At 73.6% G+C, this 228,442-nt stretch carries 188 protein-coding genes, 2 pseudogenes and 1 riboswitch (1 of these 191 cut by a window edge); of the genes and pseudogenes, 103 read left to right on the forward strand and 87 right to left on the reverse strand.

Annotated elements, in window-relative coordinates; genetic code table 11:
• Positions 1–542, forward strand: the 3' portion of a protein-coding gene (locus tag AC0QU1_RS11275) for an alpha-glucosidase/alpha-galactosidase (protein ID WP_483576465.1). Its footprint begins 787 nt before the window's first position; 542 of the gene's 1,329 nt are visible here — the last part of the coding sequence; the start codon falls outside the window, past its left edge; its stop codon occupies positions 540–542.
• On the forward strand, positions 539–1,384 hold the full coding sequence (locus AC0QU1_RS11280) for a class II fructose-bisphosphate aldolase (protein WP_483576466.1): 846 nt from the start codon (positions 539–541) through the stop codon (positions 1,382–1,384). The genes AC0QU1_RS11275 and AC0QU1_RS11280 overlap by 4 nt, the downstream gene beginning before the upstream one ends.
• An 81-nt stretch (positions 1,385–1,465) precedes the next feature.
• Here the strand turns inward: AC0QU1_RS11280 and AC0QU1_RS11285 are convergent, their stop codons facing one another.
• Positions 1,466–2,989: a DUF4832 domain-containing protein gene (locus tag AC0QU1_RS11285; protein WP_483576467.1), complete on the reverse strand. Its 1,524-nt coding sequence runs from the start codon at positions 2,987–2,989 to the stop codon at positions 1,466–1,468.
• A gap of 167 nt (positions 2,990–3,156) precedes the next feature.
• Here AC0QU1_RS11285 and AC0QU1_RS11290 point away from each other — a divergent pair, with 167 nt between their 5' ends.
• From AC0QU1_RS11290 to AC0QU1_RS11305, 4 genes are read left to right on the forward strand one after another with little or no spacing between them, the layout of a single operon-like run.
• A complete protein-coding gene (locus AC0QU1_RS11290) occupies positions 3,157–4,050 on the forward strand; it encodes a carbohydrate ABC transporter permease (protein WP_483576468.1) in 894 nt (297 codons plus the stop codon).
• Positions 4,047–4,994 carry a carbohydrate ABC transporter permease gene (locus tag AC0QU1_RS11295; protein WP_483576469.1) on the forward strand — a complete coding sequence of 316 codons (948 nt, stop codon included), beginning with the start codon at positions 4,047–4,049 and terminating at the stop codon, positions 4,992–4,994. The genes AC0QU1_RS11290 and AC0QU1_RS11295 overlap by 4 nt, the downstream gene beginning before the upstream one ends.
• 60 nt (positions 4,995–5,054) lie before the next feature.
• On the forward strand, positions 5,055–6,389 hold the full coding sequence (locus AC0QU1_RS11300; protein WP_483576470.1) for an ABC transporter substrate-binding protein: 1,335 nt from the start codon (positions 5,055–5,057) through the stop codon (positions 6,387–6,389).
• Positions 6,390–6,408: 19 nt separating this feature from the next.
• A complete protein-coding gene (locus tag AC0QU1_RS11305) occupies positions 6,409–7,932 on the forward strand; it encodes a glycoside hydrolase family 36 protein (RefSeq protein ID WP_483576471.1) in 1,524 nt (507 codons plus the stop codon).
• Positions 7,933–7,980: 48 nt separating this feature from the next.
• Here the strand turns inward: AC0QU1_RS11305 and AC0QU1_RS11310 are convergent, their stop codons facing one another.
• From AC0QU1_RS11310 to AC0QU1_RS11325, 4 genes are all read right to left on the reverse strand, one after another.
• Positions 7,981–9,138: an ROK family transcriptional regulator gene (locus AC0QU1_RS11310; protein WP_483576472.1), complete on the reverse strand. Its 1,158-nt coding sequence runs from the start codon at positions 9,136–9,138 to the stop codon at positions 7,981–7,983.
• A gap of 50 nt (positions 9,139–9,188) precedes the next feature.
• Positions 9,189–9,854, reverse strand: coding sequence for a GntR family transcriptional regulator (locus AC0QU1_RS11315; protein WP_483576473.1), 666 nt, complete (start codon positions 9,852–9,854; stop codon positions 9,189–9,191).
• A gap of 63 nt (positions 9,855–9,917) precedes the next feature.
• On the reverse strand, positions 9,918–11,342 hold the full coding sequence (locus AC0QU1_RS11320) for an MFS transporter (RefSeq protein WP_483576474.1): 1,425 nt from the start codon (positions 11,340–11,342) through the stop codon (positions 9,918–9,920).
• The gene (locus tag AC0QU1_RS11325) at positions 11,339–12,052 is read right to left on the reverse strand and encodes an RraA family protein (protein ID WP_483576475.1); all 714 of its coding nucleotides are present in this window, start codon (positions 12,050–12,052) and stop codon (positions 11,339–11,341) included. Before AC0QU1_RS11325 ends, AC0QU1_RS11320 begins: the two co-directional genes overlap by 4 nt.
• Before the next feature lie 133 nt (positions 12,053–12,185).
• Between AC0QU1_RS11325 and AC0QU1_RS11330 the strand changes: the two genes are divergently transcribed.
• Genes AC0QU1_RS11330 through AC0QU1_RS11345 form a run of 4 tightly spaced genes read left to right on the forward strand, consistent with a single transcriptional unit; the run spans position 12,186 to position 16,062 of the window.
• Entirely contained in the window at positions 12,186–13,469 is a 1,284-nt protein-coding gene (locus AC0QU1_RS11330; RefSeq protein ID WP_483576476.1) for an MFS transporter, read from the forward strand.
• Positions 13,466–14,317: an alpha/beta hydrolase family protein gene (locus tag AC0QU1_RS11335; RefSeq protein ID WP_483576477.1), complete on the forward strand. Its 852-nt coding sequence runs from the start codon at positions 13,466–13,468 to the stop codon at positions 14,315–14,317. Before AC0QU1_RS11330 ends, AC0QU1_RS11335 begins: the two co-directional genes overlap by 4 nt.
• Positions 14,318–14,333: 16 nt before the next feature.
• Positions 14,334–15,713, forward strand: a complete 1,380-nt coding sequence (locus tag AC0QU1_RS11340) for an acyclic terpene utilization AtuA family protein (RefSeq protein WP_483576478.1) — start codon at positions 14,334–14,336, stop codon at positions 15,711–15,713.
• On the forward strand, positions 15,706–16,062 hold the full coding sequence (locus AC0QU1_RS11345) for a DUF4387 domain-containing protein (RefSeq protein WP_483576479.1): 357 nt from the start codon (positions 15,706–15,708) through the stop codon (positions 16,060–16,062). The genes AC0QU1_RS11340 and AC0QU1_RS11345 overlap by 8 nt, the downstream gene beginning before the upstream one ends.
• Here AC0QU1_RS11345 and AC0QU1_RS11350 read toward each other — a convergent pair.
• Genes AC0QU1_RS11350 through AC0QU1_RS11370 form a run of 5 tightly spaced genes read right to left on the reverse strand, consistent with a single transcriptional unit; the run spans position 16,059 to position 22,773 of the window.
• Positions 16,059–17,384 carry a glycoside hydrolase family 125 protein gene (locus tag AC0QU1_RS11350; RefSeq protein WP_483576480.1) on the reverse strand — a complete coding sequence of 442 codons (1,326 nt, stop codon included), beginning with the start codon at positions 17,382–17,384 and terminating at the stop codon, positions 16,059–16,061. The genes AC0QU1_RS11345 and AC0QU1_RS11350 overlap by 4 nt on opposite strands.
• The gene (locus tag AC0QU1_RS11355) at positions 17,372–19,654 is read right to left on the reverse strand and encodes a glycoside hydrolase family 3 protein (protein WP_483576481.1); all 2,283 of its coding nucleotides are present in this window, start codon (positions 19,652–19,654) and stop codon (positions 17,372–17,374) included. The genes AC0QU1_RS11350 and AC0QU1_RS11355 overlap by 13 nt, the downstream gene beginning before the upstream one ends.
• Positions 19,651–20,502, reverse strand: a complete 852-nt coding sequence (locus AC0QU1_RS11360) for a carbohydrate ABC transporter permease (RefSeq protein ID WP_483576482.1) — start codon at positions 20,500–20,502, stop codon at positions 19,651–19,653. The genes AC0QU1_RS11355 and AC0QU1_RS11360 overlap by 4 nt, the downstream gene beginning before the upstream one ends.
• A 26-nt stretch (positions 20,503–20,528) precedes the next feature.
• Positions 20,529–21,461, reverse strand: a complete 933-nt coding sequence (locus tag AC0QU1_RS11365) for a carbohydrate ABC transporter permease (protein ID WP_483576483.1) — start codon at positions 21,459–21,461, stop codon at positions 20,529–20,531.
• Positions 21,462–21,489: 28 nt separating this feature from the next.
• The gene (locus AC0QU1_RS11370) at positions 21,490–22,773 is read right to left on the reverse strand and encodes an ABC transporter substrate-binding protein (RefSeq protein ID WP_483576484.1); all 1,284 of its coding nucleotides are present in this window, start codon (positions 22,771–22,773) and stop codon (positions 21,490–21,492) included.
• A gap of 199 nt (positions 22,774–22,972) precedes the next feature.
• On the opposite strand from AC0QU1_RS11370, the gene AC0QU1_RS11375 reads away from it, so the two are divergent.
• The 7 genes from AC0QU1_RS11375 to AC0QU1_RS11405 all read left to right on the forward strand — a co-directional run bounded on the left by AC0QU1_RS11375 (position 22,973) and on the right by AC0QU1_RS11405 (position 30,052).
• Positions 22,973–23,989 (forward strand): LacI family DNA-binding transcriptional regulator, encoded by a 1,017-nt coding sequence (locus AC0QU1_RS11375; protein ID WP_483576485.1) that lies wholly within the window; start codon positions 22,973–22,975, stop codon positions 23,987–23,989.
• Positions 23,990–24,048: 59 nt separating this feature from the next.
• Complete coding sequence (locus AC0QU1_RS11380) at positions 24,049–25,299, forward strand: glycoside hydrolase 5 family protein (protein ID WP_483576486.1); 1,251 nt, start codon at positions 24,049–24,051, stop codon at positions 25,297–25,299.
• An 85-nt stretch (positions 25,300–25,384) separates the two neighbouring features.
• On the forward strand, positions 25,385–26,989 hold the full coding sequence (locus AC0QU1_RS11385; protein ID WP_483576677.1) for an N-acyl-D-amino-acid deacylase family protein: 1,605 nt from the start codon (positions 25,385–25,387) through the stop codon (positions 26,987–26,989).
• 73 nt (positions 26,990–27,062) lie between these two features.
• Entirely contained in the window at positions 27,063–27,449 is a 387-nt protein-coding gene (locus AC0QU1_RS11390) for a VOC family protein (RefSeq protein ID WP_483576487.1), read from the forward strand.
• A 177-nt stretch (positions 27,450–27,626) separates the two neighbouring features.
• Positions 27,627–28,103 (forward strand): DUF6098 family protein, encoded by a 477-nt coding sequence (locus tag AC0QU1_RS11395; RefSeq protein WP_483576488.1) that lies wholly within the window; start codon positions 27,627–27,629, stop codon positions 28,101–28,103.
• A gap of 19 nt (positions 28,104–28,122) precedes the next feature.
• The gene (locus AC0QU1_RS11400) at positions 28,123–28,728 is read left to right on the forward strand and encodes a flavodoxin family protein (protein ID WP_483576489.1); all 606 of its coding nucleotides are present in this window, start codon (positions 28,123–28,125) and stop codon (positions 28,726–28,728) included.
• Positions 28,729–28,741: 13 nt separating this feature from the next.
• Positions 28,742–30,052 carry a cytochrome P450 gene (locus AC0QU1_RS11405; protein ID WP_483576490.1) on the forward strand — a complete coding sequence of 437 codons (1,311 nt, stop codon included), beginning with the start codon at positions 28,742–28,744 and terminating at the stop codon, positions 30,050–30,052.
• 31 nt (positions 30,053–30,083) lie between these two features.
• Here the strand turns inward: AC0QU1_RS11405 and AC0QU1_RS11410 are convergent, their stop codons facing one another.
• A complete protein-coding gene (locus tag AC0QU1_RS11410) occupies positions 30,084–31,046 on the reverse strand; it encodes a TIGR03557 family F420-dependent LLM class oxidoreductase (protein WP_483576491.1) in 963 nt (320 codons plus the stop codon).
• 198 nt (positions 31,047–31,244) lie between these two features.
• On the opposite strand from AC0QU1_RS11410, the gene AC0QU1_RS11415 reads away from it, so the two are divergent.
• Complete coding sequence (locus AC0QU1_RS11415; RefSeq protein WP_483576492.1) at positions 31,245–32,225, forward strand: endonuclease/exonuclease/phosphatase family protein; 981 nt, start codon at positions 31,245–31,247, stop codon at positions 32,223–32,225.
• Here AC0QU1_RS11415 and AC0QU1_RS11420 read toward each other — a convergent pair.
• Complete coding sequence (locus tag AC0QU1_RS11420; protein WP_483576493.1) at positions 32,192–32,737, reverse strand: NUDIX domain-containing protein; 546 nt, start codon at positions 32,735–32,737, stop codon at positions 32,192–32,194. The genes AC0QU1_RS11415 and AC0QU1_RS11420 overlap by 34 nt on opposite strands.
• A gap of 208 nt (positions 32,738–32,945) precedes the next feature.
• Between AC0QU1_RS11420 and AC0QU1_RS11425 the strand changes: the two genes are divergently transcribed.
• Positions 32,946–33,197, forward strand: a complete 252-nt coding sequence (locus tag AC0QU1_RS11425; protein WP_483576494.1) for a hypothetical protein — start codon at positions 32,946–32,948, stop codon at positions 33,195–33,197.
• Positions 33,198–33,209: 12 nt separating this feature from the next.
• Positions 33,210–33,509 carry a hypothetical protein gene (locus AC0QU1_RS11430; protein WP_483576495.1) on the forward strand — a complete coding sequence of 100 codons (300 nt, stop codon included), beginning with the start codon at positions 33,210–33,212 and terminating at the stop codon, positions 33,507–33,509.
• 150 nt (positions 33,510–33,659) lie between these two features.
• Here the strand turns inward: AC0QU1_RS11430 and AC0QU1_RS11435 are convergent, their stop codons facing one another.
• Positions 33,660–34,460 (reverse strand): AAA family ATPase, encoded by an 801-nt coding sequence (locus AC0QU1_RS11435; RefSeq protein WP_483576496.1) that lies wholly within the window; start codon positions 34,458–34,460, stop codon positions 33,660–33,662.
• 171 nt (positions 34,461–34,631) lie between these two features.
• On the opposite strand from AC0QU1_RS11435, the gene AC0QU1_RS11440 reads away from it, so the two are divergent.
• The 10 genes from AC0QU1_RS11440 (at position 34,632) to AC0QU1_RS11485 (ending at position 47,032) form a co-directional block, all read left to right on the forward strand.
• Positions 34,632–36,083 carry an FAD-dependent oxidoreductase gene (locus AC0QU1_RS11440; protein WP_483576497.1) on the forward strand — a complete coding sequence of 484 codons (1,452 nt, stop codon included), beginning with the start codon at positions 34,632–34,634 and terminating at the stop codon, positions 36,081–36,083.
• A 116-nt stretch (positions 36,084–36,199) separates the two neighbouring features.
• A complete protein-coding gene (locus AC0QU1_RS11445) occupies positions 36,200–37,903 on the forward strand; it encodes a carbamoyltransferase family protein (protein WP_483616508.1) in 1,704 nt (567 codons plus the stop codon).
• Positions 37,900–39,495, forward strand: coding sequence for an HAD-IIIA family hydrolase (locus AC0QU1_RS11450; protein WP_483576499.1), 1,596 nt, complete (start codon positions 37,900–37,902; stop codon positions 39,493–39,495). The genes AC0QU1_RS11445 and AC0QU1_RS11450 overlap by 4 nt, the downstream gene beginning before the upstream one ends.
• On the forward strand, positions 39,492–40,607 hold the full coding sequence (locus AC0QU1_RS11455) for a glycosyltransferase family 9 protein (protein ID WP_483576500.1): 1,116 nt from the start codon (positions 39,492–39,494) through the stop codon (positions 40,605–40,607). Before AC0QU1_RS11450 ends, AC0QU1_RS11455 begins: the two co-directional genes overlap by 4 nt.
• The gene (locus tag AC0QU1_RS11460) at positions 40,604–41,611 is read left to right on the forward strand and encodes a glycosyltransferase (protein ID WP_483576501.1); all 1,008 of its coding nucleotides are present in this window, start codon (positions 40,604–40,606) and stop codon (positions 41,609–41,611) included. The genes AC0QU1_RS11455 and AC0QU1_RS11460 overlap by 4 nt, the downstream gene beginning before the upstream one ends.
• Positions 41,608–42,912, forward strand: coding sequence for a glycosyltransferase (locus AC0QU1_RS11465; protein ID WP_483576502.1), 1,305 nt, complete (start codon positions 41,608–41,610; stop codon positions 42,910–42,912). The genes AC0QU1_RS11460 and AC0QU1_RS11465 overlap by 4 nt, the downstream gene beginning before the upstream one ends.
• Positions 42,909–43,565: a D-sedoheptulose-7-phosphate isomerase gene (locus tag AC0QU1_RS11470; RefSeq protein WP_483576503.1), complete on the forward strand. Its 657-nt coding sequence runs from the start codon at positions 42,909–42,911 to the stop codon at positions 43,563–43,565. Before AC0QU1_RS11465 ends, AC0QU1_RS11470 begins: the two co-directional genes overlap by 4 nt.
• Positions 43,562–45,181, forward strand: coding sequence for a PfkB family carbohydrate kinase (locus tag AC0QU1_RS11475; protein WP_483576504.1), 1,620 nt, complete (start codon positions 43,562–43,564; stop codon positions 45,179–45,181). Before AC0QU1_RS11470 ends, AC0QU1_RS11475 begins: the two co-directional genes overlap by 4 nt.
• Entirely contained in the window at positions 45,178–45,921 is a 744-nt protein-coding gene (locus AC0QU1_RS11480; RefSeq protein ID WP_483576505.1) for an SDR family oxidoreductase, read from the forward strand. Before AC0QU1_RS11475 ends, AC0QU1_RS11480 begins: the two co-directional genes overlap by 4 nt.
• 55 nt (positions 45,922–45,976) lie before the next feature.
• Positions 45,977–47,032 (forward strand): glycosyltransferase family 9 protein, encoded by a 1,056-nt coding sequence (locus AC0QU1_RS11485; protein WP_483576506.1) that lies wholly within the window; start codon positions 45,977–45,979, stop codon positions 47,030–47,032.
• Here AC0QU1_RS11485 and AC0QU1_RS11490 read toward each other — a convergent pair.
• Positions 46,926–47,888: an NAD-dependent epimerase/dehydratase family protein gene (locus AC0QU1_RS11490; protein WP_483576507.1), complete on the reverse strand. Its 963-nt coding sequence runs from the start codon at positions 47,886–47,888 to the stop codon at positions 46,926–46,928. The two genes, AC0QU1_RS11485 and AC0QU1_RS11490, sit on opposite strands and share 107 nt — an antisense overlap.
• A 126-nt stretch (positions 47,889–48,014) precedes the next feature.
• Complete coding sequence (locus tag AC0QU1_RS11495) at positions 48,015–48,389, reverse strand: hypothetical protein (protein ID WP_483576508.1); 375 nt, start codon at positions 48,387–48,389, stop codon at positions 48,015–48,017.
• 197 nt (positions 48,390–48,586) lie between these two features.
• On the opposite strand from AC0QU1_RS11495, the gene AC0QU1_RS11500 reads away from it, so the two are divergent.
• Positions 48,587–49,261 carry a PAS and ANTAR domain-containing protein gene (locus AC0QU1_RS11500; protein ID WP_483576509.1) on the forward strand — a complete coding sequence of 225 codons (675 nt, stop codon included), beginning with the start codon at positions 48,587–48,589 and terminating at the stop codon, positions 49,259–49,261.
• A gap of 1 nt (position 49,262) precedes the next feature.
• Here the strand turns inward: AC0QU1_RS11500 and AC0QU1_RS11505 are convergent, their stop codons facing one another.
• Positions 49,263–49,682, reverse strand: a complete 420-nt coding sequence (locus AC0QU1_RS11505) for a CBS domain-containing protein (protein WP_483576510.1) — start codon at positions 49,680–49,682, stop codon at positions 49,263–49,265.
• Between the two features lie 163 nt (positions 49,683–49,845).
• Between AC0QU1_RS11505 and AC0QU1_RS11510 the strand changes: the two genes are divergently transcribed.
• Together AC0QU1_RS11510 and AC0QU1_RS11515 are read left to right on the forward strand one after the other, a co-directional pair.
• Complete coding sequence (locus AC0QU1_RS11510; protein WP_483576511.1) at positions 49,846–50,922, forward strand: FUSC family protein; 1,077 nt, start codon at positions 49,846–49,848, stop codon at positions 50,920–50,922.
• 44 nt (positions 50,923–50,966) lie between these two features.
• Positions 50,967–51,371, forward strand: a complete 405-nt coding sequence (locus AC0QU1_RS11515; RefSeq protein ID WP_483576512.1) for a pilus assembly protein CpaE — start codon at positions 50,967–50,969, stop codon at positions 51,369–51,371.
• A gap of 44 nt (positions 51,372–51,415) precedes the next feature.
• On the opposite strand, the gene AC0QU1_RS11520 is transcribed toward AC0QU1_RS11515, so the two are convergent.
• The 8 genes from AC0QU1_RS11520 to AC0QU1_RS11555 form a co-directional block, all read right to left on the reverse strand.
• Positions 51,416–52,105: a hypothetical protein gene (locus AC0QU1_RS11520; RefSeq protein ID WP_483576513.1), complete on the reverse strand. Its 690-nt coding sequence runs from the start codon at positions 52,103–52,105 to the stop codon at positions 51,416–51,418.
• The gene (locus AC0QU1_RS11525; protein WP_483576514.1) at positions 52,102–52,629 is read right to left on the reverse strand and encodes a SigE family RNA polymerase sigma factor; all 528 of its coding nucleotides are present in this window, start codon (positions 52,627–52,629) and stop codon (positions 52,102–52,104) included. Before AC0QU1_RS11525 ends, AC0QU1_RS11520 begins: the two co-directional genes overlap by 4 nt.
• A gap of 65 nt (positions 52,630–52,694) precedes the next feature.
• Positions 52,695–53,801, reverse strand: coding sequence for an amidoligase family protein (locus AC0QU1_RS11530; RefSeq protein WP_483576515.1), 1,107 nt, complete (start codon positions 53,799–53,801; stop codon positions 52,695–52,697).
• Positions 53,802–53,805: 4 nt separating this feature from the next.
• Positions 53,806–54,354 carry a hypothetical protein gene (locus tag AC0QU1_RS11535; RefSeq protein ID WP_483576516.1) on the reverse strand — a complete coding sequence of 183 codons (549 nt, stop codon included), beginning with the start codon at positions 54,352–54,354 and terminating at the stop codon, positions 53,806–53,808.
• 69 nt (positions 54,355–54,423) lie between these two features.
• Entirely contained in the window at positions 54,424–56,079 is a 1,656-nt protein-coding gene (locus tag AC0QU1_RS11540) for a sulfatase family protein (RefSeq protein WP_483576517.1), read from the reverse strand.
• A 14-nt stretch (positions 56,080–56,093) separates the two neighbouring features.
• Positions 56,094–57,452, reverse strand: a complete 1,359-nt coding sequence (locus AC0QU1_RS11545; protein WP_483576518.1) for an MFS transporter — start codon at positions 57,450–57,452, stop codon at positions 56,094–56,096.
• Positions 57,453–57,537: 85 nt separating this feature from the next.
• Entirely contained in the window at positions 57,538–59,319 is a 1,782-nt protein-coding gene (locus AC0QU1_RS11550; RefSeq protein WP_483576519.1) for a sulfatase, read from the reverse strand.
• Positions 59,316–59,984 carry a PadR family transcriptional regulator gene (locus AC0QU1_RS11555; protein WP_483616510.1) on the reverse strand — a complete coding sequence of 223 codons (669 nt, stop codon included), beginning with the start codon at positions 59,982–59,984 and terminating at the stop codon, positions 59,316–59,318. The genes AC0QU1_RS11550 and AC0QU1_RS11555 overlap by 4 nt, the downstream gene beginning before the upstream one ends.
• 99 nt (positions 59,985–60,083) lie before the next feature.
• On the opposite strand from AC0QU1_RS11555, the gene AC0QU1_RS11560 reads away from it, so the two are divergent.
• Positions 60,084–62,537: a beta-glucosidase gene (locus AC0QU1_RS11560; protein ID WP_483576521.1), complete on the forward strand. Its 2,454-nt coding sequence runs from the start codon at positions 60,084–60,086 to the stop codon at positions 62,535–62,537.
• Between the two features lie 9 nt (positions 62,538–62,546).
• Here the strand turns inward: AC0QU1_RS11560 and AC0QU1_RS11565 are convergent, their stop codons facing one another.
• On the reverse strand, positions 62,547–62,999 hold the full coding sequence (locus AC0QU1_RS11565; RefSeq protein WP_483576522.1) for a TetR-like C-terminal domain-containing protein: 453 nt from the start codon (positions 62,997–62,999) through the stop codon (positions 62,547–62,549).
• A gap of 1 nt (position 63,000) precedes the next feature.
• On the opposite strand from AC0QU1_RS11565, the gene AC0QU1_RS11570 reads away from it, so the two are divergent.
• Together AC0QU1_RS11570 and AC0QU1_RS11575 are read left to right on the forward strand one after the other, a co-directional pair.
• A complete protein-coding gene (locus tag AC0QU1_RS11570) occupies positions 63,001–63,555 on the forward strand; it encodes an SDR family NAD(P)-dependent oxidoreductase (protein ID WP_483576523.1) in 555 nt (184 codons plus the stop codon).
• 182 nt (positions 63,556–63,737) lie between these two features.
• Positions 63,738–64,718 (forward strand): ABC transporter substrate-binding protein, encoded by a 981-nt coding sequence (locus AC0QU1_RS11575; protein WP_483576524.1) that lies wholly within the window; start codon positions 63,738–63,740, stop codon positions 64,716–64,718.
• Between the two features lie 24 nt (positions 64,719–64,742).
• Here the strand turns inward: AC0QU1_RS11575 and AC0QU1_RS11580 are convergent, their stop codons facing one another.
• On the reverse strand, positions 64,743–65,234 hold the full coding sequence (locus AC0QU1_RS11580; protein WP_483576525.1) for a MarR family winged helix-turn-helix transcriptional regulator: 492 nt from the start codon (positions 65,232–65,234) through the stop codon (positions 64,743–64,745).
• A 90-nt stretch (positions 65,235–65,324) separates the two neighbouring features.
• Between AC0QU1_RS11580 and AC0QU1_RS11585 the strand changes: the two genes are divergently transcribed.
• Entirely contained in the window at positions 65,325–65,948 is a 624-nt protein-coding gene (locus tag AC0QU1_RS11585) for an NADPH-dependent F420 reductase (protein WP_483576526.1), read from the forward strand.
• 47 nt (positions 65,949–65,995) lie between these two features.
• Here AC0QU1_RS11585 and AC0QU1_RS11590 read toward each other — a convergent pair whose 3' ends face one another.
• From AC0QU1_RS11590 to AC0QU1_RS11600, 3 genes are all read right to left on the reverse strand, one after another.
• Entirely contained in the window at positions 65,996–67,666 is a 1,671-nt protein-coding gene (locus AC0QU1_RS11590) for a thiamine pyrophosphate-binding protein (protein ID WP_483576527.1), read from the reverse strand.
• A gap of 139 nt (positions 67,667–67,805) precedes the next feature.
• Positions 67,806–69,713, reverse strand: coding sequence for an FAD-binding monooxygenase (locus tag AC0QU1_RS11595; protein WP_483576528.1), 1,908 nt, complete (start codon positions 69,711–69,713; stop codon positions 67,806–67,808).
• Between the two features lie 40 nt (positions 69,714–69,753).
• Positions 69,754–71,133, reverse strand: coding sequence for an MFS transporter (locus tag AC0QU1_RS11600; RefSeq protein WP_483576529.1), 1,380 nt, complete (start codon positions 71,131–71,133; stop codon positions 69,754–69,756).
• Positions 71,134–71,299: 166 nt separating this feature from the next.
• Here AC0QU1_RS11600 and AC0QU1_RS11605 point away from each other — a divergent pair, with 166 nt between their 5' ends.
• The 7 genes from AC0QU1_RS11605 to AC0QU1_RS11635 all read left to right on the forward strand — a co-directional run bounded on the left by AC0QU1_RS11605 (position 71,300) and on the right by AC0QU1_RS11635 (position 78,220).
• A complete protein-coding gene (locus AC0QU1_RS11605; RefSeq protein ID WP_483576530.1) occupies positions 71,300–72,820 on the forward strand; it encodes a fumarylacetoacetate hydrolase family protein in 1,521 nt (506 codons plus the stop codon).
• The gene (locus AC0QU1_RS11610) at positions 72,817–73,560 is read left to right on the forward strand and encodes a GntR family transcriptional regulator (protein WP_483576531.1); all 744 of its coding nucleotides are present in this window, start codon (positions 72,817–72,819) and stop codon (positions 73,558–73,560) included. Before AC0QU1_RS11605 ends, AC0QU1_RS11610 begins: the two co-directional genes overlap by 4 nt.
• The gene (hpaE, locus tag AC0QU1_RS11615; RefSeq protein WP_483576532.1) at positions 73,557–75,077 is read left to right on the forward strand and encodes a 5-carboxymethyl-2-hydroxymuconate semialdehyde dehydrogenase; all 1,521 of its coding nucleotides are present in this window, start codon (positions 73,557–73,559) and stop codon (positions 75,075–75,077) included. Before AC0QU1_RS11610 ends, hpaE begins: the two co-directional genes overlap by 4 nt.
• A 2-nt stretch (positions 75,078–75,079) precedes the next feature.
• A complete protein-coding gene (hpaD, locus tag AC0QU1_RS11620) occupies positions 75,080–76,255 on the forward strand; it encodes a 3,4-dihydroxyphenylacetate 2,3-dioxygenase (protein WP_483576533.1) in 1,176 nt (391 codons plus the stop codon).
• A complete protein-coding gene (gene hpaH, locus AC0QU1_RS11625; RefSeq protein ID WP_483576534.1) occupies positions 76,252–77,052 on the forward strand; it encodes a 2-oxo-hept-4-ene-1,7-dioate hydratase in 801 nt (266 codons plus the stop codon). Before hpaD ends, hpaH begins: the two co-directional genes overlap by 4 nt.
• Positions 77,037–77,813: an HpcH/HpaI aldolase family protein gene (locus tag AC0QU1_RS11630; RefSeq protein WP_483576535.1), complete on the forward strand. Its 777-nt coding sequence runs from the start codon at positions 77,037–77,039 to the stop codon at positions 77,811–77,813. Before hpaH ends, AC0QU1_RS11630 begins: the two co-directional genes overlap by 16 nt.
• A gap of 86 nt (positions 77,814–77,899) precedes the next feature.
• The gene (locus AC0QU1_RS11635) at positions 77,900–78,220 is read left to right on the forward strand and encodes a DUF5808 domain-containing protein (protein WP_483576536.1); all 321 of its coding nucleotides are present in this window, start codon (positions 77,900–77,902) and stop codon (positions 78,218–78,220) included.
• Positions 78,221–78,236: 16 nt separating this feature from the next.
• Here AC0QU1_RS11635 and AC0QU1_RS11640 read toward each other — a convergent pair whose 3' ends face one another.
• A complete protein-coding gene (locus AC0QU1_RS11640; RefSeq protein WP_483616512.1) occupies positions 78,237–79,703 on the reverse strand; it encodes a PH domain-containing protein in 1,467 nt (488 codons plus the stop codon).
• Between the two features lie 101 nt (positions 79,704–79,804).
• Positions 79,805–80,317: a PH domain-containing protein gene (locus AC0QU1_RS11645; protein ID WP_483576538.1), complete on the reverse strand. Its 513-nt coding sequence runs from the start codon at positions 80,315–80,317 to the stop codon at positions 79,805–79,807.
• Positions 80,318–80,458: 141 nt separating this feature from the next.
• Here AC0QU1_RS11645 and AC0QU1_RS11650 point away from each other — a divergent pair, with 141 nt between their 5' ends.
• Positions 80,459–81,772, forward strand: coding sequence for an FAD-binding oxidoreductase (locus AC0QU1_RS11650; protein WP_483576539.1), 1,314 nt, complete (start codon positions 80,459–80,461; stop codon positions 81,770–81,772).
• 2 nt (positions 81,773–81,774) lie between these two features.
• Here AC0QU1_RS11650 and AC0QU1_RS11655 read toward each other — a convergent pair whose 3' ends face one another.
• Both AC0QU1_RS11655 and AC0QU1_RS11660 read right to left on the reverse strand, forming a co-directional pair.
• Positions 81,775–83,097, reverse strand: coding sequence for an enolase C-terminal domain-like protein (locus AC0QU1_RS11655; protein ID WP_483576540.1), 1,323 nt, complete (start codon positions 83,095–83,097; stop codon positions 81,775–81,777).
• A gap of 175 nt (positions 83,098–83,272) precedes the next feature.
• Positions 83,273–83,935: a DNA-binding response regulator gene (locus AC0QU1_RS11660; RefSeq protein WP_483576541.1), complete on the reverse strand. Its 663-nt coding sequence runs from the start codon at positions 83,933–83,935 to the stop codon at positions 83,273–83,275.
• Positions 83,936–84,031: 96 nt separating this feature from the next.
• On the opposite strand from AC0QU1_RS11660, the gene AC0QU1_RS11665 reads away from it, so the two are divergent.
• The gene (locus AC0QU1_RS11665) at positions 84,032–84,985 is read left to right on the forward strand and encodes an oxidoreductase (RefSeq protein ID WP_483576542.1); all 954 of its coding nucleotides are present in this window, start codon (positions 84,032–84,034) and stop codon (positions 84,983–84,985) included.
• Positions 84,986–85,147: 162 nt separating this feature from the next.
• Here AC0QU1_RS11665 and AC0QU1_RS11670 read toward each other — a convergent pair whose 3' ends face one another.
• From AC0QU1_RS11670 to AC0QU1_RS11680, 3 genes are all read right to left on the reverse strand, one after another.
• Positions 85,148–85,573, reverse strand: coding sequence for a hypothetical protein (locus tag AC0QU1_RS11670; protein ID WP_483576543.1), 426 nt, complete (start codon positions 85,571–85,573; stop codon positions 85,148–85,150).
• Positions 85,574–85,669: 96 nt separating this feature from the next.
• Entirely contained in the window at positions 85,670–86,170 is a 501-nt protein-coding gene (locus tag AC0QU1_RS11675; RefSeq protein WP_483576544.1) for a helix-turn-helix transcriptional regulator, read from the reverse strand.
• A gap of 77 nt (positions 86,171–86,247) precedes the next feature.
• Entirely contained in the window at positions 86,248–86,646 is a 399-nt protein-coding gene (locus AC0QU1_RS11680) for a zf-HC2 domain-containing protein (RefSeq protein WP_483576678.1), read from the reverse strand.
• 230 nt (positions 86,647–86,876) lie between these two features.
• Here AC0QU1_RS11680 and AC0QU1_RS11685 point away from each other — a divergent pair, with 230 nt between their 5' ends.
• Positions 86,877–88,400 (forward strand): alpha-L-fucosidase, encoded by a 1,524-nt coding sequence (locus tag AC0QU1_RS11685; protein ID WP_483576545.1) that lies wholly within the window; start codon positions 86,877–86,879, stop codon positions 88,398–88,400.
• A 47-nt stretch (positions 88,401–88,447) separates the two neighbouring features.
• On the opposite strand, the gene AC0QU1_RS11690 is transcribed toward AC0QU1_RS11685, so the two are convergent.
• The gene (locus AC0QU1_RS11690) at positions 88,448–88,618 is read right to left on the reverse strand and encodes a hypothetical protein (RefSeq protein ID WP_483576546.1); all 171 of its coding nucleotides are present in this window, start codon (positions 88,616–88,618) and stop codon (positions 88,448–88,450) included.
• A 92-nt stretch (positions 88,619–88,710) separates the two neighbouring features.
• Here AC0QU1_RS11690 and AC0QU1_RS11695 point away from each other — a divergent pair.
• Positions 88,711–89,274 (forward strand): annotated as a pseudogene (locus AC0QU1_RS11695) (MmyB family transcriptional regulator); the annotation flags it as partial.
• 55 nt (positions 89,275–89,329) lie between these two features.
• On the opposite strand, the gene AC0QU1_RS11700 reads toward AC0QU1_RS11695, so the two are convergent.
• The gene (locus tag AC0QU1_RS11700) at positions 89,330–89,872 is read right to left on the reverse strand and encodes a ferritin (RefSeq protein ID WP_483576547.1); all 543 of its coding nucleotides are present in this window, start codon (positions 89,870–89,872) and stop codon (positions 89,330–89,332) included.
• A 328-nt stretch (positions 89,873–90,200) separates the two neighbouring features.
• Between AC0QU1_RS11700 and AC0QU1_RS11705 the strand changes: the two genes are divergently transcribed.
• On the forward strand, positions 90,201–91,679 hold the full coding sequence (locus AC0QU1_RS11705; RefSeq protein WP_483576679.1) for an HNH endonuclease: 1,479 nt from the start codon (positions 90,201–90,203) through the stop codon (positions 91,677–91,679).
• A 57-nt stretch (positions 91,680–91,736) separates the two neighbouring features.
• Here the strand turns inward: AC0QU1_RS11705 and AC0QU1_RS11710 are convergent, their stop codons facing one another.
• A complete protein-coding gene (locus tag AC0QU1_RS11710) occupies positions 91,737–92,927 on the reverse strand; it encodes a low temperature requirement protein A (RefSeq protein WP_483576548.1) in 1,191 nt (396 codons plus the stop codon).
• Positions 92,928–93,092: 165 nt separating this feature from the next.
• On the opposite strand from AC0QU1_RS11710, the gene AC0QU1_RS11715 reads away from it, so the two are divergent.
• From AC0QU1_RS11715 to AC0QU1_RS11730, 4 genes are read left to right on the forward strand one after another with little or no spacing between them, the layout of a single operon-like run.
• Positions 93,093–93,386: an Rv0250c family protein gene (locus AC0QU1_RS11715; protein WP_483576549.1), complete on the forward strand. Its 294-nt coding sequence runs from the start codon at positions 93,093–93,095 to the stop codon at positions 93,384–93,386.
• Positions 93,383–94,204, forward strand: a complete 822-nt coding sequence (locus AC0QU1_RS11720; RefSeq protein ID WP_483576550.1) for a succinate dehydrogenase subunit SdhC — start codon at positions 93,383–93,385, stop codon at positions 94,202–94,204. Before AC0QU1_RS11715 ends, AC0QU1_RS11720 begins: the two co-directional genes overlap by 4 nt.
• A gap of 10 nt (positions 94,205–94,214) precedes the next feature.
• Positions 94,215–96,146: a fumarate reductase/succinate dehydrogenase flavoprotein subunit gene (locus tag AC0QU1_RS11725; RefSeq protein WP_483576551.1), complete on the forward strand. Its 1,932-nt coding sequence runs from the start codon at positions 94,215–94,217 to the stop codon at positions 96,144–96,146.
• A complete protein-coding gene (locus AC0QU1_RS11730) occupies positions 96,143–96,895 on the forward strand; it encodes a succinate dehydrogenase/fumarate reductase iron-sulfur subunit (protein ID WP_483576552.1) in 753 nt (250 codons plus the stop codon). Before AC0QU1_RS11725 ends, AC0QU1_RS11730 begins: the two co-directional genes overlap by 4 nt.
• On the opposite strand, the gene AC0QU1_RS11735 is transcribed toward AC0QU1_RS11730, so the two are convergent.
• Positions 96,844–99,690, reverse strand: a complete 2,847-nt coding sequence (locus tag AC0QU1_RS11735; protein WP_483576553.1) for an AfsR/SARP family transcriptional regulator — start codon at positions 99,688–99,690, stop codon at positions 96,844–96,846. The genes AC0QU1_RS11730 and AC0QU1_RS11735 overlap by 52 nt on opposite strands.
• 153 nt (positions 99,691–99,843) lie before the next feature.
• Here AC0QU1_RS11735 and AC0QU1_RS11740 point away from each other — a divergent pair, with 153 nt between their 5' ends.
• Positions 99,844–100,851 carry an ArsR/SmtB family transcription factor gene (locus tag AC0QU1_RS11740; RefSeq protein WP_483576554.1) on the forward strand — a complete coding sequence of 336 codons (1,008 nt, stop codon included), beginning with the start codon at positions 99,844–99,846 and terminating at the stop codon, positions 100,849–100,851.
• On the opposite strand, the gene AC0QU1_RS11745 is transcribed toward AC0QU1_RS11740, so the two are convergent.
• Positions 100,841–103,162, reverse strand: a complete 2,322-nt coding sequence (locus AC0QU1_RS11745; protein ID WP_483576555.1) for an AfsR/SARP family transcriptional regulator — start codon at positions 103,160–103,162, stop codon at positions 100,841–100,843. The genes AC0QU1_RS11740 and AC0QU1_RS11745 overlap by 11 nt on opposite strands.
• A 285-nt stretch (positions 103,163–103,447) precedes the next feature.
• Between AC0QU1_RS11745 and AC0QU1_RS11750 the strand changes: the two genes are divergently transcribed.
• The 4 genes from AC0QU1_RS11750 (at position 103,448) to AC0QU1_RS11765 (ending at position 107,457) form a co-directional block, all read left to right on the forward strand.
• On the forward strand, positions 103,448–104,164 hold the full coding sequence (locus AC0QU1_RS11750; RefSeq protein WP_483576556.1) for an esterase/lipase family protein: 717 nt from the start codon (positions 103,448–103,450) through the stop codon (positions 104,162–104,164).
• A 36-nt stretch (positions 104,165–104,200) separates the two neighbouring features.
• Complete coding sequence (locus tag AC0QU1_RS11755) at positions 104,201–105,133, forward strand: DNA-3-methyladenine glycosylase family protein (RefSeq protein ID WP_483576557.1); 933 nt, start codon at positions 104,201–104,203, stop codon at positions 105,131–105,133.
• Between the two features lie 232 nt (positions 105,134–105,365).
• The gene (locus AC0QU1_RS11760; RefSeq protein WP_483576558.1) at positions 105,366–106,346 is read left to right on the forward strand and encodes an alpha/beta hydrolase; all 981 of its coding nucleotides are present in this window, start codon (positions 105,366–105,368) and stop codon (positions 106,344–106,346) included.
• A gap of 82 nt (positions 106,347–106,428) precedes the next feature.
• Positions 106,429–107,457, forward strand: a complete 1,029-nt coding sequence (locus AC0QU1_RS11765; protein ID WP_483576559.1) for a helix-turn-helix domain-containing protein — start codon at positions 106,429–106,431, stop codon at positions 107,455–107,457.
• Here the strand turns inward: AC0QU1_RS11765 and AC0QU1_RS11770 are convergent.
• Together AC0QU1_RS11770 and AC0QU1_RS11775 are read right to left on the reverse strand one after the other, a co-directional pair.
• A complete protein-coding gene (locus AC0QU1_RS11770; protein ID WP_483576560.1) occupies positions 107,454–109,001 on the reverse strand; it encodes a GntT/GntP/DsdX family permease in 1,548 nt (515 codons plus the stop codon). The two genes, AC0QU1_RS11765 and AC0QU1_RS11770, sit on opposite strands and share 4 nt — an antisense overlap.
• Entirely contained in the window at positions 109,001–109,651 is a 651-nt protein-coding gene (locus AC0QU1_RS11775) for a gluconokinase (RefSeq protein WP_483576561.1), read from the reverse strand. Before AC0QU1_RS11775 ends, AC0QU1_RS11770 begins: the two co-directional genes overlap by 1 nt.
• A gap of 99 nt (positions 109,652–109,750) precedes the next feature.
• Here AC0QU1_RS11775 and AC0QU1_RS11780 point away from each other — a divergent pair, with 99 nt between their 5' ends.
• Positions 109,751–110,467, forward strand: coding sequence for a FadR/GntR family transcriptional regulator (locus AC0QU1_RS11780; protein ID WP_483576562.1), 717 nt, complete (start codon positions 109,751–109,753; stop codon positions 110,465–110,467).
• Here the strand turns inward: AC0QU1_RS11780 and AC0QU1_RS11785 are convergent.
• Entirely contained in the window at positions 110,464–111,477 is a 1,014-nt protein-coding gene (locus AC0QU1_RS11785) for a zinc-dependent alcohol dehydrogenase family protein (protein WP_483576563.1), read from the reverse strand. The two genes, AC0QU1_RS11780 and AC0QU1_RS11785, sit on opposite strands and share 4 nt — an antisense overlap.
• Before the next feature lie 42 nt (positions 111,478–111,519).
• Positions 111,520–111,942 (reverse strand): winged helix-turn-helix transcriptional regulator, encoded by a 423-nt coding sequence (locus AC0QU1_RS11790; RefSeq protein WP_483576564.1) that lies wholly within the window; start codon positions 111,940–111,942, stop codon positions 111,520–111,522.
• Positions 111,943–112,071: 129 nt separating this feature from the next.
• Between AC0QU1_RS11790 and AC0QU1_RS11795 the strand changes: the two genes are divergently transcribed.
• Positions 112,072–112,929: an SDR family oxidoreductase gene (locus AC0QU1_RS11795; RefSeq protein ID WP_483576565.1), complete on the forward strand. Its 858-nt coding sequence runs from the start codon at positions 112,072–112,074 to the stop codon at positions 112,927–112,929.
• A 76-nt stretch (positions 112,930–113,005) separates the two neighbouring features.
• Here the strand turns inward: AC0QU1_RS11795 and AC0QU1_RS11800 are convergent, their stop codons facing one another.
• Positions 113,006–113,851, reverse strand: a complete 846-nt coding sequence (locus tag AC0QU1_RS11800) for an SDR family NAD(P)-dependent oxidoreductase (RefSeq protein WP_483576566.1) — start codon at positions 113,849–113,851, stop codon at positions 113,006–113,008.
• Between the two features lie 78 nt (positions 113,852–113,929).
• Between AC0QU1_RS11800 and AC0QU1_RS11805 the strand changes: the two genes are divergently transcribed.
• The 3 genes from AC0QU1_RS11805 to AC0QU1_RS11815 all read left to right on the forward strand — a co-directional run bounded on the left by AC0QU1_RS11805 (position 113,930) and on the right by AC0QU1_RS11815 (position 121,670).
• The gene (locus tag AC0QU1_RS11805) at positions 113,930–114,544 is read left to right on the forward strand and encodes a TetR family transcriptional regulator (RefSeq protein ID WP_483576567.1); all 615 of its coding nucleotides are present in this window, start codon (positions 113,930–113,932) and stop codon (positions 114,542–114,544) included.
• A 281-nt stretch (positions 114,545–114,825) separates the two neighbouring features.
• Positions 114,826–121,119 (forward strand): polymorphic toxin-type HINT domain-containing protein, encoded by a 6,294-nt coding sequence (locus AC0QU1_RS11810; protein ID WP_483576568.1) that lies wholly within the window; start codon positions 114,826–114,828, stop codon positions 121,117–121,119.
• Positions 121,120–121,139: 20 nt separating this feature from the next.
• A complete protein-coding gene (locus tag AC0QU1_RS11815) occupies positions 121,140–121,670 on the forward strand; it encodes a hypothetical protein (RefSeq protein WP_483576569.1) in 531 nt (176 codons plus the stop codon).
• Between the two features lie 68 nt (positions 121,671–121,738).
• Here the strand turns inward: AC0QU1_RS11815 and kilB are convergent, their stop codons facing one another.
• The 4 genes from kilB to AC0QU1_RS11835 all read right to left on the reverse strand — a co-directional run bounded on the left by kilB (position 121,739) and on the right by AC0QU1_RS11835 (position 129,264).
• Positions 121,739–122,212, reverse strand: coding sequence for a plasmid transfer protein KilB (gene kilB, locus AC0QU1_RS11820; protein ID WP_483576570.1), 474 nt, complete (start codon positions 122,210–122,212; stop codon positions 121,739–121,741).
• Between the two features lie 113 nt (positions 122,213–122,325).
• Entirely contained in the window at positions 122,326–123,555 is a 1,230-nt protein-coding gene (locus AC0QU1_RS11825) for an amidohydrolase (RefSeq protein WP_483576680.1), read from the reverse strand.
• A gap of 181 nt (positions 123,556–123,736) precedes the next feature.
• A complete protein-coding gene (locus tag AC0QU1_RS11830; protein WP_483576571.1) occupies positions 123,737–128,122 on the reverse strand; it encodes a S8 family serine peptidase in 4,386 nt (1,461 codons plus the stop codon).
• A gap of 140 nt (positions 128,123–128,262) precedes the next feature.
• A complete protein-coding gene (locus AC0QU1_RS11835) occupies positions 128,263–129,264 on the reverse strand; it encodes a hypothetical protein (RefSeq protein WP_483576572.1) in 1,002 nt (333 codons plus the stop codon).
• 160 nt (positions 129,265–129,424) lie between these two features.
• On the opposite strand from AC0QU1_RS11835, the gene nhaA reads away from it, so the two are divergent.
• Positions 129,425–131,302 (forward strand): Na+/H+ antiporter NhaA, encoded by a 1,878-nt coding sequence (gene nhaA / locus AC0QU1_RS11840; protein WP_483576573.1) that lies wholly within the window; start codon positions 129,425–129,427, stop codon positions 131,300–131,302.
• Positions 131,303–131,347: 45 nt separating this feature from the next.
• Here nhaA and AC0QU1_RS11845 read toward each other — a convergent pair whose 3' ends face one another.
• The 3 genes from AC0QU1_RS11845 to AC0QU1_RS11855 all read right to left on the reverse strand — a co-directional run bounded on the left by AC0QU1_RS11845 (position 131,348) and on the right by AC0QU1_RS11855 (position 134,574).
• Positions 131,348–132,235, reverse strand: coding sequence for a carbohydrate ABC transporter permease (locus tag AC0QU1_RS11845; protein WP_483576574.1), 888 nt, complete (start codon positions 132,233–132,235; stop codon positions 131,348–131,350).
• The gene (locus tag AC0QU1_RS11850) at positions 132,232–133,134 is read right to left on the reverse strand and encodes a carbohydrate ABC transporter permease (RefSeq protein ID WP_483576575.1); all 903 of its coding nucleotides are present in this window, start codon (positions 133,132–133,134) and stop codon (positions 132,232–132,234) included. Before AC0QU1_RS11850 ends, AC0QU1_RS11845 begins: the two co-directional genes overlap by 4 nt.
• Before the next feature lie 153 nt (positions 133,135–133,287).
• Positions 133,288–134,574, reverse strand: a complete 1,287-nt coding sequence (locus AC0QU1_RS11855; RefSeq protein ID WP_483576576.1) for an ABC transporter substrate-binding protein — start codon at positions 134,572–134,574, stop codon at positions 133,288–133,290.
• 268 nt (positions 134,575–134,842) lie between these two features.
• On the opposite strand from AC0QU1_RS11855, the gene AC0QU1_RS11860 reads away from it, so the two are divergent.
• The 7 genes from AC0QU1_RS11860 to AC0QU1_RS11890 all read left to right on the forward strand — a co-directional run bounded on the left by AC0QU1_RS11860 (position 134,843) and on the right by AC0QU1_RS11890 (position 146,675).
• The gene (locus AC0QU1_RS11860; protein ID WP_483576577.1) at positions 134,843–136,027 is read left to right on the forward strand and encodes an ROK family transcriptional regulator; all 1,185 of its coding nucleotides are present in this window, start codon (positions 134,843–134,845) and stop codon (positions 136,025–136,027) included.
• Positions 136,024–137,199 (forward strand): substrate-binding domain-containing protein, encoded by a 1,176-nt coding sequence (locus tag AC0QU1_RS11865; RefSeq protein WP_483576578.1) that lies wholly within the window; start codon positions 136,024–136,026, stop codon positions 137,197–137,199. The genes AC0QU1_RS11860 and AC0QU1_RS11865 overlap by 4 nt, the downstream gene beginning before the upstream one ends.
• Positions 137,196–137,993 (forward strand): ATP-binding cassette domain-containing protein, encoded by a 798-nt coding sequence (locus tag AC0QU1_RS11870; protein WP_483576579.1) that lies wholly within the window; start codon positions 137,196–137,198, stop codon positions 137,991–137,993. The genes AC0QU1_RS11865 and AC0QU1_RS11870 overlap by 4 nt, the downstream gene beginning before the upstream one ends.
• Positions 137,990–139,204, forward strand: coding sequence for a sugar ABC transporter permease (locus AC0QU1_RS11875; RefSeq protein WP_483576580.1), 1,215 nt, complete (start codon positions 137,990–137,992; stop codon positions 139,202–139,204). The genes AC0QU1_RS11870 and AC0QU1_RS11875 overlap by 4 nt, the downstream gene beginning before the upstream one ends.
• Position 139,205: 1 nt before the next feature.
• The gene (locus AC0QU1_RS11880) at positions 139,206–140,210 is read left to right on the forward strand and encodes a LacI family DNA-binding transcriptional regulator (protein ID WP_483576581.1); all 1,005 of its coding nucleotides are present in this window, start codon (positions 139,206–139,208) and stop codon (positions 140,208–140,210) included.
• A gap of 66 nt (positions 140,211–140,276) precedes the next feature.
• The gene (locus AC0QU1_RS11885) at positions 140,277–144,611 is read left to right on the forward strand and encodes a GH92 family glycosyl hydrolase (protein WP_483576582.1); all 4,335 of its coding nucleotides are present in this window, start codon (positions 140,277–140,279) and stop codon (positions 144,609–144,611) included.
• A gap of 501 nt (positions 144,612–145,112) precedes the next feature.
• Entirely contained in the window at positions 145,113–146,675 is a 1,563-nt protein-coding gene (locus tag AC0QU1_RS11890) for a ricin-type beta-trefoil lectin domain protein (RefSeq protein ID WP_483576583.1), read from the forward strand.
• A 252-nt stretch (positions 146,676–146,927) separates the two neighbouring features.
• Here the strand turns inward: AC0QU1_RS11890 and metE are convergent, their stop codons facing one another.
• A complete protein-coding gene (gene metE, locus AC0QU1_RS11895) occupies positions 146,928–149,408 on the reverse strand; it encodes a 5-methyltetrahydropteroyltriglutamate--homocysteine S-methyltransferase (RefSeq protein WP_483576584.1) in 2,481 nt (826 codons plus the stop codon).
• An 8-nt stretch (positions 149,409–149,416) separates the two neighbouring features.
• A riboswitch (SAM riboswitch) is annotated at positions 149,417–149,519 on the reverse strand.
• Between the two features lie 339 nt (positions 149,520–149,858).
• Here metE and AC0QU1_RS11900 point away from each other — a divergent pair.
• The 3 genes and pseudogenes from AC0QU1_RS11900 to AC0QU1_RS11910 all read left to right on the forward strand — a co-directional run bounded on the left by AC0QU1_RS11900 (position 149,859) and on the right by AC0QU1_RS11910 (position 151,233).
• A complete protein-coding gene (locus AC0QU1_RS11900) occupies positions 149,859–149,984 on the forward strand; it encodes a hypothetical protein (protein ID WP_483576818.1) in 126 nt (41 codons plus the stop codon).
• Positions 149,960–150,247 (forward strand): annotated as a pseudogene (locus tag AC0QU1_RS11905) (type 1 glutamine amidotransferase family protein); the annotation flags it as partial. The gene AC0QU1_RS11900 and the pseudogene AC0QU1_RS11905, both read left to right, overlap by 25 nt.
• Positions 150,248–150,327: 80 nt before the next feature.
• Positions 150,328–151,233: a LysR family transcriptional regulator gene (locus AC0QU1_RS11910; protein WP_483576585.1), complete on the forward strand. Its 906-nt coding sequence runs from the start codon at positions 150,328–150,330 to the stop codon at positions 151,231–151,233.
• Positions 151,234–151,447: 214 nt separating this feature from the next.
• On the opposite strand, the gene AC0QU1_RS11915 is transcribed toward AC0QU1_RS11910, so the two are convergent.
• Entirely contained in the window at positions 151,448–152,605 is a 1,158-nt protein-coding gene (locus AC0QU1_RS11915) for a Cmx/CmrA family chloramphenicol efflux MFS transporter (protein WP_483576586.1), read from the reverse strand.
• Positions 152,606–152,972: 367 nt separating this feature from the next.
• Between AC0QU1_RS11915 and AC0QU1_RS11920 the strand changes: the two genes are divergently transcribed.
• From AC0QU1_RS11920 to AC0QU1_RS11940, 5 genes are all read left to right on the forward strand, one after another.
• Positions 152,973–153,731, forward strand: a complete 759-nt coding sequence (locus AC0QU1_RS11920; RefSeq protein WP_483576587.1) for an SDR family NAD(P)-dependent oxidoreductase — start codon at positions 152,973–152,975, stop codon at positions 153,729–153,731.
• Between the two features lie 154 nt (positions 153,732–153,885).
• On the forward strand, positions 153,886–154,719 hold the full coding sequence (locus tag AC0QU1_RS11925; RefSeq protein ID WP_483576588.1) for an HAD family hydrolase: 834 nt from the start codon (positions 153,886–153,888) through the stop codon (positions 154,717–154,719).
• A gap of 63 nt (positions 154,720–154,782) precedes the next feature.
• Positions 154,783–156,057 (forward strand): YibE/F family protein, encoded by a 1,275-nt coding sequence (locus AC0QU1_RS11930; RefSeq protein ID WP_483576589.1) that lies wholly within the window; start codon positions 154,783–154,785, stop codon positions 156,055–156,057.
• Positions 156,058–156,148: 91 nt separating this feature from the next.
• On the forward strand, positions 156,149–157,045 hold the full coding sequence (locus AC0QU1_RS11935) for an NADP-dependent oxidoreductase (protein WP_483576590.1): 897 nt from the start codon (positions 156,149–156,151) through the stop codon (positions 157,043–157,045).
• A complete protein-coding gene (locus AC0QU1_RS11940; protein WP_483576591.1) occupies positions 157,042–157,713 on the forward strand; it encodes an HAD family hydrolase in 672 nt (223 codons plus the stop codon). The genes AC0QU1_RS11935 and AC0QU1_RS11940 overlap by 4 nt, the downstream gene beginning before the upstream one ends.
• A gap of 4 nt (positions 157,714–157,717) precedes the next feature.
• Here AC0QU1_RS11940 and AC0QU1_RS11945 read toward each other — a convergent pair whose 3' ends face one another.
• Positions 157,718–160,243, reverse strand: coding sequence for a choice-of-anchor P family protein (locus AC0QU1_RS11945; RefSeq protein ID WP_483576592.1), 2,526 nt, complete (start codon positions 160,241–160,243; stop codon positions 157,718–157,720).
• A 168-nt stretch (positions 160,244–160,411) separates the two neighbouring features.
• Between AC0QU1_RS11945 and AC0QU1_RS11950 the strand changes: the two genes are divergently transcribed.
• Both AC0QU1_RS11950 and AC0QU1_RS11955 read left to right on the forward strand, forming a co-directional pair.
• On the forward strand, positions 160,412–161,215 hold the full coding sequence (locus tag AC0QU1_RS11950) for an SDR family NAD(P)-dependent oxidoreductase (RefSeq protein ID WP_483576593.1): 804 nt from the start codon (positions 160,412–160,414) through the stop codon (positions 161,213–161,215).
• Between the two features lie 104 nt (positions 161,216–161,319).
• Positions 161,320–162,270: a hypothetical protein gene (locus tag AC0QU1_RS11955; RefSeq protein WP_483569567.1), complete on the forward strand. Its 951-nt coding sequence runs from the start codon at positions 161,320–161,322 to the stop codon at positions 162,268–162,270.
• 382 nt (positions 162,271–162,652) lie between these two features.
• Here AC0QU1_RS11955 and AC0QU1_RS11960 read toward each other — a convergent pair whose 3' ends face one another.
• The 13 genes from AC0QU1_RS11960 to AC0QU1_RS12020 all read right to left on the reverse strand — a co-directional run bounded on the left by AC0QU1_RS11960 (position 162,653) and on the right by AC0QU1_RS12020 (position 177,972).
• Complete coding sequence (locus AC0QU1_RS11960; protein ID WP_483569568.1) at positions 162,653–162,913, reverse strand: hypothetical protein; 261 nt, start codon at positions 162,911–162,913, stop codon at positions 162,653–162,655.
• Positions 162,871–163,074, reverse strand: a complete 204-nt coding sequence (locus AC0QU1_RS11965) for a hypothetical protein (RefSeq protein ID WP_483569569.1) — start codon at positions 163,072–163,074, stop codon at positions 162,871–162,873. The genes AC0QU1_RS11960 and AC0QU1_RS11965 overlap by 43 nt, the downstream gene beginning before the upstream one ends.
• 420 nt (positions 163,075–163,494) lie before the next feature.
• Positions 163,495–165,057, reverse strand: coding sequence for an arylsulfatase (locus tag AC0QU1_RS11970; protein WP_483569570.1), 1,563 nt, complete (start codon positions 165,055–165,057; stop codon positions 163,495–163,497).
• On the reverse strand, positions 165,054–167,174 hold the full coding sequence (locus AC0QU1_RS11975) for a fumarylacetoacetate hydrolase family protein (protein ID WP_483569571.1): 2,121 nt from the start codon (positions 167,172–167,174) through the stop codon (positions 165,054–165,056). The genes AC0QU1_RS11970 and AC0QU1_RS11975 overlap by 4 nt, the downstream gene beginning before the upstream one ends.
• Positions 167,175–167,196: 22 nt before the next feature.
• Positions 167,197–169,110 carry a right-handed parallel beta-helix repeat-containing protein gene (locus AC0QU1_RS11980; RefSeq protein WP_483569572.1) on the reverse strand — a complete coding sequence of 638 codons (1,914 nt, stop codon included), beginning with the start codon at positions 169,108–169,110 and terminating at the stop codon, positions 167,197–167,199.
• 78 nt (positions 169,111–169,188) lie between these two features.
• Complete coding sequence (locus AC0QU1_RS11985) at positions 169,189–170,127, reverse strand: dihydrodipicolinate synthase family protein (RefSeq protein WP_483569573.1); 939 nt, start codon at positions 170,125–170,127, stop codon at positions 169,189–169,191.
• Positions 170,127–171,779 (reverse strand): FAD-dependent oxidoreductase, encoded by a 1,653-nt coding sequence (locus AC0QU1_RS11990; RefSeq protein WP_483569574.1) that lies wholly within the window; start codon positions 171,777–171,779, stop codon positions 170,127–170,129. The genes AC0QU1_RS11985 and AC0QU1_RS11990 overlap by 1 nt, the downstream gene beginning before the upstream one ends.
• Positions 171,779–172,573, reverse strand: a complete 795-nt coding sequence (locus AC0QU1_RS11995; RefSeq protein ID WP_483569575.1) for an ATP-binding cassette domain-containing protein — start codon at positions 172,571–172,573, stop codon at positions 171,779–171,781. Before AC0QU1_RS11995 ends, AC0QU1_RS11990 begins: the two co-directional genes overlap by 1 nt.
• Before the next feature lies 1 nt (position 172,574).
• Entirely contained in the window at positions 172,575–173,570 is a 996-nt protein-coding gene (locus AC0QU1_RS12000; protein WP_483569576.1) for an ABC transporter ATP-binding protein, read from the reverse strand.
• Positions 173,571–173,598: 28 nt separating this feature from the next.
• Positions 173,599–175,113, reverse strand: coding sequence for an ABC transporter substrate-binding protein (locus AC0QU1_RS12005; RefSeq protein WP_483569577.1), 1,515 nt, complete (start codon positions 175,111–175,113; stop codon positions 173,599–173,601).
• A gap of 65 nt (positions 175,114–175,178) precedes the next feature.
• Positions 175,179–176,000, reverse strand: coding sequence for an ABC transporter permease (locus AC0QU1_RS12010; protein ID WP_483569578.1), 822 nt, complete (start codon positions 175,998–176,000; stop codon positions 175,179–175,181).
• Positions 175,997–176,929 (reverse strand): ABC transporter permease, encoded by a 933-nt coding sequence (locus tag AC0QU1_RS12015; protein ID WP_483569579.1) that lies wholly within the window; start codon positions 176,927–176,929, stop codon positions 175,997–175,999. Before AC0QU1_RS12015 ends, AC0QU1_RS12010 begins: the two co-directional genes overlap by 4 nt.
• Entirely contained in the window at positions 176,926–177,972 is a 1,047-nt protein-coding gene (locus tag AC0QU1_RS12020; RefSeq protein ID WP_483569580.1) for a LacI family DNA-binding transcriptional regulator, read from the reverse strand. The genes AC0QU1_RS12015 and AC0QU1_RS12020 overlap by 4 nt, the downstream gene beginning before the upstream one ends.
• A 175-nt stretch (positions 177,973–178,147) precedes the next feature.
• On the opposite strand from AC0QU1_RS12020, the gene AC0QU1_RS12025 reads away from it, so the two are divergent.
• On the forward strand, positions 178,148–179,179 hold the full coding sequence (locus AC0QU1_RS12025; RefSeq protein WP_483569581.1) for a GDSL-type esterase/lipase family protein: 1,032 nt from the start codon (positions 178,148–178,150) through the stop codon (positions 179,177–179,179).
• 72 nt (positions 179,180–179,251) lie between these two features.
• On the opposite strand, the gene AC0QU1_RS12030 is transcribed toward AC0QU1_RS12025, so the two are convergent.
• Both AC0QU1_RS12030 and AC0QU1_RS12035 read right to left on the reverse strand, forming a co-directional pair.
• The gene (locus AC0QU1_RS12030; RefSeq protein ID WP_483569582.1) at positions 179,252–184,300 is read right to left on the reverse strand and encodes a GH92 family glycosyl hydrolase; all 5,049 of its coding nucleotides are present in this window, start codon (positions 184,298–184,300) and stop codon (positions 179,252–179,254) included.
• A 108-nt stretch (positions 184,301–184,408) separates the two neighbouring features.
• Complete coding sequence (locus AC0QU1_RS12035) at positions 184,409–185,143, reverse strand: alpha/beta fold hydrolase (RefSeq protein WP_483569583.1); 735 nt, start codon at positions 185,141–185,143, stop codon at positions 184,409–184,411.
• Between the two features lie 131 nt (positions 185,144–185,274).
• On the opposite strand from AC0QU1_RS12035, the gene AC0QU1_RS12040 reads away from it, so the two are divergent.
• Entirely contained in the window at positions 185,275–185,517 is a 243-nt protein-coding gene (locus AC0QU1_RS12040) for a hypothetical protein (protein ID WP_483569584.1), read from the forward strand.
• Between the two features lie 207 nt (positions 185,518–185,724).
• Here AC0QU1_RS12040 and AC0QU1_RS12045 read toward each other — a convergent pair whose 3' ends face one another.
• Both AC0QU1_RS12045 and AC0QU1_RS12050 read right to left on the reverse strand, forming a co-directional pair.
• Entirely contained in the window at positions 185,725–186,564 is an 840-nt protein-coding gene (locus tag AC0QU1_RS12045) for a DUF899 family protein (protein ID WP_483569585.1), read from the reverse strand.
• Between the two features lie 213 nt (positions 186,565–186,777).
• A complete protein-coding gene (locus AC0QU1_RS12050; RefSeq protein ID WP_483569586.1) occupies positions 186,778–187,137 on the reverse strand; it encodes a GntR family transcriptional regulator in 360 nt (119 codons plus the stop codon).
• 128 nt (positions 187,138–187,265) lie between these two features.
• Between AC0QU1_RS12050 and AC0QU1_RS12055 the strand changes: the two genes are divergently transcribed.
• Together AC0QU1_RS12055 and AC0QU1_RS12060 are read left to right on the forward strand one after the other, a co-directional pair.
• Complete coding sequence (locus tag AC0QU1_RS12055; protein WP_483569587.1) at positions 187,266–188,273, forward strand: peptidoglycan recognition protein family protein; 1,008 nt, start codon at positions 187,266–187,268, stop codon at positions 188,271–188,273.
• A gap of 131 nt (positions 188,274–188,404) precedes the next feature.
• Positions 188,405–189,892 (forward strand): hypothetical protein, encoded by a 1,488-nt coding sequence (locus AC0QU1_RS12060; RefSeq protein WP_483569588.1) that lies wholly within the window; start codon positions 188,405–188,407, stop codon positions 189,890–189,892.
• Here AC0QU1_RS12060 and AC0QU1_RS12065 read toward each other — a convergent pair.
• Both AC0QU1_RS12065 and AC0QU1_RS12070 read right to left on the reverse strand, forming a co-directional pair.
• A complete protein-coding gene (locus AC0QU1_RS12065) occupies positions 189,886–190,902 on the reverse strand; it encodes a hypothetical protein (protein WP_483569589.1) in 1,017 nt (338 codons plus the stop codon). The two genes, AC0QU1_RS12060 and AC0QU1_RS12065, sit on opposite strands and share 7 nt — an antisense overlap.
• 124 nt (positions 190,903–191,026) lie before the next feature.
• The gene (locus AC0QU1_RS12070; RefSeq protein ID WP_483569590.1) at positions 191,027–192,394 is read right to left on the reverse strand and encodes an FAD/NAD(P)-binding protein; all 1,368 of its coding nucleotides are present in this window, start codon (positions 192,392–192,394) and stop codon (positions 191,027–191,029) included.
• A 200-nt stretch (positions 192,395–192,594) separates the two neighbouring features.
• On the opposite strand from AC0QU1_RS12070, the gene AC0QU1_RS12075 reads away from it, so the two are divergent.
• Positions 192,595–193,830 carry a cytochrome P450 family protein gene (locus AC0QU1_RS12075; RefSeq protein WP_483569591.1) on the forward strand — a complete coding sequence of 412 codons (1,236 nt, stop codon included), beginning with the start codon at positions 192,595–192,597 and terminating at the stop codon, positions 193,828–193,830.
• Between the two features lie 8 nt (positions 193,831–193,838).
• On the opposite strand, the gene AC0QU1_RS12080 is transcribed toward AC0QU1_RS12075, so the two are convergent.
• Positions 193,839–194,465, reverse strand: coding sequence for a hypothetical protein (locus AC0QU1_RS12080; protein ID WP_483569592.1), 627 nt, complete (start codon positions 194,463–194,465; stop codon positions 193,839–193,841).
• 77 nt (positions 194,466–194,542) lie between these two features.
• Between AC0QU1_RS12080 and AC0QU1_RS12085 the strand changes: the two genes are divergently transcribed.
• Positions 194,543–195,079, forward strand: a complete 537-nt coding sequence (locus AC0QU1_RS12085) for a DUF1990 domain-containing protein (protein ID WP_483569593.1) — start codon at positions 194,543–194,545, stop codon at positions 195,077–195,079.
• Positions 195,080–195,364: 285 nt separating this feature from the next.
• Here the strand turns inward: AC0QU1_RS12085 and AC0QU1_RS12090 are convergent, their stop codons facing one another.
• The gene (locus AC0QU1_RS12090; RefSeq protein ID WP_483569594.1) at positions 195,365–196,120 is read right to left on the reverse strand and encodes an alpha/beta fold hydrolase; all 756 of its coding nucleotides are present in this window, start codon (positions 196,118–196,120) and stop codon (positions 195,365–195,367) included.
• 82 nt (positions 196,121–196,202) lie between these two features.
• On the opposite strand from AC0QU1_RS12090, the gene AC0QU1_RS12095 reads away from it, so the two are divergent.
• Positions 196,203–196,448, forward strand: coding sequence for a hypothetical protein (locus tag AC0QU1_RS12095; protein WP_483569595.1), 246 nt, complete (start codon positions 196,203–196,205; stop codon positions 196,446–196,448).
• A gap of 25 nt (positions 196,449–196,473) precedes the next feature.
• Here AC0QU1_RS12095 and AC0QU1_RS12100 read toward each other — a convergent pair whose 3' ends face one another.
• Positions 196,474–197,280: a hypothetical protein gene (locus tag AC0QU1_RS12100; RefSeq protein ID WP_483569596.1), complete on the reverse strand. Its 807-nt coding sequence runs from the start codon at positions 197,278–197,280 to the stop codon at positions 196,474–196,476.
• 252 nt (positions 197,281–197,532) lie between these two features.
• Between AC0QU1_RS12100 and AC0QU1_RS12105 the strand changes: the two genes are divergently transcribed.
• The 7 genes from AC0QU1_RS12105 (at position 197,533) to AC0QU1_RS12135 (ending at position 210,750) form a co-directional block, all read left to right on the forward strand.
• Entirely contained in the window at positions 197,533–198,543 is a 1,011-nt protein-coding gene (locus AC0QU1_RS12105; protein ID WP_483569597.1) for an SGNH/GDSL hydrolase family protein, read from the forward strand.
• Between the two features lie 259 nt (positions 198,544–198,802).
• On the forward strand, positions 198,803–200,437 hold the full coding sequence (locus AC0QU1_RS12110) for a pyridoxal phosphate-dependent decarboxylase family protein (protein WP_483569598.1): 1,635 nt from the start codon (positions 198,803–198,805) through the stop codon (positions 200,435–200,437).
• Entirely contained in the window at positions 200,434–201,843 is a 1,410-nt protein-coding gene (locus AC0QU1_RS12115; protein WP_483569599.1) for a lysine N(6)-hydroxylase/L-ornithine N(5)-oxygenase family protein, read from the forward strand. Before AC0QU1_RS12110 ends, AC0QU1_RS12115 begins: the two co-directional genes overlap by 4 nt.
• Entirely contained in the window at positions 201,840–204,278 is a 2,439-nt protein-coding gene (locus AC0QU1_RS12120) for a GNAT family N-acetyltransferase (protein ID WP_483569600.1), read from the forward strand. The genes AC0QU1_RS12115 and AC0QU1_RS12120 overlap by 4 nt, the downstream gene beginning before the upstream one ends.
• The gene (locus AC0QU1_RS12125; protein ID WP_483569601.1) at positions 204,278–206,947 is read left to right on the forward strand and encodes a GNAT family N-acetyltransferase; all 2,670 of its coding nucleotides are present in this window, start codon (positions 204,278–204,280) and stop codon (positions 206,945–206,947) included. The genes AC0QU1_RS12120 and AC0QU1_RS12125 overlap by 1 nt, the downstream gene beginning before the upstream one ends.
• A 78-nt stretch (positions 206,948–207,025) precedes the next feature.
• Positions 207,026–208,900: an ABC transporter ATP-binding protein gene (locus AC0QU1_RS12130; RefSeq protein ID WP_483569602.1), complete on the forward strand. Its 1,875-nt coding sequence runs from the start codon at positions 207,026–207,028 to the stop codon at positions 208,898–208,900.
• On the forward strand, positions 208,897–210,750 hold the full coding sequence (locus AC0QU1_RS12135) for an ABC transporter ATP-binding protein (RefSeq protein ID WP_483569603.1): 1,854 nt from the start codon (positions 208,897–208,899) through the stop codon (positions 210,748–210,750). Before AC0QU1_RS12130 ends, AC0QU1_RS12135 begins: the two co-directional genes overlap by 4 nt.
• A 6-nt stretch (positions 210,751–210,756) precedes the next feature.
• On the opposite strand, the gene pdxR is transcribed toward AC0QU1_RS12135, so the two are convergent.
• Positions 210,757–212,088 (reverse strand): MocR-like pyridoxine biosynthesis transcription factor PdxR, encoded by a 1,332-nt coding sequence (gene pdxR / locus AC0QU1_RS12140; protein WP_483569604.1) that lies wholly within the window; start codon positions 212,086–212,088, stop codon positions 210,757–210,759.
• 235 nt (positions 212,089–212,323) lie between these two features.
• Between pdxR and AC0QU1_RS12145 the strand changes: the two genes are divergently transcribed.
• Positions 212,324–213,097 carry a pyridoxamine 5'-phosphate oxidase family protein gene (locus tag AC0QU1_RS12145; RefSeq protein WP_483569605.1) on the forward strand — a complete coding sequence of 258 codons (774 nt, stop codon included), beginning with the start codon at positions 212,324–212,326 and terminating at the stop codon, positions 213,095–213,097.
• A 233-nt stretch (positions 213,098–213,330) separates the two neighbouring features.
• Here AC0QU1_RS12145 and AC0QU1_RS12150 read toward each other — a convergent pair whose 3' ends face one another.
• The 4 genes from AC0QU1_RS12150 to AC0QU1_RS12165 all read right to left on the reverse strand — a co-directional run bounded on the left by AC0QU1_RS12150 (position 213,331) and on the right by AC0QU1_RS12165 (position 217,586).
• Positions 213,331–213,963 carry an HNH endonuclease gene (locus AC0QU1_RS12150; RefSeq protein WP_483569606.1) on the reverse strand — a complete coding sequence of 211 codons (633 nt, stop codon included), beginning with the start codon at positions 213,961–213,963 and terminating at the stop codon, positions 213,331–213,333.
• 71 nt (positions 213,964–214,034) lie between these two features.
• Positions 214,035–215,284, reverse strand: a protein-coding gene (locus AC0QU1_RS12155; protein WP_483569607.1) for an IS3 family transposase whose coding sequence is annotated in 2 segments (ribosomal slippage) — positions 214,035–215,002 and positions 215,002–215,284 — 1,251 coding nt in all. Because the reading frame shifts where the segments join, the coding sequence is not laid out codon by codon here.
• The gene (locus AC0QU1_RS12160; protein ID WP_483569608.1) at positions 215,247–216,179 is read right to left on the reverse strand and encodes a DUF222 domain-containing protein; all 933 of its coding nucleotides are present in this window, start codon (positions 216,177–216,179) and stop codon (positions 215,247–215,249) included. Before AC0QU1_RS12160 ends, AC0QU1_RS12155 begins: the two co-directional genes overlap by 38 nt.
• A gap of 963 nt (positions 216,180–217,142) precedes the next feature.
• Positions 217,143–217,586, reverse strand: coding sequence for a winged helix-turn-helix transcriptional regulator (locus AC0QU1_RS12165; RefSeq protein WP_483569609.1), 444 nt, complete (start codon positions 217,584–217,586; stop codon positions 217,143–217,145).
• A 154-nt stretch (positions 217,587–217,740) separates the two neighbouring features.
• Between AC0QU1_RS12165 and AC0QU1_RS12170 the strand changes: the two genes are divergently transcribed.
• On the forward strand, positions 217,741–218,421 hold the full coding sequence (locus AC0QU1_RS12170; protein ID WP_483569610.1) for an SDR family NAD(P)-dependent oxidoreductase: 681 nt from the start codon (positions 217,741–217,743) through the stop codon (positions 218,419–218,421).
• Positions 218,422–218,664: 243 nt separating this feature from the next.
• A complete protein-coding gene (locus AC0QU1_RS12175) occupies positions 218,665–219,600 on the forward strand; it encodes an EamA family transporter (RefSeq protein WP_483569611.1) in 936 nt (311 codons plus the stop codon).
• Between the two features lie 29 nt (positions 219,601–219,629).
• Here the strand turns inward: AC0QU1_RS12175 and AC0QU1_RS12180 are convergent, their stop codons facing one another.
• Positions 219,630–220,682: a hypothetical protein gene (locus AC0QU1_RS12180; protein WP_483569612.1), complete on the reverse strand. Its 1,053-nt coding sequence runs from the start codon at positions 220,680–220,682 to the stop codon at positions 219,630–219,632.
• A 139-nt stretch (positions 220,683–220,821) separates the two neighbouring features.
• Between AC0QU1_RS12180 and AC0QU1_RS12185 the strand changes: the two genes are divergently transcribed.
• Entirely contained in the window at positions 220,822–221,391 is a 570-nt protein-coding gene (locus AC0QU1_RS12185) for a DinB family protein (protein ID WP_483569613.1), read from the forward strand.
• A 16-nt stretch (positions 221,392–221,407) separates the two neighbouring features.
• On the opposite strand, the gene AC0QU1_RS12190 is transcribed toward AC0QU1_RS12185, so the two are convergent.
• Positions 221,408–222,346, reverse strand: a complete 939-nt coding sequence (locus AC0QU1_RS12190; protein ID WP_483569614.1) for a LysR family transcriptional regulator — start codon at positions 222,344–222,346, stop codon at positions 221,408–221,410.
• Between the two features lie 95 nt (positions 222,347–222,441).
• On the opposite strand from AC0QU1_RS12190, the gene AC0QU1_RS12195 reads away from it, so the two are divergent.
• Genes AC0QU1_RS12195 through AC0QU1_RS12205 form a run of 3 tightly spaced genes read left to right on the forward strand, consistent with a single transcriptional unit; the run spans position 222,442 to position 225,541 of the window.
• A complete protein-coding gene (locus tag AC0QU1_RS12195) occupies positions 222,442–223,482 on the forward strand; it encodes a threonine ammonia-lyase (protein WP_483569615.1) in 1,041 nt (346 codons plus the stop codon).
• Between the two features lie 10 nt (positions 223,483–223,492).
• Positions 223,493–224,113: an L-threonylcarbamoyladenylate synthase gene (locus AC0QU1_RS12200; RefSeq protein ID WP_483569616.1), complete on the forward strand. Its 621-nt coding sequence runs from the start codon at positions 223,493–223,495 to the stop codon at positions 224,111–224,113.
• Positions 224,114–224,122: 9 nt separating this feature from the next.
• A complete protein-coding gene (locus AC0QU1_RS12205; RefSeq protein WP_483569617.1) occupies positions 224,123–225,541 on the forward strand; it encodes a UTP--glucose-1-phosphate uridylyltransferase in 1,419 nt (472 codons plus the stop codon).
• On the opposite strand, the gene AC0QU1_RS12210 is transcribed toward AC0QU1_RS12205, so the two are convergent.
• Positions 225,538–226,902, reverse strand: a complete 1,365-nt coding sequence (locus AC0QU1_RS12210) for a Gfo/Idh/MocA family protein (RefSeq protein ID WP_483616515.1) — start codon at positions 226,900–226,902, stop codon at positions 225,538–225,540. The two genes, AC0QU1_RS12205 and AC0QU1_RS12210, sit on opposite strands and share 4 nt — an antisense overlap.
• Positions 226,903–227,057: 155 nt before the next feature.
• Between AC0QU1_RS12210 and AC0QU1_RS12215 the strand changes: the two genes are divergently transcribed.
• Positions 227,058–227,666: a tyrosine-type recombinase/integrase gene (locus tag AC0QU1_RS12215; protein WP_483569619.1), complete on the forward strand. Its 609-nt coding sequence runs from the start codon at positions 227,058–227,060 to the stop codon at positions 227,664–227,666.
• Between the two features lie 18 nt (positions 227,667–227,684).
• Here AC0QU1_RS12215 and AC0QU1_RS12220 read toward each other — a convergent pair whose 3' ends face one another.
• On the reverse strand, positions 227,685–228,320 hold the full coding sequence (locus tag AC0QU1_RS12220) for a GNAT family N-acetyltransferase (protein WP_483569620.1): 636 nt from the start codon (positions 228,318–228,320) through the stop codon (positions 227,685–227,687).
• Positions 228,321–228,442: the final 122 nt, after the last annotated feature.

The raw sequence follows: 228,442 nt of genomic DNA on the forward strand, positions 1-228,442 counted from the left end.
AGGTCGAGCGCTACCGGCTGCAGCCGCTGGAGTACGTCGGCATCAGCCGCGAGAACCTCGCCGAGCTCGACCGCGCCCGCCAGATTCTCGCCGCCGGCGGCGACCTGAAGCTGGAGGAGGGCGCGAGCGAGTACGCGCCCCAGATCATCCACTCGCTGGTCACGGGCACGCGCCGCGAGATCCACGTCAACGTGCCCAACCGCGGGCTGATCGACAACCTGGGCCAGGACGCCGTCGTCGAGGTGCCCGCCGTGGTCGACGGCGACGGCGTCGCGCCGGTGCCGATGGGCGTCCTGCCGATCCAGTGCGCGGCCGTCAACCAGGCCTACGTCTCGGTGGGCCGCCTGACCGTCGAGGCCGCCCGCACCGGCGACCCGCTCCTGGTGCGCCAGGCCGCGCTCATGGACCCCAACACGGCCTCCACGCTGATCCCCGAGCAGATCTGGGCCGTGTGCGACGAGCTGACCGCCGCGCACGGCGACCTGCTGCCCGAGGCGCTGCGCGGCGGTGCCGTCCTGAGCGGACCGGCGGGCGTGCTGTGACCCTCGTGCGCACGGGCGACCTCGTGGCCGACGCCGCCCGCGCCGGCGGCGCGGTCCTCGCGTTCAACGTGATCACCCTTGAGCACGCCGAGGGCATCGCCGAGGGCCTGGCGGCGGCCGGCGTCCCGGGCATCCTGCAGGTCAGCGAGAACGCGGTGCGCTTCCACGGCGGGCGGATGACGCCCCTGGTCGCGGCGTGCCGCGAGATCGCGGCGTCGGCGGCCGTGCCGCTGTCGGTGCACCTGGACCACATCCAGGACGTCGCCCTGGCCGAGTCGGTCGTGGCCGAGGCGGAGCGGCTCGGCATCTCGTCGCTCATGGTCGACGCCGCCCACCTCGCCTACGAGGACAACGTCGCCACGACGGCGGACCTTGCCGCCGCCGGCCACGGCGCGTCGCTGTGGGTCGAGGCCGAGCTGGGCGAGATCGGCGGCAAGGACGGCGCGCACGCGCCCGGCGTCCGCACGGACCCCGAGGAGGCGGCGTCATTCGTGGAGCGGACCGGCGTGGACGGCCTGGCCGTGGCGGTGGGCAGCTCCCACGCGATGACGACGGCGACCGCCGAGCTCGACCACGACCTGATCGCCCGCCTCGCCGAGCGGCTGCCGGTGCCGCTCGTGCTGCACGGGTCCTCGGGGGTGCCGGTCCCGGCGCTCCGGGCGGCGGTCGAGGCGGGGATCCGCAAGATCAACGTCGGCACGGCGCTCAACGTGGGCTACACGACCGAGGTGCGGCGCTACCTGTCGGACGACGCGCGCGTGACCGACCCCCGCAAGTACCTGACGAAGGCCCGCGGCGCGATCAGCGCGGCGGTCCAGGACCTGGCTGCGGCCCTCCGCTGAGCGCGAGGAGTGCGGGATACTCGCCCGGTAAAAGTGTGCCAAGCGACTATCCCGCACTCGACGGGCCATGGAACGGACGGGCTATGGAACGGTCGTCAGGCTGAGGTAGCCCGCCCGGTCCTGGTCCTGGGTCGTGTTGGCGAACCGGAGCGGCGCGCCGCCCGGCATCACGTTGGGCACGTGGAACGCTACGGTGGCGCCCGCCAGGTTCTGGCCCGTGAGGGTCGCCTGCAGCGTCCGGCTCGTGCCGGGCTGGATGCTCGGCAGGTCGGGGTCGACGGCGGTCCGGGCGAGCACCGTGCCGTCGTCGTCCAGGGCGACGAGCTCGGCCGGCCAGTCGCCGTAGAACGGCGCGACGCCGCGGTTGGCCAGCGTGAGCGAGACCGTGGTCCGGTCGCCCTGCCTGGTCACGGTGGCCTGGGTGCCCGCGAGGTCGTACCCGAGGGCGGCCGCCGCGGCGATCGCCCGGGGACGGTCGTCGGCGTCGTAGCCCGTGGCCCAGGCCTGGTGGTTGATGATCCAGGTGGCGTGCGACGCCGTGGTGGCGCCCGCGACGTCGTAGTCGCGGCCCGCCGCGATCTCCTCCGCGGCGTTCGGGCAGTCGAGCGGCTGGGAGAAGATGCACGTCTGCAGCGGTGGGTACAGCTCGCCGCCGATCGGCACGGTGCGCCATGCCTCGCTCATCCCGGCGGCCTGGACCAGGGAGAGGAAGTGCCAGTCCGTGGTGGGCAGGGTCGAGTAGGCGAACGAGTCGTCGTGCAGCCCGAACCCGTGGGCGGCGACGGCGGCGTCGGGGTAGCGCGCCTGGAGCCACGTCTCGTCGAGGGCGGCGTCCCAGGCGTCCCAGATTGCCGCGCGGGTGGCGGTCGACGGCATCCAGTCGATGCCCTCGGGGTTGGTCGGCTCGACGAGCCCGTTCATGGGGTAGGTGTGGCCCTCACCCCAGAAGCCGACGAGCCCGGCCGTGAGGTAGGCGATCCGTGGGTCGCCGTCGTACCGCTGCCCCAGGGCGGCGATGAAGTCGGTGATCAGGTTCCGGACGCGGGGGTCGTCGTAGTCGGGGGAGAAGCTGATCCCGTTGTTGTCCCAGAAGTCGTAGCGGCGCTCCTGGCTGATCCCGTCGGGGCCGAGCAGGTACGCCGGCACTCCCGTCGGCCGGCCGGGGTAGTCCAGGTAGAAGCGCAGGACCGACTGGTGGCCGCGGTCGGCGATGCTGTCGAGGTAGGCCTCCACCCGGGACCAGTCGTAGGTGTTCTCTGCGGTGACCACCGCGTTGACCGGTAGGTAGAACCACTCGAGCGTGTACGGGAACGACGGGTCGGCGGCGTCGAGCGTCTGGCCGGGTTCCGGCGCGAACGGCAGGAACCCCTTGAGCGGGTTGTCCGCCAGCGCCGCCGTCGTCGGCAGGGTGACGTTGGTGGCGTGGCGCGGTGCGGGCCGGGTGCCCGCACCCGCGGGGGCGGCCCCCAGGAGCGCCACGCCCAGGGCGAGCGCACCCGCCAGGGCGGCGACGCCGCGCCGGCGGCGGACCCTCGGCGCCGCGGCGGTGCGGGCCGGTGTCCCGGGTGCTGTGCGTGCTGGTCGTGCTGGTTGTGCTGGTGACATCGCTAGTCCTCCTCAGACCGAGCGTGCTTGACCGAGCGAACGGTGCCGGGAGCTCCCGGCACCGTCATCACACCAGGACGGTCACGAGTTATGCAAGAGGATTGACAGAACCATGTCAAACTGCTTGCCTAATCCCTGTTCCGTGGTGCCCCCGAGAGAGGTTCTCGATGTCGAGAGTGGTGAAGGCGGGCGCCCTGCGCCGGTCCGAGGCCTGGCCCGCCGCCGTCCTGCTGCTGCCCGCCCTGGCCGGGTTCGCCGTCTTCTACGTGTACCCGACCCTGCGCGGCCTTTACTACTCGACGACGGACTTCAACCTGCTCAACGAGCCGAGCTTCGTGGGCGCCGAGAACTTCGCGGCCCTGGCCGCCGACCAGCAGGTCTGGACGTCGCTGCGGATCACGGCCGTCTTCGCGGTGCTCAACCTCGTGATCATGCTCGTGCTCGCGCTGGTGCTCGCCGCGCTCATGCAACGGCTGCGGCTGCGCACCTGGGTGCGCTCGCTCCTGCTGCTGCCCTGGCTGGTGCCCAACGTCGCCATCGCGCTGATCTGGGGCTGGCTCCTGGACGCGAACGTCGGCTTCCTGAAGAACCTGCTCGACGGCGTGGGCATCGAGGGCGTCACGTTCTACAACCCGGACGCCGCACTCTGGATCGTCGTCGTCATCTCGGTGTGGTCCGGCCTTGGTTACACGGCCCTGCTGCTGTACGCCGGGATGCTCCAGGTGCCGGCCGAGCTCTACGAGGCGGGCGCGCTCGACGGCGCCGGCGAGACCCGGATGTTCTTCCGGCTCACGCTGCCCCTGATCCGGCCGGTGCTCGCGCTGGTGCTCGTGGTGTCCCTCATCGGGTCGTTCCAGGTGTTCGACCTGGTGCAGGTGGGGTACGGCAACAACCCGATCCCCGAGGTCCGCGTCGTCTACTACTACATCTACCAGCAGGCCTTCTCGTTCTACCGGATGGGCTACGCCTCGGCGATCGCCGTCCTGCTCGTCGTCATCCTCGGGGCCCTGACCTTCGTGCAGATGCGCCTCATGCGTGCCAACCGATCGGACCTGTCATGAGCGCCGTCCTCGCCCGCCCGCGTACCGGCCGTCTCGACGTCGAGGGCCGCCGCACGGCCGCCGGGCGGCGAGCCGTCGGACCCGGCCGGGCCGTCGCGTGGGCCGCTGTCGCCGTCGCGCTGGTGGCCACCCTGTTCCCCTTCTACTGGATGGTGCGCACGGCATTCACGCCGGCCGCCGAGCTGGTCGAGGACGCCGCGCTGCTGTGGCCCACCGACCCGACGCTGATCAACTTCCAGCGGGTGCTGGGCCTGACCAGCGTCGAGGAGGCCGTCGCGGCCGGCGGTACCGGGGCCGCCATCGACTTCGTGCGCTACACCGCCAACTCGCTCGTCTACGCGGGTTCGGTGGCCGTGGTCCAGACCCTCTCGTGCGCCGCCGCGGCCTACGCCTTCGCCCGGCTGCACTTCCCCGGCCGGGACGCGCTGTTCGGCGTCGTCCTGGCCGGGCTGATGGTGCCGGGCATCTTCACGCTGCTGCCGAACTTCGCGCTCCTGCGCGAGCTCGGCCTGCTGAACACCATGGTCGGCCTCGTCGCACCCGCGCTGCTGACCAGCCCGTTCACCATCTTCTTCCTGCGCCAGTTCTTCCTGTCCCTGCCGCGTGAGGTCGAGGAGGCCGCGATGCTCGACGGCGTCGGCAGCCTGGGCCGGTTCTGGCGCATCGCCCTGCCCATGAGCCGCGGGCCGCTGGCCACGATGATGCTCATCACCCTCGTGGGCATGTGGAAGGACTACCTGTGGCCGCTGGTCGCGGGCAACTCCGAGGCGACGCGGGTGCTGACCGTCGCGCTCGGGGTCTTCCAGCAGCAGTCGCCCAACACGGCACCCGACTGGACTGGCCTCATGGCCGGCGCCACGTTGTCCGTGCTCCCCGTGCTGCTCCTGCTCGTCTTCCTGGGCCGGCAGCTCGTCGAGTCCCTCAACTTCTCCGGCGGCAAGTAGGCGCGCGCCCGTCGCGCCCACCACGGACCGGACGCTCCCGTCCGAACGAAAGGAAAACCCATGAAGAGGACCAAGGCGCTCGCGGCGCTCGGCGCCGCGTCGTTGCTGGCGCTCAGCGCATGCTCCTCCGGCGGCGACGGCGCCGCCGGGCCCGTCACCATCGACTACTGGCTCTGGGACGACACCCAGCTCCCGCTCTACCAGCAGTGCGCCGACGACTTCCGTGAGCTGCACCCCGAGATCACCGTGCAGCTCACGCAGACCGGGTGGGCGCAGTACTGGCAGAACCTGAGCACCCAGATCACGGCGGGCACGGCACCCGACGTCTTCACCAACCAGATCTCCTACTTCCCGCAGTTCGTGCAGAACAGCCAGCTCCTTGACCTCACCGACCGCGTGGCGGCCTCCGACGTCGACCTCGACGCCGTCAAGCCGGGGCTCGCCGAGCGGTGGGTGCTGGACGGCCGGCGGTACGGCCTGCCCAAGGACTGGGACACCGTGGCCCTGCTCTACGACACGCAGGCCGCCCAGGAGGCCGGCTTCACCGAGCAGGAGCTCGCCGAGCTCACCTGGAACCCGGACGACGGCGGCACCTTCGGCGAGCTGATCCGGGCCATGTCGCTCGACTCCGCCGGGCGCACCGGCCTCGACCCGGACTACGACGCCGACGACGTGGTCCGCTACGGCTACTACCCCGAGTGGGCCGACGGCGCCGTCGGCCAGAACGGCTGGGGCAACTTCGCGCACTCCGCCGGCTTCACCTACAGCGACGACGACGGCGTGCCCACCACCTTCAACTTCGACTCCGAGCCGCTGGTCGAGACCGCCGCGTGGCTGCAGTCGCTGATCGAGGACGGGTACGCGCCGCCGTTCGACGAGCAGTCCACCCTCGGCACCGAGGCCGTCATGACCAGCGGCACGGCGGCCTCGACCATCACGGGCTCGTGGACGGCGGCCACCTACCTCGCGGAGGACGCGCCGGTCGACTTCGCCTTCGCCCAGGTGCCCGAGGGGCCGCAGGGACGCACGGCCGCCACCAACGGCCTCGCCGACTCGGTCTGGGCCGGGACCGAGCACCCCGACGAGGCCTTCGCCTGGGTCGAGTACCTGGCCTCAGCGGACTGCCAGGACACCGTGGGCGAGGCGGGCCTGGTGTTCCCCGCGCTGGACTCCGGCACCGAGGCGGCGCTCGCGGCCCGCGAGGCCGCCGGCTACGACTCGTCGGCGTTCGTGGGCGTGGCCGACGCCGGGGAGACCTTCGCCGTCCCGGCCTTCAACAACGCCGCGGAGGTGAACACCGCCGTCCAGGACGCCATGCAGGCCATCGCGCAGGGCGCCGACCCGGCCGAGCGGCTGGCGGAGGCCAACGCGGCGGTCGAGGCGCTGTTCGAGTAGTCCGAGTCGAGGAGATTGCATGTCCGCTGGAAACGACGGCGCCGTCCCGCTGCGTCTGGAGGGCACGGTGTGCGCCGAGCGGCCGAGCTGGGCGCGCCCGCCCGGCGGTACGCCGTCGGACGGGGTGAAAGAGACCTTCCTCAGCGCGTCCCGTGTGTCCCTGCTGCACGGCCTGGCCGGGGGCGACGTGTACCGGAACGGGCAGAACTCCTGGTCGCCGACCGGGTGGCGGCGGCTCGCGGAGCCGCCGCTGCGCGTCGCCGACGCCCGGCGCCGACAGACCGCCGACGACACCGGCTGGGACGACCCGCTGCGGCACCACTCGTCGTGGCTGATGGCGGTGACCGACGGCGCGACGACGCACCTGCTGGGCTGCCTGGAGGGCGACACGCCCCGGCTGCACGCCGACCGGGACGTGCTCGTGGCCTGGACCGAGACCGGCCGGCCCGCTACGTGGGTGCTGTTGACCGGTGGCGAGGAGGAGGTGTTCACGCGGTACCGGGACCTGCTCGCGGACCGGTACGGCGTGCTCGACCAGGACCCGGGGCGGGTGTGGTCGTCCTGGTACTCGCTCTACGAGACCGTCTCGCGGGCCGACGTCGACAAGATCGTGCCGCGGCTGCCCTCGCTGGGGTTCGACACCGTCCAGATCGACGACGGCTGGGAGGAGCTGGTCGGGGACTGGACGCCGAACGAGAAGTTCGCGGCCGGGATGAAGGACGTCGCCACGGCGATCACCGACCACGGGATGCGGCCGGGGCTGTGGGTCGCGCCGTTCATCGCGCTGCCTGGCTCGCGGGTGGTGCGGCGCAACTCCCAGATGCTGCTGCGTGACGCCGACGGCGCGCCGGTCCGCGCCGGGTCGAACTGGGGGAGTCACTACCACACGTTCGACTTCACCCGGCCGGACGCCCGGGAGTTCCTGGTGGACACGGTGTCCCGGATCGTGCACGACTGGGGCTTCCGCTACCTCAAGCTCGACTTCGTCAACGCAGGCGCGGTCGCGGGGGTGCGCGGTGCGGACGTCGACCGCGAGGCCGCCTACCGGTCCGCGATCCAGGCGGTCCGGGACGCCGTGGGGCCTGACGTCTACCTGCTCGGGTCGGGCGCGCCCGTCTTCCCGTCGCTGGGCGTGCTGAACGCGGTGCGCACCGGCCCGGACGTGGCGCCGATGTGGGACAACTACGCCAGCGACGACCCGTCCGACGCCATGGCGCGCAACGCCGTCGTCAACGGCGTGAACCGGCTCTGGCTGCGCGGGCTCATCGGGATCGATCCCGACGTGGTGTACTTCCGGCGCCGGCGCAACCTGCTGAGCGACGAGCAGATGCAGTGGCTGCGGGACTGCGCGGTGCTCTCGGACTTCCGGGCGGTCTCGGACCCGCCGGACTGGATCGAGCCGGCCGACCTGCCGGCGCTGCGCGAGTTCCTGGGCGCAGCGCCCGACACCGAGCGGATGGGCCGGTACCGGTACCGGATCAACGGGCGCCTGGTGGACTTCGGGCCGGCGGTCGACGGCGGGTTGGCCCTCTACCCGATCTAGGCGGTCCGGGCCCGGCGGTGTCCCGCCCGGGCGGAGCCGCGCCCGTGCTCAGGCCCGGGCCCGAGGCCGCTCCGCAGGGAGCAGCTTGTCGGCGTAGAACGTCGCCTCGACGTCGGCCATCGCCAGCCGCACGGCCCCGCGCGCGACGTGGTCGGGCCCCAGCGACGACACCTTGACCTGCGGCATCCGCACCACGCTCTTGCCGAGCATCGCGCCGAACTCGGCGCCCCACAGGTCCGCCCAGGGCGTGTTCCCGCCGCCCAGCACCACGACCTCCGGATCGAGGGTGAGCACGACGGCGGCCGCGCCGGTGGCGAGGTCGCGCGCGTACTGCCACACGCGCTCGCGCGCCTCGGCGTTGCCCTGCCGGGCCTGCTGGAACGTCCACGCGGACCGCTCGCTCTCCCGGAGCGACCGGGGCATGCCGGGCAGCCCCTGCAGGCCGTCGAGCGCGGCGAGCCAGCGGACGGCGGGCAGCGCGCCGATCTCGCCGGCGGCGCCGCCGTGCCCCCGCACGATCCGGCCGTTGACGAGCGCGGCGGCCCCGGTCCTGATCCCGGCGAGGATGTAGACGACGTCGCGGGCCCCGCGCACCACGCCCCACTCGTGCTCGGCGAGCAGGGCCGCCTTGACGTCGTTCTCCACTTGGACCGGGCACGTGAACCGGCGGCCGAGGTGCCCGACGAGGTCCACCTCTGCCCAGCCCGGCAGCGGGCTCACCCACGACGTGCGGCCCTGCGCGTCGACGGGTCCCGTCACCGCCGCGGCGACCGACCAGACCTCCTCCGGGGCCGCGCCCGCCTCGGCGAGCACTGCCTCGACCACCTCGTCGAGCCGGGCCAGCCGGCGCGGCGGGGCCGCCGTCGGGTCGACGGCGAGCTCGTGCCCGGCCAGGACGGTCCCGGCGAGGTCGGTGAGCACGGCGCTGATCCGGTGCACGCCGATGTCGATCCCGAGGAGCCGGCCGGTCTCGGCGTGGAAGCGGAAGCGCTGGGGCGGGCGGCCGCCCTGCCCGTTGGGCACCGGCTCCACCGCGACCACCCAGCCGAGGTCCATCAGCTCGGAGACGATGGAGTTGATGCTCGGGCGGGACAGCCCGGTCGCGCGCACCAGCTCCGTCGTCGTCGACCCGGAGCCCGCGCGCACCTCGCGGAAGGTGCGCACGAGGTTGAGGTCGCGGACCTGGGGCTTCTCAGGGTTCGTCACACCGGCCATCTTCTCTTGCGCGGCGGGCACCGGCCAAAGGCGCGACGGCGCTACAGGCTGCGGATGGCGGAGCGGGCGTGGGCGCGCATGATCCGCTCGGCGGCGTCCTCGTCGTGGGCCTCGAGCGCGTCGGCGATGGCCACGTGGTCGGCGAGGCGCGCCGAGACCCAGGCGGGGTCGTCGGCGTGCTCTGCCGCGCGGGCGAGCCGGTGGTCGCCGTAGATGGCGTAGCTGTCGATGAGGCCGCGGAGCGCCGCGTTGTCGGCGGCCCGCGTGATCTCGGCGTCGAACCGCTGGGCGATCTCGAACCGTTCCCGCAGGGTCAGCGCGTCGCCGCCCGCGCGGTGCTGCTCGATGTAGCCCCGCAGCCGCGCGACGCCGTCCGGCGTGATCTTGCGGGCGGCGAAGCGCGCCTCGGCGCCGCGCAGCATGACCTCGACCTCCATCAGCTCCTGGAGCGTCTCGGCCGGGTGGTCGACCACCTGGAGCCGCCGGGCGCCGACCCGCTCGAAGAGGCCCTCGTGCTCCAGCTTGCCGATCGCCTCGCGCACCGGGGTGGGACTCACGTCGAGCGCCTCGGCGAGCTGCCGCTCCGTGACGCGGCTGCCGGGGGCGAGGCGGCCGTCCGCTATGCCGGCGCGGATGGCGTGGTACACCTGCTCGGCGAGCGATCCCGCCCGGGAGACGCGGGGCAGCGCTTCCTGAAGGTCCGCCATCCTCGCCTCTCTCGTCCTCCCCGCCGTCGCTGCCACCCTACCTCCGCAGGTCCGCGCCCGACGTCAGTCCGAGCTCGGCGTGGGGCCGGCCCCGCCGTCCCGCGGCGGCTCGCGCCGCAGCGCCGGGTCGACGGCGGTCAGCACGAGGGCCGCCGCCGCGAGGCCCGCGATGATCCAGCCCACCACGTGCAGGTCAGCGCTCGTGGGGCCGCGGCCGAAGAGGGGTCCGATCACGCCGGCGGCCGCGATGGCGCCGAGCTGGACGGCGGTGCGGGACATCCCGGCGGCCGCACCCGTCTGCGCCTGCGGGGCCTGGCGGTACAGCGCCACCTGGTTGGACACCGCCGCGAGGCCTTGCGACGGCCCGAACAGGGCCAGCGCGACCAGGATCGCCCAGGCCGGCCAGTCGGCGGAGACCACCGTCAGGAGCAGGCCGCCGACGGCGGGGATCGCCGCGGCCAGCAGCAGCGGGAGGCGCAGGCCGCGCGTGCGGGAAGCGAGCGCGGCGGCGACGCCGGCGAGGACCACGGCGGGCAGCTGCAGCCAGCCCGCGGCGTCGGCGGTGTAGCCCGCCGCCGACTGGAGCCACTGGGTCATGCCGTAGATCACCAGGTACGTGCACGAGTACACGAGGAACAGCCGCGCGTAGGTGCGCACGAGCGCCGGGCGAGCGGCCAGCATGCGGACGTCGATGAACGGCCGTGGGTGACGCCGCTCCCAGAGCACGAGGCCGACAGCCGCCGCGGCGGTCACGCCTAGTAGCGAGTACCGGCCCGGCCACGCGCCGAGCCGGTCCGGCCGCAGGTCGAGCGCCGCCACGAGCCCCGAGCCGATCGCCACGGCGAACAGCACGAGCCCCCACACGTCGAGCCCGGCCCGCCGTCCGCCGTCCGACCCGGGACGAACCGGCCGGTCCCGCGGAAGCCACAGCAGCGCGAGCACGATCGCCGCCGCGGCGTACGGGGCGTTCACCACGAAGATCGACGTCCAGCCGAAGCCCGCCACCAGCAGGCCGCCCAGCACGGGGCCGACCGCCGCGCTGGTCAGGCTCGAGACCGACAGCGCGGAGAACAGCCCGCGCGGCGGCTCGCGCCCCAGGCGCGCCTCCTGCGCCCGGATCGACGCCATGGCCGCGGGGAAGGCGGCCGACGTGCCCACGCCGACGACGATCCGCGCCGCGAGCGCCGCCTCGAACGTCGGCACGACCAGCGGCGCGAGGCCGGCGACCGCGGTGACGGACATCCCGGCGACGTAGACGCGCCGCGGGCCGTAGCTGTCCACGAGCCGGCCCGCGACGGGCTGGGCGATCGCGCTCGCCAGGTACAGGCCGGCCACGAGCAGCACGACCTGGGCGGCCGAGGTGCCCGTGGCGCGCGCGATGGGCACGAGCGCCACCGAGATCATCGTGGTGTTGATCGAGTTCAGCGCCGGCCCGAGCACGAGCGGCGCCGCGAAGCGGGCGCCGAACCCCTCCGCCGGACGGGTCACGCTCCGCGCTCGTCGGTGGTGCCGTAGGTGCGCAGCCGGCGGTAGCCGGCCAGGGTGAAGTCCGGCCCCTCGATGTAGGCGAGGTCCCTGGCCTCGCCGTCGCGCACGCGCTGCACCGCCGCGGGCAGGTCCGCCAGCCCCTCCCACGGCACGACGACGATGCCGTTCGCGTCGCCGTGCAGGAGGTCGCCGGTCGCTATCCGCTCCCCGTCGAGCAGCACGGGGGCGCCCACCCGGCTCAGCTCGAAGTTCGCGTGCGAGGCCACCGTGTAGCGCGCGAAGTAGTGGATGCCCTTGGCCCGGACCTCCGCCACGTCGCGCAGCGCGCCGTCGGTCACGAAGCCGACCGCGCCGAGGCGCTGGGCGAGCGTGGCCATGATCTCGCCCGCGTAGGCGACGCGGCTCGGCGTGGTGCTGGTGTCCTTCATGACGATCACGACGGGGCCGGTCATGGCCTCCAGCCGTTCCCACAGGTCCCAGTAGCCGTCCTGCCGCGCGGGGCGGCCCACGGCGTCGGACACCGTCACGGTCAGGGCGCGGCCCACCATGGTGCCGAGCTCCGGGAAGCCGCACCGGATGCGTCCGCCGACGTAGCCGGCGCCGCGGTCGCGCAGGTCGAGGCGTTCGACGGCGTTGGCGATGGTGGGGCTGTCGACACCGGTGAGGAAGTCGAGGTCGGCCGCGGTCAGGGTGGGTGCGTCAGCGGTCATGTGGGCGGGGCCTCCTGCGTCGTCGCGGGTCGGGTGGGCGGGCCGGGGGCGTCGGTGCCAACCGGTGGTTGCTCCCCGGGCCGTACGTGACCTAGATTCTGCTATAGCAAATAGCAACAGACAAGGGAGTCTGATGAACGCAGCAGTCCCCGCGGAGAGATCCGCCGTGCGCCCCCGGCTGAACACGCGAGCAGCGATGCTTGTGGCCCTTGCCGTCTTCGCGCAGGAGTCGGTCTGGAACTTCTACGACGCCCAGGTGCCCGCGTCGATAGCGCAGTACACGACGAGCGCCGCCCTCATCGGGCTGCTCATGGGCGTGGACAACGCGCTAGGGATCGTGCTGCAGCCCCTGGTCGGGCACCTCTCGGACCGCACGCGGACGAGGTGGGGCAGGCGCGTCCCGTACCTCATCATCGGGGCGCCGGTCGCCGCGGTGTTCTTCGTGCTCATCCCGTACACGGGCTCGCTCGGGGCGCTGGTGGTGTGCATGTTCCTGTTCGCGGTGGTTGCCAACGCGTTCAAGCCGCTCACGGACGCGCTGACGCCGGACTTCCAGGTGCCGGAGCGCCGCAGCCTCGCCAACGGCATCGCCAAGATGGCCACCAGCCTCACCATCATCGTCTCGGCCCTGATCAGCCTGTTCGTGGTGGACCGCAGCCTCGAGCTGGCGTTCGCCATCCCCGCGGTGCTGATGGTGTGCGCCATGGTGATCGTCGCCCTCACCATCCGCGAGACCGGCTCGCCCGGCTACCGCCGTGCGGTCACCGAGGCCGACGCCGACGGCGCGGGCGGCTGGCGGTTCCGCCGCGTCGTGGGCGAGCTCGTGCGCGACACCGACCGCAGCCGCATCTTCCTGCTGCTCGGGATCGTGGCCACCGCGGGGACGTGGGCGGCGATGCGCTCGCAGCTCACGCCGTACGCGATGGAGGTGCTCGACGTCAGCCGCGGCACCGCCGGGTCGCTCACCCTCCCCGCCGGCCTGGCCTTCGTGGCCGCAGCGGTCCCGCTGTCCTTCCTCTCGGACCAGGCGGGCCGCCGCCGGACCATCCGGCTGGGCCTGGTCGTCATGGTGGTCGGCTGCCTGATCGCGTTCGCCCTGCCCAGCCTGCCCATGACGGTCGTCGGGGTGGTCGTCGCGTCGTTCGGCTACGCGGCGTTCTCCGTCAACGGCGTGGTGCTGATGTGGAACCTCGCGCCCAGCGGGGCGGTCACGGGCGCCTACAGCGGCCTGTACGCGGTGGCCGCCGCCGTCGGCGCCTCGGCAGGGCCCGCCCTGATCGGCGGCCTGGTCGACCTGACGGACTGGCGGTACCTCTTCCTGCACTCCAGCCTCGTCGGGATCGTCGCGCTCGGGCTGTTCTTCCTCGTGCGCCGGGAGATCAGCGACGGGCAGCTCGCCGAGGGGGTGCGCGGGTGACGCGCCGGCTCGACGGCTTTCCCGCGGACCACCCCGCCTGGGACCTCCTGCTGGGCGCGACGCCCTACCAGGCCAGCCGCGCTGAGCCGCGGCTCTCCTTCACCACGTACGTCCCGCGGTCCTACCGCGACCGGGCCGAGCCGCTGGGCCTGCTGGTGGCCGTGCACGGCACCGGCCGCCGCGTGGAGGCCACCCGGGACCGGTTCGCCGCTCTGGCCGACGAGCTGGGGCTGGCCGTGCTCGCGCCCCTGTTCCCCGTCGGCCTCGGCGGCCCGGACGACGTCCACAACTACAAGGAGCTGCTCGCCCACGGCATCCGGTTCGACGAGGTGCTGCTCGCCATGGTCGACGAGGCCGCGCGGCGCTGGCGCCTCGACACGCGCCGGTTCGTGCTGGCCGGGTTCTCGGGCGGCGGGCAGTTCGCCCACCGGTTCGCCTACCTCCACCCGCACCGCCTGCGCGCCGTCTCCGTCGGCGCGCCGGGCCGCGTCACCCTGCCGGACGGCGAGCCGTGGCCCCTCGGGCTCGGCGGCGTCACCGAGCTGTTCGGGACGGCGCCGGCTCCCGAGGGCCTCGCGGACGTGCCCTACCAGGTGGTCGTCGGGGACGCGGACCTGGCCGGGGACGTGCTCGCCGCCGTCGCGGCCGACCCGCGCGAGGCGCGTGCCGGCGCCACCCGCCTGGACCGGGCGCTGCGCCTCGCGCGGGCGCTGACCGAGGCGGGCGTGCCCGTGGAGACCACCGTGGTGCCCGGCGCCGGGCACGACGCCGACGCCGTCGCCCCCGCCGTGACCGACTTCGTGCGCCGGGCGCTGCTGTCCCAGCCCGCCGCACCGACCACCCACTGAGGAGAAGAGAGCACACGTGTCGACCACCACCGAGTCCGTCAAGGTCTTCGTCCCCATCGGGATGCTGGGCGGGGGCTTTCCCGAGGCCGTCGTCGAGCGGGGACTGGAGCTCGGCCCCGACGTCATCGCCGTCGACGGCGGGTCCACCGACTCCGGCCCGCACTACCTGGGCTCCGCCACCGCGAAGTCGCCTGCCGCGTCGATCGCGCGCGACCTGCGGCTGCTCCTGCGGGCGGCCGCGCGGGCCGACATCCCGCTGATCGTGGGGTCGTGCGGGACCAGCGGTACGGACGCGGGCGTCGACTGGGTGGCCGGGATCGCGGCGTCGATCATGGCCACCGAAGGGCTCGACCTGCCCGTCGCGCGCATCTACAGCGAGCAGCGCGCGGCCGACCTGCACGAGCACCTCGCGGCCGGACGCATCCACCCGCTCCCGCCGCTCGGCGAGCTGGCGCCCGAGACGCTCGACGCGTGCACGCACGTCGTCGGCCTGATGGGGCACGAGCCGATCGCCGAGGCCCTGGCCGCGGGCGCGCAGGTGGTGCTCGCGGGCCGGGCCACGGACACCGCCGTCGCCGCGGCCGTGCCGCTGATGCGTGGCATGCCCGCCGGGCCCACGTGGCACGCGAGCAAGATCGTCGAGTGCGGGGCCCAGGCGACCACCAACCCCCGCACGGGCGGCATCTTCGCCACGATCGACCGCGAGGGGTTCACCATCGAGGCCGTCGACCCGGACACGGCGTGCACCCCCGTGTCGGTCGCCGCGCACATGCTGTACGAGAACGCCGACCCGTTCCTGCTCACCGAGCCGGACGGTGTGCTCGACGTCCGGGACGCGACCTACCGCGCGCTCGACGACCGGCGCGTCCGGGTCGAGGGCTCGCGGTTCCACCACGCCGCGCAGCACACGGTCAAGCTGGAGGGCGCGCGGGTCGCCGGGTACCAGACGGTGTCGTTCGTGGGGGTGCGCGAGCCGCTCGTGCTCGCCGAGCCGGAGCGGTGGGCCGAGCTGCTGCGCAAGTACCTCTTCCTCCGGGTCGAGCAGGCGCTCGGGATGACCGGCGACGAGTTCGACTTCGACCTGCGCCTGTACGGGCACAACGCCGTGCTCGGCGAGCTGGACCCCGGGCAGGGCGCCCCGCGCGAGCTGGGCGTGATGCTCGTGGTCAGCGCGGCCGACCAGGAGACGGCCACGGCGATCGCCAAGGTGATGAACCCCTACCTGCTGCACATGCCGACGGCGGAGATGGACTACCTGCCGAGCTTCGCCTTCGCGACCTCGCCCGCGGAGCTGGAACGCGGCGCCGCCTACGAGTTCGTGCTCAACCACGTGGTCGACAGCCCCACGCCCACCGCCCTGTTCCGCACCGAGACCGGAGTCCGCGCCCATGCCTGAGCACACCCTGACCCTCGCCGACGTCTGCCACGAGGTCCGGTCCAAGAACGCCGGACCGTTCTGGGTCACCATCGACCTGTTCGTCAAGGACGGCGCGGCCTACGACGTCGTCGCCGACCCGTCCTTCCTCGACGAGCAGCGGATCGCCGACCTGTACGACGTCGACGCGGCGACCATCCGGATGTTCCGGCTGCCGGACCTTCGGGTCGTGAAGATCTCCTTCCCGCGGCCCGTGTCGCAGGGGTCGCTGCACGACCGGGACATCCATGCCGGGCAGCACCACGTACCGCTCGCCGTCCTGCCGCTGCCGCCGGAGGCGCTGCTGGTCCCGCCGGGCGGCCGGGGCTAGCCGGCCTCGCCCTGGCCGGCCTCGTCCGCCACGACGAGCGCTAGCTCGCAGAACATCGAGTCGGCCCACGAGAACCACGGCCGGGAGTACGCCGTCGGGTCGGAGGAGTCGAACGACTCGTGCATGCGCCCGGTGCCCGCGTCGGTCCGGGTGAGCAGGTCGAGGATCCGGACGCGGTCCTGGGGCGTGCCCGTGAGGGCCTCGACGGCGAGCGCGATCGGCCACACGTGGCCCGGCTCGGTGTGCGGGCTGCCGACGCCGCTCGCGACGGTGCCCGTGAACCAGTACGGGTTGGCCGGGCTCAGCACGAAGTCCCTCGTGGTACGCCAGAGCGCATGGTCGACGACATCGGGCGCGATGAGCGGCAGCGACAGCAGGGACGGGGTGTTGGCGTCGTCCATCAGGAGCACGCCGCCGAGCCCGTCGACCTCGTAGGCGTAGATGCGGCGGGCGCTCGCGGAGTCGCCGTCGGACGGCGCGTCCACCACGCCGAACCGCTCGACGCCCGCGACGAGCTCGCGGGAGAGCGTGAGGGCGTCGTCGGCCAGGGCCGGGTCGCCGAACGCCTCCAGCGCGAGCTTGCCGACCGCGAGCAGGGCCTGCGCCGCGAACAGGTTGCCCGGGACGTTGTAGCCGTAGGTGCAGGCGTCGTCCGACGGCCGGAACCCGCTCCACGTCATGCCGGTGCGGCCGACGGGCGTGCCGCGGCCGTCGCGGGCCAGCGTCTCGGTGGGGATGTCCGTGTCCCGCCGGAACCGGTAGGGGGAGGTGTCGTGGTCCTGCTCGGCGCGGAGCTGCCGCACGATCGTGCGCAGCGCGCGGTGGGCGCGCAGGTCGAGGAAGTCGGTGCGGCCCGTCGCCCGCCAGAGCGCGTGCGCGAGCGTGACGGGGTAGGCCAGGCTGTCGATCTCGTACTTCTGCTCCCACACGTGCGGGTCGTCGCAGACGTCGTCGGGCTCGTAGTGCGCGCCCGTCGGCCCGTCGTTGAACGCGTTCGCGTACGGGTCGTGGTCCAGGCACGCGAGCTGACGGCGGACGACCGCCGCCACCAGGTCCGCGAGCGGCGGGCACGTGGCCAGGAAGCGCAGGTAGGGCGTGAGCTGGGTCGTGGAGTCGCGCAGCCACATGGCGGGGATGTCGCCCGTGATGACGAACGCCGTGCCGTCGTCGCCGATCGTGATGGTGTCGGTGAGGGTGCGCAGCAGCGCGGCCTCCACCAGGTCGCCGGTCCGGTCGCCCGAGACGGCGCGGACGCGGTCGGCGGCGTCCCGGAGCGTCGTCGCGATCGCGGGGTCGAGGCCTGCGCGGGTCAGCGTTCCCATGGGGTGGTGCCCTTCGTGTCGGTGACCCGGATCGTCAGGGCGTCCGCGGGCGGGTCGGGCTCCGGCGCGCACCAGGCGCTGACGACGACGGGCGCGGCGACCGGTGCGCCGCTGGCCCACGACCCTAGCTCGCCGAGGCCGAGCTCGAACGCCACGGTGGCCGTCGCGCCGCCCGCGACCGTCGCCCGCCGCACCGCGAGGAGCTGACGCCGGCGCGGGCGCACACCCGGCTCGTGCCGGCGGCCGTACAGCGGCACGGAGACCGAGACGTCGGTGGGGGAGGCGTTCTCGATGTCGACGGCGACGCGGACTCCGGCGCCGTCGCGCAGGGCGGTGGCGCTGACCGGATCCCCGCCGCGCAGCCGCATCGTCACCCCGGGCACCAGGCCGGTCCCGAACCGGAGCGCCCGCCCCACCTCGGCGTCGGCATACCCGCGCGCCGTCTCGATCCGCTCGTCGTGCGCCACCGGCAGCACGCCGTCCGCGGCGGGGAACGTCGCGGGCAGCCGGCCGGACGCGGTGCCGTCGAGCAGGGCCGCGGCGATCGCCGCGCCGCCGGTCGGCCCGGGGAAGGGCGCCACGAGCAGCGCGTCGACGAGCGACCGCAGCTCGGTGAGTGCGCGCGGCCGGCCGTCCACGACCACACCGACCACCGGCGTCCCGGCCGCACGGGCGGCCCGGACCACGGCGAGCTGCTCCGGCGGGAGCGCGACCGACGACAGGTCGACGCCCTCGCCGTTGGTCGTGTCCCGCGCGGGGCCGTCGATCGCGCCGTTGTCGGCGAACTCGTCGTCGTAGGCGCGTCGGCTGGACCCGCCGAGCACCGTGACGCACACGTCGGCGCCCGAGCAGGCGGCCCACACGCGGTCCAGGGCGTGCGGATCGTCCAGCGCACCGCGCAGGCGGCTGCCCTCGGCGTACCGCACCCGGCCGGCGCCGAGCCGAGCGGCGAGCGCGGACCGCACGGTCGAGGCGGCGGGGTCCGGCACAGGCCGCGGCGGCGTGTAGTCGCCGAGCTGGGCGTCCAGGTCGTCGGCATTCGGCCCGACGACGGCGAGCGTCGCGTCCGCGCGCAGGGGCAGCAGCCCGCCGTCGTCCACCAGGACGACGGACTGGCGGGCGGCCCGGTCCACGAGCGCGGCCACGTCGCGCTCGACGGCGACGCCGGGCGCCGGGTCCCCGAACAGGCCGAGGCGGCGCTTGAGGCCCAGCACCCGGTCGACGGCGCGGTCGAGCACGGCCTCGGCCACGAGCCCGCGGTCGATCGCCGCCTCCAGGTGCGTGAACGCCTCGTCCCAGAGGCTCAGGTCGACGCCGGCCCGCAGGGCGAGCGCGGCGGCGAAGGCGGGGTCGGGCGAGCTGTCCCGGAGCCGGTCGATGGCCGTGCCGTCCGCCATGACGATGCCGTCCCAGCCCCAGCGCTCGCGGAGCGTGCCGGTGAGCAGGTCCTCGTTGGCGCAGCACGGCACGCCGTCGACGTCGTTGTACGCGGCCATGAAGCCGGCGACGCTCGCGCGGGCGGCGGCGTGCGCGGGCCGCAGGTGGATCTCGCCCAGCTCGCGCCGCCCGACGGGCGCGCCCGAGCCGTTGCGCCCGCCGATGCCGGCCCCCTGCGCGGCGAGGTGCTTGGCGACCACGGCGACGTGCCGCGTGTCGATCGGGTCCCCGGCGGACGCGGTGCCCTGCATGCCGCGCACCGTGGCGGCCACGAGCGCCGCGGCCAGCGCCGGGTCCTCGGAGAAGCACTCCTCGGCGCGGCCCCAGCGCGGGTCGCGCAGCACGTCGAGCCCGGACACGAGCGCGACATGGGTGCCGCGGGCCCGGGCCTCGGCGGCGACGGCGGCCGCCAGCTCCTGCGTGAGCTCCGGGTCCATGCCCGCGCCGAGCGCGAGGTTGACCGGCAGGGTGGTGCCGCCGAGCGCCATGAGCCCGTGGGGCGCCTCCTCGACGAACAGCACCGGGATCCCGTCGCCGTACGTCGTCACGTGGTCCTGGACGGCGGCGTAGGCCTCGGCGCTGCGCTCGGGCGGGATGCCGTTGCCCCAGTGCACCGCCGACCACGGGTCCGCGCGCAGCACACCGTAGACGGCGCCGAGGCCGCCCCAGCGGTCGACCTCCCGGCGCAGCACGTCGGTGACGCGCGGGGCGCCGTCGACCCACCGGACCGCCTCCCAGCCCGTGAGGCGCTGGTTGACCTGGCCGATGCGGGTGGCCAGCGGGAGCGACGCCGCCCCGCCGGTGGCGGCGGTGGCGGCAGTGGTGAGCGTCATCCCTTGACCGCGCCCGAGAGCAGAGCGCGCTGCATCTGGCGCTGCAGCACCGTGTACACGAGGTACACCGGCAGCAGGGTGAACAGGGTGCCGGCCATGAGCACGCCGTAGTCCGTGCCGGCGTCGACCTTGAGCGTGGGCAGGGCCACCTGGATGGTGCGCTGGGCGGTGTCCGGGCCGATCAGGATGAGCGGGTACAGGTACGCGTTCCAGAACGCGAGGTAGTTGAGCAGCAGCACCGTCGCTATGCCCGGCACGCAGATGGGCAGGTAGACCTGGCGCAGCACCTGCAGCGCCGACGCGCCGTCCATGGACGCGGCCTCCTCCAGCTCGCGCGGGATGGTGCGCATGAACGACGTGAGGATGACGATCGACAGCGGCAGCGCCGTCGCGGGCAGCAGGAACACCACGAACGTGCGCGTGTGGAACAGGCCGAGCGCCGCGGCGAGCAGGAACGTGGGGAACAGCGCCGCGAAGGACGGGATGAGGAACCCGAGGGAGAAGACGCTCTCGACGATCTTGCCGGCCCGTCCCGTGGCGCGCGCCAGGGCGAACGACGCCGGCAGGGCGAGCAGCAGCGTCAGGACGAGCGCTGCCACCGTGGTGAGCACGGAGTTGGCCACGGCCAGGCCGAGCTCGGCCTGCTCGATCGCGGTGGTGAAGTTGGTCAGGTCGATGCTCGTGGGCAGGGCGAGCGGCGACTCGAAGATCTCCTCGTTCGTCTTGAACGCCGAGACGATGAAGTAGTAGAAGGGGACGACCAGCAGTGCGGCGTAGATCCAGGCGAGCGTGCCGCTCGTGATCGAGCCGATGCGGTCGCGCAGGGGGAGTGCGGTGCGGCGAGCCATGAGGGTCTCCTTCGGCGGATCGGGGATCAGTGCGTGGCGCGGAGCGTGCGGCGGATCGCCCACATCCCGAGCAGCCCGATCACGAAGAGGACGACGCCGACGGCCTGGCTGTACCCCAGGTCGGTCTCGACGAACGCCTTGCGGTAGATGAGGTAGGCGAGGTTGGTGGTCGCGTTCTCCGGCCCGCCCTGCGTGAGCAGCAGCACGGTCTGCGCCGAGTTGAACAGCATCGACAGGAACTGCAGCATCGCGACGACGCCGATGAAGTCCTGCGCGATCGGCCAGTACATACGCCAGGCGAGCCGCCAGTCGCCCGCGCCGTCGATCCGCGCGGCCTGCACGATCTCGCCCTCCACGCCGTCCAGCCGGGACGCGATGAGCACCGCCGAGTACCCGATGCCGCTCCACAGCTCGACGGCGATGATGGCGCCCAGCGCCGTGCTCGGGTCGGCGAGCCACTCGTTGCCCTCCAGGCCCAGCGGGCGCAGGAAGCCGTTGACCAGGCCGTCCGGGTTGAGCATCGCGTAGAACACCATCGCCGTCGCCGGGGCGGAGATGAGGGCCGGGATGAACAGCAGGTACCGCAGCACGCGGTGGCCACGCGGCTTGCGCACCACGTAGAACGCGAGCAGGAAGGCCAGCGCGATCATGACCGGCAGGCCGACGACGATCTGGATCGCCGAGTTCGCCGTCGCCGTCCAGAACGTCTCGTCGGCGAACACGCGGCTGAAGTTGTCCAGGCCCGCCGGCGTGGGCGTGGTGAGCATGCCAGGCCAGGAGAGGAACGCGATGACCACCATCGCGACCACCGGGCCGATCATGAACACCGCGTACCAGATCAGCGCGGGCAGGGCCAGGCCGGGGAAGCGGTCGCGGACCGTCCCGCGGCGGCGGGTGCGGGTGGTGGGCGGTTCGCCGTCGGCGGTGCGGGGCCGGTCGGCGTCGAGGAGGGCGGTCATGAGTGGGGTCCTTTCCCGGGGCATGCGGTCAGACCGCCTGGTACGACGTCTCGAAGGCGTCGATGATCGGGTCGGCCGGGGCCGACCCGTAGGCGAGCGCTGTCGCCTGGATCATCGGCTCGAACACGGCCTCCGGGATGAGCAGGTCCGGCAGCATCACCGGCGTCACCTCGGCGGGCGTGAGCCGGGAGGCCCGGGCCACCAGGGGGAAGTCCTGGCTCACGGTCTCGGTGATCCGGCTCATGTCGCGCCCGGACTCCAGCACGAACCGGTCGGTGACCTGCTCGCTGTACAGGTGCCGCACGAACGGCCGGATCAGGTCGAGCTTCTTGAGCCCGTTCTGGCTGATCCAGATGCCGTGGCCGTTGTAGCTCTGGATCACGCTCGGGCGTTCCAGCACGCCGCCGTCGGACGGGACGGGCCAGCCGCCCACCGTGACCTCGGCCGCACGTTCGGCCGGCACGAGCGCCAGCGCCGACGACATGGCGGGCACGATGGCGGCCTGGCGCGTGTTGAACTGCGTGAGCTCCGAGTCCGAGGTGTAGCCCTGCACGTTGTCCACGAAGACGCCGGCGTCGCGCAGCTCCACGAAGTGCTCGACGCCCCGGACCGCGCCAGGGCTCTCGGAGATCTTGCCCGTGGAGAATACGGTGCGCGCCTCGTCCTGCGTGATGAAGCCCTGGACGATCTGCAGGAACAGCTTCTGGCCGCTCCAGTCCGAGCCGCCGACGGTGACCGGGCCGATGCCCTTGGAGCGCAGCGCGTCCGCGGCGGTGATCAGCTCGTCCGACGTCGTCGGGATGCCGACGCCCGCCTCCTCCAGCAGCGCGGTGTTGAACGAGACGGGCCAGTTGGTGCGGGTGAACGGGAACGCGCGCAGCCGGCCGTCCTCGTCGGTCCACTCGGCCAGCGCCTCTGGAATGATCAGGTCGCGCAGGCCCCACTCGTCGAGGTAGTCGTTGACCGGCACGGTCGCGCCCAGGCGGGTCCAGGACAGCGTGCGGCCCATCATGTTGACGATCGCGACGTCGGCCTCCTTGCCCGCGAGCGTGCTCGTCTCGAACACGATGGGCAGGTCCGAGCCGTTCTTCAGCAGCGCCACGCGGCGCGCGGTGTCCCGCTGGTAGGCGGCGACGACGTCGGCGAACGTCTGCGCGCCGGCGACGGCCCCGCTGATCTGGGTGTGCACGCTCAGGGTGTGCGGGCCGCTGGACGCGGGCACGAGCGCCCCGCACCCGGACAGCAGCGGCGCGATGATGCCGCCGCTGAGCGCCGCGCCGAGCAGCGTGCGTCTGGTGATGCCCTGTGTCACGGGACCTCCTGGAGCCTTCGGTCTGGAGCTGTGGATCAGGTACTGCGTCGATCAGGAACTGCGGTGTATCGATCGAGACGGCGGGGGCACTTCCGCGTGCCCTGCCGGGTGACCGCGGCTTGTAAAGCGGTACACAATCCGGCTGGCGGCGAATGTATACCGCTTTACTTTGGAGGGTCAACCCCCTAGTGTCTGGCAGGTGACGTCCGAGACCTCCCCGAAACGAGCGACCATCGCCGCGGTCGCCCGCCGCGCCGGCGTCTCGCCGTCCGCGGTGTCGCACGTCTTCAACGGGCGGCCGAACGTGTCGGCTGCCACCGCCGAGCGCATCCGGCAGGCGGCCGACGAGCTCAACTGGCGCCCCAACTACGCCAGTCGCAAGGTCTCGGGCCGCGGCGGGCGCAGCCTGGGCCTGGTGATCGCCCGCGCGAGCGACACGTTCGGGCGCGACCCGTTCTTCATGCGCCTGCTGGCCGGGCTCACCGAGCCGCTGGCCGACATCGGCTGGTCGCTCTCGCTCACGCTGGTGGGGATCGAGGAGGAGGCGCGCGTCTACCGCGAGTGGTGGGCCGAGCAGCGCGTGGACGGGTTCCTGCTGGTGGACGTGCGCACGGACGATCCGCGCCTCGGGCTCGTCGAGCAGCTCGGCGCGCCGGCGGTGGTGCTCGGCGCGCCGCCGGACGCGAAGGTGCCCGCCGTCACGCTGCGCGACGACGCCGCGTTCGCCACCGTGCTCGCCCACCTCACCGGCCTGGGCCACCGGCGCGTGGCCCGGATCAACGACGCGCCCGGCCTGGCCCACACCCGCGCGCGCGACGCCCGCTTCGCTGCGGCCGCCAAGGAGCACGGCGTCGAGCCGTCGTACGCGGTGTGGGACGCGGCGGCCGCCGACCCCGTGGCCGACCTGCTCGGCCGGATCGGCGAGGTGACGGCCATCGTCGTCGACAGCGAGGTGATCGCCGCCGAGATCGTGGCGCACGCCCCCGAGCTGGGGGTGAGCGTGCCGGACCGGCTCTCGGTCGTGGCGTGGGAGGACTCCTGGGTCTCCACGCTCGTGCGGCCCCGGCTCACCGCGCTGGACGCCCCGGTCGAGGAGAGCGCGCGCACCGCCGTCGCGCTGCTGGAGCGGCTCGTGCGGGGCGAGGACGTCACGTCGCAGACGGTCGGCGGCCGGCGGCTCGTGGTGCGCGAGTCGACCGCCGCCGCGCCGGACTGAGCCGCGCCGCGCGCCCGGACGACCAGCCTTACCCCGAGTACCCGGAACAGAGGAGACCTGTGAACCCGACCGTGCCCCGCTTCGGCGTCAACTACACCCCGTCGCAGGACTGGATGTTCCAGTGGATGGCCGTCGACGCCGACGCCGTCCGCGCCGACTTCGAGGCGATCGCCGGGCTCGGCGTCGACCACGTGCGTGTGTTCCCCCTGTGGCCGGTACTGCAGCCCAACCGCACGCTCATCCGGCAGCGCGCGCTGGACGACGTCGCGCTCGTGACCGACGTGGCCGCCGAGTTCGGTCTCGACGTTGCGGTGGACGTGATCCAGGGGCACATGTCCGGCTTCGACTTCGTGCCGGCCTGGCTCGTGAACTGGCACGAGGGGAACATGTTCACCGACCAGCCGGCGATCGACGCGCAGGCGGCGCTCGTCGCGGCGGTGTACGACGCCGTCCGCGACCGGCCGAACTTTCTGGGACTCACGCTCGGCAACGAGCTCAACCAGTTCCAGCGGCCCAACCCGGCGGCGATGCCCGCCAAGCCCGACGAGGTGGCGCACTGGCTCACCTCGCTGCTGGACGCCCCGCGCGGCCGCGACCCGCGGCACGTCGTCGCGCACAGCGAGAACGACCATCTCTGGTACCGCGACGACCACCCGTTCCTGCCGGCCCACGCCGCGCGCCTGGGCGACCTGACCACCGTGCACTCCTGGATCTTCAACGGGACGGGGGCCACCTACGGCGCGCTGTCGCCGCAGTCGGTGCGGCATGCCGAGTGGATGATCGAGCTGTCCAAGGCGTTCGCGACCGACCCGAGCCGCCCGGTCTGGCTGCAGGAGGTCGGGGCGCCCTCGCTGAACCTCGCGGAAGCCGAGATGCCCGAGTTCTGCGTGCGCACCATCGAGGCGGCGCTCACCACGGAGGACCTGTTCGCGGTCACGTGGTGGTGCTCGCACGACGTGACCCGCGAGCTCGGCGACTACAAGGACCTGGAGTACTCGCTCGGCCTGCTCGACGTCGACAACCGGGTCAAGCCGCTCGGCCGGCGCTTCGCCGAGGTCGTGGCGGAGGCGCGCCGCGGGGGCCAGCGGGGGAGCGGCGCGGGCCGCCCGGTCGCGGTGGTCGTCGACGTCGACGCGGACGACGTGCCGCTGTCCCGCGCGGCCCTCGGTCCGGGCGGCGCGGTCTTCGAGCGGTGGCACGCCCTGCGGGAGGACGGCGTGGGTGTCGCCGTCGTGACCAGCACGACGGCCGCCAACCCTGTGGCGCTCGAGGTGCGCGGCGTGCGGGAGCTGGTTCGTGTCGGTCCGTAGGCAGTCCGACGGCGGCGGTGGGTCGGCGGACGGCGCGGGCGGCGTCCGGCCGGGCCGTGCCGACGGCGGACGGGCGTCGGGCGCGCTGCTGCTGCGCGGCGGACTGATCGTCGACGGTGGCGGGGGAGAGCCCACCACGGGCGACGTCCTGGTCCGCGACGGCCGGATCGCGCGCGTCGGCGGCCGGATCGACGCCCCGAACGCGTGGGTCGTCGACGCCGACGGGCTGGCGGTCGCGCCCGGCTTCATCGACATGCACGCCCACTCCGACCTCGCGGTGCTCGCCGACGGCGACCACCTCGCCAAGGTCACGCAGGGCGTGACGACCGAGGTGGTGGGCCAGGACGGGCTCTCCTACGCGCCCGTCACCGACGCGACCATGGCCACCGTGCGCGAGCAGATCGCGGGCTGGAACGGTACCCCGGACGGCGTCGGCTTCGCGTGGCGCTCCGTCGCGGAGTACCTCGCCGAGGTCGACCGCCGGGGCAGCGCGACCAACGTCGCGTACCTGGTGCCGCAGGGGACCGTCCGGATGAACGTGGTCGGCACGGGCGACCGGCGCGCCACCCCGGCCGAGATCACCGAGATGCGCGCGCAGGTGGACCGGGGGATGCGCGAGGGCGCGTTCGGCCTGTCGTCGGGGCTCACCTACGTGCCCGGCGCGTTCGCCGACACCGACGAGCTCGTCGCGCTGTGCGAGGTGGTCGCGCGGCACGGCGGCTTCTACGCGCCGCACCAGCGGTCCTACGGTGCGGGAGCGCTCGCGGCCTACGCCGAGATGGTCGACGTCGCGCGGCGCGCCCGGTGCGCGCTGCACCTGACCCACGCCACGATGAACTTCCCCGAGAACCGCGGCCGGGCCGGCGAGCTGCTGGCGCTCGTGGACCGGGCGATCGAGACGGGCGTCGATGTCACCCTCGACTCCTATCCGTACCTGCCCGGGTCGACGACGCTGTCGGCGCTGCTGCCGAGCCGCGCGGCCGTCGGCGGTCCCGAGCGGACGCTCGCGCGGCTGCGCGACCCGGACGAGCGCGCGTGGATCGCGCACGAGGTCGAGGTGGTGGGCAGCGACGGCTGCCACGGCGTGCCCGTCGACTGGGACACCATCGAGATCGCCGGGGTGCGCGACGCCGCCCTCGGCGACCGGGTGGGCCGCACCGTGGCCCGGATCGCGCGGGACGAGGGGCGGCCGCCCGTCGAGGTGTTCTTCGACCTGCTGCTCGCCGACCGGCTCGGCACGAGCATCCTGCAGCACGTCGGCGACGAGCAGAACGTCCGCGAGATCATGCGCCACCGCCGTCATACCGGAGGCAGCGACGGTATCCTCGTCGGCGCCAAGCCGCACCCGCGCGGCTCGGGGACCTTCCCGCGCTACCTCGGCCGGTACGTGCGGGAGGAGGGCGTGCTGTCGCTGGCCGAGATGGTCGTGCACCTGGCCGCGCGGCCCGCCGCGCGCCTCGGCCTGCGCGACCGCGGCCGGATCGCGCAGGGTTTCGTGGCCGACGTCGTGGTCTTCGACCCGGCGACCGTCACCGACCGCGCGACGCCGGACGAGCCGCGCCGCACGGCCGACGGGATCCCCTGGGTGCTCGTGGGCGGCACGCCCGTGATCGAGGACGGCGCGCGCACGCCGTGGCGGCCGGGCGGCGCGCTCCGGCATGGTTCAGCCGCCGCCGCGCAGACTCGGTAGTTCAGCCGCGACCGATGACTTTCCCCGGGTGCGGCGGTCAGCCCTGTGACCGCTCCGAGGGAAGGAAACCCACATGGTCACCACGCTCCGCAGCTTCAGCGGCTTCTCGGTGGACGACGTCGACGCCGCTCTGCCCTTCTACCGCGACATGCTCGGCCTGCCCGCGCACGGGAACGCCATGGGCGGCCTCGAGATCGAGCTCACGGAGGGCTCGTCGGTGTTCGTCTACCCCAAGGGGGAGGCCCACACGCCGGCGTCGTTCACCGTGCTCAACCTCGTGGTGCCGGACATCGACGAGGCCGTGACCGAGCTGGAGGCGGCCGGGGTGAGCCTGATCCGGTACGCCGGGTTCGACCAGGACGAGCGTGGCGTGGTCCGCAGCACCGACCCCGCCCAGGGGCCGACGATCGGCTGGATCGCGGACCCGGCGGGCAACGTCATCGCGCTCATGCAGGAGTGAGCCGGCGCGCGGCCCGGCCGGCGCCTCCGGCGTGGCCGCCCGCGTCCCGGCCGGCGCCCGGGCCGGGCGGCGCGCTGCCCTGACGAGTCGGAGCCGGTGCGCCGGTCACGGCGCCGGGTTACCGTGGGTCTGGAGTCAAGACGTGGCGCCGACCCCTCTGCACGGCCGGAGGCCCACGTGACCCCGATTCCGCAGGACGGCCTGGCCGTCGACGGCGACGAGCTCGGGCGGTTCTCCGTGCTGTCGGGCCTCCCGCGTCTGCGGTCGCTCGGCGAGGTCACCGAGCTGGTCCAGACCGTGACGCCGGTGTACGTGCGGTTCAGCGCCGGGCCGGAGGCCGACCGCGGCACCGTGAGCCGGGACCACGAGAGCGGATGCCTGATGCCGGGCCTGAGCGTCAACCCCATGACGCCCGAACCGTGGTGGACCCGGCCCGTCGACCACTGGGTGGCCCGCCAGCTCAGCCAGTACTCGCACCTGATGGTGCACGACCGCTTCCCGTGGCTGCTCACCGGCGAGACGACGGCGCGCGGCCCGGACTGCGAGCCGCTGCTGGTGGCGATCACGCCCGTCGCCTCGGTCCATCCGGCCGCCGTCGAGGAGGCGATGGCGGTCTACCGGCAGGTGTTCGCTCCTGGAGCCGACGGTACGTGAACGTCCTTGGAGGTCAACCATGAAGGCGCTGTTCGTGAGCTGTACCCTCAAGCCCTCGCCCGAGCGGTCCAACACCGAGGCCCTGGCCGCGGTGGTCGCCGAGGCGCTCCAGGAGCGCGGCGTGCTCGTGGAGCACGTCCGGCTCGCGGACCTGGACGTGCCGCCGGGGGTCGTCACCGACCTGGGCGGCCACGACCAGTGGCCGCAGGTGCACGAGCGCCTGCTCGACGCCGAGATCCTCGTGGTGGTGAGTCCCACCTGGCTCGGGCGGCCGTCGTCCCTGGCGCAGCGGATGCTGGAGCGGATGGACGCGATGCTCGCCGAGACCTCGCCCGACGGCACCCCCGTGGCCTACAACCGCGTGGCCGGCGTGGTGGTGACCGGCAACGAGGACGGCGCGCACCACGTGATCTCCGAGATCAGCGGCGGGCTGGCCGACATCGGCTACACGGTCCCCGGCCAGGCGTGGACCTACTGGAACCAGGGCCCGGGACCGGGTCCGGACTACCCCCAGACCGAGCACGGGCACGAGTGGTCGCACAGCACCGCCCGGCTGATGGCCCACAACCTCTACGCGGTGGCGTCGGCGCTCGCGGCGAACCCGGTGCTGCCGCACCGGGGCTGACGGGTCACCGGCCATGCCCGCCACACCGGTCGACCTCACGGCCGCCGAGAGCGCTCGTGTCGTGGGGTCGGTGCTGGTCCCGCTCGTCGCCCAGGGGGCGATCGTCCGCCGTCCGCGCGCGGCGGCCTGGGCGGAACGCCAGCAGACGGACCGGACGGCGCGAGCCGTCCTGAGCGGCCTGCGCGGCCGCCACGGTGACGCTCCGCTCGTGCTCAGGCTGGGCCCGCGCCGCCTCGTCCTGGTGACGTACGCGGACGACGCCCGGCGCCTGCTGGACGGCTCACCCGAACCGTTCACGCCCGCCTCCCTGGAGAAGCGGGGCGCGCTCGCGCACTTCCAGCCCGACGGGGTGCTGATCTCGTCGGCCGCGGACCGCAAGGTCCGCCGGCCCGTCAACGAGGCGGTGCTCCAGACCGATCATCCGGTGCACGACGACGGTCAGGCGTTCGCCCGCGCGACTTCCCGCGCCATGGCGGAGCTGACCCGCCGCACGGGGGAGCTCGGCCAGCTCGACGCCGGACGGTTCGCGGACCGCTGGTGGGAGCTCGTGCTGGAGATCGTCCTCGGGGCCGAGGCACGGACCGACCGGCGTCTCGTCGAGGTGCTCAACGCGTTGCGCAGCGACGGCAACTGGTCGTGGCTGCGTCCCCGACGGCCGTGGCTCCGTGGGGAGCTCGAGCGGCGGATAGCGACGCACGTGCGCGCGGCCGGGCCGGGCTCGCTCGCGGCCCGCGCCCGCACCGCCGGGCTGGCGACGGCGGTGGGCCAGGTACCGCACTGGCTGTTCGCGTTCGACGCCGCGGGCGCCGCGACGCTCCGCGCCCTGGCGGTCGCCTGTGCGCGCCCTGCCGTGCGTGACCGGCTGCGCGCCGAGGCGGCGACGCTGGAGCTCGGGCCTGCGCTGCTGCCGTACGCGCGTGCCTGCGTGCTGGAGTCGTTGCGCTTGTGGCCGACGACGCTCGCGGTGCTGCGCGACTCGACCCGGCCCACGGCCTGGGGCGGGCGGACCCTGCCGGCAGGCACGGGGTTCGTGATCGTCAGCGCGTTCTTCCACCGGGACCCGGACCGGCTCGACCATGCCGACGGTTTTCTGCCCGAGGCCTGGATGGACGGCCGGCACGATGCCGACTGGGGCCTGGTGCCGTTCAGCGGCGGGCCGGTCGCGTGCCCCGGCCGGAATCTTGTGCTGCTGGTCGCGTCGCATGCGCTGACCCACCTGGCCGCCCAGGACCTGCGCGTTGAGCGGGGTCGCTACCTCCGGCGCGATCCGCTGCCGTGCACGATGAACCACCTGGCGCTGCGCTTCGCCCCGGACGAGCTGTAGGCGTGCTCGCCGACGCTGGCGAGCTGCGCGCCTACAAGGCGCGGAGGCGTTCCACCAGTGGTCCGGCGGCCTCGGCCAGGAAGCGTTCCTGGTTGTGGTCGCCCACCTGCACGACGGCGAGGTCGGTGAACCCCGCGTCCAGGAACGGGCGGGCGCTCTCGGCCAGCTTGTCCAGGTCGGGTCCGCAGGCGATCGACGACGCCACGTCCTCGGGCCTCACGAACTGGGAGGCCCCCGTGAACCCGGCCGGCGTCGGCAGGTCGGCGTTGACCGACCACCCGCCGCCGAACCAGCGGAACTCGGTGTGCGCCCGCTCGACAGCCGCCTGCTCGTCCGGGTCCCAGCAGATCGGGACCTGTCCGAACACCCGTGAACCTCCCGGGTGCCCGTCGGTCCAGCCGCTCACCACCTCGCCGTCCGGCAGGGCCTGGACCAGGTGGTCGGCGAGCGGGGCGAAGCGCTCCACGCCGTGCTCGCCGGAGACGGCGATGCCGATCTGGACGCCGTCGTCCGGCACGTCCCAGAGGCGCGCCGAGTCGACGCGGAAGTGCTGGCCCTCCCAGGTGACGAGCTCGCCCGTGAGCAGCTCGCGGATGATGTGGGTCGCCTCTTCGAGGAGGTCGTGCCTCAGGGCGATGCTGGGCCAGCCCTCGCCGATCACGTGCTCGTTGAGGTTCTCGCCGGCGCCGAGCCCCAGCAGGAAGCGGCCGTCGGCCAGGAGCTGGAGCGTTGCCGCCTGCTGCGCCACGACCGTGGGGTGGTACCGCATCGTCGGACAGGTCACGAAGGTCATCAGCTCCACCCGGCTGGTCGCCTGGGCCACCGCTCCCAGCAGCACCCAGGCGTTCGGCGCGTGGCCCTGCTCCGGCAGCCAGGGGGAGTAGTGGTCGCTCGACAGCTCGAAGTCGAAGCCGGCGTCTTCCGCCGCCACGGCGTACCGCAGCAGCTCGCGCGGCCCGCTCTGCTCGGTCATGAGGGTGTACCCGATGCGCATCTGGACTCCTTACCGAGGTCGTGCCACGACCATAGGCAGGGTGCGCGGCCACTCGCGCGGCCCAGCGCGCACTCGCTCCAGTTGGCGCCCTCCAGCGCGCCGACCGGTTCACCCGGGTTCTTCTTCGCCGGTGGTATCAGCGCTCCAGGGTGCTTCTCCCCGGAGGTATCGGTGGTCCCAACCGCGCAGGAGCCCGACATGAACAGGTCGCCCAGCACCACTCCGCCGTCCGGCACGGTCCCTGGTGCCGTCAACGACGACGTCGGCCGGGTGCGCGGGGCGCTGGCTGCTCAGATCCCTGACAAGACCGAGAAGAACCTGCTGATCGGGACGTGGAACCTGCGCGCGTTCGGCGGCATCACGCACAAGTGGCAGTCGAGTCAGGACGACAGTCCCAGGCGGGACTGGCACGCGTTGTCCTGCATCGCGGAGGTCGTCGGACGGTTCGACGTGACCGCCGTCCAGGAGACCCGGCGGGACACCACCGCGCTGTTCGCCCTGCTCAACCTGCTGGGCCCGCGGTACAAGGTCATCGCCTCCGACGTCACCGAGGGCGGTCCCGGCAACGGTGAGCGCCTCGCGTACGTCTACGACACGGAGCGCGTTCAGCCCTCCGGCCTGGTGGGGGAGCTGGTCCTGCCGCCGGCGGCGCGAGGGGAGAGCGACGTCGAGCAGTTCGCCCGCACGCCGTATGCCGCCGGCTTCGTGCGCGGTTCGACGGAGTTCATCCTGACCACGGTGCACGTGCTGTGGGGCGAGGAGCCCGCCGACCGGATCGGCGAGCTGACCGCGTTCGCCACGTGGATGCGGGGCTGGGCCGACCGGCCCAAGGACTGGAACCGCAACCTCCTGGTGCTGGGCGACTTCAACCTCGACCGCATCGACGACCCGCTCTTCGACGCGTTCGTCTCCACCGGGCTCTGGCCGCCGGCCGAGCTCAACGATGTCCCGCGCACGATCTTCGACAACGACAAGAGCCATCACCAGTACGACCAGATCGCGTGGTTCAGCGACCCCACCCGGCCCGACGTGCCCTCGCTCCTGCACGGGCTCAGCTACACCGGGCGCGGCGGCAACTTCGACTTCGTGCCGCACGCGCTGCGGGATCTGACGAGAGCCCAGGTCTCGTGGCGGATCAGCGACCACTATCCGTTGTGGTTGGAGTTCGCCACGGGGTAGCCGGGGTTCGGCTCGCGTGTGCCGTAGGTTGGTACCCCGTTCTCGCACAAGATCGGCGCGGAGCCGTTCTTCACGGCAGCCAGTGCGGCCGACAGCCGGCGGGCGAGCGGGCTGGTCGTCTTGCCGTTGGCCTCTTCGAGTCGGTACAGCCCGACGGAGACGATCTCCGGGTCGTTCAGAGGGAGCGCGGCCAGCTCTTGCTCACTGATCGAGCCGCCGTCAAAGATCCAGGCGATGCCCTCGGGCATCCCGTCGTCCGTAGCGGCCTCGTGGTCGATGACCAGGGGACGCATGAGCTCACGAACGAGGCCCAGCTCTTCGGCCAGCTCTCGCGCAGCGGCATGCCAAGGCGACTCGCCGTCATCGACGACCCCACCAGGGACATCCCATTTCGTCTTGTACGACGGCTCGACCAGTACGACCCGGCTCGCGTCGTCGTACAGCAGGACACCCGCGGACATGCGTTTGCGTGGGAGCGAGGCGACGTACTCGTCGAAGGGCAGCAGGTTCACTGTTCGACCATATCGGCGCACCTGTTCGACCTGGATCGCCCGGTGGCGGGTGCGTTCCGCTTCCAGATGGAACTGGGGCGCGAGCACCGCCGGCCCGAGCGCGAGGCCTGGTTCCGGAAGCCGCACGGAGCAGCGCGACGGTCGGGAAGTCGTCTGACGCGGACCTCGGACTCCGATGGCAAGATGACTTGGCAAGGAGGCTTGCACAGTGGATGAGGTCGAGGGCATCCTGGTCCTGGGCAGCGCGCTCAAGCGCGGCTGGATCACGGAAGCGGACATCGAGCACGCCCTGGCGTTGTCGATCAGCAGCTACGACAACGAGGATGACGACGGGAACCTCTGGCAGATGACGGGGCGCGGGACGGCACACTGCTGGAGGTCGGGCACCGGTCCAAGTGGGGCATTCGGTTCGTGGTGTTCCACGCGATGGACGCCCGGGCTCAGTTCCTCCCCACGATGAAGAAGGGTGACGATGATGCAGATCGATGATCTGAACCTGACTCCCGCCGAGCGGGCCGAACTGGAGGCCTGGGGTGAGCAGATGGCCGCGAAGGCCGAGCAGGCTGACCCCGCCGACCTGCGGCCGACCGATCCTGTGCTTGAGGAGCTTCAGCGCGCCGCGGCCCGCCGGATCTACCTGACGAACGAGGCCGAGCGAGCCGTCCGTGAGGCCGTCGAGCACGCCCGAGCCAAGGGCCTGTCGTGGAACACCGTCGGCCAGGCCCTCGGCACGACCGGCGAAGCCGCCCGCCAGCGCTACTCCGCCGCCTGACCGTCGCCCTCGCGGGCTTCCCGCCTCCCACCTTTGCGGGAGGTCAGGGCTGGGCCTGCCACTACCCGGCACGGCGCAACCGCTTGAGCACACCCATCTCATGAGCGAAGTTCGCGACGCCCGCCGCCTCCGGATCGGTAACGTGATCGGTCATGAGGATGCCTCCTCGGCTGTCGCCCCGGCAGGTGGAGTGGCTCGGAGGCGGTGCACGAACCGCCCGGGGTCGGCCAGGAAGGCGCGCATGGTGACCACGGGGAGCGCGTCGTCGTAGTGGATCCGTTCGTGACCGTGCTCGTCGAGATGGTGGATCACCGCGCCGGGGATCGCTAGCAGGATCGGTGAGTGGGTCGCGATGATGAACTGCGACCCGGCCTCCGCCAGCTCCGTCACGCGGGCCAGCAGTGCCAGGCAGCCGGTCACGGACAACGCGGCTTCGGGCTCGTCCAGCACGTAGAGCCCGCTGGTGCCGAACCGGTGGGTCACCAGGTCCAGGAACGACTCACCGTGGGACCGCTCGTGCGGGGAGACGCCGCCGTAGACGGGCAGCAGGGGTGGGGCGTCCGGATCGTCGTGGAGACGTTCGATTTCCGTGGCGACGTTGAAGTACGACTCGGCGCGCAGGAAGAAGCCGTCCCGAGGCCGGCGGCCCGGGTGTCGTACCAGACGCAGGTGCTCGGCCAGCGGGACCTCGGTGGTGCGGGTGCTGAACTGGAAGTTGCGCGACCCGCCCTCCGCGTTCAGGTCCGCGGCTGCGGCGATCGCCTCGACGATCGTGGACTTGCCGCTGCCGTTGTCCCCGCACAGCAACGTCACCGGGTGGTCCAGGTCGAGCACCTCGCCGTCGGCCAGGGCTCGCACCGCAGGGATCGTGAACGGCCAGCCCTCCGACGGCAGCCGGTCCGCGCGGGCTTCACGCACGTACGGTCCACCAGCGGTACGAGTACGTGCCATGCCAACATCGTGCCCTACGGACGGGCGCATCGAACCAGGACACGTGGCCACAGCAACAACGAATGGAGGCGCCCGTCCACCACCCGGACAGTAGCGCTGCGAGTGCCCGCCCTCCGTGCCAGCCTGAAGAGGCCCCGCCGCGGGTCCGACCACCGGCACAGGAGGTGCACCGTGAGCGAGACTCCCCACGACGAGACGGCCGAAGCCACCGGCCCCGATGCCGACATCGAGACCGGCAGCACCGGCACCGGCACCCCCGCCGTCCTGGCCCCAGGCCCCCTGCGCACCGATATCGCGGTCGTGGGCGCGGGCCTCACCGGCGTCGTCACCGCCCAGCTCCTGGCCGACGGCGGCGCCGACGTCGTGGTGCTCGACGCGGGCGGCGCCCGCGCCACCACGACCGCCCGCTCCACCGGCAAGCTCTCGGTGCTGCAGGGCACGCGGCTCGCGCGCATCGCGCGGCACGGCGACGACGTGGTCCGGGACTACCTCGCCGCCGGCTTCGCCGGGCTCGGGTGGCTGCGCCGCACGCTGGAGGACCTGAACGTCCCGGTCGAGAACCGGGACGACCTGACGGTGGCGACCACCCCGGAGCAGGTGGCCGACGTCGACGCCGTGCTTGCCGTCTGCGCACGCCAGGGACTCGCCGCGCAGTGGGAGGACGACCCGCCCTATCCCGCCCGCACCCTGGGCGCGGTGCGCCTGCCCGGCCAGGCCCAGGTGGACCCGCTGCGCATGCTCTCGGCACTGCGGGCCCGCCTGCGGTCCAGCGGGGTCCCCGTGCACGACGGCGTCCGGGTCCGGCAGGTGCACCGGCGGCGGTCCGGCGTCGCGCTGCGTACCACGCGCGGCACCGTGCTCGCCGACAAGGTGGTGCTGGCCACCGGCGCGCCGCCCGGGCGGCTCGGCGGGCTGTTCCTGCGGCTGGAGGCCGGCCGCAGCCTGCTCACCACGTGGGAGGTGGCCGACCAGACGGCGCTGCCGCCCGGCTTCGCCGAGACCATGTCGATCACCGCCGGGTCACCCGTGCAGTCGCTCCGCACGGCGGACGGGCTGCTCATGGTGGGCGGTGAGGGCTACGCCGTCGGCCGGGAGCCGCATCCGGCGCGGCGGGTGGCGGCGCTCGACGACTGGACCGTCGCCCACCTGCCCGTCGGGTCGGCCGTGCACGCCTGGGCGGCCCAGGACTACACCAGCGACACCGGGCTGCCGTTCGTCGGACCGGCCGTGCCCGGCGACGAGCGGGTGCTCGTGGCCACGGGCTACGGCAAGTGGGGGCTCACCAACGGCGCGGCCGCCGGGCTGGCGCTCGCCGGGCGCCTCCTCGGCGACCCCGTGGAGTGGGGCCCGACGCTCGAACCGTGGGCCCGCCGGGCCGAGCCGAGTACCGGCACGGCGGCGACGTTCGGCGCGCAGGTCGAGGGCTGGGCCTGCGCCGCGACCCGGCCGACGGGACAGCGCGCGGGGGCGCGCCGCGTGTCCAGGGTCTGCCCGCACCTCGGCGGCGTCGTGCGCTGGAACGACCTGGACCAGTCGTGGGACTGCCCGGTGCACGGGTCGCGCTTCGCCGCCGACGGCACGCTGCTCGAAGGACCCGCCACGGAGCACCTCGCACCGCGCTGAGCTGCACGAGGGCGTGCGGGCACGCCGAGAAGCGGTTCGGGATGCGAGTGGTTCTCCGCTCCTCGAACGTAGAAGAGCCGGAAGAAGCCCGGTGACGACCCTCCGTGGAGGTCACTGTGCGAGTTCTCGGTGTGAACGCCCTCTTCCATGACCCGTCGGCCGCGCTGGTGGTGGACGGTCAGATCCTCGCAGCGGCCGAGGAGGAACGGTTCACCCGGCGCAAGCACGGCAAGCGTCCCGTGCCCTTCGCGGCCTGGGAGCTGCCGGAGCAGGCGATGCGGTGGTGCCTCGACGTCGGCGGGCTGACGCCGCAGGACCTGGACGCCGTGGCCTACTCGTTCGACCCGGCCCTGGCCAAGCCGTCCGACGAGATGGGCCTGCCCGACCCGTGGGACTGGCTGCGGCTGCGGTACGCCGAGCGGGCACCGCAGTTCATCGCCACCGCGCTGCCCGGGCTGAACCCCGCCGTCGTGCGCTACGTGCCGCACGAGGTGGCGCACGCCGCCTCCGCCGCGCTCGCGGCGCCGTTCGGCACGTGCAGCGTGATGTCGCTCGACGGGCGCGGCGAGCGGTCCTCGTTCCTCGCGGGCCGGTACGAGGGCGGGCGGCTCGAGCTGCTCGCGAGCCAGGAGCTCCCGCACTCCCTCGGCCTGGTCTACGAGTCCCTGACCGAGCACCTCGGGTTCCTGCGGTCGAGCGACGAGTACAAGGTGATGGCGCTCGCGTCCTACGGCCGGCCGCGGTTCCTGCCGGAGCTGCGCGGGCTGCTGCGCACCACGCCGGACGGCGGGTTCGCGGCCGAGGCGCCGGACTGGTCGCGGTGGGCGCCGCCGTCGGCGCCGGGGGCTATCGAGGAACGGACCAGTGCGGGCGGGCCGGCGCGCGACCAGGCCGACCTGGCCGCGTCCCTCCAGGCGTGCCTGGAGGAGCTGCTGGTCGAGCTGGCGACGGCGCTGCACGAGCGGACCGGCGACGACGCGCTGGCCCTGGCCGGCGGCACCGCGCTGAACTGCGTGGCCAACTCGCGGCTGTGGCGCGAGACGCCCTTCGAGCACGTGTGGGTGCAGCCCGCAGCCGGCGACGCCGGCACCGCCCTCGGCGCGGCCCTCCAGCTCACGGCGGAGGCGGGCGTGCCGGTCGAGCCCATGACGTCGGCGGCGCTCGGCCGGTCCTGGTCCGACGCCGAGCTGGCCCGGGTGCTGCACGCGGCGCGCGTGCCGTTCACGACCCCGGACGACCTGCCGGAGCAGGTGGCCGGCGTGCTGGCCGACGACGGCATGGTCGCCTGGTTCGACGGCCGCTCCGAGTTCGGGCCGCGCGCCCTGGGGCAGCGGTCCCTCCTGGCGCACCCGGGGCAGCGGGCCAACACCGACCGGCTCAACGCGGTCAAGGGCCGGGAGTCGTTCCGGCCGGTGGCGCCGATGGTGCTCCTGGAGGACGCCCCCGAGATCTTCTCGGGCGGCCCGGTCCCGAGCCCGTACATGCTCTTCGTGCACGACGTCGCCGCGGGGTGGCGCGACCGGATCCCCGCGACCGTGCACGTGGACGGTACGGCCCGCATCCAGACGGTGGACGACTCGCAGCCGCGGCTCCAGGCGATGCTCCGCGCGTTCCGCGCCCGCACCGGGCTGCCGGTCGTGGTGAACACGAGCCTCAACACCGCGGGCCGGCCCATGGTGGACAGCCCGCGTGATGCGCTGGAGATCTTCGGCTCGGCGCCGATCGACGTGCTGGTGCTGGGGCCGCACCTGGTCCGGCGGGCGGACCTCTTCGCGTCCGCGGAACCGACGCCCCCGCACACGCTGGGAGAGCCCGCATGACCCCGTCCTACTCCGTCGTCGTGCCGACCATCGGCCGTCCGCAACTGCGCGCGCTGCTCGCATCCCTCCGCGCGGCGACCGCCGCGGGCGCCAGGGGCGCCGAGGCCCCCGAGCCGCGCGAGGTGGTGATCGTCGACGACCGCCCGTTCCCCGTGGGCGGCCCCAACCCGCCCCTCGACCTGGGGCCCGGTCCGACCGGGGGAGTGCGCGTGCTGCGCACGGGCGGGCGCGGCCCCGCCGCGGCCCGCAACGCGGGCTGGCGCAGCGTCGGGACGGAGTGGGTGGCGTTCCTGGACGACGACGTGGTGGTGCCGCCGTCGTGGGCGGCCGACCTGGCGCGGGACCTGGTCGCCGCCGGTCCCGACGCGGCCGGCGTGCAGGGCCGGATCGTGGTGCCGCTGCCGGCGGACCGGCGGCCGACCGACCTCGAACGCAACACCGCGGGGCTGGAGCGGGCCGCGTGGGCGACGGCCGACCTGGCCTACCGCCGCACCGCCCTGGCGGCGGTGCACGGTTTCGACGAGCGCTTCGCCCGGGCCTACCGGGAGGACGCCGACCTGGCCCTGCGCCTGCGCGTGGCGGGCTGGGCGCTCCAACGCGGCAGGCGCACCGTCGAGCACCCCGTCCGTCCGGCCGGGGACCTGGCGAGCGTGCGCGCCCAGGCCGGCAACGCCGACGACGCGCTGCTGCGGGCTCTGCACGGCCCCGGCTGGCGCGAGCGCACGCAGGCGGGACCGGGCCGTCTGCCGTGGCACGTCGCGACGGTGGCGGCGGGCCTGGCGGCCGTGGGCAGCGGCGCGGCGGCGGTCCTGCGCGGCGTGCAGTCCCCGCGGGCGGCGCGCGCGGTCGCCGTGCGGTCCCCGGGACTCGCCCGCGCGACCGCCGCCGTCGCCGGTGCGGCCTGGGCCGGGCTGACCGCCGCGTTCGCCGGTAAGCGACTGGCGCCCGGGCCGCGGCCGGGCGACGCGGGCTACGGCGCCGAGCTGCGCCGGATGGTCGTGACCAGCGTGCTGATCCCGTTCGCCGCCGTGGCGCACCGGGCCGCGGGCGCCTGGCGGTGGCGCCGGGGCGCGCCGGCCTGGCCGCCGGCGGTCCGCGCCGTCCTGTTCGACCGGGACGGCACGCTGATCCAGGACGTGCCCTACAACGGCGACCCGGACGCCGTCGTGCCGCTGCCCGGTGCGCGCCGCGTGCTGGACGGGCTGCGGGCGGACGGCGTGCTGGTCGGCGTCGTGTCGAACCAGTCGGGGATCGGCCGCGGGCTGCTGACCACGGCGCAGGTGGACGCCGTCGACGAGCGGGTGCGCCGGGAGCTGGGGCCGTTCGACACCTGGCAGCGCTGCCCCCACCGGCCCGAGGACGGCTGCACGTGCCGCAAGCCCGAGCCGGGGCTCGTGCTGCGGGCCGCCGCCGAGCTCGGCGTGCCGCCAGCGCAGTGCGCGGTGGTGGGCGACATCGGGGCGGACGTCGGCGCCGCCGTCGCGTCCGGCGCCCGGAGCGTGCTGGTGCCGACCGGCGTGACCAGGAGCGAGGAGGTGTCGGCGGCCCCGGTGGTGGCCGACACGCTCGACGAGGTGGTGACTCTCGTATGACGACGCCTGCGAAGACGAACGGCCCGACCCGGGTGCTGGCGGTCCGGCTGGACAGCGACGGGGACGTGCTGCTGACCGGTCCGGCCGTGCGCGCGCTGGCCGCCACCTACGACCAGGTGGACCTCCTGGTCTCGGGCTCCGGTGCGCAGGCGGCCGACCTGCTGCCCGGCGTGACCGAGACGCTGTTGTTCGACGCGCCGTGGTCGGGGACGCAGCCGCCGCCGGTCTCGCAGGAGGCGGTGCTGGACCTCGTGGCGGGCCTGATCGCCCGGCGCTACCAGCTCGCGGTCATCTTCACGTCGTTCCACCAGTCGCCGCTGCCGATGGCGCTGCTGGCCCGGCTGGCCGGCGTGCGCAGGGTGGTCGGCATCAGCGAGGACTACCCCGGGTCGCTGCTCGACGTCCGGCACCGCCGTCCGCCGGGGCTGCACGAGGTGGAGGCGGGCCTCGACCTCGCCGAGCAGGCCGGCGCCCGGCTCCCGCTGGGCGACGACGGGCTGCTCGCGGTCCGCCGTCCGCTGCCGCCCCTGCCCGCGCCCGTCGCGCAGGAGCTGGGGGTCGACGGCGCGCTGGGCCGGCGCACCGTCGTCGTCCACCCCGGGGCCTCCGTGCCTGCCCGGGCGCCCCTGCCCGACGACGCCCGCGCCATGACCGAACGCCTGGTGGGTGACGGCTGGTACGTGCTGGTGACCGGCTCGGCCGCCGAGCGCGAGCTCACGGCGCACGTGGCGGGCGGCCACGCCGTCGACCTGGGCGGGCGGACCACCCTGGCCGAGCTGGCCGCGGTGCTGGAGAGCGCCGCGTGCGCGGTGGTGGGCAACACGGGCCCTGCCCACCTGGCCGCAGCCGTCGGGACGCCGGTGGTCAGCCTGTTCGCGCCGGTGGTGCCGGCCGACCGGTGGGTGCCCTACGGCGTGCCCCGGCTCGTGCTCGGCGACCAGGGCGCCGCGTGCCGCGGCACGCGGGCCCGCCAGTGCCCCGTGCCGGGCCACCCGTGCCTCGCGTCGGTGACGCCGGACCAGGTGGCGGAGGCCGTCGCGCGCCTCACCTACCTGCCGCCACGGGCCACCGCCTCGGCCGGGTGGGGCGGCGCCGAGGGGTGGTCCCGATGAGGATCCTGCTGTGGCACGTCCACGGGTCGTGGACCACCGCGTTCGTCCAGGGCGGGCACGAGTACCTGGTGCCAGTGCTGCCCGGCCGCCCGGCCGACGGGCGGGGCCGCGCCCGCACCTGGGACTGGCCGGGCACGGTGCGCGAGCTGGGACCGGACGAGCTGCGGCACACACTCGGCGCCGGGGGAGTGGACGTGGTGCTGCTCCAGCGGCCGTACGAGGCGCGGCTCCTGCGCGAGTGGACCGGCCGGCTGGCCGGGTACGACCTGCCGGCCGTGTACCTGGAGCACGACGCCCCGGGCGGGCCCGCCGCGGCCACTCGGCACCCGCTGGCCGACGTCGACGTCGTGGCCGCCGGGCGCATCCCCATCGTGCACGTGACCCGGTTCAACGCCCTCATGTGGGACACCGGCCGGGCGCGGACCGTGGTGATCGAGCACGGCGTGCCCGACCCGGGCCACCGCCGCACGGGCGAGCGCGAGCGGGTCGCCGCCGTGGTCAACCAGCCGGTCCGCCGGTGGCGGGCCGCCGGCACCGACGTGCTGCTGCGCGTGGCGAGCCAGGTCCCCATGGAGGTCTACGGGATGGACACGGGCTTGCTCGCCGAGCACCTGCGCCCGCTCGGCCCGACGGCGGCAGCGGCCGCGGGGCGCCTGTCCGACCTGCCGCAGGCGGAACTGCACCGCCGGCTGGCCGGCGCCCGCGCCTACCTGCACCCGTACCGGTGGACCAGCCTCGGGCTGGCGCTGCTGGAGGCCATGGCCCTCGGCCTGCCGGTGCTGGCCCTGCCCGTCACCGCCGCGTACGCCGCCGTGCCGCCGGAGGCCGGCGTGCTCAGCGCGGACCCGGACCGGCTGGCCGCGACCGCCCGGCGGTGGCTGCACGACCCGGCGGAGGCGGCCGCGTACGGCAAGGCGGCGCGCGAGCACGTGCTGGCCCACTACCCCCTCGACCTGTTTCTCGACCGCTGGACCACGTTGCTGACACAGGAGGTGTCCCCATGAAGATCGGCATGATCTCCGAGCACGCCAGCCCGCTCGCCGTTCTGGGCGAGGCGGACGCCGGCGGGCAGAACGTCCACGTGGCCGCGCTCGCGCAGCGCCTGGCCGCCGACGGGCACGAGGTGGACGTCTACACGCGGCGCGACGACCCGGCGCTCCCCGAACGGGTGCCCCTCGCCGACGGCGTCGACGTCATCCACGTGGACGCCGGCCCGCCCGAGCCGATCCCGAAGGACGAGCTGCTGCCCTGGATGGAGCCGTTCGGCGACCACCTCGCGGCGCGCTTCGCCGACCCGGGGCAGCGTCCCGACGTGCTGCACGCCCACTTCTGGATGTCCGGCCTCGCCGCGCTGCGCGCCACCCGCTGGTCCGCCCGCGAGGACACGCCGGAGGTGCCGGTGGTCCAGACCTTCCACGCCCTCGGCTCGGTCAAGCGCAGGCACCAGGGCGCCGCCGACACCAGCCCTGCCGCGCGCGTCCGGCTGGAGCAGACCCTGTGCCGCGAGGTGGACCTGATGGTCGCCACGTGCCAGGACGAGGTCCGCGAGCTGCGCCGGCTCGGCGCGACCGCCGACCGGATCCGGGTGGTGCCCAGCGGCGTGGACCTCGGGGTGTTCACCCCGGGCCCGGCCGGTTCCCACCGGCGGCGCGACAGCGCGCCCCTGCGGGTGCTGTCCCTGGGCCGGCTCGTGGAGCGCAAGGGCGTCGCCACGGTGGTCGAGGCGCTCGCCCTGCTCGCCGAGCGGGGGCACACGCGGGTGGAGCTGCTGGTCGCCGGCGGACCGCCGGCGGACCGGCTGGCGGACGACCCGGAGGTGCGGCGCCTGCGCGGCCTGGCCGAACGGGCCGGCGTCGCCGACCGGGTGCGCTTCCTGGGCTCCGTGTCCCACGACGACGTCCCGCGGCTCCTGCGCAGCGTCGACGTCGTGGCCTGCACGCCCTGGTACGAGCCGTTCGGGATCGTGCCGCTGGAGGCCGCCGCCTGCGGGCGCGCCGTGGTCGCCTCCGCCGTGGGCGGCATGCTCGACACCGTGGTGCACGACCGCACCGGGCTGCTCGTCCCGCCGCGCGATCCCGACGCGGTCGCGGACGCGCTGGCCCGGCTGACGGACCGCACGACGCGGCTCCGCCTCGGCGCCGCCGCCCGGATCCGGGCCGAGCGGCAGTACGGCTGGGCCGCCGTGGCCCGGCAGACCTTCGACGCCTACGCCCAGGTCGCCGTCTTCCCACCCGTCCGCCACCCGCACGGAACACGTGCGGTCGCAGCGGGCGCCCCGCTGCTCGCCGCAGGAGGTACCCGATGAGCTCCTCAGCCGTACACCCCACCGCCCTGAAGCCCGACACGTATGTCGCCCGGCGCTGGCTCCGCGACCACCGCGCGGACCTCACGGTCGGCCTGGACTACCTCACGGCGTCCCTCGGCCGGGTCGAGGCCTGGGGCCGGGACCTGGCCGACCGGATGCTGTCCGGGCACCGCCTGCTCGTGGCGGGCAACGGCGGCAGCGCCGCAGAGGCCCAGCACCTGACGGCGGAGCTGGTGGGCCGGTTCGAGTCCGAGCGCGTGCCGCTCGCGGCGATCGCGCTGCACGCCGAGACGTCCAGCCTGAGCGCCATCGTCAACGACTACGGCCAGGACGAGATGTTCGCCCGCCAGGTCGCGGCGCACGGCCGGCCGGGCGACGTGCTGCTGGGCCTGTCGACGTCCGGGTCGAGCGCCAACGTGCTCGTCGCGGCCCGCCGGGCCCGCGAGCTCGGCCTCACCACGTGGGCGCTGACCGGGCAGGCGCCCAACCCGCTGGCCGCCCTGTGCGACGACGTGCTGGCCGTCCCGTCGGCGTCCGGGTCGGCGGTGCAGGAGGTGCATCTGGTGGTGGTGCACGCGCTGTGCGCGGCGCTCGACGCCCGGGTCGCCCAGCGCACCGCGGCCGCGGCGGCCTCGGCACGGGTGCGGGCATGACCGGTACCGCGCCCGCCCAGGTCCCCGGCGGCGGCCCGCGGCCGTCGCTCACTTCCGTGCCGGACGCCGGGTTCGACGCCGTGCCCGACACAGGGCCCACGCGGCCACGGCTCGCCGTGGTCGGCGACGTCCTGCTCGACCGGGACGTCGACGGCACCACCACCCGCCTCGCCCCGGACGCCCCCGTGCCCGTGGTCGACGTGACGGGCGTGCGGCAGAGCCCGGGCGGTGCGGGCCTCGCGGCCCTGCTGTGCGCCCAGCGCGCCGACGTCGTGCTGGTCGCGCCCCTCGCGGACGACGCCGACGGCGCCGAGCTGCGCCGCCAGCTCGCGGGCGTCACGCTCGTCCCGCTCGGCCACGAGGGCCCGACGCGCCGCAAGACCCGCGTGCGCAGCTCCGGCCAGGGCATGCTCCGGGTGGACGACGGCGGACCGGGCGCGCCGGCCGGCGTCACACCCCAGGTCGCCGAACGCGTGCGCGCCGCCCTGGCAGAGTGTGACGCGGTGCTCGTCGCGGACTACGGCGGCGGGGTGACCCGCGAACCGCTCCTGCGCGAGGTGCTCGCCGAGGCGGCCGCGCGCGTGCCGCTCGTCTGGGACCCCCACCCCAGGGGCGGTGAACCCGTGCCGGGGGCGGCGCTGGTCACGCCCAATGCGGCCGAGGCGCGGCGGGCAGCGGGGGAGCTGGCCACACCACCTGGCGGTGACGCCGAGGTCCCCGCCGTGGCCGAGACGCTCCGCCGGGCGTGGCGCGCCCGGGCCGTGAGCGTCACGGTGGGGGAGCAGGGCGCGTTCGTCGCGACCCGGCCAGACGGCGGCGACAGGCCCAGCGCGGGGGATGACGGGCCGGGCAACGTCCGGCACGTGCCGACCCGGCCCGCCCACTCGCCGGACCCGTGCGGTGCCGGCGACCGGTTCGCCGCGACGGTGGTGGACCGGCTGGCCCGCGGCGACGAGGCGGCAACCGCCGTCCGGGAGGCCGTGGTCGCCGCGACCGCGTGGGTGGCCGCCGGGGGCGCGGACGGGTTCCGCCGGGCGCGCGAGGCCGGCCCGCCGTCCGGCCGCTCGTCCTTCGACGAGCCCAAGTCCTTCGACGAGCCCGAGTCCCTCGAAGAGCCCGAGTCCCTCGAAGAGCTCGGCGCCCGCCTCCGCGCCGCCGGAGGCACGGTCGTCGCGACCGGCGGCTGCTTCGACCTGCTGCACGCCGGCCACGTCGCGATGCTCGACGCCGCCCGGCGGCTCGGCGACCACCTCGTGGTGCTCGTCAACTCCGACCGGTCGGTGCGCCGCCTCAAGGGCCCCGAACGACCGGTCGTGCCGCTCGCCGACCGGATCCGGGTCCTGGAGGGCCTCAGCTCGGTCGACGCGGCCGTCGTGCTGGACGACGACGAACCGTCCGGCGCCATCACGGCCCTCCGGCCCGACCTGTGGGTCAAGGGCGGCGGCTACACGCCGTCGGACCTGCCCGAGGCGGCGGCCGTGCGCTCCGCCGGGGGCCGCGTCGTGACCCTGCCCTACCTGCTGCCGGGGCGCTCGACCACCGCGCTGGTCGCCCAGGTCCGCGCCTCCGGCCCGCTACCCGCCTCCGTCCCACCGACCATGAGGAGGTCGTCATGACCGCAACCACCACCCCCACCACCGCGTCCGCCCCCGCCAGGACAGCCCGCACCCCCCGGTCCGTCGGCACCGTCTTCGTCACGGGCGGCGCGTCCGGGCTCGGCGCCGCCCTCGTCGACGCGCTGACCGCCGCCGGCGGAACCCCCGCGGTCCTCGACGTCGCCGAACCGGCGGCCGACGTGCCGTTCGCCACCGCCGACCTCGGCGAACCGGGCGCCGCGCAGGCCGCCGTCGACTCGCTCGTGGAGCGGGTGGGGCCGCCGGACGCCGTGGTGACCGCCGCGGGGATCGACGCCTGCGGCCCCCTGCTCGACATCGACCCGGAGCACTGGGAGCGCGTGGTGCGCGTCAACCTGTTCGGCACCGTGTCGGTGATCCGGGCCGCCCTGCCGTACCTGGAGGAGCGGCACGGCACCGTGGTCACCGTCGCCTCGACCCTCGCCCTGCGCGGCGCGGCCGACGCGACGGCCTACTGCGCGTCCAAGTGGGGCATCCGCGGGTTCAGCCAGGCGCTCGCGGCCGAGTACGCGGGCCGCGTCGGCGTCACGTGCCTGATCCCCGGCGGCATGCGGACACCGTTCTTCGACGGCCGCACCGACCAGTACAAGCCGGGCCCGGACGCCGATCTCAACGACCCGGCCGCGACGGCGGGCGCCGTCGTCACCGCCCTCATGCAGCCGCCGGGCAGCGAGATCCGCGAGATGCTTGTGATGGCGTCGGGCGAGGCGTCATGGCCGTGACCGGACCGGCCCCGACCGGGCCGGCCCGCATCGGGCCGGCCCGCGGGAGCCGGCCATGACCGTCCTCGTACTGCGCGCCCTGGGCCTCGGCGACACCCTCACCGGCGTGGCCGCGCTCCGCGGGGTGCGGCGCGCCTGGCCCGGGCACCGGGTCGTGCTCGCGGCTCCAGAACCCCTCGGCCGGTGGCTCACCGACCTCGGGGTGGTGGACGACACGCTGCCGACCCAGGGCCTGGCGCAGCTCCCGTGGCCGTGGGCCGGGCCGGGCGGCGCCGACGACGCCCCCGGCTGCCTCGCGGTGAACCTGCACGGCCGCGGGCCCGAGAGCCACCGGGTCCTGCTGGGCACCCGGCCCGACGCCCTGGTCGCCTTCGGCAGCGCCGACGCCGGCCACCCCGGCCTCGCCTGGGACGACGACGAGCACGAGGTGCTGCGCTGGTGCCGGCTGGTGCGGAGCGTGGGCGGGCCCTGCGAGCCGGACGACCTCCGGCTCGGCCCGCCCGACCCGCCGGGCGGCCGGGCCGGGCACGTCGTGGTCCACCCCGGGGCCGCCGCACCCGCCCGGCGCTGGTCCGCCGCGCGTTGGGCGGAGGTCGTCGCGGCGCTCGCCGACGAGGGCCGCGACGTCACGCTGACCGGCTCACCGGCCGAGCGCGGGCTCTGCGCCCGGGTCCGGCAGGACGCCCGCACCAGCAGGACCGTGCGCGACACCTCCGGTCAGCTCGGGCTGCCCGCGCTCGCCGAGCTCGTCTCGACCGCGGGGCTCGTGGCCAGCACGGACACGGGCATCGCGCACCTGGCCACCGCCTACGGCACGCCGTCGGTCACGCTGTTCGGGCCGACCCCGCCGGCGCTCTGGGGGCCCGCGATCGACCCCGGCCGGCACGCCGTCGTCTGGCACGAGGAGGCGGGCGCCGCACCGCGCGACGCGAACGCCGGCCGGCTGGACCCGGCGCTCGCCGCGGTGTCGGTGCAGGAGGTGGTCGGGGCGTGCGAGCGCCTGCTCACGCTGCGCCTGCCGAGCGCGCCCGGAACCACGACACCGTCCGGTCCAGGCCGTCGGCCCACGCGACTCGCGGCTCCCAGCCCAGCTCCGTCCGGGCCAGGGTGATGTCCGGGCACCGCATGCCGGGGTCGTCCACCGGCCGCTCGACGTGGTCCACCGGCGAGCGTGACCCGGTCGCCCGGACCACGTCGTCGGCGATCTGCCGGACCGACAGCTCGTGCGGGTTGCCGAGGTTCATCGGGCCGGGGTGGCCGCTCCGCGCGAACGCGAGCAGGCCCTCGACCAGGTCGTCGACGTAGCAGAGCGACCGGGTCTGGGAGCCGTCGCCCGCGACGGTCAGGGGCTCGCCCGCGAGCGCCTGGCGGATGAACGTGGGCACCACGCGCCCGTCGTGCTCCCGCATGCGGGGGCCGTAGGTGTTGAAGATGCGCACGATCCCCGTGCGGGTCCCGAGCGTGCGGCGGTACCCGGCGGTGAGCGCCTCGGCGAACCGCTTGGACTCGTCGTACACGCTCCGCGGGCCGACGCTGCTCACGTTGCCCCAGTACTCCTCGGTCTGTGGGTGCACCTGCGGGTCGCCGTACACCTCCGACGTCGACGCGAGCACGAAGCGTGCGCCGTGCGCGTGGGCGAGGTCGAGCGCGGCGCGCGTGCCGCGCGACCCCGCGTCGAGCGTCTCGAGCGGGTGCTCCAGGTAGTCCACGGGGGAAGCGGGCGAGGCGAGGTGCAGCACGACGTCGACGTGGGGGCGCAGGGCCGCCCGGACGGGTCCGGCGGTGAGGCCCTTGGCGACGTCGCACCGCTCGAACCGCAGCGCGGGGTGCGCGCGCAGCTCGCCGAGGTTGTCGGTGGTGCCCGTCAGGAGGTTGTCCAGGCAGACGACCTCGGCGCCCGAGTCCACGAGCGCCCGGCAGAGCCTGCTCCCGACGAACCCGGCCCCTCCGGTGACGACGGCCCTCATGGCAGGTGCCCGGCGGGTGCGGTCCGGCAGCGGCTGTTCATCGGTAGTCCTCTCGCCGAGGTCCAGCAGCCTGGTCTTGACCGCACCCCACCACCGTGCCCCGGCGGCGCCTCACTCGCACGAGAGCTACTGGCCCACGGGCCGGACGGCCTGGAGCACGCCGAGCAGCACCTCGTGCGTGATGGTCTCGCGGTCCCCGACGGCCTCCAGCTCGGTCATGATCTGGCCGGCCGCGAGCTGTACGGGCACGTCGGCGCTGCTGGCGGCGTCGAGCAGGATCTGGGCCGCCTCGCCGTCGTCGACCCTGCGCGCCACGGCGACCACGCTCTTGGCGCGTTCGACCATCGCCTCGCCGTGCAGGGCGTAGTCAACGGTCTCCGGCGCTCCCGCGTCGTCGTCGTGGACCCACACCAGGTCGACGGCCTCGCCGGACTCTTCCGCCCGTGCCGGGCCTCCGGCGCCGTGCGGCGCGGGGCCTGCGGGCTGCTCGATGGATGACACAGGAACCTCCCAGATCCAGCAGCGGACCGGGAGCCGCTTCATGACTCCGGATTCAGCCTACACCGAATCGGACTATTCGGGTGGGTGCCGCAAACCAGATCCTTGCGGGCGGCTTCGCCGAAGTCGTTGGTTCCGTCGGCGCGGGAATGTCGTAGTCTTCTGACCACCACCCAGCGACCGGCCCTGGAAGGGGTTCCGTGGACTCTGCACAGATACCTGACGGGGCTTCGCTCAGCAGGGTCGAGGCCGTGCTCGACGGTGGTGACCGGCCACCCGTCGGCCGGTTCCGGTTCGACCTCGCGACGGGCGAGTGGGCCTGGTCGGACGAGGTCTACGTGATGCACGGCTTCAAGCCGGGCGAGATCGTGCCGACCACCCCGCTGATGCTCTCGCACAAGCACCCGGACGACCGGGCGCGCGTCGACGGCGTCCTGCGGCGGGCCGCGGAGAACGGGCAGGCGTTCAGCTCCGTGCACCGCATCATCGACGCGGCGGGCAAGACCCGCACGCTCGCCGTCACCGGCCAGGGCCGGCGCGACCCCGGCACGGGCCGGGTCACCGAGCTGTTCGGCTACTTCATCGACGTCACCGAGTCGCACCGGGACGCGGCGGCCCGCGACGCGACGGCGTCGATCCGGGCCTCCGCGGAGCGGCGCGCCGTGATCGAGCAGGCCAAGGGCGTGCTGATGGTGGTGTACGGCATCGACGAGGAGGAGGCGTTCGAGCGGCTGCGCGAGTCGTCCAACGCGGCGAACATCGCCGTGCGGGACATCGCCCAGACGCTGGTGCACCTGTTCTCGGGGCCGGACGTCATCGTCTTCCCGACCCGCGAGGCGATCGACCAGTTCCTGGCCGACCCGGCGAGCGAATAGCTCAGCGGTTGGGCGGCGCCTCGGAGATGTCCGCGAGCGCGGACGACGGGTCCCGCTCGACGGCCAGGTCGCCGATCGAGACGATGCCGACGACGACGTCGCCGTCCATCACGGGGACGCGCCGGACGGCGGCCTGACGCATCACGCTGACCGCCGTCTCGACCGGGTCGGTGAGCCCGACGGTCACCACCTGCTCGCTCGCGATCTCCCCGACGAGGGCGTCCCCGCCGAGCCCTTCGGCGAGGCCGCGCACCACGAGGTCCCGGTCGGTGACGATGCCGACGAGCGTCGGCCCGGCGCGGACGACCAGTGCGCCCACGTCCTGCGTGGCCATGGTCTGCGCGGCGGACTGCAGCGTCTCGGACATGCTGATCGTGGTCGGTGCCGGGGTCATGACGTCTGCGACGGTCTGGACGGCCATGTCGCACTCTCCCTCGGTAGGGTGGGCGGCGGGCTGCTTCACCGCTTTTTCCACCATGCCCCGGCGCCCCGTCGCTCGCATGCCGCGCGTCGTCGTCCGCCCGTCGTCCGCGCGCCCGGGAGCGCCGGCATGGTGCGGGCCGACGCGACTCCAGGAGGCGACCATGACGACCGAACGTGCGGCGGCGGCCCTGCGGGTCTGGCAGCGCCACCCGAGCTGGTCGCTGGCGGTGAAGGGCGCCCTCGCCGCGGCGCTGGCCTGGCTCGCCGCAGGGCTCACCCCGCCGCCGCTGAGCGAGTACGCGTACTTCGCGCCGCTGGGCGCCGTCATCGCGACGTCGAGCACGACGGTCCGGTCGATCCGGGAGTCCGCGCAGGCCGTCGGGGCGGTGCTGTTCGGCGCCGCCATCGCCTGGGCCATCGGCCTGGTCCCCGCGCCGGGCGCGCTCGCGGTCGCGCTGGTCGTGGGCGTGGCCCTGCTGTGCGCCGGCTGGAGCGTGTTCGGCGAGATGGGCGCCTGGGTGGTCACGTCCGCCCTGTTCGTGCTCATCCTGGGCAGTGCGGACCAGCTCGAGTACGTCGGGGCGTTCGCCGGCCTGGTGCTGCTCGGCGCCTCCATCGGCGTGGCCATCAACCTGCTCGCGCCGGCGCTGCGGCTGGTGCCGTCCGACGTCGCCATGGGCCGGCTGCGGGTGGCGCTGGTCGAGCAGATCGGCACGCTGGCCGACCGGCTCGACCAGCGCGGGCCGCTCGCCGCGGGCGAGTGGGAGCGGCGCCGTCGTGCCCTGCGCCCGACCATCGACTACGCCAGGGACACCTTCGCCCGGACCCGCGAGGCCACGCGGGCCAACCGGCGCGTGCGCCGGTACGGCGACCGGGTGACCGCCCAGGTGCGGCTCGGGGACGTGCTGAGCCGGAACGCCGACGTGGTGGACGACATCGTGCGGCTCCTGGCCGAGTGGGAACGTCACGACCGTGCCGACCAGGCCTTCGGGCCGGCCCTCCGGCCGCGGCTCGTCGTGGCGCTGCGGGCGTACGCGGAGGCGCTGCACACCGTGACGGCGGACGGCCTGGATCACGACGTGCCGGCCGCGCTGGACGAGGCGGTCGACGCCCTGAGCGACGGGATCCGGACCGCCTGGCGCTCGCCGGGCGAGGACCACTTCGTGGCCGGCGCGCTGGTGGTCACGTTCTGGCACGCGCGGGCCGCGCTCGACGGCGGACCGGACGGCGCCTCCTGACGGCGGGGCCTGACGCCGCGGTGCGCGTGGTCGACAATGGTCCGATGATCTCTACCGAACTCGCCGAGGAGCTGCGTGACGCGGGCCTGGTCTGGAAGCCGGTGGACGGCGACCAGTTCCGGGTCCGGGCGCCCGAGCTCGCCGGCGACGTCTTCACGGTGAGCACGATGACAATCGAGGCGCACGAGTACCCGACCGGCACGATCCTCGGCTTCAACGGCACCACCGAGTGGGCGCTCGACTCGGTGGCGATCGAGGACGCCCTCTGGCTGCCGCGCGAGGACCAGCTCCGCGCCCTCCTGCGGTCGAGCTTCCACGCGCTGCGCCGGTCCGACGGCGCCTACGAGGTCGAGGTAGAGCTCCTCGGCCGGACCCGGGTCTTCGCCGACCCGGAGCCCGCCGAGGCCTACGGCCGGGCGCTGCTCGCGCTGATCGAGCTCAGCCGCTGACCGGCCGGCGCCGCAGGACGGCGCCGGATCAGGGCAGCGCCGGATCAGGGCAGCGGCGGCCGCTCGCCGTCGAGCAGCATGGTGCCGGCGCGGATCTTCGCCTCGTCGACCTCGACCTGCCACAGCTCGGCCAGCACCTCGGCGTCCTCGAAGGTGTACCCGGCGCCGCTGAAGGCGGACAGCGAACTCTCGAGGCCGGAGCCGGACGAGCCGGGGGCCACCGGGACGGCCGCACCGTCGAGGAGGAGCTGGCCGGCCCGCGCCTTGGCGGCCGTCGCGTCGGTGTTCCAGAGGTCGGCGAGCGCGGCGACGTCCTGCGTCGTGTACCCGGCGTTCCAGAACGCGTCGTACTGCTCGCGCGTGTAGCCGGTCGGCATCGCCGACCACTCGACGCCGACGGCGTGCGCGACGTCCTCGACCGCCACGGCGAAGGGCGAGTACGGGTTGGCCGCTGCGGCGGCGCCCGCGCCGGCCACGGCGATGCCGGACGCGACGACGCCGGTGACCGTGATCCGGCCGGCGCGCCGGACGAACGGGGTCATGACGCCGCTCGGGTCGTGGGCTGGTGCGGCGAGGCGGGCGGCGATCCGCCGCGCGGCGGCCGCGGTGTCAGCGGCGTCGGGCTCGCGCGAGCGCAGGGCCGCGGTGATCCGCTGGGCGAGGTGGTCCCGTGCGGTGCTGCCCGCCGGCCGGTCCTCCGGTACCGGCGAACGGGCGGGACGGCGCTGGGTCATCGGGACTCCTTGAAGGTCGGGTCGGTGCGGCGGAGCGTGGCCAGGGCGCGCGAGGCGTGCGAGCGGACGGTTCCGGGGGAGGCACCGAGCACGGTGGCGATCTCGGCGTCCGTCAGTCCCTCGTAGTAGCGCAGCACGAGCACGGCGCGCTGCCGCGCCGGCAGCCGTCCGAGGCGCCGCCACATGGCGTCCTCCTCCGCGTGGCCCTCGGTGGGGTCGCCGGCGTCACCACCGTGCTTCACCAGCACGTCGTGGTCGGCGGGCTGGACCATGCGCACGTGCCAGCGCCGGCGCCACGACAGGTGCTCGTTGGTGACCATACGCCGCAGGTACAGGTCGGGACGCTCCGTCAGGGCGATCCGGTGCCACCGCTGGTGCGCGCGCAGCAGCACCTCCTGCACCAGGTCGGCGGCGGTGTGCTGGTCGCCGACGAGCACCGTCGCGTAGCGGATCAGCCCGGGAAGGTGGGTTCGCACCAGCTCCTCCAGCGTTCGGGCCGGGTCGGTGTGACCGACACCGGGCACCCTCACCACCTGCACCACCTGCGGTCTGGGCGGGGTGTCCGGTTCGGCGGCCGGTAGCCAGATCGTCATCGGCCGGCGCCCGCCGTCGCCAGGGCCAGGAGCGCACCCTCCGGGTCGTGCGCCGCGCCGCCGTCGGGCCGCGGCAGCGGGCTGCCGTCGAGGCAGCGCAGCACCAGGCGCTCGACGAGCGCGGCCTTCCGGACGAGGTCCGCGGCGTCCAGCGTGCCGGGCAGGATCCGCACCTCGACGGTGTCGCGGGCGGGACGCGCCGAGACGAGCTGGGTGAGGTTCACGTCGGCGTACTTCGTCAGGCCGGTCTCGCGCGCGGCGGTGGACAGCTCCTGCCACGGCTGGTCGCCTCGCTCCACGAGCTGGAGCAGCTCAGCGGGCAGCGGCGCCAGGCGCCGGCACGCGCTGTTCGTGTCCAGCGCCTCCCACAGCGGTTCGCGCCAGTACCCGAACAGCCGGACGAGGTTGGCGAACGCGGCCGGCCGCCGGAAGGGCGCGCCGTCCAGGTGCAGGTGCACGGCGGCCTCGGCCGGGACGGTGAACCCGAGCTCACGCGCGGGCGTCAGCAGCTCGTCGAGCACCTGGCCGTGGTCGGCGCCGATCGGCGGGGTGATCACCTCGCAGGGCCGCTCCCGCCCCGCGAGCAGCGGCATCGCGACGGCGATGGTGGCGCCCGCCGTGTCGTTCACCCGCGCCGCGCCGCCCCGCAGCTCGACCTCTGTGCCGAACAGCTCGGCGACGGGCGCCAGGACGTCGGGCAGGGCCGCGTCCGGGTCGGTGAGCCGCTCGATCAGGCGCAGCAGGCGGGGCTCGTCGCACAGCACCCGGTACCACCCGTGGTGGCCGGGCCGGGTGGTCGTGCCGACCAGGTCGGAGTTGAGCGTGACGTCGTCGACGAGCCTCGCTACCGGGGCGCCGGCGCCGTCGACCACGTCGAAGGCGGGGGTCAGGTGCCGGAACACCCCGACGCCCGGCACCGGCGACGGCTCGCTGTCGGAGTGGAACGACCGGCGCACCCGGCCGGCGCGGCGGGCGGCGAGGGCGTCCGCGAGCACCTGCCGGTCGGAGCCGGCGGGCGCGAGCAGCTCGATCTCGAAGCCGATGCGCAGCGTGAGGGTTTCGATGGTCGCCTCCTGGCGAGTCGTCGGCGGTGCCGGGCGCACCGGGTCAGCTACGGGCCGAGGCGGAGGGGTCGATGGGCAGCTCCTGGCCGTCGAGCAGCAGCTGGCCGGCCTTGACCTTGGCCTCCATGAACTCGATCTCCCACAGCTCGCTCAGCGTCTGCGCGTCCTCGCCGTCGTAGCCGGCCGCGAAGAACGCCCCGACCGCCTTCAGGTCGTCTCCCGCCAGCCCGGGGTCGTCGGGGTGGGTGCCGGGCTCGAACGGGAGCTGCTCGCCGTCCAGGATGAGCTGGCCGGCCTTCGACTTGGTCTCGGTCGGGTCCAGGTCCCACAGGTCCTGCAGCGCCTCCTGGTCCGCGGCGGTGAATCCGGCGCCCCAGAACGCCTTGTACTGCGCCTCGGTGTAGCCGTCGGGCATGTCGTCCCAGGCGATGCCGACGTCGTGCGCCGCGGTGCCGACCGCCTGGCCGAAGGCGGAAGCTGGGTTGGCGGCGGCCACCAGACCGGCGCCGGCGACGGACAGCCCGGTTGCCGCGAGGCCGATCGCGGTGAGTCGGATGGTCTTGGTGCGGAAGGTGCGGTCGGAGCTGGTCACGAGGACCTCCAGGAGAGTGGCGAATGTGCTTGCACTCCTTAAGACGCCTCTCGACCGCAAAATGTTGAGTCAGTTGAGCAGCTCGACCTCGGCGCTGTCGAGCCAGCCCAGCCGCACCGCCTTGAGCCACACGGTCCGGCCGGTCGGGACCGGCGTCGCGGCGCACGCGATGCGCCAGTACCGCCCGTCGGCCTCCGGCGCGCCGATGGCGTCGCGGGGTGACCCCATGCGGTCCGCCGCCGTCGCGGGCACGTCCACCGGCCTCGCCGGGTCGTCGGTCCAGACGACGACGGCGCCCTCGGTCGGGGAGGCGGCCCGGACGCCGTCGGGCAGCAGGCGGACGGCGGGCGGGTCGGTCCGCGGCCACACCCCGCCCGGGCGCCACCGCTCCAGGAGCTCGTCCTCGTCCAGCAGGCCGAGGTCGCCGTACCGCTCCTGCCACGCGGCCAGCGCCGCCGCCATCCGTTCGACGACGTCGGCGTGGCCGGGTTCGTCGGCCAGGTTCCGGGTCTCGTACGGGTCCTCGACCAGGTCGTAGAGCTCCTGGGCGGGCTTGGTCGGCGCGATCAGCCCGCGCTGCAGCGGCGTCAGCGCGCTGCGTGGCAGCCCCCTGGCGCGCTGCCCGGCCTCGACCGACCCCAGGCGGCGCAGCTCCGCCCACGTCCACAGGTGGTCCGGGTAGTCGCAGTGCTGCATGGGGGAGCGGTCGGGGTGGAAGTGGCGGATGTACCGGAACCGCCGGTCGCGCACGGTGCGGGTCATGTCCTCCAGGTCACCCATGCGGTCCCGGCCGGCGTACACGTAGGCGTTGCCCGGCTCCACGAGCCCGTCCCGGTCGAGGAACGGCGTCGCCTGCATGTGCTCGGGGACCGGCAGGCCCGCGGCCGCGAGCATGCTGGGCGCCAGGTCCATGAGGTGCACCAGGGCGTCCGTGGCCGTGCCCGCCGCGATCCGGCCCGGCCAGCGCACCAGGAGCGGCTCGTGCAGGCCGGAGTCGTTCGCCCACCGCTTGCCGCGCGGCATGCCGAGCCCGTGGTCGCTCCAGAACACGACGACCGTGTTCTGCGCGAGCCCGTCCTCGTCGAGCTGGTCGAGGATCGTGCCCGCCCAGTGGTCCATCTCGGTGATCAGGTCGCTGTACCGGGCCCAGGAACGCCGGAACACCTCGGTGTCGGGGTAGTAGGGCGGCAGCGGCACGAGCTCCGGGTCGTGCCGGTCGGCGTCGGCGACGTGCGCGGTGCGCTCGGCGAACGCGGCGTCGTCCAGGTAGATCTGCGACTCGTGGGTGATCAGGCCGTGGAAGGTGGCGAAGAACGGCTGGTCCGGGTCGGTCCGGTTCCGCCAGTGCGCGCCGTCGCCGCAGTCGTCGAAGGCGCTCGGTGGCGTGGGCACCTGGAAGTCGGTGAACGAGTTGTTCGTGACGTAGTAGCCGGCCTCGCGGAAGTACTCCGGCAGCATCCGGACCTCCGGCGGCGGGGCGGCCTTGGTGCGCATGTGCATGGTCCCGACCGACGTCGGGAAGCAGCCGGTGATGATGGCCGACCGGGAGGGTGCGCAGATCGGCGCCGCCGCGTAGGCGTTGTCGAAGCGCACGCCCTCGGCCGCGAGCCGGTCGAGGCGGGGCGTCACGGCGTACTCCGCCCCGGGGTAGACGCCGGCGTAGGCGCCCAGGTGCGGGTTGATGTCGTGCGTCGTGATCCACAGGATGTTCGGCCGGCTCGTCATGGTGTCTCCCTCGGTCAGATCTCGCCGACGGCGTCGGAGCGGATGGCGTCGGCCCGCCGTCGGGCGAGCTCGTCCTCGACCCGGCGCACGTCGCGCGGGTAGGTGAGGTACAGGCCGCCCAGCACCACGCCGTTGACCACCATCAGCACCACGAGCACCCAGAAGAACACGCCCTCGATGCCCAGCGCGTTGGCCAGGTAGCCGGCGCTGAGCGAGAACAGCGCCCAGCCGATGGTCTGGAAGAACGTGAGGAAGATGGAGAACGCCTGGCCGCGCAGCTCCGGGAGCACCACCGACATCACGATCGGGCGGTTCACCGGCGGGTTCATGCCCTGGAACGCGCCGAACAGCGCCCAGAAGACGGCGTAGGTGCCGATGCCCTGCCACTGGAACTGCGTGCCGAACAGGGCGGCGACGGCGAAGAGGAGCTGCGCCGCCTGGTTGAACATGACGCGCCCGTGGTGCGGTACGACCCGGTCGAGGGACGCCACGGCGTAGCCGCTCAGGAACGTCGCGATGACGTACCCGAGGCCGAACGGGATGAGCACGGTGGCGGCGACGGCGTTGGAGAACCCGCGCTCGGTGACCAGGAACTGGATGCCGAAGACCGTGATGAGCAGGTGCCCGGACAGCAGGCGCGAGACCATCATGATCGAGAAGGTCGGGATGCGCATGAGCGAGAGCACGCCCTTGATGGTCACCTTGTTGGTGCGCTTGCTCTCGTCGAGGTCGGCGAGCTGCTCCTCGGAGGCGCCCACCCCCGGCTCCACGTAGAACGCCGCGATGAGCAGGGACGACAGCAGGCAGATGCCGCCGATGACCCACATGCCCCAGCGCCACCCGTCCGGGCTGCCGGTGAACAGCGCGAGCAGCGGGCCGATGAACGAGGAGACGGCGGTGAGCACGCCGTAGTACAGGCCGGTCGCCTTGGACCGCGACCGGTCGTCGAACGAGTCGGCGATGATCGAGTTGGTGATCGGCTGGCCGCAGGCGACGACGCCCGCGAGCAGCGTGTTCCACAGCAGGAGCTGCACGAAGTCCTGCGAGGTGCCCGCCAGGATGCCGAACACCGCGCCGACCACGTTGTTCAGGATCAGGGTCTGCTTGCGGCCGAACCGGTCGGCGAGCCAGACCCAGAACGGGCCCAGCGGGATGGTCGCGAACTTGCCGAGGGCGCCCAGCAGGCCGAGGTGGCCGTTGTCCAGCCGGAGCGCCTGGGCGATCGAGGGGAACAGGGTGGTCAGGAGCCCGGCCTCGGTGTTGTCGACCACCTCGGCGCCCGTGATGGTGACGAGGTTGCGCCACCGGTGCGGTACGCGCTTGGCCTGGACGGCCGCCGGGGCCGGGGTGGGGGTAGGGATCTGCGTGGACATGCTGCTCCTGTCGTCGTTGTCAGGCCGCAGTGCGCGGGGGTGCTGGGTGGTTCGGTGGAGGTGGGGTGGTCGGGCCGGGGTGGGGTCAGGACCGGGGTGCGGCTCGGGTCGCGGGTTCGCGGTCGAGCGCGTGGGCGAGGCGTCTGAGCTGTTCGGCCGTGATGACCGCGGAGGAGGCGAGGTCGAGCAGGGTCGCCCGGCCGGGCACGGCCACGAGCTCCGTGGACACCAGGCCGGGCGCGTGCTCCTCCAGGGCGGCGCGGGCGCCGGTGACCTGCAGCAGCTCGTGCACGGGCAGGTCGAGCAGGCCGCGCGCGGGCAGCGCGGCCAGCCCGGTGAGGGGTTCGGCGACGGCGTCGGCGCGCTCCCGCTGGGCCGCCACCAGGAGGTGCTCCGGCCCTGGCTCGGTCTCGAACGGGATGCCCAGGCGCTCGAACTGGCTGCGCGGCGCCGCCGACTCGTGCATCCGGCGCGCCAGGAGCCGGAGCAGGCGCAGCTCGACGGCGTCGTCGCGCAGCGGGTGCTCCTGGGCGGGGTCGGTGTCGAGGTCGAACAGGAGGGTGCCGTGCTGCCACGGGTTCATCCACGTGGGCGTGGCGGGCATCCGCAGCGTGCGCAGGCCCTTGGTGAAGGGCAAAGGGTCGGCCGGCTCCCAGTCGGCCAGCTCGCCGACGGCGAAGCGCGAGCGCATGTGCGTCGGCATGAGCGTGTACTCCTCGAGCGGGGCGTTCGCCTGCTCGGCGGCGGCGCGCATGTAGACGTACCGGCCGTCGGTGACGTTCACGTGCCCGCCGTGGATCCCGAACAGGGCGCCGTCCCGGCCCGGCGGCTCGGGCGCCTCCGGGGGCAGGGCGAGGTCCTGCCCCTGCATGTCGGGGGTCGGCTCCAGCCCGAACCAGCGCAGCATCGTCGGTGCGATGTCGATCGTCTGGGCCAGGTCGCCGCGCCGGGTGTCGCGGGCGCCGTTGCGCGGGTCCCAGAGGAACATCGGTAGGTGGACGAGCTCGTTGAACCAGGGCTGCACGCTCTTGGCCCACCAGCCGTGCTCGCCGAGCAGGAAGCCGTGGTCGGTGTTGACCAGCAGCAGGGTGTCGTCCCACAGGCCGTGCTGGTCCATCGCGTCGAGCACCCGGCCGAGCGAGCGGTCGCACATGCTCACCAGGGCCGCGTACTCGTGGCGCGCGTGCTCCACCTGCGCCTCGGGCTCGGTCACCTTGTGGTAGCCGGGCCAGTCGAACTCCGGGCCGTCGTAGGCGTGCGGATAGCGGTCCTTGTAGGGCTGGTGCGTGAAGAACGGCTCGTGCGGGTCGAACAGCTCGATCTGCAGCAGCCAGTCGTCGGCGCGCGCGTTCGTGTCGATGAACTCCAGGCCGGCGTCCACCGTGCGCGTCTGGGAGTGCTCGGCCTCCGTGGGCATGTAGCGGCGGTTGATGGCGTCCTGCCGCCGCATGCCGCCGTGCCCGCCGGCCGCGCTGCCCGGCTCGACGACGCCCTTCCAGGGGTCGCCCTCCTGGCCGCGGAAGAACTCCCACGTGGTGTACCGGGTGTGGTACGTGCCGCCGCCGTCCTCCCAGTAGTGCGGGTGGTCCGAGACGAGGTGGGTGTGGACGCCGGCGTCGCGCAGCAGCTGAGGCATGGAGTCGTCGAACGGCTCCAGCGGGCCCCACGAGCGGTGCAGGAAGTTGTGCCGCCCGGTGTGCATCTCGCGCCGGGCGGGCATGCACGGCATCGAGCCCGCGTAGAAGCGGTCGAACGTGACCGCGCGCCCGGCCAGCCGGGCGAAGTTCGGCGCGTCGACGAACGTGTCCCGGTAGGGCGGCAGCAGGTGCCGGTTGAGGCTGTCGAACATGAGGATGATCGCCCTCACCGGCCGGCCTCCTCGCCCCGCGCGGCGGCGGCTGATGCGGGCGTGGCGGGCGCGGGCTCGACGGTTGGGTCGGGTGTGTCCAGCACGGTGGCCCGCAGCCGTTCGAGGTTGCGGAGGTGCTCGTCCATCGCGGCGGCGCCGGCCTGGTGGGCCCACTCGCCCACGAGGTCGGCCAGCTCGCCGTCGAACGGGGTGGAGGTGTCCACCGCCTCGCGCCGGTCGCGGTACCGGTACCGGGCCACCTCGGCGCGCCGGGTGTCGAGCTCGGTGTCGATGATCCGCAGGAGCTGCTCGCGTGTCATGAAGCCGGCGAACGCGATGCGCGCGCCGAAGTCCGGGTCCTGGAACCGCGACGGCGGCTGGTACGGGCTGGTGAGCCAGTCCAGGAACACGGTTACGCCCTCGTCGGTGACGCGGTAGGTCTTCGCATCGGTCGCGCCGGGTCGGCTCTCGACGGTGTGCATCACCCAGCCGCGCTCCTCCATGGTGCCCAGCGCCCGGTAGACCTGGCTCATCTGCGTGTTGGACCGCAGGAAGCGCCCGTGGGTGTCGAGGTACTTCTTCAGGTCGTAACCCGTGCTGGGGTGCCTGGTGAGCACACCGAGGAGGATGCTCTCGAGCTTCATCGCGTCGCCTTCCGCTCCCACGTCCGTGTGGTTTGCCATGACACTTGTGTCATGGTCGATTGGCATGGCAGCATGCCACAAGTGGAATGCAGGGTCAAGGGCCCTAGCATCGACACCGAGCTACCGAAGGGACGTGCGATGACGGACGAGGCAGGGATCGAACGGCTGGCCGCCGGCCTGACCCTTGAGGAGAAGGTGCGGCTGCTGACCGGCCGCGACTTCTGGACGACCTGGCCGCTCGAGCGGATCGGGCTGCGCCGCATCCTGGTCTCCGACGGCCCGAGCGGCGTGCGCGGCGAGGTCTGGGACGAGCGCTCGCCGTCCCTGAGCCTGCCGTCGGCCACCGCCCTGTCCTCGGCCTGGGACCCGCAGGTTGCGTGGCGGTACGGCGCGACGGCGGCGGTCGAGGCGCGCCGCAAAGGCGTCGACGTCGTGCTCGGGCCGACGATCAACCTGCACCGGTCCCCGCTGGGCGGCCGGCACTTCGAGGCGTTCAGCGAGGACCCGCTGCTCACCGCCCGGCTCGCCGCGGCCTACGTGCGCGGCGTGCAGGACAACGGCGTGGGCGCCACGCCCAAGCACTACGTGGCCAACGACTTCGAGACCGAGCGGTTCACGGCCGACGTCCGGGTGGACGAGCGCGCCCTGCGCGAGCTGTACCTGCGGGCGTTCGAGGACGCCGTGGTGGAGGCGCGCGCGTGGCTCGTGATGAGCGCGTACAACTCCGTCAACGGCGCCACCGCCACGGAGAACCCGCTCCTGGAGACCCCGCTGAACGACGAGTGGGGCTTCGACGGCGTGGTGGTCAGCGACTGGACCGCCGTGCGCAGCATCGAGAGCGCCCGGCACGCGCAGGACCTGGTGATGCCGGGGCCGGACGGGCCGTGGGGCGACGCCCTGGTCGCGGCCGTGCGCGCGGGAGAGGTGCCGGAGGCGGCGATCGACCGGAAGGTGCGGCGCATCCTCCGGCTGGCCGCCCGGGTCGGGGCGCTCGACGGTTTCGAGCCGGCCGCCGCCGAGCCGACGCACCGGGAGGACGGCGTCGCCTTCGCCCGCGAGGCCGCCGTCGAGGGTTCGGTGCTCGTCGAGAACGACGGTATCCTGCCGCTGTCCTCGCCCCGCAGCATCGCGGTCATCGGGCACAACGCCAGGAGCGCCCGCACACAGGGTGGCGGCAGCGCCACGGTGGTGCCAGAGCGCGTCGTCACGCCGCTGGTGGGCCTGCGCGCCGCGTTCCCCGACGCCGAGGTGTCGTACGCGCTCGGCGCGGTGGTGCAGGACGGCCTCGCCGCGCTGGACCGGGACGCCATGCGCAACCCCGTCACCGGCGGCCCCGGCGCGCGCGTGGAGCTGCTCGACGCCGACGGCGCCGTGCTGTTCGGCGAGGACCGGCTGGCGAGCGACCTGGTCTACTTCGGCGGCGACGCGCCGATCGCCCAGATGTCCCGCCTGGTGTTCGAGACCGACTACATCCCCGCCGAGTCGGGCCCGGTCCGCTTCGGGCTGGCCTCGGTGGGTACCGGCCGGGTGCTGGTCGACGGCGTGCTGCTGGCCGAGGACACGATGGTCCCGGTCGGCGAGGACCTGGGGGCGGCGTTCCTCGCGCCGCCCGCGATGTCGGTGCCGCTCGACCTCGACGCGGGCCGGACCGTCCGGCTGCGGGTCGAGCTCGTGCCGGCGCGGGTGGAGGGCCTCGGCAACGCGCTCAGCCTCACGGTCGGCACCGAGCCAGCCCTGACCGACGCCGACGCGCTGATCGCCGAGGCGGCCCGCACGGCGGCCTCGGCGGACGTGGCGGTGGTGGTCGTGGGCACGAGCTCGCGCGTCGAGTCAGAGGGCTACGACCGCGCCGACCTGGCGCTGCCCGGACGCCAGGACGACCTGGTCCGCGCCGTCGTCGCGGCCAACCCGCGCACGGTCGTCGTCGTCAACTCGGGTGCCCCCGTGCTGCTGCCCTGGCGCGAGCAGGCGGCCGCCGTGGTGCTGACCTACTTCGGTGGGCAGGAGTACGGGGCGGCCCTCGGCGACGTCCTGAGCGGACGGCGGGAGCCGGGCGGCCGCCTGCCCACCACCTGGCCGGCCGCGACGCAGGACGTCCCGGTGCTCGACGTCACGCCGCGCGACGGCCGCCTCGCCTACGACGAGGGCATCCACATCGGCTACCGCGCCTGGCTGCGCGCCGGCGCGCAGCCGGCGTATCCGTTCGGATACGGGCTCGGCTACACCACCTGGAGCGTCTCGGACGTCGCGGCGACGGCGCCGGACGCCGACGGCGAGGCCGGTGATGCGGCCGGGGTCGACGCCGCCACCGTCACGGCCCGCCTCACCAACACCGGGTACCGCGCCGGGAAGCACGTGGTGCAGGTCTACGCGTCCCGCCCGGACTCGGTCGTCGACCGCCCGGTACGCTGGCTCGTGGGCTTCGCGGTGGTGCGGGCCGACGCCGGCGAGACGGTCGAGGCGCACATCCCCGTGCGCCGTCGCGACCTGGCCTACTGGCAGGACGGGTGGCGGTACGAGCCCGGCGAGTACACCCTGCACATCGGATCGAGCGTGACCGACATCGTGGACACGGTGACCGTGCGCATCTGACGGCGCGGCTCACGTGCGTGGACCAGGCGCGGCGCCGTACAGCGCCTGGTCCACCAGCCGCTCGACGATCGACTCGTCCAGCGGCACCCGGAGCACGAGCACGCGGTGGTAGCAGGCGCCCCAGAGCTGGTCCACGATGATCTCCAGGTCGGCGTCCGGGCGGAGCTGGCCCTGCTCCTGGGCGGCGCGCAGGCGGGCGTGGGCCAGCTCGCGGCGGGGGAGCGCGTAGGCCTGGGACCAGGCCGCGGCGAGGTCGGGGTCGGACTGGGCGGCGCCGATGAGCTCGGACACCGGCCGCCCGACGTCGTCGCGCATCATCCACCGGACGAACGAGCCGAGCTGCGCGATCAGGTCGGCGCGCAGGTCGCCGGTGTCGGCGAACTCCAGCACGTGCTCGCTCCGGGCGAAGTACGCCTCGGCCGCGAGGGCGCCGGGCGAGGGCCACCACTTGTACAGCGTCATCTTGCTGGACCCGACAGGGGCCCACCGCGTGAACCGGGCCGTGCTGCCGCACCTGCGCCGGCGGCGTTCGGGGCTGCTGCTCTACGTGGGCAGCACGATCCTCGTGACCACCCCGCCGTTCCTCGGGCCCTACGTCGCCTCGAAGGCCGCCTTCGACGCGCTCGCGGTCGTGACCTCCTACGAGGCCTCGCAGTTCGGCATCGAGACGTCGATCGTCATGCCGGGCGCGATCACGCAGGGCACCAACCACTTCCCGGGCGCGAGCCGCGCGAGCGACCAGGACGTGACGGCGCAGTACGCGGAGCTCGACCCGCTCGTGGCGCGGACCCACGAGGCGCACGACCAGCTCTTCGAGCCCGGCACGACCGCCGACCCGCAGGGGGTGGCGGACGAGATCGAGCGGATCGTCGCGCTGCCGGTGGGCGGGAAGCCGTTCCGGTCGGTCGTGGACTTCGCCCACGCCGGCGTCGACCACGTCATGGCCTTCAGCGACCTGACGCGCGAGGCGTTCGTGCGGCGCCTCGGCTTCGCCGGGACGCTCGAGCTCAAGAGCTGAGGCGGTGCCGGGTCAGCTCTGCCGGATTTGACCCGATCGTGACCATTGTGGTGTTGACCACGCCGGGGGCCCACTGGCAATTTTCTCGGTGGGCACACCCGTTCGGACGCCGGATCCCGGCGTAGGTGTGCCGCCTGGGGGCCGAACTTCACCACAAGCACCACGTTCGAAGGAGCACCCCCGTGCGACGCACGTTCCCCCTCGCGGTGGCGGCCCCCGCCGCGGCCCTCGCCCTGGCCGGCTGCGCCGGCCTCACCGACGCCGCGACGGGCGGCCGGGCCGACGACGGCGGCGAGCTGACCGCCGTCACGGTCGGCGTCATCCCGATCGTCGACGTGGCCCCGATCTACCTGGGGGTGCAGGAGGGGTTCTTCGAGGACCGCGGCCTCGACGTCACGCTGGAGCTCGCCCAGGGCGGCGCGGCGATCGTGCCGGCGGTGGTCAGCGGCGAGTACCAGTTCGGCTTCAGCAACGTGACGTCCCTGCTGGTCGGGACGTCGCAGGGCCTGCCGCTCAAGGCGGTGGCGCCGGGCAACTTCACCACGGGCGAGCCCGCCGACTTCGGCGGGGTGGTCGCGCCCGCCGCCTCCGACATCGCGAGCGCCGCCGACCTGGCGGGCCGGACCGTCGCCGTCAACACGCTCGACAACATCGGTGACACGACCATCCGCTACGTGGTCGACGCCGCCGGCGGCGACCCGGCCGCCGTGGAGTTCGTCGAGATGGGCTTCCCCGAGATGCCCGCCGCCCTCGTCGCGGGCCAGGTCGACGCCGCCTGGGTCGTCGAGCCGCACCTGACCCAGGCCGTTCAGCAGGGCGCCAAGATCGTGAGCTCCAACTTCGCCGAGACCAGCCACGACCTGCTCGTCGCCGCGTACTTCACGTCCCAGGACCAGATCGCACAGGACCCGCAGGTCGTCGCGGCGTTCACGGCGGCGATCGAGCAGTCCCTCACGTACGCCCAGCAGCATCCGGCCGAGACGCGGGCGGTCCTCGACACGTACGTCCAGATCGACCCGGCGGTGAAGGAGGCGATGGTCATGCCCCGCTTCGCGCCGGAGCTCGACGTCTCCTCGTTCCAGGTGCTGGCCGACCTCGGCCGGCAGTACGGCACGTTCGACAAGCCCGTCGACGTGAACCGGCTCCTGCCGGACGGCGAGTGACGGGCGGCGTCACCCGTTGTCCCGTTAGCTCGGCCGTTGGGCCGCCGGGCTCTTGGACTCCTCGGCGAGGCCGGCGCCGATCACCCCGGTGATCTCGATGAGCGCGTCGAGCTGCCGCGGGGTGAGCGCGTCGATGACGAGCCGCCGCACCATGGCGATGTGGCCGGGGACGGCGCGGATCAGCTCGCGCCGCCCGTCGCCCGTCAGGCGCACGTTGGTGGCGCGGCCGTCCTCGGGGCACGGGAACCGCTCGACGAGGCCGCGCTTCTCCAGGCGTCCGCAGACGTGGGACAGCCGCGGCAGGGTGGAGTCGGTCGCCTGCGCGAGCGCGGTCATGCGCATCGTCGACTCCGGGGTGAGCTGGAGCGCTGACAGCACGACGAACTCGAAGTGCGTCATCCCGGAGTCCCGCTGGAGCTGCTTGTCGAGCGTGGCGGGCAGCAGGCTGAACACGGTGACCAGGCCCAGCCACGCCGCTGACTCCTGGTCGTTCATCCGGGGTACGCGTCGTTTCACGACCACATCCTAGCTTTGGTTGACGCGACAACCAATTGGTGCGAGACTCGAGGTGTTACTTGTTGGGACAACTATTTCTGGAGCGCACACATGAGCACGGTCACCGTCATCGGTGCAGGAAACTTCGGCAGCGTGGTCGCGGGCATCGCCGCGAAGGGTGGGACGGGCGTGCAGGTGCTGGCGCGCGACCCGGAGAAGGCGCAGGCGGTCGCCGGCCCGCTCGGCGGCACCTGGGGCACGGTCGGCGACCCGGTCACGGGCGAGATCGTCGTCCTGGCCCTCCCGTACGGGGCCGTCGCCGAGGTCGTGGCCGCCTACCCGGGCGCGTTCGACGGCAAGGTCGTCGTGGACGTCACGAACCCCGTCGACTTCACCACCTTCGACGGGCTCGTCGTGCCCGCCGACTCCTCGGCGGCCCAGGTCCTCCAGGAATCCGTCCCCGGGGCGAAGGTCGTCAAGGCGTTCAACACCAACTTCGGCGCGACGCTCGCCACCGGCGTCGTCGGCTCCGCGCCGACGACGGTTCTCCTCGCGGGCGACGACGCCGAGGCCAAGCAGGCCCTCGCCGACGTCGTCGCGCGCGCAGGCCTGCGTGCCGTCGACGCGGGGTCGCTCAAGCGGGCGCGGGAGCTGGAGGCGATCGGCTTCCTGCAGATGACGCTCGCCGCCGGCGAGAAGATCTCCTGGACGGGCGGTTTCGTCCTCGCGGACTGAGCCTGAGCCGCAGGTGTGGGCGAAGGGCGGGCGCCTGCCGACCGCCGTCAGCGGGCGCCCGCGCGGTTCGCCCGCAGGATCTCCTCCTGGTAGGGCGCCACGACCAACGCCGAGACCCGGCAGTCGAGCAGCAGGAAGCGGCGGTCAGCGACGGGCTCGGCGGCCCATGAGGCCACCCGGTCCAGGTCGCGGAGCGTGCGCACCGTGACCCCCTCCGCGCCGACGGCGGCGGCCAGGGCGCCGAAGTCCGTCTCGGGGATGCGCATCGGCTCGCGCGTGATGCCCTGCCGCCCGTACACGTGCAGCTCGGCGCCGTAGGCGGCGTCGTTCCAGACGACGGCGACGCCGCGCCCGCCGGCGGTGCGTGCGGCGGTCTCGAGGTCGGCGAGGGCCATGAGCCCGCCGCCGTCGCCCGTGGTGAGCACGATGGCGGCGTCCGGGCGGGCCGCCGCTGCGCCGGCCACGCTCGGGAAGCCGAGCCCGATGGACTGGTAGGCCGTGCCGACCATGACCATCCGGTCGGGGGAGGCGACGGGCCAGTACATGTTCGCCCAGCCGATGAAGTGCCCGCCGTCGGAGACGACCACGCGGTCGGCGGGCAGCAGGCCGGCGAGGCGGTGCGCGACCGTGCGCGGGTCCAGGCGCCCGTCGGGCGCCACGCCGTCGGCCGGGCCGGTGTCGTAGCGGCGCGCGACGGCGACGTCGACGGTCTCGCGCCAGCCGGACGGCTTGGCCCCGAGGGTGTGCAGCTCGTCCAGCAGCGCGCGGGTGACGAGCGCGGCGTCGCCCCGGACGAACCCGCCGACGTGCCGGTGCGTCGCCGTCGGCGCGATGTCGACCTGGACCACGCGCGTCCCTGGCGCGAACAGCTCGCCGAAGCGCATGGTGAACTGGTTGAGCGACGCCCCGAGCACGACGGCGACGTCCGCCTCGCGGACCAGCGCCATCGCCTCCTCGGCGCCGAAGCCGCCCGCGACGCCGAGGTCGTACCGGCCGTCGGGGAAGACGCCGCGGCCGAGCGCCGTCGTGGTGGTCAGGGCGCCCGTCGCCTCGGCGAGCTCGCCGAGCGCCGCCCCCGCGCCGGCGAGCCAGGCGCCGCGGCCCGCGAGCAGCAGCGGCCGCTCGGCGGCGGCCAGGTGCTTGGCGAGGTCGGCGATGGCCGCCGCGTCGAACGGGCCGGCGGGCGGCATCGGCTCGGGCAGCACGGGCGCGGGGGCGTCAGGGACGGGGCCGGCCTCCAGGGCGGCGACGTCGTAGGGGATGGCCAGCACGACGGGTACGCGGTAGGTCAGCGAGTGCTCGATGGCGATCACGCTGGTGGCGGCGGCGTCGGCCCGGCCGACGGTATAGGTCCGCGCGCCGACGGCCGCGGCCAGCGCTATCTGGTCCACGTCCCACGGCCGGGGGCCCGACGTGGGCTCGTCGCCCGCCAGGAGCACCAGCGGCACCCGGGCCTGCGCGGCCTCCGCGAGCGCGGTGAGCGCGTTGGTGAAGCCGGCGCCGTAGGTGGCGGTGGCGGCGGCGATACGGCCCGACGCGCGGAAGTGGGCGTCGGCGGCGACCACGCCGCCCGCCTCGTGCCGCACCGCGGTGAACCGCGCGGTGGTGGAGCGTTCGAGGGAGTCGAGGAACCAGGCGTTGCCGTTGCCCATCACGCCGAAGACGTGGTCGACGTGCTGGGCGAGGGTCCTGGCGACATGGGCGGACACGGTGGGCACGGGGGCCTCCTGGGGAAACAATGACGGATGAGTGGTGCGGTCCGTATGTGTCCCGTGCGGGTCAGGCTCCTGGCCCGTCGCGCGCCCCTTTTTCGAGCGCAGGCGGCGCGCCGTCCGCCCGACTCCCTGACTATATCCGTCAGGCTCGGGGGAGGAGGGCTCCGGCGAAGAAGGCGGCCAGCTCGTCCCGCGCGGTCAGGGGGAGCACGGCGGCCACGTACTGGTCCGGCCGGACGACGACGACCGCGCCGCCGCGGTCGATGCCGCGCAGCTCGAAGATGTCGTGGGCCGGGTCGGTGGCGTACACCTTCTCGTAGTCGATCAGCCCGAACGGGCCGACCCGCGGCTTGAACACGTCGGGCACGTCGGCGAACTCCACGGCGAAGTGGTCCTGCTGGTAGACCACCTTGACGTCGAGCACGGCGTCCGGCTCGCCGCCCGGCGGGGTGTACCGCAGCAGCGGCGAGTCGGCAGCGGTGCCCAGCCACTCGGCCCAGTCGCGCAGCGCCGAGGGTTCGGCGGGCGCGGCGGCGTCGGCGAACGCGTAGACGCGCCACCGCCCGTCGGCGCGGGCGTGGTGCCCCAGGTGGGCCGGGTTGCCCTCGGCCACGCGCTCGACCGGCGCGGACTTGAACCGCTTGCCGACCGGGAAGCCCGTGGCGAGCGCCTGGTGCGCGGCGTCGGACACGATCATGGACGGCTGGTACTGCGTCATGAACCCGCACGGGAACTCCGCCGTCTTGACGTAGAAGTCCTCGAGGTAGGTCGGGTCGGGCAGGTTCTCCGGGGGCGTGGCCATGAGGCGCGACCACTCGCGGTCGAAGTCGATGAGGTCCTGGGCCACGACCCGCCGCTCGGCCGAGTAGGTGGCCAGCAGGGACTCCGGCGCCCGGCCGGTGAGCACGTGCGCGAGCTTCCAGGCGATGTTCCAGCCGTCCTGCATCGACACGTTCATGCCCTGCCCGGCCTTCGCGCTGTGCGTGTGGCTGGCGTCGCCGGTGAGGAATACCCGGGGCGTGCGGGTGCCGGTGAGCGCGTCGGGCACGTCGTCGAACCCGTCGGTGACGCGGTGGCCCACCTCGTACACGCTGTGCCAGGGCACGTCCTTCACGTCGAGCGTGTAGGGGTGCAGGATCCGGTTGGCCCGGGCGATGATCTCGTCCAGTCCCGTCGCGCGGACGCGGGCGCTGCCGCCGGGCGGCACCTCGCCGAGGTCCACGTACCAGCGGGCCAGGAAGCCGCCCTCGCGCGGGATGAGCAGGATGGACCCGCCGTCGTGCGACTGGATGGCGCACTTGGTGCGCACGTCGGGGAAGTCGCTCACGGCGAGCACGTCCATCACGCCCCAGGCGTGGTTGGCCTTGTCGCCGACGGCCTTGCGGCCGATCGCCTCGCGCACCACGCTGTGCGCGCCGTCGCAGCCGACGACGTACCGGGCGCGTACCGTCCGGTGGGTGCCCGCGTGGGGGCCGGCCGTGTGCAGCACGGTCACGGTGACCGGGTGGTCGTCGTGCTCCGGGGTGCCCGGCTCGGCGACGGTGAGGCCGACGACCTCCAGACCGTAGTCGGGGGTGATTCGGGCGGGCGCGTTCGCCGCCACCTCGGCGAAGTAGTCGAGCACGCGCGCCTGGTTGACGATCAGGTGCGGGAACTCGCTGATCCCGTCGGCGTCGTCGGGCGGGACGGCGCCCCGCACGATGTGGCTCGGGTTCTCGGGGTCGGGCTTCCAGAACGCCATCTCGGTGATCCGGTACGCCTCCGCGGTGATCCGCTCGGCGAACCCGAACGCCTGGAACGTCTCGACGCTGCGCGCCTGGATGCCGTCGGCCTGCCCCATCTCCAGGCGCCCGGGCCGCCGCTCGACGACGTGCGCGCGGATCTCCGGGAACTGTGCGAGCTGGGCGGCCGCGATCATCCCTGCGGGGCCGCTGCCCACGATCAGCACGTCGACCTCGTCCGGCAGCTCGGCCGGCCGCACCAGGCCGTAGCCCTCGGCCGGCCGGACGCGCGGGTCGCCGGACACGTAGCCGTGGTGGTGGAACTGCATGGTTCTCCTCGTTCTGCTCGTGCCCGTCCGGTGCGGACCCTCAGGCCCTGGCCAGCCCGTAGACGGGGCTGACGGCCTGCTGCTCCTCGTGGTCCGGGCCGAGCGGGATACCAGTACGGTCGCGCAGGACGAGCGTCGCGGCGAGCCCGACCACGGCCATGCCCGCGAGATAGAGGGTCACCGACGTCGTCGTGCCGGTGGCCTGGACCAGCGCCGTGGCGATGGTGGGCGCGAACGCGCCGCCGAGGATCGACCCGATCGCGTACGAGATCGAGACGCCGGAGAACCGGATCGACGCGGGGAACAGCTCGGCGTAGAGGGCCGCCTGCGGCCCGTAGGTGAGCCCGAGGCCGACCGACAGGAAAGCGAGGCCGAGCACCAGCGAGCCGAAGGTCGCGGCGTTGACCAGCGGGAACAGCGCGAGCACGCCGGCAAGCAGCACCACGAAGCCGATAGCGTACGTGGTGCGGCGGCCGAGGCGATCGGACAGGGCGCCGGCGAACCAGGTCGAGCCGAGCCAGACGACGGCGGAGATGGTCACCGCCCACAGGACCGGCCCGCGGTCGAGCGCGACGGGGCCGGCCGGGTCGGACGCGTAGCCCTGGATGTAGCCGCCCGTGGTCATGTAGCCCACCGCGTTGTTGCCCGCGAACACCAGGGCGGCCACGATCACCAGCGGCGTGTGCCTCCGGAAGAGCCGGACCAGCGGCTGGCGGGTGGTTTCGGCGCGCTGCGCGATCTCGACGAACACCGGGCTCTCCTCGACGCTGCGCCGCACCCAGTACCCGATGCCGATGAGCACGACGCTCAGCAGGAACGGGACGCGCCACCCCCAGGTGAAGAACGTCTCGCCGGGCGCCACGGCGTTCATGGTCGCCAGCACGCCGGACGCGAGCAGCAGGCCGAGCGGGACGCCGAGCTGGGGCGCCGCGCCGAACAGGCCGCGGCGGCGCACGGGCGCGTGCTCGCAGGACATGAGGACGGCCCCGCCCCACTCGCCGCCCGCCGAGATGCCCTGCAGGATCCGCAGCAGCACCAGCAGGACCGGGGCGGCCACCCCGATCTGGGCGTACGTCGGCAGCACGCCGATGAGCGCCGTCGCCACCCCCATGAGCAGCAGGGTCAGCACGAGCACCACGCGCCGCCCGTACTTGTCGCCGAGGTGCCCGGCGACGAAGGCGCCCAGCGGGCGGAACAGGAAGCTGACGCCGACGGAGCCGAAGGCCAGGAGCGTGCCGAGGCTCGGGCCGGCGGGCTCGAAGAAGAGCCGGCCGAAGACGAGGCCCGCCGCGGAGGCATAGATGAAGAAGTCGTACCACTCGACGGTCGTGCCGACCACGGTGGCGAGGACGACGCGGCGGCGCTCGCGGGGCGAGGAGGCACGGGCCGCCGTCGGCTCATCGGGGGTGAGACGTGACATCGCATGACTCCTTCGTCATCCGGGCCTGCCGTTCGGCCGGCCGCGTTGCCGCACTTTCCCCGACCATATACGATCTGAGATACGAAATACCAGAGGCCGTCGGGACTCGAAGTCAACGGGACCTCCGGGCGGACAGGCCGACGGGCCACGACGGGCAAGGGAGCTCATGGGTACCGAAGCGCACGCCCCGACCACACCGGCGCCGCCCGCGCCACTGCTGGTGCGGCCGGGGAAGATCGTCGCCGTCCACCTCGCGTACGTCTCGCGTGCCGAGCAGCGCGGACGGCGGCCCGAGGCGCCGTCGTACTTCCTCAAGCCGGCCAGCTCGCTGGCCGCGACCGGGGGCGTGGCCGAGCGCCCGGCCGGTACCGAGCTGCTGGCCTTCGAGGGCGAGATCGCGCTGGTCATCGGCGAGCCCGCGCGGCACGTGCCGGTCGCAGAGGCGTGGGACCACGTCGCCGCCGTCACCGCAGCGAACGACCTCGGCGTCTACGACCTGCGCTGGGCCGACAAGGGCTCGAACGTGCGCTCAAAGGGCCGCGACGGCTACACGCCGATCGGCCCCGCGCTGCTGGACGCCCGGGCGGTCGACCCGGCGGGCCTGCGGGTGCGTACCTGGGTCAACGGCGAGCTGGTGCAGGAGGACACGACCGACGAGGCAGCGCTGCTGTTCCCGTTCGCGCAGCTCGTGGCCGACCTGTCCCAGCACCTCACCCTGGAGCGGGGCGACGTGATCCTCACGGGCACGCCCGCCGGGTCGAGCGTGGTGGCCCCCGGCGACGTGGTCGAGGTCGAGGTGGACGCGCCGACGGCGCCGGGCACGCCGACGTCGGGCCGCCTGGTGACCACCGTGGTGCAGGGCGAGGTGCCGTTCGGCGACGTCGGCGCGGGGCCGAAGGTCGACGACACGCAGCGCGCCGAGGCGTGGGGGAGCCGCGCGGCCGCCGGGCTCGCGCCCGAGCCGTTCGCACCCGCCGAACCCGAGCTGTTCGTGCTCACCGACGAGCTCGCCGACCTGCTGCGGCGCGCACCCGTCGCGGGGCTCTCGGCCCAGCTCCGCAAGCGCGGCCTGGACAACGTGATCATCGAGGGCGTGCGGCCCGTGACGCCGGGCGCGCGGCTCGTGGGTCGCGCGCGGACGCTGCGGTTCGTGCCGAACCGCGAGGACCTGTTCGCGGCCCACGGCGGCGGCTACAACGCGCAGAAGCGCGCCTTCGACACGGTCGGCGCGGGCGAGGTGATCGTCATCGAGGCGCGCGGCGAGACCGGCTCGGCCACCCTCGGTGACATCCTCGCGCTGCGCGCGCAGGTGCGCGGCGCCGCGGGCGTGGTGACCGACGGCGGCGTGCGCGACGTCGAGGCCGTCGCGGCCACGGGCCTGCCCGTGTTCTCCCGGGGCGCCCACCCGGCGGTGCTCGGCCGCCGGCACGTGCCGTGGGACACCGACGTCGCCGTGGCCTGCGGGGGAGCGACCGTGCTGCCGGGCGACGTCGTGGTGGGGGATGCGGACGGCGTCGTCGTGATCCCGCCGCACCTGGCGCACGAGGTGGCCGAGGCGACCCTCGCCCAGGAGGAGCAGGACGCCTGGGTGGCGCGGCAGGTCGCGGCCGGCCACCCGGTCGAGGGGCTGTTCCCGCCGGACGCGCAGTGGCGGGCGCGGTACGAGGCGTCGCGGGAGGGCCGATGACGGCCGGGGGGACGACGGCGGGGGCGGCTGCGGGCGCGCCGTCAGCCGTGGAGGCCGCGTTCGCCGGCGCGATCGGCAAGTCCCAGGTCGCCTACCGGTTCCTGCGGGACCGCATCGCGCGGCGCGAGCTGAGCCCCGGCTACCGGCTCGTGCTGCAGAGCATCGCGGACGAGCTGGAGATGAGCGTCGTGCCTGTGCGCGAGGCGATCCGGCGGCTCGAGGCCGAAGGGCTGGTCACCTACGAGCGCAACGTCGGCGCGCGGGTCGCGATGATCGACGAGCACGGCTACGTCGACGCCATGCAGGCCCTCGGCGTGGTCGAGGGGGCGGCGACCGGGCTCTCGGCGCCCGCCATCTCCGACGCGGACCTCGCGCGGGCCGCCGAGGTGAACGACCACCTGCGCGCCCTGCTGGACCACTTCGACCCGCACGCGTTCACGGCGCTGAACCAGCGGTTCCACTCGGTGCTCTTCGAGTCGTGCCCCAACGGGCTGCTGCTCGACATGGTGCACCGCGGCTGGGCCCAGCTCTCCGGGCTGCGCGACTCCACCTTCGCGTTCGTGCCCGGCCGCGCCCACGACTCGGTGGCCGAGCACGACCACATCCTCGACCTGATCGCCCGCAAGGCCGACCCCCTGGAGATCGAGATCGCCGCCCGCGACCACCGCTGGGCGACCATGCAGGCCTTCCTGGACGCCCGAGCCGCGTCGCCCCACCCTCGACCCACGGAGACACAGTGACGAACCCCGTGACCGACCGCCCGGCCCCGCAGGCGCCCGCCGACCTGCCCGACCGTATCCAGCACTACATCGGCGGCGCGTTCGTCGACTCGGCCGACGGCGGCACGTTCGACGTGCTCGACCCGGTGACCAACGAGGTCTACGCCCGCGCCGCCGCCGGCAGGGCGGCCGACGTCGACCGCGCCGTGGCCGCCGCACGCGAGGCGTTCACGAACGGGCCGTGGCCCAGGCTGCTGCCGCGCGAGCGCTCGCGGGTCCTGCACCGGATCGCGGACATCGTCGAGTCGCGCGACGCGCGGCTGGCCGAGCTGGAGAGCTTCGACTCCGGACTGCCGATCACGCAGGCGCTGGGCCAGGCGCGCCGGGCGGCGGAGAACTTCCGGTTCTTCGCCGACCTGGTCGTGGCCCAGTCGGACGACGCGTTCAAGGTACCCGGCCGCCAGCTCAACTACGTCAACCGCAAGCCGATCGGGGTCGCGGGCCTGATCACGCCGTGGAACACGCCGTTCATGCTGGAGTCCTGGAAGCTGGGCCCGGCCCTGGCCACCGGCAACACCGTGGTGCTCAAGCCCGCCGAGTTCACGCCGCTGTCGGCGTCGTTGTGGGCGGGCATCTTCGCGGAGGCCGGGCTGCCCGAGGGTGTGTTCAACCTGGTCAACGGCCTGGGCGAGGAGGCGGGCGACGCGCTCGTCAAGCATCCGGACGTGCCGCTGATCTCGTTCACGGGGGAGAGCCGCACGGGGCAGCTCATCTTCGCCAACGCCGCGCCGCACCTCAAGGGCCTGTCGATGGAGCTGGGCGGCAAGTCGCCGGCCATCGTCTTCGCCGACGCCGACCTGGACGCCGCGATCGACGCGACGATCTTCGGCGTCTTCTCGCTCAACGGCGAGCGCTGCACCGCCGGGAGCCGCATCCTCGTGGAGCGGGCCGTCTACGACGAGTTCGTGGAGCGGTACGCAGCCCAGGCCGCGCGCGTGGTGGTGGGCCACCCGGGCGACCCGGCCACCGAGGTCGGCGCGCTGGTGCATCCCGAGCACTACGACAAGGTCATGTCCTACGTCGAGCTCGGCAAGACCGAGGGCCGCCTGGTGGCGGGCGGCGGGCGACCCGAGGGCTTCGAGACCGGCAACTACGTGGCGCCCACGGTGTTCGCCGACGTGCCGCCGTCGGCCCGGATCTTCCAGGAGGAGATCTTCGGCCCGGTCGTGGCCATCACGCCGTTCGACACCGAGGAGGAGGCGCTCGCCCTGGCCAACGGCGTGAGGTACGGGCTGGCCGCCTACGTGTGGACCAACGACCTCCAGCGCGCGCACACCTTCGCCCAGGCGGTGGAGGCGGGCATGGTCTGGCTCAACTCGAACAACGTGCGCGACCTGCGCACACCGTTCGGCGGGGTCAAGGCCTCCGGCCTGGGGCACGAGGGCGGGTACCGCTCCATCGACTTCTACACGGACCAGCAGGCGGTGCACATCACGCTGGGCAAGGTCCACAACCCGACGTTCGGCAAGGGAGCCTGACGATGACCGACCTGACCGAGCCCGTGGTGACCGGTGCCTCGCCGATCACCGCCGTCGACCCGATCCCCACGCCCCTGGCGCCGCCGCCGGACATCGTGCGGTGCGCCGCCATGGAGCTGGTGGTCACCGACCTGGCCGCCTCCCGCAGCTTCTACGTGGACGTGCTGGGCCTGGTGGTCACCGAGGAGGACGAGGACGCGGTCTACCTGCGCACGCTGGAGGAGTTCATCCACCACAACCTGGTGCTGCGCAAGGGTCCGACGGCGGCAGTGGCCGCCTTCTCCTACCGGGTGCGCAGCCCACACGAGCTTGACCGGGCCGTCGCGTTCTACACCGAGCTGGGCTGCCGGGTGGAGCGGCGCGCGGAGGGCTTCACCCGGGGCGTCGGCGACTCGGTGCGCGTGACGGACCCGCTCGGCTTCCCCTACGAGTTCTTCTACGACGTCGAGCACGTCGAGCGCCTGGCGTGGCGGTACGACCTGCACACCCCGGGCGCCCTGGTGCGGCTGGACCACTTCAACCAGGTCACGCCCGACGTGCCGCGCGCCGTGCGGTACCTGGAGGACCTCGGCTTCCGCGTCACCGAGGACATCCAGGACGCCGAGGGCACCACCTACGCCGCGTGGATGCGCCGCAAGCCCACGGTGCACGACACGGCGCTGACCGGCGGCGACGGCCCGCGCATGCACCACGTCGCGTTCGCGACGCACGAGAAGCACAACATCATCGCGATCTGCGACAAGCTCGGCGCGCTGCGGCTGAGCGACCGCATCGAGCGCGGCCCGGGGCGGCACGGCGTGTCCAACGCCTTCTACCTGTACCTGCGCGACCCGGACGGGCACCGCGTGGAGATCTACACACAGGACTACTGGACGGGTGACCCGGACAACCCCGTGGTGACCTGGGACGTGCACGACAACCAGCGCCGCGACTGGTGGGGCAACCCCGTGGTGCCGTCCTGGTACACCGAGGCCTCGCCGGTGCTCGACCTCGACGGCAACCCGCAGCCCGTCGTCGCGCGCACGGACACCTCCGAGATGGCCGTGACCATCGGGGCGGACGGGTTCTCCTACACGCGGCCGGAGGACGCCGCCCGCGCGGCCGGTTCGGTGGGGTCCGAGGACGACGTCCTGCCGTCCTGGAAGCAGGGCGAGTACAAGCTGGGGCACCAGCTATGACGGGGCAGCGGGTGCTGGACGACGCCACGGTCACCACGATCGCCGACGAGCTTGCCCGTGCCGAGGCCGAGCGCACGACGGTGCCGCTGCTGACCGCGCGGTACCCCGGCATGACGGTCGAGGACTCCTACGCGGTGCAGAACACGTGGCGCCGGCGCGGCATCGAGGCCGGACGCCGTCCGGTGGGCCGCAAGATCGGGCTCACCTCGAAGGTCATGCAGGCCGCCACGGGCATCACCGAGCCGGACTACGGCGCGATCTTCGCCGACATGGTGTTCGAGAACGGCTCGGTCGTCGAGCACGGCCGGTTCTCCAACGTGCGGATCGAGGTCGAGCTGGCCTTCGTGCTGCGGGACGGCCTGACGGGCCCGGACGCCACCGTGTTCGACGTGCTGCGGGCGACCGAGTACGTGGTGCCGGCCCTGGAGATCCTGTCCTCGCGCATCGAGCTGACCGGGCGCACCATCGTGGACACCATCAGCGACAACGCCGCGATGGGCGGCATGGTCCACGGCGGGCGGCCGGTCGCGCCGGACCAGGTGGACCTGCGCTGGGTCTCGGCGCTGCTGCACCGCAACGAGACCATCGAGGAGTCGGGCGTCGCCGCCGCCGTCCTCGGCCACCCCGCCGCCGGCGTCGCCTGGCTCGCGAACAAGCTCGCCCAGCACGGCGACGCGCTGCGGCCCGGCGAGATCGTGCTGGCCGGCTCCTTCACCCGCCCCGTGTGGGTGGAGCCCGGCGACACCGTGCTGGCCGACTACCGAGAGCTGGGGACTGTCTCGTGCCGCTTCGTCTGACCCTCCCGCCTACGTTCCGCGACCGGCTCGCCGGCGCGGACCGGCCCCTGGCGGGCATGTGGGTGTGCTCCGGCAGCCCGCTGGTCGCCGAGATCTGCGCGGGTGCCGGCCTGGACTGGCTGCTCGTCGACGGCGAGCACTCGCCGGTCGGGCTCGAGTCGATCCTCGCGATCCTGCAGGCCGTTGCTCCCTACCCGGTCACGCCGGTGGTGCGCGTCCCGGCGAACGACGCCGTCGTGCTCAAGCAGGTGCTCGACGCCGGGGCGCAGAACGTGCTGGTGCCCATGGTCGACACCGCCGAGCAGGCCGAGGCCGCCGTCCGCGCGGTGCGGTACCCGCCGCGCGGCGTGCGTGGGGTGGGCAGCGCGCTGGCCCGCGGCGCGCGCTGGAACCGCGTCGAGGGCTACCTCGCCGACGCCGACCGGCACGTCTCGCTGTTCGTGCAGGTCGAGTCCACGACCGCCGTCGAGAACGCCGCGGCGATCGCCGCCGTCGACGGGGTGGACGGCGTGTTCGTCGGGCCCTCCGACCTGGCGGCCTCGATGGGCGTGCTCGGCGAGCAGACGCACCCCGACGTCGTCGCGGCGGTGCTCGCGACGTTCGAGGCCGTGCGGGGCGCGGGCAAACCCGTCGGCGTCAACGCCTTCGACCCGGCCATGGCCAGGGCGTACCTGGACGCGGGGGCGTCCTTCGTCCTGGTCGGGGCCGACGTCGCCCTGCTCGCCCGGGGCTCGGAGGCCCTGGCGGACAGGTGGACGTAACCCGAGCCAGTCACCGACGGATGGCGCAAGATGGTCGCAGGGTCCGACACCGGGAACACCGACACCGAGGGACACGGAGGGGCGAGATGACACGGAAGAAGCAGGGCGACGCCGCCGGGCGGTCGAAGGGCGGCGGTCTGAGAAGGCTGATCACGCTGGTCACGATCGCGCTCACGGCCGCGGCCGTGGTGAAGGAGCTGCGGACGCCGGAGGCGGAGCGTACCTGGCACGGCAAGATCGCCTCGGTGGTGCCGTACGAGCTGCGCTTCCCGACCCTGGAGCGCGCCCGCGACCGGCTCTGGAACCCCGAGGCCGAGCACGTCGTGGGGCCGCGGGTGTTCGGCGTCGGCTGGACCGTGAACGTGGGCAAGGTCGTGGCCATGGCGCGGCAGCGTTTCGGTATCTGAGCTGACCCCGCGCGAGTCAGGCCTCCCGCGCGGCCACCGGCGGATCGCCCGGGCCGGCTCCCGCGTCGACGGCGCCAACCAGGAACGGCCGCAGCAGCCCAGGGACGGCCGCGTCCGCGAGCGCGAGACCGTCCGCCTCCGCGGCGTCGTGCACGGTGTAGGCGCCGGTGCCCGCCGCCGTCGTCGCGACGACGGTGACCAGCCCGGCCCGGCGCTGGAACAGCGACTGCCGCACGGTCCAGCCCACGATGCCCCGCCGCTGGAGCGCCACCGTCGCGCGGCGCACCGAGCCGCTGCGCGCCACCAGGTACGGGCCGACGATCGCGTGCCCGAGCGCCCGGTAGGCGTCCAGCGCGAGCAGCACCGCCACGGGGACGAGCACGAGCGTGCTGATCCAGGCGACGTGTAGCAGCACGGGTGTGAGCAGCGGGCCGAGCACGAGCAGCACGACCTCGGTGACGAACACGGTGCCGAGCGCCCAGCCGAGGCGGCGGTCGCGCGCCGCCGTCGGGTGCGGACGCAGCGGCGCCGCCGTCGGCGGGGCGCCCGGCTCGCGGAGCACACCCGCCGCCACCCGGTCGGCCAGCTCCTTGGGCACGGCAGGCAGGAGGGTCCGGCTCTCCGTCTTGTCCTCCTCGTCGGTGGAGAGCCCGGTCGCGACGGCGTCCACGCGCGCCGCGCCGGCCAGGCGGGCGGCGAGCGGCTCGACCACCTCGACGCCGCGCAGCCGCGACTCCTCCAGCGAGATCGACCGCGTGGTGAGCAGGCCGCGCCGCACGTGCAGCGTGCCGTCGGCCTGCCGCTCCAGCGTGTGGTTCCACCAGGTCTCGACCCACAGCGCCACCGTGGCCACGCCGCCGACGACGAACAGGCCCGCGGTCAGTGCGAGCGCGACGAGCAGCACCGGCGCGAGGCCGAACCACGACCCGACCGTGTCGATCACGTGTTCCTGCATCCCGAACCACTCGGCCACCTGGAGCGTGCCGCCCGCCGCGGTGGCACCCAGCGTCGGGGTGAGGAAGGACAGCGGGGCGTACCGGACCCAGCCGCGGTCGAACCGGACCAGCGTGCCGTCGCCGTCGTCGGGGCTCTCGGCGCTCGCGGCGTGCGCGAGCAGGGTGGCGCGCAGGGCGTCGGCGGACGCGCGGCGCAGCGGCCAGAGCGTGACGGTGCCCTCCGCCCCGGCCTGCTCGCCCGTGCCCACGCGCACGGTGACCACACCGAGCGCCCGCAGCACGGGGTCCGCCGTGAGGTCCACCGAGCGGATCCGCTCCCGGCGCAGGGCCAGGCGCTTGCGCCAGACGACGCCGGTGTGCACGTGGAACCGTTCCGCGTCGACGCGGTACCGGGTGACGCGCCACATCCACTCCCCGGACGCGGCACCCGCGGCCACGGCGACCACGAGCGGCGGCAACACCCAGGCCAGTGCCGTGCCGACCGAGCTGCCGACGGCGAGCCAGTACCCCGTGATGAGCGCCGCCATCGCCGCGGGACCCACGGTGTAGAGCCCGCCGGCCAGGGCAGCGCGGCGGTCCAGGCGCTCCCAGGTCGTGTCGTTGTCGGCGGGAGCGTCGCCGGCGGCGCTCAGGTCGCGTCCTCGGGCGTGGCCTGGGTGGCGACCGTGAGCTCCGCGGCGAGGTCGGCCGCCGTCTCGGCGTCGAGCCCCTCGACCTTGACGGCCCCCTTGGCGGACGCCGTCGTCACCGTGAGTGTGGCCAGCCCGAACCGCTGCTCCAGCGGCCCACGCACCGTGTCGACGGTCTGGATCCGGGACAGCGGCGCGACCCGCCACTCCTGGAAGAACCAGCCCGTGCGCGTGTAGACGGCCTCCTCGGTGACCTCCCAGCGGTGGTGCCGGAACCACAGCCGCGGCAGGGTAGCGGCGGACAGCACCCCGATCGCGGCCAGGGCCCCTGCGGGCACGAGCAGCCACAGCCGGGCCGGGGCGATCAGCGCGCCGAGCACGCCGAGGATCACCACCGGGACCGCCGTCCACAGCGCGAGCTGCGCCGTCCACCAGCCGACGGTGCGCGGGTCGACGGTGTGCCGCGGGGGTCGCAGCGTCAAGGGTGGACCCTGCTCCTGGGTGGTCGTCACGGGCCCCATCGTCCCAAGTCGCACGGCCGGCGGCAACGTCGTGACCGGCCGCGCGACGTCGGGCGATGAGTCCGGCGGCCCCGGCCGGTCTCTTCTGCACCAGGCCCCGTACGACAGGCCCGTACGAACAGGAGCGAGAGCATGGACGTGACCGAAGGCTCAGCGGTGTCGGAGCTCGACCTGCGATACCCCGGCGACGCCGGCTTCGACGAGGCGCGCCGGGTGTGGAACGCGATGGTGGACCACCGGCCCGCCCTGGTCGCCCGGTGCCGCACGGCCGACGACGTCGTGGCGGCCCTGGCGCTGGCGCGGCGCGACGGCCTGGAGGTCGGCATCCGGTGCGGCGGCCACAGCGTCGTCGGGCACGGTGTTCCCGACGACGGGCTGATGATCGACCTGACCCCGATGGGCGCCGTCCGGGTGGACCCGGAGCGGAAGCGGGCGTGGGTGCAGGGCGGGGCCCTGCTGGGCGCGCTCGACGCGGCGACGCAGCCGTACGGCCTGGCCACGACGGCGGGCAACGTGTCGCACACCGGCGTCGGCGGGCTCACGCTGGGCGGCGGGATGGGCTGGCTGGCCCGGCAGTACGGGCTGGCCTGCGACAACGTCATCTCCTACGAGGTGGTGACCGCCGCGGGCGAGGTGGTCCGCGCCTCGGCCGACGAGCGGCCCGACCTGTACTGGGCGCTGCGCGGCGGTGGCGGCAACTTCGGCGTGGTGACCGAGTTCGAGTTCCGGCTGCACGAGACCGGCACCCGCGCGCTCAGCGTCGAGCTCGACTTCCCGGCGGCCGAGGCCGCGCCGGCAGCCTTCCGCTGGCGGGACCTCAGCGCCGTCGCCCCGCGCCAGGCCACGTACACGGCCTCCGTGCACGACGGCGTGGCCACCCTCGGCTTCGTGTGGGTGGGCGACCCGGCCGCGGGGCGGGCGCACGCCCGGGAGCTGGAGTCGCTGGGCGATCCGGTGGACCGCCGGATCGAGGAACTGTCCTACCTCGACCTGCAGAGTCGCGAGGACAGCGTGGAGGGCCACGCGGTGCGCCGCTACTGGAAGGGCCACTACTTCCGCGAGCTGCCCGACGCCGCGCTCGAGGCCCTGCTCGCCCACGGCCCTGACGTGCGGGCGGGCCTCCAGGCCTACGGCGGCGCCATCGCCGACGTGCCGGACGACGACGCCGCGTTCAGCCAGCGCGGCACGACGTTCGAGTACGTGGTCGCCACCGGCTGGACCGACCCGGCCGAGGACCCGGCCCGGATCGCCGCCGCGCGGGCGAGCGCGGCGCTCCTGGAGCCGTTCGCCAGCGGCATCTACGTCAACGTGCTCGGCGACGACGGCGCGGCGGGCGTCCGGCGCGCCTACCCGCCCGCGAAGCTGGCCCGGCTGGCGGCGGTCAAGGCCGTCTACGACCCCGACAACGTCTTCCACCTGAACCAGAACATCCCGCCGACGGCGTAGGTTCAGCCGCGCACGCTCTCGGCCGCGCCGACCCGCCACGCCACCCCGTCCGGGTACCGGTACTCCTCGACGGACCCGGGCAGCATCTCCATGCCGGCCCCTGGCGCGACCGGGGCGACGTACCGCCCCTGACGGATCTCCGCGGGCGTGACGAAGTGTTCGTGCAGGTGGTCCGCCCACTCGATGCAGCGCCCTTCCATGGTCCCGGACACGGCCACCAGGTCGAACATCGACAGGTGCTGCACGGCCTCGCTGAGCCCGACGCCGCCGGCGTGCGGGCACACGGGGACGCCGAACTTCGCCGCCAGCAGGAGGATCGCCACGTTCTCGTTGACGCCCGCGACCCGGGTGGCGTCGAGCTGGAGCACGGACAGCGACCCGGCCTGGAGCAGCTGCTTGAACACCACCCGGTTGGCCACGTGCTCGCCCGTGGCCACGGGGATCGGCGCGATGCGGCGGGCGATCTCCGCGTGCGCCAGGACGTCGTCGGGGCTGGTCGGCTCCTCGACCCACGCGAGGTCGTAGGGGGCGAGCTCGGTGATCCAGGCGACGGCGTCGTCGACGTCCCAGCGCTGGTTGGCGTCCACCGCTATCCGGATGTCGGGGCCGACCGTCCGCCGGGCGAGCGTCAGGCGCCGCACGTCGTCGGCGAGGTCGGCGCCCACCTTGAGCTTGACCTGCTCGAAGCCGTTGCGGACGGCCTCGCCGCACAGCCGCTGGAGCTTCTCGTCGGAGTAGCCGAGCCAGCCCGGCGTGGTCGTGTAGGCGCGGTACCCGTCGCGCACCAGCTCCGCCTCGCGCTGCGCGCGCCCTGGCTCGGCGGCCCGGAGGATCGCGAGCGCGTCGTCGGGGGTGAGGGCGTCGGTCAGGTAGCGGAAGTCGACGAGGGCCACGATCTCCTCGGGCGTCAGCGACGCCAGGAGCCGCCACAGCGGCAGGCCCGCGCGCTTGGCCTTGAGGTCCCACAGGGCGTTGACCACCGCGCCGATCGCCATGTGCAGGACGCCCTTCTCCGGGCCGAGCCAGCGGAGCTGGGAGTCGTGCACGAGCGTGCGCCAGGTGCGCCCCATGTCGTCGAGCAGGTCCTCGACGTGCGCGCCGAGCAGAGTCGACGCCACGAGCTCCACCGCGGCCACCTGGACGTCGTTGCCCCGCCCGATCGTGAACACGTGGGCCGCGCCGACCAGCCCGTCGGCGTCGTCGGTGTGCAGGGTGAGGTAGGCGGCCGAGTAGTCGGGGTCGGGGTTCATGGCGTCGGAACCGTCGAGCTCGCGCGACGTCGGGAAGCGGACGTCGCGGGTCTGGACGCGGGTGATGCGGCTCAACGGGTCTCCTTCGACGAGGGCGCAAGGATCGAAACATAGGATGTCTTGGCGTGTCAACGGAGCGTCTTCGGGACACTGGTGGCCATGGTTCGCACGATCGACCCGCAATGATCGGATGTGTGGTGCCCGGCCAGGAGCCGGCGGACGCCCGGGGCGAGTGCGGGGAGGGCCAGCGCTAGACCAGGCCCAGCTCCCGGGCCCGGACGCCGGCCTGGAACCGGGACTCGGCGCCGAGGGCCTCCATCAGCTCGGCCACCCGGCGGCGGTAGGTGCGCACGCCCAGGCCCAGCATCCGGGCCGCCGTCTCGTCCTTGACGCCCTGGCTGAGCAGGTCCAGCACCCGGGGCGCGAGCTGGCGGACCTCGGCGATGCGCGTGTCGTAGACGTCGAGGTCCGTCGCCGACCGCCAGGCCGCCTCGAACAGCGATATCACGCCCTGCACCGCCTCACGCTGGGTGATCACGCTGTAGCTGCGCCGGCCGGCGCTGAGGTCGCCGGCCAGGATCACCAGCCGCCGGTCGAGGATGATCGTCTCGTTGATCTCGTCGGGGGTGATGCGGATCTGCGCGCCGTGCAGGTCGCGGTCCCTCGCCAGCCGCCGCGCGGCCACCGGGTCCAGGAGCTGCGCGGACCGGTAGACCTTGCGGATCCGCATGTCCTGCGTCGGGTTCGCCCGGAACTCGCTGGCGAGCTTGTCCGCCGTCCCCTGGGTGACCGCCCAGGTGGCCAGGTCCTTGGCCGCGCACGCGATGTCCGTGGCCGTCGCGAACAGGTGCGCCGTGCGCTCGAACAGCTCCTGCTCGCCGTGCACGATCGTGACGGCCTCACCGGTCCGCATGCCCTCGATTCTGCCCGGCGTGCCGCGGCGCCACCAGGCTCGGCAACAACCTGCCATTCGCGGGTGAGCGGGCCGGTCTGGCGCAAGGCTGGACGTATGACCACTCGGACGAACACCACGACAGACACCCCGAACGCCAGCGCCGCCGGCACCTGGCGGCTCGGCGACCGCACGGTCAACCGCATCGGCTTCGGCTCGATGCGGCTGATGGGCATGCCCTGGGACACCAGGCCGCGCGACCGGGCCGACGCGATCGCCGTCCTGCGCCGCGCCGTCGAGCTGGGCGTGAACCACATCGACACGGCCGCGTTCTACTTCGTGCCCACCCGCTCGTCCAACGAGCTGATCAGCACCGCCCTCCAGCCCTACCCGGACGAGCTGGTGATCACCACCAAGGTGGGGCCCAGCCGCTCGCGCGACGGCGAGTTCGAGCCGATGGCGCGTCCGGACCGGCTCCGCGGCCAGGTCGAGGAGAACCTCCGGCAGCTCGGCCGCGACGAGCTCGACGTCGTCAACCTGCGCTGGGGCACCGGTCACGAGCGGGAGCCCGGGTCCGTGGCCGAGCACTTCGGGGCGCTCGCCGAGCTGCGCGAGGCCGGCCTGATCCGGAACCTCGGCATCTCCAACATCCTGCCGGAGCAGCTCACCGAGGCCCTGACCATCGCGCCCGTGGTGTGCGTGCAGAACCAGTACGGCCTGACCAACCGTGGGGCGGACCCCCTGCTCAGGCAGTGCGGCGAGCACGGCATCGCGTTCGTGCCGTTCTTCGCCGTCGCGGGAGCGCCCCCGCGGCCCGGGGCGGACGACGGTGCGGCGCACGACGGTACTGCCGGGACGGGTGAGGCGGAGGTCGCTGCGGTCGCCGAGGCGCACGGCGCGACCCCGGCCCAGGTCCGGCTGGCCTGGACCCTCCACAGGGGTCCGCACGTGCTGGCGATCCCCGGGACGGGCAACCTGGCGCACCTGGAGCAGAACATCGCCGCCGGCGCGCTCCGGCTGACCGACGACGAGCTCGCGCTCCTGGACGGCCTGGTCCCGGACCCGGCGTAGGACGAACGCCGAACCGCAAGTTCGACGTCGTCGCGGGCGTCGAGCCGCAACCTGTGTGCGCTCCGCGTGGCCGATCCACGCGCAACTCTCGGTTGGGCGACCCGGGACATGCGTAACTTGCGGTTCGAGGTCCGGGCGCGCGTGCACCCGAGCCGACCGGAGCTAGCCGTCCTCTTCGAACGCGAAGGCCACCGACCTGCCGTCGACCTCGACGGTCCGCACCCCGTCTGCGGCGTGCTCGACGGGGAGGACGACGACCTGGCTCACCGGCAGGTACTCCGCCGAGCACCCGTCGTTCTCGCTCATCGCGGTCGTGACCTGGACGGTCTGTTCGTCGCGCCACGCGACCGAGACCGGATAGCGCATGCAGCCGGGTGTGCCCCAGGCGGTCACGGTGAGGCGCGCGGGCCGGACCGTAGGGTCGACGACGGCGTTGGTGAGCCCCTGCGGCGGCGGGGACTGCTCGGCCGGGAAGCTCTCGATGACGACCGACCTCGGCGGCTCCGGCCGGGGCGGTCCCTCGCCGTCGTCCGCGCAGCTCGCGAGCGCGAGCGGCAGGACGAGCGCCGTCCACCACCGCCGGACCATGCCGGGTCCCCTCCTCCGGATGTGAAACGTTGTCGCACCGAAGATCGCAGGGGCGGGCCACGAGACTCAAAGGATTACTCGGGCAAACCGACCTGGTCAGGTGTCCAGGTTCTCCCGGGCGCGCCGTTCCGCGGCGAGCATGATGCGCGACGGGTAGGTGTCCAGCGCGGCCGCGATCCGGCGCAGGGCGCTCAGCGAGATGTCGAGGTCCCCGGACTCGTACCCGGCGATCGTGTCCGGGGACTCGTCCACGAGGTCGGCGAGCTGGTGCTGGGCCATGTTCCAGGCCGCGCGCTGCGCGCCGAGCTCCTGGGCGAGCGCGCGGCGCATGGACGCGGTGTCCACGCGCGGGATGTCGGACACCGTCCCGGCGATGTTCGCGAGCTCCCCGGACACCTGCTCCGGCGAGTCGGTGGTGAGGGTGGCCAGGGCGAGGACGACGTCCACCCCGAGCGGTAGCTGGCCGGTGAGCTGGTCCAGCACGTAGTCGATCGGCTTGCGCAGGTTGTCCGCGATCTGCTGGGCGGTGATGTCGTGCCGTGCGATGTACTCACGGGCCGCGAAGGCGAGGTCTGGTACCGCGTCCCCTGTTGTCATGCGACCGGAGGCTACCAACGAGCGGGGCCGGCGAGGCAAGGGCCTCGGGGTGAGGCGCGGGATTTCGCCCGCGCCCCTCACCAGCGCGACGTCGGGGACCCCGGGACCTGCGGCACACCGGCGTGCTGGCGGAGCGTTTGGCGGTGGCGCCCGCCCCGGTGACCGGTCGTGACCAGGCGCTGGTCGAGGTCGCGGAGCTGCCAGGACTCCTCGCGGACGTCGATGAAGGCGCGGGTGCACTCGCCGCACCGGTCCAGGTGCGCCTCGAGGCCGCGCTGCCGCCGGGGCAGGAGGCGACCCTTGAGGTAGTCGTGCAGGGCGGCGCGGGTGGTGCGGCACTCGGGCCCGTTCACGTGCCGGCCGCGGGCGGGTGCTGGTGTGCCGACGCGCGGGGGACTCGCGGGGGTGCCGTGCGGGCCTGCGGGCGCGCGGGCGCCGTCGGGAGGAGCCAGGCGGGACAACGCCGAACGGAGCATGGCCACGGCCGCATCGCGTTGACCTGTGGTCGGCACGCTGACCTGCCCCCTCTGCGCGTAGTGTCCGCTTTTGACTGTTGGCGGGGGCAATAATCTCACCCCCGGCCGGAAGCAGTGGAAACCCGTGCGTGATACGGGACGACGGCGCCTGCGGCGCGTCCGGCGACGCCGTTGCACAGCCCGGTTGGCGCTAGCCTCACCCCATCGCTCGACCACGAAGGGGACCTCCCATGACCGACCCGCTGCCGCCGATCGATCCCGACGCGCTCCCGGCTCCCGTCGACGTCTCGGACAACACCGGCGGCCTGGCCGCGGTCCGCGCCGTCATCGACGCCGGTCCCTACCGCGACGACTGGGACTCGCTGCGCGGCTGGACCCCGCCGCGGTGGTACGAGGATGCCAAGTTCGGCATCTTCATCCACTGGGGCGTGTACTCGGTGCCCGCCTTCAACAACGAGTGGTACTCGCGGAACATGTACCAGGCGGGGTCGCCGGAGTTCGAGCACCATGTCGCGACCTACGGTGCGCACCGCGACTTCGGGTACAAGGACTTCATCCCGTCGTTCACCATGGACCGGTTCGACCCGGACGCGTGGGCCAGGCTGTTCCGGCAGGCGGGCGCCCAGTTCGTGGTGCCGGTCGCCGAGCACCACGACGGGTTCGCGATGTACGACACGGGCCGCTCCCGGTGGAGTGTCGCCCGGATGGGCCCCGGACGTGACGTGTTCGGGGCGCTGTCCGAGGCGACCGACCGGGCCTGGATGGTGCGCGGGGCGTCGTCGCACCGTGCGGAGCACTGGTGGTTCATGAACGGCGGCGCCACGTTCGACTCCGACGTGCTGGTCCCAGAGTTCCAGGACTTCTACGGCCCGGCGCAGCGCGAGGAGGCCGCGCCGAGCGAGCGGTTCCTGGAGGACTGGCTGCTGCGGACGGTGGAGATCATCGACCGTTACCGCCCGCAGGTGCTCTGGTTCGACTGGTGGGTCGAGCAGCCGGCGTTCAAGCCGTACCTCGCGCAGCTCGCCGCCTACTACTACAACCGCGCGGCGCAGTGGGGGCGCGAGGTCGTCATCAACTACAAGTGGGACGCGTTCGCCGAGGGAAGCGCCGTGTACGACATCGAGCGCGGCACGACGGGCGACATCCGGCCGGCGGTCTGGCAGAACGACACCTCGGTCTCCAAGACGGCGTGGTCGTGGGTGCGTAACCACGAGTACAAGTCCGCGGACGACCTGATCGCGGAGCTCGCCGACGTCGTCTCGAAGAACGGCGTGCTCCTGCTCAACGTCGGTCCCAAGCCCGACGGGACCATCCCGGACGCGGAGCAGGAGCTGCTCCGCGCGATCGGGGCCTGGCTCTCGGTGAACGGTGAGGCGATCTACGGCACGAGGCCGTGGGTGGTCGCGGGCGAGGGGCCCACGGAGGTCGCCGTCGGCTCGTTCGTCGACGGCGAGAGCCGTTCGTTCACCGGCGCCGACTTCCGGTTCACTGCGCGCACGCACGTGACCGGCGAGTACGTCTACGTGATCCCGCTGGCGGAACCGGTGGACGGCGTACTGCGGATCCGGGCGTTCGGCCGTGGGGCGGGCCTGCTGACGCGGCCGGTCAAGGAGGTGACGGTGCTCGGCCGGCCCGGCGCCGTCGACTGGGAGCAGACCGCCGGGGAGCTCATCGTGCGCACGACCGGGCCCGCCGTCGTGAAGCTGTTCCTCGAGCCCGAGAAGGCCGCGCCGCGCACGGACTTCCTGCACTAGGTGTGACGGCACGACGGCGCCCCGCCGGCGGGCGGGGCGCGCGCCGTTCAGGCGACGGGGAACGGGGCCTTGGTGAGCTCCAGGGAGACGTCCCAGATGCGCGCGGCCTCGGTGAGGCTGCGCAGCGGCCGGTAGAGGATGGGGCCGTCATGAGGTCGATCGTCGGCGGACGGCGAGACCGCATCCAGGGCCTGCCGATCACAGGCTCGCGAGGTCACCGCTGCGCTCGGATGGGGGGATCGGCAGGCCGTGGCTACCGTTGCTCGCGGGAGGTAGAACGGAGCAGAACCGGAGATGGGGGAGCGTCTTGCGGGGCGCCGTGAGCGATCACATCAGCCCGGGCCTGCTGCGCGTGCTCGACCGGCTGGACGACACGCCGGCGGAGATCGTCACCGAGCTCGGCGAGACGCTGCGGCAGACGCCGATGGGCGTCGCCCTGACCGGCGACACGACCCGGTTCACCGGTCCCGCTCGCAGCATCGGGTACCGATGGTTCACCGACCCCGCCGCCCGGGACTTCTATGCTCCGGAGGAGCACCCGTTCCTCACCCGGATGTACGCCTCTGGGCTGCGGGAGATCGCCACGCTGCGCGGCCCCGGCTCCCGGGCGGCGTACCTCGCGGACCTGCTCCTGGGGCAGAGCGAGGAGTTCCGGCGGGTCTGGGAGGAGCACGAGATCGGGGTACGTCTCCGCGAGGTCAAGCACTTCGTCCACCCAGAGGTGGGTGCCCTGGAGCTGAACTGCCAGCGGCTGGTCGACCCGGACCAGGCCCACTCGCTCTTGGTCTACACCGCGGTTCCCGGCAGCGAGAGTCACGACAAGCTACGGCTGCTCTCCGTGATCGGCGGGCAGGCTCTCCAGCCTCAGTCCTGACGTCGGCTTGTCCCGACGTCGGTTTGGTCCGGCGTCGGTTTGGTCCGGCGATCGCTCAGAGTGCCCCGCCCGCCGCCCGCGGTGCGGACGCCGACTCGCCGGCGTCGCCGATGGTCTCGCGCGCGACGTAGTTCTCCAGGTCGAACAGGTTGTCGCCGGCGCGCTTGGCGACGGTGACGAGCGTCGTCGCGGCGGCGACCTCCTCGACCTGCTCCTCGAGGAACCACATGAGGAACTGCTCGCCCAGCGCGTCGCCCTCCTCGCGGGCCGCGCGGAAGATCGCCTCGATCTGCCGCGTCACCTGCTGCTCCTGGTCGAGCGCGAGCTGGAGCGGCTCGAGCACGTTCGTGAAGTCGTTGCGCACCTCGGGCGTGCCGGGGATCGCCACGGGCAGCGACCGGTCCAGGTGGTACTGGACGATCATCATCGCGTGGTTGCGCTCCTCGAGCGCCTGCCGGTAGAAGTGCGCGGCGAGCTGCGGGAGGTCGTGGCTGTCGAACCAGACCGCGATCGCCACGTACTGCAGGTGGGCCGCCAGCTCGTGACCCACCTGCTCGCCGAGCAGCCGCCAGTACTGCGAGTTCTCCGACGTCGTCATGCCCCCAACGCTAATGGGACCGGCGGTGCGGGGCGATCGCGACATGCGGGGGAGCGATGCGGATCTGGGTCGTCAGGGCGAGAGCTGGTCGCGTATGACGGTCTCGGCACGACGGCGGAAGGGGGCGTTCTGCTGTGGGCAGATGGTGCCGGTTCGACGAGCGATGCGTACAAGTGTGCGATAGATTTATCGCATGACATGGACGGGCAGTGCACATGGAGCAGGCGACCAGCCTCCCGGGTCGGTGCTGCCCTCGGCCGGCGGCACTTCGACCGGTGGCGCTGTTGATGCGGCGGATGTCCGTGCGCTGCGTGAGGTGTTGGCGGGCATGATCCTGCCAGGCGCCACTGACACGCCTGGTGCGGTCTCGAAGCAGGTCCAGGCGGAGTGGGTGGACCTGCTGGGTGAGCTGGAAGCCGTGAAGAACACGGTGACGGCCACGCAGGCGCGGCTGGCGGTCGCGTTGGACGAGGCCACGAAGGCGGATGAGGCCCGGCAGAGTATCCGTGCGGTGCGGCGCGGTCGTGGTGTGCCCGGTCAGGTGGGTGCGGCGATGCAGGCCAGCCCGCACGCTGGTGGGACGTTCCTGGGCACCGCCCGGGCTTGGGTGATGCAGATGCCGTTCACGTTCGATGCCCTGCGTACCGGGGTGCTCTCGGCGTGGCGGGCGACGCTGATGGTGCGGGAGACCTCCCACCTGTCGGTGGAGGACCGGGCCCGGATCGATGAGGAGATCTGCGGCCCCGCGAACCGTGCAGCACTGGCACGGTTGGGTACCAAGCGGCTGATCGCCCGGGTCAAGGAGCTGGCGTCCAAGCTGGATGTGCACGCGTGTATGAAGCGGAACGCGAAGGCGGTCTCAGAACGCTGTGTGAGTGTGCGTCCGGCTCCGGATCTGATGGTGTACCTGACGGCGTTGGTCCCGATGCAGCAAGGGGTGCAGGCCTACGCCCAGCTGAAGAAGCACGCCGAGGCGGCGAAGGCGACCGGGGACGAGCGCGGGGTCGGCCAGGTCATGGCCGATACCTTGATCGAGCGGGTCACCGGCCGCGAGCCCGGCCACGCCGATGAGGTCCCGGTCACGATCAACCTGCTCGTCTCTGACCAGACCCTGCTGGCCGGTGGTGACCAGCCCGGGACCGTGCTGGAGGGTGCCCCGGCCGGGGCGGGCGAGGTCCCGGCGCCGGTGGCACGCCACCTGGTCGCCCAGGGACTCGATGCGGATGCGGCCTGGTTGCGCGCGATCTATGTCAACCCTCACGGTCGGCTGCTGGCCACCACCTCGACGTCCCGGTTCCACCCGACCGGCCTGGCCGCGCTGTTGCGAGCCCGGGAGCAGGGCATCTGCGCGAGTTCGTGGTGCGACGCCCCGGTACGACACCTCGACCACATCACCCCGTACGCCGACGGCGGGGCGACCAGCCTGGACAACGGTCAAGGCCTGTGCGCCCGTTGTAACCACGCGAAGCAGGCGCCGGGGTGGTCGCAGAAGGTGACCGAGTTCGACGGCCGGCACGCCGTGGAAACGACCATGCCGACAGGGCACACCTCCGTGTTCGTCGCGCCCGCACCACCGGCACCAGTCCGGGAGGCGACACCGGCATGGACCCCGGCGGTCGGCATGACCGGCCCCGCCCCCGGGCGCATCCCACGCAGCCGGTACAGCATCGGCTGCACCGTCGCGCGCCCCCGGGGCGCCATCGCCTACCGCCCGCCTGGGCGACGTGACCAGGCCGGTCCCGGACGCCGGCCACGGTCCCGACCCGACCTGGCCTGGGCACACCCACCCAAGACACCGATCCGCTGAACTCAGTGACCGCCGCGAGCTCCGCCCTCACGGCGGCCACCGGCATGCCCAGGACCCTCAGCGAAGCCGGTCCGCCGCCGTCGGGCGGTCGAACTCCTCAGCAACGCACAGCGCCGCGAGCACCACCACCACGAGCCCGAGCGCGCCGAGCGGCGGCAGGGCGACCAGCGCGAAACCCGTGAGCAGGACGGCCCCGATGCCGGCGACGCGCACGATCGGCCACGAGCCGGTCACCCGGCGGACCGCGCCGGCGGAGGCGGCGAGCACGGTGGCGACGCCGCCGGCGAGCGCCCACCCGCCGACGGTGCCGAGGTGGTCGTCGTCCAGGTGTGCCATGGCCAGCTCGATGCCGAGGGCGGCCATGATGATGCCCACGATGATCGGGAAGTGCAGGTAGGTGAACAGGTCGCGCGCCAGCCAGGCCCGCGCCGGATCACGCAGCGCCACCAGGCCGTCCTCGAGCTGCCGGAGCCGGCGGGTGAAGTGCAGCCACCAGAGGCAGACCGCGATGACGATCGCGAGCGTCGCGCCGGTCACGTGGGACCAGTCCAGCCGCTGTCCGGCGATGCCGACGCCGATCGCGACGATCGACTCGCCGAGGGCGAGGATGACCACCAGGCCGTGCCGCTCCGCGAAGTGCTCGGCCGACGGCAGCAGCCAGCCGCCGCTGCGGGCGCCCAGGAAGATGGCGAACTGGTCGTACGCCACGGCGGCCAGCCAGACCCACGTGCGCGTCGACTCGTCGACCAGCGCGCCGACGACCAGCAGCGCGACCGTGGGCAGCACCGAGGTGAGCGCCGTCAGCAGGAGCTGCCGTCGCAGAGCACCGTTGCCCCCGGCCGCAAGAAGGTAGGCGGCGAGGTGTGTGACCCGCACGACGGCGTAGCAGACCGCGATGGTCATGGCGGCGGGGATGCCGCCCGGCTCCTCGTGGAACGCCTCGGGGATCGCCATGCTGGCCACGAACATCGCGATCATCGCCACGATGAAGCCGGCCCGCATGACGCCGCTGTTGGCGCGTACCTGGTTGGCCAGCCACGCGTAGGACGACCAGCCGAACCACAGCAGCGAGAGGACGATCAGCCCGTGCAGCAGCGCCAGCGGCGGCTCCCCGTGCGCCATCAGGGCGGTCACCTGGGTGAAGGCGAACACGAACACCAGGTCGAAGAAGAGCTCCAGGGTGGTGACCCGGTCACCCTCGCTGCTCCGGGTGATGCCCAGCGGCCCGCGAGCGACGGACTCGTTCATGGCGGGCAGATTACCCGGGTACGGATGCCCCGCGCCGTCGTGTCCGCGGTTCGCGGACGTCGGCCGACCGGGCGCGCTGCCCTTGCCTCACCGGCGCATTCACGGCAGAGTCTGGTGTGACGCACCTCACGACGGGGTGAGGCGCGTCGCCGAGGGAGGTGCCCGATGACGACCACCGAATTCGCGACGCTCCGCCGATCGATCGACCAGTTGCGCCAGAGCGTGACCGCCGCGCGCGGCGCCTTCGGCGACTGTCCGGAGGTGCGCAGGCTCGTGAACGATCTCGAACGGCTGGAGATCGACGTGACCGAGCTTGCCTCGGCCGAGCCGTTACGGCAGGCGAGCTCGTCCGGCCGGGTGCCAGAGCACGTCGTCGTCCCCGACACACCGCTGGACGCCGCGATGTTCAGTGATGCCGACGACGAGGGACTCGGCGGCTACCACGGCGACCGGTCGTGACGGCGCCCGCGAGGACCGACGCGCGAGGCGTCGACGCACCGGGGCGCGCCGCGATCGGCGCACGCACGCTGCGGTCCGACCGGTGGTGGCTGCTGCCGACGTCGACCACGGTCGGCCTGCTGATCTTCCTCGTCTACGGCGCGGTGCGGGCGTTCCAGCAGCAGTACTTCTTCGCGGACGAGCGGTACCTGACGCCGTTCTACTCGCCGTGCGTCTCGCTCGGGTGCGCGTCGGAGCCGGGTTCGGCGCACTTCGGGATGTTCCTGCCGGACCACCCGCTCATCCCGTACGCGGCGCTCAGCCTGCCGTTCCTGCTGCTGTTCCGGCTGACCTGCTACTACTACCGCAAGGCGTACTACCGGTCGTTCTGGCTCGCGCCCGCCGCGTGCGCCGTGCCGGAGCCGCACGCGCGGCAGACGGGCGAGACGCGGTTCCCGCTGATCCTGCAGAACTCGCACCGGTACTTCTTCTACCTCGCCGTGGTCGTCTCCGTGATCAACACCTACGACGCGATCGTCGCCTTCTGGCACCCCGCCGACGGGTTCGTGGTCGGCGTCGGCAACCTCGTGCTGCTGGTGAACGTCGTGCTGCTGTGGTGCTACACGGCGTCGTGCCACTCGTGCCGGCACGTGATGGGCGGCCGGCTCACGCACTTCTCCAAGCACCCGGTGCGGTACTGGTTCTGGACCAAGATCTCCGCGCTCAACACGCGCCACCAGTTCTTCGCGTGGATCACGCTCGCCACGCTCATCCTGACCGACCTGTACGTGATGCTCGTCGCGCGCGGGACGATCACCGACTTCCGGTTCATCGGATAGGAGCCCCGCGTTGACCGAGACCGAACGGCACGACTACGACGTCCTCGTCATCGGTGCGGGCGGTGCCGGGCTGCGCGCCGCCATCGAGGCGCGCGAGCGCGGGCTGCGGACGGCGATCGTCTGCAAGTCGCTGTTCGGCAAGGCGCACACCGTGATGGCGGAGGGCGGCTGCGCCGCCGCGATGGGCAACGTCAACGAGAACGACTCCTGGCAGGTGCATTTCCGCGACACGATGCGCGGCGGCAAGTTCCTCAACGACTGGCGGATGGCGGAGCTGCACGCCAAGGAGGCGCCCGACCGGGTCTGGGAGCTGGAGACCTACGGCGCCCTGTTCGACCGGACCGCGGACGGCCGGATCAGCCAGCGGCACTTCGGCGGGCACTCCTACCCGCGGCTCGCGCACGTCGGCGACCGGACCGGGCTGGAGCTCATCCGCACCCTGCAGCAGCGCATCGTGGCGTTGCAGCAGGCCGACCACGCCGAGACCGGCGACTACGAGGCCCGGCTGCGCGTGTTCGCCGAGTGCACGGTCACCGAGCTGCTCACCGACGACGCCGGCGCGATCGCCGGCGCGTTCGGGTACTGGCGCGAGTCGGGCCGGCTCGTGGTGTTCTCCGCGCCCGCCGTCGTGCTGGCCACGGGCGGCATCGGCAAGTCGTTCCAGGTCACGTCGAACTCGTGGGAGTACACGGGCGACGGCCACGCCCTCGCGCTGCGCGCGGGCGCGCACCTCATCGACATGGAGTTCGTCCAGTTCCACCCGACGGGCATGGTCTGGCCGCCCAGCGTCAAGGGCATCCTCGTGACCGAGGGCGTACGCGGCGACGGCGGCGTGCTGAAGAACTCCGACGGCGAACGGTTCATGTTCGGGTACGTCCCCGCCGTCTTCAAGGGGCAGTACGCCGAGTCCGAGGACGAGGCGGACCGCTGGTACGACGACCAGGAGAACAACCGCCGCACCCCCGACCTGCTGCCCCGCGACGAGGTCGCCCGGGCGATCAACACCGAGGTCAAGGAGGGGCGCGGCTCGCCGCACGGCGGCGTCTACCTCGACATCGCCAGCCGCATGCCGGCCGAGGAGATCCGGCGGCGCCTGCCCTCCATGTACCACCAGTTCAAGGAGCTGGCCGACGTCGACATCACCGCCGAGCCGATGGAGGTCGGCCCCACCTGCCACTACGTGATGGGCGGGATCCAGGTGGACCCCGACACCGGGCAGTCGCGGGTGCCGGGGCTGTTCGCGGCGGGGGAGTGCGCCGGCGGGATGCACGGCTCGAACCGGCTCGGCGGCAACTCCCTGTCGGACCTGCTGGTGTTCGGCCGCCGCGCAGGGCTCGGCGCCGCCGACTATGTGACCGGCCTCCAGCGCCGTCCGGCCGTGCGCGACGGCGACGTCGAGGCGGCCGCGCGGATGACGCTCGCGCCGTTCGACCCGCCGTCCGACGGCGCGGGCGGCGAGAACCCGTACGCGCTGCACGCCGACCTGCAGAAGGTGATGAACGACCTGGTGGGCATCATCCGCACGGAGGCGGAGATGGTGGCGGCGCTGGACCGGCTCGGTGAGCTGCGGGCGCGGGTGCGCGACGTCGTGGTCGAGGGGCACCGGCAGTACAACCCGGGCTGGCACCTGGCGCTGGACCTGCGGAACATGCTCATGGTGAGCGAGGCCGTAGCGGAGTCCGCGCTGCTGCGCACCGAGAGCCGCGGCGGCCACACCCGCGAGGACTACCCGACGCTGGACGCGCAGTGGCGGCACCGGGTGCTCGTGACCCGGCGCGTGGACGGCCCGGGGGGCGATCCGGTGGTGCCGCGGGTCGCCGTCGAACCGGCCGAACGGGTGCCCATGCGGGCGGACCTGCTCGCGCTGTTCGACGTCGCCGAGCTTGAGAAGTACTACACAGCGCCCGAGCTGGCCGCCCACCCCCAGGGAGGTGTCGCATGAGCTACACGGGCAGGTTCCGGATCTGGCGCGGGGACGCCGACGGCGGCGCGCTCGCCGACTTCGAGGTCGAGGTCAACGAGGGCGAGGTGGTGCTCGACGTCATCCACCGGCTGCAGGCCACGCAGGCGCCCGACCTCGCGGTGCGGTGGAACTGCAAGGCGGGCAAGTGCGGGTCGTGCTCGGCGGAGATCAACGGGCGGCCGCGGCTGCTGTGCATGACGCGCATGTCCGTGTTCGAACGGGACTCCGTGGTGACCGTGACGCCGATGCGGACGTTCCCCGTGGTCCGCGACCTGGTGACGGACGTGTCGTTCAACTACGCGAAGGCGCGCGAGATCCCGTCGTTCACGCCGCCGGCCGACCTGGCGCCGGGCGAGTACCGGATGGGGCAGGTGGACGTCGAGCGCTCGCAGGAGTTCCGCAAGTGCATCGAGTGCTTCCTGTGCCAGGACACGTGCCACGTGGTGCGTGACCACGAGGACAACAAGGAGTCGTTCGCGGGCCCGCGCTTCCTGATGCGGGTCGCGGAGCTGGAGATGCACCCGCTCGACGTCGCCGACCGGGTGCCCGCGGCGCAGGAGGAGCACGGGCTCGGCCAGTGCAACATCACCAAGTGCTGCACCGAGGTGTGCCCAGAGGGGATCCACATCACCGACAACGCGCTGATCCCGATGAAGGAGCGCGTGGCGGACCGGCGCTACGACCCGCTGGTCTGGCTGGGGCGGACGATCTCGCGGCGGCGCGCCTGAGGCGGTACGTTCTCCGTGGCGCGGGCCAGCTCCTCGCGGATCTCGGCGACGCCGCCGAGGCCGAGCGCGACGTACAGGTCCAGGCACTCCTGCCAGGCGTCCCGCGCCGCCGCCCAGCGGCCGACGTCGCCGAGCAGGCGGGCGCACTTGCGCTGGGTCGCCACGAGGTCCTGGCGCATGTCGAACGCCCGGAACCGGACCGCGGCCTCCTCGTAGCAGACGATCGCCCGCACCGGGTCCCCGCGTTCCGCGTGCACGAACCCGATGGTGTCCCAGATGACGGCCCTGGTCGTCGGGTTGCGCTCGTCGCTGAGCATGGCCAGCGCCTCCTCGGCCAGCGGCAGCGCACGCGCGAGGTCCCCGCTGTGCGACAGCGCCCACGCGAGGATGTTCAGCGAGTGCGCCTCGTAGTACGGGTCTCCTGACCGGCGCCCGTGCCGGAGGGCCTCCTCGGACTGGTGCACCGCCTCGGCGTGCCGGCCCCAGCGCACCAGGTCGGCGGCGTACCCCTGGTAGGCCTGCTGGAGCACCCGGTCGTCGCCCAGCTCCGCGGCCAGCTCGATCGTGCGGCGCCGCAGCCCCTCGCCGTCCTCGGCCCGGCCGGCGTCCGCCGCCACCGCCGCCAGGTACCGGGTGCACCACACCTCGGCCCGGCGGTCCTGGACCTCGACCGCGACGTCGCGCGCCGTGACCAGGGCCGTCCACAGCGCCCGCCGGAGCTCGACGTGGTTGGACAGTGTGCTGTAGAGCGCCCAGGCCAGCGACAGGACCTCACGCAGGAGCCCGTGCGCCCGCGCGGCCTCGACGACGGCGAGCAGGATCGTCCGCTCGGTGTGGAACCATGCGGCCGGCTCCTGGTCGGGCACCCCGGCGGCGCCGGGGTCCTCGACGAACCCCTGCCGGACCCGGCCCGGCCACCTCCGGCGGTCCATCTCCAGCGCCACGCCGAGGTACCACCGGGTCAGCCGCCCCACGGCCGCCGCGTGCTCGCCGTCCGCGAGGTCGTGGTGCGCGCGCTCGCGCGCGTACTCCGCTACCAGGTCGTGCATCGCGTACCGCCCCGGGACGTGCTCGGCGACCAGGTTCACCCGCACGAGCTCGGCCATGGCCCGCCGCGCGGCCTCGCCGGAGTCGCCGAGCAGCGGCACGACGGCCTCGCGGGAGATGTCCGGTCCTGGGTGGATTCCCAGCAGCCGGAACAGCCTTGCCGCATCCGGCGAGAGTGCCCGGTACGACGTCGAGAAGACGCTGCGGACGTCGGCCATCGCGTCGTCGTCGCCCAGCGTGTCCAGGCGCATGCCGTCGTCGGCGAGCTCGTCGGCGACCGCTGACATCGGGAACGTCGGCCGGGCCAGGACCCGGGCCGCGGCGATCACTATCGCCAGCGGCAGGCCGGCGCACCGGTCCACGATCCGCCGGGCGGCCTCCGGCTCGGCCAGGCACCGCTCGACGCCCACCCGCGTGGCCAGCAGCTCCAGCCCCTCCGACGGCGACAGGGTGTCCAGCGCGACCCGCCGCACCCCGGCGACGGCGACGAGGTCGGTCAGCGACACGCGGCTGGTCACGACGCTGACGCTCGACCCGGATCCCGGCAGGAGCGGCCGCACCTGCTCCGCGTCGCGGGCGTTGTCCAGGATCACGAGCATCCGCCGCCCGCCGACGATGCCGCGGTACAGCGCGAGCTGAGCGCCCTCCGAACGCGGGACCCGGCCCTTGGCCACGCCCACCGCCTCCAGGAACGTCCGTGCCACGGTGCTCGCGGGTACCGGGGGAGACGTCGGGTCGAACCCGCGCAGGTTCGCGTAGAGCTGGCCGTCGGGGAACCGGTCGGCCACCCGGTGCGCCCAGTGCAGCGCCGTCGCCGTCTTGCCGACGCCGCCGGCGCCGTCCAGGACGGCGGTCCGCGGCGGGGAGCCGGCGCCGTCGGCGAGGAGGACGTCGAGCCTGGCCAGGGCGTCCTCGCGGCCGCTGAAACCCGTGGTGCCCGACGGGAGCTGGCGCGGGGTCCAGCCAGCCGGCTCGGCGCGCTCGTCGGCGACGATCTCCCGGTGCAGCCGCCGGATCGCCTCGCCAGGGCCGATGCCCAGCTCGTCGGAGAGGGTCTGGTCGAGCCGCTGGTAGGCGGCCAGCGCCTCGTCGGGCCGGCCGGTGCGGGCCAGGGCGGTCATGAGCTGGCCCCAGAACCGCTCCTGCAGCGGGTGCTGTGCCGTCAGTCCCCGGAGCTCGGCGACCAGCGTGTCGCCGTCCGGCCCCGTGGTGGTTCCCGGCCCGGCGAGGTCGAGCTCGATGAGGTCGAGTTCGATCCGCCGGGCGAGCGTGGTGAGTCGCTGTTCGCTTAGCCGTGGCGCGTCGACCGTGCGCAGCGCCGCGGACTCGACACCGTCGAACGGGAGGCCGCGCCACAGGGTGAGTGCCTCGACGAGCCGTTGTCGTTCGGCGTGCGGGCCGTCGCCTGCGCGTGCCCGGACGAGTCCGGTGAAGCGGGCGACGTCCACGTGCTCTGGTGGGACGGCGAGGCGGTATCCGCCGGGTACGGTCTCGACGGCGTCGTCGCCGAGCGCGACCCGTAGTCTGCGTACCAGGACCTGGAGGGACCGTTGTGGGGAGGCGGGCAGTTCCTCGCCCCATACGACGTCGACCAGGCGTTCCGTGGTCACTGGGTCGCCTGCGCCGACGGCGAGCGCTGCGAGGACTGACCGGAGCCGGGCGGGCAGGCGTACCGGTGCGCCGTCCACGGTGACGCGGAACGGTCCCAGGACTGAAACCGTGACCGCCGGCTGCTGCCCGTCGCCCATCCGCACCCCCGCTCCGTCGCGTCCTGTCCCGTCACGGCCCATCCTGCCCGGTCGCCACCCGGACTGAAACCGCTTTGAAACCGGTCCGGCCTGGAATGTCTCATGGCGCCGAAACCCGGCGTCCACCAGCATGCAAGGCCGCGGGAGGTGCCGGTGCTGCGAATCCATTTCACCTCGGAGGACCTGATGCGGGTCCGGCTCGCACCCGGAGCCGACCCGCTGTGGGAGGCGGTGCTCAGCGCCCACCAGGCCCACCTCGCCGGCGGTCCGCCGATGTTCGGCGAGTGGCGCTCGCGGGTGGTGTCCACGCTGTCCCCGGAGGCGCGCACCTACCTGCGGCTCACCCCGGCCCGCGGCTACCCGCCGGAGTTCCTGGCCGACGGCGGGGTGGGCGAGCTCGGCGAGGGGCTGCGGTCGGTGCTGAGCACGCCGTCGGCCCGACGGCGGCTCGGAGCGACCGTGCAGGCCTACCACGACCAGGCGATCGCGCCCTACTGGCCGGCTCTGCGCCGCGACGTCGACGCCGACCTCGCAGCGCGGGCGCGCACGCTGACCAGCGGCGGGACGGCGGCCCTCCTGGCGTCGGTGCACGCGTCGGTCTCCTGGCGGGAGCCGGTGCTCACCGTCGGGACCGGGCCCGACGGCGACCTGTACCTGGACGGTCGCGGCCTCACCCTGCAGCCGGCGTTCTTCTGCTGGCGCGTGCCGGTCTCGCTGGCGGGCCCGGACCTGGAGCCCGTGCTCGTCTACCCGGTGGCGCACCGGACGTCCTGGTTCCGGGCGTCGGGCGCGGACCGGCACGAGCGCGCGCTCGCTGCGCTCCTCGGCAAGACCCGCGCGGCCGCGCTGTCGGCCCTTGTGCACGGCGCGAGCACGAGCGAGCTGGCCCGGCACATCGGCGTCTCCGCGCCGTCGGCCTCCGAGCACGCGTCCGTGCTGCGCGACGCCGGCCTGGTCGCCTCGCGCCGGGAGCGGAACACCGTGTGGCACACCCTGACGCCGCTCGGCCGCGCCGTGCTGGACGGCGGCGGGGCGGTCCCGGAGGCGGTGCGGTCTGACCCGGTGCCGCCAGGTGCGGCGCAGCCAGGCGTGGCCCGGTCAGCGGGGGCGCGGCGCAGGCCCGTGGCCCGGCCGGTCGACCGGCGGCGGCTCAGCGTCTGAGGGGTGCTCCGTGGGGCAGCCCGAGCCGCGCGCGCGCCTGGGCGATCCAGCCCCGGGAGACCGTCTGCTCCTGGTCGTGGCCGAGCAGCTCGAGCGCGGCGAGGGCCAGCCGCTCGGTCTCCAGGAGGGTCGAGACCTGCCCGCGCGCCCACAGGTACGCGCGCAGGCAGCGGGCGATGCGCCACGTGTGCTCGGCGTCCCCGGTCGCGGCCGCGCGGCGGACCATGGCGACGAGCACCGGCGCCTCGCTCTGGAGGGTGCCCGGCTCGGCCGCCTGGGCGACGTGCAGGTAGTGGTCGAGCATGCGGGCGGTCGCGGCGGCGGTGTCCGCCACAGGGTCGCCCTCGACCAGCTCGATCGCGTAGTCCACGAGCAGCCCGGGCAGGGCGAACCGGCCCGGCGCGACCTCGACCACGAGGCTCGCCCGTTCCAGCTCTGCGACGGCGGCGCGCGCGCCGCGCAGGTCCAGCGCGCCGAGGCTCGCCACGCCCGGCACGGTGACGTGCGGCCCCGGGTGCAGGCCGAGCAGGCGGAACACGCGGGCGGCGTCGGCGCCCAGCGCCTGGTACGACCAGGAGAAGACGGGCCGGGCCGCCCGGTGCGGGTCGGCGGCGTCGGCGGACAGGGCGTCGATCCGTGAACCGTGCCGGTGCAGCTCGCGGACCAGGTCGGCGAGCCGCGCCCCCGGGCGCGCCGCCGCGCGCTCGGCGACGATCACGTGCGCGAGCGGGAGGCCACCGCACAGCGCGAGCAGCTCGGCGGTGGCGGCGGGCTCCGCCGCGAGCCGGGCCGTGCCCAGCCGGGCCGCGAGCACGTCGTGGGCCTCGGCCGGCACGAGCGGTCCGAGGGTGAGCCGCGCGGCACCCTCCATGGCGACCAGGCCGCCGAGCCGGTTCCGGCTGGTGACCACCACCACGCAGTGCCGGCCGCCCGGCAGCAGCGGCCGCACCTGCTCGACGTCGCGCGCGTTGTCCAGCACCACGAGCACCCGCCGGTCCGCGAGCACCGAGCGGTACAGCGCGGCCTGGGCGTCGGCGTCGGCGGGGACCTGGCCAGGCGGAACGCCCAGGACGTCGAGGAGGCGGCGGACCGCGGCGTCCGCGACGACCGGCGTGCTGGTGGGGGAGAAGCCCCGGAGGTTCACGTAGAGGTGGCCGTCGGGGAAGCGGTCGGCCACGCCGCGGGCCCAGTGCAGCACCGTGGACGTCTTGCCGATCCCGCCCGGCCCGTCGACCACGGCGATGCCGGTCGCGCCCGGCGTGCCACCGCGGTGGTCCAGCAGCGCGTCCAGCGCCGCGAGGGCCTGGGCGCGCCCACGGAACGCCGTGTCCGACGGCGGGAGCATGCCGGGCGGGCCGGTCGCCGGGCGGGTGGTGGCGATTCCGGGGCCGGTGGGGGTGTTGGTGTGGTCGGTGCTGGTGGGGTGGGTGCCGGGGGCGTGGGTGCTGCGGGCGCTGGCGTCGGTGTCGTCCGGGCGGGCGTCCGGGTGGGCGCCTGCGGCGTCGTCCGCGTCGTCGTCGGTGAGGAGCCGGCGGTGCATCGACTGCGCCTCGCCGCTCGGGACGGTCCCGAGCGACTCCCGCAGGATGCGGTACAGGTCCTGGTAGGCGGCGAGGGCGTCGGCGCGCCGGCCGGTGCGGTCGAGCACGGCCATGAGCCGGACCCACAGGCCCTCCCGCAGGGGATGGACGCCCACGAGCTCACGCAGGCGCGCGGCGAGGTCCCCCAGGTCTGCCGGGTGCCCGGCGAGCGCGATGTCCGCGTACCGTTCGACGGCATGGAGCGCCTGCTGGACCAGCCGCTGCCGGTCCTCGGTGACCAGCAGGTCGGAGTCGACGGCCTCGAACGGGAAGCCCCGCCACTGCCCGAGCGCCGCGCGGACCAGCCGGTACTCCTCGGCGGTGTTGGCGATGTCCCCACTGCTGACCCCGACATCGCCGACCCTGCCGTTCGCGGCGACCTTGCTGGCCGCCATCGCCGACTCGAACCGGTGCACGTCGACGGCGTCGGGCGGCACGTCGAGCTGGTACCCGTCCGCCGTGGTGCGGATGGCGTCGGCGCCGAGCGCCGAGCGCAGCCGGGTGACCAGCACCTGGATGGCCTTGCGGGTGTCGGCGGGCCGTTCGCCGCCCCAGACCGCCGCGGCGATGCGCTCGGCCGGCACCGGACGGCCGACGTCGACGGCCAGCACGGCGAGCAGCGTCCGCAGACGCGAGCCCAGCGCCAGGGGCACGCCGTCGACGGTCACGACGAACGGCCCGAGCACGCGCACCGACACGCCCTCGGTGTCGTCGCTACCTGACATGTCCATACCCGCTATCTTCGCGCCCGATCTGCGCCCATGTGCCGAACCGCAAGTTCCTCGTCGCTGTCGAGGCCGGGCCGAAAGATACAAGTCGATCCGGCCGCCGATCGACGTCCACCTTTCGGTTCGGCGGCGGGTATCACGTGTACGTTGCGGTTCGACGACGGGCACGCACACGACTTGGGCGGGCACGCACACGACTTGCGGCTCGGCGGGTCCGGCAGACGGCCAGGCCCGCACCAACAGCCTGATGCACGAACCGTTCGCAGGTCAGACCGTAGAGTGCACCGGATGAACCGGTTCCGGGGCGGTGGCGCGGTCACCGTCGGCAGGGCGCTCGCTCGGCTCGGCGCGTGGGCTGCCGACTACGCCTGGGCCGCCGAACGACAGCTCCACCACGTGCTGCGGCGTCCGCGGCTGCCCACAGCGGCCGGCCACGTGGCGCCCATCGTGCTCCTGCCCGGGATCTACGAGACCTGGGAGTTCCTCGGCCCCGTCGCGACCGCGCTGGCCCGGGCGGGCCACCCGGTGCACGCCGTCCCCGGCCTGGGATACAACGCGCGGCCCGTCCCCGAGTCGGCCGACGTCGTGGCCGAGCACCTCGAACGGGCCTGCCTGACCGGCGTCGTGCTCGTGGCGCACAGCAAGGGCGGCCTCATCGGCAAGCGTGTGCTGCTCTCGCCAGCGGGCGAGCGGGTGCTCGGCCTGGTCGCGATCGCCACGCCGTTCGCCGGTTCGCGCTGGGCCCGGTACATGCTCTCGCGCGCGCTGCGCTCGTTCGACCCGCGCGACCCCGTGCTGCTGGCGCTCGCGGGCGAACTGCTGGTCAACGAGCGCATCACCGCGATCTACCCCGCGTTCGACCCGCACATCCCCGAGACCGGGCACCTGGCCGGCGCGCGGAACGTCGAGCTGCCGCTGGCGGGCCACTTCCGGCCGCTGGGACACCACCTGCTCGTCGAGACCGTCGTGCACGAGGTGGCCCGCATGGAGCGTGCGATCACCTGAGTGCGGGGTGCGCCGTGCCGGAGATCGCGCCACTCCGTGGTCCACTGGGATGTGCTCACCGTGCGCCACACCTCGCCCCGGCGGCTCGACGTCGGCCTGACGCTCGGGCCGCTCGCCCACGGGCGGGAGGACCCCACGTTCCACCGTGCCGCCGACGGGTCCGTCTGGCGCACGTCGCTGCTGCGCAGCGGCCCCGTGACGCAGCGGTTCGTGCCCGCCGGGCCGCACGAGGTGGTGGTGCACCAGTGGGGCGACGGCGCCCGCGAGGCCGCGCAGGCGCTGCCCGCGCTGCTCGGCGAGCACGACGACGCCACCGGCTTCGAACCGCCGCCGCAGCTCAGCCTCGCGCACCGCCGGGCGGCGGGCCTACGGATGACGCGCAGCGGCCGGGTGCTGGAGGCGCTCGTGCCCGCGGTGCTGGAGCAGCGCGTGCAGACGGTCACGGCGCACCGGGCCTGGCGCTGGCTCGTCCTGCGGCACGGCTCCCCGGCGCCCGGTCCGACGCCGGAGGGCCTGCGCGGCGGGTTGCGCGTGGCGCCCGACGCACGCGCGTGGACCCGGGTGCCGGTCTGGGACTGGCACCGTGCCGGCGTCGACCCGGGACGCGCCCGGGCCGTGACCCGGTGCGCCCTGGTGGCGCCGCGCTTGGAGGAGGCGTGCGCGATGGCGCCCGCCGAGGCCCGCGCCCGGCTGGAGAAGGTGCAGGGCGTGGGCGTGTGGACGTCGGCGGAGGTGGCCCAGCGGGCGTTCGGCGACGCCGACGCCGTCTCCGTGGGCGACTTCCACCTGCCTGCCGCGGTCGGCTGGGCGCTGGCCGGCGAGCGCACCGACGACGCCGGGATGCTGCGGCTGCTCGCCCCGTACGCGCCGCACCGGCACCGCGTGGTCCGCCTCCTGTCGTTCGACGGCCGCCCCTCGGCACCCCGCCGCGGCCCCAAGCTCCCGATCCCGGACTACCGCACCTTCTGACCCCTCGACCGAACTGGGCGGTCGCTCGGTGCAAGGGACCGAGCTGGGTGACGGCGCTGGGCAGCTCGGCTCACAGTCCGCCCCGCCGGATGGCGGGCGATCAGCGCCGAGCGCGCCCCGTTCGGCGGATGTCTTCCCGGCGCGAGAGGCCCAGACTCGTCACACGGCTCACCGCGGAGCCGTCGCGGCACCCGTCGCAGTGGCGCCGTCGTCGTAGGACAAGGGAGTTCCCATGGCCGAGACCGCGCAGAGGCCGCAGAGGCCGCCCTTCGACCCGGAGCTGGAGGCTGCCCTCACGCTGCTGTCTGAGCAGCTTCCGCCCACCATCACGCCCGAGATGATCCCGCTGATGCGGCAGGGGATGCCCGTGCTGGACGTGAGCGTCGACGAGACGCTGGCCGCCGCGGGGATCGAGCGCCGGGACGTGACCATCCCCGGGCACGAGGGCGGCGAGATCCAGCTCAGCGTGCTGAGCCGCCAGGGACGCACCGGCCTCGGCCCGGGCATCTTCCACACCCACGGCGGCGGGATGATCATGGGGGACCGGTTCGTGGGGCTGGACCAGGTCCTCGGCTGGGTCACCGAGCTCGACGCGGTGCTCGTCACCGTGGAGTACCGCCTCGCCCCGGAGTTCCCCGACCCCTACCCGGTGCGCGACTGCTATGCGGGCCTGGTGTGGACGGGCGAGCACGCCGAGGAGCTGGGCATCGACCCGGCCCGCCTGATCATCGCGGGGGCGAGCGCCGGGGGCGGCCTCGCCGCGGGGACCGCGCTGCTTGCCCGCGACGAGGGCGGCCCCGCCCTCGCGGGACAGGTGCTGATCTACCCCATGCTCGACGACCGCGACCAGACGGTCTCGACCGCCCAGATCGACGGCGTCGGCGTCTGGGACCGCGGCTCCAACGTGACCGGGTGGTCGGCGCTCCTCGGGGACCGGCGGGGGACCGCCGACGTCTCGGTCTACGCCGCCCCGGCCCGCGCGACCGACCTGGCCGGCCTGCCCCCTGCCTTCATCGACTGCGGGAGCGCCGAGGTGTTCCGCGACGAGGACGTCGCCTACGCCTCCGCGCTGTGGGCGGCGGGCGTGCAGGCCGAGCTGCACGTCTGGCCCGGCGGCTTCCACGGCTTCGACATGATGGCGCCGCACACCGTCCTGGCCAAGGCGATGCGCGCGGCGCGCGACTCCTGGGTGGCGCGCACGCTCGGCGCCTGACCGCGCGTGTGGCGCGCACGCTCGGCGCCTGACCGCGCGCCAGGACTAGGGTGGGTCCACGTCCACCCGCGATGGAGCGAGCATGCAGGAACTCGTGGGCCGCCTGACCGCGCTGGACCCAGAGGCCAGCGAGACCCTCAAGGTCGTGGCGTACTTCGACGTGCTCGTCGCGGGCGGCGTCGGGCTCCAGACGCTGCTGCGCGGCGCGGCGGTGCTCAGCGGCACGGTCGCCGGTGCGTCCGTCGGACGGCGGACGCACCGCATCGGCCCCGACGGCGACCGCCGCACCGACGACGCACCGGCCCAGGAGCACTGGCCGTCCCGCCCCATCGCCGACGGCGCCGTCTGGCTCGAGCGCGAGGGCTCCCCGCACGCCAACGACGAGATGGTGATCGAGCGGCTGGCGCTCGCCGTCGACCTGGTCAGGGCGCGCTTTCCGGGCGAGCCGGAGAGCGCCCTCGAGACGGCCATCGACGCCACCAGGGACGCCGACCAGCGCGGGGTCGCGCTGTCACGGCTCCGGCTCGACCCGGCGCGGGAGGTCCGGATCGCGGTGTTCCCGCTGCCGCACGACGGCGGGAAGGGCGGCAAGGGCCCAGCCCTCGGACCCTCGACGGTCGTGGCGACCCCGCACGGTCTGGTACGAGCCGTCGTGCTCGGCGCGGGAGCAAAGGTCTCGGGACCGGCGGGCGTGGGCGTCCCGCGGCGCGCGGACGAGCTCCCGGAGTCGTTCCGCACGGCGGTTCTCGCCCTCCGGCTGCTGCCCGACAGCAGCTCGGTCGTGGACGCCGCCGACCTCGGGATAGTCCTGACGGCCGTCAGCGCGCTGGAGCCCGTCGCCGCGCGGCAGCCCGACGTCGTCGCTCTGGCCCGGCTCGACGCCCGGACACGCGCCGTACTCGACGAGCTCGCGGCGGCCGAGAGCGTCCGGGCCGCCGCGACGGCGCTCGGCATGCACCACTCCACGCTCCAGGCCCGCCACGACGCCCTGACGAGCGAGCTGGGCTACGACCCACGCTCCCCGCGCGGCCGTGCGCGGTTCCAGCTCGCCCGCCTCCTGCTCCGCCTGGTCGAGGCCCATCAGTCCGACGGCGCCCAAAGTCCCGGCTAGACGAAGGCCCCGAGGAGGAGGACCACGAGCAGGGCGACCACCGACAGGACCGATTCCATGAGCGACCATGTCTTGAAGGTCTGGCCCACCGTCATGCCGAAGTACTCCTTGACCAGCCAGAACCCGGCGTCGTTCACGTGGGAGAGGAACACCGAGCCGGCGCCGATGGCCAGGACGAGCAGCGCCGCCTGGGTGGGGTCGAGGCCCGCGGCCAGGGGCGCCATGATGCCCGCCGCCGTGATGGTCGCGACGGTGGCCGAGCCGGTGGCGATCCGGATGAGCGCGGCCACGAGCCAGCCGGCCAGCAGCGGGGTGATCCCGGCCTCCGCGATGCCGGAGGCGATCACCTCGCCGACGCCGGAGTCCACGAGCGTCTGCTTGAAGCCGCCGCCCGCGCCGACGATGAGCAGGATCCCGGCGATCGGCGCGAAGGACGAGCCGACCAGGTCGCCGAGCTGCTGGCGCGTGCGCCCGACGCCGGTGCCGAAGGCGACGAGCGCGAACAGGGACGTGATGAGCAGCGCCACCAGCGGCTCGCCGAGGAACTCCAGCACGGTGCCGTAGCCCGTCTCGGTGGCGCCGGCGATCTCGACCACCGACCGCGCGAGCATGAGGAGCACGGGCAGCAGCACGACCAGCACCGAGACGCCGAACGACGGCTGACGCACGCCGGTCGTGACGGTGGCCGTTGTGGTCGCCGTCCCCGTACCGGAGGCCGCCCCCGCGTCGTCCGACGTCGGGCCGCTCGCGCCGTCGTCGGACGCCGAACCGCCCGCCCCGTCGCCCGTGCCCAGGACCGTGACGGGCGGCGCGAGCCGCACCCAGCGGGTGAGCGGGATGGCGAGCAGCGGGCCTGCGACGACCACCGTCGGGACGGCGACCAGCAGCCCGAGCCCGAGCGTGAGGCCCAGGTCCGCGCCGAGGGCGTCGATGGCGAGCAGCGGGCCCGGGTGCGGCGGCACCAGGCCGTGCAGTGCCGAGAGCCCGGCGAGGGCCGGGATGCCGACCAGCACGGGGTTGGCCCGTAGGCGGCGCGCGACGATCATCACGACCGGGATGAGCAGCACCACGCCCACCTCGAAGAACAGCGGGATGCCGACCACGAACGCGATGAGCGCCATGGCCCAGGGCAGCCGCTGGGCCGGGGTCCGGTCGAGGATGGTGTCGACGATCCGGTCGGCGCCGCCTGAGTCGATGAGCAGCTTGCCGATGATCGCGCCGAGCGCGATGAGCACGCCGACGCCGGAGACGGTGGACCCGAGGCCCGTCGAGAAGCTGGTGAACGCGTCGGTGAGGCCCGTGCCCGCGACGATCGCCAGCACACCCGACCCGAGCACGAGCGCCAGGAACGGGTGCATCTTGAGCCAGACGATGAGCGCGACGATGACGGCGATGCCGAGCACCGCGGCCGCGACGAGCTGCGGGGTCGAGGCGGTCGGGCCGCCGTCGGCCGTCGCGGCGAGGGAGAGGGTAGAGGGGGAGAGGGCAGAGGGGAGGGCCGCGGCGGACGCCGGGCCCTCGGCGAGCAGGTGGGCGTACGGCATCAGCGGTCCTCCTCGGGCGCGGCGGTGGGCTCGACGGCGGTGGGCTCCACGGCGGGCCCGGCAGGCCCGGCGGCCGGCTCCCCGAGGCGGACCAGGATCTCGTCGACGATCTGGTCCGGCCGCGGCGTGACGTCGACGGCGAACCCGGGCTCGTCGTCCTGCAGCGGCTCGAGGGTGGCGAGCTGGCTGTCGAGCATCGCGGGCTTCATGAAGTGCCCGGCGCGCCCCTGGATGCGCTCGCGCAGCAGCTCGTACGAGCCGGTGAGGTGCACGAACCGCACGTCGCCGGCGGTCCGGAGCAGGTCGCGGTAGTCGCGGTGCAGCGCGCTGCACGGTACGACGGCGCCGTGGCCGGCGTTGAGCTCCTTGGCCAGCCAGTCCCGGATCCCGCGCAGCCACGGCCAGCGGTCGGCGTCGTCCAGGGGGTGGCCCGCCGCCATCTTGGCGACGTTCGCGGGCGAGTGGAAGTCGTCGCCCTCCGCGAAGGCCGCGCCGAGCCGGCCGGCCAGGAGGGCGGCGACCGTGGTCTTGCCCGACCCGGCGACGCCCATCACGACGACGGCCTGTGGTCCGCGGTCCGTCCCGCTGGTGCCTGGTGAGGTGCTTGATGAGGTCGAGAACATCGCTGTCTCGGTGACGTCTGTGTCCATGCACCTATCCTGGACCATTGGTGACACCATTGTGTGGTGATTAATGTCACCAATAGCCGCCCGACGGGTCGAGCCGACGGCGCGAACTACGCTATGCCCATGCCCCCGGTCCTGCACAGCCCCGTCCTCGAGGCCCTGGGCCGGCGCATCACCAGTGGTGAGCTGCCGGCGGGCTCCGTGCTGACGCTCGACGGGATCGGTACCGAGTTCGCGGTGTCCCGTACGGTCGCGCGCGAGGCGATGCGCCTGCTCGAAGGGCTCGGGCTGGTCCGCTCGGGCCCCCGCGTCGGGATCGTGGTGCTGCCCCACGACGCGTGGAACGTGCTCGACCCCCGGGTGATCGCGTGGCGGCTCGGCGGTCCGGGCCGCGCGGCGCAGCTCCGCTCGCTGACCGAGCTGCGCCAGGCGGTGGAGCCGCTCGCCGCCGCGGGGGCGGCGCGCGGGGCGACGGCCGCCGTCCGCGACGAGCTCGTGGCGACCGCCCGCCAGCTCCGCAAGCTGGGCGAGGCGGGCGAGGGCGACGGCGAGGAGTTCCTGGCGCTCGACATCCAGATGCACGAGCTGCTCCTGCGGTCCAGCGGGAACGAGCTGTTCTCCGCGCTCGCCGACGTCGTCGCCGTCGTCATCTCCGGGCGCACCCACCTGGGCCTCATGCCCGCGTACCCCGAGCCGGAGGCGCTCGACGCGCACGAGGCCGTGGCGCGCGCCGTCGCCGTGGGCGACGCGGACGCGGCCGAGGAGGCGATGGCGCGGATCGTGCGCGAGGTGCGCGGGGCACTGGCCGACCGGCAGCCGGCCGACCGGCCAGTGCGCTAGTTCTGCAGGAGCACCTTGATCGCGCGCCGCTCGTCCATCGCGCGGTAGGCCTCGGCGACCTCCGAGAGCGGCAGGGTGAGGTCGAAGACCTTGCCCGGGTCGATCTCGCGCTTCCACACCAGGTCCAGCAGGTGCGGCAGGTACGCGCGGACGGGCGCAGGGCCGCCGCGGACGCCCTTGTTGCCCCAGAACACCGCGTCGGTGGGCAGGTCCCCGTGCGGGACGCCGACCAGGCCGATCATCCCGCCGGGCCGCGCGAGCTCGACCGACTGGGCCCGGGCTTCCTCCGTCCCGACGCACTCCAGCACGGCGTCGGCGCCGATCCCGTCGGTCAGCTCCAGCACCTTGGCCAGCCCCGCCTCGCCGCGCTCCGCGACGACGTGCGTGGCGCCGAACTCGCGCGCCACCTCCTGCCGGGGCTCGTGCCGGCTCATGGCGACGATGGTCGTCGCACCGAGCTGCGCGGAGGCCAGGACGCTGCTCAGCCCGACGGCGCCGTCGCCCACCACCACGACGCTCGAACCCGGCCCGACGCCGGCCGAGACCGCCGCGTGCCAGCCCGTGCACATCACGTCGGACAGGCTCAGCAGGCTCGGGATCAGGTCGGCGTCCGGCTCGCCTGGCGTGGCGAGCAGGGTGCCGTCGGCGTTCGGGATGCGGATCTTCTCGGCCTGGCAGCCGTCGTAGCTGCCGCCGTGCAGGCAGTTGGCCTGCATGCCCCTGCGGCACACCGCGCACGTGTTGTCGCTGTGCTTGAACCCGCCGACCACGAAGTCGCCGGGCCTGACGGTCGTGACGGCGGCACCGACCTGCTCGACGACGCCGACGTACTCGTGCCCGATCGGCACCGGCTGCCTGACCTGGGAGATACCGCGGTACCGCCACAGGTCGGAGCCGCACACGCAGGCGGCGACCGTGCGGATGACGGCGTCGGTGGGCTCAGTGATGACCGGGTCGGCCCGCTCCTCGAAGCGGACGTCCCCGGCCCCGTGAATGATTGCTCCTCGCATGGGCCCTATTCAACACGGGGGCCCCGGCGTCGGTGGGCGGGCTCAGTGCTCGGTGGCGTCCCAGGCGCCGTCCGCTGCCGCCGCCTCCAGCAGGTCGGCCAGGGCGCGCAGCTTCTCGGCCACCCCCTCGCCGAGCGGGGTCAGGCTGTACTCGACGCGCGGCGGGATCGTGGTGACCACGTCGCGCGCGACCATGCCGTCCCGTTCGAGCGCCTGCAGCGTTTGCGACAGCATCTTCTCGCTCACGCCCTCGACCCGGCGGCGCAGCGCGTTGAAGCGGTAGCTGCCCTCGCCCAGCGCGAGCAGCGCGAGCGAGGACCACTTGGAGGTGACGACCTCGAAGGCGGCCCGCGACGTGCACCCGCGTGCGAAGACGTCGACCACCAGCTCCTGCGGCGGCCCGTCGGCCAGGTCGCCCGCCGGGTCGTCGCCCGACCGGCCGGGTTCGAGGTCGGTGCTGCTCATCGGTCCAGGGTACCGCGCGCTCTCGGAATGTGGTGTACTTTCGATTCGTTAGTGCTATCCGATGGCAATCACACGGGCACGCCGGGCCCAGGCGCGGCCCGCGGCCCGCATCGAGCGATGGAGAGTGTCATGACCACCTACGCCGTCACCGGGGCCACCGGACCTTTCGGCCGCACCGTCATCGAGGAGCTCCTGTCCCGCGGCGTCCCCGCCGTGGACCTGGTGGCGATCGTCCGCACGCCGAGCAAGGCGGCCGACCTCACCGAGCGCGGTGTGCAGGTCCGCGAGGGCGACTACGACCGGCCCGAGACCCTGCCCGCCGCCCTGGCCGGGGTGGAGCGTCTGCTGCTGGTCTCCGGCAGCGAGCCGGGCCGGCGGATCGCCCAGCACACCGCCGTGATCGACGCCGCGAAGGACGCCGGCGTGCGCCGCATCGCCTACACCAGCATCCTCAACGCGGACGACACCTCCAACCCGCTCGCCGGGGACCACCAGGGCACCGAGCAGGCGCTGCGGGCGTCGGGCATCCCGGTCACCCTGCTGCGCAACGGCTGGTACTTCGAGAACTACACCGGGCAGCTCGGCGAGTACGTCCAGCGCGGCGAGGTCGTCAGCGCCACCGGCGGCGGCCAGGTCTCCGGCGCCGCCCGCGCCGACTACGCGGCGGCGGCCGCCACAGCACTCCTCACCGACGACGGCGACGCCGTCGTGCACGAGCTCGGCGGGCCCGCGTTCGACTTCGACGAGCTCGCCGCCACGGTCAGCGACGTCACCGGGACCGCGGTGGCCCACCGCGACCTCCCCGTGGCGGACTACGAGGCCGAGCTGCAGCAGGCCGGGCTCGACGCGGGCACCGCGGGGTTCGTCGCCGGGCTGGACGCCTCGATCGCCGCGGGCGACCTGCGGACCGACAGCGACGACCTGACCCGCCTCCTGGGCCGCCCGGCCACCCCGCTGGCCGACGCGGTCCGCGCCGCACAGGCCTGACCGCGCGCCGACCGCGGGCCGCGGGGCGCGTCAGGCGGGCTGACGGCGGCGTCCTGCCGGACGGCGCCCGGCCGGCTCAGCGCACCGGCACCCCCACGATCTGCGCCGAGCGGTCCCAGAGGCGGCGAGCCAGGTCGGCGTCGCGGGCCTGGGGGTTGACCCGGCGGGCCACCCGGCCGTGCTCGTAGTAGGCGCCCGACCGCCAGCCGACGCCCGGCTCCGTCTGTGCGAACCGGACGAGCTGCTGCGCGCCCCGGTCCGGTGAGGCGAGGAGCATCTTGCCGACCCGGCTCTGGTAGATCCGCCGCGCGGTCCTGGTGCTCTCCGCGCCGAAGTTGGTCGCGACGCCGCCCGGGTGGAAGGCCGCCGCGGACAGGCCCTGGTCGTGGAACCGCCGGTGCAGCTCGACGGTGAACAGGATGTTCTCCAGCTTGGCCGTGCCGTAGGTGCGGTGTGCCGAGAAGTCGCGGTCGTGGTCCAGGTCGTCCAGGTCGAGCCTGCCGAAGAGCCGCGCCCCCGCGCTCGACGTCTGGATGACCGTCGCGTGGCTCGCCAGGAGCTTGTCCAGCAGCAGGTTGGTGAGCAGGAACGGTGCCAGGTGGTTCACCTGGACCGTCCGCTCGTGGCCGTCGACGGTCTTGGTGGGGTCGCCGAGGATGCCGCCGGCGTTGTTGGCCAGCACATCGATGCGCGGGTACGCGTCGTCGAGCTCGGCGGCCAGGCGGCGGACGTCGGCCAGGCGGGTGAAGTCGGCGACGAAGTAGTCGGCGCCCAGTTCGCGGGCGACCCGCTCGGTCTTCTCCGGGGAGCGCCCGACGACGGCGACGCGGTGGCCGGCCGCCGCGAGCTGGCGCGCCGCCGCCGCGCCGATCCCGTCGCTGGCGCCCGTGATGACGATGGTCTTGCGCGTGGGAGTGTCCATGCGGCACAGCATGCATCCAGTGTCACAGTGTGTCAATGGTGGCGTGTCGTGTAATCTCGTCCCACGATGGACGCGAAAATGGACCGGGCACGCGCCGGACTGCGTGAGCGCACACGGCGGGCGATCCAGAAGGAGATCGCCGAGGCCGCGGAACGGCTCTTCGTGGAGCGCGGCTACGAGGCCACCACGATCGAGCACATCGCGGAGGCCGTCGGGATGTCCCGCCGCACCCTCTACCGGTACTTCTCGACCCGCGAGGAGATAGTCCTCGGCAAGCTGGACCTCGTCGCCGACGACATGCTCACCGCCCTGCGCTCGCGGCCCGCCGACGAACCGCTCTGGACCTCGCTGCGGCGCTCGTTCGACCTGCTTATCGCGCACTTCGACGAGGCGTGGACCGCCGAGTTCGCCGGGCCGATGCAGCGCATCATCTTCGACACCCCCGACCTCCTCGGGCGCTACCTGGAGAAGCTGGAGCGGGCGCAGGGTGCGGCAGAGCTCGTCGTCCGGGAGCGCGCGACGGCGGCAGGCACGCCCTGGGCCGACGACGACCCCACGCCCCGCGCCGTCGTCGCAGCAGCGCTGGGCTGCCTGCTGGCGGCCCAGCACGCCTGGCTGGCAGGCGACGCGACCGAGCCGTTCGGGACCATGGTCGACCGCGCGATGTCGGCGGTAACCCCCGCACCTCGCTGAGCCCTGCTGACGCAGGATCGCCGAGTTCGGCCTTTTGCATCGAGATCGGCCCAGCCCTGGACCGATCTCGATGCAAACAGCCGAACTCAGCGATCTGGCCCGGATTTCTCAGGGGGAATATTGATTCTGCTGGCCGCGGTAGGGGTCTGACCTCGGGTTTTCGTTCCTGCTAAATGCATATGAATGGGAAAAGCCGGATAAACCAGTTGTGGGATCCGTTCAGGCTGATCACACTCGGTGTCGGGTAACTGCTCAGGAAACACCCAACACGGGGGTTGGCGATGTCCGAGGCACGTGCGCACCACCTTGTGATCACCCGGCTGGAACGGCGCTGGCTCGGCGCAGCGGTCGCCGTCGGCTTCGCGGCGTCGCTGCTGATCGCGGTGGCACCACAGGAGTCGGCGGAGGCCGCTCCGGTGCCGCAGGCGACGGCGGGCGAGGGCCCGGTCGACCGGCCGATGCCGGACGGCGTGCGGCGGTCGACCGCCTATGCGGAGGACGAACGGCCGCCCGTGGTCCCCGAACCCGTGACCGCAAGCGGCGAGCCCGCCGACGTCACCGCCACCGAGTGGCGGACCCTCATGTCCGGGACCGCGTCGCTGGCCGCGGCGGACGGCTTCACCGGGATCGACCTGCGCCCAGGCTTCCTGCTCGGCGACACCTCCCTGGTGCTGTACTTCTCCGCCGGTGACGTCCCTGCGGACTGGACCGCCGCCGTCGTGCGGCTGTACGAGACGGGCGACCAGACCGAGCAGGAGTCGGTGCGGCTGTCCCGCGCGGAGCTGGAGGGTCCGCGGTTCTGCGGCAGCGCGGACTTCTGCCGCTCCTTCGGGCGCGAGGACGGCTGGGAGCTCGACCCCGACCGGCGCTACGTCGTGACGGTGGCGGCCGTGCTGCCGGGCGGCGACGAGCTGGTCTCCGAGCCGTCGGACGCGTCCCGGCCGCGGGCGACCATCCTGCCGCCGAGCATCCCGGACGACCAGGCGGCCGGCTGCGGGTGCGAGAACGCGCTGGCGCCGACCGCCGTCGGCCAGGCGAAGCGCGGGGTGGGCGTCAACACGGGGACCGGCGCGTTCGTGCGGGTCGAGCGCGACCTGCAGATGGCGTCGTTCGGCATCCCGTTCGCGAGCGCGCGCACCTACTCCTCGGCGAACAACCGCCAGGGCCCGTTCGGCGTGGGCTGGGCGTGGTCCTACGACATGCGCGTCACGCCGACCGACGGCGGCGTCATCGTGCGCGCCGAGGACGGCGCCGAGGCGGTCTACACCGCGGACGGCGACGGGTACACCCGGCCGCCGGGCGTGCGGTCGAACCTGAGGCGGGCCGGCGACGGCTGGGAGCTGGTCACCCCGCAGCAGGTGAAGTACCGGTTCGGCGCGGCGGGCCGGCTGTCCGCCGTGCTCAGCCCGCGCGACGACGGCGTCCGCCTCGCCTATGTCGAGGGCGAGGAGGAGGGCGAGGACGAGGTCAGGATCACGGACGCCTCCGGGCGTACCGCCGTCGCCTCCCTCACGGACGGGCTGATCCGGAAGCTCGCCCTGCCCGACCGGCGCCAGGTGCGCTTCGAGTACACCGACGGCCTGCTGACCGAGGTCAAGGACGCGCGGCGGAACGTCTGGCGGTACCGGTACGACGCCGAGGGCCGGCTCGCCGAGGTCGTCGACCCGCACGAGGTCGTGGCCGTGCACAACGAGTACGGCACCGGCGGCCGGGTGGTCACGCAGCGCGACGGCGTCGGTGCGCAGCTGACGTTCGCGTGGGACGCCGGGAAGCAGGAGGCGCGCAGCACGGACGCGGACGGCGTCGCCATCTACGACGGCTACCACGGCAACGTGCTGGTCTACAGCCAGCGCAGCACCGGCGACGCCGACAACCACCGGTACAACCGGCGCCTGGACCGCAACCTGGTGGTCAACGGGAACCAGTTCCAGCACGTGGTGCGGTTCGACCCCCAGGGCAACCCCGTGCAGGCCGTGGCGCCGCAGGGCTTCGACGAGCGGACGCGGTACGACGACCGGAACAACCCGATCGAGTTCACCGACGCCGACGGGAACGTCTGGCGGAACACGTACAACGAGTTCAACGAGCTGGTGCGCAGCGTCGACGCCGAGGGCAACGACATCCAGCACGCCTACGACGACCGCGGCCTGCGCACCTCGACCACCGACCAGCGGGACAAGGTCACGCGGTACGAGTACCTGCCGGACGGCGACGAGAACGCGGGGCTGCTGTCCGCCGTCGTCTCGCCGGAGGGGCGCCGCACCGAGTACTTCTACGACAGGACGGGCCGGCAGGTCGCGGCGACGGACCCGCGGGGCACGGTGGACCCGCGCCAGCGGCGGCACTACACGACGGAGACCGAGTACGACGAGCAGGACCGCGTGGTCGAGGTCGAGGAGCCGGGCAAGTCGCGCGGGTGGCGCAGCGTGTACGACGACGTGGGCCGCCTCTCCCACGAGATCACGCCGGAGGGCGCCGTCACCGAGTACGACTACCTCGACAACGGCCTGCAGTCGCGGGTCGAGGGCGGCGGCCGGGTGGTGGTCTTCGAGTACACGGAGGCCGGGCGGCGCAAGGCAGAGAGCGTGCGGATGCGGGGTGCGGCCGACCTGACGACGTCGTACACGTACGACGCGAAGGGCCTGGTCAAGACGGTGACCTCGCCGCGGGGCAACGTGCCGGGCGCGAACAAGGCGGACTTCACCACCGAGTACTTCTACGACGCGAACGACAACCCGGTCCGGATGCGCATGCCGTACCCGGGCGGCGGGCACACCGACCGGGACATCAAGGTCGACGCGCTGGACCGCACGACGGCGTCGATCAACGAGCTGAACAAGACCTCCAGCTTCGAGCGGAGCAACACCGGCCAGGTCAGCTCGGTGACCGACACCATGGGCCGCACGACCACGATGGGGTACGACAAGAACGGGCGGCAGACGCGGCGCACGGACGCGGGCGACAAGACCACCCGCACCGAGTACGACGCGGCGGGCAACAAGATCAAGGAGACGTCGCCGACCGGCGGCATCACCACGTACGAGTACACGGACGACGGCCTGCTCGCCGCGGTGACCGAGCCGCGCGGGAACGTCGAGGGCGCCGACAAGGACCGGTTCACCACGCGGTACGAGTACGACCTGGCGGGCAACCGGGTGCGGGAGATCGACCCGCTGGGCAACACGACGTCGACCACGTACGACGCGAACAACCGGCCCGTCGAGGTGACGGACGCGCGGGGCGGCACCACCTACGTCGCCTACCGCGACGACGACCAGATCAGCCACGTGCGGCAGCCGGACGCGCCGCGGCTGCCGCTGTTCTCGCAGGCCTTCGCGACGGTGCTGAGCTACGACCGGGACGGCCGCGTGGTGGGCGTGCGCGATCCGCAGGGCGGGCGCTCCAGCGTCACGTACGACGACGCGGGCCGGCCCGTGGCCGGCACCGACCCGCTCGGCCGGACCACGCACACGGGGTACGACGCCGAGTCGAACGCGGTCTCCAGCATCACCACCGACCGGCACGAGGACCTGGACGACCTCACGGCCGACGAGCGCGCCCGGCGCACCATCACCTCCGTCTACGACCTGCGCGGCCGCCTGACCAGCCAGCAGGTCGGGTCCACCGGGCCGGAGTACACCTACGGCTACGACGCCAAGGACCGGACGACGTCGTACGGCGACCCGCTGGGTGTGCGCACGGTGACGTACGACGACGAGGACCAGATCACCAGGGTGGTCCGGGAGGAGGCCAACCAGGCCGACGAGACCTTCACCTACGGGTACGACCAGCGCGGCAACATCACCGAGCGGACCTACCCGGACGGCACGCAGATCGCCTCGACGTACGACGACGACTCGCGGCTCGCCTCCACTACGGCGTCCGGCGGGTCCATGGGTGCCGGCACCGCACGCTGGACGTACGCCTACGACGTGGCCGGACGCCGGACGGCGACCACGCTGCCCGCCGCGACGGGCCTCACCGAGCGGCGCGCGTACGACGACGCCGGCCGGCTCACCTCGATCGGCACGGAGCGCACCGGGGAGCCGGTCGAGGGCGTGCAGGACCCGGTGTCGGCGTTCGAGCTGACGCTCGACGAGGTGGGCAACCCGACCCAGGTGATGACCACGCGCGGCGGGGTGACCGAGGGCGTCGCCTATGCGTACGACGAGGCGAACCGGGTGACGGACGCGTGCTACGCAGCGCACGAGTGCGAGCGGGGGAGCAAGGCGGCCGGTCGGATCTCCTACGAGTACGACCTGCTGGGCAACCGGACCGAGCAGAAGCGGACGGGCACGGCGGGCCACGACGTGACGCGGTACTCCTACGACTCCGCCAGCCAGCTCGTCAAGGAGCTCGTGGTCGGCAAGGACGGCGTCGAGCGCAAGGACTACGACTACGACGTGCTGGGCAACCAGACGCGCGCGGGCGACGACCGGCTGAAGTACAACCTCGACAACACGCTGGCCGAGGCGAACGTGGGCGGCGTGCTGACCCGGTACACGTACGACGCGACCCGGATGCGGCTCGACGCCGTCACGGGCGTGGGGGCCGGGGCGAAGACGCGGCACTGGTCGTGGGACGTCAACGGGTCGCTGGAGAACATCGCCGTCGACACGGTGACCGACGTGAACGGGGTGGTGACCAGCCGCCAGGCGTTCGCCTACGGGCCGACCGACGAGCCCCTGGCGCTGCTGGAGCGGCAGGGCGGGGCGCACGCGTACACCCATGACTGGCTGGGCGGCGTGGCGAACATGCTGTCGCCGGACGGGCAGGTCGAGGAGGGGTACGACTACGACCCGTTCGGGAACCCGCGGCAGGGGGCGACGCTGGCGGGGGCGGTGGCCGAGGCGGCGGGGGCATGGGCGTCGGAGGACGGCGCTGCGGCGGATGACGCCGGGGCAGCCGACGGCGGGGAGGGTGTCTCGACGTCGGACGACGCCGAACCGGCGGCCGAGCTGGCCAACCCGATGCGGTTCGCGGGCGCGTACCTGGACCCGACCACGGGCGAGGGCAACTACGCGATGCGGGCGCGGAACTACGACCCTGGGACGGGGCGGTTCTCGAGCACGGACCCGGCAGGGGCCCAGCCGCCGGGGTCGTCGCCGTACGCGTACGCGGGCAACAACCCGATGGTCTACACCGACCCGACGGGCGAGCGGGAGCTGGAGGGACCGACAGGCGGTGGCACCACCGAGAGTCCGACCGGTGCGGACACCGCCTCGAACCCGAACGATCCCGGCGCCGAGGTCGAGGGCCCGAGCGCCGAGGACATCGCGAAGGCGCAGCAGCTCCAGTCGAAGTCGATGCTGGACGTGATCCTGGAGGCCGGCGGTCAGATCCTGATGGAGTTCCTGGGGATCAACGACCTCATGAACTGCCTGAACGGCGACCTGGGCGCGTGCGTGATGCTGATCGTCGGTGCGCTGCCGTGGGGCAAGATCTTCAAGGCGGCGAAGATCGGTGAGGCCGTCTACAAGGCGGGCAAGGCCGTGCTGACGTTCTCCAGCGAGCTGAGATGGGCGCAGAAGGTTCTCTCGGGTGCCAAGAAGGCGAAACAGGCCGCTGAGGCAGCGAAGGCCGCTGCGGCGAAGGCCGCACGGGAGGCTGCCGCGAAGGCAGCCAAGGCGAAGGCCGCGGCGGACGCCAAGATCAAGAAACTCGCGGCGGAAGCGAAGGAGCGAGCACGGGCGCAGGCGGCCAAGAAGAAGGCCGACACCTCGGGCAAGGGCGACTCGGCGAAGGCGGATTCACCCAGTCCTGGCTGCAACAGCTTCCTGCCCGGCACCCTGGTTGTGCTCGCGGACGGCTCCCGCAGGCGAATCGAGAACATCCGGCCGGGTGACGAGGTACTCGCCGCGGGCGAGCGGACCGGTGACAGGTCTGGGGCGCGCCTCGTGACAGCCCACATCGCTGGCGACGGGGAGAAGACGCTGGTCACGGTGACCGTCCGCGACGACGACGGTGACAGGCAGAAGCTTGTTGCCACGGATGGACACCCCTTCTGGAACCCTGCGAAGCGCACGTGGACCGATGCGGTCGACCTTCGGCCGGGCAACTGGCTCAAGACGAGCGCCGGCACGTGGGCGCGGGTGGCCGACGTCGAGGCCGAGCGAGAGCACACGACGGTGCACAACCTGACGGTGGACCGGGACAGCACCTACTTCGTGAGCGCGGGCGAGCACGCGGACGCCGCAGCCGTCCTCGTACACAACGCGAAGTGCACCGGGGCGAACCTGCGCCGGAACCTGGGGAGCACCTCGATCCCGGCCGACGCCTTCCCGGAGGCGCACCACATCGTCCCGTGCGCTTGCGGCTCGCGAGCACCGCGGGCATCTGCGATCCTGCGTGGGCACAAGATCGACCTGAATGCCCCCGAGAACGGTGTCTGGATGACGCGGCGCTCGCACCAGCGGACGTTCACGAACGACTACTACGACTACATCGACCAGCAGGTGGCCGATGCCGACATGGTCGGTGGCAAGCAGGGTGTGCTCGACTTCCTCGCGGGCTTGAAGTCCGAGCTGGTGGGGATCTCGCAGGCGTCCTTGGACGAAGGGTGGGCCTGGGACTAGTGGGCGACAAGGAACTGGCCGTGTTCAACGTCGAGAAGATGGCGAACGAGTACGGCGTGGTCTACGCGGAACAGAGCGAGTTCCCTGGTCCGCCTGCGTGGGAGCACGACTGGGGAGATCCCTACCCGGCGTTCAGCCAACCGGTCGTCCTGGACCGCAAGCGGGGCGAGCTCGACGGCCTCCCCGACTTCGTGCGGTGTCCCCAGATCTGGCACTTCGCCTGCAGCGAGCGGGCGGTGGACGTCCTCGAGCGGGTGTGCGCACGCGACATCAACGTCTTCGGCCACGGTCTGGTCGGCGACGTGGAGCTGGCCTTTGTCCAGGTGCTCGGTGTCGCCCCGAGGATCGAGCGGGAGAGGTCCGTGATCGAGACGTTTCCGACATACGAGCTGGTGCAGTGGCCTGCCTTCTACGACGAAGACCTTCATGAGCTCAGCGACCGGCTGTTCACGCTGCCCGGGCGCCAGTTCACCTCGGTGTTCGCGGGTTCGGGGGTCCATGAGGCGGTGACCGGAGCGGGGCTGACCGGACTCAGGTTCGTTCGGGTGTAAGGCTTGTCGAGATGCGTCGAGATGCTGGGTTGCGCGATGCGCTTCGCAGTCCCGTCTCGGTCCGTTCGTCAGGCGACCTCGACGTGCTTGCGGGCCGCCTCCACGAAGCCATAGATGTCGTCGCGGGCTCGATCGCGGGCGCTCTTGAGCTCCTCCCGGGTAAGGCCCGGGTTCAGCAGGTCGACGTTGTCGATCGCCCGCTGGCCCAGCTCGATCAGCGCCTTGGACTCCGTGACGAGCTGAACCCGGAACAGCGCTTCGAGCGCTGTGGTCCGCAGGCGGTAGGTCTCGTAGCGCAGCGACTCGGAGTCGACGCTCCTGTCGTCGTCGTTGACCGCGAACCACCGGTCGATCCGGGCGCGGCGCAGGTTCACGAGCGCGCCCCCGAACGCCGTGTACGCGCTGACCCGTTCCTGGCGCAGCCGCTCGTTGCGCGCGAAGCGCTCGGCGTCAGCCCGGTTGCGGCGCTCGAAGTAGTGCGTCGCGAGCGAGCCGAGCAGCGTTCCGACGACGGCGACGACGCTGGTCACGATGATCTCCACGGCCCGAAGCCAACCACGCCGGACCGCCGATGAGAAGCCACTCCCGGGCGGTCCGGGCGGGATCGGATCCCGGTGCGGGCAGCCTCGCCGGGGTCGGGGAGCGGGGTGCGGCGTCAGGCGACGCCCGGCGGACCCAGCCGGTCCATCGCGGCGACCACCAGCGCCTCGACGCCGGTCTCCAGGGTCGGGTGGGGTACCGGCGCGAACCGGGGGGAGTGGTTGGACGGGATGTCCTGGTCCGTGGTGCCCGCCTGCTCCGCCGCGAGGTACGCCGCCGGGTCCCAGCCGCCCAGCAGCCAGTACACGATGGGTACACCCGCCGCCGTCGCGAGCACGCCGACGTCCTCGCTGCCCGACACGGGCCCCGGGTCGACGACCCGGTCCGCACCGAAGTGGGCCGCGAGCACACCGCGCGTCCGCTCGGTCTCGGCCGGGTCGTTGACCAGCGGCGGGAACGAGTCGAGGGCCGTGATCCGCGGCGGCTGCGGGGCGCCCGCCGCGGTGGCCTCGCCGTGCACTATCCGCTCGACGGCGGCCAGGACCCGGGCCCGCACCGCCTCGTCGAAGGCGCGGACGTTCACCCCGAGGTAGGCCTCGTCCGGGATGACGTTCTCCTTGGTCCCCGCCTGGAGCCTGCCCACGGTGACGACGGCGGCGTCGGCGGGCGCCACCTCCCGGGCGACGATGGTCTGCAGGCGCAGCACCGTGGAGGCCGCCATCACCACCGGGTCCACCGTCGCCTCGGGCCGGGACCCGTGCCCGCCGCGCCCCACGAGCCGGACGTCCAGGACGTCCGTCCCGGCGAACGCCGGCCCGCCGTGCAGCCCGACGACGCCGGCGGCGAACGGCGCCACGTGCTGGCCCAGCACGATGTCGGGGCGGGGGATCAGGTCGTACAGGCCGTCGTCGACCATGGCACGGGCGCCCCGGCCGAGCTCCTCGGCCGGCTGGAAGACGACGACCAGCGTGCCCGACCACGCCGCCCGGCCCTGCGCCAGCACCTCTGCGGCGCCGAGCAGGGCCGTGACGTGCACGTCGTGCCCGCACGCGTGCATCACGCCCGACTCGACGCCGTCCGCGGTGGTGGCGCGCTCGACGCTCGCGTACGGCAGCCCGGTCTCCTCGGTGACCGGGAGCCCGTCCATGTCGGCGCGGAGCAGCACGCACGGTCCGCCGCCGTTGGCCAGCACCCCGGCGACGCCGGTCTCGCCGAGGCCCGGGTGCACCAGGAAGCCGAGGGTGGCGAGCCGGGAGGCGACCAGGGAGGCCGTGCGGATCTCCTGGAACGACAGCTCCGGGTGGGTGTGCAGGTCGACGTACGTTTCGCGGAGACCCGGCAGCATCGCACCCAGCGGCGCGAGGACGGCGTCGGCGTCCGCCACCGCGTCCGGCCGAACGGGGGGAACCCTCATGCGCTCACGATGCCACCCCACCCGCCCCCCTGCGCGCTATCCCAGACCCCTGACCCGGCCCGGCGCTGGCGCCTCCGGGCCTCGGAGCCCGGGCCGGAGGGGCAGCCCGCTCTCAGGGCACCAGCGCCCCCGTGGCCGTGCGGTGCACCCCGCCCTGGTCCGTGCCCGCGAAGACCCAGGCGCCGTCCGGGCTCACCGTCAGGGAGCGCACCGACATCGCCGTCAGGCCGTTGGACGCCGACGCCCACGTCGCGCCGCCGTCGGCCGAGACCAGGACCCCCGCGCCGTTCGCGGCCAGGCCGTACGGCTGCCAGCTCGCGGCGCCCGCCAGCAGCAGTTCCGTGCCGGCGGCCGGACCGTCCGGCACCTCGACGGCCACGAGCGCGTCCACCGCGGCGGACGTGTTCGGCACCTCGGCCGCCGTGAACGACCGCCCGCCGTTCGTGCTCACCCGGATGCCGGGCCGCTCGCCGACCACCACGTGGTCGGTGTCCTCCGGGTCCACCCACACCGACCGGGCCGCGTCGGAGGTCAGGCGGACGAGACTCCGGCCCAGGTCGTCCGACCGGTACAGGCCGGACGACGTGGCCAGCCACAGCCGTCGCTCCCGGACCGGGTCCACCACGATCTGCTGGATGCGCAGCTCGTGGGCGTAGCTGGTCCACGTGTCGAACCCGTCGCTCGACACCATGAGCCCGGTGTCGATGATCGACCCGTAGCCGACCAGCACGGTGTCGGCGTCGTGCGGGGACACGGCCAGCGCCGTCGGGGTGAAGCCGGCGGACGGGCCCACCTGCGTGAGGTCGGCGTCGGTGCCCGAGGCGCTCGCGGTGAGGATCCGGCCGCCGCCGAACGCGTTGGTGCCCACCGCCCAGACGTCGCGGTCGCCCAGCGGGGACTGCACCACCTGGGTGAGCCCGCGGCCGATCACGCCCTCCGCGCCGATCGAGCCCCAGTCCTGCGCCCCGGGTGCCAGCCCCGCGAGCGGCTGCTGGTGCAGGCCCTCGAGGTCGACGGCCCGCAGCACGGGCTCGCCGTCGCCGTCCGTGCCCGTCTGCACCGCGGCGACGTCGCTGCCGGACACGCCGGCCCTGGTCCAGTGCTCGCCGTCCCGCGTCTCGTAGTAGCCGGCGTTCTCCATCGCCATGACCACCTGCTCGGCGGGCGTGCCGGGCCAGTGGTCGACGTCGGTGGCGAGCGGTCCGCGGACGGGCAGGGGGCGGGTCTCCCACGTCGCGCCGCCGTCGGAGCTGGTGCTGTACGAGGACAGGCCGGAGGCGTACACGGTGCCCTCGGTGAGCGTGGTGACGGTGACGTAGGACTGGCCGGTGTCGCCGGCCTCCGCCCACGTCTTCCCGCCGTCGGCCGAGGTCAGGGCGACGCCGTCGCCGCGGATCGTGACCGCGGCCGAACCGTCGGCGACGACGCCCTGGGGGCGGGTGCGGTAGTCGCCGGTGACGTAGGGCTGGGTGACCTCCGAGCCGCCGGTCAGCACGTCGGCGATCCGGTAGATGCCGTCGTACGTGGCGATGAGCAGGTCGTCGCCGGCGAAGGCAGTGCCCGACACGAGGCCGTCCCAGGCCGGGGCGACGCGGCGCCAGCGCTGCCCGCCGTCCTGGCTGAGGTAGAGGCCGTCGTCGGTGACGGCGGCCAGCGCGTCCCCGTGGGCGACCAGGTCGCGGACGGCGACGTCCGGGAACGGCAGGACCGTCCACGTGGCGCCGGCGTCCGGGGTGTGCACGATGCGGCCCTGGTAGCTCGGGTCCAGCGCGACCCGGCCCGAGGCGCCGTTGAGGGCCACGTAGAACCCGCCCGGCGTGGCCGTGTCGGCCACGGGGATGCCCCAGCCGTCGGCAACGGGCATGCTGCGCACCCGCCGCCAGGTGGCGCCGTGGTCGGTGGTCACGAACGGGTGGACGCCGGTGGAGGTCATCGCCAGGCCCGTGCCCGGCGCGCCGGGCGAGGTGGCCAGCACGCGGGCTGCGCCGGACAGGCCCACCTGCTCCCACGCGCCGGTCTGGTCGGCGCCCTCCGCCTGCACGCCGCCCGTGCCGGTCAGGGTGCGCCCGGCGACCGTGGCCCTGGCACCGAGCCGGTAGGTGCCCGGCTCGTCGAGCGGCACCGTGCCGCGGTACCAGCCGGGACTCGAGCCGACGGCGGTCAGCGCCACGGTGTACCGCTCGCCGGACGGGGCGGTCGCCCGCACGGTCGGCGTCGCCTCCGGCGCCATCGGCGTGCGCACGAAGACCTGGGTCTCGCCCGTGGCCAGCGCCGGCGAGGCCTGCACCTGCAGCGGCCGCACGTAGGCCGCGTACGGGATGCGCACGGTGCTGCCGTCCGAGACCCTGGCGACGACCACACCGGACGTCTCGGCGTCCACCGCGCCCGCCTCCGGGGTGACCGTGAGGTCGACCGACGCGTCCCGGCCCGCCGGGATCCGCACCCGGCGCTCGGACAGCTCGGCCTCGCCCGTGCCGCCGTCGGCCGCCTCGGCGGACAGCCGCACGGTGACGGCCCGGCGACCCGGGTTGTGCAGCACGATCGTCCGCGTGCGCGCCGGGTCCGGCCCCATGTCGGCCAGCCCGAGCGAGACGGCGTCGGGCGAGGCGGTCACCCGCTGGTCGACGGCGGCAGCGACGTCCAGCTTGCCCGCACCCTGCGCCGACGGCGAGACGTCGTCGTCCGCGGACGCCAGGGGCTGCGCGCTGCCGAGGAGGGCCGCCCGGAGCTGGCCGCCCGTCTGCTCGGGGCGCGCCTGGGCCAGCAGGGCCGCCGCCCCCGCGACGTGCGGCGCGGCCATCGACGTGCCCGACATGCGGTACTGGTCGCCGTCCACGCCGAACGCCGCCGGGATGTCCGACATGATCTCGAACCCGGGCGCCACGATCTCCGGCTTGAGCGCCATCGCGTCGCTCGGGCCGCGCGAGCTGAAGTCCGTGATCGTGTCGGTCCGGTCGACCGAGCCGACCCGCGCGCGGGCGGTCCCCGCGCGCACCTCGCGCTTGAAGGTCTGGTACTGGGCCGAGCTGATGTTCATCATGACCAGGCGCTCGCGGCGCAGGTCGAAGCCGCCGTCGGCCAGCACCTCGGTGCTCTGCGGGCCCGCGCCGTCCTCGACGGGGTCGGTGGGGCTCGGCGTGTAGAGCAGGGCGCCCGCGGCGCCGTGCTCCTCGGCGAGCTCGGCCTGCAGCAGGTGCCCGCTCTGCACCTGGCCGAGCGAGGTGGTGGTCAGGCTGCTCATGACGACTATCGCGCCGCGCACGTCGCCGGCCTGGTCGTAGTCCTCCTGGTCGAAGCCGTCGCCGACGTCGACCAGCCGGGCGGTGAAGCCCTTCTTGGGCGGGTTGGCCGACAGCGGGAAGCGGGTCACGTCCAGCGGCCGGCGCGGCCGGCCGTCCAGGGTCAGCGTCGGGTCGGCCACGCCGGTCGTGTCGGCGCCGACGGCGATGACGCCCTCGGCGGCGGCCGGCGAGCTCACGCTCTGCCCGTACGGCCCGGAGTTGCCGGCCGCCGCGACGACCACCACGCCCTGCCGCGTGGCGGCGGTGGCGGCGCGGCCCAGCGGGTCGGTGCCGTCGCCGGGCGTGCCGAGGCTCAGGTTCACGACGTCGGCCGGGTGGTCGCCCAGCGGGTCGATGGCGGCGTCCAGGGCGAGCAGCAGGTTCTCCGTGGTGCCGCTGCCGTTCTCGTCCATGGCCTTCCACGCGGTGAGCGTGACGTCGGGCGCCATGCCGGTGAGGTTGGCCCCGCCCGCGCCGACGATGCCGGCCACGTGGGTGCCGTGCATGTGGTCGTCCATGGGGTCGGTGTCGTCGTTGACGAAGTCGTAGCCGTCGGCCACGCGGTGGCCGGGGCCGAACCCGCCGCCGAGGTCGTCGAGCGTGTAGTCGATGCCCGTGTCGATGACGGCGACGGTGCGGCCCTCGCCCGTGACGCGTGCGCCGTCGGGGTCGGCGCGCCGCCAGACGCTGGGTGCGCCGGTGGCGGGGATGTTCGCCTCGCCTGACGTCGGGGGGTGCGCTGCGCCCGTGGCCGGGAGGCTCGTCCCGCCGAGGATCCGCACCCGCGCGTCCTCGGTGACCCGCGCGACGCCGGGCGCCGAGCGCAGCTCGGCCAGGTCCGCGGGGTCGACGGTGGCGACCAGCGCGTCGAGCACGCCGGTGACGGACTCGGTGTCGTCGAGGGTGACCCCCTGGCGGACGAGCCACGAGGTGACGCCCTGCTGCGCGTCGACCACCTCGTCGACGGCGGCCCGGTAGTCGGCGGCGAAGGCGCGGCGGGCCGTTGCGGTGCCCGGCCCGGTGCCGGCGCGCGCGGCGGCGACATCGTCGTGGCCCACGATCTGGGCAGCCGTGGGGGCGTCGAGCTCGATGATGACCCGTACCGGGTCGGCGTCCGGGGCGGCGACGGCGGCACCGGGGGACAGGACCACGGAGGCAGCGACGAGGGTGCTCCCGAGGAACGCACCCGCGCGGCGGCCGGAGGACAGAGGTTGCATGAGGGGTGTCTAGCCGCCGTCGTCGGCGCGAGCAATGGCAATGCTGGCCGGACCTGGCCACTGGCCGGTACCGGCCGCAACTGTTTACACGCCCGTCACGCCGGAGGCGGGATTTCACCCGGCCGGCCCGGCCCGGCCGGTCAGAGCCAGCCGCGGCGGACCGCCTGGACGCCGGCCTGGAAGCGGTTGGCCGCGCCGAGCCGGAGCAGGAGGTCCGCCGTGCGGCGGCGCAGGGTCCGTTCCGACAGGCCGAGCTCACGGGCGATCGACTCGTCCTTCGCCCCCGAGCCGAGCAGCGCGAGCAGGGCCCGGTCGTCCTTGCCCGGCCCGCGGTCCGGGGGAGCGGTACCCGCCAGGCTGTCGGTCGTGGGGATCTCGACGGAATCGGCCCACACCGCCTCGAAGGCCGCGCACAGCAGGTCCACGAGCGGCCCGCCTTCCACGACGACCGCCGTCGGCCGCTGAGGGTCGAGGCCGGTGCTGACCAGCGCCGTCCGCCGGTCCGCGATGGCCAGCTTGGTGGGCAGGGACCGCGCGATCCGGGCCCGCTCGCCCGCGGCGGCCGCGTAGCGCAGCTCGGCCCAGGCACCGGGCCGGTCGAGCACCTCGGCGGCGTAGACGGCGCGCCACAGCACGCCTCGCTCCAGCACGAGCGGCTCGACGGGGTTCTCGCCCGCCAGGACGTACGGCGGCCGGTCGAACGCCATGAACTCTCCCGTCACCTCGTGCTCCAGGCGCGTGTACCAGGCGCCGATGAGCGCGGGGTCGTCGATCACGTGGACGCCGGCGCCCGAGCCGGTCGCGTCGGCGGTCTGCTCGAACAGGTCGGCCAGGTCCGGGATCGCCGCGCGGACCCGGTCGAGCTGCGCCGCCGCCCGGTCGGTCAGCGCGCGCAGCGCGACCCGTGGGTCGACGGCGGTGTACTCGCCGTCGGCGCCGCTGGTGCGGTTGATCAGGCCCGCCGTGCGCAGCCGCGCGAGCATCCCGGCCGCGTCGGTGCCGCCCAGCGGCACGTCCTTGGCCACGTCGTCGACCCGGACCGTGCCCTGGGCGAGCACGTACCGGTAGACCAGTCGGGTGTCGTCGTCGATCCCGACGGCTTCGAGGTCGCCGTCGAGGTCGGGTGCGGTGTCCGGGGCCATGGTGGTCAGGGTAGGCGAGCGGCGTCCTGGCCGACGGCGGAAGGGGCGTCGGCGTCGACGACGGCGGACCGCCGCGAGCGGGTGAAGTTGTCGAGCGCCTCGCGCGCGGCCTACTAGCCTGAACGACAAGGGCAACCGTGCCCCGGCGACAGGAGCAGTGATGGCGAGTCTGACGATCATCGAGCGGTCGCCCGATCCTGAGGCGCCGGACCAGGGGGAGCGGCGGCCGTCGATCGCGGAGCGCATCCGTGCGCTGGGCCAGAGCCGCCTGGGCGCGCTCCTCCTGCTGCTCGGGACGGTCGCCGCGGTCCTGTGGGCCAACCTCTCCTACGGCGGGTACAGCGAGTTCTGGGAGACGCACCTCAACCTGGGCGTCGGCGACCTGCAGGTCGAGTTCACGCTGCACGCCCTGGTCAACGACGCGCTGATGGCGCTGTTCTTCTTCACAGTGGGCCTGGAGGTGCGGCGCGAGTTCGCGATCGGCGAGCTCACGAGCTGGTCCCGGGCGATGGTCCCGGTGGTCGCCGCCGTCGCCGGCCTGGCGGTCCCGGCCGTCCTCTACGTGCTGATCACCCAGGGGACGGGCCTCGAGTCCGCGTGGGGGACGGTCATCTCGACGGACACCGCGTTCGTCGTCGGCGCGCTGGCCCTCATCGGGCCGCGCGCGCCCGGCCGGCTCAGGGTGTTCCTGCTCGCGCTCGCGGTGGTCGACGACATCGGCGCGCTGTCGATCATCGCGCTCGTCTACACCGAGAACTTCGACCCGCTGCCGCTGCTGGTCGCGGCGGTGGGCCTGGTGGGCGTCTACTTCACGCGGTACGTGCCCACCGGCCGTGGGCCGATCTACGCCACGCTCGCGATCATCGTGTGGCTGGCGTTCCTGGCCTCCGGCGTGCACCCGACGCTGGCCGGCGTCGCCATCGCGCTCCTGGTGCCGGTGTACCGGCCGAGCCGGCGCGACGTCGAGCACGCGCTGACCCTGGCCCGGACGTTCCGGCAGTCGCCGAACAGCGACTACGCGCGGGCCGCCGCGAACAGCCTGCGCGAGTCCATCTCGATCAACGAGCGGCTGCAGTCCGCCTACGCGCCGTACGTGGCCTACGTGATCCTGCCGCTCTTCGCCCTCGCGAACGCGGGTGTGCAGGTCAACGGCGAGATCCTGGCCGCGGCGGCCGGCTCTCCGGTGACCTGGGGTGTCGTGGTGGGCCTGGTGGCCGGGAAGTTCCTCGGCGTGCTGGGCTCGGGTGTGGTGCTGCGGGTCCTGCGGATCGGGGACCTGGGGCCAGGGCTGACGCTCGACCGGCTGGCGGGCGGCGGCGCGCTGTGCGGCATCGGCTTCACCATCTCGCTGTTCATCGTGGACCTCGCGATCGACGACCCGGCGGCGCAGACCGAGGCCCGCGTGGGCGTGCTGTGCGCGTCGGTGATCGCGTTCCTGCTCGCCGCCGTCATCTTCAAGATCGCGGACCAGGTGCACCCGGCCAAGGAGGCGGGTGTCGTGCTGCAGCGGCCGGTCGACCCGCAGCGGGACCACGTGTACGGGCGGGCCGACGCGCCCTACACGCTCGTCGAGTACGGGGACTTCCAGTGCGGGTTCTGCTCCAAGGCGTCGGGTGCCATCCAGGAGGTGCACCGCGAGCTCGGCGACCGGATGCGGTACGTGTGGCGGCACGCGCCGCTGGACCGGTACCACCCGAACGCCGTCGCGGCGGCCGAGGCGTCGGAGGCGGCCGCGCTGCAGGGCAAGTTCTTCGAGATGGAGCGGAGCCTGCTCCTGGACCAGGAGAACCAGCTCCCCTCCGACATCGTGCGGCGGGCGGCCGAGCTCGGGCTCGACGTCGACCGGTTCGAGCGGGACCTGGTCTCCCCGGAGGTGGCGGGGCGCGTGCGCGACGACGTGCTCGACGCCGAGGCGATGGACATCACGGCCGTCCCGACCTTCTTCGTCAACGGCCGCCGGCACACGGGCCCGCACGACGCGCAGTCCCTGATCCGGGCCCTGGAGAGCACGGCGCCGGTCACCCCGCGCGCGGAGTGACGGGGCGCGACCACCCGCCCCGAGGCGGCCCCACCAGCCCCGGGGTCAGCCCTTCACCGAGCCCGACATCAGGCCGCCCACGAAGTACTTGCCCAGGATGATGTAGACCAGCAGGGTGGGCAGCGACGCGAACAGGGCGCCCGCCATGGAGACGCCGTAGTTCTGCAGCAGCGCGCCGTTGGCGAGGTTGTTCAGCGCCACGGTGACCGGGCCATTCTGCGACGACGAGAAGAACACCGCGAACAGGAAGTCGTTCCAGGCCGAGGTGAACTGCCAGATGAGCACCACCACGAAGCTCGGGACCGACAGCGGCAGCACGATCGACCAGTAGGTGCGCAGCATGCCCGCGCCGTCGACCCGCCCGGCCTCGATCAGCTCGTGCGGCAGCGTCGCGTAGTAGTTGCGGAAGATGAGCGTGGTGATCGGGATGCCGTAGACCACGTGCAGCAGGATCAGTGTCGGCACGCCGCTGGGCAGGCCCAGGTCCAGCACGAGCTGGGTGAGCGGGATCATCACGGCCTGGTACGGGATGAACATCCCGAACAGGATCACCGTGAACACGATGTCCGCGCCGCGGAAGCTCCACCGGGCCAGCACGAACCCGTTCAGCGACCCGAGGAACGCCGAGATGATCGAGCTGGGCACCACCATGGCGAGGGTGCGCAGGATCGACGGCGACAGCGTGGTCCACGCCGTGGCCCAGTTCTCCATGGTCCAGAGCTGGGGCAGGGCCCAGGCGCGGCTGGGATCGGCGTCACCGGTGCCCTTGAAGCTGGTGACCAGCAGCACGTACACCGGGATGAGCACCACGACCAGGAAGAAGATCAGCGCCGCGTACTTGAGGGTGCGGCCGGCGGAGTACCGGGCGGTGCGGACGCGCGGCCCGCTGAGCGCGGGGCGGTGCGCGGTGAGCTGTTCGGCCTCGGCGGTCATCGCTTCTCCTCGCGGTTCGTGCGGATCAGGTACGGCACGATGACGAGCGCCACGATGATCAGCAGGATCGAGCCGACGGCGGCGGCGTTCGCGTAGTCGAAGCTCGACTTGAACACGTACATGTCCACGGCGGGCACCTTGGTCTGGTAGTTGGCCGGCTTGGAGATCGACATGATGAGGTCGAACGCCTTGAGCGACATGTGGCCGATGATGATCAGCGCCGACAGCGCCACGGGCGAGAGCTGCGGGAACAGGACGTGCCGGTACAGCTTCCACTCGGAGGCGCCGTCCACTCGCGCGGCCTCGCGCAGCTCGTCGGGGATGCCGCGGAACCCGGCCAGGAACAGCGCCATCACGTAGCCGGAGAGCTGCCAGATGGCGGGGATGGCGATGGCGATGATGCCGAAGGTGACGTTGTTCCACCAGTTGTTCTGCAGGGCGTCCAGGCCGACCATCTGGAACAGCCGGTTCAGGCCGGACGCCTGCTCGCCCTGGTTGGAGTTGAGCAGCCAGCGCCACACCACACCGGAGGCGACGAACGAGACCGCCATGGGGAAGAGGTAGACCGAGCGGAACAGCCCCTCACCCTTCACGGGCTTCTCGAGCATCCAGGCCCACAGGAAGCCCATGACCATGGTCCCGGCGAGGAACACGACCGTGTACAGGACGAGGTTCGTCAGCGAGTGCTGGAAGTCCTCGCTGGCCAGCAGGTCGATGTAGTTGGTGAACCACACGTACGCGGCCGGCTCCTGCCCGGTGGCCTGCGCCGCGGTGTGGCTGTCCGTCAGGGAGGTCGTGAAGTTGGCGGCGATCAGCCCGTAGACGAAGACGCCGACGAGGATCAGGGACGGGGCGAGCAGGAGGAGCGGTGGCCCGATCCGCCGCAGTTTCTTGAGCATGTGGATACCTCGGTCGTGGGCGCGGCCGCGCGCCGCCGGGCCTGCCCGACGGCGCGCGACCTGCTGTCGGTCGTACGGCGGTGCGCGTCCCGGTCCGGCCGGGGCGCGCACCGCCGCGCTGTCATCTCTGTGCTGTCAGCTCCGCGCTGCCGGTCAGCCCTGCGCGGCGCCGGCCAGCTCGGACTGGAACCCGGCGAGGTCCGAGGCGCCGGTGGTGAACTTGCTCGTGGCGTCGGAGATCGCGTTGAGCGTGGCGACGGGGGCCGCCGCGCCGTGCGCCAGCGAGGACACGATGGTGTCCTGGCCGAAGGACTCGATCGCGGTCTGCTGGTACTCCGAGAACTCGGCGGGGTCCGCGTCCGTCCGGGCCGGGATGGAGCCCTTGGCCTTGTTGAACGCGACCTGCCCCTCCAGGGAGCCCACGGTCTCCAGCCACGCCCGCGCGCCGTCGGGGTCTGGCGCGCCGACCGGCAGGGTGAACGAGTCGGCCAGGAAGTCGAAGACGCCGTCGGTGCCGGGCACCGGCGTCGCCGTGAAGTCCGTGCCGAGCACCTTGTCCTGCTCCTCGAACGCCGCGACCGCCCAGTCGCCCATGACGTTGAACGCGGCGCCGCCGTCGATCACCATCTGGGTCGCCTCCGGCCAGTCGAGGCCGTCCCGGTCCTCGTTGGTGAAGCCCATGAGGGTCTCGAAGTCCTCGAGCGCGCTCGTGACCTCGGCGCCCTCCCAGTCGGTGCTGCCGTCCCACAGGCCGGAGTACGCCTCGGGGCCGAGGTCGGCGAGCAGCACGGTCTCCAGCAGGTGCACCTGCGTCCACGTGGTGCCGACCGACAGGGCCGTGACGCCGGCCTGGTCGAGCTTCTCGAGGTCGGCGATCCAGGCGTCGAGGTCCGCGTACTCGGCCTCGGGGTCGATGTCGTTCTCCTCCAGCACCGTCGGGTTGGCCCAGACGACGTTCGCGCGGTGGATGTTCGACGGGATCGAGTAGATCGCGCCGTCCTCCGACGAGAGCCGGTCGACCAGGTCCGCCGGGAACGCGTCCGTCAGGCCGAACTCGTCGTAGAGGTCGGAGACGTCCTCGATCTGCGCGGCGTCGATGTAGTCCTGCAGCTCGGCGCCCGCGTGGGCCTGGAACGTGTCGGGCGGGTCCTGCGCCTGGAGCCGGGTCTGGAGCAGGTCCTTGGCCGCGGAGCCCGCACCGCCGGCGACGGCCCCGTTGATGAACTCGATGTCGGGGTGCTGCGTCTCGAACTCGCCGACCAGGGCGTCGAGACCGGCCTTCTCGGAGCCCGCCGCCCACCAGGTGAACACCTCGACCTGGCTGCCGCCGCCCTCGCCGCCACCGCCGTCACCCGTGTCGCCGCCGCCGCACGCGGCCAGCGTGAGGCCGAGCACAGCGGCTGTCGCCACCGTCCCGGCCATCCTCCGGTTCACTCGCATCTGGGGTCCCTCAACCTTCCTCGGTCGCTGGAGCACCGACCCGAGGCGCCGTCGCAGGGCGAAGGTGCAGTCTCCTCGCGCTCGGGACGACGTCGCTCCCGTGACCGGCCGGGCGCGCCTGTACGCCCGTGAACCCGGGTCCCATCGAACGACCCGTGACCCTTGGTGTCAAGAAATGAACGCAAGCGAGGCCCGATCGTGACCTGAACGTTCAGGTCGTGTATCCAAACCCGTCATACCTCGCAGGAAGGCGGTTACCCTGGGCGCTGTGCGCGCGGATCGGGTAACCCCGGGTTCGCAGACCTCCCTGCGGGAGGCCAACCGAGCCCGGATCGTGAGCGCCGTCCAGCAGCGTGGCTCGCTCACGCAGATCGAGCTGGCCGGCGTCACAGGGCTGTCCCCGGCCACGATCTCGAACATCGTCAAGGAGCTCACCGTCGCGGGCGTGCTGCACACGTCCCAGTCGGTGCGCAACGGCCGCCGCGCGCTCCAGGTCACCCTCGCACGCAACCTCGGCCTGGTCGCGGGCATCCGGTTCGGCATGCGGTCGCTCAGCGTGGCGCTCGCCGACGCGTCGATGCGGGTCCTGGCCGAGCAGCGCATGCCGCTGGCCCCCGACCACCGGGCCGACGCCGGCCTGCAGCGCACCGCGATGCTCGTGCGGGAGATGCTGGAGTCCGTGGACGCCGACCCGTCGGAGCTGCTCGCCGTCGGCGTCGGGGTGCCGGCGCCCGTCGACATCCGCACCGGCCAGGTGGTCACGGTCGGCATGATGCGCGGCTGGGACGGCGTGCACGTCGACGAGATCCTGGCGGCTGAGCTCGACGTCCCCGTCACCGCGGACAACGACGCCACGCTCGCCGCGATCGCCGAGGCCCGGTTCGGCGCGGGCGTCGGCCACGACTCGGTCGCCTACGTGCGGGTGTCGCACGGCGTGGGCGGCGGGCTCGTCCTGGGCGGACGGGCGGTGCACGGCCGGTCCGGGGTGGCCGGCGAGATCGGGCACGTGTCCGTCGACGAGCACGGACCCGTCTGCCGCTGCGGCAACCGCGGCTGCCTGGAGATGCTGGTCGGCGCGTCCAGCCTGCTCGCGATGCTCCCGCCCGAGGCCGGGCACCTCACGCTCGCGGACCTGGTGGCGCGGGCCCGCGGCGGCGACGCCGGCACGCGCCGCGTCGTGTTCGACGCCGGACGCCACCTCGGCGTCGCCCTGGCCAACCTGTGCAACCTCGTGGACCCCGACGTCATCGTCATCGGCGGCCAGCTCGCCGAGGCGGGCGAGCTGCTGCTCGAACCGCTACGCACCGCGCTCGGCCAGCGCATCGTGGCCACCTCGCGCGGTCCGGTCAACGTGGTCCGCTCGGCCCTGGGCGCCGACGCCGGAGTGCGTGGCGCGCTCGCGGCCGCCCTGGACCAGGCCCGGATGTTCGGCTCCCTGGGGGTGAGCTCATGAGTGCCCAGTATCCCGTCGGCGCCCCGCGCGCGTCCGGTGGCCGACGGCGCGAGCGGCGCGGGTGGGCCCGCACGGTCGCCGCGAGCGGCGCCGTCGTCGGCCTGGCGTTCGGGCTGACCGCCTGCTCACCCGCCGGCCCGGACGGCGCGGACGCGGCGTCCGAGGGGACCATCGGACTGCTGCTGCCCGAGGCGCAGACCGCGCGCTACGAGGCGTCCGACCGTCCCACGTTCGTCTCGGTCGTGGACCGCCGCTGCCCCGACTGCACCGTGCTGTACGCCAACGCGGCCCAGGACGCCGCCGCCCAGCTCCAGCAGGCCGAGTCGATGCTCGCCCAGGGTGCCCGGGTCCTGGTGCTGGACGCCGTCGACACGGTGGCGGCGGCCGGGATCGTCGTGCAGGCCGAGCGGCTGGGAGCCCAGGTGATCGCCTACGATCGGTTCGTGGACGGCGCGGACTACTACGTGTCGTACGACTACGAGTTCATCGGCTTCCTGCTGGGCTCGGCCCTCGCCGGTGCCGTGACGGAGCGGGCCGCCGCGGGCGAGGGGAGTGCGGACGGCGACGGCCGGCCGGGCGTGCTGCTGGCGCACGGGTCGGCGACCGAGCCCAACGCGCTCGCCATCGCAGCGGGCACCCGCCGCGCCCTCGAGGGAGAGGACATCGACGTGCTCGCCGAGTACTACACACCCGACTGGAGCCCGGACAAGGCCACCGAGTGGACGGAAGCCATGCTCACGCGGTTCCCCGGCCAGGTGGACGGCGTGCTCGCCGCCAACGACGGCATAGCCGGCGGCGCCATCGCCGCGGCGAAGGCCGCCGGCCTCGACCCCGTGCCCGTCACCACCGGCCAGGACGGCGAGCTCGCCGCGGTGCAGCGGATCCTGGCGGGCGACCAGTACATGACCGTCTTCAAGGCGACCGACCAGCAGGCGCAGACCGCCGCGGAGCTCGCGGTCCGCGTGCTGCGCGGCGAGGAGCCGCGCACCACCGCCGTCATCGGCGGCGTGCCCACCGTGCTGCTCGCGCCGCGCGCCGTGGGCGCCGCCGACGTCGAGCACGTGATCGTCGACGGGCACGTGTACTCCACCGACGAGATCTGCGTGCCCGCGTACGAGGCCGCGTGCGAGCGGGCGGGGCTGATCGGGCCGGACGCGGAGGCCGCCCGATGAGCGATCCGGTCCTGTCCCTGCGGGGCGTGTCCAAGCGGTTCGGCGGCGTGCGCGCCCTCGTGGACATCGACGCCGACGTGCACGAGCACGAGGTGCTCGCCGTCGTCGGCGACAACGGCGCGGGCAAGTCCACGCTCGCGGGCGTGCTCGCCGGCGCCCACCGCCCCGACGCCGGCCAGGTGCTGCTCGACGGGCGCCCCGTGGTGCTCGACTCGCCCGCCGCCGCGCGCGCCCTGGGCATCGCGGCGGTGTTCCAGGAGCTGGCGCTCGTGGACGACCTAGACGTCGTCGAGAACCTGTTCCTCGGGCACGAGACCGTACGCGGGCCCCTGCTCGACGAGGTGGCCATGGAGCGCGAGGCGTGGCGCCTGCTCGACCAGCTCGCCGCGAGCGTGCCCAGCGTGCGCGACCCGGTCCGCACCCTGTCCGGCGGGCAGCGCCAGGTCGTCGCGGTGGCCCGCGCGCTGCTCGGATCGCCGCGCGTCGTCGTCCTCGACGAGCCGACGGCGTCCCTCGGCGTGCGCCAGACCGCCGAGGTGCTGAACCTGATCGTCCGGCTGCGCGAGCGCGGGCACGCCGTCGTCCTGGTGAGCCACCAGGCGGGCGACCTCCAGGCCGTCGCCGACCGGATCCTCGTGCTGCGGCTGGGCCGGGTGCACGGCGTGTTCGACGGCGATGCCTCCTACGAGGACCTGCTCGCCGCCATGACGGGCGCCGTCCGGCCGGGGGCCAAGCCCGGCGCAGCCGAGCCCTCCGGCCGGCGGTCCGGCCCGACCCGGGCGGTGCACCGGTGAGCGCCCGGTCCGGCGCGCAGCCGAGCGTGACGGGCGCCGGCCTGTCCGGCACCGGCCTGCCCGGCGCGGTCTGGCAGCGGGTGCGCGGCGGGAACAGCCTGCTCCCGATCGTCGCGGCGCTCGTGGGCATCTGGCTGGTCATGGGCGCCGTCAACCCCGCGTTCCTGGCGCCCGAGAACCTCGTCAACCTCACGCTGCAGAGCGCGCCCGTCGGCGTGATCGCGCTCGGCGTGGTGCTGGTGCTCCTGGTCGGCCAGATCGACCTGTCGGTCGGGTCGGTGAGCGGGCTCGCCGCTGCCGTCGTCGCCGTCGGCTCGGTGATCCTGGGGTGGCCCGTGGCGCTCGCGATCCTGGCGGCGCTGGCCTGCGGCGTGGTGGTCGGGCTCGCCTACGGCGCGCTCTCGACCCGGCTCGGGCTGCCCAGCTTCGTGTTCACGCTGGCCGGGCTGCTGTTCCTCGCCGGGGTGCAGCTCCGCGTGCTCGGGCCGCTGGGGTCGATCAACCTGCCGTTCGAGTCGTGGTTCGTCCGGTCGGTGCAGCAGGGCTTCCTCTCGCCCGTTGCCGCCTGGTCGCTCGTGGCCGCCGTGGTGGTGGTCTACGCGGCCCTGCAGGTCACGGCGAGGGTGCGCCGCCGTCGGGCGGACCTGCCGTGCGCGAGCGTGCCCGAGATCGTGGTCCGCACGCTGGGGCTGGCCGCCGTGCTGTCGGCGATCGTCGCCTACCTCGGCACGGCGCGCGGGATCGGCTGGTCGGTGGTGCTCTTCGCGGCGCTCGTCGTGGTCACGGACGTGCTGCTGCGCCGCACGCGGTGGGGCCGGTCGGTGCGCGCGGTGGGCGGCGACCGGCGGGCCGCGATGCTCGCGGGCGTGCCCGTGCAGCGCACGGTGGTCCTGTGCTTCGTCGCGTGCTCGACGCTGGCCGCCCTCGGCGGCGTGCTGGCGGCGGGCCGGCTGGGCGCCGCCAACCAGGGGACCGGCGGCGCCGACACCTACCTCGTGGCGATCGCGGCGGCGGTGATCGGCGGCACCAGCCTGTTCGGCGGGCGCGGCAGCGCGTGGTCGGCGGTGCTCGGCGTGCTGGTCATCCAGTCCATCGCCAACGGGCTCACGCTGATGAACGTGGACCAGGCCGCGCGCTACATGGTCACCGGGGCGGTCCTGCTGCTGGCCATCATCATCGACATGCTGGTGCGCAAGCGGCGGGAGGCCTGACATGATGCGTCGTCCGACGCTCGCGGTGGTGGCGGAGGCGGCGGGCGTGAGCCTGAAGACCGCCTCCCGCGTGCTCAACGGCGAGCCCAACGTCGCGACCGCCACGCGCGAGCGGGTGCAGGACGCCGCCGCCTCGCTGGGCTTCCGGCGCAACGCGGTCGCCGCCGACCTCGCGCGCGGCGGCTTCTCCCGGCTGGTCGGGTTCATCACGGGCGACCTGGCCAACGAGTTCTACTCCGCCCTGGCCAGCGGCATCGAGCGTGAGCTGCGGGAGCACGGCCTGCAGCTCCTCACGGCGTCGTCCGACGAGGACCCCGAGCGCGAGAGCTCGCTGACGGGCGAGCTGCTGGAGCGCCGCGTCGGCGCCCTCATCGTCACGCCCGCAGGGGCCGACCACTCGGCCCTGCGCGGCGAGATCGCGGCGGGCCTTCCCGTGGTGGTCGTGGACCGGCCGGCGGCCGGGATGGACGTCGACACCGTGGTCATCGACAACCGCGGCGGCACGCGCGCCGCCACCGAGCACCTGCTCGCGCACGGGCACCGGCGCATCGCGTTCGTCGGCGACGAGCCCCACCTGTGGACCTACCAGGAGCGCAGCGCCGAGTTCCTCGCCACCATGCACGACGCCGGCGTGCCCGACGCCGAGCGGTGGGTCCGGTCCGGCGCCCACTCCGCGGCGGCCGCCCGGGACCTGGTGGTCGAGCTGTTCGCGGAGCCCGAGCCGCCCACGGCCGTGCTCGCCGCGAACAACCGGGCCACGGTCGGCACGCTCCAGGCGCTGCGCGACGCGCCGGGCGGCCGGGACGTCGCCGTCGTGGGCTTCGACGACTTCGAGCTGGCCGACCTGCTGGGCATCACCGTGGTGGCCTACGACGCCGTGGAGCTGGGCCGGCGCGCCGCCGAGCTCGCCGTCGCTCGGTCGGCCGAACCCGACCGGCCGGTCGAGCTCGTGGTGCTGCCGACCCGGGTGGTCACCCGCGGGAGCGGAGAGCGCCCACCCCGTTGACACCGGGCCTGACCTGGTCCTACGTTCCGCACTTGACAGCGTTGTCAGCCGACGAGGGAGACCATCATGTCCATAGTCACCGGCCGGGGCCCCAGATCCCGGCCGACGACCGCAGCCCGCTCCGTCGTTCTCTCCGGGGCCCTTGCCCTGCTGCTCGTGGTGCCGCCGGGTGCGGCGCTCGCGGCGCCCTCCGGGGAAGGATCCCTCAAGACGACGACGGCCGGGACCGCCGGCGCCGGGGGCGACTTCGCCACCTCGTTCGAGGCCGACGACCCGGCGCCGCTGGAGTCCACTCCCGCGCAGCGCGACGGCGCGCCGTGGCAGGAGAACGTCGGCGAGTTCGTCCCCGGGCTGCCCGGGAGCGTGCTCGACCGGGTGGGTGAGGTCGCGGCCAGCGGCGAGAACCCGCCGAACGAGATCGCCACGAACCTCGCGGACTGGTCGTCGGCCACCAAGTGGCTCACCTTCGCCCGGACGGGCTGGGCCACCTACGAGACGACGTCGCCGGTCACCGTCACCGGGTACTCGCTCACCTCGGCGAACGACTTCGCCGACCGCGACCCGCAGGACTGGACGCTGCAGGGCTCGACCGACGGCGAGACGTGGGAGACCATCGACCAGCGCAGCGGCGAGCAGTTCAGCGAGCGGTTCCAGCGCCGGGTCTTCGAGCTCGCGGAGCCTGCGCCCGCCTACACGTTCTTCCGGCTCGACGTCACGCGGAACCGGGGCGCCGGCATCGTGCAGCTCGCGGACTGGGACCTGTCGGAGAACCTGGCCGAGCAGCCCGCGCGGCAGCCGATGGTCACCGCCGTCGGCTCGGGGCCCGAGACGGTGAGCTACACCAACAAGACCGAGGTCGGCTTCACGGGCATGCACTCGCTGCGCTACGAGGGCGGCCACCTGGGCGAGGGACCCGCGCACGCGACGAACGTCCTGTATGACGACGTCGACGTCCGCGTGGGGCGCGACACCCGGCTGAGCTGGAAGATCTTCCCCGAGCTGCTCGGTGACCTGGAGTACCCCTCGACCTTCGTCGCCGTGGACCTGCGGTTCACCGACGGCACCTACCTGTCCGACCTCCGCGCGCGAGACGCCCACGGGACCGCCGCGACGCCGGCGGGCCAGGGCGCCGGCAAGATCCTGTACGCCGACCAGTGGAACTCCGTGCGGGTCGACGTCGGCGCGGTGGCGCGCGGCAAGAAGATCGACCAGGTGCTGCTCGGCTACGACAACGGCGGCGGCGCGGTGGGCACCCGGTTCGCGGGCTGGCTCGACGACGTCGCGGTGGAGGCGGACCCGGAGGAGATCGACGGCTCCAGCCTGACCAACTACGTCGACACCCGCAGGGGCACGCTGTCCAGCGGGTCGTTCTCGCGCGGCAACAACGTGCCGGCGACGGCCGTGCCGAACGGGTTCAACTTCTGGACGCCGATGACCAACGCCGCGACGGACCGGTGGCTCTACGAGTACCAGGCGGCGAACGACGACCAGAACCGCACCGTGCTGGAGGGCATCGGCATCTCGCACGAGCCGAGCCCGTGGATGGGTGACCGCAACCAGCTCGCCTTCCAGCCGGCGTCGGGCGCGGGGGTGCCCGACGCCGGCCTGGACGCGCGTGGCCTGCCGTTCAGCCACGCGGACGAGACCGCCCGGCCCGACTACTACGGCGTGACCTTCGCGGACGGTATCAAGGCCGAGGTGACGCCCACCGACCACGCGGCGGTGCTGCGGTTCAGCTTCCCGCGGGACACGCCGGACGCCGTCGGCCACGTGCTGGTGGACCGCGTCCTCGGGTCCTCGAAGCTCGCCTTCGACGAGGCGACCGGCGAGCTGAGCGGCTGGGTCGAGAACGGCAGCGGGCTGTCGGTCGGCCGTACCCGGATGTACGTGGCCGGCACGTTCGACCGGGCGCCGTCGTCCGTGGGCCAGGCCGCGGGCGACCGCGACGGCGCCCGGTACGCCACGTTCGACACCAGCCGCGACCGCACTGTCGAGCTGCGGGTCGCGACGTCGTTCATCGGGCTGGACCAGGCGCGCGCCAACCTCGACCTGGAGGTCACGGGCCGCTCGTTCGCGACCGTGCAGCGCGCGGCGCAGCGCCAGTGGAACGACCGGCTCGGCGTGATCGAGACGGAGGGCGGCACCGAGGACCAGCTCGTCACGCTGTACTCGAACCTGTACCGGCTGAACCTCTACCCGAACTCGCAGTTCGAGAACACGGGCACCGCCCGGCGGCCCGTCTATAAGTACGCGAGCCCGGTCACCGCGCCGTCGGGCGAGGCGACGGACACCGAGACCAACGCGCGGATCGTCGAGGGCAAGATCTACGTGAACAACGGGTTCTGGGACACCTACCGCACGGCCTGGCCGGCGTACTCGTTCCTGTACCCGGACGTCGCCGAGGAGCTGGTGGACGGGTTCGTGCAGCAGTACCGCGACGGCGGCTGGATCGCGCGCTGGTCCTCGCCGGGCTATGCCGACCTGATGACGGGCACGTCGTCCGACGTCGCGTTCGCGGACGCCTACCTCAAGGGCTCCCTGCCCACCGACAAGGCGCTGGACGCCTACGACGCGGCGCTGAAGAACGGCACGGTCGCGCCGCCGAACAACGCGGTGGGCCGCAAGGGCCTGGAGACCTCGCCGTTCCTGGGCTTCACGCCCGAGACCACGCACGAGTCGGTGTCGTGGGGCCTGGAGGGGCTGATCAACGACTTCGGCATCGGCAACATGGCAGCGGCCCTGGCCGAGGACCGGCGCACGCCGCGGGAGCGGCGCGCGACGCTGCGCGAGGAGTCGGCCTACTTCCTGGAGCGCGCCACGCACTACGGCGAGCTCTTCGACCCGGCGATCGGCTTCTTCCAGCCCCGGCACGCCGACGGCTCGTTCCTCAACGCGCCAGAGGACTACGACCCGCGCACGTGGGGCGGCGGCTACACCGAGACCAGCGGCTGGAACTTCTCGTTCCACGCGCCCCAGGACCCGCGCGGCCTCGGCAACCTGTACGGCGGCCAGGAGGGGCTGGAGGCCAAGCTCGACGAGTTCTTCGCCACGCCGGAGGACGCCACGCACACCGGCGGCTACGGCGGCGTCATCCACGAGATGCGCGAGGCGCGGGACGTCCGCCTGGGCCAGTGGGGCATGAGCAACCAGGTGTCCCACCACATCCCGTGGCTGTACGACGCCGCGGGCGCGCCGCACAAGACGCAGGAGATCGTCCGGGAGGTCACCCGCCGCCTGTTCACGGGCAGCGAGATCGGTCAGGGCTACCCCGGCGACGAGGACAACGGCGAGATGTCGTCGTGGTGGATCTTCGCCGCGCTCGGCTTCTACCCGCTGCAGGTGGGCTCGGACCAGTACGCGGTCGGCTCGCCGCTGTTCGACAGGGCCACCGTGCACCTGCCGGACGGCGACCTGGTGATCAACGCCCGGAACAACTCCGTGGAGAACGTCTACGTGCAGTCCCTGCGGGTCGACGGGCGGTCCAGGACGTCGACGTCGCTGTCCCAGGCCGACCTCTCGGGCGGGGCCCGGCTGGACTTCGTGATGGGGCCGGAGCCGTCGGCGTGGGGCACGGGCGAGGACGACGCGCCGCCGTCGCTCACCGAGGGTGACGAGCCGCCGAGCCCGGCCCGGGACACCACGGGCACGGGCACCGTGACCGTGGACGACGGCGGGGCGCTGGCCGATGCTGGGGCGCTGGTCGACGACACGTCGGGCTCGCGTACCACGTTCGCCACCCGGACCCCCACCATCACGTGGGACGGTTCCGGGACGCGGGCCACGGTCGGCACGTACACGCTCACCTCGGGCGTGGCGGGCACGGCGGCCCCGTCGTCCTGGCGGCTGGAGGGCTCCGACGACGGTGAGCGCTGGACGGTGCTCGACGAGCGGTCCGGCCAGGAGTTCCGCTGGGCGCTGCAGACCCGGACGTTCGAGGTGGACGACCCGCGGGAGTTCGGCCGGCTCCGGCTCGTGGTGGAGGAGTCGGCGGGGGAGGGCGACGTGTCGCTCGCCGAGGTCGAGCTGCTCGCGGAGCAGGGCCCGGACGACGAGGAGCTGCCGCTCGCCCAGGCGACGCCGGACGCCGAGACGCGGGCCGAGGCCCGGGCCGCCGCGGAGGCCGAGGACACCGCGACGGGGGTCACGGTGTGGGCCGTGCCGACGTGCGACGACGGCGACTCGGCGCTGCGGGTCGTGGTCGACGGCGCGGAGGGCGCGTCCGTCAGGGTCACGTCCGACTTCGGCGCCAGGACGCTGCGCGGTTCCGGGCAGCTCACGTTCGCGGCGGGCTCCGCGCAGGTGGGCACGGGCGCGGTGACGGCGGTCGTCACGGCGACCGTCGACGGCCAGCGGGCCACCGAGACGGTCACGGCGCCGTACGGGACGGGGGTCTGCGGCTGAGCTGACCGACTGACGGCGGCGGGGAGCTGCCTCTCGCGGAGGTGTGTTGCGGTGTGTAGTCAGCGTCTACACGTCGCAACACACCTCCGCGAGGCATTGCACCCCGGTGCCGGCGCATGGGACGCGTGGCCGCGCGCCGATGCTGCCGCAAGCCGGGTTCCGACGGCCGGCCGCGGAGGGCGTTGCCCCCCGCGAGGGTGTGTTGCGCTGTGTAGGCAGTGTCTACATGCCGCAACACACGTCCGCGAGGCGCGCGCACCCGGGTGCACGTGACTGCCGTGCTCGGGCGCACGGCCACGCATCCGTGTGGCGCAGTGGTATGTCCGGCGGAGGGTCCCGCGCGCGTACGGGTTCTCGTACGGATTCTCTAGGTACTTTCCACACGTCGTCGCCGCACCCGTTCTGGTGCGGGCGCGACGTCAATACGCTCCCAGGCGTCCGAGGTTCCCCAGGCCTGACAAGGAGCACACCATGTCCAGATCCCTGAGAGCGTCCCGTTCTTTGATAGCGCTGTCAGCCACCGCGCTCGTGGTCGGTACGGCGTTCACCGGTGCCACGGCTGCGGGGGCAGAGCCGCCCGCGCAGAGGCCGAGCACCGAGTCCGCATCGGTCGCAGCGGCCGACGCCCTGCCGCCGACGGCCGAGACCCTGCCCGCCGGCCAGGTCCGCGCGATGGAGCGCGACCTCGGGCTGACGCGGGCCGAGGTCGCCGAGCGCCTGGCGCTCGACTCCGAGACCGCCCTGATCGAGGCGCACCTCACCGCGCGTCTCGGCGGCGCCTACGCGGGCACCTGGCTGCCCGACGGCGCCGACGCCCCGCGCGTCGCCGTGACCAGCGCTTCGGCGGCCCAGGTGGCCGAGCGGGCGGGCGCCGACGCCGTCGTCGTTGAGCACAGTCTCGACGAGCTGACGGAGTGGAAGGAGGCCTTCGACGAGGTGGGTGCGCCCACCTCCGTGCACTCGTGGTACGCGGACCCGACCACGAACGAGGTGGTCGTCGAGGCCGCCGACGTCAAGGCGGCCAAGGCGATGATCGCAGAGGCGGGGGCGCCGGCCGACGTCGTGCGGGTGGAGAAGTCCACCGTCGCGCCGAAGCTGGCGCGCGACATCCGCGGCGGCGACGAGTTCCACCGGCCCACCGGCGACGGGTGGGTCACCCTGTGCTCGATCGGGTTCGTCGTGCAGGGCGGGTTCGTCACCGCCGGGCACTGCGGCTCGACCGGCAATGCCGTCAACGCGCCGGACGGCACGGCGCTCGGCACCTATCGGGGGTCGACCTTCCCCGGCCACGACTGGGCGTGGGTCGGGACGAACAGCAACTGGACGCCCACCCCGACGGTGAACAACTACGCGGGCGGCACGGTGTCGGTCGCGGGCTCCGCCGAGCAGGGCATCGGCGCGGCGGTGTGCCGCTCGGGCCGCACGACGGGCTGGCGGTGCGGCGTCATCCAGGAGAAGAACGTCACCATCAACTACGGCAGCGGCGACATCCCGGGCATGGCGATCGGCTCGGCGTGCGCCGAGGGCGGCGACTCCGGCGGCTCGGTGATCTCCGGGAACCAGGCGCAGGGCGTGACGTCGGGCCGCATCGGCGACTGCTCCACGAACGGCCGGTTCATCTACCAGCCGCTGAACCCGATCCTGAACGCCTACGGGCTGCAGCTCACCACGACGTCGGGCGGCGGTGGACGCGCGATCATCGGGCTGGCCGGCAAGTGCATCGACGTGCCGAACAGCGAGTTCACCGACGGCAAGCGGCTGCAGCTCTGGACGTGCAACGGCACGGCCGCGCAGCGCTGGACGTTCGCCTCGGACGGCACCGTGCGGGCCGGGGGCCTGTGCATGGACGTGGCGTGGGCCAACACCGCCGACGGCACGGCCGTGCAGCTCGCGAACTGCAGCGGCAACCCCGCGCAGCAGTTCGTGCTGAGCGGCGCGGGCGACCTCGTGTCCGTGCTGGCGAACAAGTGCGTGGACGTGCCGAGCTCGAACAGCGCGGACGGCACGCCGCTGCAGATCTGGACGTGCAACGGCACGGCCGCACAGAAGTGGCGCCTCGGCTGAGCGAGAGGGTGCTTACGGAGCCGGTGAACCCTTGACGGCCGCGTTCTGGGTACTGCCGGTGCAATGAGCCTCGCGGGCAGGTGTTGCGCGGAGTAGATCACGTCTACTCCGCGCAACACCTGCCCGCGACGCGGTTGTCCTCCGACGCCGGCCGCGGTTTCCCCGGCGGGTCGGAACCTCGCGCCGCGGCTTTCGCCGGCCGCAGCCTTTCCGTCGGTCGCCGTCTCCTGACGGCGGCCGACGCGCCGTCGCTCAGAGCGTCGCGCGCACCCTGCGTGCCGCTGCCACCAGGTTGCGCAGGGACTCCGTGGTCTCCGCGTACCCGCGGGTCTTCAGGCCGCAGTCCGGGTTGACCCAGACCAGCCGCGGGTCGATGGACTTGGCGGCCAGCGACACGAGGTCGGTCACCTCCTCGACCGACGGCACCCGCGGGCTGTGGATGTCGTAGACTCCCGGCCCGATGCCGCGCCCGTACCCGGCGTCGGCCAGCTCCGGCACGATCTCCATGCGGGACCGCGCCGCCTCCACGGACGTCACGTCGGCGTCGAGACCGTCGATCGCGCCGATCACCTGGCCGAACTCCGAGTAGCACAGGTGGGTGTGCACCTGCGTGGCGGAGTCGGCCCCGGCGGTAGCCAGCCGGAACGAGCGCACCGACCAGTCCAGGTAGGCCGGGTGCGCCGATCGCCGCAGCGGCAGCAGCTCGCGCAGCGCCGGCTCGTCCACCTGCACGACGCCGATCCCCGCCGCCTCCAGGTCCGTCACCTCGTCGCGCAGGGCGAGGGCGACCTGGTCGGCGGTGTCGCCCAGCGGCAGGTCGTCGCGCACGAACGACCAGGCCAGGATCGTGACCGGCCCGGTGAGCATGCCCTTGACCGGCTTGTCGGTGAGCGACGCGGCGTAGGCCGTCCAGTCCACCGTCAGGGGCGCGGGACGCGACACGTCGCCCCACAGGATCGGCGGCCGCACGCAGCGTGAGCCGTACGACTGCACCCAGCCGTGCACGGTGGTCGCGAAGCCGTCGAGCTGCTCGGCGAAGTACTGCACCATGTCGTTGCGCTCGGGCTCGCCGTGCACCAGCACGTCCAGGCCCAGCTCCTCCTGGAGCGCGACGGTGCTCGCGATCTCGGCGCGCATCGCCGCCGTGTAGTCGGCGTCGGACAGGTCGCCGCGCACCCAGGCGGCGCGCGTGCTCCGGATCGCGGCCGTCTGCGGGAACGAGCCGATGGTCGTGGTCGGCAGCGGCGGCAGGCCGAGCCGCGCCTGCTGGGCGGCGGCCCGCTCCGCGTAGGGCGCGCGTTCGACATCGGCCGCGGTGAGCGCCGCGGTCCGCGCGCGGACTCCCGGCACGACGACGCCGGGCGCCTCGGCGCGCGACCGGACCGCCGCGGTCGACGCCGCGAGCCGGTCGGCCACGGCCGCCCGCCCCTCGGCCAGGCCGGTCGCGAGCGTCACGACCTCGGCCACCTTCTGGTCCGCGAACGCGAGCCACGACTTCAGGCCGGCGTCGAGGCGCGGCTCGTCGCCGACGTCGTGCGGCACGTGCAGCAGCGACGTCGAGGTGCCGACGGCGACGGCCGCGGCGCCGACTCCGGTGCCCGCCGCCGTCAGGCCCTCCAGGGTGGTCAGTCGCGCGTCGAGGTCGGCGCGCCAGATGTTGTGCCCGTCGATCACGCCCGCGACCAGCGTCTTGGTCTCCAGGCCGGGCACGGGCCCGGTCGGCACTGCGCCGCGGACGAGGTCGATCGCTATCGCCTCGACGTCGGTGCCGGCCAGCAGGGCGAGCCCGTCTCCGGCCTCGCCGCGCAGGCCGTCGCCCGTTTCGCCGTCGGCCTTGCTGCGTAGGTCGCCGTACGGTGCGGTGACGAGGATCGCGGGCCGCTCGGCGACGCCGTTCGGGCCGGGAGCGGGGGAGAGGTCGGTCGCGAGGCGTGCGTAGGCGCGGCGGACGGCGTCGGCCACCTCGGGGAACGGGACGCCGAGCAGGTCGGTGACCAGGGCGGGCTCGTCGAGCTGCACCCAGGGCGCTCCCGCGGCGGCCAGGGCGCGCAGCAGGTCGGCGTACGCCGCGACGACGTCGTCCAGCCGGTCCAGCGGGCGGAAGCCCTCGGGGCAGCCGGCGGCCGCCTTGCTGAGCAGCAGGAACGTCACCGGGCCGACGAGTACGGGCCGGGTCACGACGGCCTGGCCGCCGTCCGCGGGGCGGGCCAGCTCGGTGAACTCGCGCACGGCGCGGTCGTCGACGAACCCGAGCGGGGTGTTCGGCCCGATCTCCGGGACGAGGTAGTGGTAGTTGGTGTCGAACCACTTGGTCATCTCGAGCGGGGGCTTGTCGCCCTCGCCGCGGGCGAGCGTGAAGTAGGCCGCGAGGGAGAGCGGCGAGCGGTCGGCGGGGACTGCCGGGCCGGCGGAGGGGGCCGAGCCCGTCCCGGCCTGCACCAGATCCTCGAACCGCTCGGGGACCGCGCCGAGCAGGGCGACGGCGTCGAGCACCTGGTCGTAGAACGAGAACGAGCCGGGGACGACGGCGGACCCGGCGTCCAGGCCGAGGCCGACGAGGTGGCGGGCCGTGGTGAGCCGGAGGTCGCGGGCGATCGCCTCCAGCTCGTCGGCGGTGGTGCGTCCGGCCCAGAAGGCCTCGACGGCGCGCTTGAGCTCGCGGCGCCGGCCGATGCGCGGGTAGCCGAGGATCGTGGCGCGGGGGAGGTGCGGGTGTGGGGACTCGACTGCCATGCGTATCAGCTCCATCGGACCTGGCGTTAGCACCTTGCCTCGGAATTGGCGCTCCGAGGCAGGTTGCTGCGGTGTCGTGGAGCCAGGACTCTCGACCGCTCTGGATGATTGACCTGGATCGTAAGCATGCCCGGGATGTGGTCGGCAAACCGTCCACTTTTCAAGACGGCGCTCTGATTGCCGGCGTTGCGGGCCAAATAGTGTGCCAAGCGCGCTGCGCACACCGGGCCGCCGTCCGCAGGCCCAGCCCGCCGCAAGCCCACGCAATTGACCATGCAGTTACTGCGGCAACGGGCCGTGGACCAGCAGTAACCACATGGTCAAGTCGGTGGTCATCAGGATGGTTATGGATGGCGGTGTTGGCGGCGGAGTTCGGTGATGGATCCTGGCGTTTCCCACGGAGTCCCATCCGAGAACCCGGAGAACCCGAACCCGAGAAGGCAGGACCACATGTCGAAGATCCTCATGGTCATCTCCTCCGCGGCGAGCCTGCGGCTGGCCGACGGCACCACCCAGCCGACCGGCTACTGGGCCGAGGAGGTCGCTGCCTGTGCCACGGCGTCGCCGGACTGCTGAGCGCCGAGGCACCTGACGGCGCGTTCGCCTACGCCGGGCGTGCGCTCACCGCGTTCACCGACGAGGAGGAGCACCAGGGCGGCCTGGGCGACGGCGCGCCGTTCCTGGTCGAGTCCCGGCTGCGCGAGCGGGGCGCCGTCGTGCAGACCGGGCCTGCCTGGAGCAGTACCGTCGTCCGGGACGGCAACCTGATCACCGGGCAGAACCCCCAGTCGAGTGTGGCCACGGCCGAGGCGGTGCTCAAGGCGCTCGCGGAACGGTGACGGGCGTCGTCCGCGGCCCCGTCGGTAGCCTTGCCCCAGGCGAGGACGGTCGGCGGCCTCTGTGACGGAGGGTGACGCGGGTGCCGAGTCTTGATCTCCTGGCCACGTTCCTGGAGGTCTACCGCACCGGCTCGCTGTCCGCGGCGGCCGACCGGCTCGGCGTGAGCCAGCCCGCCGTCACCGGGCAGCTCGCCCGCCTCGAGGAACAGCTCGGGACCACGCTGTTCGTGCGGTCCAGCAGGGGTGCGCAGCCCACCGAACGGGCGACGGCGCTGGCCGCCCAGGTCGGCCTCCACGTGGACGGGCTCCGCGCGGCGCTCGGCGCCGGGAGCGAGGACCGTCCGGTCGGCGGGCTCGTCCACGTGGGCGGCGCCGCCGAGCTGATGACCCTCCGGGTGCTGCCGCTCCTGGCGCCGATGATCGCCCAGGGTGTCCAGGTCCGGGCGGCCTTCGGGCTGGGCGACGAGCTGCTGGCGGCACTGACGGCGGGTCGCCTCGACGTCGTCGTCTCCTCGGTACGCCCCCGGCAGGACGGCGTGGCCGCCGCACCGCTGGTCGACGAGGAGTTCTTGCTCGTGGGGCCGCCGTCGCTGGCCCACACCGTCGACCCGGTGCGGCTCGAGGCCGACCCGGTCGCCGCGCTGTCGCACCTGCCGATCGTGGCCTACGCGGAGGAGCTCCCGATCGTTCGCCGTTACTGGCGCAGCGAGTTCGGGCGCCGGCCGCCCAACGCGGCGTCGCTGGTGGTCCCGGACCTCCGCGCGGTCCTCGCCGCCGTGATCGCAGGGGCCGGGGTCTCCGTCCTGCCCCGGTACGTCGTCGCCCCGGCGCTGGAGGCGGGCCAGGTGGTCCAGCTCCACCACCCCGAGGCGCCGCCGCTGAACACCCTGTTCCTGGCGGTACGACACGGCGTGCCGCACAGCCCGGCCCTGGCCGCGGTGCACGCGCGGCTCACGGAGGCCGCCCGCGAGTGGGGGAGTCTCTAGGGCGGGTACAGCGATGCGCCGAACCGGCGGTTGCCCTGAGGCCTGCGCGCCGAGCCGCAAGTTGGTGACGATGGCGGACGCCGAGCCGCAAGTTGGTGACGACGACCGACGCCGAGCCGCAAGTTGCTCGCACATCCGGCCGCCCAACCGCAACGACACGCCGATCTGACCCGGCGGATTCGGCGTGTCGTTGCGGTTCGGCGTGGCCAGTCGGTCAGTCGGCCGGGTGGGGAGCGCGTCGCGTCGTCGTCCAGAGGATGACGGCGGTGGTCGCGAGGGCCGCGCTCACCGTCAGCGGGCCGGTGACTCCGAGCGGTTCGATGGCGGCGCCGGCGAGGACCGGGCCGATCAGGGCGCCGAGGTTGAGCGCGACGGTCGAGAACGCCCCGCCCATGGTGGGCGCGGCCTGCGCGGAGGCCATGCTGCGAGCGATCAGCGTGCCGCCGATGGCGAACGAGAGCGCGCCCTGTACCGGGGCCAGCAACCACACGACCAGGGGGACCGTCGGGATCGCCGCCCACAGGAGCCAGCCCGCCAGGAGCGCCGGTGTGCCGCCGCCGAGCACGAGCCGCCAGTGAGCGTCCGCGAGGCGGCCCGCCGCCGTGACGCCGGCGAAGGCGCCCAGCCCGAACAGCGCCAGAACTACCGGCACCAGCGACGAGGTGAGCCCGGCGCCGTCGGTCACGAGGGGTGCCAGGTAGGTGAACGCGCCGAACGTCGCGCCGTTCACCAGGACGGCGAGCATGAGGCTGCGCCGCAGGTCGGCGGAGCGGAGGGCGCCGAGCTCCGCGCGGAGGTCCACCGCGGGGTGCGGCAGACGAGGGCCCAGCCGCCCCGGCGTCAGACCGACGACGGCGACCAGCGCGACCGCCGACACCCCGCCGATCGCCCACAGCGCCGAGCGCCAGCCCCAGAGGTCGCCGAGGAGAGCCCCGGCGGGGACGCCGGCGATCAGGGCGAGCGTGGTGCCGCCGAGGATCGTGGCCAGCGCCCGGGCCTGCCGGGCGGCCGGGACGATCAGCGGCACCGTGGAGAGCGCGACGGCGAGGAACCCGGCGTTCGCCAGGGCCGCGACGAACCGCGTGGCGAGCAGGACGGCGAACTGGTCGGTGAGCGCGCCGACCACGTGTGCCGCGACGAAGAGCAGCAGGCAGGCGGACAGGGTCCAGCGGGGCGGCAGCCGTCGTCCGAGGGCCGCCGTGAGGGGTGCGCCGACGACCATGCCGACGGCGAAGCCCGAGGTCAGGGAGCCGGCCTGGGCGAGGGAGACGCCGAGGCCGATGGAGATGCCGGGCACGAGCCCGGCGAGGACGAATTCCGACGTGCCTTGCGCGAAGACCGCGACAGCGAGCACGTAGAGCAGGACAGGCATGAACGACTCCGAAGGGGAGAGGGAACGGGTAGGCCGTGGCGGCACTACGGGCCCTTCGGATGCGCGGAACGGCGCCCGTTCGCGGAGCGGGGCTCGCGGAGCGGGGGACGAGGTCGTGCCTCGCCGGGTCTCTACAGGGGCATCTCGGGCTACCGGAGTACCGGCAGCCCGAACCTGGATGCTTCTGGAGACCTCACCCGGCGAAGCTATCACGGCCCGCCGAGCAGGATCAGGCAAGAACGCGCGAGGAAAGCCAGCACCGTCCGGCCCCGCGATCACCTTGACTTGAGCACGAGTCAGGGCACGAGATCCCTGCCTCCCGCAAGAGGTCAGCAGCACTGTTCGACAATCGAGACAGGGGTACACCATGTCGATCACCGTCGTCGTCGGAGCCAGCTCCGGCATCGGGCAGGCCGCCGCGATCCGCGCCGCGCAGGGCGGGTCCGGCGTCATCGTCACCTACAACTCGAACCGGGACGGGGCGCTCGAGACCGTCGCGCGCATCGAGGAGGCCGGCGGCACCGCCGTCGCCCTGCCGCTCGACGTCGGCGACAGCGCGACGTTCCCCGCGTTCCGCGCCGCCGTCGAGCGGGCCCTGGCGGAGACCTGGGGCGCGCAGCAGATCACGGGGCTGGTCAACAACGCCGGGTACGGCGGCGGGACGCTGTTCGCCGACACCACCGAGAAGCAGCTCGACGACTTCTACCGGGTCATCTTCAAGGGCCCGTACCTGGTGACCCAGACCCTGCTCCCGCTGCTCGCGGACGGCGGGGCGATCGTGAACACCGCCAGCAGCTCGGCGGGCACGGCCGGGCTCTCGGAGGGGTACTCGGCCTACGGGTCGATGAAGGGTGCCGTCGTCGTGCTGACCCGGTACCTCGCCAAGGAGCTCGGCGCGCGCGGCATCCGGGTGAACTCGGTGTCGCCCGGACCGACGAACACCCCGTTCGCGGGCGGCGCGTTCGAGGAGTTCCCCGAGCTGACCGCCGACCTCGTGGGGCGCACGGTCCTGGGCCGCATCGGCCGGCCCGACGACGCCGGCTCGGTGATCGCGTTCCTCCTGTCCGACGGCGGCCGCTGGGTCACCGCGCAGAACATCGACGTGACGGGCGGGTTCAACCTGTAGGCGGAGCGTCGCCCATCCGCCGCGCCGTGTATCGTTTCGGCCGTCGCAAGCCCCTGACCTGCGACAAGAGGTCTCCTACCCCCCAAACGGATAGTTCCAAAATGTCCTAGTATGAGGGATCATGGGCCTTGCCGCCTATCACCAGGGGAATATCGTGACCGCGACCGCCTCCGGGGCCACCGCAGCAGTGTCCGAGGTGCCGACGTCGACACCCGCCCTCGTCGCCTGCGACGTCGACGGCACGCTGCTCCGTACCGGTAGGCGGGCCACGCCCGCCGTGCTGGACGCGCTCGCGGCCGTCCGCGCCGCCGGGCACCACCTGGTGATCGCGACGGGCCGGTCCCTGTCCGGCGCCGTGCAGGTGGTGCGGCAGCTCGGCATCGGCGAGGGCTGGGTGGTCGCGGCGAACGGGGCGGTGACCGCGCTGCTGCACCCCGACGGGTACACCATCACCGAGGTGACGCCGCTGGACACCGAGCCGGTGGCCCGCCTGGTCGCGCGGACCCGGCCGGACCTGCGGCTCGCCGCCGAGGTGGTCGGCACCGGGTACCGGGTCACCAAGCGGTTCCCCGAGCGGCAGCTCAACGGGCACCAGGAGGTGCTCGGCCGGTTCGAGGACGTCTGGGCGCGGCCGACGCCCCGGCTCGTCGTGTACGGCCAGTGGGCGCGGCGGCTCACGCCGGCGCTGCGCGCGTCGGGCGTCACGGCGATCCCCACCCGCGTGGACTGGGTGGACGTCACGGCCCCCGGCATCAGCAAGGCGACCGCCCTGGAGAGCATCCGCGCCGAGCTGGGGGTCGCGCCGTCGCGCACGGTCGCCATCGGCGACGGCGAGAACGACCTCGAGATGCTGGGCTGGGCGGCGCTGTCGATCGCCATGGGCCAGGCGTCCGACGCCGTCCGCGCCGTCGCCGACCGCGTCACCGGCACGGTCGAGGAGGACGGCGCGGCGCGCGCTCTCTTGGAGGCGCTCCTCCCGACGGGCTGACCTGCCGACAGCTCACCCCCGTTCCGCCGCGCCCGCACGGCCGGGCTGGGCCAGGATGACCGCATGGTGCACGCTCACTCGCACGGCGCCGCCACGCCGTCGCCCCAGATCCCGTCCGCGCCCACCACACCGCCTACCACGCCCCGCACGACGTTCCTCCTGGTCGTGAGCCTGGTCTCCGTACTGCTCCTGACCCTGGCCGGCCTCTGGCTGCTGTGGCCCAGCGGCAGCGACGTGCCCGACCGAGTGCCCGCCCGCGCGGCGGGCACCTCGGTGGTCCACGCGACGGTCGCCGGCCCGGCCGACCCCACGACGGGCAGCATCCCGGTGGAGCTGGCGGACGGCGGCAAGTCCCGGCTGCAGTCGCCCGGCCCGTCGGTCCCGCTCGCCCAGGGCGACCGGATCACCGCCCTCGACATCTCGCAGGTCTCGCAGCCCGGCGTCGACCCGCTCGTCTTCCTGGACTTCCAGCGGGACCTGCCGATCGCGCTGCTGGCGGTCGCCTACGCCGCCGTCGTGCTGCTGGTCGCGCGGTGGCGCGGGCTGGCCGCCCTGGCCGGGCTCGGCCTGGCGTTCGCGGTGCTGCTGAGCTTCACCCTGCCCGCGCTGCTGGCGGGCGAGTCGGCGGTCGGCGTGGCGCTGGTGACGTCGTCCCTGATCATGTTCGTCACGCTGTACCTGGCGCACGGGCTGTCCGCGCGGACCTCCACGGCCCTGCTCGGCACGCTGGTCGGCCTCGCACTGACGGCGGGCATCGCCGCCTGGGCCGCCGACGCCGCGCAGGTCACCGGCACGACGTCGGAGGTGTCCGCGTTCCTGCCGTCCAGCGCGCCCGGCGCCGACCTGCGGGGGATCGCGCTGTGCGGCATCGTCCTGGCCGGCATGGGCGTGCTCAACGACGTGACGATCACCCAGGCGTCGGCCGTGTGGGAGCTGCGCGGCGTGGCGCCGACGGCGACGCGGGCCGAGCTGTTCGCGCGCGCCATGCGGATCGGGCGCGACCACATCGCCTCGACCGTCTACACGATCGCCTTCGCCTACGTCGGCGCCGCCCTGCCGCTGCTCATGCTGGTCTGGCTCGTGGACCAGCCGCCGACCGCCGCCCTGACGTCCGGCGAGATCGCCGAGGAGGTGGTGCGCACGCTCGTCGGTTCGATCGGCCTCGTGCTCGCCATCCCGATCACCACCGCCATCGCCGCGCTCACGGTTCCCGGGCCGACGGCGGAGCCCGCCCCGGGCGCACCGTCGTCCGACCCGGCGGCCGACCCCGAGCTGACGGTGCCGGTACCCGAGGCGTGGGCACGGGTGCAGCCGGCGCCGGAGCAGCGTCCGACGTAGCCCGGCATGTTCCGTGACGCGGCATGTTTCGTGGCCGGGAGTGGTTACGCGTCCTGGACGGCGGATACCGTCCAGAAGAGGGAGGACACAGATGCGCGCAGTGGTCTACGACCGGTTCGGGGGACCCGAGGTGCTGCACCTCGGCGAGGTGCCGGAGCCGGAGGCCGGTCCCGGCCGGGTCCGGGTGCGGGTCGAGGCGGTGAGCCTGAACGCGTTCGACGGCAAGGTCCGGTCGGGCGCCATGGAGGCCGCCTTCCGCACGCCGCTGCCGGGTGTGCCCGGCCTGGAGGCCGCGGGCGTCGTGGACCAGGTCGGGGCCGACGTCGGCGGGGTCGCCCCCGGGGACCGCGTCACCGGGTGGACCAGCCGGGGCGCCGCCGAGCTCGCCGTCCTGAGCCGGTGGGCGCCGGTGCCCGACGGCCTGGACCCGGCCCAGGCGGCGGCCCTGCCCGTCGTGGGCGAGACCGCCCGCCGCACGCTGCGGATCCTCGACCTCAAGCCGGGGGAGACCCTGCTGGTGCACGGCGCGAGCGGCGGCATCGGCGGGCTCGCGACCCAGCTCGCCGTCGCGGCGGGCGTGACCGTGATCGGCACGGCGTCGCCGGCGAACCAGGCGCGGGTCACCGCGTACGGGGCAACGGCCACCACCTACGGCCCGGGGCTCGTCGACCGCGTCCGCGCGCTCACGCCCGTCGTCGACGCCGTGCTCGACACCTCCGGCCGCGGCGCCCTGCCCGACAGCATCGAGCTGCGGGGCGGCACCGACCGCGTCCTGACCATCGCCGACCCGGCCGCCGGCGAGCTGGGCGTCCGGATCACCGAGCGCTCCGAGCCGTCGGCGCAGGACCTCGCCGACCTGATCGGCCTCGTGCTCCGCGGCGAGGTGTCGGTGCCGGTGGCCCACGTGCTGCCCCTGGCCCAGGCGGCGCGCGCCCAGAGCCTGGTCGACGAAGGCCGCACCGCCGGCAAGGTCGTGCTCGTGCCGTGACCGACCCCGCCGGCCTGCTCGCCGCCGCCCGGGCCGTGCTGCTCGACTTCGACGGTCCGGTCACGGCCCTGCTGCCCGCACCGGTCAACCGGCAGGCCGCCGACGCGGGGTGGGCGGCGCTCGCCGCTCGCGGCACCACCCCGCCGGCCGGCCTGGTGGGGACGAGCGACCACCTCGCCGTCGTCCGCTGGGCGTGGGCGCATGCGCCAGAGGCGCTGCCGGACGCCGAGGCGGCGTGCACCGCGGCGGAGGTCCAGGCCGCCCGGCGTTCCGCGCCGACGCCGGGTGCGCACGACCTGCTGGCGGCGCTGCGCGCGTCGGGCGTACCGGTGGTGATCGTGAGCAACAACGCCGCGGAGGCCGTGCGCGCGTACCTGGAGCGGTGGGGGCTCGCCGGCGCGGTGCGCGACGTCGTGGGCCGGCCGCGCTACCGGCCCGACCTCATGAAGCCGCACCCGCACATGGTCCAGGCCGCGCTGGGCGCCGTCGGCGGCCGGGCGGGTGCGGCGGTCCTGGTCGGGGACTCGGTGTCCGACGTCGAGGTGGCCCGGCGCGCGGGCGTGCGCTCGATCGGCTACGCCAAGACCCTGCGGCGCGGGCGGGAGCTCCACGCCGCAGGGGCCGACGCCGTCACGGAGAGCATCAGGGCCCTCGTGCCGGCACACTAGCTGGCTAGCCGAGCCGGCAGTTGCCGACCACCACCTCCTGACCCGCCGCGCGCACCCGGATCGCGTTCTGCACCAGGCGGCCCTCGGCGTCGGTGGTGCTCTCGTTGTAGGCCACCTCCGCCAGGCCCAGCACCGACAGGGAGCCGGAGCCGGAGCCGATGGGAATGCCGTTGATGGTGCCGACCAGCGAGCTGCGCTCGATCCCGCTGGCGTCGGCGGTGCAGGTGCTCTGGATGTCGGTGATCCGCACGAGCCCGTTGAGCAGGGTCACGTCGGCGACGCTGGTCTCGACCTCGGTGCGGCCGGTGGTGGTGCTGACGGTGCAGCTCACGTTCAGCGCGCCGACGCGGCCCACGAGCGTGTTCAGGGTCGCCGTCGACTGCTCGTCGTCCGGCGGGCAGCGGACGTCGGGGGTGCGGTCCACCTCCAGCAGGCCCGTCGCCGCTATCGCGTACCCGGCGCCCGGCACGTAGACCACGACGTCGACGGACTTGCTGTCGGCCCCGCCGTCGTCGTCGGTGATCGTTGCCGTGATGGTGCGCGGTCCGAGCCCGTCGAAGCCGTAGACGTGCTCCGCGGTGCAGCTCCCGCCGCCGGGCCGCTGGGCGACGGTTCCCGTGACCGGCTCGTCGCCGTCGCCGTAGTCGACCCGGCAGGTGTGCGTGTCGTTGGTGCCCGGGTCGGTGAAGGTCACGTTCACCGGGGCGGGCTGCCGGGCGTTGATGAGCTGGCCCGGCGTCGGCGCCGTGATCTGCGCCGCGGGCGCGACGTTGGCGACCGTCACCGTGGCTCTGTCGCTGACCGGGGAGGGTGCGCCGTGCGCGTCGTCGGCGGTGAGGGTGACCGTGAACGGGCCGTCGTCGGTACAGGTGACCGTGGTGCTGGGCGCGGCGGGGTTGCCGAAGGTGCAGGTCGCGCCCGGGTCGACGCCGGGCCCGGGGGCTACCGACCAGGCGATGGTCGGCGTGTCGTCCGGGTCGGTTACGGTGCCCGAGAGCGTGATCGGCGCGCCCTCCGCGCCGGTGACGTCGGGGCCGGCGTCGACGCGTGGGGGCGTGTTGCCGGTACCCGGCACGTCGGGGATGTCGCCGCCGCAGGGCAGTGCCTGAGGGCCGCAGCCGACCTGGACCCAGAACCGGTCACCGTGCAGGATCCGGTCGAACGAGTACCAGACGCCGAGCTTCGCGCCGGCCGACCGGTTGTGGCTCCGGTTGAGCGCCCTGGCCGAGTAGCTGTACTCCGTGTCCTCGTCGTAGTTTCTCAGGGCTGCGCCCTGGAATGTGCTCCGGTACGGGTACTCGTCGCAGTCCATCCGTTTGCTGGCGTAGTCGGGGTCGACCTCCAGGCAGGTTGCCACCGCGACGTCGTGGTTGCGCCTGTACCGCTCCTGTTCGTACTCGGGCCGCATCCGACTCAGGCTCTGGCGGGGCCGCTCGTTGGCGTTCCCTGGGATGATGCGGCCCGCCGGATCCGGGTTGATGAGGTGCGGCTTGGTGAAGGCCTCGAAGATGTGGAAGGCCTCCTCCTTGATCGCCTCGTCCTCCAGGTCGATGTAGTGGACGGGATGGATGTCGTCGAAGATGCAGCCGCCGCTCTCGCTCGCCGGCAGGTACGACGCGCTGTCGCATCGGTAGGTGACCTCGATGTCGGCGGTGTAGTCCGCGCCGGACGCGATGAATCGAGCGGAGAGGAAGCTGACGAGGTCGTCCTCGTGGAAGGGTGGCGTGCCCCCGCTGGGCAAGGAGTCGCCCATGAAGAAGTTCTCGTTGTAGACCCACTCCAGGCTTGCCCACTCGGCGAGGGGCTTCGTCACCGGTCCTTGCGCGTCGTCGTTCTCGCAGGAGGCCTGTCCCTGCCCGTCGCACACCATGTCGAGCGTCATGAGTGCCGTCGGGTCCACCGGACCTACCGGCCGCGGGTTCGAGATCCGCCACTGGAACCTGTTCCAGAGGCGGTCGCGTTCGCCCCATCCGACCAGTGTCAGGTCGAACCACATGGTCGCGATCACTCCGCTGCCGACCTTGTGCTCGAACGCGATGTCCGCCTCCCAGCACATCGCATAGCGGTTCTTGTACAACGGCGTGCCACGGTCGTTCGGAAACTCCTCCTCGCAGGAGTCCAGGTCGAACTCGCCGGGCTCGGGCAGCTCACCGGGCGCGACGTCGTAGGTGTCCTCGTCGTCCCACCACCACTCCTCGTCGGCGGCCATGGTCCTCGGCCGCGCGGCCCTGTCCTCCAGCCCTTCGGGCAGGATGGTGGGCTCCGCGATGTTCGTCGAGTTCTCCTGCACCGCCGCCGCCTCCTCGAGCGTGCGGCTCGGTCCGGCGGCGACGGCGTCCTCGTACGAGTCGAACGTGCGCCAGCCGGGTGGCGCGTCGCCCGCGCTCGACGGCGGCGGGCCGGACGCCGGCCCCGGTTCGTCGGCGCCCGCTGCGCTCGTGGCCGACGTCGACAGCGTCACGCCCGCCACTGCGGCGAACGCGATGAGCTGTCGGAGTACTCGCTTGGTGCTCGGTGCTGCCGTTGCCATGGCGCCCCCTAGCGCGGATACGTGGCGGGGGCGCGTCGTCGCGTCCCCCTGGATGCGTGACTGACCGGATACTCATGGTCGGCGCTGGTCACGGGGCGTGCCAGGCCTTTCGGGCATGCCCGAATCGGAGGACGGCGGCCAGCGGTCCGGCCTGGCACGATGACTGCCATGATGCGGACCTGGTTCGTGACCGGTGCGGGCCGCGGGCTGGGCCGCGCGATCGTCACGGCGGCCCTGGAGCGCGGCGACCGGGTGGCGGCGACGGCGCGCGACGTCGCCGCGCTGGACGACCTGGTGGCCGAGCGCGGCGACGCCGTCGTGCCGCTGCGCCTCGACGTGACCGACCCGGCCCAGGCCGGTGCCGCGGTGCGGACGGCGGTGGACCGGCTCGGCCGGATCGACGTCGTGGTGAACAACGCGGGCTACGGGCTGTTCGGCACGGTCGAGGAGATCACGCCGGACCAGCTCCGCGCGCAGCTCGAGGTCAACCTGCTCGGCGTGCTGCACGTGACCCAGGCGGCGCTGCCGGTGCTGCGGGCGCAGGGGTCGGGGCACGTGGTGCAGGTGTCCAGCTCCAGCGGCGTCGCCGCATGGCCGGGTCTCGGCGGCTACAGCGCGTCGAAGTGGGCGCTGGAAGGGCTGTCCGAGGCGCTCGCGCAGGAGGTGGCCGGGTTCGGCCTCCGGGTGACCCTCGTCGAGCCGGGCCCCGTGGACACCGCGTGGCGCGGCGAGTCGGCGGTGCGCGCCGCACAGCTTCCGGCGTACGACGCGCTCCGCGCCGCCTCGTGGCACCCGCCCGGCTCGTCGTCGCCCGCCGAAGTCGCCCGCGTGGTGCTCGCCGTCGTCGACGCGGACGATCCGCCGCTGCGGATCCTGCTGGGCGACCTCGCCGCCGACGCCGTGCTGCCCGCCACCGAGGAGCGCCTGGCCGCGTGGCGGCGGTGGGAGGACCTGGGCCGCTCGGCTGGGTGACGGCGGCGGGGCGGCTTGGCCGACGGCGGCGGGGCCGCTCGGCGGGCTGACGGCGGCGCCTCTTTCGTACCGCTCGTGACCTGCGCCGTCCTACCCTGAGCGGCATGACGGAGGAAGCACAGCGGGTCCAGGCCGAGCTGGAGGCCGCGCAGCAGGCGGTGTTCGAGCACACGCGGCTCACCGGCCGCCTCGGCGTGGCCCGGGCGGCGCTCGACGCCGCGGAAGTGGACCTGGTCAAGGCCACCGAGGTGCTGGAGGGTGAGGTCGCGGACGTCCAGCGGCTGGAGGACTTCAGCCCCACGCTGATCTGGGCGACCCTGCGCGGCGACCGCGACGAGCGGCTCGCCGCCGAGCGGGCCGAGCAGCGGGCCGCCGAGTACCGCGTGGCCTCCGCCCAGGCCGCTGCGGACAGCGCCCGGCGCGCGCACGCGGCGCTGCGCGCGGACCTGGACCGGCTCGGCGACGTCGTCGCCCGGCGCGACGCCGCGCTCGCGGCCAAGGAGGCCTGGGTGGTCGGGTCCGGGGCCGACGGCGCCACGGAGCTCACCCAGCTCGCGACCCAGGTGGGCACGGCCCGCGGCGAGCTGGCCGAGCTGCGCGAGGTGAGCGCAGCGGCCCAGCGGGCGGGCGAGGCGCTGTCCGACGCGCTGCAGCACCTGGACGACGCGAGCAACTGGGCCATGTACGACACGTTCGGCGGCGGCGGATTCATGTCCGACCTGATGAAGCGCGAGAAGATGGACCACGCCGTCGAGCTGATGCGGACCGCCGACGAGGCGCTGCGCGCGCTCACGCGGGAGCTCGGCGACCTGGGCCACGCCGGCGTCGGCGGCATCGAGACCGACGGCCTGGTCGGGACGTTCGACGTCTGGTTCGACAACATCTTCAGCGACTGGTCGGTCATGAACCGGATCAACGAGGCCCGCGACCGGGTGCGCGACGCCCTCGGCGCGGTCGGTCGGGTGCACCAGGGCGTCGACGAGCGGGCGGCGGGGCTGGAGGCACGGCTCACGGAGCTGACGGCCCGGCGGGAACGGCTGCTGACGGGGACGTGACGGGAGTGTTCCTTGGGCGCCCCGAACCGATGGACGACGGCGCCGAACCGCAACTAGGTCGTCGGTCGGGGCGCCGAACCGCAACATCCTCGTCAGTCCCGGCGTCGAACCGCAGGGAACTGGTCGATCGGCGCCGGGACTGACGAGGAACCTTCGGTTCGGCGGCCGCCGAGGTGGCTAACCTTCGGTTCGGCGGCTGGTCAGGTGACCAACTTGCGGTTCGGGCCTCGAACCGCAAGTTACACGCATCCCAGGCGGCCCAACCGCGAGTTGCACGTGGGTCAGCCACCCGGAGCGCACACAGGCTGCGGCTCGGCGTCCGCGCCGACGTCGAACTTGCGGTTCGGCGCTCCTGGAGGTGGCTAGCTTGCGGTTCGGCGGGCTAGTTCGGGCGCCAGGTCGGTAGCAGACGGCGGAGGGCGTCGGCCAGGGGGACGGACTCGCCGTCCTTGCCGCCCGCGCCGAGGGTGAGCGGCGGGCGGCTGGGAAGCGGCCGGACACCGCGCACCCGGTCGAGCAGGCCGACCGGCGCCGTGAGCACGTAGAACTCCCCGTCCGTGCTGACCCCTGCAGTGCGGTCCAGGCGCAGGTACCAGCCCTTCAGCCCGGTGCGTGCCGTGCCGCGTCCGCCGTACCCGCGCACCCGGAGCTCCTCGGGGCGAGGCCGGCGGCGCTCGCGGCGGCCACGAAGTCGCGGAGCATCGCCTCGGCCCGGACGCGCTCGGCGTCCTGGCGGGCCGCCAGCCGCTCGGCCTGCACGCGGACCGCCTCCGCTCGTTGCTGGGCCCACTGGTCGTCACGCATGCGGGAAAGTGTCGCACTTCGGAGTGCAGTGGTGGCCGGGGTCTTCGGGGGCCGCCGCGAGGGCCCGGCGCACGCCCCGGAGATCGGTCACTTGCTGAGGCGGCATCACGAGGTCGGCAGTTGGCATCGAGATCGGTCCAGCACTGAACCGATCTCGATGCCAACTGCCGATCTGGTGGCGCGACCACCAGGAGACTGCCGACCCCGAGGCAAGCTGCCAGCACACTGCCGATCTCGTTGCGGGTCATCAGGAGACTGCCGGCCTGGCGGCAGGAGACTGTCGATTTCGCGGCAGGCCGTCAGCAGAGTGCCGACCTCGCCGCAGGGCACCAGCACACTGCCGACCTCGGTGAGTGAAGTGAGCGACCTGCCTCCACCCGGCCAACCAGCCATGGCGGACAGGCCCAGGCCAGCCCCACTTCAGTCCGGCACCACCGACCGCTCCAGCCCCCGCGTCCGGTAGTACTCCAGCAGCAGGTCCCAGTCGATCACCCCCGCCGACCGCGCCCACGCGTCCCAGCAGTGCTCCAGCCGCGCGACGACGTCGGCGTGCTCGGCGGCGACGTCGTGCGTCTCGCCGCGGTCGGCCTCGATGTCGTACAGCTCCCACGGTTGCCCCGCCTCGCGCACCAGCTTCCACCGGCCGTACCGCACCGCCGCGTTCCCGAGGTGCTCCCAGAACAGCGGCCGCTCGACGGCGGTCCCGCCCCGCCACTGGTCGAGCATGCTCACGCCGGCCATGCCCTCGGCGTCGCCGCCCACGGCGCGCAGCACGGTCGGCGCGACGTCGACGATGTGGCCCGGCCCGGCCGTCCGGCTCCCGGCCGGCACGCCGCCGGACGGCCACGACGCGATCAGCGGCGACGCGATCCCGCCCTCGTGCACCCACCGCTTGTACAGCCGGAACGGCGTGTTCGACAGGTGCGCCCACGACCGGCCGTAGCTCGCGAACGTGTCCTCGGGCCCCGGCACGACGTCGGGGGAGTTGCCCACCCGGACCGGTCGCCCGTCGCGCGTCGTCGGCGGGGAGACGGCGGCGGGCAGGCGGCCGGACGGCGGCGGCAGCTCCTCGGCGCACGCCCCGTTGTCCGAGCAGAACACCACGAGTGTGTCGTCGAGCGTGCCCTGCGCCTCGAGCTGGTCGAGCAGCGTGCCCAGCCCCCGGTCCATGGCCTCGACCTGCGCCGCGTAGACCGCCATCCGCTCGGCCTCCCACGCGGGGTCCGCGGTCTCCGCCCACGCGGGCACGCGCGGGTCGCGCTCCGGCAGGACGGCGGCCGTGTCCAGGCCGAGCCGGTGCTGCTGGGCCAGCCGGCGCTCGCGCAGCCGGTCCCAGCCGGCGAGGTAGCGCTCGCGGTACTTCGCGACGTCGGCCTCGCGCGCGTGCAGCGGCCAGTGCGGCGCGGTGTAGGCGAGATACAGGAACCACGGCTGCCCGCCGCGGTGCGCCCGCGCGACGAAGTCCCGCGCGTACCGCGTCAGGTCGTCGGTCAGGTAGTAGTCGCCCGCCGTGGCCGACGGCGCGAGCCGCTCCTCGCCGTCCACCAGCGGCGGGGTGTAGTAGCTGGCGGCGCCGGGCAGCACGCCGTAGAACTCGTCGAAGCCGCGGCGCGTGGGCCACGTGTCGTCCGGCTCCGCCGTCTGCGACGACAGGTGCCACTTGCCCGCGAGCGCCGTCGTGTAGCCGACGGCGCGCAGCCGCTCGGCGAGCGTCGGCGCGGCGGGGTCGAGGGAGCCGCGGTACCCGTGCGGGCGGTCGTCGGAGGTGAGCACGCCGACGCCGACCTCGTGCGGGTGCCGGCCCGTGAGGAGGGCGGCCCGCGAGGGGCTGCAGCGGGGCGCGACGTAGAAGGAGCTCATCCGCACGCCGCGCCGCGCGAGCCGGTCCAGGGCGGGGGTGTCGATCTCGCCGCCGAACGAGGCGACGTCGGAGAAGCCGAGGTCGTCGGCGAGCACGACCAGCACGTCGGGGCTGCGGGTCATTCCGATCCCCGCCCACTTCTGGCCGGCGCGTCAGACGGACGGGTCGCCGGGGCGCTCCGCAGGTCTGACACGGGGGAGCTGTCGTCCGGGGCAAGGCGCGCCCGGACCGTGCCGAGGCCCTCGATGCCTGCCGCGACCTCCAGGCCCGCGGCGTACTGCTCGCGGGTCACGCGCAGCCGGGCCGGCGTCGCGCCGAGCGTCACCACGTCCCCGGGGAACAGGGTGATCATGCGGGAGACCGTCGCCAGGAGCTCGCCGGGCCCGGCGACATAGTCGGACGTCGAGCCGCGCGTCTCGGCCCGGACGGCCCCGGCCGAGCCCGAGGACCCGCCCGCGACCGCCAGACCCCCACCGGCCCCGACCACCCGCAGCCACATCTCCCGCCCGGCCCAGCCGCCGGGATCGGCGAGCCCGGCGACGGGCGCCAGCGGCCGGGGCGCGGGCAGCACCACGTTGAAGCCGTCCGCCCACCGCCCGTACACCGCGCCGATGCCGCGCTCGCCGGGCCGGGCGGGTTCGGCTACCACTTCGCGGAACGACTGGTCGCACACGGACACCAGGGGCGTGTACCCGAGCACAAGATCGCCGCCCGGCAGATCGCCGCCCGGCGACGCGCCGGAGGCCGAGGCCGTCCCGCTGGCCCACGTGTCGGACGCCGAGGAGACCCGCGGGTCCGACACGTCGGAGGCCAGCCGCCGCACCACGAACGCGAGCTCCACGGCGATGACCAGGTCCGTGGCCCGCGGCGGGATCAGCACGGCGGGGCCGCCGGTGCCATCAGCCCCCTCGAACACTCCGTCCACCGTCCCCGCCGACAGCGCCGTCGCCGGCCCGTTCAGGAACCGCGGGACGGCGAGCCGCGGCAGCCCGTCCGGGTCGGCGCCGTCCGCCGGGGCGCCGTTGCCGAAGGCGGTCCAGAAGTGCCGGGCGCCCGCGACGGTCCAGTCCTCGGGCTCCGCGATGGCGGTGGTGCCGGGCCTGCGGCGCTCGTGCAGCGCGAGCTCGCGCACGGCCCACGAGGAGTGCCGGGTCAGGTCCAGCGGGCCCGAGCCGCCGTCCGGGCCGCCGTCCGGCACGACCACGGGGTTGGCCAGCGCGCCGACGGACTCGATCTCCGCCTCCAGCCAGGTGCCCGCCGCGATCTGGTCGGGGGTGACGGGCAGGCCGTCGACGCCCATGGTGCCGAAGTGGATCACGTCGCCCGGGTGCAGCGACGCGAACGACGAGTACCAGGCGATCACCCGCTCGATGCCCAGCATCGTGGCTCCGCTGTGCGCGCGGTCGCGCGTGCGGCCCGACTGGTGGGTCCACATCAGCAGGTTGTACGGGTCGCCCACCTCGTCCTTGGTGACCAGGTACGGGCCTATGGGGCACAGGGTGTCGGCCTTCTTGCCGCCCCACGAGGCCGTGGCCTGGTACAGCCAGTCGCCGTAGCCGGGCGGGAGCGAGTAGCCGTTCCCCGCGTTGCCCGGGACGGCGGAGTAGTAGTGGGTGCCGGACACGTCGTCCACCACGGTGTAGCCCGCCACGTGCTCCATGGCCCGCTCGACCGGGATGTACCGCCCGCCGCGGCCCATCACCACCCCGAGCTCGACGTTGTAGGCCATGGTCGGCAGGTGGTTGTCGTGCCGCATCACCACGGGCGCGCCGTGGCCCACCACCGCGCCCTGCGGCCGCTGGTGGCCCAGCGGGAACAGGTTCACCAGCGGCACGCCCGGCTTGTTGCGCACGAACGACGGCGAGTTGGTGACCAGCCCCCAGCACAGGCGTGGCCGGGGGACCGGGGCGAGCAGCTCGACGTCGTCCACGCGGTGGCCCGCGCGCGGCAGGATCGTCGCGTCGGTCTGCGCGGCGAACCGCTCGACGGCGGCGACGAGCCGGGCGAGGGCCACCAGGCCGGCGTCGTCCAGGGCGAGGAAGCCGGCCAGCGTGCCCGGCCACTGCCCCGCGAGGAACCGCGGGGCAGTGGCCGGGCCGGAGGACGGGATGGCCGCGTGCGCCGCGAGTGCGGCCTCGGCGCGGGCGGGCTCGACGAGCCACTCGACGTCGGGGCCGGGCTCGCGCACGACGACGCCCCAGGCCTCGGCGCCTGCGACCAGGAAGCTGGCGAGCCTCACGGATGTCCTCTCCGGGTACGGGTCACGACGTCTCCTCGCCGCCGGGCACCTCGACCGTCGAGCCGTCGGGCAGCAGGTACCCGGCGACGATCGTCCGGTACCAGCGCCGGCCGTCCGAGATGGCGAGCGTGGGGAACGGCCCGAGCGCATCGGGCACCATCACGATGCCACCGGCCACGGGCTCCGGCAGGTCGGCCGTCGAGATCGGGACGAGCTGGAGGCCGTGGGCGTGCACGGTCCGCATCCGCAGCTCCGCCGAGCCGAGGTCGCGCTCGTTGTCCGCGGTGGGGATCACGCCGTCGGCCCCGACCCGCACGGTGGCCACGCCGTTCGCCTCGGGCGTGGCGGCCAGCAGTTCGACGACGGCGCCGCCGGCGTCGCCGTCCGGCACCACCCGTGTGCCGCCCTTCACGCCGGGGCCTGCACCCGCCGCCTGGGCCGACGCCGCCACGAAGCTGCCGTAGGCGTCGCCGGCGGCGTACCCGTCGGCGGCGGTGGCCCGGATGATCGACGCGCCGTTCTTGGCCGAGGTGACCTCGTGCTCGTTGACCCCGATGCTGCGCCGCTGGATGTAGCAGCCCTCGCCCACGGCGCCCGCCACCACGACGGGGGACTCGGGGCCGAGGATGTTGCCGCTGATCGTGGTGCCGGTCATGGTGCCGACCACCCGCACCGGCGGGTTCGCGACCACGGTGTTGCTGCCGAACGCGTTGCCCATGATGGCGAGGCCCGCGGCGTTCCCGTTCACCCGCACCGCGGCCCGGATGACGCTCCGCTCGAGGTTCCAGTTGTCGAACGAGTTGGCCGAGATGGTGATCTCGGACACCGACTGCTCGAACGCCACGGGGTCCAGGTTGATCCAGTTGAACGTGTTGCCGGTGATGGTGACGTTGTGCGCGTCCACACCGCGGAACAGGATCGCGTTCGGCGGCCGGTTCCCGCCCGGCTCCACCCCGCCGCCGCCGATCACGTTGCCCGTGATGGTGAGGTTGGTGCCGCCCGCCGTGACGTCGACGGCGGGGCCGGAGGCGTGCTCGATGACGTTCCCGACGATCGAGGAGTTGATGATGCCGCCGGTGAAGAACCGCCGGCCGATGTCGACCAGGTTGTTGGAGATGATCGCGCCGCGGAAGTTCTCGTTCTCCGCGCCCGTGACGGCTATGCACTGGCCCATGCTGTGGAAGTGGTTGCCCTCGATGAGCCACTTGCGCATGCCGTAGGGCAGCAGGTGCAGGTCGCCGCCCTCCGTGCCGCCCGTCGGCCACTGGATGGTCAGCGCGGTGTTCGAGATGGCCACGAGGTTGTTGGTGAAGACCAGCCCGCGGCCGATGTGCACCACCGCCCGGTCGAAGGAGGCGAACGTGCACTCGGTGATCGTGGCGTCCATGTCGTCGGTGTTGTTGGTCCGGGCCGTGTGCACGGCCACCGAGTTCGGCGTCCTGGTGCGCGTGATGAACGACAGCCCGCGCAGGCCGCACAGCGGGGCGTGCATCTCGATGCCCGTGCCGTCGAAGTCCACGAAGATGAGCGACGTGCGCACGCCCATGGTGCCCTGGCCGGCCAGGGTGATGCGGTTCAGGTTCATCGGCTCGGTGAACTCGGTGTCCCGCACCACCAGCGGCGCGGTGATGCGGTAGGTGCCCGGCGGGAACCAGACGATCTTGCTGAGCCGCTCGAACTGCGCGTCGATGGCGGCCTGGATCGCGGCGGTGTCGTCGTTGACGCCGTCGGCGACGGCGCCGAACTCCTGCGGGGTCGTGGCGCCGGAGATGTCCAGCGTGGCGAGGGCGGGGTCGGCGAGCTCCGGCGGGTCGCCGGGGTCGGAGGCCAGGGGTGCGGCGGAGGCGGGGGAGGTCGACACGGCGCCGGCGGCGGTCGCCAGGCCGGCCAGTCCGGCGGTCCAGAGGATGTTCCGTCGGGTCACGGGCTGGTGCATCGTTGCTTTCCTTCCGTTGAGCCTTACGGGGGCTGCGCCGTACGGAGCTGGGGCCGTACGGGGGTGAGAGCTGCGGGCTCAGACGAGGTGCTCCTCGAACGGCGCGACGAAGGCGTCCAGCGCCGCCCGCTCGGCCGGGTCGCACGCGAGCAGCGGCGGCGCCACGTGCGGCGGGCACAGCCCGCGCCGGTCGAGCACCGCCTTGATCGCCGGCGTGCCCGGGCGCACCCGGTGCAGGCCCGTCAGGTCGGTCAGCACCCGCTGCAGCCGCGCCACCTCGGCGGCGTCGCCCACGCGGTGCGCGGCGACCAGCGCGAGCGCCGGGCCGGGCGCGATGTTGCCGACGCCCGGCACGATGCCGTGCGCACCCAGGTCAAGGGCGGCCGCGAGCTGGTGCTCTGCCCCCTGTCCGACGGCGAAGCCTGGCCGGCGCGCCGCGATCCCCACCAGGTGCTCCAGCAGGTCGAGGTCGCCCGAGCTGTCCTTGATGCCCACCACGTGGTCCAGGTCGGCCAGCGCGTCGGCGAGGTCCGGCGTGATCGGGTTGCTGTACCGGGGCGCGTTGTAGGCCACGACCGGCAGGCCCACGCGGGCGAGCGCCGCGTAGTGGGAAACGATCTCGTCGGCGCGGTGGCGGAAGTAGATGGGCGGGCTGAGCACCAGCGCGTCCGCGCCGGCCGCCGCGGCGGCGTCGGCCCGGTCGAGGACGTCGTGGGTGCCGGCGGACGTCACGTTCACGGTGACGATGCCCGCGTACTGCCGCCCGTGCCGCCGTCCGGCGGCGATGCCCAGCTCGCGCCAGCGCTCGACCACGCCCGCCACGAACGGGCCGACGGCGGACGCCGACACCAGCGGGCCCTCGCCGTTGCTGCCGAGCAGCATCAGCGTGCGCACGCCGCGCGCGTGCAGCGCGTCCAGGAGGGGGCCCGCGTGCTCGGCCGAGGGGCGGCCTTCGCGGTCCATCGGGGTCACCAGCGGCACGGTGACGCCGGTCAGCAGCGGGGTTCCGGTCAGCATCAGTACCCCCTGATCTCCGGCCAGGCGAGCTCGAAGCCGTCGGTGACCAGCTCGGCCTGGAACGCCGCGAGCAGCGCGGGGTCGCCGTGCACCTGCGCGGGCTCCACCCCGTGCTCCAGGCAGTGCGCCGCGAGCGCCCCGGCCGCCTCCCCGGCGTTCCACTCCACCGGGTGCAGCCGGTAGCAGCCGTTGGTGATGTGTGTGGTGCCGATGTTCTTGCCCGCGGCGAGCAGGTTGCCCACCCGCACCGGCAGCAGCGCGCCCAGCGGGATCTGGAACGGGCTGGACGGCACGTCCAGGTAGTTGTCCCCGCCGGTGCTCGGGTGCAGGTCGATCCGGTACATGCCGACGCCCACCGAGTCGGGGTAGGCCACGGCGCCCGCGCCGCCGCGCACCGTCAGCGACAGGTCCTGCTCGACCACCGTGGTGCGGGCCCTGATGCGGCGCGACTCGCGCACGTACGGCGTCTTGGCGAACCCGTCCCGGGTGCCCATGACGTCGGGCCGCAGGCGCAGGCCCGGCCAGCCCGTCCCGCCGTCGGGCCGCGGGGCCTCGGTCTGCAGCCAGTAGAGCATGCTCAGCGACTGCTGCCGGGCGCCCGCCAGGTGCTTGTCGCGCTCGGACTCCGACACCGGGTCCGCCGCCGGGCCGACCAGCGGCCCGGCGACGTAGTCGATCATGGGCCAGTTGACGAGCGTGACGTCGCTCGCGGCGAAGCCCGCCTCGAACTGCTCGCGCGCCACCACCCGGCGGAACACCCACAGGTCGCGGTCGCCGGGGTCGGCGCTCTGGTCGGCCACCACGGGGCCGCTGTGCCCGTGCGGCACGAACGTGCGCACCAGCGGCTCCAGCGTGCGCGGGTCGGGGGCGGTGAGGCTGAGCATCCGGTCGGGCCAGTAGTCCGGCCGGAAGTCGCGCCAGAACGCGTACTCCTCCGGCCGGTCCACCGTGTGGTCCTCACCCTCGCGGTGCTCGACGGCGAACACCCACGAGAACGCCTGCTGGTTGTCGGGCTGCGCCTGCGCGGGCGCGCTGGGCTCGCCGGTCTCGGCCTGCGACTCGAACCCCGTGACGTGCTCGACGCCGGCCAGCGGCAGCAGGTCGCCGAGCTCCGTGGCGTCCAGCACGTAGGGCGCGGTGACCGTCACGGGGCCGTCGTCCGGCCCCTCCAGGGTGACGGCGGTGACCCGGTCGCCGTCGGTCCGCGCGGCGACCGGGCGGTGCTCGAACAGCACCCGCAGCCGGCCCGCCGCGAGGTAGGGGGCCACCATCGCGTCCAGCACCGCCGCCGCGACGCGCGGCTCGTAGCACAGCCGGCTCACCCGCCCCAGGCCAGGGTTCAGGTCCACCGTCCGGCGGGCCGACGGCGTCAGCGGGTACCACGTGCGGTAGTACTGCCGCACCCCCTCGCGGAACGCCCGGTAGGACCGGGTGCAGCCGAACTGCTCGATCCACGGGTGCTCGTCCGGCGGCACGCCCTGCGCGCTGAGCTGCCCGCCCAGCCAGTCCGTCTCCTCGGTCAGCACTACCGTGCGGCCCCGCCGCAGCGCGGCCAGCGCTGCGGCGACCCCGCCCGCTCCGCCGCCCACGACCAGCACCTCCGCCCCCAGCTCCCGTCCGCCCAACGCCCCGCTACCCGCCTCAGCGCCCATCAAGCCACTCCCTCCAGGTCGTGCGCCGCCCGCAGCAGACCCTGCGTGTAGGGGTGGCTCGGCGCGGTGAAGAGCTGTTCGGCCGAGGTGTCCTCGACGAGCACCCCGCGGTGCATCACGGCCACCCGGTCGGCGATCTGCCGCACCACCGCGAGGTCGTGCGTGATGAACAGGACCGACAGGTCGTGCTTGTCCCGCAGGTCCACCAGCAGCCGCAGGATCTGCGACTGCACCGAGACGTCGAGCGCCGAGACCGCCTCGTCGCACACCAGCAGGCGCGGCCGCAGCGCGAGCGCCCGGGCGATGCTCACGCGCTGCTTCTGCCCGCCCGACAGCGCGGACGGCCGCCGGTCGGCCACCCCCGCGTCGAGCCCGACGTCGGCCAGCACGCGCGCCAGCGCCTCGCGCTGGTTCCCGGCGGGCGCCGCCGACGGGTGCACGCGCCACGCCTCCCGGATCGTCGTACCCACCGTCATGCGCGGGTTGAGCGACGAGCCCGGGTCCTGGAACACCATCTGCACCGCGCGGTGCAGCTCGGGCGACCGCTTGCGCAGCGGCCCCAGCGGCCGGCCCTCGAACGTGATGCTGCCCTCCTGCGGCGTCTCCAGCCCCAGCACGCAGCGGGCCACCGTCGACTTGCCCGAGCCCGACTCGCCCACCAGCGCCACGGTCTCGCGTGCGCCGACGTCGAGGTCCACGCCGTCGACGGCCTGCACCGTGGTGCGGGGCTCGCGGATCGACCGGCGTGGGCCGGCGAACGCCACGCGCAGGCCACGGATCTCCAGCACGCTCACCTCAGGAGACCTCCTCGGCGTAGTGGCAGGCCGACAGCCTGCCGGCGGTGATCTCCCGCAGCGCGGGGACCTCGGTCGAGCAGCGGTCGGTCGCCATCGGGCAGCGGGGATGGAAGGGGCACCCGGGCGGCCGGGCGAACGGGCTGGCCGGCGCGCCGGGCAGCGGCTCGGCGATCGCCGTCCGGCTGGTCACCGCCGGGACGTTGCCGGCCAGTGCCCGGGTGTACGGGTGGTGCGGGTGGTCCAGCACCTCGCGCGCGGGACCCTGCTCGCAGACCCGGCCCGCGTACATGACCACCACCTCGTCGGCCACGTGCGCCATGACCCGCAGGTCGTGGCTGACCAGGATCATCGCCAGGCCCTCGCGCTCGCGCAGGTCGGCGAGCAGGGCCAGGATCCTGGCCTGCGTGGTGACGTCGAGGGCCGTGGTCGGCTCGTCGGCGATGATCAGCTCGGGCCGCCCGGCCAGCGCGATGGCGATCATGACGCGCTGGCGCATGCCGCCGGAGAGCTGGTGCGGGTAGGAGTCGGCCTGCCGCTCCGGCTCGGGCAGGCCCACGCGGGCCAGCAGCTCCAGCACGCGGGCGCGGACCTCGGCGCGCGGCAGGCCGTCGCGCCGCAGGATCTCGCCCACCTGGCGGCCCACGGTCTGCAGCGGGTTGAGCGCGGCGGACGGGTCCTGGAACACCACGCCGATCTCGTGGCCGCGCACCTGGCGCCGGCGCCGCTCGGACGCCGACACCAGGTCCTGCGACTTCCACCGCACCTCGCCTGACGCCACCGCGGTGTCCGGCAGCAGCCCGACGACGGCCATCGCCGTCATGGTCTTACCGCTGCCGGACTCGCCGATCAGGCCCGTGGTGCGGCCGGCGGGCACGGTGAACGAGACCCGGTCGACCACCGTGCCGGCAGGCAGCACGACCTCGAGCCCCGTCACCTCGAGCATCGGGGTGGTGCTCTGGTTCGCGGGTGCCACGGCTACGGAGTGGTCGGCCATGCGCATTCCTCTCGTCAGCCTGCTGGGTTCAGTTCTCGGAGTTGGTCACGTGCGTGAAGTACGGCAGGCTGTCGGAGGCCGGCTCGAAGCCCTCGACCCCCTCCCGCCACGCGTACGGCATGCCCACGAACATCGGGTACATGCCCACGGCGTCGTCCCAGATGATCTGCGTGGCCTGGGCGTAGAGGTCCTCCCGCTCGGCGGTGTCGCTCGTGGCCTCTGCGTCGGCCAGCAGCGTGTCGAGCTCGTCGTTGCAGTAGCCGGTGCGGCCCGCCGCGCACGGGTACAGGCGGCCGAGGTTGGTGGCGGCGTCGTACCCCTGCGAGCCGATCTGCTGCAGGTTGATGTCCCACTTCATGGCCAGCAGGTCCTCCAGGAACACGGCCTGCTCCTTCTCCAGCGGCTCGACCTGCACGCCGATCTCGGCCAGGTCGGAGGCCACGGCCTGCGCGAACTGCCGGAACTGCGGCTGCGAGAACTGCATCTCCAGCGGCGTGTCGTAGTCGAAGCCCGCGTCGTCGAGGGCCGCCTTGGCGGCCTCGGGGTCGTACGTCACCGGCTCCTGCGGCGCGTACCCCAGCACCACCGGGCTGACGACGGAGTCGGCGGGGGTGCCGGTCTCCGGGAACAGCGAGGCGGTGATCTCCTCGAAGTCGACCGCCTGCCACAGCGCGCGGCGCACCGCGGCGTCCTGCAGCGTCTCCTCCCCGCTGTTCATCCACATGGTGACCACGCCGGGGCTCTCCACGTTCTCCACCGTGATCGAGGTGTCGCCCTGCAGGGCCGCGATCTGGTCGTCGGGGATGGCCCAGGTGACGTCGACCTCGCCGGTCTGCAGCGCCGTCATGCGCGCCGAGATCTCCGGGATGGACTGGAAGACCAGCTCCTCCAGCGCGGGCGCGCCGTCCCAGTAGGTCGGGTTCGGCGTCATCCGCAGCTCCTGGCCGGGCTCGAACGAGTCGACGACGAACGGTCCGGAGCCGACGGGGTCCTGGAAGAAGGCCTCGTCGACGTCGGGCGGGGTCACGAAGAACGACGAGATCTTCGCGACGAACGACGCGTCCGGCTTGCCGGCGTCGAACACGACGGTGCTCTCATCGGGCGCCTCGACCGTGTAGTCCACGAAGTTGCCGGCCAGTGGGCCCTGCAGCTCCAGGACGCGCTCGAACGAGGCGACCACGGCGTCGGCGTCCACCGGCTCGCCGTCGGAGAACTCCACGCCGTCGCGCAGCGTGAAGGTCCACTGGCTGGTGTCCTCGTTCGGCTCCCACTCGGTGGCCAGGTCGCCCGTGAACTCGCCGGGGCCCGTGCTGACCACGAGCTGGCTGAACAGGGCACGGGCCGCGAGCTGGGTGCCCGCGTCCATGCTGGACGGGCCGTGCGGGTCGAGGTTCTCGATCGGGATGGGCCCGGCGGCCGTGATGGTGCCGCCTGCGGCGTCGCCGTCGCCTTCTTGGCCGCCGGAGCCGCCGCAGGCCGCTGTGGTCAGGAGGGCGAAGGTGAGGGCGAGGGCTGGTACCGCTCGCCTGGTCGTGAGCTTCATCGCTCGTTCCTTCCGATGGGTTGGGTGCGCGGGGTGGGTGCGCGGGTGCGGGGGCGGCGTCGCGTTCAGCGTTGTGCGAAGCGCTTGGTGAGGCGGTCCCCGACCAGGCCGATGCACACGACCAGGACGGAGAGCGCGATGCCTGGGAAGGCCGAGATCCACCACGCGGTGGCGAGGTACTCCTTGCCGCTGGCGATGCTCTGGCCCCAGGACACGACGTACGGGGGCAGGCCGAGGCCGAGGAAGCTCAGGGCCGCCTCGGACAGGACGACGGAGGCCAGCTCCATGGTGGCGAGCGCGACGACCGGCCCGGCGAGGAACGGCACGACGTGCCGGCCGAGGATGGCGGGCGTGCGCACGCCCATGATCCGGGCGGCGTCGACCCAGTCGCGCTCGCGCACCGACAGGGCGACGCCGCGCGACAGCCGGGCGAACCCGATCCAGCCCGCCACCGACAGGGCGATGATCACGACGTCGACGCCGCGGTCGAGCAGGCCGGCGATCACGATGGCGAGCAGGATGCCGGGGAAGGCCATGAGCACGTCGATGGTGCGCGCGACGGCGACGTCGGCGAACCCGCCCGCGTACCCGGCGATGGCGCCGAGGGCCACGCCCACCAGGCTGCACACGAGCACCACGACGACGCCGATGGTGAGCGACGTGCGCGCCCCGTGCACCACCTGGGCCAGCACGTCCCGGCCGACGCCGTCGGTGCCGAGCCAGGCAGTGCCCGCGGCGGTCTCCGAGCCGGGCGGCAGGAGCCGCTCGGTGACGACGGTGGCCACCGGGTCGTACGGCACGAGGTACGGCCCGGCGATCGCGGCGAACACGTAGACGCCGATGATCGCGTAGATCACGTAGCTGCCGGCGGAGCTCAGGTACCTCATCGGCGGGCCTCCAGCCGGATGCGCGGGTCGAGGCGGGCGTAGGCCAGGTCGGCGGCCAGGTTGAGCGCGATGACGCAGACGGCGATCAGCACCGTCGCGGCCTGCACCACGGCGTAGTCGCGGTTGCCCACCGCGCCGACCAGCAGGTTGCCCAGGCCGGGCCAGGCGAACACGGTCTCGATGACGACGGCGCCGCCGAGCAGCGTGCCGACCTGGAGCCCGACCACCGTGACGACCGGGATGAGCGAGTTCTTCAGCACGTGCCCGGTGAGGACCTCGCGCTCGGTCAGGCCCTTGGACCGCGCCGTGCGCACGAACGCCTCCGACATGGTCTCGGCCACGCCGCTGCGCGTGATCCGGCCGACCAGGGCGGTGAACGGGATGGACAGCGTGACCGCGGGCAGGATCAGGTGCTCCAGGTCCCCGCCGCCCGCGCTGGGCAGGAGCCGCAGCCACAGCGCCAGGACGAGGATGAGCATGATGCCCACCCAGAACGGCGGCAGCGCCTGCAGCCCGAGCGTCGCGGCAGACGTCGTGCGGTCCACCAGGCTGCCGGGCCGGTGCCCGGCGACCACGCCGAGCACGATGCCGACGACTATCGCGATGACGGTGGCCGCCAGCGTGAGCGTCACGGTGGCGGGGAACCGTTCGAGCACGGCGTCCATGGCGGGGCGGCCGTACCGGTAGGACTCGCCGAAGTCACCCCGGACGGCGTCGCCGAGGAACGCCAGGTACTGGACGAGCACCGGCCGGTCCAGGCCGAGCGTGTGCCGCAGCTCCGCGATCTGCTCGGGAGCGGCGTCGGGCCCGAGGGCCACGGTGGCCTGGTCGCCGGGCGCGAGGCGCACGATGAGGAAGACGGCGGTGAGCACGCCCCAGATCGTGAACAGCCCGACGGCCAGCCGGCGCAGCAGAAAGGTGAGCGTCATCGCGGGCTCCCGACCGAGTCGCCGTCCACGGGCGTGCACGCGACGGACAGGCGGCGGGGGCCGTCGTCGTGCTCCAGCAGCTCCAGCAGGAGGCCGACGGCGGCGCGGCCCATGTCCTCGCGGGGGAGCGTGAAGCGGGTCCAGTCGCGGCTGCCTGAGCCGCTGGGCGCCGGGTCGCCGAGCAGGGCGACGGACAGGTCCTGCGGGATGCGCACGCCGGCGTCGGCGGCCACCCGCTCCAGGGCGGCGATGGTCTGGTCGTCCTCGCTGGGCTCGACCAGGAGCGCGGTGACGCCGTCCGCGAGCCATTGCACCAGCAGCTCGGCCAGGCGGGCCTGCGCCGACGCGTCGTCGGGCATCTCGTGGATCGGCTGGTCCGGCAGGCCCGCCGCGGCGAGGCCCTCGCGGAACCCGGCCTCGCGGTCGCGCGTGGGCTCCTGGTGGTCGGCGGGGCGCAGGTAGGCCAGGCGCCGGTGCCCGGCGTCGGTCAGGCGGCGCACCATGTCGCGCGTGGCGCCCACGTAGTCGGGGGCGACGTAGGACAGCTCGACGCCGGGCAGCTCACGCCGTCCGATGAAGACGAACGGGAAGTCCTCGTGGACCAGGTCGGCCAGGTCGGCGCGGTCGATGTGCCGGCCGAGCAGGACGCAGCCGTCGGCGACCTTGAGCCGGTTGATGCCGTCGGAGTAGATGCGCCGCTCGCCCGAGGTGACGGAGCTGAACAGCAGCAGGTCGTACCCGAACTCCGCGGTGGCCTCCTCGACGCCGAGCAGGAACGGGAAGTAGAAGTCGCGCTGGTCCACCGGGAAGACCGGCTCGAACGTGTAGAGGCCGAGCATCCGGTTGCGGCCGCCCTTGAGGCTGCGGGCCGCCGCGTTGACGGTGTAGCCGAGCTCGGCCGCGGCGTCGAGCACGGCCTGGCGGGTGTGGTCGGCGACCTGGCCGCTCGCCGGGCCGCCGCTGATGACGAGCGATACCGTTGCCTGCGAGACTCCTGCCGCGCGTGCGATGTCCACCTGGGTGGGGCGCCGTCGTTGGCTCATGGTGAAGTCTCCTCGTGCCGCCGGCTCCGTCGCCGGTAGAATCTCTAATACGTATCAACCGATCACACTATTGACCGGTACGGCCGGGCGTCAAGGGGATCCCGACCGTCCCGCTCGTGATTCACCCGGCGGCAGCGCCGCCGCCGGGGTGACCAGGCCGACGGAACGGGGCGAGATGCGCGAGATCCGGGCGGACGACGGCGTCCTGACGTGGGCGGGTGCCGTCTCCGTGGAGCACACGCCGGGCTGGTCGCGGGCCTGGCGCCTGCCGCACGACCGGATCGGGCTGTTCCCCGGCGGGGCCCTGCGCACGCGCGCCGCGATGCCGGCCGGCGTGCGGCTGGTGCTCGGCACGGACTCCCGCGTGCTCGCCGGGCGGGCGGCGGTGCAGGGCGTCGAGGTGCCGCTCGACGCCGTGGTGGACGGCGCGGTGGTCGCCTCCGCGCCGGTCGGCCCGGACGGGGGCTTCGTGCTGGACCTGCCGCCGGGGGACAAGCGGGTGGAGCTGTGGCTGCCGCAGTTCGGCACGTTCCGGCTGGTGAGCGTGGCGGTCGAGGATGGGGCGCGGGTGTGGGCGGCCGGAGCGGGGCCCGGTGGGTTGGTAGCGCGGCGTCCGCGGTTCGTGGCGTACGGGAGCTCCCTGACGCAGTGCCGCCAGGCGGCGTCGCCCGCCCGCACGTGGCCCGCGCTGGTCGCGCGCGAGCTGGGCCTGGACCTGACGTGTCTCGGCTTCGCGGGCGAGGCGCAGCTCGACCCGATGGTCGCGCGGGTGGTCCGGGACCTGCCCGCCGACGTCGTGGTGACCTGCCTCGGCATCAACGTGTACGGCGCCGGCACGTTCAGCGCGCGGTCGCTGCTCCCGGCGCTGCTCGGGTTCCTGAGCACCGTCCGGGACGGGCATCCGGGCGTGCCCGTGCTGGTGGTCTCGCCCGTGGCGTCGCCCATGCGGGAGGACGCCGTCGGCCCGGCGGGCCTGACCCTCGCGCGGATCCGGGACCAGGTGGCCGACGCCGTCGGCCTGCTGACCGCGCACGGCGATGCGGACCTGCACCTGCTCGACGGGCGGACCGTGCTCGGGCCGGAGCACGCGCACCTGCTGGCCGACGGCCTGCACCCGGGGCCGGAGGGTTACGCGCACATGGCGTCCGTGCTCGGCCCGGCGGTCGGAGAGCTGCTCGACCGCGCTGCCGCCACCCGGCCCGAATGACCATGCACTTGCTGCCAGCTGGACCTTCGGACTGGCAGCAAGTGCATGGTCATCGGTGCGTAGGCCGCCGGGTCAGGGCTGGAGCAGCGTCACCCGGGTCAGGGCGATCGTGCCCGTGTCGAGCCGCAGGCTGAGCGTGGGCGCCCAGCCCGCGACGTCGCCGCGGTCCATGGTGAGGCTGAGCAGACCCGACCGGATCGGCTGCCACCGCCCGTCCTTCTCAATCCAGGAGGACAGCTCCCCGTGGTCGACGACGGTCGCGAGCCGGTCGCCGGGCTCCCAGCGCACGGCGCGCTCGCCCGTGCCCTCGGACAGGCCGAGGCTGCGCCCGCCGACCAGCACGTTGATGCCGCTGCTGCGCCGGGTGTTGTTGTACCAGCTGTGCGCGCGGTTGCCCGGGCCGTCCGTGAGGCCGAGGAAGAGGCTGTCCTCCGGCGCCCCCGTACCCGTGAACGCCGCGGGCTCCACGACGAGCGCGAACCGCTCGCCCGCCTCGACCGGCAGGGCCACGTGGCTCCAGCGGCGCCCTGCCGCCGTCGCCTCCAGGGTGCCCGCCGCCGTGTCGACGGTCAGCTCCGCCGCGGGCTCGCCGGCGGAATCGCCGTAGGCGCGGTACTCGGCCAGGCGGTCGGTCGAGAAGTCGTCGTCCCACGTGACCTCGCCGAACGTCGCGTCGTCGAACGGCTCGTCGGACGGGTGCTCCACGCCGGCCGACGGCACCTCGGGGCCGGGCACGGCGACGCCGTCCTCGGTGACCCACTTGGTGCCGCTGTCGTACTTGGTGATGGTGAATGCGTCGAGCCGCTCCCCGGCGGCGACCGGTGAGGCCCCACCGGGCACCGCGTAGGTGGCCACCGACTCGTAGCGCAGCGTGTCGCCCTCGACCGTGACCGCCTGGTAGGCGGACACGTCCTGGGCCTGCTTGACCGCCACGGCGTTGTTCCGGGTCCAGACGCTCTCGCCCGGGTTCAGCCGGTACTGCTTGCGGCCGCCGTTGGAGATTGCGTACACGGGGCCGGTCGTGATGCCGCTGTCGATGCCGTCGGTGCCCGGCTCGGGGACGTCCATCTCGTGGTGCCCGCGGCCGTAGGAGTGGTCGTGCCCCTGCAGCACCAGGTCGACGTCGTTGGTCTCGATGACGGGCAGGATGTACTGCCGCCAGTCGGCCTCGTCGCGCGGGATGCCCGCGCCGTCCACGGAGTTGGAGAACACCGGCTGGTGCGCCAGCAGCACCGACCACTTGCCGGGGTTCTCGTCGAGGATCCGGTCGAGCCACGTCGCCTGCATGGTCATCCACGCCCGGCGCCCGGTGCCGCAGTCGAACGTGGCCAGGCCGGGCGGCCGGACCAGGGTGCAGATGTCGTCCCGGTTGGCGTTCAGCGTCACGAACCGCACGCCCTGGTGGTCGGTGTAGTACACGGTGTCCCGCATGGCGCCCGCCAGGTGCTCGCCGTAGGCCGCCGCGTACTCGCCGGCGTCCGACGGTACGGGCCCGTTGGCGGCGTACTCGAAGTGGTCCCGGAAGTTCTCGGCGAGCGCCTGCCCGCCGATCTCGTGGTTGCCCAGCGCGGCGATCACGTTCGACGACGTGCGCAGCTCCTCGTTCGCGCCGAACCAGTCGCTCCACTCCAGCTCGTCCGTGGCCGTGTTGACCAGGTCGCCCGCGTACAGGCTGACCTCGGCGTCGGGGTGCGCCCTCGTGGCCTCGTCCACGGTGTGCGCCCACTCGTCGGCGATGCCCTCCTGCGCGTCGCCGAAGTACAGGAACGTGAACGGGTCCACCGCGCCGTCGGCAGGCCGCGAGGCGGTGGTGAAGGTGTCCCACGCGGTCCAGCCGCCTGCGCCGCGCACCCGGTACTCGTACGCGGTGTCGGGCGCCAGGTCCGCCAGCGTGGCCGAGTGGCTGCGCGCGGGGTAGCCGCCCACGAACCGCTCCGGCTGCTCGACGGCGTCGACCGTCACCGCCGTGCCGCCCACCTCGCGCACCTGCACGACGCCGTCCACGGGCAGCGGGCTCGACGTGCGCCACGTGACGTGCTGCGACGTCGCCGGGTCCTGCGTCGGGGTGAGCACCACGCGCTCCGGCTCGCCCTGCGGCGCGCCCGGGTCCTCGAACGGCGTGGTGGTGGTCGCGACGTCGAAGACGTGCATGATGCCGCGGTCGGTGACCTCCGGAAGCACCACGGCGTCGACGGTCTTGTCGGGGTCCAGCGCCGCGGGCCGCGTCGCGAACACGCGGAACGTGCCGGAGCCCGCCGTGCCGTTGCGGTTGTTGCGGCCCGACACCTCGACCAGCGTGGTGTTGCCGCCGCCCGGGCTCGCCGCCCAGTCGGTGAGCTCCACCCGGACCGGCTGCCGCGTCCCGTCGGTGTACTCGACGTACGCGGTGCCCCGCGCGGGACCGTTGGTGGCCAGGCCCAGGAACGAGACGGCCTGCGCCGGCGCGTCCGGCAGGTCGATCCGCTGGCCCGCGACGATCCAGTTGTCCGGCTCGCCCACGCCGGCGTCGGGCCAGGTGAAGGCGACGCCGGTGTCCGCGCCGTCGACCCGTAGCGGCAGGCGCGCCCCGGGCGCGGCGCCGGCGGCCGCGAGGCGCTCGCGGGACAGCGACCAGTCGCTCAGGTCGATCGAGCCCAGGTTCCCGCGGCCGTCCGGCGTGGTGCCGACGTTGTTCCGGCCGTCCATCCCCTCGGTGTACGACGGCGGCACGTCGTTTGCCCCGGTACCCCACGCGCCGGGCGTGCGGGACAGCGTGAACCGCAGCGTGCCGCCCCTGCGGGCGAACGACGGGTCGATCCACGACGCGCTCTGCGTGCGCCCGTTGACCCGCAGGCCGGTGGTGTACCGGCGCTCGTCGCTCGCGCCGGGGGCGAGGATCGTGTAGTCGCGGCGGCTGTCGGCGGCGTCGATCTCGATGCGCTCCCACAGCGGCGCGCTGACCGCGAGGCCCGCCGTGCCGTAGACCACCGGGTAGATGCCCAGGTTGGCCCACACGTACCAGGCGCTCAGGCCGCCCTGGTCGTCGTTGCCGGGCAGGCCGGTGGGCGTCGTGTCGTACAGCTCGTCGACGGCGCGGCGCAGCACGTCGGTGGTCTTGTGCGGCTTGCCGAGCCAGTTGTAGACCCAGGGCGAGCTGAACGCGGCCTGGTTGCTCAGGTAGTTGCCGGTCTGCGTGTACGCGCCGGCGTCCAGGTCGGCCATGAGCACGTCGAGCGCTCGCTCGGACGTCTCGGCCCCGCCGCGCTTCTCGACGACCGAGCCGATGTTGTGCGGCACCATCCAGCCGTACTGGTAGCCGGTGGACTGGTTGAACTGGCCGCGGCCCGCCGAGTCGTCCCGCACCCGCAGGTCGAAGGACCGGTCGAAGCCCGTGCGCTCGCGCGGGCGGATGTGCTGGGTCTCGGGGTCGAACACGTTCTGCCAGCTCTGGGCGCGGACCATGAGCTCGTCGTGCGCGGCGTCGTTCCCGAGGCGCTCGGCGAGCTGCGCGATGGCGAAGTCCTCCACGGAGTACTCCAGCACGCGTGCGGTGGCGAAGTTGCCCTTGCGGTTCTCGACCAGCCCCGTGGCGAAGTACTGGTACGCGTCGGGGCGGGTGCTGGCGGTGCCCGGCAGGGACTGGGTGGCCAGCAGCGAGTCCAGCGCGGCCCGGCGGTCGTAGTCCGTGGCGCCGAAGTCGTCCATCGCCGCGAGCGCCACGGGCAGCGAGTCGGCGGCCATCCGGGCCTGCACCAGGTTGAGGGTCGGGCCGTCGTACCAGGTGCCGGTCTGCTGGGCCATGAGCACCAGCGACTGCGCGACGTCGTCGGCCACCTCGGGGAAGGCCATCGCCAGGAGCTGCGCGTGGCCGCGGTAGAAGTCCCAGCCGGCGAAGTTCACGTAGAAGTGCCGGCCCTTCGCCACCCGGCGGACCGTGCCGTCGTAGCCGACGTACTGCCCGTTGACGTCCTCGAACACGTTCGGGTGGTGCAGCACGTGGTAGAGCGCGGTGTAGAGCTTGGTGCGCTCGGCGTCGGTGTCCCGGCCGGCGTCGGGGCCGTCCCCGCCGTCCACCTCGATGGTGCCGAGCGCCTCGCGCCAGGTGGCGCGGGCGGCGGCGCGGACGGCGTCGAAGCTCCGGTCGCGGACCTCGGTGGTGCGGTTGAGCGCCGCGTTCTCGACGCTCGTGTAGCTCAGGCCGATGCGGGCCGTCACGGTGCTGCCGGGCTCGAAGGCGAGCCAGGCGCCCGTGCCGTGCTTGGCGTCCGTGCCCTCGGCATGGCTCTGCCCGGGGGTGACGGCGCCGTCGTCCCAGACGCCGTGGCCGCGGACCGGCCGGTCGAACGTCGCCGAGAAGTGCACCGTGTAGAAGGTGCCCTGGTTGCAGACGGCGCCCGCGGTGACCGTGCCGGTCACGGTGCGGCGCTTGGCGTCGACGGTCACCTTGCTCGCACGGATGGAGTTGTTGGAGCCGGCGACGTCGAGCAGCAGGGTTGCGCTGTCGGCGTCCTCGGGGAACGTGAACCGGCCGACGGCGGTGCGCTGGGTCGCCGTGAGCTGCGTCGTGACGCCACCCGCGGTGGTGACCTCGTAGAACCCGGGCTCGGCGCGCTCGTCGTCGTGGCTGAACGGCAGGTAGTAGTCCCGGATGTTCGACGCCGGGTCCGTCGGCAGGGCGTCGTCGGCCAGGGCGCCCGTGAAGGGTAGCAGCGGGAAGTCGAAGCCGCTGTAGTTGCCCGTGCAGCCCGTGCCCGACAGCCGGGTCATGCCGAAGCCGCGGATCCGGTCGGCGGTGTACTCGTATCCACCCTTCTCGCCGTTGCTGCCCTCGCGGTACGTCGTGGGGCTGGGCTGCACCAGGCCGAACGGCACGGTCGCGCCAGGGAAGGTGTTGCCGTAGGCGTCGTTGCTCTTGTTCTCGGTGGTGTCGAGCTCCGTGCCGATGAACGGGTCCACGGCGTCGAAGGGGGACAGCTCGCGGGAGTGGCCGGCGTGGCCCGTGTGCGTGGTCGGCAGGGCGCCCGCGGGCAGTGCGACGGCGGGGGCGAGCGCGAGGAGCGCCGCGACGGCGGCCGCGACGGTCGCGCGGGCGGCGGGGCGCTGTGCCTGGTGCTGCCTCGGGCGCCACATGGATGAGGACATGACTGGTTCCTGACGTGTCCGGGGAAAGGTCGGCTCAGTCTCCGGTCGCGGGTCTTCGTCCAGGTGATCGGCCCGAGGCGCGCGGGTGAACGGGCCGTTGCGGCGCGGCTACCGGCGCAGGAATTCACCCACCGCCGCGAGGAACTCGGCGGGGGCCTCGTCGTGCACCATGTGGCCGACGGGGATCTCGACGAGCCGCCCGTCGGCGACGCCGTCGGCGAAGTCCTTGAGGTCCGCCTGGTCGACGGTGCTGGTCGGGCCGCCCGCAACGACGAGGACGGGCGCCTCGATCCGCAGCGCGTCGGCCCACCACGCCGGGTCTGGGTCGCTGCGCTCGGCGCGCACCGCGTTGACGAGCGGCCAGTCGAAGGGGACCGGGTGGTCCGGCTCGTCGAAGGGCTCGAACCGCGGCCCGCCCGGCCGGGGCGGCGTGGCGTCCTCCAGCACGAGCCGCGTCACCCGGCCGGGCGTCCTGGCGGTCAGGGCTGTGGTCAGGAGCGCGGCGGTCGCCGCCCCCATCGAGTGGCCGACGACGGCGAGGCCGCCCGGTGCCATCGTGTCGCAGAAGGCGAGGGCGTCGGCCGCCATCAGCTCGTAGCCGTACTCGCCGGGGCGGTCGCTGTCGCCATGGCCCCGGGCGTCGGGCGCGAGCGCGTGGTAGCCGAGGGCGGCCAGGTCGTCGAGCAGGGGATCCCAGGACAGCGAGCTCTCGCCGAGGGCGTGCAGCAGGAGCAGCGCGGGCGCGTCCGGGTCGCCGGCCTCGCGGTAGGCGAGGCGGAGGGGCGGTGCGCCGGCGGGCTGGATCTCGACGTGCTGGACCGGGTGCTGCGGTGCGGTGCTCACCCGCGCAAGTATGCCGAGCGGACGGCGCGCCGGACCGGGCCGGGAACAACACGCGGCGAAAATCCGCTGACCGCGTACGCGCCGGGCCGGTACGGTCGGCGTCGCTGACGCACCGGTCGGAGGTGAGACGCGTGAGCAGCAGCAAGAACCGCACCAAGGGTGGCCGCACGAAGGACGGTCTCCGGAAGGAGCGGGCCAGGTACCGGCACGCGCTCCCGGCCGAGGCGGTGCGGGAGCGCGCCGAGCACGCCCGCTCCGGCGCGGCCGGCGTGCACGACGACCAGCGTGCCCGGGCCTACCGGACCGGCGCCACCAACCGCGTGGGATCACGTTCGGCGCGGGTCCGCGCCGCGATCCGCGCTGACTTGCACTGAGCGGACTTGCACTGAGCGGACCGGCGCCGGGCGGGCCTGCGCCGGGCGGGGCTGGTTGGCCCTACGGCGCTGACTTCGGTCCACTGCACTCGGGTGACGTCGAGTTCGGTCCGTTGTCTCGAGATCGGTCCATCGATTGACCGATCTCGAGGCAGCCGACCGAACTCGACGTGCCGGCTCGGCAAGGGACCGAAGTCGCGAGCCGGTTCAGTGGTGGTGCTGGGCGCCCGCCGCCACCGGCGTCGCGCCCGGGCGGGTCCACTGGATCGTCGGGCGGCCGCCGGTCCAGCCGTTACCCGCGCCGTCCTCGTGCGACCGCCAGAACCAGCCGGCGGCCTTGCCCTCCGGCCAGCCTTCCGGAGTGTCCTGCCAGGCCTCCATGCGCCCCCGCGGCGTCATGTCGAGCAGGCCGAGGGCGGGCATCGTCACCTCGCAGCCGCGACCGGTCACCGAGTTGGTGAGGAACACCCGGTCGCCCTGGCGCAGGAAGCACACCCAGGTGCCGAAGTCGTCCCCGCTCACGACGTCGTCGGCCACGTCGAACACGGAGTACCAGTGCTTCGGGTACCCCATGAACTCGACGAACGGCTCCAGCTCCGGGTACGGCGCCTTGGCGAACACCGCGAACGACACCCCGCGCGCCGTCAGGTAGGCCGGGTCCTGCACGGCCCAGTAGGTCAGGGTGCAGCCCTCGCACTGGTTCTCGAACGGCTGGCCGAGGTGCCACATGTGCTTGTAGACCACCAGCTCCTCCCGCCCGTCGAACAGGTCGAGCAGCGTGGTCGGGCCGTCCGGTCCGACGACGGTGATGCTCCCGTCGACCTCCGTCATCGGCAGCCGGCGTCGGGCCGCCGCGATCGCGTCGCCCTCGTGCGTGTGCGCCTTCTCGCGCACCAGCAGCTCGTCGCGGGCGGCCTGCCAGGCAGCACGGTCGACGACGGGCGGGACGGCGGCGTCGGGCGCGACGGCGTGCGCCGTGGCGGAGGTGTGGGGCGCGACCGCGGTCGGGCGTACCTGCTCCGGGTGGTTCTCGTGGGTCGTGGTCATGATGTTCTCCTCGTGGTCGGCGCGGCTGTTCAAGGGCTTGTCCGACCAACCCTTGAACCAGTACCGACGACCGACCGCGACGAGGGTCATCGGTCGGCCGTCACCACTACGACGAACGACCCGCCCGAAGAACGACAGCCGATCGGACATCGGCTCGCAACCCTCACGGAGCTGTGCCGTTGCCGACTCCGAACCACCTGTCCGAGGATCCGATTAGCGCAGCGCCGCCGCCACGATCTCCAGCGCCTCGGACCGGCTCATGCCCAGCGCATGGATCGTCTGCGCGTACTGCACCGCGGCGGTCTGGGCGAGCGCGAGGCGCTGGTCGCCGGCCGCGCTGACGAAGGTGCCGGCCCGGCCGCGCGTCTCGACCAGCCCGGCCCCCTCCAGCTCGCGGTACGCGCGCGCCACGGTGTTGACCGCTATGCCGAGCTCGGCTGCCAGGGCGCGCACCGTCGGGAGGCGGGTGCCGACCGGGAGCGTCCGGTCCGCCATCTGCTGGGCGAGCGCGGTGCGCACCTGCTCGAACGGCGGCACGGGGGAGTCGGCGTCGATGCTGATCACGCCCGCCACAGTACAAGCGCGAAGGCCCACGCAAGGCGCAGCACCGCTGCGCGCCAGGGGTCGCCTTGCCCGGCGCGCGATGGTAGACATGGCTCAATGGCAGACATGTAGGACATATATGGAGCATTGGGGGCACCGTGGCCGAGGCGTACGAGATCAAGGACGACGACGGGACCGTGCTGGAGGTTCTCGCCGCCGACGAGGAACCGCCGGGCGAGGCCGACGGCGAAGGGCCGGCCGAGCCGGACTACGACGTCGAGCCGACCGCCGCGGTGAGCATCGCATCGCGCGCCTCCTGGGGCGCCCGCTACCCGAACGGGGACCTGACGCTGACCGACCTCGCCGTCGAGGTGTTCGTGCACCACTCGGTCACGGCACAGCTTCCCGCCAGCGCGAGCATCGCCGCCGAGGCGGAGCAGATGCGGGCGCTGGAGAGCATCGGCCAGACCCGGTTCGGCACCGGCATCTCCTACAACGTGGTCATCTTCCCGTCCGGCCGGGCGTACCAGGGCGTGAGCTGGAACCGCCGCGGCACCCACACCGGCGGGCGCAACAGCACCTCGCGCTCCATCTGCTTCGCCGGCAACTACGAGACCAACCGCCCCACCGCCGCCCAGATCTCGAGCGCCTCCGCCATCTACCGCGCGGGCCGGCAGCGCTGGTGGATCCAGAGTGCACCGCTGCGCGGGCACCGCGACGTCTCGCAGACGGCGTGCCCCGGCCAGCACCTGTACTCCCGCATCGACGACATCCGCGAGGGCTCCGGATCCACCCCGCCGAGCCCGGGGGAGCCCGGCAACATCGCGGTGGACGGCTTCTGGGGTTCCGCCACCACCCGCCGCGTGCAGCAGGAGCTCGGCACCACCGTCGACGGCATCGTCTCGTCGCAGAGCGTGGCCTGGCGCGACAGCAACCCGGGCCTGACCACCGGCTGGCAGTGGGTCACCGACGCCCAGGGCTCTCGCATGATGGCCGCCCTCCAGCGCCGCATCGGGATGGCCGCCGACGACCGCGACGGCAAGATCGGCCCGCAGACCATCCGCGCCCTCCAGCGCTACCTGGGCACACCGGTCGACGGCGTCATCTCGCGCGAGTCCCGCGCCGTGATGGCACTGCAGCGGCGCCTGAACGCGGGCCGCATCTGAGCAGGCGGCCCTCGAACCGGCCCGGCACCTGAGCCGGGTCGGTTCGAAACACCCCGCGGACGATCGGCAGAATGCCCACCACGTGACATTCTGCCGATGGTCCGCGGGTGATCGTGGTTAGTCTCGCGTCCATGACCGACGACGCCCAGCGCCCTGCCCCTGACCGCACCTCGCGCGCGGGTTCCTCCTCCGACCGTCCCTTGCCGGCCCCCATCCCGCTCGGCCGCGCTCCCCGTCCCGCCGACGGCGCCGACCTCGCCGCCCGCATCCGCGCGGCGCTCGCGGACGAGCTCGGCGACCAGGTCACAGGGCTCGACCGGGCGTCGATCACCGCGGAGCTCGACGGCGCCGACGTGGCGTCGGCCGACGTCGACCTGTCGGGCGTCGTCGTCCGCCTCTCTGGCCCGCCGGGAGCCGCGGGCACACCGGGAACCGCCGGCGCGTCGAGAACCACGGGTTGGTCGGGAGCGGCCGGCACGGGAGCGCCGGAGCGCACCACGACGCCGGGCAGCGCCACGTCGGGTGGCAGCATGCTGAACACGCCGGGCGGCAGCACGCTGAACAGGACCACCCTGGGCAGGAGTGTTCCCGGCGGCAGCACGCCAGGCGGCAGCACATCGGTATATCCGAGCGAAGCGGCACCGGCACATCCGAGCGGAGCGGCACCGGCGCGTCCGGCTGACGCGGCAGCCGCGCGTCCGGCTGACGCGGGAGCCGCACGTCCGGCCGGTGCGGCGCCCGACGCCGCGCACCGCTGGACTCCCGAGATCGTGCGACGCGAGCCGGGAATCCTGCGCCGCCTGCGCTTCGATGCCCACCAGCTCGTCGCGGTGGACCTGCCCGTCGACCTCACCGCCGAGCTCGAAGGCCTGCCGTTCGAGTGGGTCGAAGGCGCGGACGGCCGGGTCGGCATCCAGCCGGTCGAGCCCACCGCCGAGCGCCCGGTCACGGGACACGCCCGCGTCGCCGTCGACAAGGCCGGCCTGGTCGCGACGGCCCGCGGCCTGCTGACCGTCGTCCTGCAGCAGCAGGGGATCACGCTGACCGGGCTGGACGTGGACGTCGTGTCGCAGGGCCCGCGCGCCGCGACGCTCCGGGTCGACGCCGCGATCAAGCGGGGCATGTTTCTCTCGGCCGGGGTGCAGGCGACGGCGTCGGTCAGCGTCGACGCGAACCTGGTGCTCGCGGTCCGCGACGTACAGCTCGCGAGCGGCAACCCGCTGGTCGCCGCGCTGCTGGGCACCGTGCGGGGCCGGGTCGAGGCGGCGACCCGCCGGGACATCAACCTCGCCGAGCGCCTGCCGGACGGCGTCCGGCTCGCCGACGTCCACCTGGAGGCGGGCGAGCAGCTGGCCGTGACCGGCCCGCCTGTCCTGACCCCGTCGCACAACGGCTCCTGGAGGGCCACCATGACCGTCAACCTGAACTTGAGGGTCCCCAACCCTCGACCTGCACTTGAGCCCCAGTGCCCGGGCGAGTGGTCGGCAAAGTGTCAGGTGATCGGTATTCCGAGCTACCGATCACCTGACACTTTGCCGACCACCTGCTGCCCAGCTCTGCCTGCCCGCGCCGGCCCGCAGGGTCAGCGCGAGGCAGGGCTCAGGAGGGGCTCTCAGTAGGGGTTGTTCACGTACGTGCGGTTCAGGGGCTCCGGGATGCGGAAGTAGTTGGCCGACAGCCCCGCCGGGTCGGTGGCGAGGGCGCCGCGGCCCGGGCCGTCGTCGCCGTCGTCCCAGCCCCATGGCGCGTTGGCGGAGTTCTGGGTGCAGGAGATGCCGCCGTCGCCGCAGCTCCCCGAGCCGTCGCCCGCGAAGGTGCCGTGGCTCGCGAAGAGCTGGGTGTTGGCGCGCTGCGCCCAGAGCCCGCCGGACGCGTGGATGTCCACGAGCCGGTAGGACACGTTGCGGTCGTCCGGGTGCTCCGGCACCTCGGCGCGGCCGGCCGGGTAGTAGATGACGCCGTCGCCCACGATGTCGTAGCCGCCGCGCGCCTTGAGGCCGTGGCCCTTGGCCTCCTGCGCGGTGACGGGGTGGGCCAGGCCGTCAGTCGGGTTGGTCGCCATCGGCAGCGTGCCGTCGATGGTCTCCGCGCCGGCGCCCCACGTGCTGCCCGACGGCGTGTACGAGTAGAAGTTGGTGTGCGCGACGGTGACGGCGCCGCGCAGCACGCCGTACGTCGAGCCGTCCTTCTGGACGGCCACCATGACGCCCTCGGCGTCGTTCTCGTGCTCGGTGTCGAAGATCGAGTCCGACCAGTCGCGCGGGTGGAAGAACATGTAGGTGACGAACCAGTGGGTCGCCGTCTCCATGACTGAGTAGTACGCGGTGGCCGCCAGCGTGCGGCTGCCGGTGTTCTCCCAGTTGTTGCGTGCGTTGAGGTCGCCGTCGAAGTCGTACGCCGTGATGTAGTCCGAGCGGCCGCCCAGGGCGTTGGTGCCGGTCTGGTCCACGTCCTGGTAGTGGATGGGCGCCCAGCGCTGGGCGATGTCGGCGTTGCTCGCGGCCGCGGCGCCGGCTGTGGCAGTGGCCGCCGGCCCCGCCGCGGCGGAGCCCGCTGCCGCGATGCCCAGGGCGACCGCTGCCGCTGTCGTCCCCAGGGCCAGCTTCAGTGTTCGTGCAGGTCCAGGCATGTCTTCCTCGTCCCGATCGTTCCGAAAGGTGGCGACGTTCGACGGAAGACTTCACCCGCGTCATTGCCGTTCGGCAACGAACACATGGCACTGGGATGACGATTTGTAATGACGATTTGTCCGTTTATCGGGGTGCCGAGGACGGGCGGCCGAGCAGGTCGTCCGCCAGGCGGGCGGCCTGACGGCGCAGGTCCGGCACCGAGGTGCACTCCCACTCCAGCCCGCGCCGCGCCAGGCCCATGGCCCGCAGCCGCGGGTGGCCGACGCCGGCGGCGTCGACGAGCGCGGCGTCGGGCGTCAGGTCGAGCCCCGTGCCGAGCCGGTGGGGCCGCATCAGGCCGCGCGCGACGAGGGCGTCCACGAGGGGGTTCCAGCCGGCCGAGGTCAGGGACGGCAGCCCCGTGGCGCCGACGACGAGGTCGAACGCCCCGGTGTCCCACCGCCCGCCCGTGCCTGTGGCACCCCGGACCCGGCCGACCGTGCCGACCGTGAGCACGCCGTCGGCCACGAGCCGGTCCACGTGCGTGCGCATCGCGTGCGACATGCGGTGCCGCACGTTCTCCCAGGAGCGCGCGTGCCGGTGCTGGAACGTCGCCTGCTCGTGCGCGCTGAGCCGCGCCCAGACGGGGTTGACCTGCGGGCGGACGGCGTCGATCACGGCGCGCCAGTCGCGTCCCGCTCGGCGTTCGACGACGATGCGGCGGCGGACCCGGTCGAGGGTCCGGGCGAGCCCGGCGCCGTCGCCGAGATCCACCGTCACGGTCGGCGGCAACGGGTCGGCGGCGTGCGCGGCGGGCAGCGCGCCGCCGCGGGACACGGCGGTGAACCGTGCGCCGGGCAGCACGTCGTGCAGGTGCGCGACGACGTCGAGCGTGGTCAGGCCCGTGCCCACGACGAGGACCCTGCGTGCACCCGCCGCACGGTCGTCGAGGTCGGGCGACCACGGGTCGGCGACGTACCGCTCGCCCCACGGCTCGTACTCGGGCAGCCGCACGGGCGGTGGGGTACCCAGCGCCAGGACGGCGGCGTCGGCGCGCAGCGTGCCGCCGTCGGCCAGGGTGAGGACGACGGGCCCGGTCTCACTGCCCGGCCCGACGGCGCCGTCCGGCCCGTCCTGAAGGTCGACCACCGTGCCGCGCACGTGCCGCACGCCGCTGCCGTCCGGCACCGGGACCGACGGCAGCAGCTCGGTGAGATACCGCCCGAAGTCGGCGCGCTGCAGGAACGTGCCGGGCTCAGCGGGCACGCCGGCCGAGGCGCACCAGCGCAGCAGGTGCTCCGGGTCGTCGTCGAAGGCGCTGAGCCGGGCGACCACCGCGTTGAGCGTGTGCCGGGGGTCCGTGGTCCGGTAGGGGAGGCCGCGCCCCGGCGTCCGCGCCGGGTCGACGAGCAGCACGCGCACGGGGCGCGATGGCGACGCGGCGCGCAGCAGGTGGGCCGCGAGGATGACGCCGGCGGCGCCGCCTCCGACGACGGCGATGGTCCGCTGCATGCTCGGGCGCTCCGTTCGGCGGGTCGGCTCCGCCCTTCGGCGGCGCCCGGGTCCGGCTGCCCGGGCGAAACCCGATCATAACGGTAGGCATTGGCCGCGGACCGGGCGTACCGGACTTTCCGTTACACGGCGTCGGACATGCGATACGTTCCGATCACGATCACGTGGTGCGCGCTTCGGCACGCGGAGAGCCGGGAAGTATGACCGCTACGACGACCACCCACGCGGAGCGTCTGGCCGACCTGGACGACCTGACCCCCCTCACCGAGACGACCAGGAGCAACGATCCCGCGCAGGTGTACGAGCGGCTGCGGGCACAGTGGGGCAACGTGGCACCCGTTCTCGTGGAGCCCGGCGTGCGGGCCTGGCTCGTCCTCGGGCACCGCGAGCTTGCCACGGTGCTGCGCAACGAGGGTCTGTACTCGCGCGACTCGCGGAACTGGGGCCTGGTCGCGGACGGCAGCGTGGACCCGGGCAGTGGCATCGGTGCGATCCTGGCCCCGCGCGACAGCGTCTACTACGTGGACGGGAGGCGGCACCGGCACCTGCGGCGCCTCATCGACGACGCGTTCGAGGGGTTCGACGAGCACCGCCTGGCGGTCATCGTCCGGCAGTGGTGCGAGACCACGCTGGACCGGGTGGCGGCCAGGGGCGAGGCCGATCTCGTGGGGGAGTACGCGTGGGCCGTCCCGCTGCTCGCGATGTCGACGATGTTCGGGCTCGGTCCGGAGGAGGCGCTCGCCATGCTCGGCCACACGCGCCGGATCTTCCGGGCCAGGGGCGTCGAGGGCGCCGAGGCGCTCAAGGCGCAGAAGAGCCTCATCGTGGGCCTGGTCGCCCGGCGCCGTGCGCGGCCGTCGGACGACATGACGTCGGCGATCCTGCGCCACCCGAGCAGCCCCACCGACGAGGACGTGCAGAGCGCGGTCTCCACGATGCTGGTCCTGGGCACCGAGTTCGAGGTCGCGTGGATCACGCAGGCGCTGCGGCTGCGGCTGACGGACCCGCGGTTCGACGGGCGCAGCGGTGGCCTGCTGTCGGCGTCGGACACGCTGGAGGCCGTGCTCGGCTCGATCCCGCCCGCGAGCAACACGGGCCCGCGGTTCGCGCTGGCCGACACCGTGCTCGGCGGGCGCAAGATCTGGGCGGGCGACGCCGTCGTGCCGGGCATCCTTGGCGCGAGCGCGGAGTCGCGGGCGTTCAGCGACGACCTCTGGCTCGAGCCCGGCAACCTGTCCTACCTGACGTGGGGCGCCGGCCCGCACGCCTGCCCCGTGCGGCGCCCGGCCCGGGTGATCGCGCAGGTGGCGGTCGAGGTCGCGGTGCGCCGCCTCGGCGGCGTGGCGCTCACGGTCCCGGCCGGGTCGCTGCAGGCGATCGGGACCCTGTGGTCGTCGATGCCGGGGGAGCTTCCGGTCCGGTTCGAGGTGGAGTGACTCGAGCGTCAGAAGCCGAGGACCAGCGCGACCACGGCGAGCAGCCCGGCGGCGCCCGCGCCGATCCAGGCGATCAGGAGGTGCCTGCCGGTGCGCTCGACGGCGGCGTCGAACTGCGTCCGGAGGGCCTCGAACTCCTGGTGGGCGGCCTCGATCTCGGCGCGGGCGGCCTGAAGCTGCGTGTCGGCCCGCGCCGCGGTGGCCCGGGCGGTGGCGACCTCGGCGCGGGCGGCCGCTGCCTCGTGACGGGCCGCTTCCGCCTCCGCACGCGCCGCGACGGCATCGGCCCGGGCGGCGGCCGCCTCGGACCCGGCATGGTCGGCCGTCGCGAGCGCGGCCGAGGCGAGCGCGGCGCCGTTGTCGGGGTACTGAGCCTCCGGGGCGGTGCCGTCCTCCTGGGGGCTTGCCGGGAGCAAGGCCTGGGTCACCTGCCCGTGCGCGCCCGCCGACGGGACCGGCGCCGCAGCGCGGCCAAAGGGCTCGGCGCGCGAGAGCTGGTTCTGCACCTCGGCCTTGAGGTCGGACAGGAACGGCTTGAGCCCACGGCCCTTGCGCTCCTTGGCGGACGCGTGCCGGGGGACACCGCCGGGCTGGATCGGGGCGTCGAAAGCGCTCGGGTCGTGTTCGGTCGCCATGGGTGAGAAAGGTACACGGGTCAGTGGGCGTCGCGGCCGGTCGCGTCCGCCCGTGTCCCGGCCGGTACGGTGCGGTCATGCAGCTCACCCGGCCCGATCTTCCACGGATCCTGGCGCGCTACGCAGCCGAGGAGCCGGTTGGCGACCTCGGCTGGCTGACCACACCACCCCCGCGCAGCCGGGTGCTGCGCGAGCGGGTCGAGCTCGGCCCCGGCGCGTCGTTCGAGGCGGTTGCCGACGCACTGTTCGGCTGGGACCTCCACCGCGGCGCCGGGCTAACCATCGCCGCCAGCGGGCCCGCGGAGGTCGGCGTCACCGTGGTGCAGGCCGTACGGGTCGGCCCGCTCTGGTTCACCGCCCCGTGCCGGGTGGTCGACGTCGTCCGGCTGCCGGACGAAGCGGGCTTCACCTACGCGACGCTGCCGCACCATCCGGAGACCGGCGTGGAGACCTTCCGCGTGCTGCGCGACGGCGACGGCCTCGCCTTCGAGGTGCACGCCGCGGCCCGGCACGACTTCTGGGGCTCCCGGATCCTGCCGCGCGTGGCCCACCGGGTCCAGGACCGGGTCACGCGCGGCTACCTGACGACGGCGCGAGCGGTCTCGCGGGCCTGACGACGGCGCGAGCACCTCGCGGGCTGATGTCTGACGACCTCAGGCTCACAACATCCGACATCACGCGACGTACCGGGCATCACCAGCTCAAACGGACGACACCAGCGTCACCGGACAATCTCGCTGCCGGCGAACCGCAACGTACGCGTCGCCGCCGTCGTCGAACCGAAGGCTACGTGTGCTCCAGGTCGCCGATCGACACGCAACCGTCGGTTCGGCGGCGAGGAGCACACGTAACCTTCGGCTCGGCGACGGCGGCGAGGCAGCCCCAGTTCGTTGGCTTGCCTAGTTCGCCGGCTCCGTCAGGAAGTCCTCGATCAGCGCCGTGACCTCGTCCGGGCGTTCCAGGTTCGGCAGGTGTCCGGCCCAGCCGAGCTGGGTGTGCTTCGCGCCGGGGATACGGCCGGCCAGGTGGTTGGCCACGGCGCGGAAGTGGTCGAGGTCCTGGCCGCCGGAAACGATCAGGCAGCGCGCCGTGACGGCCTCGAGGTCGATGTCGGGTCCGGCCCCCTGGTGGATGTCCTGCCCGGCGCCGAACTGGACCTCGAAGGCGTGCCGCTGCATGGTGCGCACCAGCTCGCGGGCGTCGTCGTCGGCGTCGGGCCCGAGCCAGGTGGCGACGTTGAGCTCTGTGGCGCCGTCGAGGTCGCCGGCCTCGAGCAGCGCGTCCTCGCGCCGGGCGAACCGCTGCAGGGAGCGGGTGGCGGGCAGGGCGAGGGCGGAGTTCAGCAGCACGAGGTGCGACACGAGGTCGGGCCACTCGGAGGCGACCTGGAGCGCCACGTTGCCGCCGGACGAGGCCCCGACGATCGCCACCGGGCGCTCGCCCAGCGAGCCGAGCAGTGCCTTGACGTCGCCCGCGTTGTCGTACGGCTCGCTGGTCAGGGGCGTGTCGCCGTAGCCGCGCAGGTCGCACCGGATGACGCGGTGGTGCCGGGCCAGTGGGGCCCGCTGCGGGTCCCACATGCGGGAGTCGGCGACGCCCGCATGCAGGAGCAGGACCGCCGGGCCCGACCCCGTGACGTCGTGGCTGAGGATCATCCGCCGACCGTATCGGTGGCGGCGGAGCAGTGGCCAACGCATTCGGTGGACTCCAGCCTGGGCGACGGGTAGACTCGAACACATGTACGAATCAACGGAAGGTCAGGCGCTCGGCCCACCGGGCGCGTACGCGGTCCAGTCCTCGGTCGACGTGGCGTTCGCGGCGCTGCTCGACGAGGTGTTCACCAGCCCCCGGGTCACGTACCCGCTGGTGGGGGAGTCGCCCCTGCGCTACGGCGGGCACGGCGGCGGCCGGCACGGTCACGGGAAGCGGCACCGGCGCTTCGTGCTGCGCGCCGGTGCCGATCTCGACGATCCGTCCTGGTGACCCCACCCGAGCGGTCCCGCGCCGGCTACATCACGACCGCTACCACCGCGGCCACCAGGGCCAGCGCGATGCCGACCCAGGCGAACGTGGTGGCCGTGGCCGCCTTCTTCGCGGCGGCGTCCGCTGCCTCACGGGCGGCCGACGCCGCGGTCGTCGCCGAGTCGACGGCCGCCCGGGCCGCGTCGGCGACGGCGCGTGCGGCGTCGAGGTCGGTGCGGAGCGTCTCGGCGGTCGAGGTGAGCTCGTCGATCCGGCCCTGGAGCCGCTCGGCCTCCTCGCGGGCCGAGGTCGCGGCCTGCTCGACCGAACCGGCCAGCCCGGCCGCCGTCTTCTCCTGCGCGCCACCCTGCTTCGCGACCAGCTCGCGCAGCTCAGCGCCCTGATCCTTGAGGGCGACCGTCAGCTCGGCGCGGACCTCCTCGGCGGTCAGCGGCTTCTCGGGCCGCGCGAGGTAGGCGTCCGCCCAGGTCCGGCGCGACCGGCTCTTGCCGGACTTGCCGGCGCCCTCGACGACGGCGTCCTTCTCCTCGTCGGTCAGGCGGTCGAGCGCCTCGGCCGCCGCCTTGACCGCCGGCGGCGTCTCGACGGGCGCCTTGGCCCCCTTGGGCGTCTCCTTGGGCGTCTCCTTGGGCGTCTCTTGGGGTGTCATCGGTGTCTTGGCCCCCTTGGGTGCCGCGGCGGCTGCCACGGGCGCGGCGTAGTCGGCGTCCTCGCTCTCGCTGGACGCGGACTCCGGGATCTTGATGGGCTTGGTCAACAGAGCCCGTAGGCGGTCCATCCGCTCGGTGTTGTCGCCGCCCTCGGGCTGAGGTGCGTCGCTGTCACTGCTCATGGGGGAAACGTACAGCTCTGCCCGATCTAGGTCGACTACCTGGGGCGAGTGGCGTCGGTACCCGTGTGGATGATTCGCCGTCGAGGGCTCCGTGGCCGAGGGCCGGTTCCGAGGCCGAGGTGTGGCGCGTTTTTGACGTGCCGTTGAGTTGTTCATTTACCAGACATTGTGGAGTTGGAGAGAAATTTCCTATAAAGGTATCGATCGGGTTCACGGGGGAGTGGCCCGACGGACCTTTGGGGGAGCTGTCCAATGAAGCAACGTCTCTTGCGCCTCGCCGCCGGCATGGCGGCGCTGAGTCTTGTCACGGTCGGGCTGGTGACGACGCCGGCCCTGCCGTCGTACGCCGCCGGTGAGTCCTACGTCGCCCTCGGCGACTCCTACTCCTCGGGCACCGGCACGAGGTCCTACATCGCCGACGGCACCGAGTGCATGCGCTCGACCTACGCCTACGCCAGCCTGACCGCTGCGGCCAGGGGCTACAGCCTCAACCTCCGGGCCTGCTCCGGGGCTGTCGTGGCCGACGTGACCAACAGCCAGCTCAGCGCGCTGAGCTCGAGCACGAGGTACGTCACCATCTCGGTCGGCGGCAACGACGCCGGGTTCGCCGACGTGCTCACCGAGTGCGCCCTCCCGGCGTGGGCCAGCGACTGCGCCGGTGCGGTCGCCGCCGCGCGCACGTTCATCTCCACCACCCTCCCGGGCCGGCTCAACACGCTGTATGCCGCGATCAGGACGAGGGCGCCCAGCGCGAAGGTGGTCGTCGTCGGCTACCCGAAGATCTTCATGGGCGAGGACTGCAACCTGGCGACCTTCTTCAGCCCGGAAGACCAGACGGCGCTCAACAACGGCGTGGTGCTGATCAACTCGGTCACCTCGACAGCCGCCTCCGCCAGGGGGTTCACCTTCGTCAACCCGGTCAGCCGGTTCACCGGCCACGCCGTGTGCGACTCGACCGAGTGGATCAACGGCTTCTCGAGCCCCATCGAGGAGTCCTACCACCCCAACCGCCTCGGCCACGCCAACGGCTACACGCCGCTGGTCAGTGGCGTGTTGACCGGCGCGAGCGTCACGGCGACCAGCGAGGTGCTCGCCGCGGCCCGGGACGGCGCCGCCGAGCAGGCGAAGCTGCAGCAGAAGTACGCCGCCGCCGACCGCAAGATCAAGCCGAAGCTCTTCCGGCCCCCGACCAAGGCCGGCCTGGAAGAGCTGGCGAAGGAGAAGGGCATCGACTTCGACGCGTGGTGGGCCGAAGTGCGGTAACAGGGCGGGTAACAGGGCGCGATGAGCTCCGGGCGCAGGAGGTGTCCCTTCTGCGCCCGGAGCGCGCGAGAGTGACGGGCGCCACGTGCCAGGTCACCGCCATGGCTTGACGAGGGCCGCCCAACAGTTAAGTTAGGTCAGGCAAACCTAAGTGGCGCGACCAGTGCGTGGCCATGCCGTGGGCTGCCATGCCGTTTTGCTGCACCGCGCCGTCCGGTCCCGGGCGGCGTTCCTTTCGCCTCCCCGAGGAGCCTTCCGCATGCCCTCACACCTGCCCGCAGTGACGCAGCCTGTGACCACCGCACCCTCGCCGGGTCCGAGCCACGACACGACCGCGCTGTTGCGCGGCGCCACCGCGAGCACCTATGCGGACACGGTCCGCGCCGTCGCCGACGACGTCGCCGCCCGGCTCGCGTCCGTGGCCCAGCCGTTCTCGGGCGCGAGCCGCGGCGAGCTGCAGGGGCTGGTGGACGCCGTCGACCTCGACGGCCCGCCCTCGGGCACGCGGGAGGCGCTGCGCGAGGCCGCCGACCTGTACGCGCGGCACGCCATCTGGTTCCACGCGCCCACCTATGCCGCGCACCTGAACTGCCCGGTGGCGCTGCCTGCGGTGGCCGCAGAGACCATGCTGGCCGCGATCAACACCTCGATGGACACCTACGACCAGTCCACGGTCGGCACGCTCATGGAGCGCCGCCTGATCGAGTGGACGGCGGGCCGCATCGGCTTCGCCGTCGGCGAGGCCGTCCACGGCGGCGCGCACGACGGCGGCGCGGCGGGCGCGGACGGCGTCTTCACTTCTGGCGGCACCCAGTCCAACTTCCAGGCCCTGTTCCTCGCCCGCGAGAAGGCGCGGCGCGCAGGCACCCGCCTGGAGTCCATGCGCGTCCTGGCCACGGACGCGAGCCACTTCAGCGTCGCCAAGTCCGCGCTGCTGCTCGGCCTGCCGGACGACGCGGTGGTCGCCGTCGGCACCGACGCGGACGGCCGGATGAGCCCGGACGGCCTGGCCCAGGCCCTCGTCGACATCGAGCGCACCGGCGACACCGTGGTCGCCGTCGTCGCCACGGCCGGCACGACCGACCGCGGCCGCATCGACCCGCTGGGCCCGATCGCCGACCTGTGCGACGCCGTCGGCACCTGGCTGCACGTGGACGCCGCCTACGGGTGCGGGCTGCTCGTGAGCCCCACGCGCCGCCACCTGCTGGACGGCATCGAGCGCGCGCGCAGCGTCACCGTGGACTTCCACAAGGCGTTCTTCCAGCCCGTGTCCTCCAGTGCGCTGATCGTGCGCGAACGGGCCGACCTCGCGCCGGTCGCCTGGCACGCCGACTACCTCAACCCCGCACAGGAGCTGGGCGCGCCCACCCCCGACCCGAACCAGGTCGACAAGTCCCTGCAGACCACGCGCCGCTTCGACGCGCTCAAGCTGTGGGTCACGCTCCGCGCGCTCGGGGCGGACGGCGTCGGCGCCATGGTGGACGCCGTCTGCGACCTGGCCGCCGCCGTGCACGCCGACCTCGCGACCGACCGCGACTTCCGGCTGGTGGGCACCACCGACCTGTCGACCGTGCTGTTCCGCTACGAGCCGGCGGGCCTGGCCCCGGAGCACGCGGACACCCTCGTGCCGCAGGTGCGGCGCGTACTGTTCGACTCGGGGCGCGCCCTCGTCGCCAAGACCGTGGTCGACGGCCGGCCCTGCCTCAAGCTGACGCTGCTCAACCCGGACGCCACGCTCGCCGACATCCGCGGCGTGCTCGAGCTCGTGCGCTCGGCCGCCCACGGCCTGCTCGCGGGGGAGGCGCTCGCCGACACCGACGAGCCGCCCTGCCGGGACGTGCACCCGCGGCTCGCCCGCACCGAAGGCGCCCGGACCGAAGGAGAAGGCAGATGAGCACCACGCAGACGAGCGCCACGCACGTGAGCGCCGCGAAGACCTACGACCTGCTGGGCATCGGGATCGGCCCGTTCGACCTGGGCCTCGCGGCGCTCGCCCAGCCCCTTGCCGACGTCGACGCCGTGTTCCTCGACCAGCGGGCGGGCTTCTCCTGGCACGCGGGGATGCTGATCGAGGGGACCACGCTCCAGGTGCCGTTCCTGGCCGACCTGGTGACGATGGCCGACCCGACGTCGCCGTACTCGTTCCTGGCGTGGCTCAAGGCGACGGGGCGCCTGTACCCGTTCTACATCCGCGAGTCCTTCTACCCGCTGCGCGCCGAGTACGACCAGTACTGCCGCTGGGTGGCCGAGCAGCTCCCGACGCTGCGCTGGGGGCGCAGGGTGACGAGCGTCGTGCGCGTCGCGGACCCGGCAGCGAACAACGGGTACCTGTTCGAGGTGACCGCCGAGACGCCGTCCGGTCTCGAAAAATACTGTGCCAAGCACCTCGTGCTCGGCACCGGCACCCAGCCCCGGCTGCCCGCGGCCCTGAGCGGCCTGGACGGCCCCGGCGGCCGGGTCGTGCACACCAGCGACTACCTGCACCGCCGCGCTGAGCTGGTGGCGGGCGGCGCGGTCACGGTGGTCGGCAGCGGGCAGTCGGCGGCGGAGGTCTACCGCGACCTGCTCGACGACTGCGGCACCGGGCCGGGGGAGCACCGCGTGGACTGGGTGACGCGCTCGCCGCGGTTCTTCCCGATGGAATACACCAAGCTGACGCTCGAGATGACGTCGCCCGAGTACACCGACCACTACGTGTCCCTGCCTGCCGCACAGCGCGACGTGCTGGGGCGCGAGCAGCGCAACCTCTACAAGGGCATCAGCAGCGACCTCATCGACGACATCTACGACACCCTGTACCGCAAGTCCGCCCTGGGCCGGCAGGTGCCGACCACGCTGCTGTCCGACACGGAGGTGGTCGCCGCCCGCTTCGACGCCGACGGCGCGGACGGCGCGGGCGAGTACGTCCTGACCCTCCGCCACGCCCAGCTCGGCACGACGGCGGAGCACCGCACCCGGGCGGTCGTGGCGGCGACGGGCTACGCCGCCTCGGTGCCGGACTTCCTGGCCCCCGGGCTGGTCAACCTCGACGAGCGCGGCCGGTACGCCGTCACCCGCGACTACACCGTGGACGACGACCGCAGGATCCACGTGGTCAACGGCGAGGAGCACACCCACGGCGTGACGGCGCCCGACCTCGGCTTCGGCGCCTGGCGCAACTCGGTCATCCTCGCCAACATCACGGGCCGCGAGCCGTACCCGGTCGAGCGCCGGATCGCCTTCCAGCGCTTCGGCCTGCCGGACGGCGAGGCCCCCGCGCCGGCCGATCAGCACAGCGACACGATGGAGGCCGTCCGGTGAGCGCCCCGACCACCGTGCACACGTTCCTGACCGCCACCCGCCTCGGCACCGTGACCCTCGAACCCGTCGAGCCGGCCCGCGACGCCGAGCTGGTGCAGGGCTGGCTCGCGCACCCCGCGTCGTCGTACTGGCAGATGGGCGACCTGAGCGTCGACGAGGTGCGCGAGTACCTGGCCGGCGTCCAGGCCCGCCCCCACGAGGACGCGTGGCTCGGCCGCCTGGAGGGCGAGCCGGTCTTCCTGACCGAGACCTACGACCCGGCGCGCGTCGTGCTCGACGCCGTGCACGACGCCCAGCCCGGCGACCTCGGCATGCACCTGCTCGTCGCACCGCCCACGGCCCCGCGCCACGGCCTGACCGACGCCGTCATGACCGCCGTCATGCGGTTCTGCCTGTCGGACGACGCGGGCCGGGGCGCCACCCGCGTCGTCGTCGAGCCCGACGTGCGCAACCGGAAGATCGCCGCCAAGAACGCGGCGGCCGGGTTCCGCGTGCTGCGCGAGGTGGACCTCGGCCACGGCGCGCACGCCAAGCGCGCCGCCCTGAGCGTCGCGACCCGCGCCGACTTCGCGGCCTCCGTCCTGGGCGACGGCGTGGACCTCGCCACGCACCTGACCGCCGAGCACCTGGAGCACGCCCACCGGCACCTGGCCGCCAAGGCGCTCGCGGAGCTCGCGCACGAGCGGCTGTTCGAGCCGGAACCGGACCCGGTCACCGGCGCGGGCAAGGACGGCTTCCGCCTCGTCCTGGACGCCGTCACCTACCGGTTCACCGCGCGCCGGTACGCGCTGGAGCACTGGGTCATCGACCCGGCGTCCATCCGCCGCACCGCCGACGCCGGCGTGGGCGGCGACGTCGTGCTGCCCGTGGACGCGCTGGAGCTGGTCGCCGAGCTGCAGCCCCTGCTGCAGGTGCCCGACGCCCTGCTGGCGACCTACCTCGAAGAGCTGTCCTCCACCCTGGCCAGCGCGGCCGCGAAGCGGGAACGCGAGCTGGCCGGGACCACGCCCTCGGTGCGCGAGCTGCTGGCGGCCGCGCGGACGGCGTCCGGCCCGCTGACCACCGAAGCCCTGCACCAGGCGGAGTCCTTCCAGCGCACAGAGGCCGCCATGTCCGAGGGCCACCCCAGCTTCATCGCGAACAACGGCCGCATCGGCTTCTCCCTGCCCGACTACTGCGCCTACGCCCCCGAACGCGGCGAACGGATGCGCCTGCTCTGGCTCGCCGCCCGCCGCGAGCACAGCCACCTCGCGCTCACCGCCGACCAGACCGAGGCCGGCCACTACGGCGCCGAGCTGTCCGACGCCGAGCGCGCCGCCTTCGCCGACCGCCTCACGGCCCGCGGCCACGACAGCGCCGACTACCTCTACCTGCCTGTGCACCCCTGGCAGTGGGAGCACCGCGTGGCGATCACGTTCGCCGCCGACGTCGCGCGCGGCGACCTCGTGCCGCTCGGCCCCGGCTCGGACGAGTACCAGCCGCAGCAGTCGATCCGCACCCTGTTCAACCGCACCCGCCCCGGACGGCACTACGTCAAGGTGGCGCTCGCGATCCAGAACATGGGCTTCCTGCGCGGCCTCTCGCCGGCCTACATGCGGGCCACCCCCGAGATCAACGACTGGGTGGCGAACCTGGTGACCAGCGACGAGACCCTGCGCGAGACGGGGTTCGGCGTGCTGCGCGAGGTGGCCTCGATCGGCTACACGGGCGACGTCTACCACCGCACCCCGCAGCCCAACCCGCACCGCAAGATGCTCGCGGCCCTGTGGCGCGAGTCCCCGCTGCCGCGCGTGGCCGACGGCGAACGCCTGGTCACCATGGCGAGCCTGCTGCACCGCGACGTGAGCGGGGCGGCGTTCGTCACGGGCCTGGTGCGCGAGTCCGGCGTCGGCCCCGAGCAGTGGCTGCGCGCCTACCTCGACGCCTACCTGTACCCGCTGGTGCACTGCCTGCTGGCCTACGAGCTCGCGTTCATGCCGCACGGCGAGAACCTCATCCTGGTGCTGCGCGACGGCGTCGTGCAGCGGACGATCATGAAGGACATCGGCGAGGAGGTGGCGCTGCTGGGCCACGGCTCGCTGCCCGACGGCGTCGCGCGCATCCGGGCCGCCGTGGACGACGACGAGAAGGCGCTCGCGATCTTCACCGACGTGTTCGACGGCGTGCTGCGGCACCTGTCCGGCATCCTCGCCGAGGACGGCGTGCTGGGCCAGGAGCGGTTCTGGGCCCTGGTCGCCGAGACCATCGACCGGCACGCAGCCGAGCACCCGGACCTGCGCACGGGCATCGACCTGCGGGCCGAGCGCTTCGCGCACTCATGCCTCAACCGCCTGCAGCTGCGCAACACGCTGCAGATGGTGGACCTGGCCAACCAGTCCGAGTCGCTGATCTACGCGGGTACGCTCGCCAACCCGGTCCGAAGACGAGCAGAGTGATGGGCGGAGCGATGATGGGCAGCGTGGAGTTCGACCTGTTCCGTGACGACCTCGGCATCCCGCATGTGCGGGCAGCGACCGAGACCGCGCTGGCCTACGGCCAGGGCTGGGTCACGGCCCAGGACCGGGGGCTGCAGATCGAGGCGGACCGGATGCGGGCCGAGGAGCGGTACGCCGAGCTCGCCGGCCCGGTGGGCGAGTCCTGGGACCGGTTCGCGGCCCGCGAGCGGCTGGACGCGACCGCCCGCGCCGTCCACGACGCCCTGGAGGCGCCCGAGCGGGAGTGGCTCGCCGCCTACGCCGACGGCGTCACCGCGGGCCTGCTCGCGGGCGGACGCGACGTCCCGGAGCTGGCTGGTGTGCCGTTCCGGCGCTGGGAGCCGTGGACGCCGGTCGGCGTGTTCCTCGCGACGCACGTGCTGTTCAACGGGTTCCCGGGCATCCTGTGGCGGGCGCACGTCGCGCGGCACCTGCACGTCCCGGGCGTGCCGCTGGACCGGGTGCTGCGCCTGTTCACGGCCGACGCCGGCTCCGGCTCGAACGCGTGGGCGGTGCACGGGTCGCTCACGGCGTCGGGCAGCCCGCTCGTGGCGGGCGACCCGCACCGGACGCTCGAGCTGCCCGGCCCGTACCAGCAGGTCCGGCTCGCGTGCACCGACCCGGCCGCGCCGTACGACGTGCTGGGGTTCGCCTTCCCCGGCGTCCCGGGCATCCTGCACTTCGGGCACGCGGCCGGCCCGGACGGCGGCTCGGTGGCCTGGGGCATCACCAACGCGGCGGCGCACCACGTCGAGGTCGTCGCCGACGGCGCGGACAGCGCGGACCCCGACGGCTGGCGCCTGAACTGGCCCGCGCGCGAGCTGGCCGACGTCGGCGTCCGGGCCTGGCGCGCGCTGCTGCACGTCCGCACCGCGCGCGACGTCGCCGACGCGTTCGCGGGGTGGGTCGACCCGGTCAACCGGGTGCTCACCGCGGACAGCACGGGCGACGTGCTCAGCCTGACCGCCGGCAAGGTCCCCGCGGCGTCCGACCGGGCGCTGCCCGCAGCGAAGCCCGCCGACGGCTTCGTCGACCTGCCCGCGCCGACGCCGGTGACCCAGGTCGCCGTCGACGCCAACGAGCGGCCGGTGACCCAGGCGCCCGCCGAGCTGGACGGCCGGCCCGGGTACGGCCCGCGCGACGTACGCCCCGGCCGCGAGGCGCACGACCTGGGCTGGGCCTACGTGCCCTACCGCGCCGAGCGGATCCGGCAGCTCCTGGCTGCCGCGACCGTCCCGGAGTCGCCCCTGACGCAGCACCGGATCCACGGTGACACCCGGGACCTGGGCGCAGCGGGCCTGGTCGCGCACCTGGCGGGCGATCCGACGGCGGCCGCCGGCCGGCTGCGCGCCTGGGTCGCCGCGGGCGCCCACGTCGAGGCCGCCTCCGCGGACGCCGCCCTGTACATGCGCTGGCGGGACGCCCTCGCCCGCCGCCTCGCGGACCACCCGGTCTTCGCCGCCCTGCACGAGCCGCACGGGCACGACCCCGCGCTGGTGGCGGCGTTCGCGTCGTCGTTCGACGTCCCGGCAGCGGTCGGCGCCGGGCTGGGCCAGATCCTGGCCGCCGACTGGCTGGTCGTCGAGCGGCCCGACGGGACGCGCGCCCGGATCGACGCGGCGGCGGAGGCGAGCGCGGCGCTCGCCGCGATCTCGTCCGACGTTGTCGCGGGCGCCGGCGAACCGACCTGGGGCGACCTGCACGTCCCCGCCCCGCTCCGCCCGCAGGGCCTCGCTCCGGGCCTGGCCGGCGGTACCCCCGACGTGACCCCCGCCCCCGTCTCGGGGAACAACGAGACCGTGCGCTGCACCGGCGGGTCGCCGGGCGCCGCGCCGACGGCCTACCGCGGGTCGGTGGCCCGGTACGTCTGGGACCTGTCGGACCGGGCGGGCAGCCGGTGGGGCGTCCCCTTCGGCGCCGACGGCCGGCCCGGCAGCCCGCACTTCGACGACCAGCACGCCACCTGGGCCGACGCCGGCACCACCGCCGTCGTCACCGACTGGGACCGCCTGCGGCCTGCCGACACGAGCCTGCGGCTGCTCAACGGCGCCCGCGGCGAGGAGGTGTGGCGCCAGAGCTTCGGCGCGGACGGCGTGGTCACGGTGCACGTGCTCGACCCGGACGCCGACGCCGACCTGCTGCACGGCTGGTTCACCCAGCCGCGCGCCGCGTTCTGGGGGATGGGCAGGCACACCCGGGACGAGGTGCGGGACACCTACGCGTTCGTCGACTCCCTGGAGACCCACCACGCCTACCTGGTGCGGTGGGACGGCGAGCCCGTCGTGCTCGTGCAGGCCTACCACCCGGAGCACGACCCGGTCGCCACCGCCTACGACGCCCGGCCCGGTGACCTGGGGCTGCACTTCTTCCTCGGGAGCCGCGGGCCGACCGCGCGGCACGACGCACCCGGCGACCCGTGGGCCGTGCTGCGCCCGGCCATGACGGGATTCCTCTTCGCCGGACGCGGCACCCGCCGCCTCGTGGGCGAACCGGACGCGCGCAACGAGAAGGCGCTGCGCCGCATGGCCGTCCTCGGCTTCACCGCGGGGGAGCTGGTCTCGTTCGAGTCCGCGCAGGGTCCGAAGCAGGCCCGCATGGCCTACCTGACCCGGGAGCAGGCGCTCGGCTGACTGTGCCGGGCCGACTGTGGCGCAGGTCACACCGAAGAAGGTGCTTACCCAAACTAACAACTTGCCCCCCGCGGGATAATGGAGGCGATGCCTCCCACAGACGAACGCTCGAATCGATCCGATCCTTCCTCTGAACGCAGCACCTTCGCCTCCATCCGCCGCCTCCACCCCTACGTCCGCCCGGCCCTGCCCCGGCTGGCCGGCGGCCTGGTCGCCTCCCTCGGCGCCAGCCTCATGGCCCTGGCCATCCCAGCCGTCCTGCAGTGGGTCACCGACGGCCCGCTCACCGACGGCGCCCGCGAGCACGACTGGTCCGGGCTGGCCTGGTCCGTCGCCCTCGTGGCCGTGCTCGGGGCGGGGGAGGCCGGCCTCATCCTGCTGCGCCGCACCCTGGTGATGTTCCCGGGCACGCGCGTCGAGGCCGCGATGCGCATGGCGCTGTTCCGGCACCTGCAGAACCTGCCGATCGCGTTTCACGACCGCTGGCCCGGCGGCCAGCTCCTGAGCCGCATCATGGGCGACCTGGGCCTGCTGCGCCGCTGGCTCGTGTTCGGCGTGCTGCAGCTCGTGGTCAGCTGCGTGACCATCGTCGTCGGCGTGGGGATGCTCATGGTCACCGGCGGGTGGCTCGGCGTCATCTTCCTGTGCGGCGCGGTCCCGGTGACCGTCCTGGCGTTCCGGTTCTCCCGCAAGTACCGCAAGATCTCGCGGCTCTCGCAGGACCAGTCGGGCGACCTCGCCACCACCGTGGAGGAGTCGGTGCACGGCATCCGCGTGCTCAAGGCCTTCGGCCGCGGCCCCGACGCCCTCGACCAGTTCACCGACCAGGCCGCCGAGCTGCGCGAGACCGAGATCCGCAAGGCCACCACCGACGCGGGCCTGACCACCGCGCTGCGCGTGATCCCAGAGGTCACGCAGGCCGTCGCGCTCGTGGTGGGCGTCTACCTGGTGGCCCAGGGCGACATGACCCTCGGCGCCCTGGTCGCGTTCTTCACCACGACGGCGGTCATCAACGGCCCGGTCGTGGACCTCGGCATGACCCTGTCGATGACGCTCAACGCGCGCACCGCCGTCGACCGGTTCTTCGAGGTGATCGAGACCGTCAACCCGCTCACCGACCCGGCGGAGCCCGCCGCGTTGCCGCCCGCCACCGGCGGCACGGGCGGCCACGTCGCCTTCCGCGACGTCACCTTCCGGTACGACGACGCCACGCGCCCCGTGCTCGACCACGTCGACCTGGAGCTGCCGCCCGGCACCACGACCGCCCTGGTGGGCCTGACCGGCTCGGGCAAGTCGACCCTCGCGATGCTCCCGCCGCGGCTCTTCGACGTCACCGACGGTGTGGTCGAGGTGGACGGCGTCGACGTCCGCGATCTGACGCGCGCCCAGGTGCGCGAGCGGGTCGCCGTCGCCTTCGAGGACCCGACGCTGTTCTCCGCGTCCGTGCGGGACAACGTGCTGCTCGGCGTCCCGGACGACCTGCCGGAGGCCGAGCGCGAGGCCCTCATGACGGAGGCCCTCGACGTCGCCCAGGCGCACTTCGTGGCCGACCTGCCCGACGGCGTCGACACCCGGATCGGGGAGGAGGGCCTGTCGCTGTCCGGCGGGCAGCGGCAGCGGCTCGCCCTGGCCCGGGCCATCGCCGCCCGCCCGCGTGTGCTCGTGCTCGACGACCCGCTGTCCGCGCTGGACGTCACGACGGAGGAGGCGGTCACCGCGCGCCTCAGGGACGTGCTCGTGGCCACGACCAGCCTGATCATCGCGCACCGGCCGTCCACCGTCGCGCTCGCCGACCGGGTGGCGGTACTCCAGGGCGGGCGGGTCACCGCCGTCGGGACGCACCAGGAGCTGCTCGCGACGGACCCGCACTACCGGTACATCATCTCGAGCCTCGAGGAGGACTACGAGGCGCACGAGTACGAGGCCCACGACGGCCAGGAGGCGCTGTCATGACGACCACCACGTCCGGACCTACCGCCGCCCGCCGTCGGCCCACCGACGCCGCCGCGGACGACGAGACGCGCCTCGACAAGGCGGCCTCGCGCAGCGTGCGGCGCCGGTCGCTGCGCCTGCTGGGCGACCTGCTGCGCTCGCACAAGGGCGCCCTGGCCTGGGCCGCCGTGCTGGTGGTCGCCTCGACACTCGGCCAGGTGGCCGGGCCGTGGCTCGTGGCCGTGGCGATCGACCAGGCGGTGCCCGACCTGCGCGACGGCTCGGTCACGCTGCTGGTCGTGACCGGGGCCGGGTACCTCGTGGCGGCCGTGCTCGGCGGCGTCGCCGCGGGCGCCTACGTGCGGGCCGCCGCCCGGATCGCCCAGGCCGTGCTGCTGGACCTGCGGCGCCGCGTGTTCCGCCAGACCCAGCGGCTCTCGCTGGAGTTCCACGAGTCGTACACCTCCGGCCGCATCATCTCCCGGCAGACCTCCGACCTGGAGGCGCTGCGCGAGCTGCTGGACGGCGGCCTGACCGGCGTCGTCTCGTCGCTGCTGCTGATGGTGTTCACCTTCGCGAGCCTGGTGCTCATCGACTGGCGGTCGGGTCTGGTGCTCGCCGTGGCGTTCATCCCGGCCTGGCTGCTGACCCGCTGGTTCCAGCGTATGTCGCAGCTCTACTACCGCCAGCAGCGGACGGCGTCGGCCCGGCTCATCGTGAAGTTCGTGGAGACCATGACGGGTATGCGCGCCGTGCAGGCCTTCCGCCGCGAGCCCACCACCGAGGCCGACTACCGCAAGCTCGGCGAGGACTACCGCGACGCCAACCTGCAGATCTTCGGCGTCAACGGGCGGTTCCAGCCGGGCCTGATCCTGATCGGCAACCTGACGGTGGTCGCGGCCCTCGCCGTCGGCGGCTGGCGGGTGCTGGACGGGACGCTCGAGGTGGGCGTGCTGGCCGCCGTGCTGCTGTACTGCAAGCGGTTCTTCCAGCCCGTGCAGCAGCTCGGCATGTTCTACAACGCGTTCCAGTCCGCGACGGCGGCGCTGGAGAAGGTCTCGGGCCTGCTCGCCGAGGAGCCGACGGTGACGGAGCCCGCCCATCCGACGCCGCTGCCGCTGGCCGACGGCCGGGCCAGGGGCGAGCTGCGGCTGGACCACGTGCGGTTCCAGTACGGGGACGGCCCGGTGGTGCTGCCCGACCTGGACCTCACGATCCCGGCCGGCCAGACCGTGGCGGTGGTGGGCACCACGGGTGCGGGCAAGTCGACCGTGGCCAAGCTCGTGACGCGGTTCTACGACGCGACGGAGGGCGCCGTCCGGCTGGACGGCATCGACGTGCGCGACCTGTCGTCGGCCGACCTGCGGCGCGCCGTCGTGATGGTGACGCAGGAGGCGTACCTGTTCAGCGGGTCGGTGCGCGAGAACATCGCGCTCGGCCGCCCCGGCGCGTCCCAGGCGGGGATCGAGGCGGCGGCGCGTGCGGTGGGCGCGCACGAGTTCGTGCTCGACATGCCGGACGGCTACGACACCGACGTGAACAAGCGCGGCGGGCGCGTGTCCGCCGGGCAGCGGCAGCTCCTGTCGTTCGCCAGGGCGTTCCTCGCCGACCCGGCGGTGCTGGTGCTCGACGAGGCCACGTCGTCGCTCGACATGCCCGGCGAGCGGCTCGTGCAGCGCGGGCTGCAGACGCTGCTCGCCGACCGGACGGCGATCATCATCGCGCACCGGCTCTCGACCGTGGCGATCGCCGACCGGGTGCTGGTGATGGAGCACGGCCGGGTCGTCGAGGACGGCACGCCCGCCGAGCTCATCGCGGGCGACGGGCGGTACGCGCGGCTGCACCAGGCGTGGCAGGACTCGCTGGTCTGAGTCTTCTCACCGCCTCGTGCGCAGGCCTTCGGCGATCGCGGTCAGCGCGCGGTCGAGCTCGGCGTCGGTCACGCCGCCGAAACCGAGCACGAGGCCGGTCAGGTCCGCGGTGCGGCAGTACTCGGTCAGGAGCCGGACGTCGAACCCCGCGGCGCGGGCGGCCGCCCGCGCCGCGGTGGCCGTCGCCGGGCCGGTGAGCCAGGTCGAGTACATCCCGGCCAGCGGCCCGGCGAGCTCGGCGTGCGGCCCGAGCGCGGCGGCGACCCGCGGCGCCCGGTCCGCGTAGGTGCGGCGCGCGCTGCGGACCACCTTGTCGACCCAGCCGTCGCGCAGCAGGGTCAGCAGGGCGCGCTGGCTGGGCCAGGACGGCGTCTCGTAGGTGATCGTGCGCCGTCGGACCAGAAGTTCGTGGAGCTCGGGCGGCGCGACCAGCCAGCCGAGCCGGAGGCTCGGGCCTACGGACTTGGACGCGGTCCCGAGGTAGGCCACGCGGGACCGGTCGAGGGCCGCGAGGGCGGGCACGGGGGCGACGTCGTACCGGAACTCGGAGTCGTAGTCGTCCTCGACCACCACCGCGCCCGTCGCACGCGTGGCCGCCAGGAGCGCGAGCCGGTCCGCCGCCGGCATGACCCGGCCCAGGGGATGCTGGTGGGCGGGCGTCACGTAGGCCGCTGCGCAGCCGGTCAGGTCGGTGACCGGTTCGAGCGCGGGATGGTCGACGACGGCGCGCCCGGCCGCCCGGATCGTCTCGACGGCGGCGCGGTAGCCGGGGTCCTCCACGAGGACGTTGCCCGGGCCGAGCACGCCGAGGAGCTGGCGCAGGCCGTCCGTCGAGCCGGAGGTCAGGAGGATCTCGTCGGGCGCGACGGTCAGGCCGCGCGTCCGGGCGAGGCGCTCGGCCAGGGCCTCGCGCAGCTCGGGGAGGCCGCTCGGATCCGGGTACCCCGGCGGGTGGCTCGCCGCGGAGACCTCGCGCCACGCGCGGCGCCAGCCCGCGAGGTGGCGCGGGTCGATCCAGGGTGTGCCCGCGTCCAGGCGCGTGTACTGCGGCTCGCGGGTGGCGGGCCGCGGCGGCGCGGGCTGCGCCGGGAGCGTCTCGCCGGACGCCACGAACGTGCCGGATCCGCGCCGCGTCTGCACCCAGGCCTCGGCCAGGAGCTGGTCGTACGCCTGCTCGACGACGGCGCGCGCCACGCCGAGGTCCGCCGCCAGCGCGCGGCTGGAGGGCAGCCGGTCGCCCGTGGTCAGGGTGCCGTCGGTGACGAGGGCGCGGACGGCGGCGGAGAGCTGGGCGGGGAGGGGTTCGGGGCGGGTGCGGTCGAGGCGGACGGGGAGCATGGGGGTCTTCTCCGGGATGTCGTGTGCCGGGAGGCTGGAGTCGTTTCGTGTCGCCGGGCGGCGTGGCTGGGCTGGGGGAGCGGGTGGGAGCGTGGCTGGGCGATGGGATCTGGTCGCGTGGTCTCGCGGCGCGGTCTGGTCGTGCGGTGTGGTCGTGCGGTCTCGTGAAGTGGCCTGTTCAAGTGGTCGCGAACTGGCCCGTGCCCGTGTGCCACTCTCGGGTCAGGCTAACCGCATGACGATCCAGCCGCTCTCACCCAGCCCCCGCACGACGCCGACCCGCGGCAGGAAGCGTCAGGTCGACGACCGCCGTCGGCTCATGGCCCTGCTCTCCGACGCGCTCGTGGCACACCTCGGCGTCGTGGCCGGGACGCACCCCGTTGTGCTGCCCACGGCCTTCGGCGTGGACGCCGCGGGTCCGGACGATGGCGGCACGCTGTACCTGCACGGATCGGTCGCGGCGGGCTGGCTGACGCCGGCGCTCGAGCAGGACGTGTGCGTGACGGTGACCGAGCTCGACGGCCTGGTCCTGGCTCGGACGGGCTTCCACCACTCGATGAACTACCGGTCGGCGGTCGTGGTCGGACGACCCCGAAAGGTGACCGACATCAACGAACGGCGCCACGCCCTCGACCTGATCGTGGACCACATGGTGCCCGGACGTGCCGCGACGCTGCCGCCCGCGACGCGCAAGGAGCTCGCGGCGACGGTCGTGATCGCGCTGCCCCTGGCCGAGGCCTCGATGAAGCAGCGCGAGGGAGGCGCCACGCTCGAACCGGGCGACCTCGAGCTCGCGGGGTGGGCGGGGTACGTGCCGGTGCACCGGGTCGCGTCGGCGCCCGTCACCGAGGACTACGTGACCGAGCCGGTGCCCGAGACGGTGCTGCGGCGCGTGGCGGAGCTGGGTCGTGCGGCGGAGCTGGGCCAGGGTGACGGGTCCGGCTGGTGCGACGGGCGGGTGGTGTCGAGCGGGCAGGGCGTGTCGGTCGGGTGCGGCAGCGCTCAATAAGCCGTCTCTGGCCTTCGATCGTCGGAGGAGCGTTGCGATGTAGGTTCACGTCGTGTCATCGCGTGCTGGCGAGATGAGCTTCGACAGGGGTGAGGACCTGTCGAGCAGCTCCATGAGACGTTCTGCGCTCGTGAATGCCAGCCCGTCGGCGCTTCCGAGCACCAGGAGTTCGGGAGGCACCGCTCTAACGCGGTCAGTCGTCAACAACGTCATGACCAGCAACGGCTAGCCGACTAGAAGGGTGGTTCGTCGGGCGAGCCCCTCAGCTGCCGGTAGGTGCTGGGCATCTGAGCGTGCTGGTCGGTGGCGGGCGTCTGAGTGCTGGGCCGGCCGTTGGGTTGTTGTCCGAGGCGTTGTCGGGTGTCGTCGGCCAGGCTGGTGATGTCGTTGCTGACGTGTCCGACGGTGCTGGCGGGTCGGGTGTAGGTGTGTCCGGTGGGTGCGGTCCAGACGGTGACCCCGGTGTCGGGGTCGCGGCTCACGGCCCAGCCGTGGTGCGTCTTGGCCAGGTGGTGGGACCGGCACAGGGGTTGCAGGTTCTGGGCGCGCGTCTGTCCGGGAGTGCCGGGTGGTTGGCTGCGGGGGTCGTGGTGGTGGTTGAAGGGTTGGATGTGGTCGAGGTCGGTCCAGCGGGCGGGGCGGTCGCATTGGGGGAAGCAGCAGGTCTGGTCCCGGGCGACCACGGCTTGGCGGAGGATTTTGCCGGGTTGGTAGGTGGTGGTGGAGTAGTCGGTCAGGATGCCGGTGGTGGGGTCGGTGATCAGGCGTTGCCAGGTGGCGTCGGTGGCGATGCGCGCGGCGGTGTCGGCGGGGATGGGTCCGTAGCCGTCGAGGTGGGCGGGGGTGTTGTCCAGGCCGAGGAGCATGGTGGCGGGCAGGGTGAGGCGGATCTGGGGTCTGAATCGCCCCGGCGAGTCCGGAGACTCTGTTTTGTGGGTCAGGCGGCTTCGGTGAGCCGCTGTTGGTGACTGTAGTAGAACTGTTCGACCTCGACCGGGGTGAGGTCGTCGATCGAGCCGTGGGTGCGTTCGTGGTTGAACCAGTGCACCCATTCCAGGGTCGCGATCTCAACATCATCGCGACCGCGCCACGGGCCACCTGGGTGGATCAGCTCGGTCTTGTACAAACCGATCTGAGACTCGGCCAACGCGTTGTCGTACGCGTCGCCGACCGACCCGACCGAGGGATCGATGCCCTGGTCCATGAGCCGGTCGGTGAACGCGATCGAGGTGTACTGGGAACCCGCGTCGGTGTGGTGCACCAGCCCGGTCAGGTCGGTGACGCCCTCGGTGCGGCGGGTCCACAACGCCATCTCGAGGCAGTCCAGAACCAGGTCGGTCCGCATCGAGGTAGCGGCCCGCCAGCCCAGAATCCGGCGGGAGTAGACGTCAAAGACGAACGCGACGTAGACCATGCCCGACCAGGTCGGGACATAGGTGAAGTCCGCGACCCACAGCTCGTCCGGACCGGTCGAGAAGAACCGCCGATCGACCAGATCCTCAGCCCGGACCGCCCTGGCACCCGGCGTGGTGGTGCGCACCGGGCGGCCGCGCACCACGCCGGCGATGCCCAGCTCCCGCATCAGCCGTTCCACGGTGCACCGAGCGATGTCATGCCCGGCCCGACGCAGCCGCAACCACAGCTTCCTGGCTCCCAGGACCTTGCGTTTGCCCCACTCCGCGGCGATGACCCGCTTCCACTCCTGGTCGGCCGCCTGCCGTTTGGACGGCGCCCGGCCGCGGGCCTCGTAATACGTGGACGGGGCGACCTTGATCCCGTGCTCACCCAGCACGGCCAAGATCGGCTCGATCCCCCACCGCAGACCACCATCGGTGCGGTCCTTGTTCGCCTCGACGAACTCCACTACCTGCCCGAGGGGCGGTCGAGCTCCGCCGCGAAGAAAGCCGAAGCCGACTTCAGGATCTCGTTCGCCCGCCGCAGCTCGGCGTTCTCCCGCTTGAGGCGCTTGATCTCGGCGTGCTCCTCACTGGTCACGCCGGGCCGGTCACCCGCATCGACCTGCGTGCGCCGCACCCACAACCGCAACGTCTCGGGCGAACCGATCCCGAGCTTGGCCGCGACCTGCCGGATCGCCTCGTACTCCGTGCCGTACTGCGGAGCTACCTCCGCAACCATCCGCACCGCTCGCTCACGCAGCTCCGGCGGATACTTCGAGGGACGTGCCATGACTGTCATCCTTCCAAGGAATCCAGTCTCCGGACACGCCGGGGCGATTCAGTCGTACGGGGATGACTTGGATGGTGGTGCCGTCGCAGGTGCAGCCGCCGCAGGTGCACCCGGAGCTTGGCACGGTGGTCCGCGGCAGGGCAGGCACGTCCGGGGTCCTGTCGCCTGCGTTTGCGGCGTCGCTCGTGCCTGTCGTGTCGGGTGGTGGTTCGGGTGCGCAGTGGGGGCTTGGTGGGGTGATGATGCGGCCGGTGGTGATGGCGACCAGGGCGTCGGCGCGGGCTTGGGCCATGGTGCGGGTGGTCCCGGGGGTGCGGCGTAGGGTGTGGGCGGCTTGTTCGACCGCGTCCCAGAGGGCTGCCGCGTCGGTGGCGGGCAGGTGGGCGCTGATCCAGGCCATGTTGTTGTGGTCGGGGTCGAGGTAGACGGCGCGTCGGCTGGTGGCGTGTTTGGTGGTCTGGGTGGTGCCGTTGAGGTCGGTGGCGAAGTCGTTCATCTTCTCGCGTAGCCACCGGCGGGTGTGCTCGGGTGCCTGGGGCAGGTAGCGGGTGATGGCCTGTTCGCGTTCCTGGTGGGTGAGGGGGTTGCCGGAGCGCAGCAGGATGTCGGCCTTGGCGGTGTCGATGTGGCCGTGGTGGAGGGCGGTCATGACTTGGGGGTGCTCGGTCAGGCCGGTGCCGCGGGCCACGAGTTTGTTGGCTTCGGCTTGGGGGATGCGTAGGCGGGCGCTGATCTCGGCGGCCGCGGCGTTGTGCTCGGCGGTCCACCCCCTACGGCGGGCGAGCTGGCCCAGGGCCCGGGACTGCAGGGCGGTGGCCCAGGAGATCACCTCCTGCCACCGGGCCGCCACATCGATCAACTCACCATCACTGATATCGGTGTCGGCGATGTTCACACGGGTCAGGGCGTCGACCAGGCCGGCACCCATCGCAGGCCCGCCAGCAGATCCCCTAAATCCAGGGCAACACCTGTGTCACCCACGGCCGTGTCGTCAGCAGCGGGCACGTCGGGACCGGCATCAGTGTCACCGGCGGCAGCGCCGGGACCAGCGGGGTCGATAGTGGTGGTCACTCCGAGGGCACCGGTCGAGTCGGTGACAGGGCCGGAGCTGGTGGCTGTGTCGACGGTGGGGGCTGTGTCGGTGACAGGGTCAGGGCTGGTGGTAGCGCCGATGGCGGTAGCAGCATCGGTGGCATTAGCCGTGCCGGGACCGGTGGCGGCGCGAAAGGCGGCGGCCACGTCGATGGCAGCGCTACGGCCAGCGGCGGCAGTAGAGGTGCCGATCGTCCTACCGGCTCCGCCGGTCGTGCCGCGAGTACCAGGCCCGTGACCCGTCCACGTCACGCTGGCCCCGGCCAGCACACCCTCCCGGCCGACCGACAGCACACCCCACTGCAGAGCCAGCGACCCTGCCGTCGGGCATACCCGAGCAGGCGACCCGGCCGCGAAGGCAGAGGTCATGGAGTTGGAAGGCCCGGAGGCGGCGCTGCTGGCGAGGACGTGATCGAGTGATCGTTCGACGGGAGCGACTACGCACGCCCCCTTGCTTGTGTCCCTGGTCATGCGTCACCCCCTTCGATCAGCCCAGGCCGCTATCCGTGACCTAGAAATAGAATATACGTTCGAACGGCCTCGTGCATCTCCAGAGTCAAAGATGTGGAAACCCGAGGACGCCGCGGTCGGATCGCTGCTTCGACACGGCTACGGAAGCAGTCATCGATCGATGCCCCGCGCGGCCGACAGCCCAGGGACCGCGGTCTCGCCAACCCTAGCCGGACCCTCTGACAAGCGGGCCTCCCGACCCCGAGACCGGAGGACAGGCACGCCCGCCCCGTAGCAGGGTCGAGCAGCACATCGATCAGGACCGCGACGCGCCAAGGTCGGTGGTGCCGCCCCGGGAACGGTTGGCCCGGATCTCGTCGTGGTGGTCGGCCGCCCAGCCGATGAGCTGCTTGACGATCCCGTTCAGGCCGCCGGCGAGCGGGGTGAGCGCGTACTCGACGCGCGGTGGCACCTCGGCGTAGGCGGTACGGCTGATCAGCCCGTCCTCGACGAGCTGGCGAAGGGTGTGGGTCAGCATGCGCTGAGAGATGCCCGGGATCTGGTGCTGCAGGTCCGTGTAGCGCAGCGGGCCGTCCTCCAGGACGGCGACGATCAGCATGCTCCACTTGTCGCCCACCCGGTCGAGCACCTGGCGGATGAAGGCCATGTGGTCGGCGGGGATGCTCGCGCACGGCCCGACCGACGCCGCCATCCCGGTACCCGCCCCGTCGCCATCCCCGATACCCGCGCCGTCCCGCATAGCGCCCGTTCCTCTCCGTCACGCACACCCGTGTGCCTTTTGTACCGCCCTCAATACTGGCTCATAGTGGCGCTACGAACAAACAGTAGGAATTGGCCAGCCGGGCGTCCGACCGCCGGAGGTCCGGCGGCCACGACACGGAAGAGATCTCACTGTGCCCACTCTCGCCATCGTCGGCGCCGGCCCTGGTATGGGCCTCGCCATCGCCCGCACCTTCGGCAGCCGCGGGTTCGACGTCGCCCTGATCGCCCGCACCAAGGAGAAGCTGGACGCGCTGGTCGGTCAGCTCGGCCAGGACGGCATCACGGCAGCCGCGTTCCCCGCCGACATCCTCGACCGCGCCGCACTGGCCGATGCCCTCGACCAGGCCAGGACCCGCTTCGGCGGCATCGACGTGCTGGAGTACTCGCCGGCCCCGCACTCCCCGGTGCCCGGCCTCACCATGGCCGCTCCCTCGGAGGTCACGGTGGACAACCTGCAGCCGATGATCGAGTACAACCTCTACGGCGCCGTCACGGCGGCCCGGGCGGTACTGCCCGCGATGCGCGAGGCGGGCGCCGGGGCCCTTCTGTTCACCACCGGCGGCGGCTCCGTGGACCCGGTGCCGATGTTCGGCAACGTCAACGCGGCCGCGGCGGCCCTGCGCAACTGGGTGATCAACCTGGACAAGGAGCTGGCCGGCAGCGGCGTGCACGCCGCCCACCTGGTGATCAACGTCTGGATCGGCGAGGGTGGCCCGGACGGCAGCCCGACGGCCACACCCGAGCAGATCGCGCCCCTGTACTGGGACGTGTACGAGAACCGCGACCGCTCCGAGGCCGTCTTCAACGCCTGACCGGCGGAGTGTCGTCCGCCGTCGGACACGGACGAACGTTGCTAGCATCACCGCCGTGACTCCGATCTGCTCCGTCCTGCCGCCCCCGGTCGTCTGACCGGAGCGGCACCACGACCGGCCCGCACGGGCCGGCGTCGAGGCGTGCTCCGTGACTACTCCTAGTCCCTCGCACAACCTCGGAACGGGCCGGTACCCGTAGGCCTGCGGATTCGCAGGCCCGCGGACGACCGGCCAGGAGCACACATGTCATCACCTCGAATCGGGCTGCTCGCCGTCTGCCTCGCCGGAATCCTCTGGGGCACCGGCGGCCTCGCCCTGGAGATCCTCCGCGACCACTCGTCGATGTCCGTCCTGACGGTCAGCGCGTACCGCATGCTGATCGCCGCCCTCGCACTGGTCGGGGCCGCGCTCGCCCTGCGGCGCGGGCCCCGGCTCGTCGCCCTCGTGCGGGCGCACCCGGCGCGCGCCGTCGCCGTCGGCCTGGGCACGGGCGCCTACCAGGCGCTCTACTTCGGGTCCGTGGCGACGGCGGGCGTCACCGTCGCCACGGTCGTCAGCCTGGGCCTGGCGCCGGTCCTCCTCGCGGCCGTTGACCTTGTCCGTGTCCGACGGCGGACGGCGGCCCGCACCCGCAGCACCCTGCGTCTCGCGCTGGTCGTGACCGCCGCGCTGTCCGGCCTCGTGCTGGTGAGCGTCGCGTCCGGCACCGGCGCCGTCGGGACGGGTGCCGTCGACGACGGCGCTGCCGGGGCCCGGCCGGTTCTCGGCCTGCTGCTGGCGGTCGGCTCCGGCTCGGTCTACGCGGCGACCACCGCGCTCGGCAGCACGCTGCTGGCGTCGCCGGCCGTGGACCCGCTCGCCCTGACCACGGTGGCGACGACGGCGGGCGCCGTCGGCCTGGTCCCGGTGGCGCTGGCCGGCGGAGGGCCGTTCGTCACCAGCGACCCGACGGCGGTCGGCACGCTCGCCTACCTCGGCGTGTTCACGATGGCCCTCGCGTACGGGCTGTTCTACGCGGGGCTCCGGACCACGCGCAGCGGCGCGGCAGTCGTCGCGACCTTACTGGAGCCGGTGACGGCGGCGGTCGCCGCTGCCATCGTGCTGGGGGAGCGGCTGGGGCCGGCGGGAGTTGTCGGCTCGGTGCTGATCCTCGCGGCGGTGGCGGGCGTGGAGGACTGACACAAACCAGGGAGGCGTGAGGCGGAGCCTCAGGCGTACGACCAGCGCCCGTCCTGGCGCGGCTTCGGCTGTGCCGGGGCGGGCCCGTAGTCGACGGCGGCCACCTGGCCGGTATTGTACTGGTCCGCGATGTACTGGCTGAACTGGCCCGAGTCGATCGTGTGCGAGTTGTCCTCGTAGTCGTAGCCCTCGTAGCCGGCGGACGAACTGTGCGCGGGGGACGGGGTGTAGCCAGCGGACGGGCTGTACCCGGCAGTGGCCGCGTGCGCACCGGCCGGCGCGGCGGTCGGCGTTGCGTAGGCGGCAGGGGCCGGGGCGGCAGCCGGCGTCGGGCGCGGGGCGGGTGCAGAGGGTGCCACCGCCGAGTGGGCCCCGCTCGTCGCGTGGGCGCCGGAGGCGTAGGACGGCAGGCCGGGCCGGTAGTCGAGCTCGGAACCGGCGGCGTACTCGACCTGGTACCCGGCGCCGGTGGCCGGCCGGTAGGCCGGGAGGGCGCCGGTGATCACGCGCTGCCCGGTCGGCTCCCACGGGTCGGCCTGGGGGTTCGGCGCAGCGAACGCGGGCGCGGCGGCCAGGTCCTGCGCTGCCCGGTTCTGTGCTGCCTGGTTCTGCGCGGCGAACCGCTGGGCGGCGAACAGGGCAGAGGCGCCGGCGTCCGGCTGGACGCCGTTGAGCTCGCCGTGGATGCGCCCGGCGAGGTTCGCGGCGATCGCGAAGCGCAGCGGCGCGAGAGAGTCCACGGACATCGTGCCCGTGACGGCGGGCGGCGGGAGGAACGCGAAGACCTCGTCGTCGCCCAGCTTCAGGCCGTGGGCCAGCGCGGTGTTCAGCGTCTCCTCGAGGAGGTACTCGGCGCGCCCGTCGTCACCCTCAAGGTCGGCGAACATGGCGTCCATGGAGTTCCAGCGGCGTTCGAGCGTGCCCTCGACCGTGTCGAGGAACCACCACCCCTCGAGAGACTCGAGGAACATGTCGCCGAAGCAGGAGGCGAAGCGTGGCGTCTTGTCACCGGTCCCGATCCACGACCACGACGCCAGCGCGAACTCGTAGGCGTCGGGTGTGAATTCTCGGATCAGGTGCACCTTGGGAATGTTGCCACGGTCACACTCCGAACAAAAGAGGCCCAACGGACATGTAACGATTCGGCACGGGTGAATTGCCCAAGTGTTTTCCTGCCGGAAACACGTGGCGGCCGGATCCGGCCGTCGCTACGGTCACGCCATGACTGCCGTCCCGAGTTCCGCGCCCAGCTCCGTCCCGAGGATCGAGCTGCCGCTCGCCGCCGACGAGGTGACGATGCTGCGCTCGTTCATCTCCTTCTACCGCGCGACGATCCTGCGCCAGTGCGAGGGGCTGACGGTGGAGCAGCTCCGCACGCCGCACCCGCCGTCGACCATGACGCTGGCCGGGCTGCTCAAGCACCTCGCCTACGTCGAGGACGTGTGGTTCTCCGTGCGCCTGCTCGGCAACGAGCCGGCTCCGCCGTGGGACACGGTGGACTGGGAAGCGGACATGGACTGGGACTGGCACAGCGCCCTCACGGAGACGCCGGAGGAGCTCACCGCCGGGTTCGAGGCCGCCGTCGCCGCCTCGGAGCGGATCCTGGACCAGGTGCTGGCCGAGGCCGGCGAACGTCGGGAGCCCCCGCTGGACCGGCTCACGGTGCGGCCGGGGCGCCGCGGGCCGATCTCGCTGCGGTGGATCCTTGTGCACATGGTCGAGGAGTACGCCAGGCACGCGGGCCACGCGGACCTGATGCGCGAGGCCCTGGACGGCGCGACCGATATCTGAGACCGTCGGGCCCGACCTACACGGCGGGCACAGGGGTAGCGGGGACTGTAGCGCCCACCGCGACGAGCTGCCGGATCAGGGCCTCCGCCGGCGGGGCGGGCGGGCCAACGGTCAGGGCCATGACCCGCCGCAGCGCCCCCGGCAGGGGAGCGGCGGCGATCCCCGGGTGGCGGTGGGCGCGCAGGGTGAGCCCCGGCAGGAGGCTCACGCCGGCGCCCGCGGCGACCAGGGCCTGCACGGCCACGTAGTCGTCGGTCTCGAAGGCGATGCGCGGGGCGAAGCCGACGGCGGCGCAGCGCGCGACCAGGTCGGCCCGACATCGCTCGCAGCCGGCGATCCACTCGGCGTCGTCCAGCGCCTTCAGGTCGGGCACGAACCCGGGGACCGGGGCCGCGTCCAGGTCGACCGCCGTCACCAGGTTGACCGGGTCGTCGAGGATCGTCGTGGACTCGAAGCGGGACAGGTCGTCGACGGAGCGCGCGTGGCGTACGTCGACGTGCTCGAAGACGAGCGCGACGTCGACGGCCCCTGACTGCAGGGCGGCGACGGCGTCCGGCGGCTCGTGCTCCACCAGGCCCACCGACAGGCCGGGGTGCTCCTGGACGAGCCGCGAGACGGCGTCGGGCACCAGGGTGGCGAGGGCCGACGGGAAGGCGGCGAGGCGGGCGCGGCCGGAGCGCAGCCCGGCGAGGGCGTCCAGCTCGCGGCGGGCGCCCTCGACGCGGCCGAGGATCTCCTCGGCGCGGCTGGCGAGCAGGCGGCCGGCCTCGGTGAGGCGGACGCCGCGGCCGTGCCGCTGGAGCAGCGGGATCCCCGCGTCGGCCTCCAGGCGGGACAGGTGGTGGCTCACCGAGGGCTGGGCGTAGTGCAGCTCCTTGGCCGCTGCCGTGACGGAGCCGGTGCGGGCCACCGCCGCCAGGACGCGCAGCCGGGTGAGGTCGAGCTCTGCGGTCATGTGCCCAGGCTAGCGCAGAAAGATAGGCATGATCGATCGAAAGTCCACGCAACACGTATTGGACCTATAGGTCATGGGCGGGTCACGCTGGATCCATGACGCCAGCGACCGACCTCCGCCCGGCTGTCCGCCCGGCTACCGATCCGGCACTCCTGCCCACCGTCGCCGACGTCCTCGTCGCGCAGTCCCGCCTGGACGGCGCCGTCGTCCGGACCCCCGTCGGCGAGTACCCCGACCTCGACCGCACCACCGGCGCCCACGTCGTCGTCAAGCACGAGAACCAGCAGCGCACCGGCGCCTTCAAGGCGCGCGGCGCGACCAACCTCCTGCTCTCCATGTCCGACGCCGAACGCGCCCGCGGTGTCGTGGCCTACTCCACCGGCAACCACGCCCAGGGCGTCGCCTACGCCGCCCGCCGCACCGGGACGGCCTGCACCATCGTCATGCCCGACGACCCCAACCCGGTCAAGCTCCGCGCCGTCCTCGACCAGGGCGCCGACGTCCTGCTGCACGGCGCGACCTTCGACGACGCGAGCGCCCAGGCCACCGCGCTGGCCGAGGCGTCGGGCGCCCGCCTCGTGGGGGCCGCGAACGAGCCCGCCATCATCGCTGGCGTCGGCACCCTCTACCTCGAGCTGTTCCAGCAGGCGCCCGCCCTCGACGTGCTGGTCGTGCCCGTCGGGGGCGGGTCCGGCGCCGCCGCTGCCGGCCTCGTGGCCGCCGCCGTCGCGCCAGGCACCGAGGTGATCGGCGTCCAGTCCGCCGCCTCGCCCGCCGCACACAACTCCTGGCACACGGGGGCCCTCGTCGAACGCGAGAACGCCACGCGCGCCGAGGGCCTCGCCGTCGGCGGCGCGTTCGAGGTCACCCAGGCCCTCATGCGCAGGCACCTGAGCGACTTCGTGCTCGTCACCGACGACCAGATCGCCACCGCCCAGCAGCTCTACCTCACCGGCGCCCACACGGTCGCCGAGGGCGCGGGCGCCGCGGCGCTCGCCGCCGTCCTGACCTACCCGGAACGGTTCGCCGGACGGCGCGTCGGCGTCGTCTGCACGGGCGGGAACGCGAGCGCGGACGAGCTGCGGCGCGCGCTGCACGAGTCGCTGGAACAGGCACCCGACCAGGGGCGCGACTAGGCTCGGCCGCATGGCCCGCTACTTCGACGTCCACCCCGTCGACCCCCAGCCGCGCACCATCGGCCAGGTCGTCGCCATGCTGCGCGACGACGCCCTGGTCGCCTACCCGACGGACTCCTCCTACGCGCTGGGCTGCCGCATGGAGTACCACGACGGCGCGGACCGGATCCGCAGCATCCGCAGGCTCGACGACAAGCACCACTTCACGCTCGTCTGCTCCGACTTCGCCCAGCTCGGGCAGCTCGTCAAGCTCGACAACTCGGCCTTCCGCGCCATCAAGGCCGCCACCCCCGGGCCCTACACCTTCATCCTCCCGGCCACCGCAGAGGTGCCCCGGCGGCTCGCGCACCCCAAGAAGAAGACAGTGGGCGTGCGCATCCCCGACTCCGCCGTGACCCAGGCCCTGCTGCGCGAGCTCGGCGAGCCCCTGCTGTCCTCGACCCTCATCCTCCCTGACCACGCCGAACCCCTGACCGACGGCTGGACCATCAAGGAGGAGCTCGACCACGTGCTCGACGCCGTCGTGGACGGCGGCGACGCCGGGACCGAGCCAACCACGGTCGTCGACTGGTCCGACGGTTATCCACAGGTGGTCCGCGTCGGGGCCGGAGACGCCACCCGCTTCGAATAGCCTGGCCCCATGACGGACGCTCCCGGGCTCGAGCAGGCCCGCACCAAGATGACCGAGGCAGGCGTAGCCCCCGCCGCCATCGAGACGTTCACCCGGTTCTACCACCTGCTCCAGGGGGGCGAGACCGGCCTCATCCGCGAGGCCGACATCGAACCCCTCGTCGACATCCCCAGCCGCGCCGAGCTCACCATCAGCGACGACGACGCTGCCGCCGCACTCGCCAAGACGGCGATGCTCAAGCTCAACGGCGGCCTCGGCACCTCCATGGGCATGGACCAGGCCAAGTCCCTGCTCCCGGTCCGGCAGGCACCCGGCACCGAGGCCGACGGCGACGGCGAGATCCTCACCTTCCTCGACATCATCGTCGCCCAGGTCCGCGCCGCCCGGCAGGCCACGGGAGCCCGCCTCCCGCTCCTGTTCATGAACTCCTTCCGCACCCGCGACGACTCGCTCGCCGCCCTGGAGCGCTACCCCGACCTCGCCGTCGACGGCCTGCCCGTCGACTTCCTCCAGAACCGCGAGCCCAAGCTCCTCGCCACCGACCTCACGCCCGTCACCTGGGAGCAGGACCCCGAGCTCGAATGGTGCCCGCCGGGCCACGGCGACCTCTACCCGGCCCTGCACACCTCCGGCGTCGTCACCGCCCTCCTGGCAGCCGGCTTCCGGTACCTGTGCGTCTCCAACTCCGACAACCTCGGCGCCACCCCCGACGCCACCATCGCCGCCTGGTTCGCCGCCTCCGGCGCCCCCTACGCCGCAGAGCTCTGCCGCAAGACCCCCGCCGACGTCAAGGGCGGCCAGCTCGTCATCCGCAAGGCCGACGGCCGTATCGTCCAGCGTGAGACCGCCCAGACCCACCCCGACGACGTCGCCGCCTCCCTCGACGCGAGCCGCCACCCCTTCTTCCACACCAACAACCTCTGGTTCGACCTCGAAGCACTCGCGGCCGAGCTGGACCGCACCGGCGGCGTCCTGGAGCTGCCGCTGATCCGCAACGACAAGACCGTCGACCCGGCCGACGCCACCTCACCGAAGGTCGTGCAGATCGAGTCCGCCATGGGCGCCGCCGTCGCGGTCTTCGAGGGCGCGACGGCCATCGAGGTCGAACGCTCCCGGTTCCTGCCCGTCAAGACCACGAACGACCTCCTCGTGCTGCGCTCCGACGTCTACACGCTGACCCCCGACTACCGGCTCGAGGCGCAGGTCCCCGCACCCCTCGTCGACCTCGACAAGGACCACTACAAGCTCATCGACGACTTCACCGCACGGTTCGCCCAGGGCGCCCCGTCCCTGCGCGACGCCGACTCCCTCACCGTCCGCGGCGACTGGACCTTCGGATCCGGCGTCCGCGCCGAGGGCAAGGCGGCGCTCGCGGGCGACGGCGGCACGGTGCCCGACGGCGCGACGGTGGGGCCGGAGGGGTTCTAGGCCGGCGACCGGCCCAGCGACCCGAGCGCGCTGCTCGTCCAGGCCTCGAAGTCGACGACGCCGCCTCCGGTGCGTGACTGCTCTGCCGCGAAGGCCATGAGGTGGCTGTCCAGGGCGGTCGCGAACGACAGCTCGCCCGACCCGACGGTGCCGGCGGCGACGGCCCGGCAGAACGCGTCCATCAGGCCGTCGTCGCCGCCCACGTGGTGCCTGGCCGTGTCGGGGTCGGGCCGGGCGATCAGCGTGTGGGTCGTGTGGCCGAGGGGCCCGTCGACGGCGGAGGCGACCAGCTCGACGCCGGGCAGGCCGTCCGGCAGCCGGCTCGACGGCGAGAACAGGTCGATGCGGAGCTCGCCCGACTCCATGTGCCCGTGGAGCTGGCCGCGGGTCCCGGTGATCGCGAGGTGCCGCGTGTTCTCGGCGGTGAACGCGCTGGCCGTGAGCGTGGCGGTGAGGCCGGAGGCGAACCGCAGGAGCGTCTGCTGGTGGTCGGCCACGTCGTTGTCGCTGTGGTAGACGCAGCGCCCGTACGGTCCCCGCCGCAGGGCGGCGAGGCGGCCGGCGGGGGAGAGGTCGTCGCCGAGCATGGTCACCGGGTGGCCCGTGACGTCGCGCAGGGCGTCCACGTAGTAGCGGGGCGCGTAGAACGGGCAGTCCGCGGACGCCGGGCAGCCGTCGGTGCACCGCTCGGGGGCGCCGGGCGGCGCCTTGTCCGGGCGGAAGTGCAGCAGCGACCCCTCGCTGGACACCGTCCGGGGTGCAGCGCCGGCGAGCCAGCGGATCAGGTCGAGGTCGTGGCACGTCTTGGCGAGCACCATCGGGCTCGACTCCGCTGCGCTGCGCCAGTTCCCCCGCACGAACGAGTGCGCGAAGTGCCAGAACCCGATGTTCTCCCGCACCTCGATGGTCGCGAGCGTGCCGAGCGTCCCGGCCGCGACGAGCGTGCGGACGGCGCGCCAGAACGGCGCGAACCGCAGCACGTGGCCGACGGCGATCCGGGCGCCCGTCACGCGCACCACGCGGGCCAGGTCGGTCAGGCCGTCGAGGGTCGGGGCCGCCGGCTTCTCGAGCAGCATCGGCAGGCCCGCCTCGGCGAGGGCGGTCGCGGCCGCGACGTGCAGGGCGTCCGGCAGGGCGACCACGACGGCGTCGGGCCGCAGGTGGTCGAGGTCGGCGACCAGGTCACGCCAGTCGGGGTAGCGGGCGGCGGTCGTGCCGGCGAGAGCGTCCAGCCGGGTGGGGACCGGATCGGCCACGCCGACGATCCGGGCACGGTCCGGGTGCGCCCGCACCCAGCGGCCGTAGGTCTCGGTACCGCGGCCGCCCGCGCCGAGGACGGCGAGGCGGATGGGGGATGTCATCATCGTTGACCCCTGAGCTCGACGTCGAGGAGGACGATCACCAGGGGCCACAAGGTACTCGTTCCGGGCCGCGGTGAACACGGCCGCTGATCAGCTGGTGGACGTCCTGGCGTGTCTCCTTGGATTAATAGTGTGCCAAGCGTAGATTCAAACCCATGACCAGCCCCGACACCACCTCGCCACCAGCACGGAGCGGGGAGCCCGCCCGCTACCCGCGGCCTCCGGTGACCCTCGACGAGGCCGAGTGGGTCTGGCGCGAGCTGTCCACGGAGGCGATGCGGCCGGGCGCCAAGCCGGAGACGGCGCGGCTCGCCGTGATCACCGGGCTCGTCCGGGCGACCGGCGCGCGGTACGGGGACCTGCTGCGCGTGCGCGTCGAGGACCTCGACCTGGGGCCGGCGCGCGCCCGGGCGTCCGAGGGGACCGTGCTGGTGCGGCACGGCAAGCACCGCACGCCGCGGCGGCACCTGCTCCCGGCCGACCTGGTGGTGCTGCTGAAGCACTGGATGGTGGTGCGCGAGGAGCTGGCGGCCGAGCTGGAGGGTTCCGTGCCGCGGGCGCTGCTGCTCACGGTGCACCACACGCACGACAACGGGACCACCGTCGCGTCCGGCCTGCCGATCACCCGGCAGGGGCTGGTGCTGTCCTGGCGCCGGTTCGTGCATCGCACCAACGCTCGTTACGGCGCCCTGCGCCCGCCGCTGCCCACCCGGTTCGAGCAGGTGCGGCGGGCGTGGACGGAGGCCGCCCAGGAGGAGCGCTGAGGCGCGGGGCGCAGCGATTCAGGATGCGGTTCGGATGCCGAGCAGCGGGGCCTGCGGCGTCGACGACGGCAGCTCCGTGAACCCGTACCGGTCGTAGAACGCCCGCGCCGCGGTGTTCTCGGCCGCGTAGCCCAGGTGCACGCCGGGTACGCCGCGCTCGGCGAGGGCCGCACGGAGCGTGTCGATGAGGCGGGAGCCCAGGCCGCGGCGCTGCAGCACGGGCAGCAGGTCGATGTGCAGGTGCGCGGGGTGCGTCGTGAGCTCGCCGTGGCGCAGCCCGCGGACCATGCGCTCGGGGTCCGCGCCGTCGTGCAGGAGCTGGGCCTCGGTGTAGCCGGGGCGGTGGCCCGTGGCCGGGCCGGGCGCGGGATGGCGGGCGACGAAGCCCGGCGTCCACTCGCGGGCCCACCAGTCGACGAACGACCGGGTGTCGGCGGCGGCGACGATGTACCCGGCGGCCCGGCCCTCGTGCTCGACCACCCAGGCGAGGTCGGGGGAGTGGTCCACGTAGGGGAGTGCGTAGACGTCGGGCATGATCAGGTCCGACGAGTACACGCCGCGCGCGTCGCCGCCGGCCGCGGCGGTGCGGACGCAGACGTCGGCGACGTCGGCGCGGTCGGCGACGTCGTAGGGGCGGATGAAAGGCTCGGTCACCCGGGCACCCTAACGTGCCGGCCGGACACGCCGGCCGGGCGGGGCGATGGTGGTGACCACGAGTTTGCCGCGGAATCTTGCGGGTAACGGGATCGTCATGAGATCGCCATGTGCAATTGTGG

Source organism: Promicromonospora noduliphila (genome assembly GCF_056951025.1).

What these genes read in the sequence shown, in the direction of transcription:
- AC0QU1_RS11285 (WP_483576467.1), bottom strand. Translation starts at nt 2,989, where the DNA reads ATGTCACCAGCACAACCAGCACGACCAGCACGCACAGCACCCGGGACA.
- AC0QU1_RS11290 (WP_483576468.1), top strand. Translation starts at nt 3,157, where the DNA reads ATGTCGAGAGTGGTGAAGGCGGGCGCCCTGCGCCGGTCCGAGGCCTGG.
- AC0QU1_RS11295 (WP_483576469.1), top strand. Translation starts at nt 4,047, where the DNA reads ATGAGCGCCGTCCTCGCCCGCCCGCGTACCGGCCGTCTCGACGTCGAG.
- AC0QU1_RS11300 (WP_483576470.1), top strand. Translation starts at nt 5,055, where the DNA reads ATGAAGAGGACCAAGGCGCTCGCGGCGCTCGGCGCCGCGTCGTTGCTG.
- AC0QU1_RS11305 (WP_483576471.1), top strand. Translation starts at nt 6,409, where the DNA reads ATGTCCGCTGGAAACGACGGCGCCGTCCCGCTGCGTCTGGAGGGCACG.
- AC0QU1_RS11315 (WP_483576473.1), bottom strand. Translation starts at nt 9,854, where the DNA reads ATGGCGGACCTTCAGGAAGCGCTGCCCCGCGTCTCCCGGGCGGGATCG.
- AC0QU1_RS11325 (WP_483576475.1), bottom strand. Translation starts at nt 12,052, where the DNA reads ATGACCGCTGACGCACCCACCCTGACCGCGGCCGACCTCGACTTCCTC.
- AC0QU1_RS11330 (WP_483576476.1), top strand. Translation starts at nt 12,186, where the DNA reads ATGAACGCAGCAGTCCCCGCGGAGAGATCCGCCGTGCGCCCCCGGCTG.
- AC0QU1_RS11345 (WP_483576479.1), top strand. Translation starts at nt 15,706, where the DNA reads ATGCCTGAGCACACCCTGACCCTCGCCGACGTCTGCCACGAGGTCCGG.
- AC0QU1_RS11350 (WP_483576480.1), bottom strand. Translation starts at nt 17,384, where the DNA reads ATGGGAACGCTGACCCGCGCAGGCCTCGACCCCGCGATCGCGACGACG.
- AC0QU1_RS11355 (WP_483576481.1), bottom strand. Translation starts at nt 19,654, where the DNA reads ATGACGCTCACCACTGCCGCCACCGCCGCCACCGGCGGGGCGGCGTCG.
- AC0QU1_RS11360 (WP_483576482.1), bottom strand. Translation starts at nt 20,502, where the DNA reads ATGGCTCGCCGCACCGCACTCCCCCTGCGCGACCGCATCGGCTCGATC.
- AC0QU1_RS11365 (WP_483576483.1), bottom strand. Translation starts at nt 21,461, where the DNA reads ATGACCGCCCTCCTCGACGCCGACCGGCCCCGCACCGCCGACGGCGAA.
- AC0QU1_RS11390 (WP_483576487.1), top strand. Translation starts at nt 27,063, where the DNA reads ATGGTCACCACGCTCCGCAGCTTCAGCGGCTTCTCGGTGGACGACGTC.
- AC0QU1_RS11400 (WP_483576489.1), top strand. Translation starts at nt 28,123, where the DNA reads ATGAAGGCGCTGTTCGTGAGCTGTACCCTCAAGCCCTCGCCCGAGCGG.
- AC0QU1_RS11405 (WP_483576490.1), top strand. Translation starts at nt 28,742, where the DNA reads ATGCCCGCCACACCGGTCGACCTCACGGCCGCCGAGAGCGCTCGTGTC.
- AC0QU1_RS11410 (WP_483576491.1), bottom strand. Translation starts at nt 31,046, where the DNA reads ATGCGCATCGGGTACACCCTCATGACCGAGCAGAGCGGGCCGCGCGAG.
- AC0QU1_RS11415 (WP_483576492.1), top strand. Translation starts at nt 31,245, where the DNA reads ATGAACAGGTCGCCCAGCACCACTCCGCCGTCCGGCACGGTCCCTGGT.
- AC0QU1_RS11430 (WP_483576495.1), top strand. Translation starts at nt 33,210, where the DNA reads ATGATGCAGATCGATGATCTGAACCTGACTCCCGCCGAGCGGGCCGAA.
- AC0QU1_RS11435 (WP_483576496.1), bottom strand. Translation starts at nt 34,460, where the DNA reads ATGGCACGTACTCGTACCGCTGGTGGACCGTACGTGCGTGAAGCCCGC.
- AC0QU1_RS11450 (WP_483576499.1), top strand. Translation starts at nt 37,900, where the DNA reads ATGACCCCGTCCTACTCCGTCGTCGTGCCGACCATCGGCCGTCCGCAA.
- AC0QU1_RS11455 (WP_483576500.1), top strand. Translation starts at nt 39,492, where the DNA reads ATGACGACGCCTGCGAAGACGAACGGCCCGACCCGGGTGCTGGCGGTC.
- AC0QU1_RS11460 (WP_483576501.1), top strand. Translation starts at nt 40,604, where the DNA reads ATGAGGATCCTGCTGTGGCACGTCCACGGGTCGTGGACCACCGCGTTC.
- AC0QU1_RS11465 (WP_483576502.1), top strand. Translation starts at nt 41,608, where the DNA reads ATGAAGATCGGCATGATCTCCGAGCACGCCAGCCCGCTCGCCGTTCTG.
- AC0QU1_RS11470 (WP_483576503.1), top strand. Translation starts at nt 42,909, where the DNA reads ATGAGCTCCTCAGCCGTACACCCCACCGCCCTGAAGCCCGACACGTAT.
- AC0QU1_RS11475 (WP_483576504.1), top strand. Translation starts at nt 43,562, where the DNA reads ATGACCGGTACCGCGCCCGCCCAGGTCCCCGGCGGCGGCCCGCGGCCG.
- AC0QU1_RS11480 (WP_483576505.1), top strand. Translation starts at nt 45,178, where the DNA reads ATGACCGCAACCACCACCCCCACCACCGCGTCCGCCCCCGCCAGGACA.
- AC0QU1_RS11485 (WP_483576506.1), top strand. Translation starts at nt 45,977, where the DNA reads ATGACCGTCCTCGTACTGCGCGCCCTGGGCCTCGGCGACACCCTCACC.
- AC0QU1_RS11490 (WP_483576507.1), bottom strand. Translation starts at nt 47,888, where the DNA reads ATGAGGGCCGTCGTCACCGGAGGGGCCGGGTTCGTCGGGAGCAGGCTC.
- AC0QU1_RS11505 (WP_483576510.1), bottom strand. Translation starts at nt 49,682, where the DNA reads ATGGCCGTCCAGACCGTCGCAGACGTCATGACCCCGGCACCGACCACG.
- AC0QU1_RS11510 (WP_483576511.1), top strand. Translation starts at nt 49,846, where the DNA reads ATGACGACCGAACGTGCGGCGGCGGCCCTGCGGGTCTGGCAGCGCCAC.
- AC0QU1_RS11515 (WP_483576512.1), top strand. Translation starts at nt 50,967, where the DNA reads ATGATCTCTACCGAACTCGCCGAGGAGCTGCGTGACGCGGGCCTGGTC.
- AC0QU1_RS11520 (WP_483576513.1), bottom strand. Translation starts at nt 52,105, where the DNA reads ATGACCCAGCGCCGTCCCGCCCGTTCGCCGGTACCGGAGGACCGGCCG.
- AC0QU1_RS11540 (WP_483576517.1), bottom strand. Translation starts at nt 56,079, where the DNA reads ATGACGAGCCGGCCGAACATCCTGTGGATCACGACGCACGACATCAAC.
- AC0QU1_RS11545 (WP_483576518.1), bottom strand. Translation starts at nt 57,452, where the DNA reads ATGTCCACGCAGATCCCTACCCCCACCCCGGCCCCGGCGGCCGTCCAG.
- AC0QU1_RS11555 (WP_483616510.1), bottom strand. Translation starts at nt 59,984, where the DNA reads ATGGCAAACCACACGGACGTGGGAGCGGAAGGCGACGCGATGAAGCTC.
- AC0QU1_RS11560 (WP_483576521.1), top strand. Translation starts at nt 60,084, where the DNA reads ATGACGGACGAGGCAGGGATCGAACGGCTGGCCGCCGGCCTGACCCTT.
- AC0QU1_RS11565 (WP_483576522.1), bottom strand. Translation starts at nt 62,999, where the DNA reads ATGACGCTGTACAAGTGGTGGCCCTCGCCCGGCGCCCTCGCGGCCGAG.
- AC0QU1_RS11585 (WP_483576526.1), top strand. Translation starts at nt 65,325, where the DNA reads ATGAGCACGGTCACCGTCATCGGTGCAGGAAACTTCGGCAGCGTGGTC.
- AC0QU1_RS11595 (WP_483576528.1), bottom strand. Translation starts at nt 69,713, where the DNA reads ATGCAGTTCCACCACCACGGCTACGTGTCCGGCGACCCGCGCGTCCGG.
- AC0QU1_RS11600 (WP_483576529.1), bottom strand. Translation starts at nt 71,133, where the DNA reads ATGTCACGTCTCACCCCCGATGAGCCGACGGCGGCCCGTGCCTCCTCG.
- AC0QU1_RS11605 (WP_483576530.1), top strand. Translation starts at nt 71,300, where the DNA reads ATGGGTACCGAAGCGCACGCCCCGACCACACCGGCGCCGCCCGCGCCA.
- AC0QU1_RS11610 (WP_483576531.1), top strand. Translation starts at nt 72,817, where the DNA reads ATGACGGCCGGGGGGACGACGGCGGGGGCGGCTGCGGGCGCGCCGTCA.
- hpaD (WP_483576533.1), top strand. Translation starts at nt 75,080, where the DNA reads ATGACCGACCTGACCGAGCCCGTGGTGACCGGTGCCTCGCCGATCACC.
- hpaH (WP_483576534.1), top strand. Translation starts at nt 76,252, where the DNA reads ATGACGGGGCAGCGGGTGCTGGACGACGCCACGGTCACCACGATCGCC.
- AC0QU1_RS11635 (WP_483576536.1), top strand. Translation starts at nt 77,900, where the DNA reads ATGACACGGAAGAAGCAGGGCGACGCCGCCGGGCGGTCGAAGGGCGGC.
- AC0QU1_RS11640 (WP_483616512.1), bottom strand. Translation starts at nt 79,703, where the DNA reads ATGGCGGCGCTCATCACGGGGTACTGGCTCGCCGTCGGCAGCTCGGTC.
- AC0QU1_RS11650 (WP_483576539.1), top strand. Translation starts at nt 80,459, where the DNA reads ATGGACGTGACCGAAGGCTCAGCGGTGTCGGAGCTCGACCTGCGATAC.
- AC0QU1_RS11660 (WP_483576541.1), bottom strand. Translation starts at nt 83,935, where the DNA reads ATGCGGACCGGTGAGGCCGTCACGATCGTGCACGGCGAGCAGGAGCTG.
- AC0QU1_RS11665 (WP_483576542.1), top strand. Translation starts at nt 84,032, where the DNA reads ATGACCACTCGGACGAACACCACGACAGACACCCCGAACGCCAGCGCC.
- AC0QU1_RS11670 (WP_483576543.1), bottom strand. Translation starts at nt 85,573, where the DNA reads ATGGTCCGGCGGTGGTGGACGGCGCTCGTCCTGCCGCTCGCGCTCGCG.
- AC0QU1_RS11675 (WP_483576544.1), bottom strand. Translation starts at nt 86,170, where the DNA reads ATGACAACAGGGGACGCGGTACCAGACCTCGCCTTCGCGGCCCGTGAG.
- AC0QU1_RS11680 (WP_483576678.1), bottom strand. Translation starts at nt 86,646, where the DNA reads ATGCTCCGTTCGGCGTTGTCCCGCCTGGCTCCTCCCGACGGCGCCCGC.
- AC0QU1_RS11685 (WP_483576545.1), top strand. Translation starts at nt 86,877, where the DNA reads ATGACCGACCCGCTGCCGCCGATCGATCCCGACGCGCTCCCGGCTCCC.
- AC0QU1_RS11700 (WP_483576547.1), bottom strand. Translation starts at nt 89,872, where the DNA reads ATGACGACGTCGGAGAACTCGCAGTACTGGCGGCTGCTCGGCGAGCAG.
- AC0QU1_RS11705 (WP_483576679.1), top strand. Translation starts at nt 90,201, where the DNA reads ATGATCCTGCCAGGCGCCACTGACACGCCTGGTGCGGTCTCGAAGCAG.
- AC0QU1_RS11710 (WP_483576548.1), bottom strand. Translation starts at nt 92,927, where the DNA reads ATGAACGAGTCCGTCGCTCGCGGGCCGCTGGGCATCACCCGGAGCAGC.
- AC0QU1_RS11715 (WP_483576549.1), top strand. Translation starts at nt 93,093, where the DNA reads ATGACGACCACCGAATTCGCGACGCTCCGCCGATCGATCGACCAGTTG.
- AC0QU1_RS11730 (WP_483576552.1), top strand. Translation starts at nt 96,143, where the DNA reads ATGAGCTACACGGGCAGGTTCCGGATCTGGCGCGGGGACGCCGACGGC.
- AC0QU1_RS11735 (WP_483576553.1), bottom strand. Translation starts at nt 99,690, where the DNA reads ATGGGCGACGGGCAGCAGCCGGCGGTCACGGTTTCAGTCCTGGGACCG.
- AC0QU1_RS11745 (WP_483576555.1), bottom strand. Translation starts at nt 103,162, where the DNA reads ATGGACATGTCAGGTAGCGACGACACCGAGGGCGTGTCGGTGCGCGTG.
- AC0QU1_RS11750 (WP_483576556.1), top strand. Translation starts at nt 103,448, where the DNA reads ATGAACCGGTTCCGGGGCGGTGGCGCGGTCACCGTCGGCAGGGCGCTC.
- AC0QU1_RS11760 (WP_483576558.1), top strand. Translation starts at nt 105,366, where the DNA reads ATGGCCGAGACCGCGCAGAGGCCGCAGAGGCCGCCCTTCGACCCGGAG.
- AC0QU1_RS11765 (WP_483576559.1), top strand. Translation starts at nt 106,429, where the DNA reads ATGCAGGAACTCGTGGGCCGCCTGACCGCGCTGGACCCAGAGGCCAGC.
- AC0QU1_RS11770 (WP_483576560.1), bottom strand. Translation starts at nt 109,001, where the DNA reads ATGCCGTACGCCCACCTGCTCGCCGAGGGCCCGGCGTCCGCCGCGGCC.
- AC0QU1_RS11775 (WP_483576561.1), bottom strand. Translation starts at nt 109,651, where the DNA reads ATGGACACAGACGTCACCGAGACAGCGATGTTCTCGACCTCATCAAGC.
- AC0QU1_RS11780 (WP_483576562.1), top strand. Translation starts at nt 109,751, where the DNA reads ATGCCCCCGGTCCTGCACAGCCCCGTCCTCGAGGCCCTGGGCCGGCGC.
- AC0QU1_RS11785 (WP_483576563.1), bottom strand. Translation starts at nt 111,477, where the DNA reads ATGCGAGGAGCAATCATTCACGGGGCCGGGGACGTCCGCTTCGAGGAG.
- AC0QU1_RS11790 (WP_483576564.1), bottom strand. Translation starts at nt 111,942, where the DNA reads ATGAGCAGCACCGACCTCGAACCCGGCCGGTCGGGCGACGACCCGGCG.
- AC0QU1_RS11795 (WP_483576565.1), top strand. Translation starts at nt 112,072, where the DNA reads ATGACCACCTACGCCGTCACCGGGGCCACCGGACCTTTCGGCCGCACC.
- AC0QU1_RS11800 (WP_483576566.1), bottom strand. Translation starts at nt 113,851, where the DNA reads ATGGACACTCCCACGCGCAAGACCATCGTCATCACGGGCGCCAGCGAC.
- AC0QU1_RS11805 (WP_483576567.1), top strand. Translation starts at nt 113,930, where the DNA reads ATGGACCGGGCACGCGCCGGACTGCGTGAGCGCACACGGCGGGCGATC.
- AC0QU1_RS11810 (WP_483576568.1), top strand. Translation starts at nt 114,826, where the DNA reads ATGTCCGAGGCACGTGCGCACCACCTTGTGATCACCCGGCTGGAACGG.
- AC0QU1_RS11825 (WP_483576680.1), bottom strand. Translation starts at nt 123,555, where the DNA reads ATGCTGCCGGGTCTCCGCGAAACGTACGTCGACCTGCACACCCACCCG.
- AC0QU1_RS11830 (WP_483576571.1), bottom strand. Translation starts at nt 128,122, where the DNA reads ATGCAACCTCTGTCCTCCGGCCGCCGCGCGGGTGCGTTCCTCGGGAGC.
- AC0QU1_RS11835 (WP_483576572.1), bottom strand. Translation starts at nt 129,264, where the DNA reads ATGGCCCCGGACACCGCACCCGACCTCGACGGCGACCTCGAAGCCGTC.
- nhaA (WP_483576573.1), top strand. Translation starts at nt 129,425, where the DNA reads ATGGCGAGTCTGACGATCATCGAGCGGTCGCCCGATCCTGAGGCGCCG.
- AC0QU1_RS11845 (WP_483576574.1), bottom strand. Translation starts at nt 132,235, where the DNA reads ATGACCGCCGAGGCCGAACAGCTCACCGCGCACCGCCCCGCGCTCAGC.
- AC0QU1_RS11850 (WP_483576575.1), bottom strand. Translation starts at nt 133,134, where the DNA reads ATGCTCAAGAAACTGCGGCGGATCGGGCCACCGCTCCTCCTGCTCGCC.
- AC0QU1_RS11855 (WP_483576576.1), bottom strand. Translation starts at nt 134,574, where the DNA reads ATGCGAGTGAACCGGAGGATGGCCGGGACGGTGGCGACAGCCGCTGTG.
- AC0QU1_RS11865 (WP_483576578.1), top strand. Translation starts at nt 136,024, where the DNA reads ATGAGTGCCCAGTATCCCGTCGGCGCCCCGCGCGCGTCCGGTGGCCGA.
- AC0QU1_RS11870 (WP_483576579.1), top strand. Translation starts at nt 137,196, where the DNA reads ATGAGCGATCCGGTCCTGTCCCTGCGGGGCGTGTCCAAGCGGTTCGGC.
- AC0QU1_RS11880 (WP_483576581.1), top strand. Translation starts at nt 139,206, where the DNA reads ATGATGCGTCGTCCGACGCTCGCGGTGGTGGCGGAGGCGGCGGGCGTG.
- AC0QU1_RS11885 (WP_483576582.1), top strand. Translation starts at nt 140,277, where the DNA reads ATGTCCATAGTCACCGGCCGGGGCCCCAGATCCCGGCCGACGACCGCA.
- metE (WP_483576584.1), bottom strand. Translation starts at nt 149,408, where the DNA reads ATGGCAGTCGAGTCCCCACACCCGCACCTCCCCCGCGCCACGATCCTC.
- AC0QU1_RS11900 (WP_483576818.1), top strand. Translation starts at nt 149,859, where the DNA reads ATGTCGAAGATCCTCATGGTCATCTCCTCCGCGGCGAGCCTGCGGCTG.
- AC0QU1_RS11915 (WP_483576586.1), bottom strand. Translation starts at nt 152,605, where the DNA reads ATGCCTGTCCTGCTCTACGTGCTCGCTGTCGCGGTCTTCGCGCAAGGC.
- AC0QU1_RS11920 (WP_483576587.1), top strand. Translation starts at nt 152,973, where the DNA reads ATGTCGATCACCGTCGTCGTCGGAGCCAGCTCCGGCATCGGGCAGGCC.
- AC0QU1_RS11930 (WP_483576589.1), top strand. Translation starts at nt 154,783, where the DNA reads ATGGTGCACGCTCACTCGCACGGCGCCGCCACGCCGTCGCCCCAGATC.
- AC0QU1_RS11935 (WP_483576590.1), top strand. Translation starts at nt 156,149, where the DNA reads ATGCGCGCAGTGGTCTACGACCGGTTCGGGGGACCCGAGGTGCTGCAC.
- AC0QU1_RS11945 (WP_483576592.1), bottom strand. Translation starts at nt 160,243, where the DNA reads ATGGCAACGGCAGCACCGAGCACCAAGCGAGTACTCCGACAGCTCATC.
- AC0QU1_RS11950 (WP_483576593.1), top strand. Translation starts at nt 160,412, where the DNA reads ATGATGCGGACCTGGTTCGTGACCGGTGCGGGCCGCGGGCTGGGCCGC.
- AC0QU1_RS11955 (WP_483569567.1), top strand. Translation starts at nt 161,320, where the DNA reads ATGACGGAGGAAGCACAGCGGGTCCAGGCCGAGCTGGAGGCCGCGCAG.
- AC0QU1_RS11965 (WP_483569569.1), bottom strand. Translation starts at nt 163,074, where the DNA reads ATGCGTGACGACCAGTGGGCCCAGCAACGAGCGGAGGCGGTCCGCGTG.
- AC0QU1_RS11970 (WP_483569570.1), bottom strand. Translation starts at nt 165,057, where the DNA reads ATGACCCGCAGCCCCGACGTGCTGGTCGTGCTCGCCGACGACCTCGGC.
- AC0QU1_RS11980 (WP_483569572.1), bottom strand. Translation starts at nt 169,110, where the DNA reads ATGCACCAGCCCGTGACCCGACGGAACATCCTCTGGACCGCCGGACTG.
- AC0QU1_RS11985 (WP_483569573.1), bottom strand. Translation starts at nt 170,127, where the DNA reads ATGCTGACCGGAACCCCGCTGCTGACCGGCGTCACCGTGCCGCTGGTG.
- AC0QU1_RS11990 (WP_483569574.1), bottom strand. Translation starts at nt 171,779, where the DNA reads ATGGGCGCTGAGGCGGGTAGCGGGGCGTTGGGCGGACGGGAGCTGGGG.
- AC0QU1_RS12000 (WP_483569576.1), bottom strand. Translation starts at nt 173,570, where the DNA reads ATGGCCGACCACTCCGTAGCCGTGGCACCCGCGAACCAGAGCACCACC.
- AC0QU1_RS12005 (WP_483569577.1), bottom strand. Translation starts at nt 175,113, where the DNA reads ATGAAGCTCACGACCAGGCGAGCGGTACCAGCCCTCGCCCTCACCTTC.
- AC0QU1_RS12010 (WP_483569578.1), bottom strand. Translation starts at nt 176,000, where the DNA reads ATGAGGTACCTGAGCTCCGCCGGCAGCTACGTGATCTACGCGATCATC.
- AC0QU1_RS12015 (WP_483569579.1), bottom strand. Translation starts at nt 176,929, where the DNA reads ATGACGCTCACCTTTCTGCTGCGCCGGCTGGCCGTCGGGCTGTTCACG.
- AC0QU1_RS12020 (WP_483569580.1), bottom strand. Translation starts at nt 177,972, where the DNA reads ATGAGCCAACGACGGCGCCCCACCCAGGTGGACATCGCACGCGCGGCA.
- AC0QU1_RS12025 (WP_483569581.1), top strand. Translation starts at nt 178,148, where the DNA reads ATGCGCGAGATCCGGGCGGACGACGGCGTCCTGACGTGGGCGGGTGCC.
- AC0QU1_RS12030 (WP_483569582.1), bottom strand. Translation starts at nt 184,300, where the DNA reads ATGTCCTCATCCATGTGGCGCCCGAGGCAGCACCAGGCACAGCGCCCC.
- AC0QU1_RS12045 (WP_483569585.1), bottom strand. Translation starts at nt 186,564, where the DNA reads ATGACCACGACCCACGAGAACCACCCGGAGCAGGTACGCCCGACCGCG.
- AC0QU1_RS12060 (WP_483569588.1), top strand. Translation starts at nt 188,405, where the DNA reads ATGACCGACGACGCCCAGCGCCCTGCCCCTGACCGCACCTCGCGCGCG.
- AC0QU1_RS12065 (WP_483569589.1), bottom strand. Translation starts at nt 190,902, where the DNA reads ATGCCTGGACCTGCACGAACACTGAAGCTGGCCCTGGGGACGACAGCG.
- AC0QU1_RS12070 (WP_483569590.1), bottom strand. Translation starts at nt 192,394, where the DNA reads ATGCAGCGGACCATCGCCGTCGTCGGAGGCGGCGCCGCCGGCGTCATC.
- AC0QU1_RS12075 (WP_483569591.1), top strand. Translation starts at nt 192,595, where the DNA reads ATGACCGCTACGACGACCACCCACGCGGAGCGTCTGGCCGACCTGGAC.
- AC0QU1_RS12080 (WP_483569592.1), bottom strand. Translation starts at nt 194,465, where the DNA reads ATGGCGACCGAACACGACCCGAGCGCTTTCGACGCCCCGATCCAGCCC.
- AC0QU1_RS12085 (WP_483569593.1), top strand. Translation starts at nt 194,543, where the DNA reads ATGCAGCTCACCCGGCCCGATCTTCCACGGATCCTGGCGCGCTACGCA.
- AC0QU1_RS12090 (WP_483569594.1), bottom strand. Translation starts at nt 196,120, where the DNA reads ATGATCCTCAGCCACGACGTCACGGGGTCGGGCCCGGCGGTCCTGCTC.
- AC0QU1_RS12095 (WP_483569595.1), top strand. Translation starts at nt 196,203, where the DNA reads ATGTACGAATCAACGGAAGGTCAGGCGCTCGGCCCACCGGGCGCGTAC.
- AC0QU1_RS12100 (WP_483569596.1), bottom strand. Translation starts at nt 197,280, where the DNA reads ATGAGCAGTGACAGCGACGCACCTCAGCCCGAGGGCGGCGACAACACC.
- AC0QU1_RS12105 (WP_483569597.1), top strand. Translation starts at nt 197,533, where the DNA reads ATGAAGCAACGTCTCTTGCGCCTCGCCGCCGGCATGGCGGCGCTGAGT.
- AC0QU1_RS12110 (WP_483569598.1), top strand. Translation starts at nt 198,803, where the DNA reads ATGCCCTCACACCTGCCCGCAGTGACGCAGCCTGTGACCACCGCACCC.
- AC0QU1_RS12115 (WP_483569599.1), top strand. Translation starts at nt 200,434, where the DNA reads ATGAGCACCACGCAGACGAGCGCCACGCACGTGAGCGCCGCGAAGACC.
- AC0QU1_RS12125 (WP_483569601.1), top strand. Translation starts at nt 204,278, where the DNA reads ATGGGCGGAGCGATGATGGGCAGCGTGGAGTTCGACCTGTTCCGTGAC.
- AC0QU1_RS12130 (WP_483569602.1), top strand. Translation starts at nt 207,026, where the DNA reads ATGGAGGCGATGCCTCCCACAGACGAACGCTCGAATCGATCCGATCCT.
- AC0QU1_RS12135 (WP_483569603.1), top strand. Translation starts at nt 208,897, where the DNA reads ATGACGACCACCACGTCCGGACCTACCGCCGCCCGCCGTCGGCCCACC.
- pdxR (WP_483569604.1), bottom strand. Translation starts at nt 212,088, where the DNA reads ATGCTCCCCGTCCGCCTCGACCGCACCCGCCCCGAACCCCTCCCCGCC.
- AC0QU1_RS12145 (WP_483569605.1), top strand. Translation starts at nt 212,324, where the DNA reads ATGACGATCCAGCCGCTCTCACCCAGCCCCCGCACGACGCCGACCCGC.
- AC0QU1_RS12150 (WP_483569606.1), bottom strand. Translation starts at nt 213,963, where the DNA reads ATGCTCCTCGGCCTGGACAACACCCCCGCCCACCTCGACGGCTACGGA.
- AC0QU1_RS12165 (WP_483569609.1), bottom strand. Translation starts at nt 217,586, where the DNA reads ATGCGGGACGGCGCGGGTATCGGGGATGGCGACGGGGCGGGTACCGGG.
- AC0QU1_RS12175 (WP_483569611.1), top strand. Translation starts at nt 218,665, where the DNA reads ATGTCATCACCTCGAATCGGGCTGCTCGCCGTCTGCCTCGCCGGAATC.
- AC0QU1_RS12185 (WP_483569613.1), top strand. Translation starts at nt 220,822, where the DNA reads ATGACTGCCGTCCCGAGTTCCGCGCCCAGCTCCGTCCCGAGGATCGAG.
- AC0QU1_RS12190 (WP_483569614.1), bottom strand. Translation starts at nt 222,346, where the DNA reads ATGACCGCAGAGCTCGACCTCACCCGGCTGCGCGTCCTGGCGGCGGTG.
- AC0QU1_RS12195 (WP_483569615.1), top strand. Translation starts at nt 222,442, where the DNA reads ATGACGCCAGCGACCGACCTCCGCCCGGCTGTCCGCCCGGCTACCGAT.
- AC0QU1_RS12200 (WP_483569616.1), top strand. Translation starts at nt 223,493, where the DNA reads ATGGCCCGCTACTTCGACGTCCACCCCGTCGACCCCCAGCCGCGCACC.
- AC0QU1_RS12205 (WP_483569617.1), top strand. Translation starts at nt 224,123, where the DNA reads ATGACGGACGCTCCCGGGCTCGAGCAGGCCCGCACCAAGATGACCGAG.
- AC0QU1_RS12210 (WP_483616515.1), bottom strand. Translation starts at nt 226,902, where the DNA reads ATGACATCCCCCATCCGCCTCGCCGTCCTCGGCGCGGGCGGCCGCGGT.
- AC0QU1_RS12215 (WP_483569619.1), top strand. Translation starts at nt 227,058, where the DNA reads ATGACCAGCCCCGACACCACCTCGCCACCAGCACGGAGCGGGGAGCCC.